Source organism: Bifidobacterium saguini DSM 23967, assembly GCF_000741715.1.
Taxonomy (GTDB): domain Bacteria; phylum Actinomycetota; class Actinomycetes; order Actinomycetales; family Bifidobacteriaceae; genus Bifidobacterium; species Bifidobacterium saguini.
Genome location: NZ_JGZN01000007.1, coordinates 1 through 230,686, shown reverse-complemented (window position 1 = coordinate 230,686; position 230,686 = coordinate 1). Strand labels below are relative to the sequence as shown.

Genomic DNA, 230,686 nt, shown 5'->3' with positions numbered 1-230,686 from the left:
TTATGCCGATTTGTAAGTAAATATTCAGCAAAATCATGCCGCACTTTTCACTACGTGGTCTATGAATGTGCCATGTCATAGTGTTGGAGAAAAATAGTGTCCACTATTTGATTCACAAAATACCCTATAACGATTTATGAAGTACACGCATGCCTAAAATACCACCTTCGTTTCCGCCGTCTCACCATGCTTCCCGTAGAGAGTCGGAGCATTCAGTACATACCGAGCATCGACGGAATATGGCGGAACCTGTAAGCCAATCGAAGCTAAGGCGCAACGGTCAGCAGCCAAGGACTGTGGCATCAACGCTGAGGCCAATGTGGAAGGCTCTGTACGCTATATATGCAACGTTACGGAATCTCAGTTCCAAGGACTACGGCAAGCACACTCCCCTCAAGGCGACGTTTCGGCCGAGTTTCTGTAATGACCGGCAGCGTGTACACTCGCCGGCGCATTATGGTCGTCTGCTTAGGCGTGGTACTGCTTGTTGAATTATTCCAATTATTCTGGCCATCTGACCGCTTTTACCCGCTGGCCACGCTTGATGGATATTCGGTGGGCAGCCAAAGTGCCCAGAGTGCAGCGATCAAGCTCAATGCAAAAACACTGCAACGCACAGTAACACTTACCGATTCCACTACAAAAACCAAGGTGACGCTTACTGCACAAAAGGCAGGAATCACCGCAAACTATACTGCTCGAGCCGAGGCCGCAGCCCATCATTCTTTCGCACAGCGCATTATTCCATTCTCATGGCTGTTTGTGCACAACACCACATCTGATGATTTGCCTGATGCTCTTGGCTCATCAAAGAAACAAACGGAAGCAGATGTGCGCAATGCATCAGTGAAAGCTGATGATAGCGGCAAACTGCAGGCTGTGGATTCTGCAGTGGGCTATACCTTCAAAGCCAGTGATATTCGCAAAACGGCAGACTTTAGTCTTACCGACAGCAGCACTGGCGATTTGGCGACTGCCACTATTGAGATGAATATTGTGCAGCCCACCGTCTCTTTGGATACTGCGCAGCAATTACTAAAGACGATTAATGCTGCACTGGGCGATAATGTGACGTTCACGTACAACGATGGCAGTTGGACTCTGCCATCGAGCAGCATTGTCAAAACCATCAGCACCAGCGCGAATGCGCAGGATAACACTCAGCTGGATGTTACTATCGGCAGTTCTACGCTGATGAGCCAGATGAAATCTCAGGGCATTGCGCTGCAGGTTGCGCAAAAAGCTGTTGATGCTAATGCGGTGCCGGCAATGTTCGCCGTTAAGGGCCGTGCATCGCGTGCGATTGATGCGGATGCCACAGCCAACGCGTTGGCGTCGATGCTCGCCAGCGGGCAGGCGGCTCCGGTTGCCATCTCGATTAATCAGGTGGACAATCTTGAGCTGTATGACGGGTTGCCTACCAAGGGCAGTACGCAAGACAAGCTGAATGAGCTGTTTGCCGGCGCCACATATTCGGTGGCTGTATATGATCTGAAAACCGGAGAGTCCAAGCTGCAAATCAACGCGGATACGGTAACCACTTCGGCCAGTACGTACAAACTGTTCGTAGCGTATTCGATGATTCATGCCGTGGAAACCGGCGAACTGACGTGGAACAGCCCGCTCAACGGCATGACGCTGAGTTCCTGCATGGCCACGATGATTGTCAATTCCGACAATGACTGCCCGGAAGCCTGGCTGAGCCGTTACGGATTCGATACGGTGACTCAGCAGGCGCATGAGATCGGTGCGAATAATACGAATTTCGCGGTTGGCGATATGGAAACTACCGCCAATGATTTGGCTACAGTGCTCAAGGGCTTCTACACCAACTCCATTGCGAACACGGATTCCACGGACCGATTGTTCCAGCTCATGCAAACGCAGGTATATCGTGACGGCATTCCGACTGGCATCGGTTCCGATGGCGTGGTCCAAGACAAGGTTGGATTCTTGGATGGACTGCTGCATGATGCCGCAATTGTGCGGTGCGATAAAGGTGATTATGCGATGGTCATTATGACCGACGGATCCAGTTGGTACAAAATCGCGCAGGCCAGCCTGCTGATTTACGAGGATTTGTAGTCGGCTCAGCTCGCTCTGTGACGGCCCATCAGGGACTATCAGGGACGAAAGCGGATTAGACGGAAATACAAAACCCTTGGAAACTCAATGTTTCCAAGGGTTTATTCGTGCCCCCCGTGGGATTCGAACCCACAACCCACGACTTAAAAGGACGCTGCTCTAACCGTTGAGCTAGAGGGGCAACGTTTCTAAGATACACGCGAATGCCGGACAATGCATAATCGGCGTTGCGCATGTAGACACCGACCCATCCGGCTCCTAGAGTGGGGCAACATGTCATGCACCACTATTCTCATTGGCAAGAATGCAAGTTACGATGGCTCGACCATCATTGCCCGCGACGATGATTCCGGCTCAGGCCGTTACGATCCCAAGCGTCTGGTGGCTGTAGCTCCCGAAGATCAGCCACGTCACTATGTGAGTGTGTTAAGCCATGTGGCAATTGATTTGCCGGACAATCCCTGCCGCTACACCATCGCGCCGAACGTATTACATAATCGCGGCGTTCTGGCGGAAGCCGGCGCAAACGAACATAATGTGGCGATGAGCGCCACCGAAACCATTGCGGTCAACGAACGGGTGCTCGCCGCCGATCCGATGGTTGAGCTTCGAGCTGCTGTTGGCAAGCCGGGAGATGCCGATTACCAGCCTGAGCAGCCGGGCGGCATCGGTGAGGAAGATGTCATCACCTTGGTGTTGCCGTATGTGACGACTGCACGCGAAGGTGTCAAGCGACTGGGTGAATTGTTGGAAGCCTACGGTACTTACGAGTCCAATGGTGTGATTATTTCCGATGTGAACGAAATCTGGTATGTGGAAACCATTGGTGGACACCATTGGATTGCCCGCCGCGTGCCGGATGATTGCTATGCCACGATTCCGAACCAGTTGGGTATTGACGATTTCAATCTGGCCGATGCATTCGGTCGTCAGCGCGAGTACATGTGCAGTGCCGACCTGCGTGAATTCATTGCCGAGCATTATCTTGACCGCACAATGGGCGCACCGACTGCAGCAGGCGGTCGACATGCTCACGGTACCGGTTCACGTACCGGTTCCCATGCCCGCCGTGCTGCTGAATCCAGCTCGGTTACCGATTCGGCGGCAGCCGATCGCGCTGCCCGCGTCAAGGCGCGTGCGGAAGCGCTGCCGAACCGATTCAACCCGCGCAAGGTATTTGGTGCGAGCACGCCGAAGGATCATATTTATAACACGCCTCGCGCATGGTATATGCAGCGGTATTTGAATCCGAGCGAGGATTGGGATTCGCCTGCCGCGCAGTACACTCCGGAATCAGACGATATTCCGTGGTGCCGCGTGCCGGAAAACAAGGTGAGTCTGGAAGACGTGGATTTCCTGCTTTCCAGCCACTTTGAGGGAACGCCGTATGATCCGTACGGCACCAAGGGCACGCCGGAATCGCGCCACCGTTATCGCCCGATTGGCGTGAATCGCACTGGTCATATGGTGGCGATTCAGCTGCGCCCGTATGCTGCAACCGCCAATCGTGCGGTGATGTGGGTGTCGTTCGGCTCTGGTCCGTTCACCACGATTGCCCCGTTCTATGCGAACGTGCATGATACGCCGGCTTATCTGCGGGACACCACGCCGGAAGTATCCACCGACAATCTGTACTGGACGAACCGCCTGATTGCCGTGGTGGCTGATGCGCATTGGTTTGAAACGCATAATGCCATCGAAGGGTATGCGGAAGGCGTGCGCGCCTTCGGGCATCGATTGGTGGACCAGACTGATATTGCGCTGGAAGATGCACAAGCCAATGGCGATGCCGAGGCTTCAGACAGTGCTGCACAGTCCGTGCAGGCTGCGCTGGAGACTGCCAATCAGCAGATGGCTGATTATCTGCGCGAGCACACCACCAAGCTGCTCAACAATGTGGTCTACACCGCCAGCAATCTCATGCACAATAGCTTCGCCATGTCCGACCGTTGGACGGACTAATGGCGTACTGATCTGTGCTTAGTTGAAGCCGACAACCTTCTCGGCGATGGTGTAGCCGTTGCGAACCATCCAACGGCCCACCGAACCGGGAAGGTTAATCGCGCGAGACATCAGCTTGCTGCGCACATCATGCCCAATGGTGGGAGAATATGCGTCAATTGCCTCCCAGAGTTCCTTCTTCTTGGCGTAATTGGCTTTATCGCGAGAAAGAATCAGGAACACAGAAGTCACTGAAGACTCAATGGCTAGGAAGTGAATCATATAGCGATACAGCCCCTCGGGCACAGTGCCGCGCTCCGGCGTGGCCTCGGTCATCAGACGATTCACCAGACGCAACTGATCGACGCGGCGAATCATCACATCGGTCTGCACGCTCTGGCCTTCGCGGCCAATGAAATAGTGGTAGAACGGCACATCCAAATACTGAATGCGCTTCACCCACGGGAACGGCTGATAGGAGTAATAGAAGTCCACGTAGAACGTGTGCTCCGGCAGCTTCAGACCGGAATCGCGCACCACCTGCGTGCGGAAGGTGAGCGCATGCATGATGATGTACTGCGCAAGACCGAAATGCCCCAAATCATCCCAGCCGAGCACGCGGCCGGACGGAATCACGCGGCGGAAGTTCACCGTATGCTTGTAACGCTTGGCCACTTTGTCATAGACATAGTTGGTGACCAGCATGTCGATGGGCTCGGTCGTTTCGCGCTGTGCTCGCAGCGTGGCCATCACGGTGTTGATGGCCTGCGGGTCCACCCAATCATCCGCATCCACCACTTTGACGTACATGCCGGCGGCCGCGGCAATGCCGGTGTTTACGGCTCCACCGTGGCCCTTGTTCTCCTGATGGATGGCTCGAACAATGCCAGGATGGCGCTGTTCCAGCTTCTGCGCGTACGCCAGCGTGCCGTCTTTCGAACCATCATCCACAATCAGCACCTCAATGTCTTCCGGGTTCGAGGCGGAAAGCACTGAGCTGACACAACGGTCAAGATAGGACTCCATATTGTATGCGGGAATCACGAAAGTGAGCGTCTTTGCTGTTGTTGCCGCGTTGGCCATACCCGTTACGTCCTCACAAAGTTGGTGTTCGTTTTGCTGTTCAAACCGTAGCACCTAGTCGGCGCTATTGACAGACATGTTGCGTAAGCTGTTACTCTGCACTCACGTTCTGCAGCTCGGCAGTATTGTTGCCGTCGCCGTTGTAATCATCGCTATCAGCGGCTAAATCTGCGCTTAGACGAGTGCTGCGCTGAGCTTCGCGTTCCGCCTCTCGCTGGGCGCGCGCTCCCTCAAACCTCAGCTGTGGCTTGGAATCAAGCCGGCTCAGGCCATGCCATGCCAAATCCACGATATAAGCGGCGAGCTGCTCCTTGCTGACCTTTGGACGGTCTGCCCAATATTGACCGGTGAATACGGTCATGCCCACAAGCATTTGCGCATAATAGGGCACACCCTTGGTCGAAAGTTTCTGACGCTTGAATGCTTCGGAAAGAATATCTTCCACACGCATCGAAATATCGCCCAGCAGTGAACTGAATGAACCGGAAGGGTCGGTGCTCGGCGAATCGCGCACCAATACTTGGAATCCTTCAGCGTTTTCTTCAATATAGGTCAGCAATGCCAAGGCGGTACGTTCCACGATTTGGCGCGGATGCATCGTCGGCGCATCCAGTGCGGCGGCCAGCGTGTTAATCAACGCACGCATCTCACGGTCCACAATCACCGCATACAGGCCTTCTTTGCCGCCGAAATGCTCATACACAATCGGCTTGGAAACCTTGGCGTGCGCGGCAATCTCCTCCATGCTCACCGCTTCGAACCCTTTGGCGGCAAACAGGGAGCGTCCGACTGCGATCAGCTGTTCTCGCCGCTGCAGCGACGTCATACGTGAGGAATGTGCCATGCCGACCACCATAGTCGGTGGGTAAGTCGGGTGGTAGGCAGTAGCCGCTGCCGGCCGCTGATTTGCGGGATGGCCCACATTAGACTGGCAAGTATGGAAATGAATACTGTTCTCGCCGTTGTTGGCGTCATTGTTGTGGCGGTGGTGCTCATCGCCTTGAGCATTTGGCTCTCCAAATCCCGCAAGCGTGATCTTGACCGGGCGCTGGGCAAATCCGCTCCTGATAATCAGCGCACGCGCGATGCTAAGGCTGCGGCTGATGCGCGACTGGCTGCTGAAGCCGCGAAATCTACTGAATCAGCTGAATCTAAGGAATCATCGGTAGTTGCTGAATCAGCAGCTGAATCTGCACCATCGCAGTCGGCACCCTCTAACGAACCGGAAGCCCCGGAGTCAGTGGGCTCCCGACTGACCAGGCTGAAGGCCAAGCTCTCCAAATCCGGAAACCCATTCGGCAAGGCGCTGTTCAATATTCTGGCCAAAGACAATCTTTCCGAGGCTGACTGGGAAGATGTGGAAGATACGCTTTTGCTCGCCGATGTAGGTGCCGAGGCTTCCGCTCAACTGGTTGATGATTTGAGGACTGACGCTCGCATCACCGGTACCGCCGATCCGACTGAAGTTCGTGCCACGCTGAAAGACAAACTCCTCGATTTGGTCGGCCGTGATACCGACCGCCGCCTGAACGCCGAAAAGCCGGGCGCGGACAAGCCATCCGTGATCATCATGGTTGGCGTGAACGGTACAGGTAAGACCACGACTGCCGGCAAGCTCGCCCGACTGTTCGTAGCTGAGGGCAAATCCGTGGTAATGGGTGCTGCCGATACCTTCCGCGCCGCGGCCGCAGATCAGTTGGAGACATGGGGCGCTCGCGTCAATGTGCCGGTTGTTCGCTCGGATAAGGACGGAGCCGATCCGGCATCGGTCGCATTCGAGGCTGCGGGCAAGGCCAAGGAACTCAATGCCGACGTGCTGATTATCGATACCGCAGGCCGACTGCAAAACAAGTCGAACCTGATGGATGAGCTGGGCAAGATTCGCCGCGTTACTGAAAAACAGCTGCCGGTGAGTGAAGTGCTGCTGGTGCTCGACGCCACCACCGGCCAGAACGGCATGGCTCAGGCCAAGGTGTTCGCCGAAGCCATCGGCATCACCGGCGTGGTGCTCTCCAAGCTGGATGGCTCCGCCAAGGGCGGCATCGTCATCAGCGTGCAGAAGGAGCTCGGTGTGCCGGTTAAGCTCGTAGGACTTGGCGAAGGTCCGGATGATTTGGCTCCGTTCGACCCGGAAGGTTTCGTCGACGGCATCCTCGCCTAAAAGTTGCACTCGCGTATCAGTTGACTGTCGGTTTTCCAACATTGACTGTCGGTTTTCCGACTTCGGCTGTAGGGAATCCAACACTGACTGTCGGTTTTTCAACACTGACTGTAGGGTTTCCGACGAAAAACGTTGGATTCCCTACAGTCAGTGTTCAAAAACCTACAGTCAACGATAGCGAAGGTCGATGCGAAGCGTCCACGTTATGAACGCGTGAAACGCCGCAAACCATGTAAACAAGGCCTCGAATTATGTTCGAAACATAGTTCGAGGCCTCTTCATATCCCTTGGAATCAAGCCGAAACCAGACCCTAATCTGTGCTGATATCACGGTTTAACGCTTAACAATCGCGTAACTTGATGTAACGAATTGAAAACGCAGCCGGCTTTTACTGACGAACTGTTAGCCCCCACAAGGGGGACGGCATTTATTGGAACTAGACGCCGAGGCTTTGAGTTTTTCCGAACCCTCGACGCCATGAACGAAAGAGAGAGGGAGGTAGACATGGGAGCGCTTGATTCCGGAAATACCGCGTGGATCCTCACATCCGCATCCTTGGTTTTCCTCATGACGCCTGGTGTGGCGTTCTTCTACGGCGGTATGGTTCGTGCCAAGGCCGTTCTGAACATGCTGATGCTTGAGGCGGCTGCACTGTCAGTCACCATGATTATCTGGACCCTGTGGGGTTGGTCCATCGCCTACGCCGGTAACGACATCGGTGGCATCTTCGGCGATCCGGCCAGCGGATTCCTGCTGAAGGATTCGATGGTGGCCAAGGATGGTGTGTTCACCACTACCGGTCTGAACGGCAACAACTACCCGGTTTCCGTTGACGTTGCCTTCCAGGTGGCCTTCGCCATGATTACCGTTGGCCTGATCTGCGGCGCTATCGCAGAGCGTGTCAAGTACAGCACCTGGATGATCTTCGTTGCCCTGTGGATCACCTTCGATTACGCTCCTATGGCCCACATGGTCTGGAACGGTGGTCTGCTCTCCGCAGACGGTGCTATCTCCAAGGCCATCGGCGCTGCCGCCCACGATTTCGCAGGTGGTACGGTCGTCCACATCAACGCTGCAGTCGCCGCCCTGATCATCGTGCTGATCATCGGCAAGCGTAAGGGCTTCGGCACTCAGCCATTCCGCCCGCACAACGTTCCGTTCGTGATGCTCGGCGCCTTCCTGCTGTGGTTCGGCTGGTTCGGCTTCAACGCAGGTTCCGCCTTCGCTGCCAACGGCACCGCTGGCTACGCTTGGGTTTCCACCTCCGCCGCAACCGCTGCTGCAATGCTCTCTTGGGGCTTCACTGAAAAGATTCGTTCCGGCCACTACACCGCTATGGGTGCTGCCTCCGGTATGGTTGCTGGCCTGGTCGGCATCACCCCGGCCGCTGACGTGGTCTCCCCGCTGTGGGCCATCGTGCTCGGCGCTATCGTCGGCATCCTGACCTGCCTCGCCTGCGGTCTGAAGTTCAAGTTCGGTTACGATGACTCCCTCGATGTTGTTGGCGTCCACGGCGTTGGTGGTTTCACCGGCACCCTGCTCATCGGCTTCTTCGGCGAGGGTACCGGCCTGCTGGCTGGCGGCGACTGGAAGCAGCTCGTTGTTCAGCTGGTCATCGCTCTGGTTGCCATCCTGTACTCCGCAGTGATCACCGCCATCATCGCCTTCGCTCTCGAGAAGACCATCGGTTGGCGCGTCACCGAAGCTCAGGAAGTCGGCGGCATCGATCTTGCCGATCAGGGCGAACGTGCTTACGATTTCGCTGGTACTGCCAGCTCCGTTCTCAAGGAGGTGAAGTGAGATGAAGCTAATCACCGCTATCATCCAGCCCCATAAGCTCGACGACGTCAAGGAGGCTCTCGCAGCCGCTGGCGTGCACGGTCTGACCGTGTCCGAGGCTAACGGCTATGGCCGTCAGCGTGGCCACACCGAGGTCTACCGCGGCGCTGAATACACCGTTGACCTGATTCCGAAGATTCGCATCGAGGTTCTGGCTGATGACGCCGATGCCGAGACGCTGGTCGGTGTGATTGTCAAGTCTGCCGGCTCCGGCACTATCGGTGACGGCAAGGTGTGGGTTGCCCCGCTTGATTCCGTGACCCGCGTGCGTACCGGTGAGACCGGTTCCGCCGCGATCTGATAAAGCGTCCGATTCCTTCCCTACAAGGTTCGGGCTACTCAAATAAGACAGGTCCCCGCACGTTGCGTTTGTCGCCGTGCGGGGACTTTTTTACATTTTTACATGACGAAAGATCTGGGGCAATGGCATCGGCAGTAGATGGTTTGAAGCAGCGGTTCATGGAGATGAGTCAGCCGGATGCGGATGGTGTATACCGCAATGGTGCAGCCAAACGTAAGGCCCGCACCGAACTGGCCATGCAGAGCCTGACGAAATTATGGAGCGAAGCTTGCGAATCGGTTTCATTCACCGTGCCGGATTCCGGCATTGGCTTTGCGGCAGTGGGCTCCCTCGCTCGAGGCAGATTGGCCCGAGCTCCGATTTGGATCTGGTGATTATCTACGAGCCGCATGCTGTCAACGATCAGCAGCTCAACGAGCTCGCCAACAAACTGTGGTATCCGCTATGGGATAGCGGCCTTGACCTTGATCATTCCATTCGCACTCGCTCTCAGTGCGAAGAAGTCACGGACCATGATCTTCCCGCTGCAATGGGCTGGCTTGACGTGAAGCCCATTGCCGGTGACACTGAACTGATTCGCGCCACGGCTACATCCATTCTTGAACGCTGGCGCAAGGCTGCGCGCAAACGTTTGCCGGAACTGCTTGACTCCGCCAAATCCAGACTGGATGAATTCGCGCGACTGCAGTATGTGAACCAGCCTGATATTAAGGAAGCGCGCGGAGGCTTACGCGATTCGGTGTTGATTTCCGCGCTTGCCACGTCCTGGCTTGCTGACCGCCCGCACGGCAGCTACGACGAAGCTGTGGAACGTCTGCTTGATGTGCGCGACTGCATTCATTTGGTAGCCGGCAAAGACACGAATCTGCTGCTCACCCCATATCAAGCCAAGGTTGCAGCCATGCTGGGCTTGGCTGACCCGACATGGCCTGAAGCTGAGCGTGCTGCCTACTCCATCGATGACTTGCAGACCATGCTCGCCCGTCTTGGCCGCCGCATCTCCTTTGCCTTGGATTCCACCGCTTCCCGTGCCGAGCATTCGCTGACCCATGAGAAGCCTCGCTTTGCGTTCTTCCAAATGTTCTCGCAGCGTGCCGGTGGCAAGCGTGAGGCTCCGCAGTTCGACATCGTGTCTCCCGGCATCGCCAAGCATGAAGGCGAGCTTGTGTTGGCGCCGGGCGTGGATCCTGCTCAAGATGCCAAGTTGGCGTTGCGTATGGCCGTGGCTTCCGGCGAATTCGGTTTGCCGATTAATCCGTCCACGCTGACGAACCTGAAACATTGCCCGATTCGAGACAATCAGTGGGATGATGAGTCTCGCGAACTGTTCGTGCGATTGCTTGCTTGCGGGCCGGAACTGATGAATGTGTGGGAAAGCATTGATTTCGTGGATATTCCCGGCCGGTGGATGCCGGAATGGTTGGGTATCCGCAACCGTCCATCTGCCTCGGCGGCTCACCGCTACACCATTGATAGGCATATGGTGGAAGTGACTTCACGCATCAGCCGGGAGACTCCATCCGGAGCTCGCTATGACGATGAACATTATCAGGCGCTATTGCTTGCAGCCATTACGCATGACATTGGTAAGCGCGCATTCGTGCGCGATCATGCTGCCGAAGGCGCTCGCCATGTGCCGGTGATTCTAAAGCGTATGGGATACCCGCAGCAGATGATCGACTGGGCAACCGTACTGGTACGTGAACATTTGACACTCTCGGAATATGCAACAGGCAAGGATCCTAATGATCCGGCTGTTACCGCTGACTTGGCTGATCGACTGCATCATGACAAGCTGCTGCTGGACATGCTATATGACCTCACCCGTGCGGACGGTTCGTCTCTTGGCGCTACCGCAGGTGAATCAATCACCAAGAAGTACGGCTGGTCAAAATGGCGAGAACAAATCGTGCACACCATGTACGCCGCCGTTCGCGCTGCCATGTAGTCCGCGGTTATCTGGCTCCCCTCTCTGAGAGGAGCTGTAGGCGAAGCTGACTGAGGGGCGCGGGCGTACGTACTATCCCATCCAATCATCTCCACGGATGCGCAGCCCGTTGAACAAGCCGCGCCCGCCCATCAAAATCACATTGAACGCTGCCCACAGCAATATGGTGCGCGCGATATCACTAACTACCTGAGATTCGGCATACCCCGCAAGTGGTGTAAGGAGCGCGATATACACCAGAGCGGTCAACGTGCAGGTGACTGCCAGATAGCGGTAATCGCGTGCGCCAATCAGAATGCCGTCAATGGCCATCATCCAGCCTTGCAGTGGGAAGAATATGCCCATAGTCACCATGCCCACTGCAACAAGCAGTTGAATATGCGGCGTGGGGGAGAAGAAGTGCCCTGCGAATACCCCAATGATGGCGAATCCGAAACCTATTGTGGTGCCGGTGAGCGCGCCCATGCGGCCGGTTGCCTTGGTGAGTGTCCGGGCCTTTGGTCGATTGCCGGCTCCCAATGCTGTGGCCGCCAGTGCTTGGCCGGCAATGCCAACGGAGTCGAGCATATTCATCGCAAAATTCCATGTGGAATTCACCGCTTGAAATCCGGCAAGAACCGATGTGCCCATGCGCGCTGCACTGGCCACTGTAACCACCATCGCGGTGCGAATGGCCAATGTGCGGATAAACAACGGAATGCCATCGCCGCCAGCCGCGGCAATGCCAGCCCAACGCGGCCGCAGGCTTGCGCCATCAGCGCGCGCCCACAAAATCGCGGGAATAACGAGGAATATGCCCATATACCATTGGGCAATCAACGTTGCTGCACCGGAGCCGGTAATGCCCCAGCCGAGCATGATAACGAATATGACCTCAAGTACCGTATTAAGCACAGCGCCGCTAATCGCGGCAATTAGTGTTATGCGTACTTTTTGCAAACCTCGGAAGATGCCGTTCGCCGCATATACCAGCAGCATGCCGGGAGCGCCCAGCACGATGGCGCGAGTGTACATCGTGGCTTGATGCAGTACTTCACCTTGTCCGCCTAACGCGCGGCATAATGGTTCGGCGGTGGCGAAGAGCGCAATGCCGAGTATCAAGCCGATTCCCAACGCTAGCCAAAGTCCGTCAATGCCTGCTTGCAGGCCTTCGCGCCGTTTGCCGGCGCCCAGCAGATGAGCCACTTGTGCGGTTGTGGAATACGCCAGGAAAATACACAGTCCAACAGCCGTCAAAATGATGGTGGAACCGATGGATAGGCCGGCCAGCGCCGCGTCTCCAATATGCCCCACAATCGCCGTATCGATAAGAATGAAGGTGGGTTCGGCGATGAGCTGGCCGAAGGTAGGCAATGCAAGGGCAAGAATCTGCCGGCTTGTGGCATGCTTGTCCGCTTGCATATCATGCTTAACTACGTTGTGCAACTCGCCTCCTTCGCCTAGAAAGGTTATCCCCAGACTATCCACCAAGTTATCCCCCGTATGTGGATAACCCCGTGGATTATCCACCAAGTTATCCCCAAAATGTGGATAACTATTTTTTCTATCCACATTCGCGCCTTCTGCGTGTCGCCTAGCTCACTTTTAGGTGAACGTAGCGTGAATGATGCAGGGTTATGCAGGCACCCAGTTTTGTCTGTGTGCATAACCATACGATGCATTTTCGGTCGCGGTAAATATTTTCCCTCCGAAAAATCGCCTTCTATACTGGGGAGCTATGGCAGAAGGAAGTGACAACGCATATCAGGGCTACACGGGTGGTTCGTCTACGGGCGGCGGCCGTGCGTCAGGTGGTGCACAGGGCAGCGCCGCCGCCGATCCTATTTTCGATCGTGTGCCTCCGCATGACGATGATGCGGAAATGGCAGTGCTCGGCGGCATGCTGATGAGCAAGGATGCCATCGGTGAGGTTTCGCAAACCATTGATGTCACTGATTTCTATCAGCCCAAGCATCAGACGATTTATACCGCCATCATCGACCTGTTCTCCGCCAGTCAGCCGGTGGACGTGGTATTGGTGGCTAATCAGCTGCTTGCGGACGGCAATCTTGAAAAAGTAGGCGGGGCTGATTATCTGCATAGCTTGGTGGCTTCGGTGCCAACGGCCGCAAACGCTATGTATTATGCCGAAATCGTGCATCAGCGTGCGATTTTGCGCAATGTGATTGCCGCTGGCACCAAAATCGCCCAGCTTGGTTATTCGGCCGAAGGCTCACAGGCTGAAGATGTAGTGAATCTGGCCCAATCCGAAATCTATGAGATGTCGATGGGCAAGGTGCGTCAGGACTACACGGCGATTGGCCCGGTGGTGCATGATGCTCTTGACCAGCTGGACAAGCTGCAACAAGGCTTGGTGAACAAGGGCGTACCTACGGGCTTCCGCGATATTGATGACGTGACACAGGGCTTGCAGCCCGGCCAGATGGTAGTTGTCGCAGGCCGACCTGCAATGGGCAAGTCCACGCTTGGCATTGATTTCGCGCGTGCCGCCGCACTGCATCACAATATGACTTCCGTGGTGTTCAGTCTTGAGATGAGCAAGGTGGAGCTTGCCCAGCGCATCATCTCCGCCGAAACCAATATCCCTATGGCGGCGCTTCGCCGTGCGGACGACATTACGCCGGAACGTTGGAACACGTTGAACCAGTTCTGGACCAAGATGCAGAACGCACCGCTATTCATCGACGACAGCCCGAACATGAGCTTGATGGAAATCCGCGCAAAATGCCGTCGCTTGAAGCAGACCAATGATCTGAAGCTCGTGGTCATCGATTACCTTCAGCTGATGACCTCCGGCAAGGCCGTGGAATCCCGCCAGCAAGAGGTGTCTGAGTTCTCCCGTGCGCTGAAGCTGTTGGCCAAAGAGCTTGAGGTGCCTGTGGTGGCGCTCTCCCAGCTGAACCGTGGCCCGGAAATGCGCAATGACAAGAAACCGCAGCTTTCCGATTTGCGTGAATCCGGTTCTATCGAACAGGATGCTGACGTGGTGTTCCTTGTGCATCGACCGGATTTCTACGATAAAGAGGACCGCCCGGGTGAGGCCGACATTATTATGGCCAAGCATCGTAATGGTCCTACCGAAACGTTCCATCTTGCATTCCTTGGTGCCACATCCAAATTCAAGGATATGCCGCAGGATTACAACGCCAATCAGGGGGTGTGATGATGTTTGCTACGCCAGCCATCGGAAAACTGGTTCGTGCCGCGTCCCGTATTACCAAGCACGGCGGCTCGGCATTCCCCGGCAAGATCGTGGAATCCATCGATCCGGGGTTCCTGACGCGCACGCTTGCTCAACTGCCATACGGCGTGGTGCTGGTCTCCGGCACGAACGGCAAAACCACCACTACACGCATGGTGGCCTCTATGCTGTCTGACTTGGGATTGAAGGTATTCACCAACCCCACAGGTTCGAACTTCGTGCGCGGTGTAGTGTCCGCATTGCTCAACGAGGTCAATCTGGCCGGCAAGCTGGACGCAGACATTGCCGTGCTTGAGCTTGACGAAGCCTATGCCGTGCATTTCGTCAAACAGGTCAAACCACGTTATGCGCTGCTGCTCAACGTGATGCGCGATCAGCTTGATCGTTTCGGAGAGATTGACACTACAGCCAAACTGCTGAGTCATGTGGCCGCAGCCACTACCGGAACCGTAGTGTTGAACCGAGAGGATCCGCGTATCGCCGCACTCGCAGCCAAAGTGCCGGCCGGCACGCAAGTCAAATACTTCGGTTTGGCCGATGATTTGCGCCACTACTTCCCCTCGGATGATGACATGGCTACTACTGTGTCAGTGGAATCTGGCGCGAAGACGGCACAGCCGCAACCTCTCTCAATCGACTCCGTCGGCAGTTCGCCTAGGGGAGCGGTACCGGAATTGCCAGCGGACGTAACGCTGACCGCAGTAGGCGACCATGAAGCCACATTCAGCATGGATGGGCAGTCATATTCCACCGCTGTGAAACTTGAAGGCGTCTACAACCTGTATAACGCCGCCGCCGCGCTCGCCGTAGTGCGTGCTGTGATGACCGATGCGGCGGCACAATCCAAGGCGGCCTCCAATGCCAACGCGTGCGCTGTGAGCGCGGATGAACTGATTGCCGCCGTTTCCCGCGTCACCCCGGCATTCGGCCGTGGTGAAGTCATCAATGTGAATGGTTCGCCAGTGGAACTGCTGCTGGTCAAGAATCCGATGGGCTTTCGTCTTTCGCTAGCCAGTTTCAATCCAGCCGGCGCGGACACGATGATCATCATCAATGATCAATACGCCGATGGCCGCGACATGAGCTGGCTTTGGGATGTGGACTTCACCTCGCTGAAGGAAAGCGGTGTCAGCATGGTATCCGGCGTGCGCGCATGGGATATGGCTCTGCGCCTCGGATACGACCAAGTGCCGGTCAAACAGGTGGATACTGATCTGGAGCGGGCAGTCACCGCATTCGTTAACACCAATCCCGACACCCGTAAACATATGTATTGCACGTACACCGCCATGCTCAAAGCGCGCGCGGTGCTCGGCGGAATCACCGAGGTCAGCGACGCAGGAGTGGGCCGATGAACACAACAATCGACATCATGTCCCTTTACCCGAAAGACATGAACATTTACGGAGACTCGGGGAACGTGCTGACTATTCGTCGCCGGCTTGAACTGTACGGGTATGAGCCGGTGGTTCACCAGTACAATCAAGGCGATGAATGGCCGGAACATGTGGACCTGATTCTGGGTGGTGGAGGCCAAGACACCGGTCAGAAGAAAATCATTAATGATTTCTACATGCGTGCCGATTTACTGCGTAAGCTTGCCGCGGATGGCGTGCCAATGCTGATGATTTGCGGCCTCTACCAGCTGTTCGGTGAATACTTTGAAACCGTGGATGGTACACGATTGGACGGCATCGGAGTTATCGGCGCCTACACCGTGGGCCAGGATGTGCGCATGATCGGCAACCTCGTGGAACACTCCGAACAATTCGGCGATGTGATCGGCTACGAGAACCATTCAGGCCAAACCTTCTTGCGTGATGGTGTGCAGCCGCTCGGCACAGTAGATGCTGAAGGGCGGGGCAATAACGGTAAGGATCATACTGAAGGCGCTCGCGTCAACAATGTGATCGGCACATATATGCACGGTTCGTTGCTGCCAAAGAATCCAGCCATTTCCGATTTCCTCATTACCACCGCTGTTTCGCGCCGCTATGGCTCGTTTGAGAAAACGCATCAGACAGCTGAGCAAGCCGCAGAACTCGCTCGACTCGATGAGGTAGCCGCCAACGCGCGCAAGGCTGCAGCAGCGCGTCCAAGATAGGCAAGGAACTCGTTGACTCCCCTTGCTGGGGGGAGCTGTCGCCGTAGGTGACTGAGGGGAGTCTGCCAAAGAAGTTCCCTGCCAATGCTTTCACTAGACGAAATCAGCCGTAAGGCCTAGCGTCAACGACGCGCATGTGCGCTAATCTTGTGAATAAGAGACAAGGCATCAGGCCGCGTCGAACCTCGAAGGAGGGGTATTATGGCTGATTTTGATTTGGGCGAAGGCGTCCGCAAGGTTCTGCTGGCTGGCATCGGTGCTCTGGCCACCGGTTACGAGAAGAGCAGCGAGATCGTCGATGACCTCGTCAAGAAGGGTGAGCTGACCGTTGAGCAGGGCAAGTCCCTGAACACTGAGCTCAAGCGCAAGGTTGGCGAGGCTCTGGTCAACGATGCGAATAAAGATGAGTCGGCTAAGGACGAGCCCATTGATACAACCGAGGCCGAGCCGTCTGATTCCGCAAACAAGGACTGATTGTTTTCGTGATTCACAAGACAACGGAGCAGGCGGTGCAGCATAGCGTGCGTGATACTCAATCGCATAACTCAGCTGCCAATACTCAGCCGGGCACTTCATCAGGGGTGCCCGGCTCAATGTCGTCTGCTTCGCAGTCCGCACCTGCTGACACGGCGAGCAATGCTCACACTACGGGGGACTCGCGTTCCACGTCATATCCTCCGACCGCGGCATACGCACAATGGGCGGCCGTCAATACGGAAACCATTGGGCTTTTTGGTCCCAAACGAGATGATTTCTCGCAGCGCTACCATCTGACTCGCCGCAGCAAGATGAAGCGCTTGGCGCAAATCGTGCGCATCGTCAATCAGTTCGATGCGCTGAAAGGTTTGACGCCGGTAAAAATGCGCCTGATGTGCGAGGCGCTCGGTCCCACATTCGTTAAAGTAGGCCAGATTCTCTCCATGCGCTCCGAGATTTTGCCGCAGAGTTTCTGCGACGAACTGGCCAAGCTTCGCGCAGATGCCGATCCAATGCCTTATGCCACGGTGTTGGACGTGCTGTCGGCCGAATATGGTCGCCCTGCTAGTGAGGTCTTCGAGCATATTGATTTGAAGCCGTTGGGTTCGGCGTCGCTGGCCCAAGTGCATCGCGCTAGGTTGAAAACCGGCGAAGATGTGGCAATCAAAGTGCAGCGCCCAGGTGTGCGCGAAACTATGGCGCAAGACGTGGCCATTATGCGCTCCATTGCCAAAGCGGCAAGCAAGGTAATGAGCAATTCGCAGATCGTCGACCTCAAAGGTGTGGTCGAAGAGCTCTGGGATACCTTCGAATCCGAAACAGACTTTTTGGTGGAAGCGCGTAATCTCGCGGAATTCAAACGATTCGCCTCGCGCTTCAAGTACATGGATTGCCCGACGCCCTACCCTGATCTGTGCACCGAGCATGTGGTGGTCATGGATTATGTGGACGGTATCTCCGTTTCGCATTCCAGCGAACTGGTAGAGGCCGGCTACGATCTTAAAGATATCGGTACCAAGCTGGTCGACAATTATGCCACCCAGATTTTGGATGATGGATTCTTCCACGCCGACCCGCACCCGGGCAACATCATCATTCGTGGCGGGCAGATCGTGCTCATCGACCTTGGCATGACCGGCCGGCTCGATGCCAAAACCCGCGCGGTGATGAAAGACATGATCTTCGCTGTGGCCAAGCAGAATTCGCCGGACTTGGCAGACGGTTTGTTGCGCTTCGCCGGCACGGAAGCCGACCCTGCCGATTATCCGTCATTGCTGGCGGATCTGGACGTGATTGTCAAAGAATACGGCACCGTGGACTTGAAGGACTTGGACCTCGCTGCCTTCATCACCGCCTTGACGTCGCTGGCACAGCGTCACGGTATTGAGGTACCCAGCACCATTACCACCGTTGGACGCGCACTGGTCACGTTGGAAGGACTCTTGGATGAGTTCATTCCGGACGTGAACATGATTGAGATCATCTCCCAACATATTGCGACTTCCAAAACTACAAGCCAAGCCATCAAAGATGAGCTCAAAGATTTGGGCGTCGAAAGCCATGTGGCGCTGCACAGCGCGTTGGATGCTATGAGCGAGCTCAATGTGGCCGCCCGCATGCTCACCCGTGGTCAGCTGCGTATGAACATGGAGCTTGTGGGTTCGCAAGAGCCGTTCCAGCTGCTGAGTGATATGGTGAATCGACTCACGATGGCTCTGATCGTGGTGGGTCTGTTCATCGGTTCGTCCATCGTCTATTACGCCGGTATGAAGCCGATTATCTTCGGTATTCCGATTGTGGGTTTCCTGGGGTATGTGGTGGCCTTCGTGCTGGGCGTCTGGATTGTTATTGACATCTACTTGAAGGGCCGCAAAGTCAAGAAGCGGTAACTGTTCGGCAAATCTTCTATTTTTCCATATCCTATGGCTCGTCTGTCATGATGTTGCCAAAGTTGCCGAATGCTTTCAATAATTTTTTTGAACCGATAAAAGAAACAATCATGTAAAACTCAAGAAACGCCGAAATATAGGCTTTATGGAGATTTAAATTTGACTTTATACCGGTATCAAAATATAGTTTCTCGTGACAACGGAGAACGAGGTCGGCAAGGACGGCGAACAGTCCAAGTCGGTCAACAATGATTCGTCCATGCCGACGTCAGCACCAACCACCGGTGCATAAACCACAGAGAAAAAGGAAACCTATGTCATCCACAACGAAGAAGGATGTCAACAGCCTCTCGGTGATCCTGCCGATGCTGTCCATATCGCTGTTCCTCACCAGCTACAGCGTTGTCAACGGCGTTATCCCACAGTTGGGGCGTGCGCTCAACGTCGATAACACCGCCGCGGAGTTGCTCTCCACCACACCATCATTGACCGCATTGGCCACGTTGCTCATCAGCCCGGCTCTGGCACGCTTCTTCGGCCTGAAAAAGGTCATCGGCGCCGGCCTGTTCCTCGTGGGCATCACCGCCTTCGTGCCGATGTTCGCCACGAACTTCGCTGTCGTAATGGCTGCTCGTGTGCTCTTCGGCATGGGTCTCGGCCTGTACAATTCGCTGGCCATCACCCTGATTCAGATGCTGTATTCCGGTAACCGCCGTGCCACCCTGCTCGGCATCCGTGGTGCCACTGAAAACCTAGGCCAGGCCATTATGACCGCGCTGGTTTCCGTGTTCGTGCTCATCGCCGGCTGGCAGGGCGCCTTCATCGTTTACCTGTTCGCGTTCCCGGTGCTCATCTGGTTCTGGTTCCAGGTTCCGGACGTGCACCTCGACAAATCCGGCTCCTCGGACATGGAAGCCGAAGAGAACGTCAACATCTACCCTGAGCAGACCAGCCCGATTCTCGGTGCGTTCTGCGTGTGCGCCGCACTCTACATGGTGTTCTTCAACGCCATCAACGTGCGCTTCGCCGAAATCGCCCAGAAGATTCTGAACGATCCTCACCATGATTCGTCCGTAATCATCTCTGTGGGCATCCTGTTCGCAGTGGTGGCCGGCTTCGTCTACGGCTTCTTGGAGAAGAAGTTTGGCGACAACACTTACTACATCGGTATGGGCGTCTACTTCCTCGGCAGCCTGCTCGTCTCCCTCGCTGGCAGCAGCTATGTTGTGCTGGTCATCGGCTTCTTCCTGTTCAACTTCCCTGGCCCGATCCTGGGACCGTTCCTGTGCAACCGCATCCCGAAGTACGCTAAGAAGAGCTCTCAGGCATTCTGGTCCACCATGATCATCCTGTCCTTCCATGTTGGTGTGTTCGTCTCCCCGCTGGCTATGAAGGCGGTTATGATGATTACCGGTTCCACTGATCCAGCTGCTCCATTCCCTTGGTTCACCGCAGGCTTCGCCATCATGATTGCCGCAGTGCTGGTTTGGCAGCTCACCCATAAGAAGAACGCTCAGCCGGCTTTGGCCTGAGATTTCGAGCAACACTGAACGTAACTTGCAATCAAAGAATCTCTAGCCTGATTCCAAGCGCCTCATTACGAGGCGCTTTTTTGTACCGGTATACATCTAACGGTTTGCGTACAATAAAGCGCACAGAACATAAGCTAGGCGGTATGCCGGTGTATGACTTTGGAACACCAAGTCAGGGAGGTATGTGCATGCCCAGAACGAAGCGCGGCACCGCGCCTTCCATCCGCGATGTGGCGGCGGTAGCCAATGTCTCAGTGCCCACGATGTCGCGGTATTTGAAGGACCCCAGCAGAGTCAGTGAGAAGAAACGCGTGGCCATCGCAGCCGCCATTGAAAAACTGAACTACCGGCCGAATCCTATCGCCCGCGCGCTCGCCCTCGACATGAGCGAATCGATTGCAGTGATGTCTGCCGATACCAGACTGTATGGTCGCACACAAACCTTCTATGGCATCGAACGCAAAGCGCAGGAAATCGGCTATCCGACTACGATTTACGTGCTTGATTCACGCGGCGGAGATTGGATGCTGGGCAGTGTGCGCTCCTGCCTCGATCGCAGCCCGGCCGGTGTGATTCTTATTGATTACGATCGCCTCACCGACAGTGTGGTCTCCCATATTCCATCCACGACTCCGCTGGTGATTATCGGCGGTCCGCGGCATGAGGACCGTGCGCAGATTCATTTGTGCGAATACGACAGTGCTTATGCGATGACCAAGCATCTGCTAGCTTTGGGGCATGCGACTGTGCACTATGTGGCGGTGCCGTCCGACGTGGATGCGCGTGAGGATGGTTGGCGTATGGCGTTAAGTGATGCTCATGTGCCGGCTCCGGCACCGATCGCTACAACGTGGGATGCGGAAAAAGCCATCGCCATCGGGCAGCAGCTTGGTGAGGATGATAGTGTCACCGCTATTTTCGCCGGCAATGATGAGATTGCAATGGGTGTGATGCGGGGCTTGGCAATAGCCGGTAAGCGGGTACCTGAGGATGTGATTGTGGCCGGATTCGATGACCACACGCTTTCGAGAGTGTGGAATCCGCCGCTGACCACGATTCGGCAGCATTTCGATGAGGCTGGCGAGCATGCGGTGACGATGCTCAAACAGCAGATTGATGATGTGGTCAACAATCGTCCACGCGGTGAGGCGTGGACGATGTTCGACAAGATCGCCGGCGAATTAGTGAAACGCGAATCCACCGGCGAATTGGCTCGCGCGGCTGTGGAAGAGCGGTAGTCAGAGACTACGGCTGCAGCCGCGCGGATTGCGCTACTCGCGCGTCACTTCAATGAGCACGGCATGTTCCGGCGCAAGCTGCGGCGGACGAATACCCCACTGCGTGAGCGTGGCGCCATCCACCGTGGTGCCCTCATCCGTCCACCAGCTCAGTGCCGTGCGGCAATTCGGGCTGAACTCCTGCTCATAGCGGGTGATGCCGCCAAGCGGGCGAATCCGGTAGCGCGCTGCATCATCCAAGCCAGGTAGCCTGACCAAGCCATACGGGTAATCCTGAGAAGAGGAGACCGCAGCAAACCGGTACACCGCACGCGAACGATCTTGGGAGATAAGTCCATCGACGCGAATGGCCGGATCCGGAACATCCGCGTGCACCAGAGTGCCTTGAGGAATATCCTGCCTGCGCTGCTTATACAAATCCACCCAGCTCTTCAGCTGCTGCAAGTCAGCGTCGCTCAGCTTCATAATGTTCCATTCGATGCCGAGATGGCCGAAGAACGCCATCGACGCACGCATGGTAAGCGACGTGGCGCGGCGGGTTGCATGATTTGGGGATTCGGAAATATGCTCACCAATCATTTCTGGCGGTACCAGCAGGGATGTGCCACGCTGAATATCGGCACGCTCCACCGGATCAGTGCAATCAGAAGCCCATACGCGGCTGCAACGCGCCAATACTCCGGCATCGATACGACCACCACCAGATGAGCAGGATTCGATTTCCAATCCCGGATGGCGCTCACGCAGATGATCAACAATCGCATAGAAAGCTTCGGTCTGCTTGTGCACAGCGGGGCGGCCGGATGCAGGGGAGAGGGGTTCAGTGAGGAAACGGTTGTGGTCCCACTTGATGTAATCGATATGGTATTCGCTCACGAGCGTATCAATGGCATGCTCCACATAGGCGGCGGCCGCGGGGTTCGTCAGATCAATGACCTGCTGTGCGCGCGATGCCATCGGCAGTCGCTCGCCATTCGGAGCGAGCATCCAATCAGGGTGGGCGCGTGCCACATCTGAGTCGGGGCTAATCATTTCCGGCTCAAACCACAGGCCGAATTCCATACCCAGATCATGCACATGATGGGCCACGGTCCCCAAACCCTCCGGCCACAACGTGGAGTCGACCTGCCAGTCGCCAAGCGCCTTGGTATCGTCGCGGCGGCCCTTGAACCAGCCATCATCGATAACGAATCGTTCTACACCAACCTCAGCGGCGCGATCGGCCAAAGCGATAACCTTGCCCTCGCTTTGCGCAAAGTACATGGCCTCCCAGGTATTGAGCATCACCGGGCGCGGCTTGGCAAGTTCTGGATGCAGCGCGCGCAAGTAGGTGTGGAACTTTGCCGAGACCTCGTTCAAGCCCTCCCCGATACCGACGAGCAAACGTGGCGCATGATAGGTGGCGCCTTGCGTCAATTCAATCTCACCCATGTAGGGCAGTTCGCCGCCGCCGATAACGCCATGCGTATATGGAGTGCGCTCAATAAACGTGGTGGAATTGCCGCTGAACGCCACATGAGCGCAGACAACCAAGCCATGTTCGAAGCCAAAGCCGCGCTCGCCAGCAGTGAGCAGGGTGGTGGCGTTGAAGTTCGGGCGGCCCATGCGCGATTCCTTGGCGAACACGCCTTCGGTAAGTGCCTGGCGCTGCAAAGCGCGTTCGCGCAGATGATGGCCGGTGCAGGATTCCACTTCCGAGACCTGCGGCGGCAGCGGTACAACCGGTGCCAGACGCTGAACGGTCAGCGGCGATTCACCGGTGTTGGTCAGATCGGTGTCTACGCGGATAAGTCCTTCCGGGCCAATGGCAACGGTCATTGTAAGAGCGAGTTTGGCGGTATTGTCCGTAGCGCTGAACGTAACGGAATTTTCCGCAGGTTCAACGTGAGTCACCGTGAACTTGGGGAATATTTCCACGCCGTTGCGTGCCACTTGGATGGCGGGCGTGCCGGTCCAGCCTTCGGCCTGTGTGGGCAGGAGCGTGGGCATTTCACCGGTTTGCAGACCGGCATCAAGTGTCTGCGGGAATTGCGGGTCCGGTTTTGTGGCTGTGGGTTCGTTTGCCGTTGACGCCGCTGCGGCCGGTGCTGTGCCGCGCGTGATGGCGACGATACGCGGGAGTCTGCCTTCGCTGAACCCAAGAGTCACATGAGTCGGTTTGTTGGTTGGCGGGATCGTGGTGTTGCCATCATGAGCCTGCGTCGGCTGGCTGATGGCGATGGTGGTCATCTGCATGTGCATACCTCGTTGTTATGGGTGATAACGAGGAATATCATATAAGATTTATACCGGTATCACAATTTAAAAACGCAGTAATATTGCGAGAAAAGACATATAGATGATACCGATATAATATTTATGGAAAACCAGTGCTGCGTTGTGAATATCTACAGCTGAATATGCAAAAGCCCGGACCGCAAGGTATTTCAGTCCAGGCTTTTTGCAGACAGGTGTGCTAGTCCAGCGGCAGTGTGGATTCCCGCTGAATAAGGCGGCAGGGCACATAGTCCACGCCGTGATGCGGATTGCCGTCGATGGCATCCATCAGGTACCGTGCGGCGCGTCGGCCGATGGCTTCGGTTTCGTTGTCGATGGAGGTCAGCGAGGGGCGAGAGCCGGAGGTAAGCACGGACCAGTTATCGTGGCCGATAACAGCAACATCATCTGGAATGGCCAAGCCTTGCTGCTTCAGCACATCGATGCAACCGCGGGCCAGCTGATCGCTCTGGCATACCACGGCATCGAATTGCACGCCTTGGTCAAGCAGCAGTCTCGTGGCCGCGCGGCCCCACTCTTCGGCCCATTTACCGTAGCGAATCGGTCCGGCCGGCTGGATTCCAAGTTCGGCCAATGCTTCCAGCGCACCCTTGGTGCGATCGGTGGCTGCAGTATAGGTTTCATCGCCACCGATGATGGCGATATGCCGGCGTCCGCAGGAAATCAGATGATTGACGGCCATGCGTCCGGCATCCACGTTGTCGCAGGTCACCGAGCAGTCGTTGGTGTCGGTTGAGGGCCCGTATACATAGACCAACGGTACGCCCCAATCCTGGCCGAGCGAGGGGCGGGGATTGGTTTCGCGTTGCACAATAAGCAGTCCGTCTACTTTCAGCGACAGCAGTTTCTCTACATGCTGCCGCTCGAGGGCAACGTCGCCGCGGGCGTTGGCCAATAATACGGAAGTGGATTGCGCGCGCAGCTCATTTTCTGCGCCGATAAGAATAGGTGTGGAGAAGCGGCCTTGGAGGTCGGAGGTGACCAAGCCGATTAATCCGGAAGTGCCGCGGGCGAGAGATTGCGCCAATTTGTTGGGGGAGTAGTTCAATTGACGAGCGGCATCGAGTACGCGCTGTTTGGTGTCGTCGCTGATGCGTGGCTTGTTGTGCAGCGCCTTGGATGCGGTGGCCAGAGACACTCCGGCCAGAGCGGCTACATCCTCAAGTCGTGCCGAACGTCCGGTCGGGGTCTGGGACATCATGCCTCGATTCCTTTTATATATATGTTGTAGTTCTAGTATGCGCGTTTGCGCTTGCCGCCACGCTCTGTTTTCGGGGGGCGCTTGGAGGGCGTACCGCCTAGAATCAGATGCGCGGCGAAGTTGCCAGTTGAGTACGTCGCTGTGCTGCATCGTATTGTAGCGCGAAAGTGCGAAAAGTTTTCGCAAGGTGTGTTTCGCAAGAGTTGTTTTATAACAAAACGATAACAGAGATGTTCACTTTTGCAGAAAGTGCATGAAAGCGTTTGGTTTGTGTTTGATTTTGTTCAATTGATGCGACACGCCGTGAAAACACTGAAAATAAGCCAATAATTCAGTGGATAATGCACTGAAGATGATGGCGTAAACCGGTTTGATATGCGAAAGAAAGCGAAAGTGCGAAAGCGGTTTTGCAAAATGGGTCTTGTTCGTTTATATTGAGAAAAGGCTTTCGCAGGGTTTCGTTCTACCGAAGAAGAAGGATGAAACCTCGAAGAACCGGAGGCGGAAACTCCGCCACCGCCTCTCAGAGATGAGCGGAACATTTTAGAGAAAGAAGCGAATATGTCCTTCAACAAGGTCACTCGTGCACTCGCAGGCATCGCTGCCGCTGCAATGCTGATCCCGCTGGCCGCCTGCGGCGGTTCCGGCAATGGTGGCTCTGCCACCGCCGAAGGCATCCCGGCAAAGGGTACCGATGACGGTACCGAAATCACCCTGTGGACCCGTTCTCCACTGGAGCGTCAGGCCAAGGCTGCTGTTGAGGCTTACAACAAGAGCCACAAGAACCAGGTCAAGCTGGAAATCATCCCGAACGATGATATGGAAGGCAAGGTCGGCGGCGCTTCCCAGACCGACTCCCTGCCTGATATTCTCGCCGGCGACGTTGTTCGTATTCCGTACTGGGCTTCCGAAGGTATCTTCACCGAAATCACCGATCAGATCAACGGCCTCGACAACCTGAAGGACATTCAGCAGGGCCACATCAAGGCTGGCACCGTGGACGGTGCCGAGTACACCCTGCCGTTCATCACCGATGTTTCCGTGTGGGTCTGGAACAAGGACCTCTACAAGGAAGCCGGTCTGGATCCTGAGCAGGGCCCGACCGACATCAAGACCTTCACCGAGCAGGCCAAGAAGGTTGCTGCCCTGAACAAGGACGGCGTTGCCGGCTCCTACCTCGCCGGTCAGTCCGGTGGCGCACTGGTCTTCGACCTCTTCCCGTCCGTGTGGGCTGATGGCGAATCCGTCATGAACGACGACGGCACCGAAGCCACCCTGAACAATGATTCCATGAAGGCCGTGCTCGACTCCTACAAGGAACTCGCCAACACCACCAACGGCCTCGGCGCAGGCTCCAAGGAAGAGACCGGTGCCACCTGGACCGCTCCGTTCGCCAACGGCAAGATTGGTGTGATGCCTTACCCGAACACCTCCCTCAACGACATCTTCGATGCTGAGAAGGACGGCGGCTTCCAGGTTGGCGTGACCCCGATCGCTGGTACTTCCGGCAAGACCTCCACCTTCCTCGGTGGCGATGCAATGGGTATCTCCAAGGACTCCAAGCACGTTGCTCAGGCTTGGAACTTCCTCTACTGGCTGATGCAGTCCGACACTCAGAAGGAAGTCTTCGCTGACAATGGCTACACCGCTTCCAACATCCAGACCCTGAAGACCGCTTACAAGGATGCTGATCCTCGTATCCAGACCATCAACTCCACCATCATCGATGGCAATGGCCAGACCCCGAAGTCCGCAGCCTTCAACGAGGCCTTCAACGCCGCTGGTTCTCCGTGGCAGCTGCTCGTCCAGAACGCTGTCTGGGGCGACGGCAACCTCAAGTCCGACAACCAGGCTGTGAGCGACGTCCTGTCTGCTCAGTGAGCTTGAGATCAGCAATCAGCTGAACTAGCTACCAATAACTGAATATCGCTCCCCTCAATCGCTTACGCGATAGTTCCTTTCAAAGGAACTGAGCATAACCATCTGGCTCCCCTCCTCGAGGGGAGCTGTCACCACAGGTGACTGAGGGGAGCATTCTTATGCTCAAAATACATCATTTCGACTGTGTTCTGCTGCCAAGGCCGATTCCATCTTCCTGTTGTACTCTCCTTCCTTTTCTCCTTCGTACAGGAATCGACCTTGATAACGGATTGCATTTCGATCCGAAATTCGATCAAAGTTCGATCGTCTGATCACATCCATTTCCCCACAAAGGAGTGAAACATGTCGAGTGTTTCCAAGTCCGCCGCGGCCGTGCCTGAGCACAAGTCCACGGCAAAGGCCCAGGCGTTCAAGCGCGGTATCCTGTACGCGCTTCCGGACTGGGTAATGATTATCGTCCTGTTCTTTGTGCCGATCGTGCTGCTCGTCATCATGGCGTGCTCCCGCTGGAGCCTGCTCGGCGGCAACCGTGGCACCAACTTCCCGGACAACTTTGTCAAGGTATTTGAACACAAGCTGTTCTGGCCGTCCATCGGCTTCACGCTTGAATACACCGTGATCGTGACGATCTTCCTGCTGGTGCTCGGCCTCGGTATGGCTCTGATTGTGCAGGAATCCACCAAGTGGAACAATGTGCTGCGTACCTGCTTCCTGCTGCCGTCCGCAACCGGTCTGGCCTCCGCGTCCCTGCTGTTCTACGCGCTGTACTCCCCGCAGGTCGGCCCTATCACCAAGATTCTCTCCACGCTGGGTCTGATGCAGGAAGGCGGTTCGGTGCTCGCCACTGGCCAATCCGCACTGTGGGCCACGATTATCGTGATCGTCTGGCGCTTCTCTGGCTACTACATGCTGCTCATGATGATTGGTCTGCAGGCCATCCCCGGTGACCTGTACGAAGCCGCCCGCATGGACGGCGCCGGCACCTGGCGCATCTTCCGCTCCATCACCCTGCCGCTGATGAAGCCCACCATCGTGATGTGCCTGGTCTACTGCGTGACTGGTTCCATCCTCGCCTTCGATCAGTTCTTCATTCTGACCAAGGGTGGCCCGAACAACTCCACGATGACCGTGGTGCAGCTCATCTACAACTTCGCCTTCGATTCCAAGAAGGACCTCGGCATGGCAGCAGCCCTCTCGCTGGTTGTGCTCATCGCCCTGGTGATTATCAACTCCATTCAGATGCGCGGTATGCGCGACAACACCAAGTGAGAAAGGGGAGGTAATTCATTATGACTACCCCATTGTGGAAGCGCGTCATCGCTCGAATTCTTGAAGCCCTGCTGGCCCTGATCTTCATCAGCCCGCTGATCTGGGTTGTGATTAGCTCCTTCAGCCCGCAGCCCGGTTCCGCCCAGTCCAAGGGCTGGGGCGTGGCCAACTACCTGACCCTGTTCGGTTACCAGGAAGGCCTGCCGAAGTACCTGTTCAACTCCATCATCGTGAGCCTTGTTGCCGTGGTGTTCTCCGTTGTGGTCTGCACCCTGGCCGGCTACTCCTTCTCCCGCTTTGACTACCCGGGCCGTAACCTCGGCTTCATGGTGACCCTGTCCATCCTGATGGTGCCGTACGCATCCCTGCTGATCCCGCTGATGGTGTGGTTCAAGGACATCGGCCTCAACGACACCCTGCTTGGCGTCGGCCTCGTGATCACGCTGTTCCAGCTGCCTATGAGCACCTTCATCATGCGCAACGCATTCGATGCCATCCCGAAGGATATGGAAGAGGCTGCAATGGTTGATGGCTGCAACTCCTTCCAGGCACTGTTTAAGATCTTGGTCCCGGTGGTCAAGCCTTCTATGGTGACCGTTGGCCTGCTGGCCTTCCTTGAGGCATGGAACAACTTCATGATTCCGCTGTACTTGAGCTCTTCCGCCAAGTCCACCCTGCCGCTCGCTATGGTGAACATGCGCCAGCAGACGATGGGCGTCATCGACTACGGTGCCACCGAAGCCGGCGTTGTGGTTCTGCTCATACCATGCGCCATCCTCTTCCTCGCCCTCCAAAAGTACTACGTCAAGGGCTTTATGGCTGGTGCAGTGAAGGGCTGACTTTCCCCTATTTGGCTCCCCTTGTCAGGGGAGCTGTCACCGCAGGTGACTGAGGGGTAGTTCTTATTCCAAGAGAACGAAGCCTTATTCAAAACTTTTCATCACAAGAACTTGTGAAAGGTCAATCATGAAGGTAACGATTACCTCCCCGTTCTGGAAGCAGCGTCGCGACCAGATCGTCGAATCGGTGATCCCGTACCAGTGGGGCGTGATGAACGACGAAATCGACACCGTCGTTCCCGATGATCCTGCTGGCAACCAGCTCTCCGATAACAAAAGCCATGCTGTAGCCAACCTGAAGGTGGCTGCCGGTGAACTTGACGATGAGTTCCACGGCATGGTCTTCCAAGATTCCGACGTCTACAAATGGTTGGAAGAGGCTGCCTACGCGCTGGCCTACCATCCGGATCCTGAACTGCAGGCATTGTGCGATAAGACCGTTGATCTGATTGCCCGTGCCCAGCAGGATGACGGCTATCTCGATACGCCGTATCAGATCAAGTCCGGTGTGTGGGCCAACCGACCGCGTTTCAGCCTGATTCAGCAGAGCCACGAAATGTATGTGATGGGTCACTACATCGAGGCTGCTGTGGCATACCATCAGGTGACCGGCAATGAGCAGGCACTTGATGTGGCCAAGAAGATGGCTGACTGCTTGGATGCGAACTTCGGTCCGGAAGACGGCAAGATTCATGGTGCCGATGGCCACCCGGAAATCGAGCTCGCTCTCGCCAAGCTGTATGAGGAAACCCATGAGGAGCGTTACCTGACGCTTGCCCAATACCTCATCGACGTGCGTGGTCAGGACCCTGAGTTCTATGCCAAGCAGCTCAAGGCCATGAACGGCGACAATATCTTCCCGGATCTGGGCTTCTACAAGCCCACGTACTTCCAGGCTGCACAGCCTGTGCGCAACCAGCAGACCGCTGACGGCCATGCTGTGCGCGTCGGCTACCTGTGCACCGGAGTCGCTCACGTTGGCCGACTGCTCGGTGATGAAGGACTGATCGAAACCGCCAAACGCTTCTGGAAGAACATCGTCACCAAGCGCATGTACGTCACTGGTGCCATCGGATCCACCCATGTGGGCGAATCGTTCACCTACGATTACGATCTGCCGAACGACACGATGTACGGCGAAACCTGCGCCTCCGTGGCCATGAGCATGTTCGCCCTGCAAATGCTGGATATTGAAGCCAAGGGCGAGTACGCCGACGTGTTGGAAAAGGAACTGTTCAACGGTTCCATCGCCGGCATCAGCCTCGACGGCAAGCAGTACTACTACGTCAACGCTTTGGAGACTACGCCTGATGGTCTGGCCAACCCGGACCGCCATCATGTGCTTTCTCACCGCGTGGACTGGTTCGGTTGCGCTTGCTGCCCGGCCAACATCGCCCGTCTCATCGCGTCCGTGGATCGTTACATCTACACCGAGCGCGATGGCGGTAAGAACGTGTTGAGCCACCAGTTCATCGCCAACAATGCTGAATTCGCATCCGGCCTGACCGTGGAACAGCGCTCCAACTTCCCGTGGGATGGTCATGTGGAATATACGGTTGCGTTGCCCACATCCGCGCAGCTCAGCTCTGTGCGTTTCGGTCTTCGCATTCCTGGCTGGTCGCTGGGCAAGTACACGCTGACGGTGAACGGCAAGCCCGCTGCTGCCGATGTGGAAGACGGTTTCGTCTACCTGACGGTCAACGCCGGCGACACGTTGGAGATCGCTCTCGATTTGGACATGTCTGTGAAATTCGTGCGTGCCAACTCCCATGTGCGCTCCGACGCCGGTCAGGTGGCCGTGACCCGTGGTCCGCTGGTCTACTGCTCCGAGCAAGCGGATAACCCCGGCGATCTGTGGACCTATCGTCTCGCTGATGGCGTGACCGGTAAGGATGCCAATGTTGCATTCCAGCCTGATTTGCTGGGTGGTGTAGACACCGTTGAGCTGCCGGCTGTCCGTGAGAGTGCAGATGACGACGATGCGCCGCTCTACGTGGATGCCGATGAAGCTCGCGCTGGTGAGTCAGCCACGCTGAAATTGGTGCCGTACTACTCGTGGGCCAACCGCGAAGTCGGCGAAATGCGTGTCTTCCAGCGCCGCTAGGCCATGATTTCCGAGGATTGCCTCGGAACGCAATAAAAAGAGTTGCTCTGCCGGCAATCAGTCGGTAGAGCAACTCTTGAATAGATTCTTATGCGGTTGGAGCTTGTGAAAGCTGCAATCGCATAGGCCAGTTGTGCGAATCGATTGGAGCCGAGAAGCACATCTGGGGAATGAGGTCTCCCGTGTGGGCACATGCCTGCACGGGAGATTTTTATTGCTCTGTTAAACCAAGATTGACATGCCCCTTATTTTGGCTCCCCCTGTCAGGGGAGCTGGCGGCGAAGCCGACTGAGGGGTAGTCCGGGATATTCGTGTCAATCTTGGTTTAACAGAGATTTTTATTGCTTCCAGTGTAGAAGATATTACGAATGTATATCCGCTTTTGGTGAGTGAAGACACGCTGCACTATGCGAAAATAAATGCGAAAACATGAAAATAACAAGGATTATGTTCGATTTGAGCATTGTAATCACTGAGGAAAGATTGCGAAACCGTATTCACTCAGTTATGATATGAAATCAGTTCTAGCGGGTCGCTCCAACCTCGGCATCCAAAGCAGGATACTGAAATCAGACCTACTGAATCCTCATTCCAAACCCCTATAACCAATGAAGGCAAAACCGGCGAACAATACAGACTGCGTAGTCTGACGTTCCACGGTATAAGTTCCGGCCGCACGGCTGCGGCTCAATCCTCAAGCACATAGGCGAGAGGCCGGGGCAGAGAGGTTCAAGCAGGAATGCATCAATCAGCACGAAAGCGGTGGCTCGCGTCAGTGGGCGCAGTCGCCGCAGTCGCCACGCTGGCCACTGGCGGCGCGTTCACCGCAAATGCGGCGGACACAATGAGCCATCCCAATGCGGATGTGGCCTATCCAACATTTACCGGTTCCAGCGATCCGATGAAAACGGCCGAAAACACGGTCTCCTACAATCCGACCACCAGCTATCTGGCCGAAACCTTCGCCAAGGATCAAGCCAACGGTGCCGGCACTGATACAGACCATGATTTCTGGATTGATTCGATTCTGGCCCGCACCGGCGCGCAGCCGAACGGCAAGAGCTCCAACAGCAAGGGCGATTACACCTATGAGGGCTCCGATGGCAACAACTATCTGTTCACTCGTGGCCGCGCCGCCTACATGTACACGCACACCCCAGGCCGTCTGGGCTTCGTGGGCGATACCGCATACTGGGACCAGACCAGCCAGAACGGCTATACCATTACGGTGGAAGCGGACGGCAAGACCCAGACGCTCAACGAAGACACGTCACAGCGCAAGCAGACCCCAAGCTACTTCAAGACGGTATTCCAGACCAGCGGCAAGACGCTGAAAATCACCGAAGTCAAATACATCACCAACAACAACGTCATGGTGACCAACCTGACTGTGGAAAGCACCGCTGACCGTGACGTAACCATTACCGCAGCCTCGCCGTTCGCCACCACCGGCGATGATGGCGCTGCCGAACTGACCGGTCGCTTCAACGTCAAGAACAATCTGACCACCATCTACCCACGCTTCTCCGGCAACGATTTCACCGTTTCCAGTGGCAAGCTCACCTCCACGCTGAGCCTTAAGTCAGGCGAAGCACAGACCACCAAGCTGCAGCTCGGTCTGATCGCCAACGAACTGCCGGATTCCACCACCGAGTACGAAGCTCGTTACACCGGTGATCTCAAGGATCCGGCCGCTTCCTACAAGGATTCCGTCACCACCTACAACCAATGGTGGGTCGACAACGCTCCCTATGTGGATACCCCGGAAGACAACATCGACAAAACCGTGGTCTACCGCTGGTGGCTGAGCCGATTCAACATGCTCGACGCCAACATGCCCGGCAACACCTTCCAGTACCCAACCTCCATCGAAGGCGTGCTCGGCTACAACAACCAGATCGTGCTCACCTCCGGCATGTTCATGATGGACACCAAGTGGTTCCGCAACCCGGAGTACTCCTACGGCACATGGCTTTCCGCCGGCGATACCGCCAAGAAGGGCAAGTCCGGCTATTACTACTACCACGACAACCCGGGCGATCCAGCCAACTGGAACCACAGCTACACGCAGTACATCACGCGCGCCGGCTGGGATTCCTACAAGGTGCATGGCGGTCCATCCACCGTGGCCGAGAAGCTCGCCGATCAGGGCGCCGAAGATGTGCAAGGTCTGCTCAACTCCAACACCGAGTCGGACAACAACGACAACCAGAACAACAACAAGAACAGCCTGATCGACTGGTCCTGGTGGTCGATGACCGGTAATGATGCCGACGCAGTCTCCTTCTCCGAACCGGGACGCTCCGGGCAGCGTATGGATCGAGCTGACGGCTCCGCCAACATGTGGGCCAACGCCAACGCCGCAGCCCAGGCATACAAGGCCGCAGGCGATACCGCCAACGCTGAGAAGATGCAGAAGATTGCCGACAACATCAAGCAGGATGTTCTTGACAACCTGTGGGATTCCTCCGACAATCTGATCAAGCACAAGTGGCTCAGCGATGGTGCCTTCGCCAAGTACAAGGAAATCAACAATTACTACCCGTACTCCGAAGGGCTGATGCCAACCGGCAACAGTGACTACAACCAGGCGCTGCGCCTGTTCGCCGATTCCGACGAGTTCCCGATCTTCCCGTTCTTCACCGCCAACCAGGCGGATAAGGCGGCCCTGAACTTCCCAGGTTCCAACAACTTCTCCATCATCAATGCTCAGCCGTTGCTGCAGGTGTACTCCTCTGGCATTCGCAACTACGATGCCAACAAGAACGGCTACATCACCAACGAACAATTCAAGAAACTGCTGTACTGGGTGGCATTCGCCCACTATCAGGGCGGCAACAACGAGTACCCGGACCAGAACGAATTCTGGAACGAGGACAATAACAATGTTGGCGATCTGAACGGTGATGGCAAAGTCAACAACCAGGATAAGAACCTGGATGCTGCACAGAATGGTGGCAAAATCACTTATCGCTCCTGGATTCACCACACCCAGCTCGGCACTACGAACTGGACGATGATTGAGGACGTGGCCGGCATGGTGCCGCGCGAGGACAACAAGATCGAGCTCAACCCGATTGAAATCCCCGGCTGGAACTACTTCACCGTCAACAACCTGAGCTACCACGGTCAGGATGTTTCCATCGTGTGGGATAAGGATGGTAGCCACTACGGTGGTCCCGCAGGCTACAGCCTGTATGTGGGAGGCAAGCTCGCCTTTACTTCCGACAAGCTCGCTCACCTTATCTACGATCCATCCGCAGGTACTGTTGAGGACGCTGATAAGGCAGGCGTGACCATCACCAGCGCCACCGGCTCCGACCTCAAGGCTGCCAACCAGGTTGCCTTCACTGCTGACCAGCGCGTGACCGATTTGTTCGCCAAGGCTGGCACGAACGTCGACTCCGCTTCCAAGTCCACCACCAACGTTGCTGAAGGCGGCAGCACCGAAGCCACCTACAACGATGCCAAGGGCTATGAAAAGGAGAACGCCGTTGACGGCAAGACCGTGATGGAATCGTTCTGGGGTACCAAGGGCTCTAAGAATAAGACCGATTCCTTGACTGTCACATTCAAGAATGGCGCTCAGGATATTGATGATATCCGCCTCTACTACTACCAGACTTCGTCCAGCCAGACGATTTCCGGTTACGCAGAACCCGCCAACTACAAGCTGGAGTATCAGAAGGAAGACGGCACATGGGTCCCGATTGAGGGCCAAGTGCGCACGCCGAATTACGCCAGCGCCAACTACAACCGTATCCAATTCACACCAGTGAAGGCCAAGGCCATTCGCGCCACCTTCACGCCGCAAGCTGGCATGGCTGTAGGCATTAAGGAAATCGAGGCCTACAACACTGGTATCAAGCCGACCGGTGCTTCTGAGAATCAGGCACCTGAAGTTGACGCCTATGTTTCCTCCAGCACAGCATCCGGCGCCACCCTCGTCGGTACCGTGAAGGATGACGGTTTGCCGGCCGATGGTGAGATCTCCACCAAGTGGGAACTCGTCTCCGGTCCGGAAGGCGGCACCGCCAAGTTCGTGGACGATACGGCTGCCAGCACCACCGTCACCTTCAATAAGGAAGGCGACTATGTGCTGAAGCTCACCGCATCCGATGGTGAACTGAGCACTGACAAGCAGATCACCGTGCATGGCATCCCGTCTGACGGGACCGTGAACGTGGCCCCGCAGTCCTCCGCCTCCGCCAGCTACACCAACGGCTACCAGCCAAAGGATAACGCCAAGAAGGTCGTCGATGGTCAGGTGGTGTATACCAACACTCCGAACGAGACCTGGAACAACTGGGGAGACAACACTGGCGTTGAGCCGTGGCTGCAACTGCAGTGGTCCGGCAAGGTGCCGTTGAAGAAGGCCAAGCTGTACTTCTGGACTGACGGCGGCGGCGTGCCGATGGTCAGCTCCTGGAAGTTGCAGTATGCCGACGCTGACGGCAACTGGCAGGATGTGAAGCTGGCTGACGGTCAGTCCTACACCACGAACCAGAATCAGGGCAACGAGGTGAAGTTCGCCGAAACCATCGAAACCGACAAGTTGCGTGTGGTCTTCCCGAAGGGTGCGATTGTGGGTGCCTCCGAGTTTGAGACATACGCCATCGAGCCGCAGTCCGTGGACGAGGTGAGCCGCATGGTGCAGACCGGCACCAAGGCCGCCGATCTCAACCTGCCGAAGACGGTAAGCGCCACTTACACCGATGGTTCCCGCCGTGACCTCGCAGTCACTTGGGGCAATGTAACCGATGCTCAGCTGGTCGATGGCGCCAACATCGATGTGAAGGGTACGGTTGCCGGTGCTCTGAGTGGTTCAGTGGCACATGTTTCCGTTCGCTCCGATGCCAACGCACAGACCAAGGGCAACGCTCAGCCGGTTGAACAAACCGTCTACCAGAACGCCAAGTCCATCGATCTGCCTGCCACGGTTCCGGTAAAGTTCCCGAACGGTGTGAACGATGACCGCGAAGTCACTTGGAAGACCGCCGACGCCAAGGCCATCGATCTGACCAAGGTTGGCGACTACACGGTAAGCGGCACCGTCAAAGATGGTTCCTCCGATGCGGCCGCAACGCTGATCGTGCATGTGGTTGCCGATCCGAACGGCTCCTCTGAGCCGGAACCGGAGCCCGAACCGCTGACCGGTTGGATTGAAGGCAAGGCTACGAACACCTCGGCTTCCGCTGAAGCCAGCTGGTCCAAGGCCGAAGGCAAGCTCAACGACGGCGTAGTCGTCGATGATACTTGGCCTGATACCGACGATCAGGATGTGAATGCCAAGGTCTGGGGATCTTGGGGTGCTGCCGTTGACGGCATGTACGCTCAGTATGACTTCGGCCAGGACGTAACCGTGGATTCCAGCCGCGCCCAGTTCTGGGCCAACTTCGCCGAAACTGATGATGCCAAGGGTGGTCTGGAAATTCCGGAAGCCTGGAAGATTCAGTACCTCGCCGAAGACGGTTCCTGGAAGGATGTTGAGCCCACTGGCGATGGTGCGTACCAGACCGTGCGCAACTCGCCTGCCGCTCGCGCCACCGAGAACGATGGTTGGAGCACTGTAACCTTCAAGCCGGTTACCACCAAGTCGCTGCGACTCGTACTCACCCCGCACACCGGCACCGGTACTTTCGGTGCGGCTGTGGCCGAATGGGGCGTGCGCGCTGTTGACAAGACCGAGCCTGAGCCCGAGCAGGTGGATAAGGCCGCGCTCCAGTCTGCTCTGGAGGCAGCCAACAGTCTCGACGGTAGCAAGTTCGCCGCCGATGCATATGCCGAGTTCCAGCAGGCCATCGCCTCTGCACAGGCCGTCTACGATGCCGCTGACGCCACTGCCGAAGATGTTGCCAAGGCTGTCGAAGCGCTGAATGCTGCTCAAGACAAGCTCAAGGGCTACGCTCTGGCCGACGCGCAAGCCAAGAGCGATCTGCAGACTCTGGTTGATCAGGCGAAGCAGACCGAGGCTGATTCCTCCAAGTACACGGAGGATTCATTCAAGGCCGCCAAGCTGGATGAAGCTATCGAGGCTGGTGAAGCCGCGCTTGCCAAGGGCGATCAGGCTCTGGCCACTGAGGTTTCCGGTGCTACTACTGGTCTGAAGACTGCTCTGAAGACCTTGGTTAAGAAGGTCGTCAAGGACAATCTCCAGACTTCGATTAATCGTGCCAGCAAGGCCGATAAGTCGAAGTACACCGAGAAGGCTTGGAATGCGTTGCAGGACGCTATCAAGGCCGCGCAGAAGGTCTTCGACAATGCCGACGCCACCCAGCCGGAAGCCGATGCCGCTCAGGACGCTCTTGACAAGGCCTACTACAACACCAAGGGTGAGCAGAAACCTGGTTCCCAGCAGCCCGGTGTGACCGACAACAAGAAGAAGGGTGGTCTGACCGACACTGGTGCTGCGGTATCCGCAGTGGCAGCTGCGGCCGTGCTGTTCGCCGCTGCCGGAGTGACCATCCTGAAGCGCTGCCAATCCGATGCCCGATAATCCAATTCATTTGGTTTAGTCGGCTCTAGTATCAGCACAGCCCTCGCCAACGCGGGGGCTGTCTTTTGTTTGATAATGGGAATTATGCGCGCGTATGAGACTACGATGGTGGGGAATCTAAGAACAGGGGCAGCAATGACGGCATATATGGACCATAAGGACCTTGCGAACGAGATCATCGATCAGGCGCGTGCGCAAGAAATTGCAGATGGTGTGCATCGAGTGCTTGACCGTATTGCAGCGGCAGAATCCGCTGCCGGTCGAGAGGCTGGCTCTGTGCGTCTGCTGGCAGCCACGAAAACCCGTGATGTTGGTGAGATTCTAGCGGCTATCGATGCCGGCGTGCGCATGATTGGTGAGAATCGTCCGCAGGAAGTCGCTGTGAAATCGGCTGGACTGGCGAAGCGTCTGGAAGAGCATGGGTTTTCGCTGGGTGTGGTGGAATCCGATGCGGCTGCGGTAACCGGTGCTGCTGCCACGCACATTCCTTTCCATCTCATCGGTCAGTTGCAGTCCAACAAAATTGGCAAAGTGCTGCCGGTGGTAGACACCATTGAATCCGTGGATTCCATCGAATTGGCGGAGAAGATTGCTCGCCGAGCTACAATGCGCGGTATTACCGTGGGCGTACTGCTGGAAGTCAACGAATCCGGTGAGGAATCCAAGTCTGGTTGCGCGCCGAGCCATGCGATTGATCTGGCCAAGCGCATTGGTTCAATGGGTGGCTTGGAATTACAGGGTTTGATGACCATCGGTGCTCATGTGGATGACGAACGCACGATTCGTGAGGGCTTCGCGCATCTGCGCCGCACTCGTGATCAGATTTTGGCCTCTGGCGCCGAAGGTACAAGTGGATGCACCGAGCTTTCGATGGGTATGACTCATGATTTGGCCTATGCCATCGAAGAAGGGTCCACCATCGTGCGCGTAGGCACCGCCATCTTCGGCGAACGTGCGTTTATCTGATTGCCAGATTCTTGTTTCCACCCCTGTGGTTCTTCCCCCACCGTAGTTTCCCTTGTAGTCCTCCCTGTGCAGGCCTCACCGTAGTCCTCTCTATTAGAGAGCCATCGCTCAGCGCAAAGAATTCCGGTAAAAAGCCGCATCTTCCCGAATTTCTTGCACTGAGTGTCGCTCAGTACAAAGAATTCGGGAAAACAGCCCTAATCTCCCGAAATTCTTGCACTCAGCACATCTCAGTGCAAGAAATTTGGGGTGAAAGGAATCTGTACCGGAATTTCTTGCGCTCAGGAGTATGAGGAATGTCGAATCGAGGGTGGAGAGGATAAAAAGAGTAGAGAGAATAAAAAAGGAGCCGTTGTTTCCAACGACTCCTTGTAAGTCCGTAATAGCTCGAATCACGCGTAGATATTGCGCGGACGCATATCCTCCGGCAAGCCTTCGAGCAGAATTGCCACGGAACCCTCTTCGAACACGGAACGAATGCCAGCGGCGAGCAATGGGGCTACGGAGAGCACGGTCATATTCGGTAGGCGCTTTTCTTCCGGAATCGGCACGGTATCCATGAACACGATTTCATGTGCGCCGCAGTTCTTCAGGCGCTCCACAGCCGGGCCGGAAAGCAGGCCGTGGGTGGCCACCAAAGTCACGGACTTGGCACCGGACTCGTTCAGCGTACGAACGGCTTCGCAGATGGTGCCCGCGGTATCGACCATATCGTCCACCACTACGCAGTCGCGGCCATCAACGTCACCGATGATGCCATGAGCCTCGGCATGGTTCGGGCGGGTGATGTCACGCTGCTTATGAATAAAGGCCAAGGGCAGATTGCCCAGCTTGGCGGCCCACTGCTCGGAAACCTTGATACGGCCGGCGTCTGGGGACACAATGGTGGCGTTACTCAGGTCCACAGCGGAGCGCACATAGTCGAGCAGTACCGGCATGGCGGTCAGATGATCGACCGGGCCGTCGAAGAAGCCCTGCTCCTGAGCGGCATGCAGGTCGACAGTCATGATGCGGTCTGCGCCGGCAGCATGGAACAGATCGAAGATCAGGCGAGCGGTGATGGGCTCGCGACCGCGGTGCTTCTTATCCTGACGAGAATAGCCAAGGAACGGGGCCACCACAGTAATGGAACGTGCGGAGGCGCGCTTCAGGGCATCGATCATGATGAGCTGTTCCATGATCCACTTGTTGATATCGCCCGAGTGGCACTGCAACACGAACACATCTGCACCACGCACCGGCTTGGTAAAGCGTACGTACATCTCGCCGTTGGCGAAGTCGTATGCGGTGGTTTCGAGAATTTCGGTGCCCAGACATTCGGCCACCTTCTCAGCCAGCTCGGGGTAGGCGCGGCCCGTGACCAGAACGAGTCGTTTATCCGGAGTGCCTTCAAGAATCGCCGACATGCTTTCGCATCCTTTTGTGTTGTTGTGAATTTCAGCCTCATCTAGTGTACAAGCACCCCTGAGCGAGGCGGGCCGGAATGTGATGGTTGTGTTGAGGTGTGTTGAAGATTATTGGTGCATTTGATGCACATCCAGCTGTGCAGCCGTCTGATTGCTCTGCTGTTTTGCCGGCAGGCCGCTTCGCCGGTGTGCTGACCAGTCGATTTGCCGGCAAAGTCGGGCCTTAGCCATACGATGTACAAGTTGTCCGCATGGGAGTAGTGCGTCTGCACCGCTTCCGGGCAAGCGTATACACACTCCTGCCACGGAACGTCCGTGGCCGAATAGTCCGAAGGAGGTGGGTGATGTCTGCGCATAAGTACGAACTGATGTTCATCGCCGATCCTGAGCTGGATGAGCGCGGTCTGAAGAAGCTGACCGAGCAGTATCTGGAGCTCGTCACCAAGGAGGGCGGTTCTTTCGATGAGCCCGATTACTGGGGCCGTCGCAAGCTCGCCTATGAGATTGCCGGTAAGACCGAAGGCAACTACGTCGTCGTGAAGTACACCGCTGAGCCCGCTACTAGCGATGAGCTCGATCGTGTGCTGAACCTCAACGAATCCGTGATCCGTACGAAGATCCTTCGTAAGGGCTGAATTCAAAGCGTCTAGTCAGCTGAACAGCTGATGTGCAAATTGCAAGTAATACGCAAGTAAGAAGGCATGGCATGGCAGGCGAAACCATTATCACCGTGGTCGGCAACCTTACCCGCGATCCTGAGCTGCGCACTATTGGCAGCGGATCGACGGTGGTGAATTTCACCATCGCTGCATCCACTCGTCAGTACAATCGCAACACGAATCAGTGGGAAGATGGCGACACGTTGTTCATGAACTGCTCGGCATGGGATGGTCGCGCTTCGTCGTTGGCCTCCAACATCGCCAGCAGCCTGTCCAAGGGCATGCGCGTGATTGCTCAAGGCCGACTGACCCAGCGTTCTTATCAGGCCCAGGATGGAAGCCAGCGCACGGTTGTTGAACTGCGCGTTGACGAAATCGGCCCGGCGCTATCTCGCGCCACCGCTCAGGTGACGCGTCAGACCAGCCAGGGTGGATTCCAGGGGCGCTCCGGTGGCTTCCAAGGTGGCCAGCCCGGTCAGGGCTACGGCAACCAGGGCGGCCAAGGTGCCGGCAATGGCGGCTACAACGGCGGCCAGTCCGGTTACAACGGTGGTCAGAGCAACGGTGGATATAACGGAGGCTATCAGGGCGGTGCTGGATATTCCCAGCAGCCTGCAGCCCCGTCTGCCCCTGCCGCGCCTGCAGTTGATCCGTGGAGCTCCGGTAGCTCTGCTGGTGCTGCTGATTCCGGGTTCACGTTTGGTGGCTCGTCTGAATTTGGCGGCGACGATAACGATCCGGAATTCTAAGAGCCGGATTGTTGACTGCACATTACTGCACACAGCTCAACAGCAGCAATCAATATCAAGATTTATAAGGAGAACATCATGTCCCGTAAGAGGCCGCAACCGCCGGTCAAGCCGTTCAAGAAGAAGCCGAACCCACTGAAGGCTGCCAAGATTACCGAGATCGATTACAAGGACGTTGCGCTGCTGCGTAAGTTCATCTCCGATCGCGGCAAGATTCGTTCCCGCCGTATCACCGGTGTGACCGTTCAGGAACAGCGCGAGATCTCCAAGGCTATCAAGAACGCCCGCGAGATGGCTCTGCTGCCGTACGCCACTTCCGGTCGCTGAGTTAGGAAGGCTTGAACAATGGCTGAATCTAAGGTTATTCTCACCAAGACCGTGGCTCACCTGGGTCACCCGGGCGACGTCGTCAACGTTAAGGCTGGCTACGCTCGCAACTACCTGTTCCCGCAGGGCCTGGCTTTCGCTTGGACCAAGGGCGCTGAGGCTCAGATCACCGCTATGAAGCGCGCTCGTCTGGCCAAGGCCGTTGCCACCCGTGAAGACGCCGTGGCTGCTAAGGCTGCTATCGAGGGCACCACCGTCGAGATCGCTGCCAAGGTTTCCGAGTCCGGCAAGCTGTTCGGTGGCATCTCCAAGGAAGCCATCGCCATCGCTCTGGCCGACAAGGCTCCGGTTGATCCGAAGTCCATCGAGGTCGAGTCCATCAAGACCACCGGCGACTTCCCTGCCAAGGTGGCCCTCCATCCGGAGATCACCGCTTCCTTCTTCGTGAAGGTCGTGGCCGAGTGAACCATTCCGGCATAATGCTGGAATCTTTCAGGCTAAAAGTCTGAGCTTAAGCATTGAAAGCCCCGCGCTTGTGTGTTTCACGCAGCGCGGGGCTTTCGTTTATTTCGTCCCCTGGCTCCCTTTGCCGGGGTGAGCCGGGGAGGATGTATTGGTTTTCTTTTTATTGGCTCCCTCTGATGGGCTGAGCCGTAGGGCAAACAGCCCAGTGGGCTGTTTGTAGGCGAGGACGAGCGTCAGCGAGTTAGCAGATCGCAGGCGAAAGCCTGACTGTAATTGCAGGACGAGCTGGCAGCCGAAGGCTGACTGAGGGAGAGACTGCTAAGGAATTACGTGGTATCTCATAATCATGGGCATACTCAGCAGCGGTCATAGTGTGTGTATTTTGTGAAGCTGTGATGATGACATGCTTACTGTGCGTGCGGAGTCGACGTTCTGCTGCAAAATCGCGAATTTCAAAACGTTGAAATTCTGGGCGACACGCCGAGACTTGCACTCGCTTCGAATCTGAGTATATTTATCACTCGTTGCAAGGAACACTTCAACAACTAGCCAACGCCCCTGTAGCTCAGTTGGTTAGAGCAGCTGACTCTTAATCAGCGTGTCCAGGGTTCGAATCCCTGCGGGGGCACAGACAACCGGAACCGAAAGGTTCCGGTTTTTTGTTTTTACGTGTTATCTCACGTTCAGCCCTCGGCGTACACTTATCCCGTTTGCGTGACTTGGCCATTCGGCCGCTGCAGGTCACATTATTCACTAGAACGAGAAAAGAAAAAGCAGTGGAATACTCCCTCTTTACCAAGCTGGCTGCCGAATTCTTCGGCACCGCCATTCTGATGATTTTCGGCAACGGCTCTGTGGCCAACGTCGAACTTAAGAACACCAAGGGCCATCACGCTGGCTGGCTGAACATCGCTATGGGCTACGGCTTTGGTGTGATGTTCCCGGTGCTGATGTTCGGTGCTGTTTCTGGCGCTCACATCAACCCGGCCATGACTCTTGCTCAGGCTATTAACGGTTTGTTCCCGTGGAACGAAGTACTGCCGTACATTATCGCTCAGCTGCTCGGTGCCGCTCTGGGCCAGTTCATCGTATACCTGACCTATTGGCCGCATTACAAGGAGACTGAAGATCCTGAGGCTATTCTCGGTACTTTCTGCACCACCGATGCTCACAACGACAAGGCCAACTACTTCCTCAACGAGATGTTTGGCACCCTCGTGCTCGTCTTTGGTGCACTGTGCTGCCTCTCCCTGCCGTGGGGCAAGCAGGATTACGCTGCCGCTTCCATCGTGGTCGGCTTCATTGTGTGGGGTCTTGTGACCTCTATGGGTGGTCCGACCGGCCCTGGTCTGAACCCGGCACGCGATCTTATGCCGCGACTGCTTCACGCCATTCTGCCGATTCCGTCCAAGGGCTCTTCCCGTTGGGGCGAGGCTTGGATTCCGGTCGTGGCTCCGATTGTTGGCGCCATCATCGGTTGCTGGATGTTCGTGTTCTTCTTTGGTGCCTGATTCTTGGCACATATGGAATGACCTCCGTCGCAAGGCGGAGGTCATTTTTTGTATGAGACTGCTGCAGGTTTGGATTTACTTCTCCAGGAAAATCTGCGGTGCCTTAGCGAAGTTGTTGGCGCAATGCTCGCCGCAGAAGTAATAGGTCTTGCCTTCATATTCGCGGGTGATGGCGTCAGCGTTTACGGCCACGGTCATACCGCACACTGGGTCGGTTGCGGTTTCACCGTCTACAGGGGCGGCGTGATGCATGTGCATGTTCATATCCATAGGATTCTCCTTGATGTTGTGTGTGTGATTGGACAGGTGTGTAAGCTCGGTGCGATCATCGACGATGATAGTGGGTTCGTGATTGCCGGGCAGAGAGTTGTTCGCGTCAAGTGAAGATGCGAGTGAAGCGTGGTTGGCAGGTGCCGCATTAGCTGTTTCTGTTGTGTTTTGCGATATGTCTTGCGGTGGATTGCACGATAGACCATGCAATGAGCCATTCCTTGGTGAATCAATGTTATGGGTGATATTCGCGGCGTGCAGGCGGTTTGCATTCAGCACGAGGCAAACGGAGCTTAATGCCATAGTCAATCCTGCGAGCATAGGACTTAGCAGCCAACCAGTGAATGGGTACAGGATGCCGGCCGCAATCGGAATGCCGATGATGTTATAGCCGAATGCCCAACCCAAGTTCTCCCGAATGTTGCGCATGGTGGCCTCTGACAGATTGATGGTTTTCAGCACGCCGCGCAAATCACCGCTCATCAGGGTCACATCTGCGGACTGCATTGCTACATCGGTGCCAGTGCCGATGGCGATACCAAGATCAGCCTGGGCCAATGCCGGGGCATCGTTAATACCGTCGCCCACCATAGCAATGAGATTATCGTCGCCAGAGCGTTTCTGGTTTGTAGAGTTTGCAGCGTTTGTAGCGCTCGCTGTAAGTTGGTCGGTGGTTTTACCGGCGTTGCCGTTGTCAGGGGTGCTGTTGGAGAGGTTGTTGCTCGAGGAGCCCAATGCGTACTGGGCGTCGTCTCGTTCGCGTTGCAGCTGTTGAATCCAATGAGCCTTACCATCTGGTTTGACTTCGCAGATGACGGTGTCAATGCCGACCTCTCGTGCAATACGGGCGGCGACGTCAGCTTTATCGCCTGAAAGCATCACTGTGCGAATACCGCGTGCCCGCAAAGCTGCAATCGCTTCAACGGAACCATCTTTGAGGGTGTCCTGCTTGTAGCTGGGGCTATTCCATTCGGCGTTCTTGTCCACCACGCCACGCGTAATAGTACCGGTCTTGTCGAACACTACGGTGCCAATGTGGCGGGCCTGCTCCAAAGCCTTCGCTGATGTGACCAACACACCATTCGTGGCGCCGAGGCCGAGCGCCACTGTTACGGAAAGCGGAGTGGCAAGTCCCAAAGCGCACGGGCAGGCAATAATCAGTACGCTGACTGCCGTAACAAGTGCATGGGCCAGTTGCGGAGTCGGCCCAACCGATGCCCAAATTGCGAACGCCCAGACGGCGATAATCATCACTGCGGGGACAAAATAACGGGCGATACGATCCGCCAGCTGTTGTACAGGAGCTTTAGTCGCCTGAGCACGTGCAACCATTGCAGTGATTTGCGAAAGCACCGTGTTTGCACCTACTTGAGTAGCTTTCATGACGCAATCGCCGTGCATCACCACGGTCGCGCCGGTAAGCAATGAGCCAGCTGCTTTGGCTACGGGCTTGGATTCGCCGGTAATCATCGATTCATCCACTGTGACTTCGCCGGCGACAATGACGCCATCGGTAGGCACGCGCTCGCCGTTGCGTACTACCAGCTGATCACTGGTTGCTATCGAGTCGGCGTCAACGTTTGTGCTGTGTGCAGGGTTGAGCCATTGCCCACTGGCACTTGAGTCAGTGGGAATGCCGTCGTTCAGTTTATGGGCAGTGCGCGGGCGCAGCTTGATGAGCGATTGCACTGCTTTGCCGGTGCCCTCTCGTGCCTTGTTTTCAAGCAATCGGCCAACTAGCACGAGCGTGATGACTACGCCTACAGATTCAAAATACGGTTCGCGAGACCCCTCGGGAAACACCCACGGTGCGATGCACGTAACCAAACTGTAGATGTATGCGGCAGAAGTGCCCAAGGATACAAGGGAATTCATGTCCGGTGAGCGATGAGCAAGCGCCGGGAAGCCAACACTGTGGATGGGATGCCCGCAATAGAACATCACTGGTGTGATCAGAATGGCTTGCAGCCACGGATTGATCATCCAATACGGCACCAGGGATGGATTTGCCATATGCAGCATGGTGGTGACGAAAACCGGGATGGTGAGCACTGTGCCAATGATTACGAGCTTGGTGAGTGTCTTGATTTCATTGCTGCGCTCTTGCGCTTGACGTTGTTCGGCTGCCGCTGCATCCACTGCGGGGGCGTTGACATGGACGCTTGCGGAACTTTCGGTTGGGCTGTGAGACGCCTCTACGGTGTTCTTGGCTTCCTTTGACGATAAGACTAGTGAATGGAACTCGTTCGCGTTCCCCTCCACGCGCAGCAATCCATGTACCATGTTCATGCCGCAGGCGAATGGATACTCGCCGGCAGGTAATGCTGGCAGTTTTACGTCAGTTGCGGTGTTGCCTGGCAGCATCGCGTCAAGACCCAAATCACCGAAGACCACATGTGAGGTGCATTCGCCGGTTTCCTGTCGGTCGAATGTCAGGGTGATGGGCATGCCGGCCTTCATGTTCACCACGGCAGGTGAATAGCCTCCCTTGACGGTGATGGTTGCTTGCTGCTGTCCGTCGCTGATTGTGCCGGATGTGCCGCGTTGCGGCGCGAAGAAGAATCGCAGAATTGCCCATGTGATAGCAGCGGCTGACAGCAGGGCTATCACGAACGCAAAGATATTGAATTCCATGCTTGCTCCTTCCTCTCGTTATTCTACTCAATCCACAGTGTATACCCAATACCCCTATAGGGTATATAATCGGTAGTGTTCAGCTGACGGAAAAGAAAGAGGTGCGAAGCCATGCACGGGTATAGCGGCGACAAGGCAAAGATCGTGGCCCGTCTTCGCCGTATTGAAGGACAGGTCCGAGCAATAGAGCAGATGGTGGAGGACGACAAATACTGTATTGACATTCTCACGCAGATTTCTGCTTCGAGTTCGGCGTTGAAGTCTGTGGCATTGCTGTTGTTGGATGATCATCTTGGTCACTGCGTTCGTCAGGCGTCGGTTGAAGGCGGGGCGGTGGCCGATGAGAAGCTAGCTGAAGCTTCGGCGGCTATCGCGAGGTTGGTCAAATCGTAAGACCATGAGCAAGGCTCTTCCATCATGCACCATAAAAATCGGGAGGGAAAAATTATTCCCTCCCGAAAAACTGATGCGATACTGGGAGCATGCTTGAACAAACGGGAAACGTAATCTTGGTGATTGCGATATTGGTAATTGGTGCAGGGCTGGGTCTCCTTGCAGGTTTTGTGCTTGGCAAGCATAAAGGTCAGGAAATGGCTCGTAATGCCAAAGCGCAGGAGCTTGAGGAGTCCCGGGCTCTGCTACAGGACGCACGTAATGAATCAGCTGAGCTGGCATCGAACAATGCCGCCGCTCGCGCACAGATTGAGGGATTGAACCAGCAGCTGGCGTTCGTCAAATCGCAGTTAACGCAGGCGCAGCAGGCGGAACAAATTCGTATTCAGCATGAGCGTGAACGCGCTGCTGCAGAAGCGGAGGAACGTCGCAAAGCTGAAGCCAAGGCTGCGGAAGAGAAGCGTTTGGCGGATGCGCGGGCTGCCGAGACTAAGCGCCAGGAACAGGAAGCTCGCTTGAAAGAGCAGAGCAAGGTATTGGAAGCGCTCGCTCCAGTAGCTAAGAATCTTGATGCTTTGCAGAACAAGGTCACTCAGATTGAGGAAGGCCGTAAGCAAGAGATGGGCGCATTGGGTGCTCAGCTCAAGGGGCTCAACGATCAGCAGGCTCGTTTGGATAAGGAAACCAGCTCGCTTTCTGCTGCGTTACGTAATAACAAGGTGCGTGGCGCATGGGGTGAAGCGCAGCTCAAGAACATTGTGGAATCCGCAGGCCTGCTTGAACATGTCGATTTCGACACGCAGGTAGTGGTCACCGGTGCAGATGGTCGAACGTTGCGCCCGGATATGATCGTGCATCTGCCGGGCGGCAAAACCATTCCGATTGACGCGAAGGTGCCGTATGCCGATTACCAGCGGGCGTGCGAGATTCCGGAAACGGCAAATCCTGAAGAATTGGCTCGTCGGGATGACTTGTTGAGGTCCCATGCCAAGGCATTGCGTGATCATGTGCGCGCGCTGGGAGAGAAGGCATACTGGAATGCCTTCACGACCGCTCCGGATTTCGTAGTGGCATTTATTCCCAACGAAGCATTATTGCAGGCAGCGCTCGAGGCTGATCCTACGCTGATGGATGATGCGTTCTCTCGTAAGGTGGCGCTTACTTCACCAGTCACGTTATGGGCTGTGCTGAAGTCCGTCGCGTATGCATGGCAACAGCAGTCGCTTACCGATGATGCCAAGCAGCTTTTCGATCTGTCTCGTGAACTGTATGAGCGTTTTGCGGTACTGGGCGATTACGCAACCAAGCTGGGTACACAGATTTCCAAGACAGTCGGTGCATATAACAAGTTCGCGGCCAGCTTGGAACGCCGTGTGCTGCCCACGGCTCGCAAACTGCAGAAGATTGAGCCAACCAAGGTAATTGAGGAAGTGCCGTTGATTGAATCCGACAAAGGCAATATCAACGAGCTCTCCGCACCTGAAGTCATTTCTGCTGAAGGCAGCGACGCGGCATAACGCGTAAAAGTGAGAGTGCCGCATATGTAGTGAAAACCATGTTTGGAATGCAATTGGACTTTGATTTTCTCAGGGATGGGAAAGACTTTGAGGATTGCCTTTCATTCCTGACCCCCTCAGGCGATAGGCTTGCACCATGACTGAATCTGGATTCCGCCCGACTGGTACGCCGGACCTTGCCGGTGCAAAGAGCGTCAACGACTTTGCGATGATGGAGCCGCGTGAGCAGCTGGCTACCTTGCTGAAGCAGCATGTGGTTGGTCGTCCGTTCTCCGAACTGGCTTCGGTGACTTTTGACCATCACGCAGCTCCGATCATGGGGCATGTGCTCATCGACGCTCTGGAAGATGCCGGATATTCGGTGGACGATTTTGACGCAGTAGGTGCTTTGACCGCAGCAGCGGTGCCAATGGTATCTGCCATGATTCAAGCAGCTGCCTCCCGCGGCGAAGATTTGGACGGATTCGTAATGGATTTCGTATACCCCTCCATCAAGGGGCCGTCCATCGAAGGCCGCCGCGTTGTATTGCTTGATGCGTGGCTGTCGGAGAAGTCTTACGTGCAGACTAGCTCGTTGGTAACACTGCGTAACGGCAATGAGCTCAGCCTTGATTTTGGCATTGTGGAACAACTTGGTGCCAAGGTTGTAGCCATTGCATCACTGGTTGGCGGTGGAGCCAAAGATATCAACGTGGTGAATCCGGCAACAGGAGATAGTCAGGTATTGCCGTTCGTCCAGGTCTTTGACGAGTCCGAACTCCGTTCATAGTTCATAGCGTTGTATTGGTAGGGCTCCCCGAACTAGGGGAGAGAGGTAAGCGCAACGATTATCTTGCGCTGCGCGGATGCCTGCAGAGGAGTAATTGTGCACGCACCAAATCAGATTTCCTTGGCCGCAAAGGCTTCCGGTGAACCTGAATTCCGTGAAATCGGTGTAGGTCCGTGGGCTGAGACTCATCCCGGTGAACCTCGCCCGGATGATCAAACATCCGCGAACTACGATGCGCGCTTTGATACCGAGTTGCTGAATGATGGCGATCGCCGCAACGTGCTCGACCGCTACCGTTACTGGACAGTCCAGGCCATTAAAGATGACTTGGACGCGCATGGCCGCCATGATTTTGAAGTCGCGGTGGAAAACTGGACCCACGATTTTAATATCGGCTCTATGGTGCGTACGGCCAATGCCTTTCAAGCCAGGCGCGTGCACATCGTTGGCCCACATAAGTGGAATCGTAAAGGTGCATTAATGACCGAGCTCTACCAGCATGTAGAGCATCACCCGTCCATAGCTGAATTGGTGGAATGCTGGCACAACCGCATCGCTGGCGAAATCGCTGCTGAACGCGCCCGAGCCGCTGCGGCTGCCATCCATATTCATGAATATGGTGCGAATGCCTCTGTAGCGGGCAGCCAGTCATTGATTCCTAACTCGTTCGATGCGAGTAATACGAGTAACGCTGGCGGTATCTCCCTTGTGCAAAACGCAATGGCGGAACTTGCGGACGCAGATAATCGCATCAAAGAACTGCAGTCGGCCCGAGTCATCGCCCTTGATATCATCCCAGGCGCAGTGCCAATGGAAACCTACCGATTCCCTAAGCGTTGCCTACTGCTGTTTGGAGCAGAGGGTCCAGGTTTAAGCCAAAAAGCTCTTGACCTTGCCGATGACGTGGTCTACATTTCCCAGTTCGGATCCGTACGCTCCATCAACGCTGGCGCAGCAGCAGCCGTAGCCATGCATGCTTGGATTGCTCAGCACGCTACTATCGCCTCCTAAACCCGAGCTGACCCGGTCGACAGAATACTCAGAAGCGAACGAGGAATAACATTCCCTTGCAATACCGTCAGTAGTACTGGCGGGGCGTTAAATCGGCGCGTAAAGTTGAATCATGATTGAGGTTGAGGGGCTCAGCAAACGATTCAAGTCCAAACAAGCGCTGAATAACGTGACCTTTACAGCCGCAGATGGCAAGGTCACCGGCTTCTTGGGTCCCAATGGAGCAGGCAAATCCACTACCATGCGTGCGATGCTTGGCCTCATCGCTCCAGACAGCGGCCATGCATTGATTGATGGCAAGCCATTCGCCAGCCTGCGCGCCCCAATGCGTGCAGTCGGCGCGGTGTTGGACGCGAAATCCGCACATCGATCGAGATCAGCCCGCGACCATCTGTTGGCTCTGGCCTATACCAATAACATTCCCGAACGCCGAGTGGATGAAGTCATTGATATGACCGGCTTAACCAGTGTGGCTAAAGGCAAAGCCGGGCGATTTTCACTTGGCATGAGCCAGCGCCTGTCCATTGCCGCGGCGTTACTGGGAGACCCCCATAATCTGGTGTTGGACGAGCCCATCAACGGGCTCGACCCAGAAGGCGTGAAATGGGTACGCGACTTGTGCCGCTACTATGCCGTGCAAGGGCGTGCCGTACTGCTGAGTTCACATCTTATGAGCGAGGTGGCGCTTACTGCAGACGATCTTGTAATCATCGGGCAAGGCAACATTCTGGAAACCACAACAGTCAGTAAGTTCGTAGCTGAACATTCCGCACGGTCCATCCGCGTAGTCACCCCCGAGCCGGACAAGCTCAAAGCGATTTTTTCTTCGGCGCAAGAAGTGCAGGTCATATCAGATCAACGTACCCCTGCAGACCCGCCTGTTGGCGAGGTCTTCCGCATCACCGGAGCCGATTTGGTCACAGCAGCCCACGTATTTGCCCAAGCTGGACTCATCACCTATGAGCTTATCGAGGAACACGCCTCACTAGAGGAGGCATACATGGCATTAACTCATAATCAGGTCGAATATCAGACTAAACCGGTTGCGGAGGTGACGCGATGAGTTCCAATAATGCCCATGCAAGCGCTAATGCCAATGTCATGAATACCCAGAGCATCACTGGCCGCTACCAGCAACGCTCCTCCAGCCGGCGCGCCAACCGTTGGTCTCGCCGCAGCCGACTGTCGTTCCTCGGCTCACTCAAGGCCGAACTGCTCAAGCTCCAATCATTGAAATCCACATGGATTCTCCTCGGCCTAGCCGCCGCACTTATGGTGGGCATGGCCGCACTGAGCGCCTGGACCATAACGCTCATGGCCACCATTGATATCACCACCGGCACAACACTCGACCAACCCAAGCCGCTCGCCGCCGTCGATCTTTGGGCGGTACTGGCATCCTCGGGCAGTACCGCCGCGCTGGTGATTGGCATTTTCGGCGTTATGGCCATCACCAGCGAATACACCACATCCGCCATTCAATCTAGCCTGACTGCCAATCCCAGACGAGGCATGTTCTATATCAGCAAGTCAATCGCCGTGGCACTCTGCGCGCTCGCCTCAGGCATCGTGGGTATTCTGCTGGCCTCTGGCATACTCTGGCTGTTCGTCCAAGGTCATGATGTTGCGCCGCTCAGCGATGGCCAATGGCGAATCATCCCCATCACCGTAGTCGGATTCCCGGTAGTCATCATGCTCATTGCGTTGATGGCGGTAGGACTAGGCGGTTTGACCCGTTCCACAGTAGGCGGAGTCAGCGCAGTGGTCGTGCTGCTTATGGTGCTCTCATCCGTATTGGCCATCGTTTCTATGGCGGTCAGTCAGATTTCCTGGCTTGGCACCTTGGCTTATCTCACGCCTGATATGGCGATGAATAATTTCCTCGGAGCGAGCATCAACAGTGAGGCAGTCTCTTCGGTCACTTCTCAGCAGAACTACTGGATTCCCGAATGGTGGCAGTCCGGATTGATGCTGCTGGTTTGGGTAGCCGCGGCTTGGACTGGCGGCTTACTCGTTACCAATTATGTGGATGTGAAGTAAAGAGGTGTGCGGCACTGTTCCGCAATGTCAGCTTCATGCTTTGAGCGCTGATATTCAGCGTGTCACAAACCGCTCGTATAGTAAGGCGCATGCCAACATTTTCACGCGAAGAAATCGTGCATTTGGGCGATCTTGCCCGAATCGCGCTCACCGATGAGGAAATCACCCGTCTGCAGGGCGAACTGAACGTCATCGCAGACTCCATTAACAAGGTGCAGGAAGTCGCTTCCGACGACGTCGAGCCCACCGCAAACCCGGTTCCGCTCGAAGCCTACATGCGCCCGGACGTTGCCGAAACCCCGCTCACGCAGGAAGAGGCTCTTGCAGGAGGCCCGAAGACCGAGGCCGGTATGTTCGTGGCACCGCGAATCCTGGGAAGCGAGGAGTGAACCCGATGAGCAACGAAACCGCAACTCTCGTTAAGCTGTCCGCCGCCGAGCAGGCTGCTGCCATCAAGAAGGGCGACGTCACCTCTCGCGAGCTGGTCGAAGCCCACCTCAAGGTCATCGAAGCCGCCGAGCCATCCATCAAGGCCTTCCTGAAGGTCTCCGGCGATGTGGCTCTCGAGCAGGCCGATGCCTTCGACAAGAAGTCCGCCGAAGACAAGGCCGCTCTGCCTGAACTGGCCGGCGTGCCGATTGCCATCAAGGACATGATTGTCACCAAGGGCATCGAAACCACCGCAGCCTCCAAGATTCTCGAAGGCTGGGTGCCGCCGTACGACGCAACCGTCATCGAAAAGCTCAAGGCCGCTGGCATGCCGTTGCTCGGCAAGACCAACCTGGATGAGTTCGCACAGGGCTCCTCCACCGAGCACTCCGCCTATCAGACCACCCACAATCCGTGGGATACCGAGCGTGTGCCTGGCGGTTCCGGTGGTGGTTCTGCCTCCGCAGTCGCCGCATTCGAGGCTCCGCTGGCCCTCGGCACCGATACCGGTGGCTCCATCCGTCAGCCGGGCGCTCTGACCGGCACTGTCGGCGTCAAGCCCACCTACGGTGGCGTTTCTCGTTTCGGCGCCATTGCTATGGCCTCCTCTCTGGATCAGATTGGCCCGGTTTCCCGTACCGTGCTCGATTCTGCTCTGCTGCAGGAAGTCATTGGTGGCCATGATCGCCGCGATTCGACTTCCATTCCTGAAGGCCCGCGCCCGATGGTCGCCGCCGCACGCGAAGGCGCTAAGCGCGATCTCAAGGGTCTGAAGGTCGGCCTCATCAAGGAGCTCGGCGGTGATGGCTTCCAGCCTGGCGTCGAAGCCCGCTTCAACGAGGCTGTCGACAAGCTCAAGGAAATGGGCGCCGAGGTCGTTGAGGTTTCCGTACCGCACATCGGCTACTCCCTGGGCGCTTACTACATCATCATGCCGTCTGAGGTGAGCTCCAACCTGGCTCGCTACGATGGTATGCGCTACGGCTTGCGCGTGATGCCACCGGCTGGTGTACCGCAAACCGCCGCCAACATGATGGCCTACACCCGTGAGGCTGGCTTCGGCGACGAGGTCAAGCGTCGTATTATCCTCGGCACCTATGCGCTGTCCGCTGGCTATTACGATGCTTGGTACGGTTCCGCTCAGAAGGTCCGTACTCTCATCATCCAGGACTTCAAGAAGGCCTTCGAACAGGCTGACGTGCTGGTCTCCCCGACCTCCCCGTCCACCGCCTTCAAGTTCGGCGAGAAGATGGACGATCCGCTGGCCATGTACATGAACGATATTGCCACCATTCCAGCCAACCTCGCCGGTGTGCCGGCCATGTCCATTCCGGCCGGCCTCTCCGACGATGGCCTGCCTGTTGGCTTCCAGTTCATCGCCCCGCAGCAGCGCGACGAAGTCATGTACAAGCCGGCAGCCGCACTTGAGGCAGCCCTTGAGGAAAGCTGGGGCGGCCCGATTTGGAACAGCCTCAAGACCCCGTGGCTTGACGGTCTCGCTGAGTAAAGCATCGGAAGGAAAGATAAGCAACATCATGGCTGAAAAACTGATGAAGTACGCCGATGCCACCAAGAAGTATGATGTGGTCTTCGGCTTGGAAACCCACGTTGAGCTCAGCACGAACACTAAGCTGTTCTGCCCGGCTCATATCGAGTTCGGTGGTGAGCCGAACACTCAGCTGACCCCGGTTTCCCTGGGTCTGCCGGGTAGCCTTCCGGTAGTCAACAAGACGGCTGTTGATTACGCCATCAAGCTGGGTCTTGCCCTGCACTGCGAAATCGCCGAGTGGAGCCAGTTCGCTCGTAAGAACTACTTCTACCCGGACATGCCGCGCGATTACCAGATTTCCCAGTACGATAAGCCCACCAATGGCAACGGCTACTTGGATGTTGAGCTGGAAGACGGCACTGTGTTCCGCGTGCCGATCGAGCGCGCCCACATTGAGGATGACGCTGGCAAGAACACCCACGTCGGTGGTGCTGACGGCCGTATCGAAGGTGCCGATCACTCTCTCGTGGATTACAACCGTGCCGGCGTGCCGCTGATTGAGATTGTGACCAAGCCGATTGAGGGCGCTGGCGACCGTGCTCCGGAAATCGCAGGTGCTTACATGCGTGCCATCCGTGACATCGTGCGTGCGCTGAACATCAGCCACGCTCGCATGGAGCAGGGCAACATGCGCGCCGACGTGAACGTTTCCCTGCGTCCGTCCGCCGATGCTCCGTACGGCACTCGTTCTGAAACCAAGAACGTGAACTCCTTCCGCGGCATTGAGAAGACCATCCAGTACGAGATTCGCCGTCAGGCCGCTCGTCTGGATGAAGGCAAGGATATTCTGCAGGAGACCCGCCACTGGGATGAGGCTACGCAGACCACTGCTGGCGGCCGTGTGAAGTCCGATGCTGACGATTACCGTTACTTCCCGGATCCGGATCTGGTGATGCTGCACATCACCAAGGAGCATATCGAAGAGATCAAGGCCCAGATGCCGGAGATGCCGCGTGAACGTCGCAACCGTCTCAAGGCTGAATGGGGCTTGAGCGATCTGCAGATGCGTGACATCCTCAACGCCGACGCTCTCGACCTGATTGAGGACACCGTCAAGGCTGGCGCTAAGGCTGCTGGCGCCCGCAAGTGGTGGCTGGGCGAGCTGTCTCGCGCCGCCAACGCTCAGGGTGTCTCCCTCGAAGAGCTGCCGATTACTCCGGCCGATGTGGCTGAAGTCGAAAAGCTCATTGCCGATGGCAAGCTCAACGACAAGCTCGCTAAGCAGACCGTCGAAGGTGTGCTGAAGGGCGAAGGCACTCCGGATGAGGTCGTCAAGAAGCACGGCTACAAGATCGTCGAAGACAACGGCGCTATCGAAGCCGCTGTCGACGCTGCATTCGAGGCCAACCCCGACGTGGTTGAGAAGCTCAAGAGCGGCAACATGAAGCCGATGGGTGTGATCATCGGTGCCGTGATGAAGGCCACCCGCGGTCAGGCCGATGCCAAGGCCGTCACCAAGGTGGTCATGGGCAAGATCAAGTCCTGAGCCATTAAGCCGGCAGGCTGCTGAACAGGCCGTAACTGCGCGAGAGAACAATAACCCCGCGCAGTTACGGCCTGTTTTGTTGCATAAAGAGGCAGTAACTGCGCGTGGTTGGGCAGTGGCTCGCTCCACAGCCTCTTTCCAGCGTTCACCCAGCAGAGTAAGATATGTTCGGCACTGATCGTGAGCGAATCATGAGTCATCATGAGCCGAAACAGGGGACGAACATCAAATGACCGAGACCAACGAGACGTTGAGCATGCCAGCGGACGCGCAGGTCAAGCGTGACCTGCCTCAAAGCATCATCATTCCGCCGATCCAAGGCGAAATGGTGCATTTACGTCCGGCTACGTTGGAGGATTTGCCGCGTCTTGATGAACTTGACGCGTTTTACGGTGCTTCCAAAATCACTGGCAAGGATGCGGCTACTGAACGTTCTATGATTCATACATGGGTACGCCGTTCTCAGGCATGGGAGTCCGGCTTGGCTCCTGCGGAGTCTGGCGTTGGCGATCCGGAATCTCGCCGAACTATCGCATGGGCAGTAGTGACTGATGCCGATCACGATGAAGATGGCAAAGCCGATGCTGCCTCGACCGACAATGTTATCGGCATGATTTTCCTGATCGATATCGATGGTTGGTCTCGTTCCGCCCGCATTCAGATTGTGCTTGGTCGTGATTACCGTGGTCGTGGCTACTCGCGTGATGCCATGCCCCGCGTTATGACGTACGGTTTCGCCTCGGAGCCGGCAGGTCTCGGCATGCATCGTATTTGGGTGGCTGTTCCGGAGAACAATACGCGTTCGATTTCGGTGTACCAGTCTCTTGGTTTTGTGCCATCCGGAACTTCGCGCGATGCGTTGTGGGATGCTGAAAACAGCAAGTATCAGGATTTGATTGTGATGGACACATTGGTGGACGAATACGATCCAATCCGTTCGCTTGACGCATTCGGTATGCATTTGATTGAAAACAATCCGGGTGTGCAGGAAGCGCTTGCTGCACGCGAGCATTCTGTGGCTCTTCGTCAGAACAATGCAGCTGAAAGTACTTCTGCGGGAGTGGAAACATTGCGTTCCGGCGATGCACAGGATACGTCGGCAGCACATGCGGCGGATGCGCGTAAGAGCGCGGCGGATGCGCAGAAGTCAGATGGGTCAGCGGAAACCCAGCACGAGAAGTCCCGTTTGACTGCGGAAGAAGAAAGCAATTGGCCATACGGGCAAGGCGAGCGTAAGGCTTCCAAGGAAGCATGGTGGCGCACGCTGGGCCGTGGTCGTAAGCGTGATACAGAAAGCGAGAAGTGAACGTAGCATGAGCGCCGAGGATCTCGACAATTACGAAACCGATGCCGAGCTCGCCCTGTATAAGGAATATCGCGACGTTATCAAGCTGTTCACCTATGTTGTGGAAACCGAACGTCGCTTCTACTTGGCGAACAAGGTTGATTTCAACGTCCGTTCCGCTGGACAGGATGTGTATTTTGATGTGCAGTTGACTGATGCTTGGGTGTGGGATGTGTACCGTTCCAGCCGATTCGTCAAGTCTGTGCGCATTGTGACCTTCAAGGATGTCAACGTCGAAGAGGTGCAGAAAACCGACATTGACATCCCCGACGATATTCATTAAGCACTCTAGAGTGCAGGCGATTACCGAAGAGAAATCGTGACGAAATGCACAATTGAAGCGTGCGTTTCCAAGGCTTAAGGTAAGCTATCGCTGATTTTGTTGTAAGGAGATGCAAGTGAGCGAAAAGCAGTCTGTGGTGATTATCGGCGGTGGTCCCGCTGGCCTGACCGCCGCATGGGAGCTCGTCAAGGATGGCGGCTCTGATAAGTACGATGTGACCGTGCTCGAGGAAACCCGCGAATTCGGCGGTATCTCGCGCACTGTGAAGCACAACGGCAACCGCATGGATATCGGCGGTCACCGTTTCTTCTCCAAGGACGACCGCATCATGGAGTGGTGGAAGACCGTTCTGCCGCTGCAAGGTGCTCCTTCCTATGATGACAAGAAGCTGGGCCGTGAGCACGACATGGAGCCGGGTGGCCCGGATCCCGAAATTGAAGACAAGGTGATGCTCAAGCGTCACCGCGTGTCCCGTATCTACTGGAACCGCCGCTTCTTCGATTACCCGATTTCTTTGAGCGTCAACACCTTCAAGGCGATGGGCTTCAAGCTCACCTTGGTGGCCGGCTTCAGCTACCTGAAGTCCATGTTCCACAAGCTGCCGGAAGACAATCTGGAGAACTTCTACATCAACCGTTTCGGCCGCAAGCTGTATTCCATGTTCTTCGAGGGCTACACCGAGAAGCTGTGGGGCCGTCACCCCTCCCAGATTTCCGCGGACTGGGGCGCCCAGCGCGTGAAGGGCCTGAGCATCATGGGCGTGCTGAAGAACGCCTTCCAGAAGCTGCTGCCCAAGAAGCGTTCCAACGCCGAGGTGGAAACCTCCCTGATCGAGGAGTTCTGGTACCCGAAGTACGGTCCGGGCCAGCTGTGGGAGACCGTGGAATCCAACTGTGAAGCTGCTGGCGTGAAGGTGCTGACCGACGCCAAGGTGGTCGAGGTGCGCCAGACCAACGGCGCCATCTCCTCCGTGGTATACGTGGATTCCGAGGGTAACCGTACCGAACTCGCCGGCGATCAGTTCATCTCCTCCATGCCGGTCAAGGATTTGGTCAACGCCATTGACGCTGCCGGCGCCGATCCCGAGGCCGCTGATTCCAAGGCCGCCCCGGCCGACATGACCGCTGTTGCCAGCGGCTTGCCGTACCGCGACTTTGTGACCGTGGGCCTGCTGGTCAAGCACCTGAAGCTCAAGAACACCACCGACATCCCGACCCTCGGCAATCCGCCGATCGTGCCGGACTGCTGGATCTACGTGCAGGATCCGGGCTACAAGGTCGGCCGTCTCCAGATCTTCAACAACTGGAGCCCATACCTGGTCAAGGATGTCGACAACACCGTGTGGGTCGGCCTCGAGTACTTCTGCGAGGAAGGCGACTCCTTCTGGAACATGTCCGAAGAGGATGTGACCAAGTTCGCCATCTCCGAGCTCACCCGCATGCGTGTGATCAACGGTCCGGAAGAGGTCATCGACTCCCATCGTGAGCGCGTCAAGAAGGCGTACCCCGCCTACTTCGACACTTACGAGCATATGGATGAGCTCATCGAATATCTTGATGGCTTCGGCAACCTCTACTGCGTCGGCCGTAACGGTCAGCACCGTTACAACAACATGGATCACTCTATGGCCACCGCTATGGAAGCCGTCAGCAACATCAAGACCGGCAAGACCTCCAAGAAGAATGTGTGGTCTGTCAACACCGAAAAGTCCTACCACGAGCAGAAGTAGTTGGCGGAGCGTTAGCGGCGTTGCTCCTCGGTCGATGTACCTTTGTACATCTTCCCTCGGTGCGCCTTGCTACCGCACTCGCCAACTCCTTCTGCCGTCAAGTAAGCAATTAGTTACACTGCTTACTTCGCTTACATAGAAGTAGTTGGCGGAGCTTCTAAAACGGCCTATCGCTTATGCGGTAGGCCGTTTTGCTTTTGGTCGGTGAGGCGTTGTAAAGTATTCGAAGTTCGCAAGGGCGCTTAAGACGCAGCGAACATTCATGAGCGGGTGAACCCGCAAAATCACTCTTAACTCCGTAAGTGGGCATATGCCTGTTCGGTATGGAAAGGGCAACCAGTGGCAAATAGCCAGAATCTAGAAGATATGAAGCTTCCTGAGCTCAAGGAACTCGCTAAGCAGATGGGATTGCGTGGCACTTCGACCATGCGTAAGCCTGAACTCCTTGCCACTTTGCAGGCCGCACGCAGCGGCGGTGAAGCACCTGCTGGTGTTACCGTGCGTGTGCCCAAGACCGCTAAAGTCACCGCTCCTGCAGCTGAAGCAGCAGATACTATTGCAACAGACAATCAGAAGACCGCCGATCAGGCTCAGTCTGAACCCGCACGGGAACAGGCTTCCAATGAGCCGAAGATTGACTTCCCCGAGCCTGTCGCCAACGAATCTGAGCGTAAGAACGAGCGTCGCGCCCGCCGCAATAGGAATGAGGATGATGTCAACATTGATATCGAACCTCGCGGTCGCCGTAAGCCGCGTAAGCACGCGGAAGCACAAGCTCCTGCAGCTGACGACCTGCTTGCCAGCCTTGATTTGGATGGTGCCGCTCCGGCTCAGAATGAGCGTCGCCGTCGCCGTGATGATGAGGAAGCTCCGCTGATTCGTCGTGTTCGTGACGATGAGGATAGTCAGCCGCGTCGCCGTCGCCGTGCCGAGCAGGATGAAGAGAACGTGCGCGACCTTGACGATATCTTGGCCACGCTTCCCACGCAGAAGAACGATGAGCCGCTCGATGAAGAAGAGCAGGATGAGGAGCGCGGCGAATTCACTCGCCGTAGCCGCAATCGTGGTGAGCGCTCCGACCGCGGCGAGCGTTCGGAGCGCGGCGATCGCAATGACCGCAACGAGCGTGGCGACCGTAACGATCGCCGTAACCGCCGTATGCGTGGTCGTGACCGTGAGAACGTCGCCGATGAAGATCGCCGCGAAGAGCCGCAGGAAGATCTCGTCCCGGTGGCCGGCATCATCGATGTGCTCGATTCCTATGCGTTCGTGCGCACCTCCGGCTACCTGCCCGGCCCGAACGACGTTTATGTTTCTATGGGCCAGGTCAAGAAGTACGGCCTCAGGAAGGGTGACGCCGTGCACGGCTCCATCCGTGCCCCGCGTGAAGGCGACCGCCGCAATCAGCGTCAGAAGTTCGTACCGCTGCAGTCCATTGACTCCATCAACGGCCAGAGCGTGGAAGAGGCGATGAACCGCCCGCAGTTCTCCAAGCTCACCCCGCTTTACCCGCAGGAGCGTCTGAAGCAGGAAACCACGCCGAACAAGCTCACCGGCCGCATCATGGATATTGTGGCTCCGATTGGCAAGGGCCAGCGTGGTCTGATTGTCTCCCCGCCGAAGGCTGGCAAGACCATCACGTTGCAGAACATCGCCAATGCCATCACCACCAACAATCCTGAAGTGCATCTGATGGTGGTGCTCGTGGACGAACGACCGGAAGAGGTCACCGACATGGAGCGCACGGTGCAGGGCGAGGTCATTTCCTCCACCTTCGACCGCCCGGCCTCCGACCACACTACGGTTGCCGAGCTTGCCATCGAGCGCGCCAAGCGTCTCGTGGAGCTCGGTCAGGATGTGGTTGTGCTGCTTGATTCCATGACCCGACTGGCTCGTGCCTACAACATCGCAGCTCCGGCTTCCGGACGAATCCTCTCCGGTGGTGTGGACGCTCAGGCGCTCTACCCGCCGAAGAAGTTCTTCGGCGCCGCCCGCAACATCGAAAACGGCGGCTCCCTGACCATCATCTCCTCTGCACTGGTGGAAACTGGATCCAAGATGGACGAGGTGATCTTCGAGGAATTCAAGGGCACCGGCAACATGGAACTGCGTCTGTCCCGCGAGCTCGCAGACAAGCGCCTGTTCCCGGCCATCGACATCAACGCCTCCGGCACCCGCCGTGAGGAGCTCATCACCGAGCCCAAGGAACTGCCGATCATCTACCGTCTGCGCCGACTGCTCGGTGGCATGGAGCCCGAGCAGGCCTACCAGACGTTGGTGTCGCGCCTGAAGAAGACCGCCACCAACCGCGACTTCCTCGCCGCCATTGTGCAGCAGGCCAACAACGGCAACGCTGTAAACGGTAACTGATGATGTCTCGGTAGCCTTATTGAAGGGCTGCGCTTCGCAAAGTGTGCATACTGCGCCATGCGAGGCGCGGCCTTTTTATCAATTCCACTATAGGTTTGCTTCATGGAAGCAGACGGTGGTCGCGAAATACCGCGATAGGGGAGTATCCTCGAAACTATGAGCGAAACGAGCAGTGACTGGCAGAGGACGACCATCGATTCCGCCCAGGCGGCGGCACATCCGGAGACCGCGCAGGCGGTGGCGCGCATCAAAGCGCTTCGTCAATCCATCGACAATATCGATTCCGCAGTTATCTCCCTGCTCGCCGAGCGATTCAAAACCACTTCACAGGTCGGTGTACTCAAAGCCAATGCCGGCTTTGCCCCTGAAGATATGAAGCGTGAGGATTACCAGATTGAGCGCTTGCATCGCATTGCCATCGAAGCAGGCCTGGATCCGGAAATCGCCGAAAAATACCGCGAATTCGTAGTGACCGAGGCTAAGAAGCGCCATCAGCGCATCGCCGAGGCCGGTGGCGATCCGGGCGTACTGGATGTGTTCGCCTGAGCTGAGATTTACATTGTCGCTGGTTTGCTGATTACTAGTTATTCGCAAGCATCTTGCCTATATGGTGATGCGATGATGTCAACTAGATTGGTATGCGGTCTGATTATTGACGCATGATTACTCGCACGAAAGAATTGGGATACGGATATGAGGCTTACCGCTGCAGTACTCAGTTGCGCGTTATGCGTGACGGGTGCTGTGGGCGGCGCATGGGCCTCCCGTCCGCAGGACCCCGATTATGCTGCCATGCTCGATTCAGCCTCCGACATCTATGCGGTAACCGATGAAGAAGGCGAGCCGACGCGTTACTACGTGGCATCGGGCGCATCCAAGACCGTACAGCGACTTCCTAAGTCCGCAACCCGACTCCCTTGGTCGATTGACATCACCTATTCACTGAATGGCCCGAATGTTTCGGCTAGCACAGTCGCAAATGCTTCAGGACTTGTAGGCGTGCATGTCACGGTTCGACCGGCGCATGCTTCCGGCAATACCGCTCGTCAAACCATTCCGATGGTGGCGTTCACCGTTCCCAGCCAAGTCGCCGATGATATCTCCGCCGATAGCAACGTATCCGTCAGTACGCAAGGCACCAACACGTTGATTGCGGCAGCAGGACAGGCCGGAACGACTTTGGAATTCAGCTGTTATATGAACGCCAAACATTTCACCATGAGTTCCATCGCGCTCGCTGTGCTGCCTGGCAATGATACCGGCAATGGCACGAATGCCAGCTCCGATGCTGCTCAGTTGACAGACACCGCATTCACTTTGGTCGATTCGCTGACTGATGCCGGCTCCAGCGAGCATCAGCAGCTGATCGATCAGCTCAAGGCCTTGCGCGCCAACGAGCAGCAGCTCGCCCAATCTGTGACTGCTGAACGTACAGTCGCGCATAAGCAAACATTCCAGAATTACATGGCTGCCTATGTGGGCTCATACACTACGCATCTATCTGGTTCTATCGGTACTTCCACGCAATTGCCTGCGCTGGTTGGCACGGCCGGTGAACTGTCCGGCGATACCCCGCTTGCTCAGGCGGTGCTTGATTTGGCAAATGCGGTGAACAATGTGAGCGCCGCGCATATGCATGATGGTGCCGTGGATGCATTGGACGAGGTAATTCGTCGTATTCAGCAGCAGGGTACTACCGGCCTGGTCGATGACCTGACCAAAGAAGCTGCTGAGGAAGCCACTAAAGGTTCCAAGCAGTATGCGGCAGGGCAGAAGCAGTTGTCTGCTGCGATGATTCCTTATTCGATGAAGTACACGGACGTGTACACGGCCAAGCTCAGCGCCCTGATCGGTGGATCTTCCGCAAATGCTTCGGCCTATGCGCAGCAGGCCATCAGCGAAACCAACAACAGCGATGAGCTTAAGGATTCGCAGTCCAAGGTAGATGCCGCGATGGCTGCGCTCGCCACCGCGTGCGAGCATACTGGCAAATCGCAGGCATTGAAGCAGATTCTGCTGCGATTTTCTAATCAGTTCGAAGTGAGCGGTACGAATACTACGGCGGCACACGATAGCACGATTTCAGATGCTCGCCTTCTTACGCAAGGTTTGGCTGACCCGCAATCATCGTCGTTTTATGGCAAAACCAAGGCGGCTGAGGCTAAGCGTAAGGCTGCTATCGCGCGCAAGAAAGCGCAAGCTGCCCAGCAGCAACAATCTCAGGATTCCAATGCTTCGCTGGTCGATGACACGATGTCGATGTCTGCCAGCGATGTGATGAGCTATGCGAACGGTTTGACTTCCGCGCTTGGTGGGGGCAAATCAGATAGTTCTGCCGGTTCAGGTTCCGAAGAAAGCGAAAACTCCGCAGGTGCGAATGCGACGAATGATGCTGCGGCAAAGACGGCTACGGGGAAGGATGAAGCTGACGAAGCTCCAATCCTCTTCGGTTTTAGCCAAAACGGCACTGGCACGTTATTGACTCATGACTTCAGCACATTGATTGCCGAGACAGTGGAAATCGGCGATGCGGGCCAGCTTATTGCCCAAGCTGCGACTCAGCTGGGCTCAGCTGCGGTTTTGCAGCAGTCATCGACGCAGACTCCCGCTTACCTTCTGGTTATTCCCACGGTGTGAATGCAAACTCTTCCGCATGCGCCCAATCGTTGGAGTGACGCCTCAGATATGGTCTGAACCCATTAATCGCCCACAATGGCAGATTTGCCACCCCTGATTACTTCAATTGCCCCCACCAAAATGTGTGTGACTTCCACATTTTATCATCCAAAAATGTGGGAGTCACACACATATTAGGATCCAAAAATGTGGGAATATATGTTGTGCCTAAATACGAGGGAGTTATTTTCTTTTCGTGCTGTATCGCTTTCCGCGGTGAATTGAATGCGTTACGTATCATATATTGGGCTCGGTGACGCCCCTTGAGCTTCGCAACGGGGGTATTTGCGGTAATTCGCGGGGCGCCGATTGCTTCAGCCGTGGAGGCTGCGCCGCAGTTTGATCAGTCGTCTGTGCAATATTGCATGCCCGGAGACTTGTGGATTGGCAACAGGCGCTACGCATCATCTCGAATAGGAATTGCGTTACTTGCGTATCCGTCACGGCTTAGACGCTGCATAAGGCGCAGCTTAGATGTTGGTGGTTCCATCTATGACAGATGGAACCGTATGAATTTTCACGAGCATAGGATGATTTCGAAAAAAATAAGCCGCTGAACCGATGTTGCATCAGTTCAGCGGCTTGAAACTACCCTTCAGTCAACTAGCGCTGGGGTAAATCACTTTTTCTTTACCGGCGGTTCTCCGAGCTCGCTGGCGGCCACGGCCACCTCGGTTTCGGGAGCGTCTTCCGCGGCGGATTCCTCAGCGTGCTTGGCAACCAGGTCGAACTTGCCCACCACACGGCCAGCCTGAGCGATATCACCCAGAGCGGCGTGAATGGCGTCCACACCTTCCTGAGCGGCGGTCAGAGCTACGGAGAGAATCGGGGTCTTCATGGAGACCTTGGCCTCGGACTTGATCTTGCGCAGCTGCTCTACAGCCTTGCCAGCCCAAGTCAGCAGCTCCGGAGAAGCGCCGGTGGCAGCCTCAACGTACGGTTCCGGAGTCGGCCATGCGGCGCGGTGCACGGAGCCGGAGTCGGCGTGCATCCAGCTCCACACCTCTTCGGTGGCGTACGGCAGGTACGGTGCCAGCAGACGGGCGAAGGCGTCGAGGCCCAGGCCCAGAGCGGTGCGGGCGGAACGAACGGCCTTCTCGGAAGGAGCCACGCCCTTCTCGTCCGGAGTGCCGTAAGCGCGGTTCTTCACGAGCTCGATGTAGTCGTCGCAGAACTGCCAGAAGTAGCTTTCGATGACTTCCAGAGCCTTGGAATGCTCGTAAGCCTCCAGCGCGTCGGTGGCCTGACGAACCACCAGAGCCAGCTTGGCCATAGCGGCGCGATCCAGCGGCTCGGTCACATCAGCCGGGTTCCAAGCGGCAGTAGCGGCATCACCAACGTGATGGTTCTCGTCTTCGCGGCCGATGGCCAGAGCGAACTTGGTGGCGTTCAGCAGCTTGATGGCCAGACGGCGGCCAATCTTCATCTGGCCAACGTCATAAGTGGCGTCAAGGCCCAGACGAGCAGCTGCAGCCCAGTAACGCACAGCGTCGGCACCGAACTTCTCAATCGGCTCGTTCGGCACTACGACGTTGCCCTTGGACTTCGACATCTTCTTGTGGTCAGGATCCAAGATCCAGCCAGAGAGGGTGGCGTGAGCCCACGGCAGGCACTTGTTCTCAAGATGAGCGCGATCCACGGTGGAGAACAGCCAGGTGCGGATGATGTCCTGACCCTGCGGGCGCAGATCCATCGGGAAAGTGGCCTTGAACAGTGCCTTGGAAGCCTCATCCGGCTCAGCCCAGTGGGTCACGATCTGCGGAGTGAGCGAAGAGGTGGCCCAAGTGTCCATGATGTCCTTTTCGGCGGTGAAGCCACCGGGCACATCACGCTGGGACTCGTCGTAGCCTTCCGGCACGTCGATGGTCGGGTCAATCGGCAGACGATCCTCGGACGGGGTCAGCGGGTGATCGTAATCGGCGGAACCATCGGCCTTCACCGGGTACCACAGTGGGAACGGCACGCCGAAGAAGCGCTGGCGGGAAATCAGCCAGTCGCCGTTCAAGCCGTGCACCCAGTTCTCATAGCGCACGCGCATGAAGTCCGGGTGGAAGTTCAGCTCCTTGCCGCGCTCGATGAGCTCAGCGTTCAGCTTCGGGTCGGTGCCGCCGTTCTTCAGGTACCACTGGCGGGAGGTGACGATTTCGAGCGGCTTATCGCCCTTCTCGTAGAAGTTCGTCATACGCTTGGTCGGCGTCGGCTCACCGTCCATATCGCCGGATTCACGCAGCTTGTCGACAATCACCTTACGAGCGGAGAAGGTGGTCTTGCCAGCGGTCTCGGCGAAGATCTCACGGCCGGCCGGATCGGTGATCCAATCCGGGGTGTCCATCACAATGCGGCCATTGCGCTGAATGATGGAACGGGTCGGCAGCTTCAGATCGCGCCACCACTGAACGTCGGTCACATCACCGAACGTACAGCACATGGCGATGCCGGCACCCTTGTCCATTTCGGCAGCCGGGTGAGCCAAAATCGGCACCTTGACCTTGAACAGCGGGGAGTAGACTTCCTGGCCGAAGTACTTCTTGTAGCGGTCATCATCCGGGTTGGCAATCAGCGAGGTGCAGGCGGCCAGCAGTTCCGGACGAGTGGTCTCGATATAAATCGGGGTGCCATCCTCGAAGCGGAAGGCGATCTTGTGGTAGAAGCCCGGGTATTCGCGGGATTCCAGCTCAGCCTGAGCCACTGCGGTCTGGAAGGTCACATCCCACAGACCAGGAGCATCCTGCTGGTAAGCCTCGCCGCGAGCCAGGTTACGCAGGAACGCCTTCTGAGCCACGCGCTGCGGGTGCTCGCCAATGGTGTGGTAGGTCTGGGACCAGTCGATGGACAGGCCCAGCTTGCGCCACAGTGCTTCGAACAGCTTCTCGTCCTGAGCGGTCAGCTTCTCGCACAGCTCGATGAAGTTCTTACGGGAAATCGGCACCTGATCCTTGGCCTGAATCTTCTTGCCATCAGTGCCCTCGTACGGCGGCTTGAAATCCGGGTCGTACGGCAGGGAGACGTCCACGCGCACGCCGTAATAGTTCTGCACACGGCGTTCGGTCGGCAGACCGTTATCGTCCCAGCCCATCGGGTAGAACACGTCGTAGCCGCGCATACGCTTGTAACGAGCGACCACGTCGGTATGCGTGTAGGAGAACACATGACCCACATGCAGGGAGCCGGAAACGGTGGGCGGCGGGGTATCGATGGAATACACAGCCTTGCGGTCACGAGTGTTGTTGAACTTGTAGGTGCCGTTTTCATCCCAAACGGCGCGCCACTTATCCTCAAGACCGTCTACACCGACCTTGTCGGGCAGCGGGGTGAGGTTGGCGTTGATGATGGAATTGCCTTCAGTCATAAGGCCAAAGTTTATGCATGTTGTATGACAAGGAATAACTCTCGTAAGAGCTACTGCTTATCCAATGCTCCCAACGGCATGCGCGTATCAATCAGACCGGTCGGATAGCCGGAGAGTTTGCTGTTGGCCACGGTGAAGCATTTGCGCGTGTACAGCCAATCGCTTGCCGCGTCCTGGCTGATTGTGCGCGCATACGCCTTCAGTCGTTCCGCATAGTCGGCATCATTGGTGGCCGCACGAGCATTCGCATAGGCTTGCTGAGCTTCGGCATGATTGTAATGGAAGATTGAATCCGGGTTTGCGAAGTCCCCTATGCCATCAGAGCCGTTCATGCTCATAATGGTGAGTTCCCAGGAACCATCCTGAATGCGCTTGGCATAATCCTCATCAGATACGACTTCAAGGTTGACTTTTGGCCTTGGAATTTGACCGATCTGCTGGGCGATATTCTCCGCCATCGAACGATATTGTTCAGTGACTACGAAATCAACAGTGGTCAGATAAGTGCCAAAGTACCAGGTCATTGACTGTACTTGCGATAGGTCATGTGGGAACAGTCCGGTCAAATCCTCATACCCGGTTTCCAGAGGACTGATCGGGCCGCCCAAAGCACCGGCTGAGTCAGGTTGAGAGGAAGCAATGGATGCGGCATCGATGAGATAGCGGAACGAGGTGCGCACTTTTTCATCAGACATGATGGAATCAGTGCCGGTATTGAATGCCAGCAGTACTTTGTCTGTTGTGGCACCTTCGCTTACCTTAAGATTCTGTTTATCTGCAGCAGCAGAGGCAACAGCTGCAGTGGTCGGCATGGCCAAATCAATGCTGCCGTTGTTAAGGGCTTCAGTGAGCTGGTTCTCATCGGAATATTGGTTGAATGCTACTGACCCCACTTTGGCTTTGGTGCCGTGGTATGTGCTGTTGTATTGCAATGTGAGCGATTGTGCGGCAGTGAATCCGCTGACGGTGAATGGTCCTGAACCAATAGGCTGCTTGGCGTAATCGATGTTGCCGGCTTCAGAATCGTAGACAATGCCCAATCGTCCGGATAATGCGCGTAACAGGGTGGGGTTCGGCTGCGTGAGCTTGATGATAACAGTGTGAGCATCCGGGTTCGTGATGGATTTGAGCTCGCCAAGCTGATCAACGTCGGCGTATTTATTGGTGACGGCCTGCTGCAGCGACCACACTACATCCGCGGAGTCCAACGTATGCCCATTGGAGAATGTGACGTTGCTGGCGATGGTCAATGTGTAGGTGAGGCCATCTTTTGAAACATCCCATTTGGTAGCGAGCCCGGGCTTAAGCTGATTTTGCTGATCTACTGTGACGAGGGTTTCATACACGTTATCGATGAGCAGACGCTCAGCTGCGGCGGAGCTTGATGCGCGAACGTCCAGCGATTGCGGCATGTCGCTAATGCCTACGGTGACGCGTGCGGTGGGGGAGGATTCGATGCCAAGATCATCGACGATGTTGCGATGCTGCAACATCGACCATCCAGCCCATACCAGCGTGCTTAACACGAGAGCCACTGCAAAGAAGACTCCCCAACTAACTAGTCCGCTGTTCTGCTTGTGATGTTGCTTGCTGCGCATGCCCTTCAGTCTAACGATGGCATGCTACCGACTGACGGCCGGCTCATAACTTGGGCAGGAATCGGCGAGCGGGCAGTTTGCACAATCGGGTTTGCGCGCATGGCAGGTGGCTCGGCCGAATAGAATCAGTCGATGGCTGAGGTCCGTCCACTCGTCAGGTGGGAAACATGCTGTGATTTCATGTTCGATTTTGACTGGATCCGGGTGAGTGGAACGCCAATCCGTACGCCAGCGCAGGCGGCCGGTAACGCGCATCACATGCGTATCGACCGGGAAGCCTGGTATGCCAAAAGCGTTACCCAATACTACGTTTGCGGTTTTGCGGCCTACGCCGGGCAGACTGGTCAACTCCGCCATTGTCTGCGGTACAACACCACCGAATCGTTCATCCAATGCGGTTGCCAAGCCAATGAGATGCTGTGTTTTGGAACGGTAAAACCCTAGCGGATGAATAATATCCTCAACCTGACTTGGATTCGCGGCAGCCAATGCGGCGGCGGTAGGGTAGGTTGCGAAAAGTTCTGGAGTAACGGTATTGACTCGTTTATCCGTGGTTTGTGCGCTCAGTACCGTGGCGATAAGCAGCTGCAATGGGGAAGTGAAGTTCAGTGCACATTGTGGCGCTGGAATCACTTGGCACAGCACCTCGTATTCCTGATGCATGCGGGCGATGCGTTGGGATTTACTTTCGCGCATAAGAGCGGCCTTATCAGTATGAAAGCTCTACGCAGTTGGGTGCTGCTGATTACTCTGCGATACCGTTGGACTCAGCAGCGCTATGCATGCTGGCTTTGGCGGCTTCCTGGGCGGCAGCATCGCCCTTATCGTTTTCAGGCGGGTCGAAACGGTAACCCACGTTGCGCACCGTGCCGATGAGATGCTCATATTCGCCGCCGAGCTTGGCGCGAAGACGACGGATGTGCACATCCACGGTTCGGGTGCCGCCGTAGTAGTCGTAACCCCACACTTCCTGCAGTAGCTGGGCGCGCGTGAACACACGTCCTGGATGCTGTACGAGGTACTTCAGCAGCTCGAATTCCTTATAGGCCAAATCAATGGGTCGGCCGTGCAGGGATGCTGTGTAGCCATTAGTATCCACGATGAGATCGCCGGAACGAATCTGCCCGTCTTCCACGGTAGTGGCCGGTTCAGCCGATGAGCCGGGGGAAGTGGCAGCCGGAGCATTGCCGCGCTCGGAAACCAAACGGAGTCTGCCCTCAACCTCAGCGGGAGAAGCAGTGGTGACCACTACGTCGGCAATACCCCACTGGGAGTTGACCACAGTGAAGCCACCCTCAGTGAGCACCAGAACAATAGGAGTGGAAAGACCGGAAGCATGGATGAGGCGGCACAAGGTTTTAGCGGTAGCCAAATCGTCGCGAGCATCGAGGAACAGAATGGTGTTTTCCGGCATTTTCACCAAGCTGGCGGCATCCATAGGAAGAACGCGGACTCGATGAGACAGTAGCGCGAGCGATGGCAGTACCGTTGCGGGGTCGCTAGCGAATGTCATTAACGTTAAGTCCGTCACGCTAATCCCCCTTGGCGAATGTAATGCAATCGCAAATTTTCCATCATTGTACGCGCCAACTCGGGACACTGGTTGCGTATCGTTGCGAAAATGATACGCAACCAGTGCTGTTAAGCCAAGAATCGGCTCAACAGCAGCGTCGCAGAAGCGATAGTCACGCCCATCAGCATAACCGGCAACAATCCAGTGCCAATCCACGGTTCGCGAGTAGTTGGATCAGGATCGGCATCCCGCACCCACAGCACGGAAGCCACTGCCAGAGCCAGAGCAAGTATTACTAATACAGCAACAGTGATATTGCCTTCAGTGGTGCCTTTGGCCACCAATGCGGCAAGGTTGGGCAGGAAGCACCAGCCGGCCACGGCAATAGCAGCGACACCGGAAGTGACCGCATGAGACAGCGCACGAATGAGGTGAGAGCGTTCCTTGCGAGCCATTTGACGGCCGAACGAGAACACCACCAACACTACAAGCAGGAGCCTACGGCCAGAGCCCAGGAATACCAGGGCAGCACGCCACCATCTTCGGTGGTCATCTGCGGTGGTACTTCATGAACAGGGAAAGGAACGACCACGAACAGCAGTGAAATCACGCCGAAAATCAAGGTGATGGCGCGGTCGAACACTGAGCCGCGGAATGGCCAGAACAGTGTGAACATGCCTAGCGTGAGAGCCGAGAAAATCAACGAAGCTTCAGGTATTGGCCCAGGCGTAGTGATGGCAGTGGCTGCGATAAGCAGCACATAAGCCGTAAGCTGAGCCAGCAGCATGCTGATTGCCTTGTGCTTCCAGTTTTCCTGAGTGATCTCGGTCATGTGAACCTCTCGAAAAGTCATTGCTCGGTCTCATCCTACGCTGTGTGCTGGAATGAGACCGAACAATGACTGCTACGGCTGATTAGAAAGCGATAATACCGAGGTGCTCAAGCAATACTTTGAGACCGATGAGAATCAGCACCACACCGCCTGCGATTTGCGAAGGTTGCTGCCAACGTGCGCCGAAAACGCGACCAATGTAGAGGCCTGCCGCAGAGAAGAGACCGGTGACGATGCCGATGCAGGTGACGGCGAAGATGATGTTGGTTTTCATGAAAGCAAGACTCACGCCCACGGCGAATGCATCAATGCTGCAGGCCACGGCGAGAGGCAGCATATACTTCCAATCGAATTGAGGTGTTTCCTTGGCGTTCTCCTCGGGTTCCTCGAATGCCTCATGCACCATATTGCCGCCGATGAATACGAGCAGACCGAAGATGATCCAGTGGTCGAATTCGGTAACGTATGAGCTGAACGCGGATGCGGCAAAGTAACCGAGCAGAGGGAATAATGCTTGGAATCCGCCGAACCACAAGCCGGTTTTGATGGCGTCTTGTGTACGGACTTTGGAGACGGTAAGACCCTTGCCAATGGAAACGGCAAACGCATCCATTGATACGGAAACGGAAATCAACAAGGTTTGAATGATTATTGAAATCATGAATATTGAGAAGGTTCATCGCCGCTGTACTGCGCGATGGGCCTCGACCAGCGCTCCCACACGCCGCCTACGCCTAGTTGAAAAGACAAAACATCACTATACAACAAAAGGCCCCCGAAGGAGCCTTTTGTCATGTTCTATTGCGTTTGAGCGCAGCTAGAAATCACTTGGAAGCGGCGAGGCGCTCGCGAGCTTCCTTGATTTCCTTCTCGGCCACGTCAGCACCGGTCCAGTAGTCACCGGGCTTGACTTCCTTACCCGGCTCCAGGGCCTTGTACTGCTCGAAGAAGTGCTTGATCTCAGCGAGGTGGTACTCGTTGACATCCTTGACATCCTTGATGCCGTCGTAGCGAACGTCAGCCGGCACGCACAGCACCTTGTCGTCGCCGCCCTCTTCGTCTTCCATGTGGTACAGGCCAACGGCGCGGCATTCGATGACGCAGCCCGGGAACACGGAGTTCTTGACCATCACGAGAGCGTCCAGCGGATCGCCGTCCTCGCCCAGGGTGCCCTCGATGTAGCCGTAGTCATCCGGGTAGCCCATAGCGGTGAACAGCTCACGATCCAGGAACACGCGACCGGTTTCCTGGTCGACTTCGTACTTGTTCTTGGAGCCGCGCGGAATCTCGACCACAACGTTGAAGGTTTCTGCCATTGTTTATCTCCTTGTCTGGAAACTATTCGTTACACACACTACTACCGACTGTGCGAAGTCACACAGTGTTGCCCTTCGCACAGTCGGCATACACGACATATCACTGCACAGACAGGATATGAGCCACGTCAGCCCACGGGGCGAGCGAAACGTAGTTGTCCCAGCCCCACTGGAACTCACGGCCGGTCAGCTCATCGCGCACCGTAAGCGGACGGTCGGTAGGCAGTCCAAGCTCGCCCAGCTCCACATGCACCATAGCCTGATGTGCGTTGTGACCGTCGAGGTTGACCACCACAATCAGCGTATCCGCCTGGCCGGTGCTGGTCAGCTCGGCCGGCGTATGGCGGGCGAACGCCAGAATGTTCGGATCCGAGGTGGGCAGAATAGTCAGGTTGTGGTAGCTCAGTGCAGCCGGGTGTTCGCGACGAATCTTGTTCAGCGAGGTGAGCATCTTGGCCACGCCATAACGCTCGGCCTTGGACCAATCGCGAACCTTGACCTCGTACTTCTCGTTATCGATCTGCTCCTCGAAGCCGGGGCGCTGCTTGTTCTCAATCAGCTCGAAGCCGTTGTAGATGCCCCAGCTCGGGGAGCCCATAGCTGCGAGTACCGCGCGCACGCAGTGGCCGGCGATGCCGTTGTCGCGCACGTAGGCGGTGAGAATATCCGGGGTGGTGGGCCAGAAGGTGTTGTGCTGGTAGTAGCCGTCGTCGCCATTGGTGATCGGCAGGTACTCCTCCAGCTCCTCCTTGGTGTTGCGCCACGGGAAGTAGCAGTGGGACTGGGTGAAGCCCACATAGCTCAGTGCACGCATCATGCCCGGGCGGGTGAATGCCTCAGCCAGGAACAGGATCTCCGGGTGCTTCTTGGTCACGGCGGCAATCACGTCCTGCCAGAAGCGAACCGGCTTGGTGTGCGGGTTGTCGATGCGGAAGATGGTAACGCCTGCGTCGATCCACAGGTTCAGCACGCGTTCGACTTCCTTCTCAATGCCGGGCATATCGGCGTTGAAGTCGATCGGGTAAATATCCTGGTACTTCTTCGGCGGGTTCTCAGCGAAAGCGATGGTGCCGTCCGGCTTGTGGCGGAACCAATCCGGATGCTGCTTGACCCACGGGTGGTCAGGAGAGCACTGCAGGGCAAAATCAAGGGCGATTTCCAAGCCCAGCTCATGAGCACGTGCGGTCAGAGCCTTGAAATCATCCATAGTGCCAAGCAGCGGGTCCACAGTATCGTGACCGCCCAGCTCGGAACCGATGCCGAACGGAGAACCTGGATCATCAGGACCAGCGACCAGCGAATTGTTGCGACCCTTACGGTTGGTCACGCCGATCGGGAAGATCGGCGGCAGGTAGACGATGTCGAAGCCTTCGGCCTTGGCACGCTCCAAGCCGGCGAGCGAAGTCTTCAGCGTACCCTGAATAATTTTGCCGGTGTTCGGGTCGACCGTGGCACCTTCGGAGCGCGGGAAGAACTGGTACCAAGCGGCGAAGCTGGACTTCGGACGTTCCACCTTGAAACGCTGAGGCTGGCTGGGGGAGATGCCGTCGCGCAGCGGGTTGGACTCATGCAGAGCGGCGATGTGAGGATTGTCGCCTGCGGCCAGACGCTCTTCAGGAGTCAGGGATTCGTCTGCCATCGTCTCGGCGGCCTGCTGCAATGCCTTGCGCTCGCGGGCAGGAAGCCCGGCGTCCGGGGTCACGGCCCAGCGAGCCAACAGCTCGGCACCGGAGTTCAGCGCGTTGTCCATATCGTCATGAACCTTCACCTTGATGCGGGCATCGTGCAGCCAGGACTTGTAGGTGTCTTCCCATCCTTCAATGGTCACCGTCCATTCGCCAAGCTGGCGCTTGACTGCGGCATAACCATCCTCCCAAGGCTTCAGGTCGCTGTGCTCGCCGCACTTCAGCGTGACTGCCCAACGGTCGAGGCCGGGGTTGGTGCAGGTCATGGCGCGGCGCAGCGTTTCCTTGCCGCGTGCATTGCGCACGATGGCGGTGGCGCCCACCTTGGTACGGCCTTCGATGAACACCTGAGCGGTCACCTGGAACGGTTCGCCAAGCTCAACGCGAGCCGGGTAGATGCCGCGCTCTTCGCTAGGCGTAATGTCCATGACGTTGATACGACCGAACAGACCGGGCTCATCAGCGGGAATGGACGGGGCCGGAGCTTCGCCGGTCAGGCCCTTGAGCGCTGCATTGGCGCGTGCGGTTTCGGCGTCGACGCGCTTGCGAGTGGTCTTGGTGGTTTTGGGGCGGGAAGTCGCCTTTGACTTCGCTGCCTTGGAGGACTTGGAGACCTTAGTGGTCTGAGCGGCCTTAACGGCCTCGAGGGAATCTGTTTCAGATGTGCGCGAATCCGCGCTATGTTGTACTGCCATACGGCCCATTCTAAGGGGAATCCGACATTTGGCGTGCATTGTGGACAACTTTTGGATGAACGTTCGATAAATGGCTTGAAGTGGATAACTCGATGCCCAAGTTATCCACAACTCGCCAGTAAACGGCAAGCTCGGACCACATTGCCTGAAAAACGGCTGATGCAAGCCGTAAATCTGCCATGCTCATGGTCTATTCGCTCGCAATGACGCGGGTGATCCACACCACGGAAAGGATTGGAACATGGCGGCATCATGGTGGAAGAAACGCGTGATTACTTTGGGGGCCATGCTGGCGGGTCTGGCAATGATAATGGGCGTAATTATCGGAATACCTGCAAACGCTTATGCGGCAATAGTGCTCTCTCCCTCGCGCGCACATCAACGCATCGACTTCACGTTCGACGGCAACCGGCTTCAATTGGGTGTTATAGCCAATGATACCAATAACACTCGGTATTACTGCATTGAAGCCAGCATCATTACCGATTATGTGGCCGGCCCCACACGAGTGGTCGATGATGACATGGAAGTCCGGCGCATGGCTTGGCTTCTTGACCGATACCGTAATGCATCAACCAATGATTATGCGGCCATCGCATCGCTGATTCAGGACAAATTCGGCAATCAGGAGCAGTGGAAACCGCAACGTGACTATCTTGCGCCGCTGCACCCGGAAGTTTTTGCCCGAGCTCAGGAGATGTGGAGCGAAGCGGAGCGCAATACGCAGGGCAATGCCGTGATTGAGAGCACATATGCCGAAGGTTTGCGCCGAGGCGCTGTTACGGTGACAGTGGTCAACGGCGATGAACGCCAGCCTCAGCAGGTTGCCGACGTGCCGTTCACCATTACGCTCGAGGGGCCGGCCGTGTTTGAAGAGAACGGTCTCAAAACATTGAGCAAGACCTCTACCGAGCAGGAACAGACCTATCAGTGGAAGGCCACAGGGCGAGGTGAAGTACGTGCGAGTGTCACATATGACATTCCGCGAATGAAGCATATGGATGCCCGCCAGGATATGCGCGCATTCGATTCGTTCAGCTCGGTTCCGGGCGAAGCAGTGACATTTAAAGTGCGCAAGGATTTCACACCATCGGTGCACACGCAGGTTTCAAGCAAAGTATTGGATGCTGGCGCCGCAGTATTCGATGAAGTGACCAGCGCAGTAGTCGGCTCTGATAGTCACTGGGTGCCGGATCTGCTGTTGAATGCTCAGGGATATTACTTTGCCGGGCTTGGCGTTGACGATTTGCAGCATATTACGGCACCTCAAACCGGCGAAAGTGCTGATGATTATTTGGCTCGTTTGAAAGCGGACGGATATGCTCCGGTTGCCTATGGCAATGCATCATTCAGCGGACCCAACCAGAGCGCTCGCGTCCAGGCCATGATCAAACCGGATGGCAGTAAGCCGTATCTGACTCGTGCAGGCGGTGGGTTCAGCACATGGGTGTGGGTTTTCCGTAAAAGCGAGCAGAGCAAGGAAGCGCAGGATTATCTCACCGGTGACTGGAGTAGCACGTTCTTGGAAGCTGAGGAAAGCGGTTCGAATCGCAGCAGGTTGACTGTGGAATCAACGGTGACCGAGCATTCCGCTCAGGTGGGTGCCGAATTAAGCGACACCATTACTGTCGCCGGTTTTCCGGATGACCACGGCAGCTTTACCGGTGATGAGGCTTTTGGCTTTGGTGCTGATAGGCCGCATGCGCAGGTAAGCGTCTGGTGGGCTGGTGATTCAGCCGATCAGAAGAATGATGAGCGTTATAAGCCGACTGGTGCTGCAGTGCCTCAGGAAGATGAGCATCACCGCAAGTTGGTAACGTGGGATATTCCGGCAAAGAATGGCATGTTTAAGATCGGCGCGGGAACGCTTGATGCCAATGGTGACCCCATGACTTTTACTGCACAGCAACATGGTTGGTATGTATTCGTGTGGGAATTCAAAGGCGACGACCGAGTGATGCCGGCAGCAAGCAGATATGACGATGCATGGGAGCGCACTCGTGTGACCGAGCCTTGCGACCCCGAGGAGCCGTGTGAACCCGATGAGCCAGACGAGGAGGAGCCCGAAGAGCCTCAGGAAGAGGATTCCGACGAACCATTGCCAGATACGGGCATCAATATGATGCCTCCGCTGGCGGTAACGGCTGCAGCTGTTCTCATCGGTGGCGTGATGCTGTTCATAGCCAGCAGGCGGCATATCTAGTTGGAAATACGAAAAAACCGGAATCCGTCCGGATTCCGGTTTTGTTGGTAGCGGGGCAAGGATTTGAACCTTGGACCTCTGGGTTATGAGCCCAGCGAGCTACCGAGCTGCTCCACCCCGCGTCGGCTTGTCTTTCAGACAGCTCTATCTACAATACTGATGGATTGATTATTGTCAACATAAGAAGCATTCTTCGGCGTGTCGCATTGTAAAGATGCGCGTAATCGAAGGAATTCATAGCGTGCCATAACCGGAATCTATGAACGTCATTCGGCGTATGGGCATTCTGGGAATGCAACATATCCGGAACAAGACCATAATGAAAACATGCCTATCAAGATTCCCAGCGGCCTGCCGGCCCGAGCCATTCTCGACTCCGAACGCATTTTTGCTCTCGAGAAGCCTGAAGCGGAGCGTCAACGCGTACGCCCGCTCAAACTGGTAATCCTGAATTTGATGCCCAAAAAGATTGAGACCGAAACGCAGTTGTTGAGGCTCATCTCCAAAAGTCCGTTGCAGGTGGAAGTCGATTTCATGAAGACCTCCACTCATGAGGCTACGCATGTGTCCGCCGATCATCTGGTGAAGTTCTACGAGACGCTGGATGCCTTCAAAGACAACTACTATGACGGTTTTGTGGTCACCGGTGCTCCGGTGGAGCATATGCCGTTTGAGGAAGTGGATTATTGGGAGGAGTTCAAAACCATTCTTGACTGGGCCTCCACCCATGTGTTCTCCACCATGTACCTGTGTTGGGGTGCAATGGGTGCGCTGTATTACCGCTATGGTGTGCGCAAGGTGAACTATCTGCAGAAGATTTTCGGCGTCTTCCCACAGTACTTGCAAGATGAGTACTGCTTCCTAACCAATGGCTTCGATGAAATCTCCCTGCAACCGCATTCGCGTCTTGCCGGCGTGAATGAAGCTGATCTGGCAATGAAGAAGCAGGATTTGCAGGTGTTGACATGGGGGCCGCAGTCTGGTCCGGGTCTAGTGGCTACGCGTGATTTCTCTGAGGTGTTCGCACTTGGCCATTGGGAGTACGGCAAGTACACGCTTGCTGAAGAGTATGAGCGCGATATGGCCAAGGGGATGACCAACGTGCCGTTCCCGAAGAACTACTTCCCGCATGATGACCCGTCTTTGGAGCCGCTGTTCAGTTGGCGTGCCCACGGCAATCTGTTGTGGCGCAACTGGCTGAATTGGGTGTACCAGACCACGCCATATGACCTGACCGAGGTTCCGGAGCTGAGGAAAGAGAAGAAGCTCGGTACCGATCGCTCGATTCGTCATTTGCCGGGAGGTCCGCGCAAGGATGATTTCGAGCCGTTCCTGCACGATGGCTACGGCGTGATTCATCAAGACTGACTACCCCTCAGTCCGCTGTGCGGCCAGCTTCCCTGACAAGGGGAGCCGAGATAGGTGCGGCTGGCGTGATTCATCAGGGGGCTTGTTCTGAGGCGGTTGTGTCACAATATGACCGCTCCGCGGACGCTGTGATGTTCATTATTCGGACGTGTGAATAAACGAAATTCGGCAGCGTAAGAGCAAACGTCTAATAGGGAATCCGAACATAACGAAATGGTAAAACCTTTATGGCAGTAGGGATGAGAGCAGACACGCCCGAATGTCGTTGACTTTGTCCCAACTCAGGCCAATAATCACCTTTCAGTCATTCGGAGTCGAATGCCGCAGCGTCGACTCCTGTCCCCGCACGGCAAGCCCCGGAGCGGGGAGCGGAAGTAACCAATACGTCACATTTGCGCGTCCCGCTGGTCTAAACTGACACCTGACATTGAAGAAGCAGGAGGCGTGAGAATGAACGAAGCCCTTTTGAACGGGTTAGCTTTGGCCGCAGACGGTCCGAAATTCCCGACCGTTAACGACTTCCTTCTTCCACAGATCATCTTCCCAGGAACCCCGTTTGCGATGAACCGCATCATCATGGTGCGCATCATCGCCACGGTAATCATGCTGGTCATCCTCGGTATCTCCGCCGCACGAGCCAAGCTGATTCCTGGCCGCTGGCAGGGTGCCGTGGAATGGGTCATCGAATTTGTGCGTGACCAGATCGTCTATCAGGTGATGGGCAAGGAGCGCGGTCAGCGTTACCTGCCGATGATTACCACCATGTTCTTCACCATTCTGGTGTTCAACCTGTGCGGCATCATCCCTGGCTTCAACATTGCAGCCACCGCCACCATCACCATGCCGCTGGTCTTCGCCGGCTGGTGCTTCTGCCAGTACTGGATCGCCGGCATCCGCGAGAAGGGCCTCGGTTCTTTCTTGAAGGATGAGCTCTTCCCGAAGGGCGTGCCCGCTCCGATCTACATCCTGCTGACCCCGATTCAGATTTTGGAGCTTCTGGTGATTCGTCCGGTCTCCCTGACCCTGCGACTCTTCGCCAACATGGTCTCCGGCCACATCACCGTTGGTGTGTGCCTTGCCGCCACCCAGTGGTTCCTTATCGAAATCCCGAACAAGCTGTGGTCCATCCTCGGCGTCGGCACTCTTGCCGCAGGCCTGATTATGACTCTGTTCGAGATCCTGGTCGCAGCACTGCAAGCATTTATCTTCGCCATGCTGACCACCGCATACATCAACATGAGCTACCCGGAAACCGAGTGATTTGAGGACCTCAGTCCCAATCACCGTTACCCCTTAAAGATTTTCAAGATTTCCTTCGTTACAGAAGAAAAACCAGAAAGGAAAAACCCATGGATATCATCACCCTCGCTGAGGTCGCTGGTAATCTCAACGCAATCGGTTACGGCCTTGCCGCCATCGGCCCTGGCATCGGTCTGGGCATTCTGATTGGCAAGACCATCGAAGGTACCGCTCGTCAGCCTGAGCTTGGCGGCCGTCTGCAGACCCTGATGTTCCTGGGCCTGGCATTCGTCGAGATTCTGGCCCTCCTCGGACTGGTGGCCGGCTTCATCTTCCAGTGATTGCTGCCGTTGCCTATCGCACGGTGCAAACCGATCGGTGGCAACGCAAGGAAACAATCGCAAACGGAAATGAAGCTATGAAAGGAGAACGGCAATGACTTTAGCGGAAAACGGTATTAACCTGTTCATCCCCGAGGTCTACGACATCGTATGGTCGCTGGTTATTCTGGCCATCATCGCGGTGTTCTTCTACAAGTTCTTCATGCCGAAGTTCCAGGCCATTTTCGATGAGCGTACCGCCAAGATTGAAGGCGGTATCGCCAAGGCTGAACAGGCTCAGAAGGAAGCTGCTGAAGCCAAGGCCAAGTACGAGAGCCAGCTGAGCAACGCCCGCGTGGAAGCCGCCAAGATTCGCGACGACGCCCGCGCTGAAGCATCACATATCGTTGCCGATGCTCGCGCCCGTGCTGAAGCCGATGCCGCTCAGATTACCGCCAACGCTCAGCGTTCGCTGGAATCCCAGCAGCAGCAGGCTATGGTCTCGCTCAAGGGCGAGGTCGGTGCTCTGGCCACCGCTCTGGCCGGCAAGATTCTTGGTGCCAAGCTCCAGGACAGCGATGTGCAGTCCTCGATGATTGACTCCATGATCGCAGACCTGGACGCCAAGAAGTGACCGTGAACATCGTCAGGAACATCCGTAACCAGAAAGGGAGGTGACCATGCGAGGAGAGGCATCTCGTATTGCAGACCGCGAGTCGCGTGATTCGCTGGCCCCGAAGCTGCGTGACACCCGTGAGGATGCATGGCGAATCGGCAATGAACTGTTCAAGATCACCAGCGTGCTCGATCACAACATTGCGTTGGAGCGTGCGCTGACTGATCCCTCCCGCCCCCAAGCGGATAAGGTCGCAGTACTGAACGAACTGTTCAAGGGCGAAGCTCATCCGATGACGGTGGAGATCATGACCGATCTGGTTGCCCGCCGTTGGAGCCGCGCTCGGGATATCGCCAACGCAGTGGAGGACTTCGGTGTGGACGCCATGATGTACTACGCTGACGCCACCGACGCCACGTTGCAGGTGTCCATTGAACTCTCGCAGCTGCATTCGGCCTTGCTGACCCTGCCGGTTGTGCGCGCCAAGCTGTATGACGATCAAGCTTCCAGTGATTCGCGTGTGAAGCTCTTCCGTGAAATCTTCGATGGTAAGGGACTGAACAAAATCACGATGAGGCTCGCCGAACACGCTACGTGCAACCTGCGTCGCCGCCGCTACTTGGAAACTATCCAGTGGCTCATCAACAAGTTCTCCCGCCATATGGGCGAATCGATGGTCACAGTGACCACCGCAACCCCGTTGAAGGATGAGCAGATCGAACGCCTGACCAAGGTCTATTCGGCCAAGGCCGGACGCCCGGTGCACATTAATTCTGTGGTGGATCCGAGCGTGCTGGGTGGCATGCGCATCCAGGTGGGCGATGAAGTCACGGATAACACCGTGGTAGCCCAGCTGCAGCATCTGAACCGCACCGTGAAAGCGGGCACTAACTGAGTGGTCGGTGCATCAGCACCCTCCGCGCAGCGGAACACAAGCAAAGACTTGACTGAACAATAACCAATAGAAGGAGTGATCATGGCAGAACTGACCATCGATCCCGCCTCGATTCGCAAGGCCTTGGATGACTTCGTGTCGTCCTACCAGCCGAGCGACACCCCCACCCAGGAAGTGGGATATGTCGCCACGGCAGGCGATGGCATTGCCCACGTGACGGGGTTGCCTGGTTGCATGGCCAATGAGCTGCTGACGTTCGAAGACGGCACGCTCGGCCTGGCGTTCAACCTTGACGCCCGTGAAATCGGCGTGGTTATCCTCGGCGATTTCGCTGGAATTGAGGAAGGCCAGGAAGTGCGCCGTACCGGCGAAGTGCTCTCCGTGCCTGTCGGCGACGGCTACCTCGGCCGCGTCGTGGACCCGCTGGGCAAGCCGATCGACGGCCTCGGCGAGATCAAGAGCGAAGGCCGCCGCATCCTCGAAGCCCAGGCTCCGGACGTGATGCACCGCCATCCGGTCGACGAACCGCTGTCCACCGGCCTCAAGGCCATCGACGCAATGACCCCAATCGGTCGTGGCCAGCGCCAGCTCATCATCGGCGACCGCCAGACCGGTAAGACCGCCATCGCGATCGATACCATCATCAACCAGAAGGCTAACTGGGAGTCCGGCGATCCGAAGAAGCAGGTGCGCTGCATCTACGTGGCCGTGGGCCAGAAGGGCTCCACCATCGCATCGGTGAAGCAGAGCCTGGAAGATGCCGGCGCTATGGAGTACACCACCATCGTGGCCTCCCCGGCTTCCGATTCCGCAGGCTTCAAGTACATTGCCCCGTACACCGGCTCCGCCATCGGCCAGCACTGGATGTATAACGGCAAGCATGTGCTCATCGTCTTCGACGATCTGTCGAAGCAGGCTGAAGCCTATCGTTCGATTTCCCTGCTGCTTCGTCGTCCGCCGGGGCGTGAAGCTTACCCGGGTGATGTGTTCTACCTGCACTCCCGTCTGCTCGAACGCTGCGCCAAGGTCTCCGATGACCTCGGTGGCGGCTCGATGACGGGTCTGCCGATCGTCGAGACCAAGGCAAACGATGTGTCTGCCTACATCCCGACCAATGTGATCTCCATCACCGACGGTCAGATCTTCCTGCAGTCCGACCTATTCAACGCCAACCAGCGTCCTGCTGTGGACGTCGGTATCTCCGTCTCTCGAGTCGGTGGCGCTGCACAGACCAAGGCACTGAAGAAGGTCTCCGGCACGCTGAAGATCTCCCTGGCGCAGTACCGCTCGCTGGAATCCTTCGCTATGTTCGCCTCCGATTTGGATGCGGCATCCAAGGCTCAGCTGACCCGTGGTGCTCACCTGACCGAGCTGTTGAAGCAGCCGCAGTTCCACCCGTACTCAATGGAACAGGAAGTCGTCTCCGTGTGGACTGGTACCCACGGCAAGCTCGACGATCTCGAGCTGAAGGACGTGCTCCCGTTCGAGCAGGGTCTGCTGGACTACCTCGACCACAACACCGATATCCTCAAGACCATCCGCGAGACCGAGGACTTCACTGCCGACACCGAGGCTGCTCTCGGCGAGGCTGTGGATGCCTTCCGTGCCACCTTCGTGACCTCCAGCGGTAAACCGCTGGTCGACAAGAAGCCTGACACCTCCAAGGCCGCTCCGGTCGAACAGGAAAAGATCGTGGCGGGAGAGAAGTAAGCCATGGGCTCGCAACTCGCATTGAAATCACGCATCCACTCCACTGAGTCGTTGGAGAAGATCTTCAACGCTCAGGAGATGATCGCGTCTTCGCATATCGCCAAGGCCCGCGATGTGGCCTTGAACGCGAAGCCGTACACCGATGCGATTTTCGATGCCGTGCAAGCATTGGTGGCGCATACCCATATCACGCATCCGATCGCTGTGAAGGACGAGGACAACCCTCGCGTGGCTGTCCTCGCCCTCACCTCGGATCGTGGCATGGCCGGCCCGTACACCTCTTCGATTATCCGTGAAACGGAATCGCTGCTGGCCCGCCTTGAGGCGGATGGCAAGCAGCCGGAGCTGTTCGTGTACGGCCGTCGTGGTTCGACGTACTACAAGTACCGCAACCGTGACGTGGCGGCCACATGGGAGGGCGACACCGATCAGCCCGGCGTCGAGATCGCCGAGACGATCTCCAACACACTGATGGACGCCTATATGAAGCCGGCGGAGAAGGGTGGAGTTTCCGAGCTCTACATCGTCTTCACCGAATTCATCAACATGGTGGTTCAGAAGGTGCGTGTGCTGCGCATGCTGCCCGTGGAAATCGTGGGGAACGAAGCCAAGGTTCCCGATCCGGAGGATGAGAAGGCCTCGGAGGATATTCCTCCGCTGTACGCCTTCGAGCCGAGCCTGGACGAAGTACTGGACGCAATTTTGCCGAAGTATATTCAGTCTCGTATCCACGAATGCTTGCTGACTGCCGCGGCCTCTGAGACCGCAAGCCGTCAGAACGCCATGCACACGGCAACGGACAACGCACGCAATCTGGTCGACGACCTCACCCGTAAGCTCAATGCTTCGCGTCAGGCCTCGATCACGCAGGAACTTACCGAAATCATCGGCAGTGCTGATGCACTGAACACAAAGGAAGAGTAGGAACGCACTATGGCTGAGAATCAGACCACTGTGGCTTCCGAGACCAACGGCGAGCCGATTCACGGACGCGTCACCCGAGTCCAGGGTTCGGTTATCGACGTTGAGTTCCCGGTCGGCCATATGCCCGACATCTACAACGCCCTCCATGTGACCATCGTCAACACGGGCGCCAAGGAGGAAGGCGAGGCCAAGGCGACCGAGATCACTCTCGAGGTCGAACAGCACCTCGGTGACTCCACCGTGCGCTGCGTGGCACTGAAGCCGACTGACGGCCTGGTGCGCGGCGCCGCTGTGTACGACACCGGTGCTCCGATTTCCGTGCCGGTCGGCGATGTGACCAAGGGCCACGTTTTCGACGTGTCCGGCAACATCCTCAACAAGAAGCCGGATGAGCAGATCACCGTTACCGAGCGCTGGCCTATCCACCGCAACCCGCCGGCATTCGATCAGCTGGAATCCAAGACCCAGATGTTCGAGACTGGTATTAAGGTCATCGACCTGCTGACCCCGTACGTGCAGGGCGGCAAGATCGGTCTGTTCGGTGGTGCAGGCGTGGGCAAGACCGTGCTGATTCAGGAAATGATTCAGCGCGTGGCCCAGAACCACGGCGGTGTGTCCGTGTTCGCAGGCGTCGGCGAGCGTACCCGTGAGGGTAACGATCTGATTGGCGAAATGGACGAGGCTGGCGTGCTTGAGAAGACCGCTCTGGTCTTCGGTCAGATGGATGAGCAGCCGGGTACCCGTCTGCGCGTGCCGCTGACCGCACTGACTATGGCAGAGTACTTCCGTGACGTGCAGAACCAGGACGTGCTGCTGTTCATCGATAACATCTTCCGCTTCACGCAGGCAGGTTCCGAGGTGTCCACGCTGCTGGGCCGTATGCCTTCCGCTGTGGGTTACCAGCCGAACCTGGCCGATGAGATGGGTGCTCTGCAGGAGCGCATCACCTCTACGCGAGGCCACTCCATCACCTCGCTGCAGGCCATCTACGTGCCGGCCGATGATTACACCGACCCGGCCCCGGCCACGACCTTCGCTCACTTGGATGCAACCACCGAGCTTTCTCGTGACATTGCTTCCAAGGGTATCTACCCGGCAGTGGACCCGCTGAGCTCCACCTCGCGAATCCTCGATCCGCGTTACGTGGGCCAGGCTCACTACGAGTGCGCCAACCGCGTCAAGGCCATTCTGCAGCGTAACAAGGAGCTGCAGGACATCATCGCCCTGATCGGTATCGACGAGCTCTCCGAGGAAGATAAGACCACTGTGAACCGTGCTCGTCGTATCGAGCAGTTCCTTGGCCAGAACTTCTACGTGGCTGAGAAGTTCACCGGTCGTCCGGGTTCCTACGTGCCGGCCGATGAGACCATCGAAGCCTTCACCCGCATCTGCGACGGCGTGTACGACGACGTTCCTGAGCAGGCATTCTCCGGCATCGGCGGCATCGACGATCTCGAAGAGAAGTGGCACAACATGCAGAAGGAACTGGGTGAGTGATGGCTGAATCGGAAAAGACCACGATGAAGGTGAACATCGTCGCTGCCGACCATCCTGTGTGGCACGGCGAAGCATCCAGCGTGACCATTCCCGCCTCTGAGGGCGGCATGGGTATCCTGCCGGATCACGAGCCTGTGCTCACGGTAATCAAGCAGGGTACGCTCACCGTGGTTGAGCCCGATGGCAATCGCCATATGTTCGAGGTGACAGACGGATTCATCTCCTTCGACTCGAACAAGCTCACCGTGGCGGTCGAGCGCGGCCGTGACGTGCAGTACTCCAGCACGGAGGACTGAGCTCGCAGCTAGCGCGACATAGCGTAAAGAGGGGCTTTCTCTGAACCATCAGAGAAAGCCCCTCTTTCATGTTGGAACAGCCACGTTAGCCGCGTTAGAACAAACGCAGCGAATCGTCTTCGGTGCCTTTCATATCGTCATAGTCAAGAATCAGACAGGTGAAACCGCGATCCTTGGCCAAGACCTGGGCCTGCGGTGTGATGGTTTGCGCGGCGAAGATGCCATGCACAGGGGCCAGCAGCGGGTCACGATTGAGCAGTTCGCAGTAACGGGTCAGTTGCTCAACGCCGTCAATACCGCCGTGACGCTTGATTTCCACGGCCACATGCTCACCCTCAGCATTGATGGCCATAATATCCACCGGGCCAATAGCAGTTGGGTATTCGCGACGCACCAGCTTCGCACCCTTGCCGATGCGCTCGATCTGCTCGGCAAGATAACGCTGCAAATGATCCTCCACACCATCTTTGATCAGGCCTGGGTCTTCGCCTAAATCATAGGTTTGGTCGGAATAGACATGATTCAGCGTGACTTCCAAAACATCCGAGCCCTTATCCGCAGTGACGCGAAGCACTTTCTCGGCAACCTTTTGTTCGTCTCCGGCCTCTTGCACATCCTGCGTATCCGGCACAATTTCCTTGATCGTGCATGGCGCGGTCATCCAGTTGAGCGGTTTATAGGAGCCCAACTCAGAGAAAATCAGCAGGCTTGAATCAGCCTTAATCAACAGTACACGTTTGGCCAGCGGAAGTGTGGCGTTGAGTCGGCCGGAATATTCGGCCGAGCAGTCGGCAACAATAATGCGCATAGGCACCCACTGTAACGTAATCCATAACAAAAGGGCTCCCGTTAAGGGAGCCCAAAGTCAAAAGACTGCAGAACGATTACAGCAATCAGTACGCAGCGAGAATATCGATGACGAACACCAGTGTAGAATTCGCGGGAATGGATCCCTTAGCAGAGGTGCCATAGCCTTCATCTGGCGGAATCACCAGCAATACCTGAGAACCAACGGTCTGCCCGACCAAGCCTCTCTGCCATCCGGTGATTACCGTGTGCTGACCACCAGAGTACAGATCAGCATCAATGGTGGTGTTCTTGGTCCAGGAGGAATCGAACTGGGTGCCATCGGTAAGCCAGCCAGTGTACTTGACCACCACAGTGTTCTTATCGGTCAACTCCTTGCCGGAACCCTTGATCAGCGTCTGGGAAATCAACGAATCCACGGAACCCTGACCATTCATATCAATCGAAGGCTGGCCGTTCTTGGCGCGAGTCACCTTCGGCAGGTTGGCAGGTACATCCTTGACCTCCTCGCCAGTGGCCTTCTCCAGGTCCTTGGACTTGGAGACGAAGGTCATCGCCAGAATATAGGAGTAGCCGGAGGAATCGGAATCGTTGACGCCGAAACCGATGGTGGTGTTGATCTTCGCGCCCTTGATCTGGTTGTAGTAGGTGGAGGAGAGCGTGGAGGAATCCACCTTAAGCGAGCAATCCGGAGTGTTCTTGGTCCAGGTGTCCATCAGCTCGGTGCCGTCCTTGACGTTGAGGGCAATGCCCTGAGCGCAGACGCGGTCGCCATCTTCAATGGTATCGCCATCGCCCTTTTGCAGCACTACATAAGAGCCATCGGACACCGTCATTGGAGCATTGAAGGAGATGGTCGGCTTTTCGCCAAGCTTGCCCTTGGCGGTTACGCCGGCAATCTGGTTGGCGGAAGACTTTGAGGAATCCTTGGAATCAGAAGAGGAAGAAGAGCTGGAGCAAGCGGCCAGCGATACACACATGACCAGCGAGCATGCCAAAGCAGCGGCTTTGAACAGGGGTTGGAAGTAAGACTTACGCATGGCATACCACAGTACCGGCAAACCCTGATTTTTCGCGTTCCAAGGTAATAGACAGGTGAAGATTGTAGAATGGTGACGTTATGAGTGCTCAAGAACAGACCATGAGTCCTGATCAGGACGTCATCGATCCTCTGAAGAACGACTCCGTGGAGCATGATTCCGCTGCGAGCGATTCCAGAGAGACCAAGGACGGCGAGCCTAAGCGTGCCGCGCGTCCGACTCGTCATGCCATGATCATGCGCGGTATTGTGACGCCGATTTTCGGCCTGCTGGCTGTGGCGTCCGTGGTGTTGGGGGTTTTGAACGCCACGATGTGGAAGCCGTCCTCGCAGATTACGGCAACCTCCACCATTACCGGTGCCCGTTATATTGTGACCGATCCCGGCGTGCTGCCGCTTCTTGATCAGAAGGTCACACTGACCGTGGACCCGGCCTCCTCGGCAACACAGGTGTGCGTGGCGTTGGGATCCGCCAAGGATGTGGCCGGCTGGGTGGCCTCCGAAACGTCGTATCAGCGCATCACCGGATTGTCATCCTGGTCCACGCTCGCCACGCAACGCGGCAAATCCACAACCCAGACCGCTGCCACGAACGATGATGATGCCGTGGCGTTCAAGGATTCGGATATGTGGTCTCAAGTCAAGTGCGGCAAGAGCAATGTGACATTGACCAGCGCAAAGACCAACGATTCCACTATGGCGATTATCGATCTAGGCAAGGGTGGCGGCAGTAGAGGCGCTGATGTATCCATGCGTTGGGTGCGCTCGCAGGTGCCTGATTTTGCTATGCCGTTCTACTTGTCTGGCGGTTTGCTGGCCGTAGTGGCCGTGCTATGCGCCTCCGTGTTCGCCATGCCGCCGCACAAGCGCCGCAAGCGCATGGTGGAGGGCAAGGCCACGATTCACACGGATTTGTCGTTCGCCGAGCGCGCTGAACAGGGACTTATTGGTGCCAAGCTGCCTGAGTCCGTGCCGGCTCGCAAGCGTCATCGTCATGCCGCACACCGCCGTGGTGCCAAGTTGGCGGATGAAGTGCAGGAGGCACCAGTCGAGTCTCCGGTTATCGTCGATCCCGCGGCCCGCAACCTGGTGGCTGATCAGCAGGCTGCCGCAGAGTATTCCGGTACTGCTGCGGATGTGCTGGGTACTAGTACTGCGCCGGCTAGTGAATCGGTTATTGATGATCTCGATATGGCTCAGTCCGATACCGCAACTGAGACGGCATCCAGCGCGCCTGATGACGAGGCGACTTCGGTGATTACGAACGATGAACTGCAAGCGTACTTCGCACGTTTGGCTCAGGAAGTACAGCATGAGCATGAATCCACGGATGGCCAACAGGCCGATGAAGAGGAGGGGAACCGATGAGCAAGCGCTGGAACAGTCTGAAGAAACTGAGCGTGGCTGCCACCGCTATCGTGGCTCTGGTTCTGCCTCTGGGAGCGTGCGAAGGTCAACTGCCGACCGTAACAACATCAACATCATCCAAAGCTACTCCGGATTTGACCGAAGCACAGGAAAAGAAGATTCGCACCAAGATTCTGAAAACCTTGGATGAGGCTGATGAGGCCCGTTCCGCGGATGGTTATAAGGCTGTGATGGGTGGTCCACAGCTGGAGATTCGTACCAGCCAGGTGACCATTGCGCAGAAAAGCGGCAGCATGAACAAGTACGCCACTATTCCGAAGGACATTGCTCAGGTAGTGATTCCTACGGATGATGGCTGGCCGCGTTCGGTGTTCACCATCACCACCACTACGGATGATCAACAGTCTCAGCGTCTGTTGGTTTTGGATCAGAACAGTGCGCGCGAGAACTACAAGCTGGTGGCTATGGCGCGTCTGTTCGATGGCGTGAGCATGCCGAAGTTCGAAGTGCCCACGTCCGGCTCCCAGATGGGCACTGCCAAAGATGAAGGTCTGGTAACCACACCGACCGAGGCGCTGACGCAATACGCCGATGTGCTGCAGAACGGTTCGAACAGCAAGTACGCGTCCACGTTTACAGACGATATGCTGCGTCAGCGTATCGCCACGTTGACCAGCACTGTGCAGGAAGGTATCGCTCGCAACAACGGTACTCAGGAGCAGACGTTCACCGCGGTTCCCGATCAGATGTGGATCATGCGCACGGCCGATGGCGGCGATCTGGTGGTAGGCCGTATTGACTCTGTGTGGACTCGTCAGGCTGGAGATGGCCGCGAATCGCAGCCGGCTTCCGACGATGAGAAGATTCTCTACAATTCCGACCAGTACACCAGCACCATGAAGGTCACATATGTGAACGTGGTGGCGCTGTATATTCCGCAGGCTGGGGACGATGCGCAAATCACCGCTGTGGGCGCCGATCGCCAGCCGGTGAAGGTGGAAGCACTGTAAACGCGCGTGCAGGTGCTTTGCCTATGTCCGCTTATCGCTGAGTCAGGATAATCAGACTCGTAATTTCGATGCTGGAACTACAATCGGTTCCAGCATCGTTTTGTTATGCGCAGGTATGTGTGACTATGCGCGTGTTAAGCGTGGAGGCAGAGTATGGCTGATCAGCAGTTCAATCCCGGGGTTTCGTTGGCGGGTGCCGTTGATTTGGAAGCATTGAAGCATCAGGTGAAGGCCGAGCCAGGGCAAGCTGGCGGCGCGCCTGCCGCTGGCGGATATGTGATCGACACCACCGAGAATACGTTCCAGGCTATGGTGCAGACTTCTGCCACGTTCCCCATTTTGATGCTGCTGTGGGTGCCGACTGATGATCGTCTGTTCCCGATGGCGCGTGCACTGGGCGATGCCGTTAACGCGTTGGAAGGTAAGATTCAGCTTTCTCGTATCGATATCGCATCGAATCCTTCCATTGCCCAGGCGCTTCAGGTGCAGGGTGCCCCTGCCCTGTTCGCATTGATTGGTGGCCGCCCAATGCCATTGCTGCAGGGCTTGCCGGGCGATGACGAATTAAAGCAACTGTGCGATGAAGTTATCCCGAAGATTATTCAGGCTGCGGCTCAGGCTGGCGTGAGTGGTACCGCGCCCTATTCCGGTGATCCTGATTCCGATGCAGCCAAGAGCACTGGCGCAGCTGGTGCTGGTGTTGAGCAGGTGCCGCCCGAACATGCTGAGGCACATCGTTTGGCGGAAGAAGGCGATTATGCCGGCGCTGCCGCCGAATACAGTCGTGTGCTGGAAATGAATCCGGGAGACTCTTTGGCCGCTCGCGAACGTGCCAAGGCTCTGCTGCTGGCCCGTTCCGGCCAAGCCAATGTGCGTGAGGTGCGTGCCGCTGCCGCTGCTGCTCCCGATGATGTGGAAGCACAGCTTGCCGTGGCTGATATCGATATGATTGGCGGCCAGATTCAGGATGCATTTGACCGTCTGCTGGACTTTTTGGCGGCCGGCCACAAGGCGGATATTGAGCCGGTGCGTAAGCGTCTGCTGGAATACTTCGCTATTCCTGAGCCGACCGACGAACGCCTGAAGCGTGCTCGCCGCCGCCTCGCCACACTGATGTACTGATTGGGTGTCACACCATACGATTCTTGCCGAAATAGGGCTGGAATTCCGGTCCTTTTTCGGCTAATTCGGTTTCGAAATCACTGGCCCATTCGTTGAATGGGCGGTCAGCCAATCCATCATTATTGAATCGGGGCTGGTCGGTGATTTCGGTGATGCAGAACTTCGGAATCATCAGATTCGTGACCGGACCGGAGCGTTCGGCCTCGGCCACGACAAGCGGCGCATTTGGGCCGCCGAATACGTCGATGCTCCATCCATCTTCTGCAATCCATACGGAATAACGGTTTTTGATGATTATTTCGCCGCCTCGTTTGATGAGTTCCGCGGCGATACGGGTGTCGATTTCACGCTCGACTTCATATCGCGTGCCTCCAACGGACGGACCCTTGACTGTTACATAAGCTTCGGTGAATCGTTCACGGTATTCGTCGAGAATGGCAAGCGGATTCACATCCGCAGTCATATCGATCTGCAACGTATGCGAGGCGAGGCGGATGCGTAGCGCATAGTTATCGGTGTGTACGTAATAACTTTGGATGATTAGTGTCGGGATATCGCCATCGTCATATTCTGCAGGCAGTTCACGGCAGAAGAACCGGCGTTCATATTCGAAGTCATCTGTAAGTTCCGACATAACCCCATTGTAGAGCGCACTTGCAGGATTGCTGGGAAACTGGCTTGCGTATTGTGTGTGGCGCGGTGTGCATCGTGGTGTACAGTAGTGGAGTTGTTCGGGTTCGTAGCTCAGTGGATAGAGCGTCTGTCTCCGGAACAGAAGGTCGAGGGTTCGAACCCCTTCGAGCCCACTATCAAGGTCCTGCTTCCCTCGGAAGTGGGACCTTTTGCATGCCATTCGCATACTAGGGCATACCGTTTGCGTGCCGGGGCGTGCTGCTGCGTACCGTTTTGCGCATCCGTTGTGTGCCGTGCGCACCTTCCGCGCACTTACTGCCTGTTTCGACACCAAAACAGGCAGTAACTGCGCGGTGCCTTGGCCGGTCCGCGCAGTTACTGCCGGCACAGAGCTGAACCGAGCCGGGTCCCGGGCCCATGTATGTATCACGCGAACAAGTACCCTGAGATTTCCCTGAGATAACCATGAACTTGCCATGAAAGCAGGTGTTTTGGCTGAATCAGCATCACATAATGAGGGTGTTAGGCAATGCGTGTAGCGCAGAGTCACATGCCATTGTTGGAGGTGCGAAATGGCGGGATTCGGTCGTTTTCGGGAGCTGGCGGCGCGAATGAATCGTCGCTGGATTGCTCAAATAGTAATACTGGTGCTGTCTTTGGCGCTAGTGGTGGCGGTAGGCGTGGTATCGGAAGTGCGCACTCGGCGCAAAGAGCAAGATGATTCAGGCAGCTGGCAAGTGCAGCCACTGGCCATCGCCCATAGGGGAGACGATTCCGCTCCAGAAAATTCAACCCACGCCATTGCCAATGCGGGTGCCAACGGTGCCGACTATGCCGAAATTGATGTGCGACTGGATGCTGATGGCGTGCCGGTGGTATTTCACGATCGTATGACCGGACGCCTTGCAGCCGATGGCGATAATGTTCCCGTCCGCAGTTTGCATACGCGCGAGCTGCAGCACATGATCATGCGTCAGCATGATGAGAATTTCCATGTGCCTACGTTGGATGAGGCCGTTATGGCTGCGCAACATGCCAATGATCATTTGGGTCTGTTGCTTGATTTGAAAACTGGATCCCCCGATGCAGGAAAATTGACGCAAGCGGTTTCCAAAGTGATTGAGCAGCGTGATTTTGCTGACCGCGTGATGATTATGGCGGTTAATGATGATGCCATTGCTCATATGCGCAAGCTGCATCCTGACTGGCAGATCGGCAAATGTGTAAGTCCTGCCGGGCACCCTGAGGTTGGGTGGCCGCGTGACGCAAGCTTTGTAGTGATGCGTGGCGATCGCTTGGATAATGCGATTGTGCAGCGTGCCAATCGAGACAATATCCCTATTTATGCTGGCGTGAGTGGCGATTACGCACAAGGTGGCCAATGCCTGAAAATGGGTGCGGACGGTGTATTGGGGTCGAGCGCAAAAAGTGTGCGCAGATTGACCGGCCGTTTTGCATTTACGTTGAATCCTGCCGCGCATGAGCCGGGAGGGGAACATCCTGTTTGGCGATAGTCGGTGTTTGCAGTGGCCATATGGCGGGCATTGCGGATTGTGGGCGCTGTCGAGGCAACTAAACTGCACCATAATCGGCTTAGTCAACGAGAGGACTCATTATGAGCGAAAAGATGGAAGCGGTAGCCACTTCTGAGGCACCGGCAGCGCTGGGCGCATACAGCCAGGCAGTCAAGGCTAATGGTTTTGTGTTCGTGTCCGGTCAGCTGGGCATTGACCCGGCTACTGGCGAGCTTGCAGGCGAGACCGCTGGCGAGCAGGCTGCTCAGGCGCTGAAGAACATCAAGCATATCCTCGATACTGCTGGCACTGGCATCGAACATGTGGTGCGTGCCACCATCTACCTGAAGAACGTCGAAGACTTCAAGGAAGTTGATGCCCGTTACGCTGAGGTGTTCATCGGCTCCGTTAAGCCCGCTCGCGTTGCCTTTGGCAACAACATGATTCCGAAGGGCGCTCTGGTGGAGATCGACGCCATCGCCGTGTTGTGATTGCTTCGGTGTTTTTCCTCGAATTGCGCTAGAAATTCAGGAAAATAGCCGCATCAGCCCGAATTCCTTGCACTGATATGGTGTGAGTGCAAGAAATTCGGGCTGATGCCTTTAATTTCCGGAATTTGTTGCACTGAGAGCTTCTCAGCGTACGAAATTCGGGATGATTGGGTAGTTTTCCTGAATTTCTTGCGCTGACAGCCGCACATGTGTGTACCTGAGATGATTTTGTACTGAGTCTCTTTTCTGACTTAGGTCCCGGGGCGTGCAACAATAGTGGGCATGGCATCCAAAGGAAAACCGTCACCGCGTTCTGCGGTCAGCCCATTATCTGACGCACAGGTCGCCAAGCTCGCAAAGCAGCATAAGCTTGTTGACCCCATGCATGATTTCCCGACTGGACCAGGGCGCAAAGCCAAGGTTGAGGAGATTAATGCGCAGAATCCTCAAGCCACTAAGCGGCTACTCACCGGCGTGGATGTGGTATTCAACGCCAGCTGCAAGACCCGCGCTTGGGGTTTGGAACATGTACCCGAAGACGGTCCTTTTATTACGGCGGCGAGCCATGTGACGATGTTCGATGTGTTCGTGCCTATGGCCAGCCTGTTCCATATGGGCCGCCGCCCGCGGTATATGGCCAAGGCTGAGATGGCGAAGTGGCCGCTGATTGGCAAGTGGTTCCAACTGGTTGGTATGCAACCAGTGCAGCGTCATTCCGGTAAGGCTAAGCAGATTGAAGAAACTTCCATTGATATTTTGACTTCCGGCCGTCCGCTTACCGTGTGGCCAGAAGGTACGGTGACTCGTGACCCGAAGAAATGGGTGATGAGTATTAAGGAAGGCGTGGCCTATATTGCGCTGGAATCCTCCCGCCGACTGGGCCATCAGGTGCCGTTGTATCCGGCAGTTACTTGGGGTGCGGCATCGATTAATCACTGGTGGCCGTGGCCTCGCAAGAATGTGGTCATGTGCTATGACCGTCAGCTTGACTATGCGGATTTGCTGGTTGATATGGATTCTTGGGGTGAAGAACCACCGGCTGAAGCGGTGAATGAACTGATGTGGCGTGTGCTGAAGCGTATGAACACCGTGCTTGCCGAGATTCGAGGCGAGCAGTTCCCCGCTGAGGGCTATTGGGATTACCGCAGCATGTCTCGCAAGCCTTGGCCTGAAGTCGGTGGCCCGTTCCCGGCCGGCAAAGTGGAGTAGCATTGCACAAGGTGCAGTGAAGCTTGAAGTTGTAACGAGGAGTATCAAATCATGGGTAAAAAAGTAACGGTTCTTGGTGCAGGAGCATGGGACGGAGCCGTTAAGTAGACAGCCCGGTGGGCTGTCTATAGGCGACGCCTGAGCGAGGCGATAGCCGAGTGAGGGTAATGTTGAGTCTCGCGAAGCGAGTCCTTGCTTGCAAGGCCGGAGGAGAGCCGTTAAGTAGACAGCCCGGTGGGCTGTCTATAGCCGAGCGAGGGTAGAAAAACAGCACCCCATGCGACAAACGTAAGGAGCAAATGGTATGGGTAAAAAAGTAACGGTTCTTGGTGCAGGAGCATGGGGTACCGCCTTCGGCCAGGTTCTGGCCGACGCCGGCAATGACGTGACCATGTGGGCCATCGAGCCTGAAATCGTAGAAGGCATTCGCGACCATCATCGCAATGCAGTGCGTCTGCCTTCCGTGGAGAAGCTGCCGGACAACATGACCGCCACCGGTGATCGTGCCGAAGCAGTCAAGAATGCCGAAATCATTGTGGTGGCCATCGCCGCCCAGTTCGCACTCATCGCGCTCGCTGAATTCAAGGGTCTGATTCCCGAGAACGCTATCGTGGTGAGCCTGATGAAGGGCATCGAGCGCAAGACCAACAAGCGCATGGACGAAGTGGTACGTGAAGCTCTTGATCTGCCGGCGGATCGTTTCGCTGCCATCTCTGGCCCGAACCTGTCCAAGGAGATCGCCGACCGTCACCCAGCCGCCACCGTGGTGGGCTGCGCCAACCTCGACAATGCCAAGAAAGTGGCCGAAGCCTGCACCACCAGCTACTTCAAGCCGTTTGTGACCAACGATGTGATTGGCCTGGAAATGTGCGGCAGCTTGAAGAACGTTACCGCGCTCGCCGTGGGTATGGCACGTGGCGCTGGCTATGGTGAGAACACTGCTGCCATGATTGAAACCCGCGGTCTTGCTGAACTGACTGCTCTCGGTGCGGCTGCCGGTGCCGACCCGAAGACTTTCGCCGGCCTCGCTGGTGTGGGTGATCTCATCGCCACCTGCGGCTCTCCGTTGTCTCGCAACTATACGTTCGGTTCCAACCTCGGCAAGGGCATGAGCGTGGAGGAGGCCACTAAGGTGAGCAATGGTGTGGCCGAAGGTGTGCCGACCACAGACGCCGTTGTGGCGCTTGGCAAGGAGCTCGGTGTGCCGACTCCGCTGGCTTACCAGATGAGCCGTGTGCTGAACGAGGGCATTTCCTGCGCTGAAATGTTATCTGGATTGTTTGGTCGTGAGATCACAGCCGAGTAGGCTACCAATAGGTTTGATTCGGTTGTAGATAGTACAAAGGATGGTTATGACCAAGAAGCGTATTGTGGTCCTGTATGGTGGACGCGCAGACGAACACTCCATTTCATGCATTTCCACGGCTGGTGTGCTGGGTGCATTGGATACCGAGCGTTTTGAGCCGATTCCGGTTGGCATCACCAAGGACGGTAAGTGGATTGTCAACGGTGAAGACCCGCGTGGTTGGTCGCTGGATGGTAATGAGCTGCCGACTGTGAAGATTACGCCGGAATCTCGCCCGGTGATGATTGATCCTTCCCGTGGCAAGGATGGCTTCTTTGCCGGTGAGCCTGAGCATCTCAACGGTGCTGATTCCAACCTTGTTAATCTCAACGATCCGGAGATGCGCCACACACTGACTTCTCTGGGCCATGTGGATGCCGTGCTGCCAGTGTTGCACGGCCCCTATGGCGAAGACGGCACGGTTCAGGGTTTGCTGGAAATGATGGGTGTGCCATATGTGGGCTGTGGCGTGTTCGCTTCCGCTGCCTGCATGGATAAGCATTACACCAAGATTGTGCTCAACGCTGCTGGCATCCCCACGGCTCCTGGCATTATGGTGGACGCCCGCAACTTTACTGCTGCCGATGTGCTCGAGAAGGTTGAGACTGCTGGTCTCGCTTACCCGCTGTTTGTCAAGCCTTCCCGCGCTGGCTCCAGCTTCGGCGTGACCAAGGTTGAAAAGGCTGAGGATCGTGAGACTCAGCAGGATAAGCTGGCCGCCGCCGTGGCTACCGCTGGTGAGCATGATTGGAAGGTGCTGATCGAGCAGGGCATCGATGGCCGTGAAATCGAATGTGCTGTGCTGTGCCCGAAGGCTGGCGAGGAACCTGAGGCCAGCTGGCCGGGTGAAATCGTGCTTGATCATCAGGATGATGACCAGTTCTATGATTTCGATTCCAAGTACATGGATGCTTCCGCCAGCCATGTTGAAGTGCCGGCCAACCTGCCAGTCAGCGTTCTGGAAGATGTACGCGACGTGGCCCGCCGCGCCTTCAAGGCTGTGGATGGCGCTGGGCTGAGCCGTGTGGACACGTTCGTGACTCCGGACGGCACGGTGATGGTCAACGAGATCAACACCATGCCGGGCTTTACGCCGATTTCCATGTATCCCAAGGCTTGGGAAGCCACTGGAGTTGGCTACACCGAGCTCATCACCCGCCTTATTGAAGGCGTGCTGCGCTAAGCGTCCGATAATTTCGGGAGAAATCCCAAGTTCGTGAAAATAAGCCACTGACAGTTGCTCAGTGGCTTATTTTTTCGCGATTTTGCCATACCTCGGAAAAGACGCCGCTGTGGGTAATGGGCGATGAGCCACCAACAGCACAGACTACGTAATTGACATTCGGTCATTAACCGTACTTGTTCACTTTTAGTTTCCTTTTGTTCAACAGCTGTACTGCAAATGGCGAACAGTGTTCACCTGAACGCCAGTGTCGGGACAGATAACCCGCATATGTTCGAGTCTTGGAATTATGGGCTGCATCAATTAACGCCCCGACTCCCAGGATTCGGCCTTATCAAGCCGTGTCTGGATGTATGTTGAGCAAAGGAATAATCAATGAACAATCTGCGTAAGATCGCGGTTGCCTCTGTGGCTGCCGTGCTCGCGTTCTCGATGGCCGCTTGCGGCTCCTCCAACGCTTCCTCTGATGGTGGCAACTCCGGTTCCACCGGCAAGGCCGTCAAGGTGAATGAAAAGTCCGCCAAGGCCACCTCCCTTTCTGACTTCGGCACTATGGACGATCTGGTCAAGGCCGCTGAAGAAGAAGGCGCCCTGAACGTCATCGCTCTGCCGCACGACTGGTCCAACTATGGCGAAGTGATCAGCACCTTCAAGAAGAAGTACCCGAAGATCAAGATCACCGAGCTCAACCCGAACGCTTCCTCCAAGGAAGAGCTCGACGCTGCCAAGACCAACAAGGGCACCGACGCCGCCCCTGACGTGTTCGATGTCGGTCAGTCCATCGCCGCCACCTCTACCGACGCTTTCGCTCCGTACAAGGTGCAGGCTTGGGATAAGATTCCGGACGAGAACAAGGATGCCAACGGCGCTTACTACGCCGACTACACCGGCATTATGTCCATCGGTTGGAACAAGGACAAGTATGGTGACGTCAAGTCTCTGAACGACCTGCTCGACCCGAAGTTCGCCGGCACCGTGGCCCTGAACGGCAAGCCTGCCGAGGCTGGCGCTGCCTTCAACGGCTACCTGATGGTCAACCAGCTCGCTGGCGGCGACATCAACAACCTGCAGCCCGGCCTTGACTTCTTCAAGAAGCTCAAGGACTCCGGCAACCTGACCACCGTTGATGTGACCAACGGCACCATCGACTCCGGCCAGACCGGTGTGGTGATGGACTGGACCTACAACCAGGCTTCCTACAAGAAGGAACTGAAGTCCAAGGGCGTGAACTGGGAGTACAAGACCTTCCCGAAGGCTCAGGTCGTCAGCTACTACAACCAGGCCATCAACAAGGACGCTCCGCACCCGGCCGCTGCACGCCTGTGGGAAGAGTACCTGTACACCGCTGAAGCCCAGAACCTGTGGTTCAAGGGTGGCGCCAACCCGGTGCTGCTTGACTCCATGAAGCAGGATGGCACTGTTGATCAGGACACTCTGAAGGATGCCGTGACCATCGAGGGCAAGCCGGTCTCCTACTCCAACGATGATGCCAACCGCATCACCGAATGGCTCCAGAACAACTGGGACAAGACGATCGGCAACTGAGAGTAAGTTTCTCGGGAAAAGGTCTGAACACATTATGACCGCTGCAATCGCACAGAATGGACCTGCCGCCTCCAAGGCCGCGGGTCCGTCCGCTACTTCCGTTTCCTCCGTGTTGGCCAAGCACCGTCAGGAACTCGGCACCATCGCCGTTTCCCTGCCGTTCTTCGCTTACACCGCTTGCTTCCTGCTGGCTCCTACGGTGATTGTGATCATCGGTGCCTTCCAGGATCGCAATGGTGCCTTTACCCTCGCAAACTTCAATAACCTGTTCGCGCCGAACACCATTGCCGCATTTGTCACGTCGATTTTGGTTTCCATCGCATCCTCGGTGATTGGTGCCGTAGTGGGTGGCCTCGCCTCCTATGCGCTGGTGATTGGTGCCAAGCCGAATGGTTTGCTGCGTCGCTTGATTTCCGCCATCTCCTCGGTGCTTGCCCAGTTCGGTGGCGTGATGCTGGCATTCGCCTTCATCGCCACCATCGGCATCAATGGCATCGGCACTATGCTGATCAAAACTCTGACCGGTTACACGGTGAACCCGAATTGGCTGAGCTCCCTGCCAGGCTTGGTGACGATTTACTGCTACTTCCAGATTCCGCTGATGATCATCATCTTTCTGCCGGCGGTCGATTCGATTCGTCCGCAGTGGCGTGAGGCCTGCGAATCCTTGGGAGGCAACACCTTCCAGTACTGGACGCGCGTGGCACTGCCGATCTTGGCACCCCGCTTCATCTCCGCGTTCCTGTTGCTGTTCGCCTCCGCATTCTCCGCATACGCCACTGCAGCCGCTTTGTTCTCCCAGCGTTCGATTCTGGTGCCGCTGATGATTCAAGGCGCTATGCGTAACGAAATGGACGCCAATCAGCAGGGCTTCGCTCAGGTACTGGCGTTCGCAATGATCGTGGTCGTGGCCATTGTAATGCTGTTGAGCCACGCTGTAGAAAAGAGGGCTGGACGTTGGCAATGAACGAAACCTCTACGACTACTGCAGCTTCCACTGTGAAGCCGCCGCAGCTGCGCGCCGCACGCATTCGCAAGCAGAGCATCATCAAATTCGTGATTCTGTTTGTGACATTGGCTTTCCTGTTCGTGCCGCTGCTGGCCATGCTGATCTTCACGCTGCGTCATCCGCTGTCCGGCCGCTGGTCTGCCGCGCCGTGGATTGCGATTTTCACCGGTAACGGTGAATCTCTGGGTGCCGACCTGACCGTGCTGTGGCAAGGCCTTGGTACTTCGCTGGCTCTGAGCGTGGTCACTGTGGTGATCATGCTGCTGCTGATGGTACCCACGATGGTGATTGTGCACATTCGCTCCAAGGCATTGGAGCGTGTAATCGAATGGGTGGCGACGCTGCCGCTGACCATTCCTGCCATTGTGCTGGTCGTTGGTCTGGGCCCAATCTACCGTTGGCTGTCCGCCGACGTGCTCAACACCAACCCAATCTGGCTGTGCTTCGCCTACGTGATTCTGGTCATGCCGTTCGCCTTCCGCGCGATTGCCGTGGGCCTGAACTCCATTGATGTGAAGACTTTGGTTGAGGCTTCGCGTTCGCTGGGTGCATCCTGGCCAAAGGTGTTCTTCCGCGTGATTATTCCGAACCTGTGGCAGTCGATTCTTTCTGCCTCTTTCATTTCCATTGCCGTGGTGCTGGGCGAATACACCGTCGCCTCGCTGCTCGGCCGCATGAACCTGCAGGTCGCGCTCTACCAGCTCGGCCAGTCCAACTCTCAAATCTCCACCGCCATGTCGCTACTTGCTTTGCTCTTCGGCGTGGTGCTGCTCGTCGCACTCGATTTGATCTCTGATGCGATGCGCAAATCTAAGGAAGGTAAGTAAGCCATGACTCTCGATCGCAATACCGCGACGGCACCTGTTGCTGCCAGCGCAGCCGCCGTTGAAGACGCATTCAAAAACGACCCCACCGCCACCCTCGAAGGCGTGCAGGGCAAGGATGTGACCAAGGCCGCCAAGGCCCTTTTGAAGGACTCTGCAAAGCGTGGCGGCGGCTCCATCCAGATGCAGGATGTCGTCAAGATTTACCCCGGTGCCACTAAGCGCGCGTTGGACGATTTCAACCTGGACATCAAGCCTGGTGAAATGGTGGTACTGCTCGGCGGTTCCGGCTGCGGCAAGTCCACGGCCCTGCGCTCGCTGGCTGGCCTTGAAGACATTCAGGGTGGTCGCATCATGGTCGGTGGCCAAGATGTGACTGGCGTGCCGGTGAACAAGCGTGAGATGGCTATGGTGTTCCAGGCCTACTCGCTCTTCCCGCATATGACTGCTCTCGAGAATGTGGAGTTTGGCCTCGAGGTGCGTGGCGTGAGCAAGGAAGAACGCCGCAAGGTGGCTATGGAACAGCTTGAACTGGTGGGCTTGGCTGATCAGGCCAAGAAGTACACCCAGCAGATGTCTGGTGGTCAGCAGCAGCGTGTGGCTCTGGCCCGTGCACTGGCCATCAAGCCGCGCGTGCTGCTTCTGGATGAGCCGCTCTCCGCACTGGATGCCAAGGTTCGTGTGCAGCTGCGCGACCAGATTCGCCGTATTCAGCTCAGCACCGGAACCACCACCGTGTTCGTGACCCACGATCAGGAGGAAGCCTTGGCCGTGGCCGATCGTATCGGCGTGATGAACAAGGGCAAGATTGAGCAAATCGCCGCCCCGCAGGACCTCTACCAGCGCCCGGCCACCGAATACGTGGCCACCTTCATCGGCTTGACCAACCGGCTGCCCGGTGCCTCCAATGGTGAGGAAGCTGTGGTGTTCGGCCAGCGCTTGCCGCTGATCTCCGGTTCCGCCAAGGGTGATTCGGTCGCCGTGCTGGTGCGTCCGGAGAACCTTGCGCTGTCGCTGCCTGACCAAAACGATTCCAAGGTCGGTGAGCGTGCTCGCGTGGAAGTCATTCACTTCCTCGGCTCTCTGGTGCGTGTGGACACCGTGATTACTTCCGGTGAATTCCAGCGCTGGAACAAGGGCGAGCAGCTGAAGGTCACCGTGCAGCTGCCGGCCAACGAGCTGCCAGCTGGTCTGTCTTCCGGCGATGATGTCATCGTCACGCCGCGTCCGGTTGCCGCGCTTGCTTGCTGAGTGTCGCTAGATTGATGGAATGAGCCGCCAACAGTAATGCTGGCGGCTCATTTTTTCGTAAATAGTGTTGTCTTCGTGAAGAGAAGCCACTGAGTGCCTGTCAGCGGCTTCTTTTCACGAAGTTAAGTATTGACTCGAAAATTCAGGCCGCTACCGTTGCCGCATCTTGTTCCGTATCCTGAGAACAAAGGACACGAGCCGTACTAAGTAGGGGAATGAGTATGAGCCAACCGATGCCGCAACAGCAGCCGCAACCGTCTTTGCCACAGCAGAACCTTCCGCCATCGCAGTGGTCGGAAGCGCCTCAACCATCTCAGCCTCAGCGCAATTGGTGGTTTGTGGCGCATCGTCGCTTTGCCTTGATCGGTGTGGCACTCACTCTGATGATAATGTTCTGGCTTGGTCTGAATTTCTTGGTGACCGGCGCTTTGCATCAGCTGTTTGGCTCCAACGTGCCCGCTTGGGCTTCATTATTGGCTTCTTCTGGACCGCTCTACGTGGTGGCAATGCCGCTCAGCATGCTGATTTTCACACTGGTGCCGGCAATCAAGACTCGTCAGTATGCCATGAAACCCGGCGAATTTATCCAACTGTTCATCATGTGCGTGCCGGTGATGTACCTAGGCAACATTATCGGCAATATGCTCTCCGCTGTTATGACGGACGGTCAGGCTACCAACAGACTCAATAGTGTGGTGGCAGGTAATGATTGGTGGGTGAATGCGCTCTATATCGGCATTCTGGCCCCTATATTCGAGGAATGGATTTTCCGCAAGGAGATTATTTCCCGCGTTCGTCGGTATGGTGAGAAAACCGCGATGGTCCTCTCCTCGCTAGCGTTCGCCTTGTTCCACATGAACTTGTTCCAGTTCTTCTACGCTTTTGGCCTAGGCCTGATTTTCGGGTACGTTTACATGCGCACTTCGAAACTTCGCTACACCATCGCCATGCATATGCTCATTAATCTCAATGGAACGGTACTAGCGCCGCTGCTGTTGAAGGCGGTGGATCCGAAGCTGCTAAATGGTGGCATGAGTCAAAGCGAAATCATGCAGATGATGGAAAGTGGCAACATAGGTGGCGTGGAGATTGTCGGCATGTATGGCACAGCGCTTATCGCACTGCTGATTGCCGGCATTGTGCTGCTGGTGCGATGGAGTCGGCAGCATCGTTGGGAATTCTATCCCGCTCCTGAGGAACTGCCAGCCGGACTGAAAGTCCGCACTGCATACGCGAACCCTGGTGTCATTGTGTACCTGCTGCTCACTGTGGGGCTCACCGTGTGGATGCTGTTTGTGTGATACTGCGATAGTGCCGATATGAAAAAGCCGAGACTCTGCAAGGTCTCGGCTTTTTCATATCAGCGAAGTTGTCGTTACAGATTATCGGAGGAACCACCGTCTTCCACCAGATACTGCTGATCCGATTCGGCAATGGCGCGGGCGGCTTTATCGCGAATAGTAGAAAGCAGCACGCCTTGGCGGGCAAACAACAGTACTTCGCCGGTCATGCCGTAAGGGGAAAATCCGGTGAACTTTACCAGCGGCGGTTGGCCTTCCAGAGTCAAGTCCGCGATGGCTGGAGTTACAAGGGCAAGGATGTTACGGCTGACTTCGCTGGGGTCGCTGGACGCTTTGGCCGTGAACTCCAATGAGGTCATGCTTTCGCTCAATGGGGCCAGCTTGGTCAGTGCCGCTGTATTGAGCACAGAATTTGGAATGACCATAATGTCGCCACCGCGGGTGCGCACGGCGGTATGACGCCATGTAATGTCATGCACCACGCCGGTTACACCCTGCACGGTCACCAGATCGCCAGGCTGAATCACACGGCCAAGCATCAGGCCGAAGCCGCCAATCACATTCGCAATCGTATCCTTGAGGCCCAGCGATAAGGCAACACCGCCAACGCCAAGAGCAGTAACCAATGTGGTCGGATTAATGCCGAACACTGGTTGCAACACCATAGCGATAGCTGCCACCCAAATCAGCACGCGCGTCAGATTGACGAAAATCGAGGCGCTTGGAATCTGGGAATTATCCAGTACCGTTCTCAGCAGTCGGCTCAATACGCGGTCGGCAGCAAACGCCACCACGATCATCAGAATCAGCCAAATCAGTCGGCCGGTGTTCGCTTGGAACCATTGCGCAACAGTTGTTTCAAAATCACCCATAGTGCTCACTGTATCGAGAGTATTGGTGGAATCTGTGGAGATAGGTGGACGTTTGCTGAATGTGCAGAGGTCCGCAAACGTTCTCGACTACTCCTGATGCTCGCGGCAGGTCTGGCCAAGTCCTCGAGCCAAACGAATCGGATCGAGAATCTCATCGAGTTGCTCAGCAGGCAGATCAGTGCGCTCGCCGGCTACTTCACGGACCGTGCGACCTGTGTGAACCGCTTCGGCCGCAATATCCGCAGCCTTCTCATAGCCGATGTAGTGGTTGAGCGCGGCGGAAATCGAAGGAGAAGATTGTGCATAGGCGCGGCCGATTTCAGCATTGATTTCAATACCTTCCACACAATTGGTGCGGAAGATTGTCATGGCGCGGGTGAGCAACGCCATGCCGGTAAGCAGCTCATGCACCATCAGCGGGTCGAATGCGTTGAGCTGTAATTGACCCTCGGCAACAGCCCAATTCACGGTTACATCCATGCCGAAGATGCTGAAACAGCATTGGTTGACGCATTCTGGAATCACCGGATTCACCTTGGCCGGCATAATCGACGAACCAGCCTGACGGGCCGGAACATTGAGGTCATTGAAACCGCAGCGTGGGCCGGAATTGAGCAGACGCAAATCGTCGGCTGCCTTCTTGAGATGCACGGCCAAGCTTTTCACGGCGGCGGATGTGGCCACATAAGCGCCCATATCGGTCATGGCGGCCACTGGGTCGGGAGCAGCGGTAATGGGTAGGCCGGTGATATTCGCCAAATGCTCAGTGGCGGATTTACGGAATCTGAGGTCCGCGCAGATGCCGGTGCCGATGGCGGTGGCGCCAAGATTCAGCTGGGCCAGTAGCGGAACCACGCGGTCGAATGCGGCCAAGTCGGACTTCAACAGGGTGGCGAAGGAGTGGAACTCCTGACCGTACGTCATTGGCACGGCATCCTGCAACTGGGTGCGGCCAATGGTCACATCGTTGATGTGTTTATCCGCCAGATCATGGAATGCCTTGGCCAGCTTTTTGGTGGCCTCAGCCAGCGGTCCGATGGCATCGATCAGTGCCAGTTTGCAGGCGGCAGGATAGGTGTCGTTTGTGGATTGAGATTCGTTGACATCATCGTTGGGGTGAATGTAATGATAATCGCCGCGCTTATGGCCGGCGATCTCCAATGCGCGGTTTGCGATGACCTCGTTCATGTTCATATTCGACGAGGTGCCGGCACCTCCCTGCATCACGTCAACCGGGAATTGGTCGGCAAGCTTGCCGAGTTCGATTTCCTGACAAGCCTGGCGAATCGCTACGGCTTTGGCATGATCGAGCAGTCCGAGTTCCTCATTGGCGATGGCGCAGGCGCGCTTAACCGTGGCGTAGGCGCGAATCAGCTCAGGGTGCTGGCCATCGGTGATGCCGGAAACAGGGAAGTTTTCAATGGCTCGTTGGGTGTGAATGCCCCAATACACATTGTCGGGCACCTCTAGTGTGCCGATGCAGTCATGTTCCAAACGGGTGGTGATATGTTCGCTCATAATCCCCATCTTCCTGTGTTGCGGTCTGAAACGCCAGCATTGAGGGTGGATTGCGCCTTGTGAGAAACCTTGTGAGGCGAAGTGCTAGCTATCCAGTTTTCGGGCGTTATGTGCGAAGATGCGGTTCCAATACGTGAGCATATTCTCGCGGCTCATGGCAAGATAAATGCCCATAGCCAGTACGGCCACATCTTCCTTGAGCAGGTCCTTCAGCTCTATGGTGCCGCTCAATTCCGGCCAGCGTTGCAGTACGGCCAGCATACCGCCAACAGAGAATTCGACCATCAGATCGGTTTTCAAATCAAGGTTATCGGGGTCTTTTTGCAGCATGCTGATCATTTGCAAGCGTGTGAAGTCGCGCAGTGATTCAGCGAGCTCAACCGTGCTATGCGGGCCGGCGAGTAGAGCCAAACGGTCGAGACGACGATGCTGATTGGGGTCCGAGAGCAAGGCGGTGACGCGTTGACGCCATTGCTCTTCAGGATCGCCACTTGGGTCTGGAGCTTGGTTGATCGGGATGGCTTCCACCTGATGCATGATGGCGGAATCGGCCAATTCGGGAAGGCTGGAGAAATGATAGTAGAAGGAGTTTCGGTTCACGCCGGCTTCGTGCACCACATCGGTGACGGTGATCTTGCGGTAATCGCGGTCGGCGAGCAGTTCCCAGAAGGCGTTTTCCAGACGGTCTCGAGCGGGAAGCACTTCGGAGTCATTGCGTGGGCGTGGCATGGTGTCCTCTTTCGCTGCTGTTGTGAGAGTGGTCAGGGTGTCTAATTTTGAAAATTATTATACAATCCAACTAATTTTTGGCAAGCGATACCATCCGCATTATTGTTCAGCGGATTGCTGAGATTCAGGTTGAGGTTCTGCCTCCGATGGCTGTGATGATGGCTGTGATGCTTGAGCTTGTTGCGGGCGCTTCGACTTGGCGGTGGAAGCGCGGAACAAAATCAGTAATGCTGAAGTCAGATGGCGGCGATCCTCAGGCGTAAGACCAACGAAAGCGCCCAGCATTGATGGAATCGATGCCGGGAATCTGCTCATCATTTCACTGAAACTATTGGCACCCGTGGCATGCAGCACAGTGAACAAAGCATCCACAGCGCGCTCGCGTTGCTCAGTAGTCAGATTCGTAATCCACTGGTTCAATTCCTCATTGAACAATTGCGAACTTGAACTTAAATCCGGTTCGGTGACGAACCTGTCACCATCCACCTGCCAGGTATAAGCCGAATGCTGCATGATGCCTTCCGAATCGGAGGCCACCACGCGGCAAGGCTCTGGGGTATCGAAAATCATGCCCACAATCGAGGAACTGGGCACGATTTTCGTCACCTTCGGCTGAATACCCAAATAGGCGGGACTGGAAACCACATACGACGGGAAACCGGGGCTGTCCAGCGAATAGACGTGCTGAATACGCTTCTGTACGGCAGGCTCCGCATTCATCGCGGCGTAAATGGCCAGATTGCCGCCTTTCGAATGCCCCACCAAAATAATCGGACCAGCCCAAAGACGTGCGACGGTATCCAGATAGGCGCTGGCGGCACGTTGGGCAGGCACTGGGTACTGGAAGGTCATGTTGAAATCTTCCTTCCAGCCGATGAGTGAATCATCGGTGCCTCTAAAGGAGATGACCAGTGTGCCTTTATGCGTGGGGTTGCGGCGGTTGCGGCCATCCGGCAGCTGGAATGTGGCGGCTGCGAACTGTGTTTGTTCGCCTCGGTTGACATGTTCCACCACTGCGCCGAGTCGCACGTTGGCAAAGCGCGAGGATTGCGCGCATGCCTGGAACAAATCGTGGGTAAGGTCAGGGTTGATAACCGACACCACTTGAGGCTCATGCGGCTTGTCGTCGGCAGTTGAGGCGAGCGAGCGGTGCAGTTCCTGATTCGCTTCCGCAAGACTCACCGATTCAAGCGCAGGGCGCCAGAGATTCTTCAACCAAATAACAGGATGCTTGGGCTCGAAAGCGCGCAGACGCGACGCGAATGAGGCGCCGGCCGATGGCTGGGACTCGTCCAACATAAGTGTGGGACTGATATTGGCCACATCCTCATAAATCAGTGTGGCAATCACCAGTGCATCGACTTCGTTGAATGGTTCTGCCTGAAACGAGCGTTCCTCGGCGTGCACGTATTCGATGATGCCACTCATACTGTGCCCCCTTGGTTGCGGCTCGTTACTCAGCTTGATCGCCTGGCCGGTGAAGTTGCCTTATTGCCCGTTCCTGCTTTTAAGAATATTACGAATGTGATTACCGGCCCGTCTGTGACTCTCTCATGGCGAACTATTTCAATGGTTTTCTCGCCATTCCTGGAGTTGATGATGGGTATGGATTGCAGCGAGTGGCTATTGCTGCATGGGGCCGAGGTCGAAGCGCGATAGGTCAACATGTTCATGCTCCAATAATTCGGCTTTGACATCCAGCCTTCCACCATATCCACCAAACGATCGGCCTGCCCCGACTACTCGATGGCAGGGCACGATGATGGTGATGGGGTTATGCTTCACAGCGCCACCCACCGCTTGCGCAGCCATTCGCCCGCCGCCTCGGCGTTCAGCAAGTTCGGCGGCCAGCTCACCGTAAGTCACCGTTTGCCCGTATGGAATCTCCGCTACCAGTTGCCAGACTTCCTTCTGGAAGGGCGTGCCATGCGGTGCAAGCGGGGGAGCGGAGTCAATGCTTGGGCACCCGCCGGCAAAATAGGCGGCAAGCCATTGACGGGTTTGCTGAAATACTGGCAGATTCGTATCTCCCGCGGTGCATTCGGATGCGTTGGTTTTTGCCCACCACCAATCTTCAAGGCAAAGTTCCGTGAGCGAGACGCCATCCGAGCCCATAAGCATTCGACCGATGGGCGTCTCTGCCGTGGCGCGGAATGTGGCGGATGGTAATGATGATGTCATACTGTCTATTATTGGTCTGACGTAAATGTAAAACCCTGCCAATCGGTGTTGATTGGCAGGGTTTTACGCTAAAGAAGCTAGAGAACCGGAACTCAGGCCTCAACGAACTTCAGGAAAGCGTCGGCCTCGGCGGCAAGCTTGGTCTTGCCTTCGTCGGCCAGCTGGTGGTTGAAACCGTTCTTGTGCAGGCTGCCCACAACGAATAGAAGCTTGGTCATTGCATCCCCCTTGTATTAGGTGTTTACCGAAAATCATTGTGCGCCGCGGTGTCTGACAATTGCTTCGCGTTGGGCGTAGAGAGCAGCGTGTGGCGAACTATTGTGAGCAAGGTCACATTGAGATGGAATGAGTGGGAGTGATCAGCGAGAGTGGAGCATGATGTTTTGCGGTGATGCCGCTCGTGGAAAAACGTTGAAATTCTGCGGAGACACGCGGGGATGATGCATTTTTCCGCAAAGTAGCGTATCTTATTCACCTGTTGCTTCAAACAACACATGCGGACATAGCTTAGTTGGTAAAGCGCAACCTTGCCAAGGTTGAGACCGCGGGTTCGAGTCCCGTTGTCCGCTCTCGGAAGACTGAACATTTGATTCAGTCTGATGGATGACCCGGGCGGTTGGCGCAGTGGTAGCGCACTTCCCTGACACGGAAGGGGTCACAAGTTCGAATCTTGTATCGCCCACTCGCATAGGCCGGCTTTGTGCCGGTTTTTCTATGCCAATCGGGCGATTGGCGCAGCGGCTAGCGCACTTCGTTCACACCGAAGGGGTCGTAGGTTCGATTCCTACATCGCCCACCCGATTTCCCGCCCAGCTAGGCGGGATTTTTTGTTTACAAACCGCGCTGCTTCAAGGCCGCCACTATCTGCACATAGAACTCACGTACATCGAATCCCGGAATATTCTCGCGGTTGAGATCGATCATATCCGCGTGGGAAATACCTCGAGTGCCGTTTGGCTCCAACCAAGTAAACCGTTCACCCCACGGGAATGACGGTTGGGCCACGAGCCCATCATTCGGACCGTCAAACCATTTGACCAACGGGTAGGTGAAATTGAGTGGGAACTTGCCTGTGGTGGCATGGGCCAGCTTGGAGCCGACGCTTTGGCAGATGATGCCGGCGAACGGTCCTGTGGTGCTCGCGTTGCCATGAAGCTCATTCGCATCGCCGATCTCGGCATTGAGCCGAGCGCATCCGGCCTGAGTTAAATCATGTACAGCTGCCATGAAATCGGGCTGCTTATCGCCCAGATGCGAGGCTGCGGTGTTGTATGCCGCTTCTACTTGTTTTTGTGCGGCAAGGGGAATCTTTTCCAGGAGATAGTCGGCGAAACCACAGCCGCGATGCGGTGTATTAATGGTGGTCAGCGACGCAACATATGGTGCCGCACCGCAGCGCGCAATGGCATAGCGCATGTCCAATCCACCCTTGGAATGCGCGATGACATTGACTTTGCCGCAGCCGGTGGTCTGAACAATGTGCAGGATGCGTTCGGTCAGCTCTCGTGCAGAATCCGGCACCGATGCTGCGGACTGATGATTGCCGTAATAAATCACCGCACCATTGCGTTGCAATTCAGCGGGAATACGCCCCCAATAATTCAGCGCTTTTGTGTCGCGGGAGAATACGCCGTGCACCAATAGCACGGGGTAGCGCGTGGCGCAGATGCGAGCTGCAGCGCGAGCGCGATTGAGCTGTTCCTTTGCCGATTCAAAACGTACTTCCTCATCTACTGTGCGGATAATAAGCCGCAGTGCAATAAGGTTGGCAATGGGAATCCAGCCACACAGCACGCCGATAACACGAATTTTGATGCCAAGCTGCACTGAAGTGACATAGACGGTGATAATGCCGATCCAGAAAATAATGGATTCGAGAATGATGGTGAGTGCTAGGGCGACTGTCCAGCTTGGCCAGCTATTTGCCCAAGGCGTTGGCCAGTCGGCGGCCAACATGGTGGTGAGGGAAGCGATGAGCGTCACAGTGGCAATAAGTGTGGTCCACCAGAAAATCCTGAGCATAATGACGCCGAAGCGGCATGCGGCAATGCGACCGGTCATAGTGCCTATGGTAGGCGCGAATAATCCGCGCACACTTTGGTGGAGATGAACAATACGTGTAGGGATTCTTGTTCCTTTTCCGGGCATATTTTTCTCGGACGGTGATGCTGTGCGGGGTCTACACTGTGCAGCATGGCTGGATTGGCTCGATACTCCAATGTGATTTTCGATTTTTGCGACGTCTTAGTTGATTGGCAGCCGCGTGTGCCGCTGGAAGGGCAGGCACCGGACGAGGTAATCGACCATCTGTTCGACCGCAATGATCCCTATGGTTTCTGGCATTACGACGAGCTCTCTGATCTTGGTTGGAGCGAGGAGAGGATTCTGGCTGATTATGCCCGGCATCATGGGTTATCTGGAGGCGAACAGGAGCAAGCGTTCCGGCTGTATTTTGAGCGTCAGAAACTGGCATTGGTGGGTATGCTGCCAGGGATGCCGGAAATTTTGCATGATTTAGATGCTGCAGGAGTGCGCTGCTGGGGCTTGACCAATTTCACAGTCAAGTACGTTGATGCAGCTCGTGAGCTATTCCCGGCTTTGGGATTACTCAAGGACGTTGTGGTTTCCAGTGCCGAACAGATTCACAAACCGGATCTTGAAATCTTCAAGCGAGCCATCGCCCGCTTTGGTATAGACCCTGCATGCACCGCATTCGTGGACGATAAACCGTGGAATGCCGAAGCCGGCACTGCGGCAGGCTTGCACGGCATCCGCTTCACTGGTGCTGATGCGCTGCGCGCCCAGCTGTTCGGCTAACAGGCATACGAACTGATATTGATATGGCAAGGTCCTGATTGCGGGAACAATCAGGACCTTAAAAGGAAGTTGATGAGAGCTGTTTACGGCAACTGTAGCGGCTCGTCTTCCTCTCGCGGATGCTTCTTACGCCACCATTGCTGCACGAAGTATGCGGCATAGCAAAGCGCAAGGAATGCCAGCTCCGCGCCCAGCGCGAATCGCTGTTCCTTATCGAAGAAGACCAGCAGGAACGAAGCAGTGCACAGAATGAACGCACCCCAAGAAGTCCACGGATAGCCTGGAGTACGGTACTTCAACTCCTCTGCGGTATGCCCCGAAGCAATCCAACGCTTGCGGAACACAATCTGGCAGTAGGCGATGGCGATCCACACCACCACTGCGGACAAACCGGAAAGCGCCACCAGTACCAGATATACGGTGGATGCAGCCACCACGGAAGAGAGCAGCGCCAACAGACCACCGGCCATAGCTGTGCACAGTGCCAGCACCGGCACACCGTGGCGATTCGTCTTGGCAAACCAGTGAGGAATCATGCCCTCATGGCCCATCGACCACACCATGCGCGTGGAAGCGTAGAGGCCGGAATTGGAAGCGGAGAGCACAGCGGTCAGCACCACGAAGTTCATAATATCCGCGGCATACGGAATGCCGATGGAACTGAACACCAGCACGAACGGGCTTTCGCCCACACCGGCTTCGCGCCACGGAATCAAAGCGCACATCACCACAATGGAGCCAATGAAGAACAGCACCAAACGCCACAGCGTAGTGTGAATAGCCTTCGGCACGGCGGTTTCCGGGTCTCGCGTCTCGCCAGCGGTCACGCCAATAAGCTCAGTGCCGGAGAATGCGAAGTTCACAGTCAAGATCGTGGCGAACACCGGCATGAAACCATTCGGGAAGATACCGTCCTTCACCAGATTGCCGAACATGGGGGCGTGGCTATAGCCCTTCATCGGAATAATGCCGAAAATCGCCAGCAAGCCGATGGCGATAAACGCACAAATGGCAAACACTTTAATAGAGGCAAACCAGAACTCAGCCTCCGCAAAGAATCGAACGGACAGTGCGTTCAATGTAAAAATCAGCACAATGCAGGCCGCTGACCATGCCCATGTTGGCGTATCCGGGAACCAGCGTTGCATCAATAGACCTGCTGCCGTGAACTCTGAGCCGAGCGCCACAGTCCATGTGAGCCAATACTGAATTGCAATCACGAAGCCGGTGCCTGGGCCAATGAACTTTTCCGCATAGACATGGAACGAACCGGTGACCGGCATTGCTACGGACAGTTCGCCGAGCGTCAGCATCACCAGGTACACAATCACGGCGCCAATGGCGTACGCCAAAATCGTGCCCATAGGGCCCGCCTGTTGAATCGTATAGCCGGAGCTCAAGAACAGGCCTGTGCCGATCACGCCGCCGAGCGAAATCATCTGCAGATGGCGTGATTCCATGCCACGCTTCAGATTTGTGTGCAGCGCGTGCTTGGTGTGTTCTTTACCGATATGGCTTGGTTCAGTGCCGGCGGTGTCGGCGTTGCTGGTGCCATCGTTCACTGTGGACGGCGACTGTGCCGCCTGGTCGGTTTCGGGTTGACTCATGTTGCTCTCTCTGACATGCGCGTTCCGTGGATAGACTCCCACAAGAGAGCCCGGAATAGTATACGTTGAAGGGGCTACGCGTGTACTGCGAACTGTTTTGCGAGGCTTTAGTGATGATGACATTGCCTGATATTGTTCACGTTCCGTTCAACTAAAACGGTGCTTTGCAGCTTTGCTGCACTTTTACGATGGAGACAGTCGTTATTTTGTGAGGAGTATTTTTCATGAGCGCTGCCAACATCGCGTCATCGCCCGCGAGCGGTACCAGTAATAAACTGTCCGCCCGCGAGAAGAAGTGGATTATCTACGATGTGGGCAATTCGGCATTCGTGCTGCTCTCTACCGCCGTGGTGCCGATTTATGCGAAATCTCTGATGCCTTCGGATGGCAACATCGTGTCCGCCTGGGGTTATGCGCAGACGATAGCTTCGCTGGTCATCGCATTGCTGATGCCGCTGCTTGGTTCTATCGCCGATGTGCAGGGCATGAAAATCAAGTTCTTCCTAGGCTTCTTCGGTACTGGCGTGGTGATGTGTTGCGCTATGGCACTGCCGCTAACCTGGCTGCCATTTCTTATTATTTATGTGCTTGCCACCATTGGTTTGAATGGCTCGCTTACGTTCTACGATTCAATGCTGATTGACACCACCACGAACGAGCGTATGGATAAGGTGTCTTCGCATGGGTACGGCTGGGGTTATGTGGGCTCCACGGTGCCGTTCATCGTGTGCATTGCGCTGATTTTCGGCGGGCCCGCACTGTTCGATTGGTCCACTGTAGCCTGCACACGCGCAAGCTTCGTGATTACTGCTGTCTGGTGGGTGGCGTTTACGATTCCGCTGATTACCAGCTACCGGCAGGTGCATTACCGCGCAACCCGCGACCATGCGCGTGAGGCGATTCGCGGCACCTTTACCGAGCTTGGTTCTACGTTCGGCAAGATCGTGAAGAACAAGCCGCTGTGGATGTTCATGCTTGCGTTCTTCTTCTACATCGACGCTGTGAACACGGTGATTTCGATGAGCACCTCCTATGGCACGCAGCTCGGCATCGACTCCACCCAGCTGGTGGTAGCGCTGTTGGTTACGCAGTTCGTGGCCTTCCCGTGCGCGATCTTGTACGGTCGACTGGCCGGACGCTTCGGTTGCAAGCCGATGATCACCGCGGCAGTGGTGGCATACATGGGCATCGTGTTCTTTGCCACGTTCTTTCTGAAGACGGCAGTGGAATTCTGGATTCTGGCGATTTTGGTCGGCATGTTCCAGGGCGGCATCCAGGCGCTTTCTCGCTCGTACTATGGCAAGATCATTCCGAAGGATCACGCCAACGAGTACTACGGCTTCTACGATATCTTCGGCAAAACCGCTTCGATCTTGGGTACGTTCCTAGTCGCCACAACGACTTCCCTGACCGGCAACGCCAGTTTCGGTGTACTTTCTATTGCCATCCTTCTGGTCGTCGCCCTGGTCTTCCTCACGTTGCAGAAAGATCCGACCAGGGCGGCGTGATATTCAGCCTTCAGCCTTGCAATAGTGCGGCTGCCTCGTCATACTCAGGGCATTGAGGCACGCCATTGATACTGCGGGTAATGGCGATGGATGTGGCGGCATTGGCCAGTTTGACGGCATCGGTGAGATCACGCCCCTCGGCCAGCATGGCGCACATTACACCGGTATGGCAGCCGCCTGCGGAACGGGTGTGCACCGCCTTGGTGGGGAATCCTGGAATGTGCACGGTCTCTCCGCCTGGCTCGCGTACCCAAGCGCCTAAGGAACCTACGCGTACCACCAATGGGGCGCGCAACGTATGGCCAAGACCATCACATAACTGGTGCATGAAATCATCCAAGCCGCCGCCGATAGTCACCTTGCTGTCATCAATCGGTGCACCGAGACGCTCAGCCAAAGTGGTGGCTTCTTGACGATTGCACGACCAAATCGGGCGTGCGAGCACCAAGTCCTCAAGCATATGGTCGTTCACCAAGCGCAGCGTATTGGTGGGGTTGATGACGAGTGCATAGTCGCGTTTGGTTGGGTCGGTGCCGGCTCGCAATAGGAATCCGTCCACGCCGGCTGCGGTATGGTCCATCAGCGTATTGCCGCTGATATGCACCACATCATGATCCTGCGGCTCCAACATGTCGAACGTGTCCACGCCGCCATGAGCTTCAGCACCATAGGAGGCGATGAACGTTTTCTTCGGCTCCCCGGAACTCAGCACAACGCGGAAGCCGGAATCTTCATCCAGCCGGTCCTGGCCGATATGGTTGATGCCGTTATCTTGGAATGATTGGCGAATGAAGTTGGCCCACAATCCGTTGCCGAGAATGCCGGCGTGCTCGGATTGCACACCCATGCGGCTTGCCGCTTCCAGCACGCGGTAACTGCCGCCGATGGCAGGCTTGGGGTGGTCGGCCACGGCAAAGCCGCCCTGCGGAGGTACGGCGTCCACGTTCATCATGATGTCTACCCACACCTGCCCCAAAGAAATCACGCTCGGGTGATGGGTGCCAATGCCTCTTCTCAGGTCTAACATGCCAGCCTCCTTTTGCTAGTCCATGCCGCGGGCGACGTACTACCATGCACGTTGAGTGCCGCGGGGAGCCCCTTCGCTCCTGTTCCCTTATATCGATGTTATATGGGAGTTGGCTGGAACGGTCAATAGACGCGTCGGTGAGTTGTATCGAATTTCGAGGCGTTCCGCTAAACTCGCTCAAAGTGCTCAAGCTGTCATTGCCGCGGCATGATACACGCAAGGGTTGCGGTTGTCGGTATTGGGCTATATATTTGTGAAGTTGTGTGTTCGGCATGTCGGGCAAAACCGGCGGTCGGACGCGTGAAAGACTTGAAACATCAAGGTTTAAGGGAGTCCATCATGGCAGCTCGTTGCGCAGTGTGCGGTAAGGGTCCGCAGACCGGTTACACCGTATCTCATTCGCACCGTCGTACCAAGCGTACCTTCCGCCCGAACCTGCAGTCTGTGCGCACCACCATCGACGGCGAGAACACTCGCCTGCGCGTGTGCGGCAAGTGCCTCAAGGCTGGCAAGGTTCAGCGCGTGGCCGCGTGAATCACGTATTGACGTCTACAAAACCCGCTTAGCTTCGGCTGAGCGGGTTTTGTTTTAACTAGAATGGGCCGCTATGAGCATTACGTTGAGCACCGCACTGGCATCGCTGATTACCAATAAGCGACGAGTGTCCGCGCTCAAATCGCTGGGCGTCACCACGGTGGGCGAGGCTCTGACCTATTTCCCCTTCCGCGTCACCGACCCAGTACGTCTGCAAACACTCCGCCAAGTACAGATTGGCCAGCAGATGGCATTCGTGGCTGCGGTGCGGGATGTGCGCGTAGTGCCCGGCCGTATGCTGCGCGTGATCGCCACTGTTGATGATGCCGACTTCGCTCGCGCGCACAATATGCCCAGCGGTACCGCTCAGCTCACCTTCTTCGGCGGACGTAAAAACTATATCGACTGGGTGAGTATGCGGCTCAAGTCCAGTCCGATACTGGTGGTCTCCGGTGTGCCAAGCGAATATATGGGGCAGCTGCAGTTTACTCATCCTGATTTTCTTACCGTGGCCCCGCCCGAGTTCGCAGCCGCAAGCCAGCAGCACATGAGCGCAAGGCTCAAGTATGATGCTGATTCCATTGACGAGGCTGTCTTACGGGTGACTCGTCCGCGCCCGGTCTATCATGCCAGCTCGCGCATATCCTCCGAGCATATTCACGAGACGATTCTGAATCTTCTATGGATGATGGGTGCGCGCACTTCGGCTTCGCAAAGTGCGCAAGCTGCTCTAGTGCCGCCGTCTACCAGCAGCATTGCTGTGCAACCGGGGGAGGAAATGATTGCGCAGCCAGAAGATATGGCTGCGGGTAATCTCGAAAACTCGGCGACGGTTGGCGCATTGGCTCAAACCATCCCCGATATTCTGCCCGAATCAGTTCGCGAGGCCAAGAACCTCATGCACAGGGCCGAGGCATTCCTCGCTATCCATGATCCCGATTCGCGAGACCGATTCAATGAAGCCATCGCAACATTGCGCTACGAGGAGGCTTTCATTTCCCAGGTCTCGCTGTTAAAGGCCCGGACTCATGCGCATAAGTCCGCAGCTCACCCCTGCTCCTTGGGGGAAACGTCAGTAAATGCTGCGGAAAGCGGCAGTAGTGTGCACAGTCTCCGCGACCAGTTCATCAGCGCTCTGCCGTTCACCCTCACCGCTGGTCAGCAGCAGGTAATCGATGACATTGCAGCCGACCTATCCCGAGACTGGCCAATGCAGCGCCTGCTGCAAGGTGAAGTGGGCTCCGGCAAAACCGTGGTGGCGCTCGCCGCCATGCTGCAAGCTGTAGGTGCCGGATATCAGGCCGTGCTCGTGGCACCGACTCAGGTGCTGGCCGAACAGCATGCCGAAACCATTGGCAGGATGGTGGCTGGCCTCAAACCGGAAGTGCTGGTCACGCTCCTGACTGGTGGCATGAAGCTCGCTGCACGTCGCAAAGCATTGGCCGCAGCCGCCAGTGGTGAACCCGGCATTATCGTGGCCACGCATGCCGCATTTTCCAAAACTTTCCAAGCTCCTCATCTGGCGCTGGTGGTGATTGATGAGCAGCATCGTTTTGGTGTGGAACAGCGTGAAAGCCTCAACGCCAAAACCGATGACGGTACCACGCCGCATCTGTTGGTGATGACCGCAACCCCGATTCCGCGCACTGCCGCTATGACCTGGTTCGGTGATTTGGATATTTCATGGCTGACCGAACTGCCTGGCGGCCGTAAACCCATCCGCACGGTGGTGGTGAACGAAGCCGATGCGCCCACAATGGTGCGCATGTTCCAGCATATTCGCGCGCGTATTGATGCGGGGGAGCGGGCATACATCGTCTGCCCTCGTATCGATGAGGATAGTGATGCGGAAGCGTCGGTAAGCAAGCGCAAACAGAGTGACGCCGAAAGCATTGGCATCGATAATCCTTACGAAACTTATGACGATAACGGTGAAGCCGAGGCTCACCCGCCACTGCACTCGGTGGAGGAGATTGCCGATCGACTGCAAAAACTCCCGCAATTCGCCGGTATCGAGTTCGCCACGCTGACCGGACGCGATAAGGATGATGTCAAAACTCAGGTCATGGCTGATTTCGCAGCCGGCAAGACGCCGATTCTGGTATCCACCACAGTGATTGAAGTCGGTGTGGATGTGAAACAGGCCAGCTGCATCGTGATTTTCGATGCTGACCGTTATGGCCTCTCCCAGCTGCACCAGCTACGCGGACGTGTAGGCCGAGGCGGAACCAACTCGTGGGCGTTCCTGATTTCGCGCGCAGAACCCGGATCGATTGCCGAGCAGAGGCTCGAAGTCATCCATAACTCGCTTGATGGAGCCGAAATCGCCCAAGCCGACCTGGAATTCCGCGGCGCCGGCGATGTGCTGGGCGACGCCCAATCCGGTGGCAAGTCCAGCCTGAAACTGTTGCGCGTGGTCAAGGATGCGGACATGATTGCCGATGCGCGCGCTCGCGCCGAACAAGTATTGACTGCCGACCCAGAGCTCGCGAACGATGTGCAACTGGCCGGAGCGGTGCTCGATTTCACGCGCGGTAACGAAACTTTCCTGACCTCCAACTGAGACCGTAACGCGCCAGTTTACGCAAGCTCGCTACGGTGTGGGCCAGTCTACCTATACAAGGAGGGCCCATGAGCGAGACTGTGCGCGATGTGTTGTTTGTGGTCGTGCTATTCGCGGCGAACGTGATTCAGGCAATCACCGGATTCGCGGGAACCGTGCTTGCCATGCCGTTCTCCATGCTGCTGCTCGGTACCGATACCGCCAAAGTAGTGCTGAATATCACCACATTGCTGGCATGCTTATGGCTCGGTGTGCAACATCATGCGCATATTCGATGGAAAATCCTCGGTGAGATGGTGGGGCTTATGGCCATTGGCATGGCGGCCGGCGTAGCGCTCTATGCTGTGCTGCCGCTCGACCCTCTGCAGAAGGCCTACGGCGTGTTCATCATCGTGATTGCGCTGAAGAATCTGATATGGCCATCGCACGCCGAGCCGCCGCACTGGCTGCTTGTCATCATCGTGTTATTAGCCGGTGTGATTCATGGCATGTTCATCTCTGGCGGTGCGCTACTGGTGATTTATGCCGCGGTACGACTGAAAAACAAAGACGAATTCCGTGCCACGATGGCATGTGTATGGGTGGCGTTGAACTCAGTGCTGGCTGTGCAGCAAGGGATATCTGGTGTGATGACGCCGCATGCGCTGATGCTCGCCGCAGTGTCGATTCCACCGCTGATTGTGGCGATTATCATCGGCAATCATCTGCAAAAGCGGGTGAGCCAGCCGGCTTTCTTGAAACTGACCTATGTGCTGCTGGTGATTTCCGGTGCCTCGATTGTGCTGTAGCGGAGAGGAGCTGCAATGACCGTCCGATTGAAGGAATTAGTGGAGCAGGCCGCCGATAAGGATATGGTGCTGGTGGCTGGCAAAGGCGGACTTGATCGGTCGGTGAGTTGGGTTCACATGGTCGAAAACGAGGAGATTGCCGGCTTCTTGGAAGGCCAGGAAATCGCCTTTACCACGGGCATCGGCCTGGAAACACAGGAAGATCTCTACCCGCTGGTCAAAAGTGCCTATGCTTCCGGGGCCACGGGTGTGGTGGTGAACATCGGGCCATTCATCCACCAGATCAGCCCGGATGCGATTCGGTTCTGCGATGAGCACGACTTCCCGCTATTCAAAGTGCCGTGGAGCGTGCACATGGCGCAGATCATGCACAGCTTCAGCTTGGCCATCACGATGAGCGAGAAGCACAGCATGGAGCTGGCCGCCGCATTGGAGAATGCTATCTTCCACCCGGATCGCGAGGAAATGTACCTTGAATACCTCGAGCAATCCGGATTCGGCAAGGATTGGAACTATTGCGTCACCGTGTTCAGCGCGTGCGGAGAAACAAGCGGTCATGATGCCGAGCGCATTGCTAAATACTCGCGTGAAGCCGAATCGTTGATTACGTCGAACCAATGGCGCGTGGCCGTGGCACATATCGAAGAGCGGCTCGTATTGGTGTTTGCCCGCTATACGGCCGAACAGGTGGAAATGATGGTGCGCGAAATCATTGCCGCAATACGCAGCCGCGGAGTGATTCTCGAGCGAACATACATTGGTGTCGGCAAAGTCACCAAGTCCGCCCGGTGCATCGGCAAAAGCTATAATCAGGCGCTCAAACTTGAGCGATTGCAGCATTTGCGTGGGCGCGTGGGCGAGGTTGCGCTCTACGACAATTCAGGTATCGATAAACTGCTGCTTGCCGTTTCAGACCGTGCGATTTTGGAAGATTATTATCAGGACAGCATTGGTCCGCTCGTGGAATATGATCGCGTGAACGGCACTGATTTGACCGAAACGCTGCACGCATACTTCCAGTTCTCCGGCTCGGTTAAGGAGACTGCGGCCAGTATGTTTGTGCATCGCAACACCGTGAGCTACAAACTCAATAAAATCGAGGACATTCTGGGCGTGAGCTTGTCTGATTTTCGTACGCGCGAGTTCCTTTCCGTGGGATTACAAGTGCGCGAGATTCTTGATTGTTAGGAATCGGCTTGCAGCCGATAGATTATTCCGCGAGCTGATGCTCGCATACTTCTCTCCCTCAGCTTCGCTATGCTCAGCAGCTCGACCAGCAATTATGGTGCCTTCGGCCTGATTATTAGCTCGCCTGTCGTCTCGCACCTTGCCTGCGGAGAGTCCACTGGACTCTCCGCTCTACGGCAAGGTCCCATCAGAGGGAGCCGAGGGGCGTATTGTGCTGGAGCACAATCATCTTTAGGTTCTGCAATATAGAACGACAGCGCGTCCGCTCGTAGACTGCAAAGCAATCACGGAATCCACAAGGATTTCATGCAGTCGCCGAACGGATGACATGCAGAACCAAATGTTTCGATTGTGTATCGTGCACATTTCTTTCTCTCATATCGTCTCATCCATTCGGCTCACCAAAGCCCCTAAGAAAGGATGAGACGATGAGCGAATCACTGGCAACCAAGGAACTGACCGGCGAAGAAGTTGCTGAACTGCACCGCGAGTATGTGATGCAGTCCTGGCACAAGCAGGGCGAGCCGGTGATGCCGGTTAAGTCCGCCAAGGGCATCTACGTTTACGACTACGACGGCAACAAGTACGCTGATATGTCGTCCCTGCTGGTGTGTTCCAACCTCGGCCACGAACTGCCGGAGATTGTGGATGCCATCAAGGATCAGGCCAGCAAGATGTGTTTCATGGCACCGGCCTACGCCTCCGAGCCGAAGTCCAAGCTCGCCAAGATGATCGTCGACCTGGCCGGCAACGACTTCTACCAGCGTGTGTTCTTCACCAACGGTGGTGCCGATTCCAATGAAAACGCCATCAAGATGGCCCGCATGGTGACCGGTCGCCAGAAGATCTTCAGCTGCTACCGCTCCTACCACGGCTCCACTCTGGGCGCATCCTTCGCCTCCGGCGACTGGCGTCGTTTCGCCACTGAGGCCGGTGGCGCAGCCCCGAGCTTCGTGCACTTCATGAACCCGAACATGTACGAGGACGGTTTCAACCGCGGTGAGGATGATGAGAAGGTCACTGCTCTGTACCTGAAGCGCCTCGAAGATCAGCTCATTTACGAGAACCCGGATGATGTGGCAGCCATCCTGATGGAATCCATCGTCGGTGCGAACGGCGTGATTCTGCCGCCGAAGGGTTACATGGAAGGCGTGCGCGCCCTGTGCGACAAGTACGGCATCCTGATGATCTGCGACGAAGTCATGGCCGGCTGGTGCCGCACCGGCAAGATGTTCGCCTGGCAGAACTTCGACATCAAGCCTGATATCTTCACTTTCGCCAAGGGTGTCACCTGCGGCTATGTTCCGCTGGGCGGCGTGGTGGTCTCCAAGCAGATTTCCGACTACTTCACCGATCACGTACTGCAGTGCGGTCTGACCTACTCCGGCCATACGCTGGCCTGCGCTGCCGGCGTTGCCGCCGTCAACTACTACGTCGAGCATGATATTGCCGGCCACGTCAAGGAGATGGAAGGCATTCTGAAGCCATTCCTCGAAGAGATGGAAGCCAAGCACAAGTGCGTGGGCGAATCCCGTTGCATCGGCCTGTTCTCCGCCATGACCATCGTCAAGAACAAGGAAACCCGCGAGCTGATGAGCCCGTACCACACCGCCAACCCGGTGATGGGCAAGATCATGGGCGCACTGAAAGACAAAGGCTTCCTGACCTTCGGCCGCGAAACCAACGTGAACATCTGCCCGCCGCTGACCATCACCGCCGAAGAGCTCAAGGCCGAACTGCCCAAGGTTGACGAAGTTCTGACCTGGGTTGACGAAAACTTCTGCGATTGATTGAGTTTCTGGGCTCCCCTTGTCAGGGGAGCTGTCGAACGCAGTGAGACTGAGGGGTAGTTGATACAGGTCCCTGAAGTCTCTCCCCCAGTCACCTTACGGTGACAGCCCCCTCGTCAGAGGGGGCCAATAATACGGAAAAAGGAAACATCATGCTTTGGGATTATCAACAGCCGGTGGCAATTCGCTTCGGCAATGGTCGTGTTCGAGAAATCAAGGATGTGGCCGCTTCGATGGGCTTGACTGAAGGTGGCTTGCTCGTTTCGGAACAACTCTTCGCACAAAACGGCACCGCAGAGAAAATCGTCAAGGACTCCGAAGGCGCCATCAGTGAAATCTTCTCCGATTTCTCACCGAACCCGGACGTTACCGAAGTGGACAAGGCTGCAGCTCTGATTCGCGAAAAGCACCTGAAGTTCGTGGTGGCGATGGGCGGCGGCAGCGCAATGGACCTCGCCAAGTCGGCGGCCAGCATCGCATTAACCAACGATTCCATTGCCGAATATCACGGCACCGGTAAGGCCATGCCACAGGAGCATCTGCCGATTATCGCCGTGCCCACCACAGCAGGCACCGGCTCTGAAGTCACTTGCGTATCCGTGCTCACCAACCGCGCACTCGGCAAGAAAGCGCCGATCGTCTCTGACGGCTTCTTCCCATCCGTGGCCATCATCGACCCGGAGCTCACCTACTCGGTGCCGCCGCATGTCACCGCCTCGACTGGCATGGATGTGCTGAGCCAGGCGATTGAAGGCTACTGGAGCAAAGGCCATCAGCCGATTTGCGACGCTTGCGCCATTCATGCGGCACCACTGGTCTTCAAATACCTGCCTATTGCCGTTGCCGAGCCGAATAACGCGGAAGCTCGACAGAAGATGTGCGAAGCCTCGGTGATTGCAGGTCTCGCCTTTACGCTGCCGAAGACCACATCCTCTCACGCCTGCTCCTTCCCGCTGACCAATATTCACGGCATTCCGCACGGTGAGGCTTGTGGCCTGACACTCGACTGGTTCGCCCGCATCAACAAGGACGCCCAGCATGGCCGCGTACAGGAATTCGCGCGAGCCATCGGTTTTGAGGATGTCGATGCAATGGCCGACGCCATCCACGAGCTCAAAGTCAAGGTGGGATTGCGCACCGGATTGAAGGACCTCAACCTGAGCGCCGAGCAGATTGCCGACTTGGTGCGCATCAGCCGCCACCCGAACCTGTACAACAACCCAGTCGAAATCACCGATGAGATGCTCCAAGACATGTACGAGCACCTCGCCGCAACCGATTGAGACCGCGGAACTATTCAGCGGCACCTCACAACACCACACAAGGAGACGATGATGGCAACGATCTACACTGGCGGCACCATTCGCACTATGACTGCGCCGGACGCAACAGCGGAGGCGCTGCTTACGGATGACCGCGGTCGCATCGCCTTCGTGGGAAGTCTCGATGAAGCCCGCCATCGCGCCCAGTCCATGATTACCGTGGGAGGCCGCCAACCAGAAGAGCGCGACCTTGCCGGAGCATGTCTGATGCCGGGCTTCATCGACTCCCATTCGCATTTCGCCGGCATGGGTCAGCGTCTCACCGACGCTGATTTGGCCGGCTGTGCCGATTTTGCTGAAATCGGCGCGAGACTTCAGACTTTCCTTGCCGCGCATCCACTACCTCAAGGTGGTGTGCTGCACGGCTTCAACTACGACCAAAACGAGTTGGCCGAAGGAATACACCCTGACCGGCATGTGCTCGACTCCTTACTCGGCGATGTGCCCACAGTTATTTCTCATGTGTCCGGTCACGTCATCATCTGCAATACTGCACTGCTTAATCTCATCGGCCTTGATCTTGATGCTGAAGCGCCAGCCGGAGGAGTATACGGCAGGGATGCGGGCGGCAAACTTACCGGCTATTTTGCTGAAACGCCTGCAATTATGCCGATTTTGATGCATTCGGCTGTCATGCCGAGTCAAGACGTTGAAGACTTGGCCGAGGATATCCAGAACGATTACGCATCCCACGGCATCACCACCTGTCAGGATGGTGCCACCGCGCCCGGATATGCCGAACGATTCGTCAAACTTGCTGAAGCCCATAAGTTGAAGCTCGATCTGACCTGCTATCCGATGATGGGGCAGGATTTGGATGCTGTCTTCGAATCTGTTGGCTCGTATGCCAGCGGCGGCATCAGCGAAGGTATTCAGCATCTGAATCATTTGCGCTTCGGTGGTGTGAAGCTGTTCGTAGATGGTTCTCCGCAGGCGCGCGGCGCATGGCTATCCGAGCCATACGAGCCACTGCCCGCATCCGCGCATTCCACAGAGCCAGCCGGCTACCGCGGCGCTGGCATCTTAAGCGATGAAGCGATGCGCGCTTTCCTTGATCACGCGCTTGAACGCGGCTGGAAAGTCATGGCCCACTGCAACGGTGATGCCGCCAGCGAACAATTCCTCACGCAATACACTGCCGCCTATCATGCCAGCAGCAAGCCCGGCAAGTTCGACTTGCGCCCAGTGATGGTCCACTGCCAGCTCACCCGCCATGACCAGTACGCGCGCATGGCCGCTGTTCATATGATTCCCTCGATATTCGTCTCCCACTGCTGGTTCTGGGGCGACGCGCACATCAAGAACCTGGGATTCGAGCGGGCCTCCCGCATCTCCGCAGTGCATGACGCACTTGACTACAATCTTCCTTTCACTTTCCACACCGATTCACCTATTGTGCCGCCGGACCTCATCTTCGCGGCATGGTGCGCCATGACTCGTGTTACCAAGCACGGTGTTGAGCTCGATCAGGCGCAATGCGTTGGCGCATGGGAAGCATTCAGTGCCATCACGCGCAATGCAGCCTACCAATACGGCGAAGAAGCGCGCAAAGGCACTCTGGAAGCCGGCAAACTCGCCGATCTCACGATTCTTGACGCGGACCCGCTGGCCGCGTCGGCGGATAAGGCCGAAGCTGCGGCCAAAGTCCGCGAACTCAACGTACTCGAAACCATCAAGGAAGGAACCACGGTTTGGACAGCGTGATTGCCGTGCGCGGATAACAACGAGCACGGCGCAAGACCAAGAGAGGCATCGTCATGGGAAAGACACACAACAGCAAGTCAGCATCGGTGGATGGCAGTAGTTCGGCTGGCGTCAGACCATTCGGCTGGCGAGACAAAATCGGCTACATGTGCGGCGACTTCGGCACGGACTTCATGTTCGTGTTCGCCGGCACCTGGTTCATGATTTTCTACACCAAGGTCATGGGCATTCCCGGTACCATCGTCGGCACATTGTTCCTATTGGCGCGCGTGCTCGACGCAGTGATGGATGTGACTGTCGGCGTAGTAGTGGACCGCTCCAAAGACCATCCGGGCGGCAAATTCCGTGTGACCATGATGCGATTCACCGCACCGCTCGTGATTCTCTCCTTCCTCATGTACCAGACGTTCGCCATCAACTCCGCCATGTGGGTCAAGATCGTCTACATGTCCGTGACCTACGTGGTGTGGTGCTTCTTCTACTCCTGCGTCAACATCCCGTTCGGCTCCCTGGCCTCCACCATTTCCGCCGAAGCAGACGACCGCACCAGCCTGTCCACCATGCGCAGCATGGGCGGCACTATCGGCGGCTTGATTCTCGGCATTGTGGCACCAATCGTGATTTACCAGAAGGTAGACGGTCATCAGGTTATCCGTGGTGGCGACGGTACACATATCTTTGCCATCGTGGCTGCAGTAGTATCCATCGCCGCATTCATCGGCTACTTGATCTGCTACTTCAACGTAACCGAACGCGTGCATCCCGACCCTGATCAGAACGCCAAGGAAGGCGAGAAGCGCTCGCCTGTGCACATGATTGCCAACGCGTTCTCCTCCCGTTCGATGCTGGGCATTGTGGCTGCAGCCCTCTGCCTGCTGGTGGCGCAGCTGTTCAGCAACCAGCTGATGACCTACGTGTACACCGATGTGTTCGGTTCCGCGGCGCTCGCCTCCATCTCCGGTCTGCTCGGCACTGCGGTGATGTTCCTGGTGGTACCGTTCGTAAAGCCTTTGACCAGACGCTTCGGCCGCAAGTCCATTTGCTCGTTTGCCTCGGCGCTAGGTGCCATCTCCATGCTGCTGTTGTTCGTGATTCAAACCCGCAGCGGCATCGTGTTCCTGGTCGGCGCAGTGTTCATGTACTTCGCGCTGATGGGCTTCAACCTCGTTATTTGGGCCATGATCACCGATGTAATCGATGACATTGAGGTCACGCGTGATACTCGCGAGGAAGCTACCTGCTTCTCCTGCTATTCATTCGCCCGCAAGATTGGACAGGCTGTGGCCGGTGAATTGGCTGGATTGTCGCTTGACTGGGTCGGCTACCAGTCCGGCGCCACCGCAGTGCAATCGGCGGCAACCAAAACCGCACTCTACAATGTGGCGACCTTGGTGCCCGGCATGTTCTTCCTGCTCACCTTCGTGTGCTTGGTGATTATCTACCCGTTGAGCCGCGACCGCGTGCTTTACAACGTGGAAGTGCTGCGCGTCAAGCGCAAGGGCATCACCGGTGAAGAGGCCCGCCTGCTCGTCAAGTATGAGGGCATCACGCCGACCGGTACGGCACCGGAAGGCAGCACCATCGAATGGCCTGACTTCCATGAACTTGAACGTGCACGCGAACTGTCTGCTCGTACAGGAGTCGCGATTCGCGATCCGCAGGCAGAAGCATCTACCGATAACGACCAGTGATGCTGCCAGCGGTGCAGTGAAAGAACTTGAACAATAAGGAGAGACGACTATGAGCGATGCGACAACACCGACTCCCAATATGCCCAGCGCGTCAGATACGCCGGTGGTAGCTGGTACGGCAGTGGCAGGCACCTCGATTGTGGCCGGTGAAGCCACGGCCAAGCGCAAGCCGATGCCGGCCTGGATGAAGTCAAAGAAAATCCAGCCGATTATTTCGCTGGTATTACTGATTGCCGTATGGTGGGGCGTTACCTCAGCTGGTTTGATTAATTCGCTGTATTTGCCTGGGCCAAAAGCCGTGTGGGATGCATTCATCGAAGCGAACAGTTGCCGCCCGGCATCGGCTGGTTCCTCGCGCATCGTCTGCGGTGAGCAGCAGTACTTCCTCTGGCAGCATCTTGTGGTTTCACTGGAACGCATCGGCATCGGCATGGCGTTGGGCATTGTGGTCGGCGTGCTGGTCGGCTTCATTCTGGCGGAAATCGGATGGTTGAACCGCATCATCCTGCCATACATCAACTTCATTCGTGCACTGCCGCCGCTCGGCTACATCGGCCTGCTGATCGTCTGGTTCGGCATTGGCGACACCACTAAGATCTGGCTACTGTTCCTCGCGGCGTTCCCACCAATCGTGCTCGCCACCGTCGATGGCATCAACGGTGTGAATCGTGACCGTGTGAACTCCGCCCTGTCTCTGGGTGCTTCCCGCCCCAAGGCATTCCTGTTCGTCGTTTTCCCGAGTGCACTGCCTTCCATTATGAACGGCATTCGACTGGCGGTCGGCTTCGCATGGACCACCGTGGTGGCAGCCGAACTCAACAATGGTATCCCGGGCATTGGTGCGCTCGCTTACCTCTCCGGTACTGAGCTCAATACGCCGTTGACCATTGCCTGCATTTTCGTGATTGGTATTGCTGCGCTGCTGCTTGATTGGTTGATTCTTGGCATCACCCATCTGGTGACTCCGTGGGTCGGCAAGGAATAGCCGCAGTTGCGATGGCGGTTCCCTTCTTGGCTCCCTCTGTTGGGAGCTGTCGACAAAGCCGACTGAGGGGTAGCCATATGGGATGCGCGACATCAACGTTGTACGTCGTAAGAGAGGAATCGAACATGCGTGAAACAACCCGTGGAACAATGCTAGGCATTCGTGGAACACGCCGTGAAACAATCCGTAAGATCGGTGCATTGCTGGTATCCGCTACATTGTTGACCAGCCTTGCCGGCTGCGGCAAAATGCCCACCGCCGACGAGTTGGTTGGCAACACCTCAGGTGCAGCAGTAACCGACTGCCCGGTGCCATCAGCCAAGAACGAGGACTTCAAAGGTACCATTCGCATCGCGTGGCAGGCCATTCCGAACGCGGACCTCATCGTCAAAGATAAGGGACTTTTGGAAGCCTGCCTGCCGAACGCCACTATCCAATGGAGTCAATTCAACTCCGGTGGTGATGTGATTCAGGCATTTGGCTCGAACTCACTGGATATCGGATTAGCTGGCTCTTCGCCGGCTGTGCGTGCGGCATCAGCCCCACTGAACCTGCCGGTAAAGGTGATTTGGATTCACGACATCATCGGTGACGCTGAATCTCTGGTGGCCCACGGTGGTGACTACAAGTCCATCAAAGACCTTGCCGGAAAGAACATCGCCGTACCATTCGGCTCCACTTCCCACTTCTCGCTGCTTTCAGCACTGCACAACGCCGGTATGAATGAAACCAGCGTGAATCTCATCAACCTTGATCCGGACAAGATGTCCGCCGCATGGACGCGTGGCGAAATCGACGCGGCTTGGGTGTGGGATCCAGTCTTGAGCAAGCTGAAGGCGGACGGCGGCACCATCGTGACCTCCAGTGCTGCCACTGCGAAAACCGGTTCCGCCACCTACGATATGGAACTCGCTACCGACGCGTTCATCAAGGCCAATCCGAAGGTAATGGAAACCTGGACTGCTGTGGAGAATTACGCGGCCGGACTGATTTCCAGCAAAGAGTCGGATTCCGCGGAATCTATTTCCACGATCCTTGGCAACTCGGTGGCTGATGTGAAGAAGCAGTTCAAGGGCTACACCTACCCGCAGGCCAAGGATCAAAGCGATATCTTCCACGGCCAGCTGCCAGGCATCTTCAAGGACACCGCCGAATTCCTCAAGACCCAAGGCAGTCTGGACAAGGTAAGCGACGACTATTCCAGCGTGCTGTACACCGATGCCATCGACCAAGTGGCCAAGCAGTAGAAAGGACTTATCATGGCAAACGACAACGCACTCACCTGGGGTGAGCTCACCGAAAAGAAGACGATGGATGACCAGGGCGTGGCCGTGGATATCCGCGGCGTCAACAAGCGCTTCGTCACCCAACAGGGCGACCATGTGACTGCATTGCACGACATCAACCTGACAATCAACAAACACGACTTCATCTGCGTGGTTGGTCGCTCCGGTTGTGGCAAAACCACGCTGCTTAACATGCTTGCCGGCTTCGAAAAGCCATCGGATGGTGAACTGATTTCCGGTGGCGTGGCCATCAACGGTCCCAGTCCGAAGCGTGGCGTGGTCTTCCAAAAGCCGCCACTCTACCCGTGGCTCACCGTGCGCAAGAATGTGGAGTTCGGTATGAAAATGCAAGGTGTGCCGGCGGCCGAGCGCAAAGAGAAGGCCGACCACTTCCTTGACTTGGTGGGCCTGACCTCCGCTGCCGACCGCCGTCCATACGAACTCTCCGGTGGCATGCAGCAGCGTGCGCAAATCGCCCGCGTGCTCGCCACCGAGCCGGACCTGATTCTGATGGACGAACCCTATGGGGCACTGGACGCCTTGACCCGCGAGAAGCTGCAAAACGAGCTGCTGCGCATCTGGCGTGAACGCCACAGCACGGTGTTTTTCATTACACACAGCGTGGATGAGGCTATTTTCTTGGCCACCCGCGTGATTGTGATGAGCGCGCATCCCGGCACGGTGAAAATGGACATTCCAATCACTCTTCCGCGTGATCCTGATGATCCAGACAATATGGAAAAAGTGCGCGCAATGCCGGAATTCGTGAAGCTGCGCGAAGAAATCACCCAGGCCATCTACGTGCAAGACGATCAGGAATAGTTGGCAGGTGGTACTGCCGGGACAATAAGCGGTTCGGCTCTCTTCTCGGCTCCCTTTGCCAGGGGGGGTCAGGCGAGTTAGGAGATGGAATCGTGGCTCGCACCACATTTGGCTAGCTGGTGAGTCGGGAGGCGGAATCGTAGCCCGCACCGCACTCGGCTCCCCTTGTCAGGGGAGCCGGCGGCGAAGCCGACTGAGGGGTAGTCTTCTCGCGCTAAGCTGGTGTTCATGCGCGTAATTTCAGGACGATTCAAAGGCATGGCATTGGCCACCCCGAAAACCGGTACCCGACCCACCACCGATCGTACCAAGGAAGCCATCTTCTCCCACTTGGACTCATGGGGAGTCTTGGACGATGCCCGCGTCTTGGACTTGTTCGCTGGCACCGGCGCACTCGGCATTGAAGCATTAAGCCGAGGATCCCGCGAATTGGTGGCCGTGGAAAGCTCCCGCCCGGCAGCTGCATTGATTACCAAAACGTTGGCCGACCTCAAGAAGAACCGTTCATGGGGCGCTGATCTGCGCGCCCGTGTGTTGGTGAAGAAGGCCGAAGCGGTGGCAGACGGCTTTGGCGAGCCGTTCGATGTTATTTTCATCGACCCGCCATACGCCTATGAAACCGAAGCCTGTAATCAGCTGCTCGCTGATTTGGCGGCCGGCAGCGCCACGAATGAGCGCACGGTAATCATGCTTGAACGCTCGATTCGCTCCGATGACCCCACCGCGCCCGAAGGCTGGGAAATCACCGAGCGTCGCAACTACGGCGAAACTGCCGTGTTCTATATCGAACCTGTTGCTGATTAGCGGTTAGTGATCCAACTTACGAGGATGGGCAGCGGAAACCTCCCAGCCCAATGCCATCAACGTTTTACGGTCGGCCTTATCCAAAGCCTTACAATCCAAGGCCTCGATGAGATCCGGACGTATTTCGTTGGTGCGGGTCAATGCCTCATCACGGCGGAAACGATCAACCTTGCCGTGATCGCCGGAAAGCAATACTTCCGGCACCTTCAGGCCGCGCCACACCGCTGGTTTCGTGTACTGGCGATGCTCCAGCAGTGCGCCCTCGCCTGTGTAGGATTCCTCCACAATCGAATCCGGATTGCCCATGAATCCCGGCATCAGACGGGTGATGGCCTCAAGCATCACCGATACCGCCACTTCGCCGCCGTTCAGTACATAATCGCCAATGGAATACTCGCGCACATCAACGCCCTGCGCACGGTAGTAATCAGGAATACGAGAGTCATATCCCTCATATCGACCGCAGCCGAACAGCAGATGCTCAGCATGGCTCAGTTCGGTGGCATCGCGCTGAGTGAACAGGGGAGCAGACGGGTTCGGGAAGATTAGTACCGGAGTGGCAGACGAGGATTCAGACTCATCTGTTGGCAAGGAGGTTGCCTTGGCGGCCTCAGACTTGTTCTCGTTGCCGTCGACGATGTCGGCGATTTCGCCGGCATTTTCAGTATCTTCAATATCGTCGTCGAAAATGGCATCATCATGAATCTCAGAGAAATCAAGTGCTTCCTCAGTAGTGGAAGTCGCAGATTCGGAAGTGGGGAAAACGAGCTCGTCAGGGGAGTCATCTTCGTTGGGAGTCGGCAAGCCGAGCAGCTCATCCAAGCATTCGGCCCACACTTCAGGCTTCATCACCATGCCAGCACCGCCGCCGACCGGAGTGTCATCCACCGAATGGTGCACATCATGGGTCCAGTCACGCAGATTGTGTGCGGTGATCTCCAGCAGACCCTTAGACTGGGCCTTGCCCATCAGGCTCAGGTTCAGCACTTCAAAGTATTCGGGGAATACGCTCACGATATCGATCTTCATGCAACATAAGCCTACCGATACCCATTCATAAAACGATGTTGTGCCTGATGACTGTAGGTTTTTGAACACCGACTGTAGGGTTCCCAACACTGACTGTAGGTTTTTGAACGAAAAACGTTAGAAATCCTACAGTCAGTGTTCAAAAACCTACAGTCATACGGGGTGATTAGGTGATATTGGGATCTTGGGACGCATTAGTCATTAGGAATCAGGTCGTATGAGGTCATATCAGATCATGTCGGGTTATATGAGGTCGCGTCAGGTCATGTCAGGTCGTATGAGGTCGCATCAGGTATGGAGCCGGTGCCCTGATGGGCATGTGCAATGTATTCATTACACTATTGCGTGATGAATACGACGATGAGAATCCCCACACGCAAGAAGCCGGAAGTACTGTCTCCGGCCGGCAACCTGCGCGGACTGAAGGCTGCGGTTGATTATGGTGCCGACGCTGTCTACTGCGGCGGCAAGGCTTTCGGCATGCGCTCGGCGCCGAAGAATCTGAGCCTTGAGGACTTCGAGGAAGGCTCCCGTTACGCGCACGAGCGTGGCGCTCGCGTGTACGTGACCTGCAACGTACTGCCGCGCAACAACGAGATCGAGGCGATGCGCGAATACGTCGGCCAGCTCAAAGACACTGGCGTGGACGCGTTGATCGTCTCCGATATTGGTGTGATGATGATGGCTCGCCAAGTCGCACCGAACCTGGAACTGCATGTTTCCACCCAGGCCGGCGTAACCAATTATCAGGCCGCCAACGCGTTCTACGAGCTTGGCGCTCGCCGCGTGGTGCTGGCTCGCGAAATGGACTTGCAGGCTGTGCGCGACATCCGTGCGAATATCCCGGATGACCTCGACATCGAATGCTTCGTACATGGTGCGATGTGCATGGCCTTTTCCGGCCGTTGCTTATTCTCCAATTACCTGACCGGCCGTGACGGTAATCATGGCGAATGCGCGCAGCCATGCCGTTGGAAGTACTCGATTGTGGAAGAGAAGCGTCCCGGACAGTACTTCCCGATCGAGCAGACCAAGGATGGCGCCTATCTGTTCAACTCGCAGGATATGAACATGCTCGCTCACTTGGATGATCTGATTGATTCCGGTGCCACGAGCCTCAAAATCGAAGGCCGCGCGAAAAGCGCCTACTATATTGCCGCCATGACCAACGCCTATAAGACCGCGGTGAACGAATACATGATTCAGCGCGGCTTCGAGGATGCCGATGGCACGGTATTGAAACCTTTCCATGATCAGGTGATTCGCCCGGGCGACCCGGACTTCGGCAAGACGGACGGTGAGGATGCAATTATGCACAACGCTGATAAGGCATTCGCTGGCGTGGCTGATGAAGGATATGAACGCGTTGCCGAGAACACTGGGAACGAGGCAGCTGCTACCTCTCCAGAACCGGACGGTATGAGCGCCCACGCTCGCTCCACTCGCCGCAAGTCCAATACCGCCGTGGAAATCATCGAAAGTAATTGGAAGCATGCGGCTGTGCGTCCTGCACCGCATGTGGAACTGCCGGAATGGCTGCTTGAGGAAACCGACAAGGTGGCCCACCGCGACTACTCCACCGGCTTCTATTACCCGGAACATAAGGTGACTCAGAACACCGACCGTTCCGCCTACTTCCGCTCGTGGCTGGTGGTCGGCGAAGTATTGAGCTGGAGCGCCGATGAGGGCGGTCGCGTGACTCTGATGAGCCGCAACAAGATCGAGCCTGGTCAGGAAGTTGAATTCCTGCTGCCGGGCGAGCGTCCACTGGTGTTCACCGTGCCGGAAAACGGCTTAAGGGATGCAGAAGGACTGCCAGTTCCGGCCATCAATAACCCCGCGCATGTGTTCTCGATGCCATGCCCGCATCAGGTGCCGGTCAATGCGGCCATCCGCTCCCGCACCAAAAAGCCCACGTTGAAAGCCGAATAGTCGCATCCGATGAGCGTCCTGTTTTTCAGCGCAAATATTTCGGGAAATAATCCCACACACCCCGAATTTCTTGCACTGAGGTGGTGTCAGTGCAAGAAATTCGGGAGGACTGGGGCGTTTTCCGGAATATCTTGCACTGAGGAACACTGAGTGCAAGAAATTCGGGACGTTGCGGCTCTCTACCCGAATTTCTTGCGCTGAATTACGGTAGACATGGTTATTGCAACAGAGAAAGTACGGAAATGACTGAATACAATGACGAAATCCTTGACTCCAGTGCCATGAGCTCCACTGACCGCAATGGCCGACCCATTCCGGTAACCATTCCCATCGCATTGGCCCCCGGCATCACCGTGGTCTACACCACGCGCCTCGGGGGGCTCAGCACTGGGGATTATGGCAATTTAAACCTTGGCGGCAAGTCCGGCGACGATACGGAAGCCATACTCTCCAATCGCATCGCTCTGTCCGATGCCATTCATGCACCACTGTCCTTAGTTTCTCAAGTGCATTCCGGCATCGCCATTGACATTGATGAACCGAGTCATGAGCCCAACACGGAGTTCGGTTTTGACGCTTCCGGCACTCACGGCGAAGAGTCGAGCATAGTTATCGAAGCGGACGGTCAGGTGACATCCCGCCCGGATATCGCCCTTGGCATGTTCGCCGCCGACTGTCTGCCAGTATTGATGGCCGACCCGGAAACCGGCATCATCGGTGCCGCCCACTGTGGCCGCCGTGGATTGGAACGCGGCATCATTGGAGCCACAGTGGAACTGATGCAGAGCAAAGGTGCCGCCCCGAGCCGCATCATTGCCACCCTCGGCCCGCGCATCTGCGGCGACTGCTATGAAGTGGGCGACGAAATCGCCGACACCTTCATCAAGCGATTCCCGCTGACCAAAACCCAGACTCGCTTCGGCGGCGCTGGCATCGATATTGCCGAAGCAGCAATGATCGATCTGGCATTCGCCGGCGTGCATCAGGTGGTCGATTCGATGCCGCGCGTACATGCCGCCACCGAATACCTTGAGGAAGACGCGGAACTCGCCGAACTGTGCCGCGCCGATGGCGAAGGCCCCGCCGAATTGGCCGAACGCATCGGCAACATTAGCCGCAGCATGTGCACGCTCGAGAACCCGCTTTGGTATTCGCATCGTCGTGCCGCGCTCGCAGGCAAGACCCATGAAGGCCGCCTGCTCGCCCTCATCGTGCGCCACTAGCGCGCACATTCCGTGGAGAAGATGTGAGGCAGGTCACGAACGGGCATGCCTCACCCTACGGTGGAGCCTATGACTGAGAATGAGAGAGCAAACGAGACTGCAATGAATACGACAGTTGGCGAGCCCAAACCGCAAACCGTGCCCGTGGTTGCTGTGGTGCTGGCAGCCGGATTCGGCACGCGATTCGATCCGGAGAATCCCAAGCAGTTGGTGTCCGTTGGCGGCAAGCCGATAGTGTGCTGGAGCATTGAGGCGTTCGAACGTTGTGCGCGCGTCAGTGACATTGTCGTGGTGGTCAATAGCAAGGTTCGCGAAGAAGTCGAATCATTGATTGATCAGCAAGGATACGGCAAGGTTCGCGTGGTTATCGATGGTGGCGCCGAACGCGTAGATAGTACTGCGGCTGCTTTGGATACTTTGGCTCAGGCTGGCATTCCGGATGATGCCAAGATTCTCATCCATGATGCCGTTCGCCCGTTCGTTGCCCAGTCCGCCATTGATGGATCCATCGACGCGCTCGACCAGTTCCAGGCGGCCACCGTGGCCTATGCGTCCACTGATACAGTGCTGCTGACTCAGGATCTCGGTGATTTGAAAGTCGTCAAATCGGTGCCTGACCGTCCGAATACATTCCGTGCGCAGACCCCGCAATCCTTCCGTTTCGCTACGATTCGCAAGGCTTACGAGTTGGCCGCCGAAGACCCGGACTTCCATCCCACAGACGATACGCGAGTGGTGGTGGATTATCTGCCTGATGTGCCGGTGGCCATTGTTTCAGGGGCGGAAACCAATCTGAAAATCACTACTGTGGAAGATATTCCTACCGCTGAACGTATTGCGGAGCAGCTGGAAGGCTTCAATCCTAAGGAAGCCGCGCGTGCGCGCATGCACGCCCTGCTTGCTCAGGCTGCCGGTCAGATGCGCTAATTACTAATGCATTACTAGTGCTAAGGGCTGAACTCAGGCGTTAGACTAGGCACTATGCGTGAACTCAATGTGGTGATTTCCGGATTCGACCATTATGATGGCGTGGACGTCAACCCGGCCTATGAAGTGCCCAAAGCCATTGCCGAGCAAGGCTTAGGCACGTCCGCGGGAGCCGATGATCCACTGAATGACGTCCACGTCACCATTCATGCCGTGCAGCTTCCGGTGAGTTTTGCGAATGCCTGGCCCACGTTGAAAGAGGCTATTGAGGCCGCAAAGCCGGATATTGTTATCGCCACAGGGCTTAAGCATTCGGCCCGCAGCGTCATGCTGGAGCGTTGTGCCACGAATCTGATGGATGCCGAACGTCCGGATGCGGATAATGTGATTCCTCGGCGCAAGCCGATTGACCCGAATGGTCCGGCCGCGTATTGGACACGCCTGCCATTGCGTTCGATTCTACAGGATTTCACCGATGATTCGATTGCGGCATCCTTAAGCTCGGATGCCGGTACTTTTGTGTGCAACTCCCTGTTCTATAACCTGCTCAATTGGACTGCTACACAGGAGCGTGTGCTGGCTGGATTCGTGAGTTTTCCGCCTGTGCGGCCAGCCGGTTCCGCCCAGCATGGTTTGACGCTTGACCAGCAGATCGCTGCTGGGCGAGATGTGGTGCGCGAGGCTGTGCGCTACTATCTCAAGCCTTCCAGCTCTGACATTCTTATTGCATAGCTTCCATGAACTGTCCGTATTGCGGACTGGGAAGCGCGTTAACAAGCGCAAAACTAGAACATCATTCGCACGCATTGTAACGATTGCATATCAATGGGTGTCTCTATTACGCTCATGCGCTACAGTGCATGAGGACATGCCAAAGGCTTATGGATGTGAAAGGATATTCAGCCATGGTGGATCGTTTCCCGGTGGTGCTGCGAGGATATGACAAAGAGAAGGTCGATTTAGCGTTCGATGCCGCCCAGGACAGCTTGAATCAAGCTCAGAAGACGCTGGCCAGCATGCGTGAGCAGATTGCCGCGGATGATGATCGTATTTTGCAGTTGCAGGCTCAATTGCAGGAAGAGCGCAACAAGAAGCCGCAGAACAACAGCTTCGCTTCGCTGGGCGCCAACGCTCAGCAGATGCTTGCCTCGGCAGAGCAGACCAGCACCGAGCTGCTGAACCGTGCCAAGCAGGATGCTTCCGCAACTCGTATGGCTGCGCAGGCTCAGGCAGAAACCTTGATTAATAACGCCAAGCTGGATGCCCGCCATATTCTCGACGACGCCAATGCCAAGGCTTCCTCCATCCTGCAGAACGCGAATAATCAGGCTGATTCTCTGACTTCTTCCGCCAAGGAGGAAACCGATCAGCTGCGTTCCGAGACCACTAAGAACATCACCGAGCAGCGTCAGGCTGTTGAACTTGAGCTCAGCAACGCCCGTGAAGAGCACAACAAGAAGCTCTCCTCCGAGCGCGCCACCCAGGAGCGTGAGCTCGCCGAGATGAAGGCCGAAGCCACCGCTAAAATCGCCGAACAGCGCAAGAGCGCCAATGAGGAGATTTCCAAGCTGAAGTCCGACTCCAATGATCAGATTGAGGCTGCCCTTGCCGAGGCCAACAAGAAGTTGGCCGATGTGCGCGAGCAGGTTTCCAAGATGATGACTGAGGCTCAGCGCAAGGCCGGTGAAATCATTGACACTGCTAAGTCCAAGGCTCAGGAAATCACCGACGAGGCTGAAGTCAACCGCACGAACACCATCAGCCAGGTGAGCGCTGAGGTGGAGCAGATCCGTTCCGATATCGCCGCCCAGCAGGATGAGGCCACTAAGAAGGTCAACGAACTGCTCGCTCATCTTGAGGAACGCCGCCAGGCTGCTAAGAAGGAAGCCGATGAGTTGGTGAGCCAAGCCAAGACCACTCGTGAAGAAGCTGACTCCTACGCTGCCAACAAGCGTCAGGAAGCGGATGCTCAGGCTGCTGCCATTGTGCATAAGGCCGGTGAGGATGCGGATGCTCAGGTTGAGGAGCGTCGTGCTGCCGCTCAGAGCGAGCTTGACAGCTTGAGCAAGCACATCGCCGATCTGCAGGAGCGCGAGGCTACGATTACCCAGCGTGTTTCCGAGCTGCGTTCCATGTTTGCTCAGGCCTTCTCCGGCTTTGCATTCGATGCGGTCAAGAACGAGAACGCCCAGTCGCTGCCTGTAGTCAACCCTGTTCCAGAGCAGCATGATGCTGAAACCGAGTCCGATGAATCAGCGGAAGATACGGAATCTACACAAGCCATTGAGCAGCAGTCCGAAGGTGAATCCGAAAACTAAGGATTAATGACAAGCCCTCGACTACACTGCTAGAGGCAAAAGAACTGCGGCACCTGTGCACTTTCGCCAGGTGCCGCATTCGTTGTAATTGCGCCACAAGCGCACCTATCCGAAGAAGGAGTAGACATGAGTGAACTGACGCCGTTGACTGGCGAAGCGCTGAACGCTCTGCGTGACGAGTTCGATGCTGATGGCACCAGCCGTCTGGCCATGAACGCCGTGACCGCAGCCGGCATTGAAAAGGTGGCCCGCAACTATGATCGAGCCCGCCTGCTGCAGCGCCGCTTCTCCACCGTGGTCGACAACGGCGAAGCCACCCACCAGGATCGTTCCGGCCGCTGCTGGCTGTTCAGCTCCCTGAACGTGGCTCGTTTCATCGCCAAGAAGAACATGAACCTGAAGGAGTTCGAGTTCTCCCAGAACTACGCGATGTACTACGACAAGTTGGAGCGCGTCAACTACTTCCTGAAGGATATGGCTGCGCTGGTTGAGGCCGGTGAGCCGTCTGATTCCCGCTTGGTGCAGCACCTGCTCGCCGATGTGATGGGCGACGGCGGCCAGTGGACTATGGCCATGAACGTGTACAAGAAGTACGGTGCCGTGCCGAAGGACCTGTTCCCGGAGACTGAATCCTCCAAGAACACCCGTGAAATGAATGTGCAGCTGCGTGCTCTGCTGCACACCGCAGTGGCTCACATGTACGCTGCCGCTGGCGATCAGGCTGCCATTGACCAGATTGTTGCCGATACCACTGCTGCCGGTCACCGTATTCTTACCATTCACTTGGGTGAACCGCCGGTTTCCTTCGACTGGGAGTGGACCGACAAGGATGGCGAATTCCATCGTGACGGCGAAATCACGCCGGTTGAGTTCTGGAAGAAGTATGTGGGCCCAGCTGGTCTCGAGGATTACGTGTGCCTCGTGGACGATCCGCGTGCTGAGCATGCCAAGGGTAAGAAGATTGGCATCGAGCATCTGGGCAACGTGGCTGGCGGCGACGCCACCGAGTATCTCAACGTGCCGAACCAGTTCATGAAGGATTGCGTCAAGCAGATTTTGGTTGAGCAGGGCATCCCGGTATGGTTCGGTGCCGACTGCCACCCGTTCATGGATCGTGAGAACGGTGCTTGGGCCACCGACCTGTTCGAGTACGGCAAGGTTTACGACTTCGACTTCGATCTCGATAAGGAAGCTCGCGTGCGTTTCGGTGATTCCGCTATGAACCACGCTATGGCCTTCGCCGGCGTTGATGTGGCTGACGACGGTTCCACCCGCCGCTGGCGCGTGGAGAACTCTTGGGGCTCCAAGATCGCCGACAAGGGCTACTTCACCATGTCTGACGATTGGTTCACTGAGTACGTCTACGAGGTGGCCGTCCCGAAGACCATGCTCCCCGAGGAATACCAGAAGGCCCTCGAAGAGCCGGCAACCATGCTTCCCGCATGGGATCCGATGGGCGCTCTTGCGTGACTTTGTCACGCAAGAGCGCCTGAGGTGATGAGCCGTTAAGCGGAAAGCCCAGTGGGCTTTCCGTAGGCTCAGCGCACGGCTTGCAAGCCGTGCGGGACACCGAAGGTTGGACTGAGTCTCGCCGTAGGCGAGTCCGTTCTTGCAGGGCTCGAAGAGCTTTGGCCTGATAAGCAATCACGCCCGACCGTCCATAAAACGGCCGGGCGTTTCCATATCTACCTGCGCGCAGGTAGACTTACCATTCCGCATGCTTGAACAATCGGAGAAGAGAGAGGAGAGTCGGCATGGCAGCACTTCGTGGTCCGGATAGTTCCGAGGACGAACGTCGTTTGGGGGAGCAGGCCGTCTTTCCTGAGACGGTTGATGTCAATATCCGTCAGCTTGACCCGATTCCTGCGCCGCGCGCATTTCTGAAGGAACAGCCGCTCACTGATGAGATGAGCAACCTTGTGCTTCACTCCCGCCAGGAGATTCGTGACGTGCTTAACGGTCGTGATGATCGTCTGCTGGTCATCGTGGGGCCCTGTTCCATTCATGATCCTAAGGCTGCTCACGAATATGCCGAAAAGCTGGCTGCCGTCAAGCGTGAGCTGGAAGACCGCCTCGTTATCGTGATGCGCGTGTACTTCGAAAAGCCTCGTACCACCATCGGCTGGAAGGGCCTGATTAACGACCCTGATTTGGATGGTCGCTTCAATATTCGTAAAGGCATGTGGCTGGCCCGCAAGGTGCTGACCGACGTGCTGAGCCTTGGCTTACCTGCCGCTACCGAATGGCTCGACCCTATCACCCCGCAGTACATCTGCGATGCAATCAGCTGGGGTGCCATTGGTGCTCGCAATACTGAAAGCCAGGTCCACCGTGAGCTGGCCAGCGGTCTGTCCATGCCGGTCGGTTTCAAGAACTCCACTGACGGTTCCATCAAGGCTGCTGCGGATTCCTGCTATACCGCAGGTTTCGAGCATCATTTCCTGTCCATCAATCTGGACGGCCGTGTCATTTCCGCTGAGACCAAGGGCAATCCGGATTGCCATCTGGTGCTCCGCGGCTCCAGCTCTGGCCCGAACTATGATGCTGAGTCGGTGCGTAAGGCTCTGGAAGCGTTGAAGACATCCAAGGCTTCCGGTCCGAGCCAGTACGGTTTGGTCATCGATGCCGCGCATGGCAACTGCGGCAAGGATGAGGTTCGTGAGGCCGAAGTCGTTGAGGAGATTGCCGAGCGTCTTGCCAAGGGTGAGCAGGGTATTACCGGCGTGATGATGGAAAGCTTCCTTGTGGGCGGCCATCAGAAGCCGGCGCCGCTCGATCAGCTGGTCTACGGCCAGTCCGTCACCGATTCCTGCGTACCGTGGGATCGTACGAACGAGCTACTGCATACGCTGGCCGACGCCGTCACCGCTCGCCGCGCGTTGTAGTAGTAGGGCAATACGTTATCGGTTGTTGCTATTGCCGCTGTTGCCGCTATGGTTAGGTATCCTTGGTGTGGACTAGTCACAAGGAGTACAAGACATGCAGCAGCAGCAAGGCGCAGCCAACCCATTGCAGGTTGGGCCGCAGCCGTTGAATACGCCTGAAGAGCTTCGTGCGATTCGTCAGGCTATGGGCGAGGGTAAGAATCCTCTTATTGCTACGGATGTGCCGCGTTGGGAAGATCAGGTCGGTGTTAGCCGCATCATTAACCGTCGAGTTTTGGAGCTTGAGCCGCTGCCGACTCCTGCTCAGGTGCTTGCCGAGTTGCCGTTAACCCCTGAAGCTCAGGAAATCGTCGCCTATTCGCGTGATGAGATTCGCGCATGCCTCTACGGCCAGGACGATCGTCTGCTGGTGATTGTCGGTCCCTGTTCGGTGCACGACCCCAAGGCGGCACTCGACTATGCGCATCGCCTGGCCAAGGTGATGAAGGAAACCGAACGTGAGCTGCTCATTGTGATGCGCGTGTACTTTGAGAAGCCGCGCACCACCGTGGGCTGGAAGGGTCTGATCAACGACCCGGACATTGATGGTAGCCACCATATCAAGAAGGGTTTGTTGCTGGCGCGTAAGACACTGCTCGGTGTGCTCGGCGAGGGTTTGGCGGCCGCCACGGAATTCCTCGAGCCGACGAGCCCGCAGTTCATCGCCGATGCGGTGAGCTGGGGTGCTATTGGCGCGCGCAACACCGAAAGTCAGGTGCATCGTCAGCTGGCCAGTGGTTTGTCGATGCCGGTGGGCTTCAAGAATGCAACTGATGGTTCGGTCAAGGCTGCGGTCAACGGCTGCTTTGCTGCGGCTCAGCAGCACACGTTCTTCGGCATCGACCATTTGGGACGCGCCTGCGCTGTCGAAACGCTCGGCAATCCGGATTGCCATGTGGTGCTGCGCGGCTCGATTCATGGCCCGAACTATGACGCTGAATCAGTAACCAAAGCTATGGATACCATTCGCGATGAGATGCCGGCCGAATCCGCTGCCGCCCACGGTTTGATCGTGGACTGCTCGCATGGCAATTCCGGCAAGGACGAGCATCGTCAGGCTGAAGTGGTGCGTGATATTGCCCGTCGTATCGCGGCAGGGGAGCAGGGTATTACCGGCATCATGATGGAAAGCTTCATCGAAGGCGGCCATCAGAAGGCTGCACCACTCGATCAGTTGGTGTACGGCAAGTCCATCACCGATAAGTGCATCAGCTGGCCGGATACCGAAGCGCTGCTGCATGAACTGGCCGAAGCCGTGGCCGCACGCCGCTGGAAGTAGGAAAGGAAAGGATTTCAAAAATGGGTATGAAAACCGTTGCAATCATTGGTGCTTTGAATGAGGAAGTGGCGCTGATCGCCAAGTCCTTGACGCATGTCGCCCACGTCAACAAGGGCAGCCTTGATATTGCCGTAGGCACTGTGGACTCCTTTGGCGCTGACGTGATTAAAGTTGCGGCGACTGTGGGCGGCATGGGTTTGGTCAATGCCGCTGCCACCGCTCAGCTGTTGATTGACGAGTTCAATCCTGATGCTGTGATTTTCAGCGGTATCGCCGGCAACCTGAACAAGCATCTGCACATCAATGATGTGGTGCTTGGCGGCACGTTGCGTTACCTCGACACTGACATGCGCTTGGTTGGCCAGTGGAAGCCTGGCACCGAAGACAAGCCGGTCACGGAATTCTTCTCCGATCCGAAACTGCTGGAGGTTGCCGATCAGGCATTGAGCAATGCTGGTATTACGCATATCACGGGCATTATCGCGTCCGGCAATTACTTTGTGGACACTCCTGAGAAGGTGGAGGAAGTCATTCGACTGACCGGTGCTGATGCCGTGGAAATGGAAGGCGCCGCTGTGGCGCAGGTCGCAGCACGCAACGAGGTGCCCGCGCTGATTATCCGTGCGCTGTCCGATAACGCGGATACGGATTACGAAGTATTCAAGGAATTCGATATTTCCGAATACGCCAATACCGCCGCGGGCCTTGCCGTAGACATCGTCAAGCGTCTGTAGCGTTCAGACGCGGCGACTTCTCTGTCAAGGGGCAGTCGGCAGCGTGGTTAATCGATGGGCTAATGAGAGGTTCACACAGCAGTGAACCTCTCGTTTTCATATTGGCGGCTATCTCATCGATTTCACTATGTGAACTCTCTCGCCTTCCTTGCCGACATGTGGGCCATACTCGAGCATCAGGCACAGCGATGTGTGGAGAACGTTGCTGTGGCCACAAGCCGTAATAGCTCTTCTTCCACTTGCCTGTCGTTGTGCTCAATACTTTGAGCCGAGCAATACATCGATTGCAAGGCCATGCTGCACGAAAGATATGTATTCGCAGCATGATGAAGAGAGGGATTATGTCTGCAACTGCTACTGCGGCCACCAAGGAACCGGTGAAGAAGGATTCGGTTCCTGAGATCATCGCCGCATCTATGGTCGGTACGGCCATCGAATTCTACGATAACTACTGTTACTCCATCGCAGCCGCCAGCTACTTCGGTATGGTGTTCTTCACCGAAGTTGCCAAGTCCAATCAGGCGCTGGCCACGCTGATGGCATTCGTCACCTTCGCTGTTTCCTTCCTCGCCCGCCCGTTCGGCTCCATGCTGTTCGGCCACTTTGGCGACAAGATGGGCCGTAAGAAGACGCTGGTTATCGCCCTGATGACTATGGGTATCGCCACCTTCCTGGTCGGCTGCCTGCCGGGTTACGACCAGATCGGCGCTTGGTCCGTGGTGATTCTGTGCATCTGCCGTGCGTGCCAGGGCGTTGGCCTGGCCGGCGAATGGTCCGGTGCTGCACTGGTGGCCACCGAGAACGCTCCTGCCGATAAGCGCGCCCTGTACGGTTCCTTCCCGAACCTCGGCGCTCCGATCGGCTTCTTCTGCGCCTACGGCCTGAACCTGCTGCTTGAATCCAATCTGACCCAGGAGCAGATGGTGGCCTTCGGCTGGCGTATCCCGTTCCTGTGCTCCGCAGTGCTCGTGGCCATCGGCCTGTACGTGCGTGCCCGCATGTCTGAGACCCCGGTGTTCCAGAAGGCTTCCGATGAGAAGCGCACATCCAAGCACCCGCTCACCGATCTGCTGCCGTACTGGAAGGAAGTCCTCCTCGGCACCGTGGCTATGGGCATCACCTACACCCTGTTCTACATCCTCGGCACCTGGTCTCTGGCTTACGGCGTCAAGGGCCTGAAGTTCACTCAGGGCGAGTACCTGCTCATGCAGATGACCTCCGTGATCTTCTTCGCTATCTTCATCATCATCTCCTGCGTGTACGCCGATAAGATCGGCCGTAAGAAGGTGCTCATCGCAGCAACCTTCTGCACGCTGGTCTTCAGCTTCTTCACCCCGCTGCTGCTTGTTCACTCCGCTGCACACATCATGATCTTCCTGTGCGTCGGCTTCGTGTTCATGGGCAGCCTCTTCGGACCGTGCGGCGCTTACCTGCCTGAGCTCTTCCCGGTGCATGTGCGTTACTCTGGCGCAGGCCTGAGCTACAACCTGGCCGCCATCTTCGGTGGTGCTTTCGCCCCGACCATCGCCCAGGCTCTGGTTACCTCCAAGTTCGGTGTTGCCGGTGTGGGCTGGTACATGGCCATCATGGCTGCTCTCGCACTGCTTGCCCTCTTCCTGATCAAGGAAAGCAAGGACAAGGATTACGAGCTGTGATCGCTCAATACTGACGAATTCCCGTTGAACAGGAATCTCTGCAATGGCGTCATCCCCTTCGGATGGCGCCATTTTTTTGTGGAACATCGGCAATTGAGCCGAGCGGCAAATGAACAATAGGCGAACTTACGTAGTTTGCATGGCAAGCTACGCCTACCTCGTTTTACTCTAGAAACCATGAATGTCTGGCAGATCATCATTGTTGTGGCGCTTGTTGCGCTGGCGTTAGCGTGGGCCATCGTCATCGCATACGGCAAAGGGCGCGCAGCCGGTCGCGTGGCAGCGCAGGAGGCTATGGCCGCGGATGAGGACGCCAAATCGTTGTTTGGCGATGACATTCCCGTGCGGCCTACCGAACGTCGCCTGATTGAAGTGCTGCCCGAGGCGGTTATTGTCACGAACCGCAATGGTCTCGTGCACTATGCCAGCCCAGGCTCGGTGCCGTTTGGGCTTGTATCCGGCAAACGCATTAATTCGCGCGAAGTTGAGGATATTCTTACCCAAGCCGCGTCCGATGGCGGTGTTCGCGAACGTGAAGTTCAGCTGCCTTTGAATCGTGGCCCGTTCCCCTCGCTGACCGGAAAAGGTATTGAAGCCGGTCAGTTGAGACCATCTAATACCTTGTACCTGCGTGTGCGTATTGGCGATATTGGTGATGATCTGTACGCCATTTTCATCAGTGATATGTCCGAGCAACGCCGTTTTGAAGCGGTTCGCCGTGACTTTGTGACCAATGTGTCCCATGAGCTGAAAACTCCGGCTGGCGCTATCTCACTGTTGGCTGAAACCATTACCGATGCGGCTGATGACCCGGATGCGGTGCGTTACTTCTCCGGACGCATTTCCAAGGAATCCGCGCGCCTTACCGAATTAGTGCATCATCTGATTGATTTGCAGAGAGCACAGAGTTCTCAAGGTGAGGTGAACGCCAAGCGTATTTCCGCCCTGGCTGTGGCGCGTGCGGCCATCGCTGACAACCAAGTGCAAGCTGAAGCTCATCATGTTGAGATTCGCTTGAACGCAAACGGTAAACCCGAGCCTATCGACTCCAGCGATGAGACGCCTGAAGATGCGGAGCACGCTAAGAATCTGACAATTCTGGCTGATGCCGATGCCATGCAAACCGCGGTAAAGAATCTGGTGGAAAACGCCATCCATTATTCTCCCGAGCACACCACTGTGGCGGTTGACGTGGGGCAGCGAGACGGCAAAGTCACCATTCGTGTGGTCGATCAGGGCATTGGCATTCCCGAAGAATCATTGGATCGTATTTTCGAGCGCTTCTACCGCGTCGATCCTGCGCGTTCGCGCCAAACCGGTGGTTCGGGTCTGGGGCTTGCCATCACCAAACATTGTGTGCAGGAGAACGGCGGGCGTATCTCGGTATGGTCGCGCCAAGGCGAAGGTTCAACCTTTACTATCGAACTGCCTGCCGCGCCGGAGAGCGGCACATCCGAGTCACATAGTGAATAGCAACTGATCATTTCGATGAACATTGCCTGGGGTACTGGCAGGCATGCAATCGACTGTGATGATTGGTGTTTGCGCCATTGTGCCCCGTGCGTAGCGCAAACCTATAAATTACGTACTTTAGGCAAACAGCAGGCTAACAGGGAATAGATGGTTACGATGGTATCTGAGATTTTTGCGCCGACTCGAACGGGCACCTACCCGAGAAAGGCAACTATGACACGTATTCTTATCGTCGAAGACGAGGAATCCTATCGCGAACCACTGGTCTACCAACTTACACGCGAGGGGTATGACGTGTCTGCTGCAGCCACCGGCGAAGAAGGCTTGGAACTTTTCACCAAAGGCGGCATTGATCTGGTGCTTCTTGATTTGATGCTGCCGGGCATTGACGGCACAGCTTTGTGCCGCCGCATTCGTGAGCAAAGTCGTGTGCCGATTATCATGCTCACCGCCAAAAGCGCTGAAATCGATAAGGTTGTTGGTCTGGAAATCGGCGCCGATGATTACGTCACCAAGCCGTACTCCTTCCGTGAGCTGCTGGCTCGCATTCGTGCCGTGCTGCGCCGCAACCAGGCCACCGCGCAGGCAGCTGGTTCGGTAGATGATGATATTCCGCTGGTGTGCGGCGACATTTCCATGCAGGTAGGCCAGCATCAGGTCACGGTGCGCGGCGAAACTGTTTTCTTCCCGCTGAAGGAATTCGAGCTGCTGGAATATCTGATGCAGAACAAGGGTCGTGTGATGACTCGTCATCAGCTCATCGACCGTATTTGGGGTTCAGATTATGTGGGGGATACGAAGACCCTGGACGTACATGTGAAGCGCGTACGCTCCAAGATCGAAGAAGACCCTGCCCACCCCAAGTACCTGACCACGGTGCGTGGCCTCGGCTATAAAATCGATACCCCTGCGGAATAAACCGGCAAGCCAAGGATTGCAACCGAAACGAGAACTCAGCGGCCCACTGCGGCCGCTTTTTCATATCGAAAACAGTACCGTTTCGTTGTGTCGGCTAGAACGATGGCAAACTACGTAGTATTTACGTAGTTTCACATATCAGCAAGTGTTCATCTTCTGTTTACTGATTTCGGTGTAGAGCCCTCTCAAGCGCCAATAGGCTTGTAGTTGTCACGAAATGACCGGGCCTTGTGCACTGACCTGTATAACGCCCGAGATTTATTGATAGAGGGAATAAGAAACAATTATGCAGAAGAACATTTTCGTTCGCTCCCTTGCCGCCCTGTCCGGCATCGCGATGCTCGCCACTGTCGCTGCCTGCGGCGATAACACTGCTTCCACTACCGACTCTTCTAACGAGTCCACTTCTAAGTCCACTCCGATTTCCGGCGACTTCCAGGGCGCTGGCGCTACCTCCCAGCAGGCTGCTGTTGAGGCTTGGATCGCCGGCTTCCAGGGCACCAACCCGAATGCCAAGATTGCTTACAACCCGACTGGTTCCGGCGCTGGTGTGACCACCTTCCTGACCGGTGCTACCGCTTGGGCTGGCTCCGATAAGGCTCTCTCTGATGATGACATCGCCAAGTCCAAGGCCGTCTGCGCTTCCGGCCAGGCCTTCGATGTGCCGGTTTACATCTCCCCGATCGCCATCGTCTTCAACCTGAAGGGCGTCTCCGACGCTGGCAAGCACATCAACCTTGATGCCACCACAGCCGCCAAGATCTTCGACGGCAAGATCACCACTTGGAACGACCCGGCCATTCAGGATCAGAACAAGGATCTGAAGCTGCCGAGCACCCCGATCACTGTGGTTCACCGTTCCGATAAGTCCGGCACCACCCAGAACTTCGTCTCCTACTTCAAGGATCAGGCTCCTGACGCTTGGACCTACGACCTCTCCGAGAACTGGCCGAACGAGGTTGGCCAGGGTGCTAAGGGTACTTCCGGCGTGATCTCCACCGTCAAGCAGGCTGATGGCACCATCGGTTACGCTGACTTCTCCCAGGTTGGCGATCTCGGCACCGCTGCCATCAAGGTTGGCGACTCCTACAACGAGATTTCCGCTGAGGCTGGCTCCAAGGTCATCGAAGACTCCAAGCTCGACGACACCGCCAAGGGCGAGAACCGTGTGGTCGTCAAGATCAACCACGCCACCGAAGCCAAGGGTGCTTACCCGATCGTTCTGGTCTCCTACGACATCGTCTGCCCGGCATACAAGGACACCAAGCAGGCTGAGTTCGCCAAGGCTTGGCTGACCTACGTCACCTCCGATGAAGGCCAGAAGGCCGCTCAGGATGCTGCCGGCTCCGCTCCGCTGCCGTCCAGCCTGACCTCCCAGATTTCCAAGTCCATCGAAGCCATCAAGACCAAGTGAGCAGACGGTTCCAAGAAAACCGCATGAATCACTAGTTTGGTTCCGATAACTGATAACTGAAAAAGACCATTTTGGTCTGAACTTTGAGCCGCAGTCGTAAGCAATACGGCTGCGGCTCAAAGTGGGTCAAGGGGCATACGGTTTTGCAGGCTTTTTGACCACCAATCCTTACATCCTTACCAATATCCTCGTTAAGGAGAACCCGTGAGTTCGCAAGACAAAACGGCTCTCGCACCATCGGGCGGCAAAACCGCCGACAAGGTGTTCCGTGGTGTGGCATACGCCTGCGGCATTCTGATCCTTGTAGTGCTTGCTGCCGTGTTCCTCTTCCTCTTCTTCCGTGCCTGGCCGCTTATCGGCGGTGATCAGAAGGCCAACAGCGACGTTATCTCCAGCTTTACCGGTGGCAAGGTCTCCAACTTCTGGGGCTATGTGCTGCCGCTGCTGTTCGGTACTGTGCTTATCTCCATCTTGGCTCTGATCATTGCATTCTTCGTGTCCATCGGCATCGCCTTGTTCATCTCCCACTACGCACCGAAGAAGGTCGCTACCGGTCTGAGCTACGTCATCGATCTGCTCGCCGCAATTCCTTCCGTTATCTACGGTCTGTGGGGCGGCTTGATTCTGGTGCCTGCAATCTATCCGTTCTGGAACTGGGTGGCTAACCACCTCGGTTGGTTCCCGCTGTTCGCAGGTCCGGCTGCCAACCCGCAGCGTACCGTCGCCACCGTGGCTGTGGTGCTCGCCGTCATGGTGCTGCCGATCATCACCTCTATGTCGCGTGATATCTTCCTGCAGACTCCGACCCTTCAGCAGGAAGCCGCCTACGGCTTGGGCGCCACCAAGTGGGAGATGATTAAGCTCGCTGTTATCCCGTTCGGACGCTCCGGCATTGTGTCCGCATCCATGCTGGCTCTCGGCCGTGCACTTGGTGAGACGATGGCTGTGTTGATGATTCTTTCCCCGAGCGTTACCGGCTACTCCATCAAGATTCTGCAGGCCTCTCAGAGCAACGCCATCGCATCCAACATTGCCGCCCAGTACCCTGAAGCCAATGATCTTGGTGTGTCCGTGCTGATTGGAACCGGTCTGATTCTGTTCCTCATCACCTTCATTGTGAACTTCGTTGCTCGTAAGATCACTGAGAAAGCGGGTGCCTGATGGCTGAAGAAACCAAGAAGAAGAATCTTGACGGCGCACCCGTCATCGACTTCGATAAGTTCCGCCCCACACGCTCTTCCGAGCAATACCGCAAGGGCAAGGACATCTTTATGTCCGGCCTTATCGCACTGGCCTTCGTAATCGCCTGTATCCCGCTGGTTTCTGTGCTGTGGACCACCATTGTCAATGGTTTTAAGCGTCTGAACCTGAACTTCCTGACCTACAACATGACTGGTGTGGTCGGCGGCAACCCGACCCCGTCCGGCGGCTACGGTGGTGTGCTGCACGCCATCATCGGTACGCTGGAGATCACCGGTGGCGCAATGCTCATCTCCATCCCGATCGGCATCATGTGCGCTGTGTACCTCGTCGAGTACGCTCACGGTGGAAAGCTCGCCATGACCGTCTCCCTGCTGGTCGATGTGATGAGTGGTATTCCTTCCATCGTCGCTGGTTTGTTTGCATTCTCGATGTTCACCATCGTGTTCGGACCAGGTACCATCAATGGTTTCGAAGGTTCCGTGGCATTGTCCCTGCTGATGCTGCCAACCGTGGTGAAGTCCTGTGAAGAGATGCTCAAGATTGTTCCGAACGATCTTCGCGAAGCTTCTTTGGCACTGGGCGTCACCAAGCAGCGCACCATCACCAAGATTGTGCTGCGTACCGCATTGCCGGGCATTGTCTCCGGCTGCATTCTCGCCATCGCTCGTGTGATTGGTGAGACCGCACCATTGCTGATGACCGCCGGCTACATCGCCAGCACCAACTTCAACCTGTTCGCAGGCCAGATGACCACGCTGCCGGTGTACGTCTACCAGGAGTACTCCAAGCTCTCCGCCAACTGCCCGGCCAACGCCACCGCAGCTTGCGTGCCTACCATCCCGATGGAACGTGCTTGGGCTGCAGCTCTCGTGCTGATCGTCGTGGTGCTCGTGCTCAACCTCATCGGTCGTCTGGTGGCTAAGATCTTCGCCGTCAAGACCGAGCGCTAAGCCGTACTGGAAAGTCAAGAAATAAAGGAAACATCATGGGACAACGTATTGACGTCAACCACGAGAACATCTACTACGGCGACTTCCTTGCTGTGGAAGATGTGAACATCAACATCGAGGCCAACAAGGTCACCGCCTTCATCGGCCCATCCGGCTGTGGCAAGTCCACCGTGCTGCGCACGCTCGACCGCATGCATGAGCTCATCCCCGGCGCTCACGTCGAGGGCGAGGTGCTGCTCGAGGGCAAGAACCTGTATGACAAGGACGTGGATCCTGTGTCCGTCCGCCGTGACGTCGGCATGGTCTTCCAGCGCCCGAACCCGTTCCCGACCATGTCCATCCGCGAGAACGTGCTCGCCGGTGTGCGCCTGAACAACAAGCACATCAGCAAGTCCGACGCCGATGATTTGGTTGAGTGGGCTTTGCGCGGCGCCAACCTCTGGAACGAGGTCAAGGATCGTCTGGACAACCCTGGTATCGGCCTTTCCGGTGGCCAGCAGCAGCGTCTGTGCATCGCTCGCGCTGTGGCCGTGCACCCGCAGGTCGTGCTGATGGATGAGCCGTGCTCCGCTCTCGACCCGATCTCCACCTTGGCCGTTGAGGATCTGATCAACGAGCTCAAGGACGATTACACCATCGTGATCGTGACCCACAACATGCAGCAGGCAGCCCGTATCGCCGACTACACCGCCTTCTTCAACCTGAAGGCCGTTGGTCAGCCTGGCCACCTCGAGTACTTCGCGGACACCACCACGATGTTCAACAACCCGCAGAACGCCGAAGCCGAGCGCTACATCTCCGGCCGCTTCGGCTGATCCGTGAAGCGAACAGCCCGGTGGGCTGTTCGTAGGATCGGCCCGAGCGAGGAGGTAGCCGAGAGAGGGTGGGTTAGCCCGCCGTCAGGCGGTCCGTTCTTGCTGGACTGATCGACTGGTTTCGCCTCGCTGTTGTGCCAGCATGTGCTTTGTGAGGCGAAACCGCTATGTGGTTTTCCACTGATGAGAAGGTCCCGTATGGTTTTCATGCGGGACCTTCCCGTTACTTGGATGGAGTTATCGTAATAAGAAATCCCCGTAAGCGATTGCTTACGGGGATTTCTTATTACTGAATCAAACGATTACAGAATCGCCATGCAGACGAAGTCCAGGATGAACAGTGCGGAGACGATCCACAGGATCGGGTGCACTTCCTTGGCCTTGCCTTTGCAGGTCTTCACGATGCAGTACATGATGAAGCCACCGGCGATGCCGTAGGAGATGGAGTAGGAGAAGGCCATGAACACGGCGGCGAAGAACGCCGGGATAGCGTCATCGATGTTGGCCCAATCGATTTCCTTCAACGATGCAGCCATCATGCAGCCCACAATCACCAGCACACCTGCGGTGGCCGCGGACGGCACAGCGGAGATCACCGGAGCCAGGAAGGCGGACAGGGCGAAGCAGATGGCCACGACCACAGAGGTCAGACCAGTGCGGCCGCCTGCGGCGATACCAGCGGAGGATTCCACGTAGGTTGTGGTGTTGGAAGTACCGCAGATAGCGCCGATGGAGGTGGCGATGGAGTCGGCGAACAGGGCCTTATCCATCTTGGAGGAGAAGCCGTGGCCGTTTTCCAGAGCCTCTTCGTCAGCGGCGGAGAAGATGCCGGTGCGGCGGCCGGTGCCGATGAAGGTGCCGAGGGTGTCGAACGTATCAGACATGGAGAAGGCGAAGATAGTCACGATGACCAGCGGCAGCTTGGCCGGGTCGGAGAACAGTGCCGGGAAGCCGTCGGCGGTGAAGATGGCGCCGAAGGTCTGCGGCAGCTGGGAGAAGGTCTCGGAGATGGAGACCGAGGAGCCGAAGTTGGTCACGCCGAACGGAATGCCGATCACGGTGGTGATGGCGATGGCCAGCAGCAGGCCGCCCTTGAGCTTCATCACGGTGAACACGATGGCCAGCACGAGGCCGATGAGGAAGACCCACAGCACCTTATCGTTGAAGGTGGCGAGGCCCGGGGTTGCAGCCACGGCGCCACCCTTGGCGGCAGCCTTCGGGTCGCCCGGGGTGAACTTGATAAGGCCGACGTTCAGCATGCCCACGTAGGCCACGAACAGGCCGATGCCGCCGCCGATGGCCTGCTGCAGCACCTCGGGGATGGCCATGATGATCATCTTACGAATCTTGGTAACGGTGATGAGGATGTTGATCAAACCGCACAGGAACACCATGCACATGGTCTGCTGCCAGGTGAAGCCCAGGCCGAAGCACACCGTGTAGGTGAAGAAGGCGTTGAGGCCCATGCCGGCTGCCTGTGCGTATGGCACGTTGGCGAACAGACCCATAACGAGGGTGCCGATGATGGCTGCGATGATGGTGGCAAGGAACACGCCGCCCCACGGCATACCGGTTTGGGACAGAATCTGCGGGTTGACGACGATGATGTACGCCATTGCGAAGAACGTGGTCAGGCCGGCCAGGATTTCGGTCGAAGCCGTCGTGTTGTTCTCCTTCAAATGGAAGAACTTCTCCATTACTCTCTACTTCCTTGGGTTGTGCGGGGCTTGGCGCGTGAGCTGATACGCTCCGGTTGCCCCGGCGAGAATTGCGACTCGCCCTGATTGGCCTGGCCGCACGCGTATGGTGCATCCACCCAATCAGAACCATCGTTGATTATAACCGGTGCATATATCGTGAATTTCGCAGGCGGGTGCAGCCGAAGCGCGCACTACACTGAAGGCAGTCATAAGGCAGTTCAGTTGTAGATATAAAGGAACGGGGAAAGATGGCAAAGGCACCGGTGGAAGTCAGTATTACTTCATGGCGTAAGAACACAGTGAAACCCGGTCAAGAGCATGGGCGTGTGCTGTTGATGCCGGGCACTGGTTACAACTGTGACCGTCCGCTGCTGTACTGGTCTGCACAGGCCTTGGCCGAGAATGGTTGGCGCATCGACCGTATGAATGTGCGCAATGCTTCGGATGATTTGTCGACCGTGATTCCAGTGCTGAATAATGCCATTGATGGTTGGGTTGACTCGGTGGAGGCTGACCGACTGCTGCTTATCGGCAAGTCGCTTACCACGATGACTTATCCGCATGTAGCCTCCCACTATGGGTTGCCGTTCGTGCTGTTGACTCCAGTGCTGCATCACGCTGATTTCGATCCGTCCGCGCGCGTGATTCCGGTTCCCGCGGTAGGTGATGACATCGTTGGAGAAGATGAGGCCCCCAGCGTTGATGAGGCAGCTCAGGTGATTCGTTCCGAGCATGCCGGAGACTCGCATGCTCGTGGTTCTCGATACGACGGCCCGGCGCCTCTGATTTGCGCCGGTACCGCCGATCCCTTCTATGATCGCATCCGCGCCAACGCACTGACTCCGCATGTGCACGAGTATCCGGATGCCAATCATTCGATTGAGGTGCCGGGTCATTGGCGTCGTTCGCTGGACTATTTAAAGGAAGTGACTGCTTCGGTGGCCCAATACGCCGCCACACTGTAATCGATTCTGAAAAATGTACACTGACGGTCGATGAGCGTACATTTTTTGGGGAAAGGCTACATTATTGCGACACGCCGAAGTGCGGATTGTCGCCAACCGCACGTAAATTAGCAGACCGTAAACCACAGACCGTTGGTTGAAGTGCGCGTGAGTGCATTTCCGAAGTTTGGTTCGCCAAGCCAACGCAGGTTGAGAGATATAAGCCCGTAAAGGGCTCGTGCAAGTCACTTCACGAGATTATGTTGCTCTGCCTGCGTGCAGGGCTTTTTTGTTGCCCAGCTTAAGCGTTCCGGTTTCAAATCAACGGCCGATTTAGGAAGGAACGCCATGAAGAGGCCCGAAAAGGAAGCGGTGGTCGCACAGCTTACGGAACAGTTCCGTAACGCCGATGCTGTCTACCTGACCGAGTACCGCGGGCTTACCGTTCCGCAGGTTTCCGAACTGCGCGAAAAGCTAGGCCGCGATACTTCCTACACTGTGGCTAAGAACACGCTGGCACGCATCGCCGCCAAGGAAGCGGGCATTGAGGGTCTTGACGACCTGCTCAAGGGCCCGACCGCCATCACCTTTGTGAAGGGCGACTTCATCGAGGCTGCGAAGGTCCTGCGTGATTTTGCCAAGACCAACAAGGCTCTCGTTATCTCGGGCGGCTATGCCGATGGCACCGTCTACGACGGCGAGGGTGCAAAGAAGCTGGCAGACATGATGTCTCGCCCGCAGCTCCTGTCCAAGTTCGCTGGCGACCTCAAGGCTACCACTGCCAAGGCCGCTTACCTGTTCGTCGCTCTGCCGACCAAGGCTGTGCGCACGATCGACGCTCTGCGCGAGAAGCAGGAAAAGGCAGCTTGATTTCCATGCGGCTTGCCGCATGAATAATTCGGAAAACAAACAAAACATTGAGACGGTGCGTCCACCAAGTCGCGTAGACCGCCGCCAGAATGAAAGGAAGCCATCATGGCTAAGTACACCAACGAAGAGCTCCTGGAAGCTTTTGGTGAAATGACCCTCGTCGAGCTCTCCGAGTTCGTCAAGGCCTTCGAAGAGAAGTTCGACGTCGAGGCTGCTGCTCCGGTCGCTGCTGTTGCTGCTGCTCCGGCTGCTGGCGCTGGCGCTGAGGAAGAAGAGAAGACCGAGTTCGACGTCGTCCTGACCGCTGTCGGCGACAAGAAGATCCAGGTCATCAAGGCTGTCAAGGCCATCACCAACGCTGGCCTGGCTGAGGCTAAGGCTATGGTTGACGGCGCTCCGAAGGCCATCCTCGAGAAGGCTAAGAAGGAAGACGCTGAGAAGGCTAAGTCCCAGCTGGAAGAGGCTGGCGCTACCGTCGAGCTCAAGTGATTTTGGCGGCATAAGCCGCACATCACAAGCGTTTAGCTTAAGGAACCCCGCACCTAAACACTTAGGTTGCGGGGTTTCCCGTATTTATGCGGGTTGAGCTTGCACATAGTAAGGGTGTCACAGCGTATTGTATTGCGTTGAGGCGCTGCAATACGAAAACTTGGCAACTCTTCGTCTGATAATTCGCGAAAAATCAGCACAAGATGACACAATTGCACGTAATGTGGTCAGTAGTGTGTTTAGGAAGGCGGTCACGGTGAGCGAGTGGACGGTGCGGATCAATGGGGTTGATCAGGTCAGCGTCAAACCTGGCAATAGCTTGGAGATAGGCCGCAAGCCTCTGCGCCCGCTTGCTGCTGATGGAAATGAGCGTTTGGACGTGGCCGATCAAACCAAATCAATGTCGAAACGCCATGCTCTGCTCACGGTGAAGGAGAACGGTTCCGCCAGCGTGCGCGACCTTGGCTCCACCAATGGCTCCTATGTAGTGCGAGACAATGGCGATTTGCTGCGTTTGCCGCCGAACGCTGATTTTCTGCTGCCCGCATCTCCGATGCGCATGCAGTTTGGCGATGTCCCTGCCGATTTTATCCGCATCGACAATCCCGAAGACAGTGATGAGAACCAGTCGGTGCCAGATTTGTTCGGATACGCTGCGTCTGATGCGCCGCAGGAACCTGATGCCGCTGATATGTCTGTGGACGATATTCTTGATTTGCGTGCCGGCGAACCTACTGCCATCTTCAGCGCCGCCAGTGTTCAGCATAAGGTTGATGAGCTTGAACTAGGCAGCCTTAATATTGTCCAGCTGAATCATAAGCCCGAAGAGCCGGCTTTGCCTCGAGACCTGTTTGCTGATGCAGAAGCTCAGCAACAGGAAGACGAAGAAGCGCGCAAGGCAAAGGCCGCAATGGAAGCCGTAGCATTGCCGGAGCAGCCGCAACCGAAACCGACGCTTCGTCCCGGCGTGCGGATTTCCGGTCTGGTGCCAGTTGACGCGATTGCCCACCCCGTGCGCACAACGCATGCTGAGCCGGTCTCGGATTCCGAGGCATCTGTAGCGCCGGCAGATGAGCATGCTGCTGAATCGCAGCCGGAACCCGAACAGCCAGTACTGCAAACGGCCACCGCTGAGCAGCCGGAGCAAACCGAGCCGCATGACGCTCAGCCTGAAACGGTCGAGCCTGAAGCATCCGCAGCCGAAGATACATCTGATACGCCGTCCGAGGATTCGCAGCAGGATTCACAGCATATTGAATCGGACGAATCGGCTGAAACCGCTCCATCGCAGGCAACCGCTCCGCAGTCATTGGTTTTCGTGCCGATGGAGGAACAGCCAGTTGAGGGTGAAAGCTCAGCTGATTCCACAGCAGCAGTATCCACTGATTCCACGGAATATGGCGATGCCACAGGCACCTATACCCCTGCCTTCGAACCGGGATCGGTGTTCGAACGCGTGGCCAAAGGCGAGCTCAAAGCCCAAGAGCCAGTGGTTGAAGTCGATGGATTGAACTCCAATGATGCGAAAACCACGCAGGATTTCTCACTGCAATTCGAAATCGCGCGTCATCCGGAACTGCTTGTGTTCCTGGCTATGAACCCGTACCTGTATGACGATATGTACGCTTGGCTTGCCGCCCGTGGCGAAGCCGATATTGACGAAGCTCTGGCCCACAACAAGGGCTATCAGGAATACCGCGAAGCGGTTGGAAAGTGAGCCGAGAGATGACTCAAACACAAGATCAGCATGATCAGAACACGGCCAATGCGATGCTTGGCCTGAATCGTATTCGTGGCTGGCGTGATCGTTACCGCGCCATGCTGGCTCCCTCGCCATTGGAGGATGTAAACCAGCTTGTAGCCAAACTGGATATGACCCATGCTCATCCTTCCGGCAACGCCCAGCTTTTCGCATCAGGTCATGTGCGTCTTGATTCGCTGTTCCGTGATACCGGCATGCTGAAGGCGGCAGAGCGTCATCTCACGCGCGTGCTGGACGACCAGACCGCCAAGCGCCGTATCGCCGGTGTTGCGGAACTGTCCATAGCTGTAGGCGTGGCCACTTGGAAAGGCAATGCGCTGCCGGTGCTGCTCTACCCGGTAACCGTGTTCGTACCAAAGGAAGGTTCCGCGCCGACCATTCAGTTCGCCGGACGCGCCACACTGAACAGTGCATTTGTCAATGCGCTGCGTGAACAGCGCGTGTATTTGGATGAGGATTCCTTATTCGACGTCTCCAGCTACGAGAATGGCAAGCCGGATACCTCCGCTTTGTTCGCTCGCATCATTGCTGAAGCGCATGATTTTATTCCTGACTTCACCATTGAACGCCATGTTGTGCTTGGTTGCTTTATGGATCCGTCTGCGCTGATCGTTGCCGAAAGCCAGCAGATTATCGATCAGCTGGAAAATGGCGCCACCGGCAACGTACTGCTTGATGCGTTGGCTGGCGATGAGAGCGCTCGCACATCCTTGAAGGACACGAACCCACCACAGTACAGTCCGTTCGATTCTGACCCGCATTCCGAGTTCGAAGTCGGCGATGTGGATAATACGGTGCGCTATGCCGCTTCTCTGGCTGCGGCCGGCCACAGCATCGTGGTTGATGGTTCCTTCCCCAAGGGTGCTGCGGAACAGTCTGTGGCGATTGCCTCACGTTGCTTGATGAGCGGTCGCTCCGTGCTGTATGTGCCCGGCGTCACCGAGCAGAAGCGTCGCTTTATGCAGGCGGCATCAGCAAATGAGCTTAAGGCTCAGTTGCTTGATGTTGCCGATGAGCATGCCAATGCCGTGATCGATAAGCAGCTTATTTCAGCAGTGGGCTTCCAGCCTGGTGTTGCCACCCAGCGATTCGATCAGCTCGCGGATGAGCTTGTGGGTGTGCGCTCGCGTTTGACTCGTTATCTGGGCGATCTGCACGGTGTGAACGAGAAGTGGAATGTTTCCGCATACGAGACGATTCAGAATCTGGCTCGTATTTCGGTACTGCCGACCCATCCTGCCACTCATGTGAGGCTCCGCGAGCAAAGCGCGCTCACCGTTGGCGGCGATATGGAGGCATGGATCAGCAAGCTTGAACGTGCCGGAGAACTCGGCGAGTTCACCATTGGCCCCAAGGACACTGCTTGGTACAAGGCTAATCTGACCACTGAGGATCAAGCCATTGATGCATATCAGCGTGTGGATGATTTGCTGCGTCGTTACCTGCCGGCCACTCGTGAACAGGTGACGCGTACCGTGCAGACCTGTGGATTCCCCATTCCCACTACGACGCGTGAATGGGAACGCCAGGTCACAGTACTGAAGAACCTGAGGCGTGTGCTGGATGTGTTCCAGCCGGAAATCTTCGAACGAGACATCGATTCGATGATTGAGGCCACCATGCCCAAGGCACAGCGTAAGGCCGAAGGCACGTCGATGGGCTTCTGGGAGCGCCGTCGCCATATCAAGGAAGCCAAGTCTCTGCTGCGCGTTGGCGCACAGGTGGAAGACTTGCACGAAGCCTTGAAGGTGGTGGCCAAGCAAGGTGAACAGTGGCGTCAGTTTGTGCCTCATGGCGGCTGGCCGGTGCTGCCCACGAAGCTGGACGACATCATCACCACGCTTGATGGTCTCCTTGGCAATATGACCTCTTTGGATACTGTGCTGGCCACTACGCCTATCGGTGGCAACCTGGAGACCGCGGACTTCAATACTGTTGAAGAGCGTCTTAAGGCGCTGCTGGACGATCGCAAGGCCTTGGACACGTTGCCTGAGCGCTGCCGTTTAGAGCAGGAGCTCGCCGCAGTGGGCTTGACCGAACTTGTCAATGATCTGACCATTCGCCATGTGGGCGTCGATCAGGTGCGTGGTGAATTGCAGCTGGCATGGTGGACCACGGTGTTTGACGATATTGTTCGCTCTTCGGCAATCATCTCCAATCAGGATGGTTCCGCGCTGCAGACCGCATCAGACCGATTCATTCAGGTCGACGTGGAACATGTGCGTTCGGTTGGCCCGATGGTGGCTCAGGAATCGATGCGTCGCCTGTGCGACATGCTGTTCTCCCGCACACAGGAAGCAAACCAGCTGCATACGGTGCTTGCTGGCCGCTCTAATGTAACGTTGAGCCGTATTCGCCGAGATCACCCGGAGATTCTGGCGGCGGCAAAGCCGATTATCGTTGCCGCTCCTGGTACTTTGGCTGCATTGACTGAGCCTGGTGTACTTGCCGATGTGGCTATTGTCGATGCGTGCGCACATATTCCGTCGATTGAACTGCTCTCGATTCTGAGCCGTGTGCGTCAGGTTGTGGTTATTGCGCATTGTGCCACGGTGACCAGCGAATCGATGAAGGAACTCATCGGCATGCTGCCTCATGTTGAGGTGGTGGCTCAGCCGTCTTGCCGCGCTCCGCGTTTGGCTGCATTCTTGGAATCCGAAGGCTATGGCCCGGTCGGTTATGACGTGGCTACCGAGCCGGCTACGGGTGTGGTGCGATTCCATCGCATTGAAGCCAACGGTGTTCCTGTGATGTCCAGCGGTTTGGTGGAATCCAGCCAGCAGGAAATCGAAGAAGTAGTCCGTATCATTACCGAACGTGCTGCCAGCTTCACGGTGGTGCCATCGCGGTATATCCTTGCCGTTGTGGTGCTGACCGACGTGTTCCGCACTCGGTTGGGTGCCGAATTGAAGTCTTTGGCTTCCAAGAACAAGCCAATGGGTCGATTCCTGCGCCATGTTCGTTTGGTGCCGTTGCGTGATGTGGCCGGCACTCAGGCCACGGACGTGATTATTTCGATGTGCTATGCCAAGACTGTGCATGGCCGTTTGCTCCAGCAGTTCGGCGTGCTCGAAAATGATGGCGGCCGTGGCATGCTGCTTGACGCGCTGGCATTGGCGGACCGCAACCTCGATATCGTGTCTGCCTTCGGTCCGGAAGATATGGACGATGAGCGTCTGCATCAGGCAGGGCCAAGATTCCTGAAGACCGTGCTGACGTGGGTGAGCCAGCTGGATGACCGTCCGGTGCTGCCGGTGCGTGCGGCCGTTGGGGACAATGTGCTGTTTAACGATATTGCTGATCGTTTGCGCGCTCGCGGTCTCGACGCGGCGGTGAACTACGGTTTCGATAAGGGCATCAAGATTCCGCTGGTTGTTGGATTGAAGGACAAGCCATTTGCGCTTGCGGTGGAAACCGATGACGCCAACTTCATGTCGGTGCAGTCCACACGCCGTCGCCATCGTCTCAGCGGGCAGAACCTCATGTCTTTGGGCTGGAACGTCATGACCGTATGGAGTGTTGCCGCGTTCGTGAACCCGGATAAGGAAGTCGACCGCATAGTTGCTCGCATTAGCGATATCTACCGTGAGGTTGAATAACGATGGCTGAATATTCGGCAACACGACGCACTCCGCGCAAACATAAGCGTGTGGTGATGAAAGGCACTGAGCGGTTTGATGCCGATGGCGTCAAACTCGAGCCTGGCGACATGCAAACCGCTCAGCAGCGCCAAGCCGACGATGACCAGCGTATCCTCGGCGAGCTGCCGCCTCACTGGGCTGTGTTCAATGAAAAACAATAGTGATAGCAGTTGGCTCAGTGCATTACGGCCATGATTGCTCCTGTTTCCTGAAGCTGCATTACCTGTGCCGCAGCATTCGGCGCTATCGCAAACGACACCAATTGCCGACCATCCGTATACGATGCGTCGGCAGTTTTGTTGATGCCCATAACCAGTGCGTCCTCGGCGAGTACGCAGCTTTCTTCTGGTGCGGCAGTTCGTGAAGCATCAGTCGTATCTGCTTCATCGCTGCGTAAATGCTGTGCGCTTTGATTGTTTTGACAACCCACGGCAGACACCAATTGCACATGGTCTCCGGGAGTCAAATCACCGGCTGTGCTGGTCAACCGCACTTCCAGAACAGTGGTACCTTTCGGTGCCACCGGAGCGTTGCGCGCCATTTGTTTCAGTATCGGATCGCCATTCGCTATATCGGTATACGCGATTCGTCCCGCCGCATCATCAACTGAGTCAAGCATCGAATCGCTGACGGCGGACGGAGGAATATAGCGAATCATCACATCCGAAGCACCAATAGTGCCGCCTCGCGCAATATCGTGGACTGCCACCACAACAGGCACTGTGGCAATATGTGAGGTTAAGGCTTGCAAGCCAAACAATACGGCGAATCCCGCGCATGCCGCTGCCGCAATACGCCGCAGTGTATACCGCATGCGGCGCTGACGCAGCGAGCCGGTGGGCGGAAGATTGAGTTTCGAGAATACAGAAAAGGTCACCATATGCTCATGGTGACCTGAGTGTTTCCGATAGCGCAAGCTCAACCGGCCTATGTGGTTCTAGCTTGCCGAGTTATCCACATTCCGCATCATTTCGAGGACTCATTCGATGTTTTGCCCCGCCACGCAAAAAACGGGGCACCTCAGCGGATGAACCGCGAAAATGCCCCGCTTAAGTGACTTACTGACTTACTTGCCGGACTTATCCGTGCGGTAGAAGCCGTGACCCTTGAACTCGATCGGTACAGCCGAGTACACCTTACGTACCTGCTCCTGAGCGCACTTCGGGCACACGGTAATCGGGTCATCGGAGAATGACTGCTGTTCGGTGAAATCGTAGCCGCAGTTCTTGCAGCGGTAATGATAAGTAGGCAACGGATTCCTCCACACAAATACAAACAAACGCGCACAGCTCAATGCCATGCCAAGCAACCGTTCATATCCTAGTCATTGCCCTGACAGTTCAGCCACCGGATTATTGGACGGTGAACATGTGATATCCACTTGGTGTAAGCACAGCATCTGCGGGAACATCATGCGGCTCGGCCGGCAGGTCGTCTTCCAGAACCTCCCACGGCCAACAGACGGCAACTAATGGACATCCCGGTTGGCGCGCGGCCAATGCGCGGTCATACCAGCCGGCTCCACGCCCTAACCGGAAGCCCCTCGAGTCAACGCCAAGCGCTGGAGCGAATACCATATCGGCTTGAGCCAGAGCCTCAGGCGGCAATACAGCGCCATCCGGCTCATCCGGACGCAAATGACCATGTCCATCCACGGCACGCAAGTCATCCATCGACTGCAGCACGCTCCAGCCTATTTCCAATCCGGAGCCCAGCTTCGGCACAAGAACTTTGCACCCGCGTTCCAACAGCCAAGCCAGCAGCGGGCGGGTTTCAATCTCAGTACCCATCGATACGTAAGCCGCCACGACGTTTCCCGGACAAACCAGCTGTGTGAATGACTCGGCTGCAAGCGCCTGCGTGAGCGTTCGGACCAGCGAGCGGCCGGCGTCGAGGCGCTCCTGAACAGAAGTGAGCCTACGTCTTGCCAGAGCCTGATGCCGCAGCTCGAATTTATCAGCGGCTTCAGCCGCGGCCTTGTGCGCTGTTGAAGCAACAGCCGCCTGCTTATTCGCTGTGTCCGTAATCTCTACACCACTCATATCGCACAACGTAGCACGGCTACAATAAGGGGCCGTGTCAGTATTCCAGACCATTAAAGAGGCGTTCCGGCCGGATAATCAGATCCGCATGCCGCGCCTGAGCCATCCCGGTTGCCCTATTGTGTTGCGCGCACTCACTATGGATGATGAGGAAGCGTGGAACGAAGTGCGTTGGCGTAATAATGATTGGCTGGCACCTTGGGAATCCGGCGACCCGATGCATGGGGGAATCATCACCTTCAACCAGTGGTTGCAACGCATGCGTCGCAATGAGCAGCATGGCACCGGTGCGCTGTTCGCCATTGAATATCAGATGCGTATTGTCGGCCAGATTTCGTTAGGGGCCATATCGTATGGATCCATGCGCACCGGAGTGGTGGGGTATTGGGTTGATCAGCGTTACGCGGGGCGCGGGTTTGCGCCGATGGCTCTCGCCATGTTGGCTGATTGGGCGCTGACCGACCCATTCGGCCCCGCCTTGCATCGATTGGAAATCGCCATTTTGCCTGAGAACGCTCGATCGCTGGCTGTGGTGCGCAAGATTGGCGCGCATCATGAGGGGCTTCGTGAACGGTATATGTATGTAAACGGTCACTGGCGCGACCATGTGACGTTCGCCTTGCTGGCCGAGGATGCTGGAACGGGATTCACGGCGCGTCTGCTGCAATCGCGTTCATCATCCGACACGCCCGGCGAGTAACCCACAAGTTCGTCGGGGCGTCTCCTATTCTTGACTCTATGGGTTACGAGTCACTAAGCACTGTTATCGTGCTGGTGATCGCGGTGATTGTTATTGCCGTATGGCTGCCTGCACGTACGGCCAACGGTATGAAGCGTGCAGCCGAACACCGGCAGGATCGCTACTCGCCCTCGCTGCGCATTGTGGAAGCGGAGGACGGCAGACGGTTCGGCGATGTCAAGCCGCGTGAGGCGAAAGGGGCAGCAATGCCAGCATCTACAACGTCAGCGAAGCTGACACCGGCGCATATTGCACATGTGCGTGAGCTGCGCAAGCAGTCCATTAAGCGTCGTCAGATTCTGGTTGGTGTATTGCTCGCTGTGACGGTAGTGGTGCTGGTGCTTGCCTTTGCTCTGCATTTCAGCCCGCTGTTCGCGCTGATTCCGTTTGCCTTGACTCTTGTAGTGCTTGCTTTGGGCGCGAATGCGGCACGCCACGCTCGCGAATGGGAGCGTAAGGTGCATCGCTATGAGCAGTCGCGTAGGCGCTCGGCTCAACTGGCTAAGCGCCAGCAGCAGAAGGCCGCGGTCGAGGCTGCGAAGGCTGAATCCTCTGCAGCAAAGAGTGTGACTGCTGCTCAAGCTGTTGCACAGGCGGAACATCAGTCCAATGCCAATGATGAGGCTTCTACTGAGGTGATGGAACAGCGTCAGATTCGCCGTGTACTGCGTGCCGCGGAAGCTGAACAAGCCAAGGCCAAAGCGTTGCGTGAGGCCGCCGCCCAGGCTAAGTCCGAGGACGCCAATGTGCAGAGCTCGGCATCTGCATCTGATGCGGGAACAGCTGCGAAATCCAATATCGTTGACAAGCCTTCACTTACTGTTCGCGACGAGCGTGACCAGGAATCCGCCGATGCGACGTCTGAATTGACATCCGTCAAGCCGGCTCGTGCGCTGGATGTGTTTGATATGGCCGCATCTCAGGATCTTATTTCCTTCTCGCTGGGAGAGCCGCGTAATGAAGGCAATGCTCCGGAAAGCTTGGAGATCAAGTCCACGCGTCAGGTTTCCAAGGCTGAACCTGTGGATGTTGAAGTTGCGCACAAGCTGATTGATGAGGCTCGTGCGGTGAAGGCCGCTGACGATGCCCAGGCTGCCGCTGCGGAAGCAGCTGCTGACACCAATGCAGAAGATGCAGCTGTTGCCGATGACAAGAACGCTGAGCAGAACGCGGACAATGCGCCAGCTGAGGATCAGGAATCCTTCAATGAGCGTGAGGCCCATGCCGAAGTGGAAGCCCCGGCTGCCACTTCCGAATCGCTGAGCGTAGGTCTTGATTCGATTCTTGCCCGCCGCGGTAACTGATTTTCTCTCACAGCGTTAGCACTCGAGTTGGCAGAGTGCTAATAATCGCGCTACCATGTGTCCTAGCGCAAAGGGACAACGCAAGTGATCGTCAGCCTCTTGAGGCGTTCTGGCGCGGCATTATCGAACTGAACTACAAGCAGATACGAGGTGACCCACAGTGTCGATTAAGCTCACACCGTTGGAAGACAAGATCATCGTCAAGCAGGCAGAAGCCCAGACCCAGACCGCATCCGGCCTGTACATTCCGGACAACGCCAAGGAGAAGCCGCAGCAGGGTGAAGTGCTGGCCGTTGGCCCGGGCCGTCGTGACGACAAGGGCGAGCGCATCCCGATGGATGTCAAGGTTGGCGACAAGGTGCTGTACTCCAAGTACGGCGGCACCGAAGTGCACTACGAGGGTGAGGATTACCTCATCATCGGTGCTCGCGATGTGCTGGCCATCCTCGGCTGAGCTAGCTTACGCAGCTAGATAGCGCGAACATAACGCTTTTTATCCCGGTTGTTCTTCGTGAACGGCCGGGATTTTGCATACTTCTCATGCTCATAGCGTATTTGAGCCTGCAGGTGGGGTACACGTACACTGGATAGCGGAATACCGGGCACTATCTTTGCCTGTATTCCGGTGCGCCGCACGTCCGTTGGTCGGCGGTGAAGTCCCTATGGAAGAGGCTGCCATGACTGTTCCCGTCAATCCCACTGCCAACGCTGTTACTCAGCCGGTTGAAGCTGCTCAGGGCGATGCAGAAGCCGAAGCTCCATCTGCTGCGGCTCTTGTGCGCATCGCCGATGCTCTTGCTTCCGCATTATCCAGTTCTCGTGAAGTCATTGATCTTGTGGTCACTACGTTTGCGGCTGGCGGTCATTTGCTGCTTGAGGATGTGCCGGGCGTTGGCAAGACTACATTGGCACGCGCTATGGGGCAAGCTATTGGCGGGCAAGCGCGCCGTATTCAGTTCACTCCTGATCTGTTGCCCAGTGATTTGACTGGTGTGAGCATTTATTCTCGGGATTCGCATGAATTCGAGTTCCATCCAGGACCATTGTTCGCCAATATCGTCATTGCCGACGAAATCAATCGCGCGAATCCTAAAACCCAGTCCGCCATGTTGGAGGCTATGAGTGAGGGGCAAATCAGTGTGGATGGCAACACGCATGCGTTGCCGAATCCGTATCTGGTGATCGCCACGCAGAATCCTATTGAATTGGAAGGCACGTATCCGCTGCCGGAAGCTCAGCTTGACCGTTTCATGGCGTGCACGAGTTTCGGCTATCCGTCAGCCAAAGCGGAGGCGGCAATGCTGACGGCTACCGATTGGTCCAATCCGTTGGAGCGTGTTACTCAGATCTGCAGCGCTGAGGAGGCCGGGCGGTTGCGCGATGCGGTTCGTACGGTGGTTATTGCCGATGCGGTTGCTGACTATATCGTGGCGCTGACTCGTGTGACTCGCGTACGTGAAGATGTGCGCTATGGTGCTTCGCCGCGTGCCAGCCTGCATTTGGCGGCAATGGCTCGCGCTCGCGCATTCATCAATGGTCGTGATTATGTGCTGCCGGATGATGTGCAAGCGTTGGCGGTTCCCGTTTTGGCTCATCGCCTGGTTTTGGATGATGCCGGTTTCGGTTCCAGCGATTTAGAACATGCTCGGCAGATTATTGCCGATATTGTCTCCAGTACGCCTGTGCCTCGCGCCTGACGGTGTGTGAGTATCAATGATGGTTACGCGCAGACGATTACGGCGGCATCATTTTCGCAGACATGGACTCATTCGTCCGACTATTGGCGGGCTGGTTCTGCTGGCTGCGGGTGGGGCAAGTTGTTTCGGCGGTCTGCTGCTGGATGAACGCACACTGATGGATGTGTCCATTGCTATTGCGGTGCTGTTCCTCTGTTCAGTGGTGATGATTGTGCTGCAATGGTTCGGCGTAATCGCCATCGGGTACCCCCGGTATCGCCGGCAAATTGAGCAACGGGACCAATCTGGGCGCGTAGTGGCGCGTATTGCAGGTGAACCGCCAGCGGACCGACGTGGACGATACGTTACCGTCAATACATTGGTGCATTGGGTAGCTCCATTGGGGTTGATTGCGGCAACGCGAATCATGCCGATGACGAATGAAACCTTGATATTGCCGCAAGTCCAAGCCGTTGCGGACGATGCCGATATCGTGGCTGATGCGAGACGGGCCGGCACGAGCCAACAGGAACCATCCGGCGGTGTGCGCGCCTATGCTCCCGGCGATCCGTTGAAGCTTATTTCCTGGAAGCACACGGCTCGGCGCGGCGAACTGATGACGCGCGAGACTGGGCGTGATGCCCGCCCCACGCTTATCGTGGTGCTGCACACCGATGTGAGCGCCCAACAGCTCGATGTTCAAGTGGCTTCCGTGCTGCCTATTGTGCGCGCGGCGGGAAAGCAGCGCATCATCGCCACGGACGGCATTCAATCGCATGAAGGAATAGCGAACGTTGACCGATTCCTGGCTGCAGCGTGCCCTGTGGAATCGGGGTCGGCGCCGTCCCGTGAAGCGGTCGTTCGGCGTCTCGCTGCCCAAGGTCCGTCGCTTGTGGTTGATGCGATGGAGGTGCAACCCCTTGTAGTGGAGTTTGCCCCCAAGAAAACGATTCCAAGCGAGTCTTTCTCGTCTACAAGGGGCTGGCTTCCCCTGCTCATCTGCTTTATTGTCGCTCTCAATGCACTGAGAGGCCTCATCGAGCCAACAGGCATGTGGATATGGTTCGCCGCAGCCGTCTTCATGGTGATTGCCGCGGGAAGTACGATGCAGAGTGCGTATTTGGCGAATCATATTCACCGTCCGCGATGGGTGATCGATACGCTCAGAATTGCGATGTTCGCCATAGCGGAAGCGCTGGCCGTCGCAGTGCTTTCCGTGATTCATCTGCACGATACGCTTGCGCAAATCTGGTCGAAGGGCAATCTGGCTGCGAATCTTGCGGATTCGTGGAGCTCATATATAAGCGCTGTAACCAGTGGCTTCAACTCGCTTAATCTGCAATTGCCGCCATTGAAGGTTGTGGGGCATGCGGATTTATTCCTGCTGATACTTGTTGCCGCTGCAGGTCTGCTGATTCGTTTCGTGCTGCTTTGGCGCGCTGCCCAGCCTGTTATGGCCGCTCTGCCGGTGGTGGCGTTGGCCGCGGATTATGCGCTCGCCGGCCATACGGCACCATTGTGGGCCATTGGTCTGGTGATTGCGTCCTTCCCGCTGCTGCTTTGGTCCGCGCACCCTGAACGCACGCATCCTGATGCCAAGCTTGAGACCAACCTGCGAGGTCGTAAGGATTCTGCGTCACGCAGCATCCTGAAACTCACCCCGCTATTGGCTGCCGCGCTCGCCGTTGCCATCACTCTGCCGCTTACAGCACCGGCCGCCGACTTGGCGTATCGGGTGCCATTGTCCATCGGCGAAGGCGGCGGTATGTTCACTTCGAACACCGTCAGCCCGATGATTGATTTGAAGCGAAACATCACCGCCGGATCGGATACTACGGTGCTGACGTATCAGTCGTATAAGCGCAGTTATCTGCGACTGACCACACTGGATAACTTCGACGGTGACTCCTGGGGATACGACCGTGAAATTGCGATTGACGCCGGACTATACGGTTCGGGTATCCAACTTGGTCGCAATAGCGAAGACGAGCTCACTCGTGAACAGCGACGCGGTATGAACCCCTTAAGCTTGTACATGTATGTCCTCGGGTACGGCGGCTACCAGGTAGTCACTACGAACCAGAACACGCTCGAACAGTTCATGGTGAACGCCACTGTGCGCATCGACACACTCAAATCACGGTTCCTGCCAGTTCCCGGCATGGCTACGTATGTGGAAGGTGCGGGCAGCGACTGGCTTATGTATCAGGACGGCACGGTATACAACCGTACGTCAGGAACATCCGCGGACACCTCGTACACCGTTTTCGGTACCGACATCGATCCCATCACGAATTCAAGCGGATTCAGCAAGTTGTCCGTAATCACGGATGCGAAAAACAGTCTGATGGGGAACCGGACTTCTTCCAGCAACGAAGAGAAGCAGGCCTGGCAGCAAGCGCGACGGAACCTTGCCGATACGGGACTTGCTAGTGTGCAAGGCAATCTGTTGATTATTAATGCCGCTATCGGCTCCGACGGTGCGATTACCGGGCCGTCAGGCTGGTATCTAGGAAAAGTCATTTATGGTGGCGGAGAGACGCAAACCGTCAACGGCCAGGTCATTAACATGCCGAGCGGCATTGTTTTCGACGACACCGTAGTCAGTCAACTGGGCTTCGGGCGAGACGATTACGTTATCGGCGCAGGAGAAGCGAACGCTTTTGTTCTCGCTATGCCCATTACCGACGCGGTGGTCGCACAGCCCATGAACAGTAGCGTGTCCACGTTCTACGGTCAGGATATGTGGGAGCGACAGGCCATTGAGACGTTACGGCAGACGCATTCGGAACTTGCCGCGTTCTCGGTCATGCCCGGTAGTGAAGGCGACGTGAGTAATCCGTTCATCGAACAATTGCAGCAGTACGCTGAGCGCAGCGATAAGCGGGCGCATACAAGCCGATATACGGCACTGCCCAAACAGCTGCCGGCCAATATTCGTTCCGTAATCAAGCAGGCGCAGGCGGATGGGATACCCGTCACCGGCTCCAGCTACGACGATCAGGCGCGCGCGATGCGCTGGCTGGTGGAATACTTCACCAATCCCGAGAACCATTTCACGTATTCGCTTGACGCCCCGGACGGCGACGGGCGGAATAATCTGGAGGTCATCAATGATTTTCTGGATTCGGAAAACGGACATTCGGGATACTGTCAACATTACGCTTCGGCTTTAGCGGTACTTGGGCGTGCGCTGGGTGTGCCTACGCGCATGGTGCTTGGGTACAACGCCGGTGTGGAGCCACGTAGCGAAGATGGCTTTTTCACCGTGCAGTCCAAGCAACTGCACGCATGGGTGGAAGCCTATTTGGATGGTGTGGGTTGGGTGCCGTTTGACGTGACGCCGGCCACCACAGAAAACGGTTCTGCCTCCTCGGACGCTGATTCCAGCGCTAACACCGCTGACTCCTCGAATGACGCTGATGTTCCAGAAGTGACGATTTCCCCGGATCCAAGCTCACCGGAATCATCCGAGGAAAACGGCAATACCGATGCAGCACAATCCTCCAAAGCCGCAGGCAATGCCTCCAAACAGCACACCACTGACGAGGCTGCTCATGATTCCGGAAACACTTGGAATGCGATAACCGATTGGTATGCGGCCAAGGCGATATGGGTGCGTGTGCTGCTGCTCGCGGCAATAGCGGTGGCCCTATTCGCAATAGGTTGTGCGGTACCGCGATGGTTGCGTTGGGTGCGCCGGCGCCGGGTACTGCGCATCGTGGCTCGTGCCCAAGCCCATCCGGATGACGAAGAATTGACCAGTAATGCATGGATGGCTGTATGGCGGTTGATTCGGCGAGAAGCACGTCGAACAGTTCGCCGTCATGCGCGGCATGGTGCTATCAGCCGTAATCAACAGCTGATTACGCATCCCAAACCCACCGATACCGACTTGGATATTGCCCAAGCCATAGCGGCAGAAGATCCGGCACGTGCGGACATGGCGCTCGCCGCAGCCCGCAATGCCACTGCTGCCGCGTTCGGCGGGCGCAGCGAACATATTGGACTGTTGAAAACCGCGCAAATTCGGGCTTTATAAGTAGCGGAAAAGAAAAACGGTATAGGATGGGGCCATGAGTTTCAAACATCGCAGCATTATTGACACCATCCCCTCCTACAAGCAGGGCAAGCCGGCTCCCAAGGTTGAGGGCCAGCGCTCCTTCAAGATTTCCAGCAACGAGAATGCATTCGACCCGCTACCCAGCGTGGTCAAGGCCATTGAAGGTCACGCGTTGCCGCACCTGAACCGCTACCCGGATATGCGCGGTTGGGCTGTGGTGGAGCGTCTGGCCGAGGAAATCGGCGTCAAGCCGGAAAACATCGTGCTCGGTTGCGGCTCCACCGAGGTCATCACTCAGCTGGTGCAGCTAGTTGCAGGCCCCGGCGATGAAGTCGTGTACCCGTGGCGTAGCTTCGAGGCCTACCCGATTATCGTGGCCGGCGCTGGTGCCACCAGCGTACAGGTGCCGAATCTGCCGGACGGCTCGCACGACATCGATGGTCTGATCAACGCGGTCAACGAGAAAACCCGCTTAGTTATCGTCAACAACCCGAACAATCCGACCTCCACTTCCGTGGCTGCCGAAGACGCGCATCGACTCATGGAAGCAGTGCCTTCCGACGTGCTCGTATTGTTCGATGAAGCATACTTCCAGTTCAATACGGATGCCGATACGTCCGTGGCTATGGATCTGTTCCGTGAATTCCCGAACGTGGTGGTGGCCCACACCTTCTCCAAGGCATACGGTCTGGCCGGTCTGCGTATCGGTTATGGCATTGCTCCGGAAGACGTGATTGACGGTATGCGCAAGGTGGCATTGCCCTTCGGCGTGACCGATGTGGCTCAAACCGCGGCGCTCGCCAGCCTCAACGCCTACGATGAGCTGACCGATCGAGTGAAGTCGATTATTTCCGAACGCAACCGTGTGGTGGCTGCGCTGAAGGATCAGGGATGGGAATTCCCGGAGCCGTACGCGAACTTCTTCTGGCTGCCGTTGGGGGAGAAGACGGATGAGGCCGCCGCGCAGTTCTTGGCTGCTGGCCTGTCCACGCGCGTCTTCTCTGGTGAAGGCATTCGCATCTCCATCGGAGAAGTGGAGGCCAACGATCTGGTCATCGACGTATGCGCCAAGCTTAAGGCTGCTGGTTTCTAACCGGTTTTCCTTGAAAATTCAAGGAAAACAGCTCCAGTAACGGGTAGTGGAAGCTGTTGCGACACGCCGAAATCGTGTCTAAAGTTGCGCGCGTCCGCCAGATGTGTTTATATATCCGAGTTGCCTGTTGAGGTCGAACACCGCAGCGGGAAACAGACTGGCGGATTTCCCAAGCGGTCAAAGGGAGCTGACTGTAAATCAGCCGCTTCGTGCTTCAGTGGTTCGAATCCACTATCCGCCACGCCCCGATAGCTCAGTGGTAGAGCACTTCCTTGGTAAGGAAGAGGTCGTGAGTCCAATTCTCACTCGGGGCTCTCTGGCGGGGTAGCTCAGCTGGCTAGAGCGTACGACTCATAATCGTAAGGTCAAGAGTTCGAGCCTCTTCCTCGCTACAAACTGCGCCCGCTAACCGGTGGGCGCAAATTATACCTAGTAAACACAGAGGTGAATGAGAATGGCTAAGAGCGCCGACATCCGTCCGGGCATCACGCTGGCCTGCACCGAGTGCAAGGAGCGCAACTACATTACGACCAAGAATCGTCGTAACACCCCAGATCGTCTTGAGCTCAAGAAGTTCTGCCCGCGCTGCGGCAAGCAGACCGTGCACCGCGAGACTCGTTGATCGCACGATAATAAACTTCAAACCCAGCCCATGTGGCTGGGTTTTTTCGTATCATTTCACTCCGTATTTTCCACAACCGCTAGGATAGGAAAGCATGACTAGCTTTGCAGACATCACCACTATGGGTGTGGGTGGAGAAATCGCCCATTTTATTGAGCCGACCACACGTGTTGGCCTGATTGAGGCCGTTGAAGATGCTGATTCCAAGGGCCTGCCATTGGTGGTAATCGGCGGAGGCTCAAATATGCTGATTGCCGATGAGCCGTTTAACGGTGTGGTAGTGCGTGACGCGCGCAAGCTCATCACTGTTCCGGACGAGGCAGCCCCAGTGGAAGGGCAGGACCGCACCGTGCACGTCAACGCCGAAGCCGGCGCCAATTGGGATGATTTCGTGGCCTTTACCGTGGAAATCGGGCTCGAAGGTGTAGAAGGACTTTCCGGCATTCCCGGTACGGTTGGCGCCTCCGTGGTGCAGAACATCGGTGCTTACGGTCAGGAAGTGGCCACATCGGTGGAATCAGTGGAAGTCTGGGATCGCAAAACCAAAACCACGCGTGACCTGACGTCCGAAGATCTCCACTTCGGCTATCGCTACTCGGCGCTCAAGGCCAGCATGTACCAGGCTCCCGGAGTGCCGGCGAACGAATTCTTCCCGACCCCGCGCTATGTGGTACTCTCCGTCACATTTGCGCTGACCCATTCCGAGCAAGGCACTGTGGGGTACGGTCAGCTCGCCAAAGCACTCGGCGTTGAAGTCGGCGATCGTATGTCCACCAAGGATATTCGCGAAGCAGTACTCAATGTGCGTGCTGCCAAAGGCATGCTTGAGGATCCCACGCGCTATGCGCTGCCGGCAATGGCTGATGCCAAGCGTGAGAACAATGTTCTGGCTGATTTGCAGCGTTTGTCTGCGCTTAATGAAGCGGCGCACATCGAGCCTACCGAAGATGGTCTGCCTGCTCCTGACTACAATCGCCACAGCTGCGGCTCGTTCTTCATGAATCCTATTCTGCCTGCCGATCAGGCGAAGAACCTGCCTGAAGATGCGCCACGTTTTAATGCGACTTTGCCGAACGGCGACCCCGGCATCAAGACTTCTGCCGCATGGCTGATTGACCATGCCGGATGCCATAAGGGCTTTGCCGTTGCCTCCGATGCTCCGGCCAGCCTCTCCACGCAGCACACGTTAGCGCTTACCAATCGCGGAGGAGCTCGGGCCAAGGATATTGAGCAGCTTGCTCACACAGTGCAGCAGCGCGTACGTGAGGCATTCGGTATCGAGCTGGTTCCGGAGCCGGTGTGCGTTGGCGTACTGAATAAGTAGGTGTAGGGAAGTTACCGATAGGTAATAGACAAGTCACGTAGCCTCTTCTATACTCGTTTTGTTGTTTTTGCGTGCTCAGGTGCGCTCTAGAGGAAAGAGAAGGCTTTATGCAACTGTTCCGTACGAAATCCGTCGAACAGACCATTGCCGAAACAGGTGAAGAGGGCCGCAAGCTCAAGCGCAACCTGACTTGGTGGGATCTGTCTATTATGGGCGTCGCCGTGGCCGTCGGCGCCGGCATCTTCTCCGTAGGCGCGCAGGCCGCCGCTTTCCATGCCGGCCCGGCCGTTATCATCAGCTTCCTGATTGCTGGCGTGGTGTGCGGCGCCGCCGTGATGTGCTACGCCGAATTCGCCTCGATGATTCCGGTGGCCGGCTCCGCCTACACCTTCACCTACACCACGGTGGGTGAGCTGATGGCGTGGATCATCGGCTGGGATCTGATTCTGGAAATGCTCATGGCAGGTTCCGTGATCTCCAAATATTGGGGCGTCTACCTCAATGACTTCATGAGACTCATGGGTTGGAACGCCAACACCAACCTGACATTCGGTTCTTTCCACATTGACGTGGCGCCGATCATCATCGTGGCGTTCTTCACCACCCTGCTCGTCTTCGGCACCAAGATCGGTGCCCGCGTGGATGGCGCTATGACCGTGCTCAAGATCGCCATCGTGTTCTTCGTGGTGATCGTCGGCTTCTTCTACGTCAAGGCCTCCAACTTCACGCCGTTCATTCCACCGGCAGAACCGGCATCCAGCGTGCAAAGCTCCACGGCCGTTTCCGGCGTGATGGGCCAGCCGCTGTGGCAGTGGGCCACCGGCATGGTGCCGTCCATCTATGGCGTGCCGGGCATCCTCTCTGGTGCGGCACTTGTGTTCTTCGCCTTCATCGGTTTCGATGTGGTGGCCACCGCTTCCGAAGAGACCAAGGATCCGCACAAGAACGTGCCACTCGGCATTGGTGTGGGCATGGCCCTGATCATCATCATGTACATGCTCGTGGCCATCGTGACCACCGGCATGGTCTCATACAAGGAGCTCGCCCAGCAGGATAGCCCGTCGCTCGCCACTGCATTCGAGTTGGTCGGTGCCAACTGGGCGGCCAAGATCATCAGCTTCGGCATCGTTCTGGGCCTCGCTACTGTGGTGATGGTGCTGCTGCTCGGTCTGACCCGTATCGTCTTCGCCATGAGCCGTGACGGCTTGCTGCCTCGCAGCCTGTCCAAGACCGGTAAGCATGGCACTCCTGCTGGCCTGCAGATTGCCGTGGGCGTTGTGGTGGCTCTGGTCGCCGCTCTGTTCGATATCGGCGTGCTCTCCGACATGGTGAACATCGGTACACTCTCCGCCTTCACGCTGGTGGCCATCTCCATTCCGATCATGCGCAAGAAGCGCCCTGATTTGCCTCGAGCTTTCAAGATTCCGGGTAACCCTTGGGTGCCGATTTTGATTGGCTTGGCTAACCTGTGGCTGATGCTGAACCTGACCGTGCTCACCTGGATTCGTTTTGTGGTGTGGCTTGTGGTCGGTTTTGCCATCTACTTCGGCTACGGTTATCGCCATGCTCGCCTTGGTACTGGTGAACTAAGCGAAGAACTTTCCGCTGAAACCGATAAGGCCATCAACGGCTGATGCGTTTGCTGACGCTGCGTCAAAGCGTCCGGCCGCGAGCCTAGAATTGACACAGCGTTATTTTCAAGGAGGATTCCATGCCATACGTTGTTGCTCAGCCTTGCGTGGATGTTAAGGACAAGGCTTGCGTGGACGAGTGCCCGGTCGACTGCATCTACGAGGGCTCCCGTTCCCTGTACATCAATCCGAACGAGTGCGTTGACTGCGGTGCATGCGAACCGGTGTGTCCCACTGAAGCCATCTTCTACGAGGATGATCTGCCGGATGAGTGGGCTTGGTACAAGGATGCTGCAGTCAGCTTCTTTGCCGAAGTGGGCGATTTGGGCGGTGCTTCCGCCAATGGTCCGATTGGCAAGGATCCCGAGCAGGTGGCTGCACTGCCTCCGCAGAATCAGTGATTACTGAGCGAATGCCGATCACACATCTCGAACCCCCGACCTCTCTGGCCGGGGGTTCGTCGTATCTTAAGAGAAGCGCTTCGAAGAAAGGGTTCCAATGGGCTTCCACGCATACTCATCCCCGTACGACTGGTCTCGCATCGCCAGCTACAAGGCCACGGCAAAAACCGTACCTGGCGGCATGATTGATTTATCGGTCGGCTCTCCCGTGGACCCCGTGCCCTCCAGCGTGCAGCAGGCGCTCATCGCAGCAGCCGATGCTTCCAATGCACATGGCTATCCGGTCACCGCTGGCACCGCGGACCTTAAGGCTGCTATCAATGATTGGTTCCGCACCATGCGTGGTGTGGATTTGAAGTCCATCAATGCTGCAGCTGTGCCAACTGTGGGCTCCAAGGAAGCTGTGGCATTGATGGCCAGCCTGCTGCATCTGGATTCTGGAGATGTAGTGGTGCAGCCCAAGGTTTCATACCCGACCTACGAAATCGGCACCCAACTGGCTGGCGCTACCGTGCTCAAAGTTGATGACGTGACCGATGTTGATTCGTGGGCCAACGTGCCTCATGTCAAAGCCATTTGGATCAACTCACCATGCAATCCCACAGGTGAGGTCATAGGAGCGGATTGGCTCGCGGACATCGTTGCCGCAGCCCGACGCATCGGTGCAGTAGTGCTGTCCGATGAATGCTATGCGTTGATGGATTGGCGTTCAGTACGTTCTTCTGCTGGAACGCTCGAGAATACCGAACCGGAATCCAATGAGCCGGCTGCCGTTGACCGGTCGTTTGCTTTGTCCGCCACACCGTGCGCTTTGAACCCACAGGTTTGCGAAGGCTCGGCGGATGGCATCTTGGTGCTGTATTCGCTTTCCAAGCAGTCGAATATGGCCGGTTATCGTACGGCATTGATTGCTGGCGACTACCGTCTGATTCGCGAGATGAGTGAATACCGCAAGCAGATTGGCGAGATTATTCCGGGCCCGGTGCAGGCAGCGATGGCTGCAGGTCTGCGTGATTCCGCATCGGTGCATCAGCAGTGGACTCGCTACCATAATCGTCTGTCGGCACTGGTCGAGGCGCTGAAAGCATACGGTTATGATTCCGTGCGCATGCCTGCCGGCGCACTCTATGTGTGGGTGAGAGCCAAGTCCGGCGACTGCTGGACCGATATGGCCAAGCTTGCCGAAATCGGCATTATTCCAAGCCCTGGTGAGTTCTATGGCGCCCCTGCATATTTGCGTTTCTCCGCCACCGCTACTGATGAGGCCGTCAAGGAAGCCTGCCAACGACTCGCAGCATAGCTTCCTATGCCCCGAATTTCACGGCTCCGCTGCCGAACTTGCGGCGTACAGCATCAAGCGCTGCCTCGGCGTCATGCCGACGCGCCTGTGTAGTGCTTCCGCGTGCGTTGACGCTCTCTTCGAGCATGTCATCCAAGGAAGGTTGCACGGCGGTGGAAGCTGCCTCACTGAGTGACGAGGTGCTCATGCCGGCCAATCGAATTAGTTTCGGCAGCATACTATCCGGCCCGGTGGCAAGTGGCATGCCGAGCATAATTTTCAGTTGCCGCACGCATTCGGGGTACAGTATGCCGGCCGTATCGGTCGGGCGTTCCATCGTAAACGACCGGGTCTGATAGCTGAGATCAGCAAATCGAAGCTTGACGGTAAGCGTGCGCGCCACCAAACCCTTACGCCGCAAGGTGCCGGCCACTTCATCGCAAGCCGACCGCAGCAGATCGCACACCACGCGCATATCGCGCGTATCCTGCATCAGCGTGCGTTCCGAGCCGATGGATTTCTCCTCGCGCACTGTTGTAACCGTGCGTGAATCCAAACCATGAGAGGCGGCCCACAGGCCACGAGCCGCTGCCGCCGATCCAGTGGCGCGAGTTAGCGTTGCCTCATCCATACGAGACAGCTCCGCCACCGATGCAACGCCCCAAGCGTTCAGACGTTTTTCCAGCGAAGGGCCAATACCGGGAATGCCGCGCAATGGCATCATTTGCACAAACTCAGCGGAACGGGAAGCGGGAATGAGCAGCATGCCATCCGGTTTGGCGTTCGTGGAAGCCATCTTGGCCACCAATTTATTAGCCGCGATGCCGACCGAACAAGTCACGTGAAAGCGTTGAGAGACCTGTTCGCGAATCCACGCGCCAATCGCGCTTGGCTTGCCCCACTGCAATAGTGCAGCGGATACGTCCATATACCCTTCGTCCACGGAAACCTGCTCAAAGCGGTCGGTGACAGTCAGGAACACCTCGTGCATAATGCGATGCGACATCATGCGGTAGTAACGCATATCCACCGGCAGAAAGATACCGTCTGGGCATAATTGGTGTGCGCGGGCAGCCGGCATGGCTGAATTGATGCCGTACCGTCGTGCCTCGTAGCTTGCAGCCGAAACCACTGCGCGCGGCCCGGTGCCGATAATCACCGGCTTACCTTTCAGCTCGGGATGCCTTGCCACTTCAAGCGAGGCATAAAACGCATCCATATCAATATGCAGCACTGTGCAGCCGGTCTCGTCATGACCCCAGTCGCGTTTGGCGGCAGCCAGCCTTGGTGCAGTGCTCATGCCATTCATTCTAGGCCCGCGCCGAGCCCTGAGTAGTGTTCACTATACGCACATATATGGTCCAATTCCATCTTCGAGTTCATATCTTGGCGAAGTTCATGCGAGTCCGGCACTGTCCCGGCCAAGCGAGTAGCGTGAAGTCTATGAAGAAGGCAGTGGTCAGTATCCTCAATCGTGTTCCTGTTGTGCTTATCGTGATTGGAGAGGCACTGGTCATCTACACGGCCACGGCCATCGCCAAACTTGCGTTTACCCAGCTCGACCCACTGTATTCAGTCTGGTATCGCGTAGGATTCATGACCCTGTTACTGCTCGCTTGGCGCAGGCCCTGGCAGCGCGCCAAGAGAGACAGGCTGTTCCGACGCAGCGCTCGCAGCTGGGGATTGGTGGCGTTGCTCGGATGTGCATTGGTGCTGATGAACACCATGTTTTACGTAGCTATCAGCAATATGGATATGGGTATTGCCGTATCCATTGAATTCATTGGGCCGCTTTCGGTGGCGGTGATTACCGGTCGTAGCTGGCGTGAGCGGCTAGGTATCGGCATTGCTGCTATCGGCGTGGTGCTGCTCGCCGGTATTTCGCTATCCAATCCGGCTAGCAATGGCAGCTTCCTGATTGGTTTGATCGCCATTCTTATCGGTGGCTCGATGTGGGGCGTGTATATCGTCACTGGCCGGCGTGTGGCTGCCGGAGGTAATTCTTTGGACAACCTGTGCATTGCAGTGACCATTGGTTGGATTGTGCAATCATTGTTCTTGGGTGTACCGGCTGTGGAACATGTGATTTGGCCAAAATCAGATGCAACATGGGCTCTTGAGCCGGGTGGTTCGCTGAAGCTTCTGGCGTTGCTGTTTGTGATTTCATTAATGGCTTCGTTCATCCCATACGTGGTGGAACAGATTACGTTGCGGCGCACTACCTCTGGAGCGTTTTCCGTTATGCAGTCCATTAACCCTGCTGTGGCGGTGGCCGTAGGTCTTGCCTTTGGCGAGATTCCAGGCATTGGGGAACTCGTAGGCGTGGGTTTGGTGATATTCGCAGTGATTGTGACCTTTTCCGGTGATGCTGCGCCGGCACAAGGCAAGTGAAAGAAGTTGGTCATGTACGGCACGCCGTATCCGCGGTTCGTGGTACAGTAATGTGCTGTTGCGCTCAGTGTGCAACGTGGAGTCATGCCTGAGTGGCCGATAGGGGCACCCTGCTAAGGTGTTAGTCGCGTAAGCGGCTCGAGGGTTCGAATCCCTCTGACTCCGCAACCAAGGGTTTTGGGTATTCGCTCAAAACCCTTTTTTCATGCCGAAAACGGCGGAATAACGCCGGTTTCAAGCCATTTCGTCGGGTCGTTTCATGTTTGTAATCGTGTGCAGTGCGGCAGGGTTAGCCACAAGATAGCCGGTAAATAGAGCGGTAATTAAGGAATTCATATGCGAACAGTAGACGGTAAGCATCCGCTAGATAGCGGAGCCGGAGGTACGCCATTGTCCGCCCGTCTCCACGGTTTATTCTAGCGATACCAAAACCGCGGCACGACGGCAAAAGACCATCATTTGACCGGAATATGTCATATTCTGGCCTTGAGAGAATGAAGAGTCACACGTTTAAGGATGAACGCATATGGGGCATATCAGAGGGCAAGGGCAGCATAGTGCGGTTCCCACGCCAAGGGCACGTCTGCTAACAGTTATTGCATGTGCGATGGTATTGGCTGTGGCGCTGGGCTTGGGAATCTGGTTGGGAACCAGCCAGCAGCATGCTCGTTTGGCGTCAACAAGTCAAGCACAGCAGAAGACGAGCGGTACCTCGCCATCTGAGCTTAACAAATCCCAGAGCGCTCCTACTCCGGTTGCCGAGCATCATGGTAATTCACCGGATTGCCCGGATCAGGATTGCATCGCGCTGTTGGTGAACGGTGATTTGCTGTTCCATGCCGGTTTGTGGAATCAATTCCGTGGTGCGAATATCAACGCAACTGATGGCACAGCGTTTAACTTCGACCCGCTATTCGAGCCGATGAAGCAGTACATTCAGGCATCGGATATCGCTGTATGCAACTTCGAGACTCCGATATCGCAGCGTGGCGGCCCTTACTCGGCATATCCGGTGTTCAATGTTCCGCCTGAAGTGGCGGACGCTGCCCGTAACGTGGGATATACCGCATGCACGCATGCCACCAATCATTCATGGGATCAAGGTGCGGATGGCATTGCCAGGCTCTGGGACACGCTTGAGGCGGACGGCATTGCACAAACCGGTTCCTATAAGACCGAGGAGGATTCGCTTAAACCACTGGTCATCGATTCTCCGACCGGCGGCGGCAAGCTCGGCCTGATTTCCGGAACGGTATCGTTGAACGGGCAGGTTGCGGATGCGGATTGGCGCGTCGATCGACTGCGTGACACGGACGATCCCCATCATGAGAGCGATATTCAACGCGCGGTGGATAAAGCGAACAAGGCGCGTGAACAGGGTGCCGATATCGTGGCCATCGCCATGCATTCCGTGGTGGAATACATTGATTATGCGGATTCCTGGCAGGTTACCGAGGCTCATGAGCTTGCGGACACTGGTGCTTTTGACGTGATTTACGGTGCTGGATGCCATTGCGCTCAGCCCATCGAAAACTATAACGGTACGTGGATTATCTATGGCCTGGGCAATGCGGTTACCGAAAACGCATCTGCTGAAACCATTGTGAACAATCAAGGTGTGACCGCTCGTATTCAGTTTGCCGGTAAGAAGGGCGTCAAAGGTTCTTGGCGCGTGAACCGTATCGATTGGTTGCCGACCGCGAATCAGCAGCAGGGCACGTACCGATGGTGTCCGATTTCCAGTGATCATCCAATAGGCACCTGTTGGTCGGAAAGTCAGGATGCTCAGGTGCGTCAGCGCATATGGAATGTCATCTACTCTATGGGCGCTGATCAGAACGTGGTACGCGAATGGAATCTGACTGAGGAGCACGCAGCTCAATCGAACAACTGAGGCTCTTGTTCGGGCAAGACAGTAGCGGGTTGAACCGCGCGTTCAACGTTGCCTGATCTGTTGTCTGCCATTGATTGCCGTGTGGGTTTCTCCCGCCGCCCGCCTAAGGTGGTGGCCATGACCGAGATTTTCGAAACGCAGCCTGAGCGTACCGATTTGCCGCTAGTGGTGATGCCTTCCGTATTGGAATCAATGATTGAACCCATCAAAGAGCATTTCCCTGCGCTCAACGATGTGGCTCGCGTGCGCATGTTCGAGGAGTTCACCTCGGATGAAGCCGTGATTGCCGAACGCGTCACCGATGCTGATGCGCTTCTTGTGGGCGGTTATCATATCTCGGATGATTTGCTGCACACGCTTAGCGAGCACAGTCATATCAAGTGCATTGTTTTCTGTGGCACCGGCGTAGCCAGCTATATCAATCTTGATCTGGCGCGTGAGCTGAAAATCCGTGTCTGCAATGCTGAGCATTACGGTGATCATGCTGTGGCTGAGCATACGTTTGCGCTCATGCTGGAGTTGGTGAGACGTACCGGACGATTGGATGCCGATGTTAAGGTTGGTAATTGGGCGTGGGCTGGTGGCGATGGTTTGCAGCTGGCCGGTCGCAAGCTTGGCATTATCGGACTTGGCGGCATTGGATCCACGGTGGCTGGCATTGCGCGTGCGTTTGGTATGCAGGTCAGCGCCTGGAATTCACATGTGCCAGTCGAACATTTCGAACGTTCTGGCGCTAAACCGGTTGACGATCTTAACGAGTTGATTGCGGATAGTGATATCGTTTCGGTTCACCTGCCGTTGAATAATGCCACCCGAGGCATTATCACTGCCGAAAACCTCGCGCATCTGAAACCAGGCACACTGTTCATCAACACCGCTCGTTCTGAAGTCATTGAATCCGGTGCCTTGCTCGCGCGCCTGAATAAAGGCGACATTCCAGCGGGGCTGGATGTTTTCGATCATGAGCCGCTTGCCGCTGCCGATCCCATCTGCCATGTGCCCGGCATTGTGCTCACCCCACACGTCGGATGGCGCACAGACGGTGCATTCAGGGAGCTCACCCGTCAGATGATTCAATGCCTAACCGCTTATTTTGCTGGTGAGGATTACAACGTCGTTGTTTCCGAACGTGGATGATCGCGCGAGACGATAACGCTTATGCAGACGATTCTGAACACTCCTGAAGCTCCCGCGCATGATGCGCTGGTCGAGAAGAAAAGCGAATTCATCGGCGATGCCGCGCATGTATCCTCGCTCGAGGAAGCCGTCGCTTTTGTCAACACCATTCGCGAGCAGCATCCCAAGGCTCGCCATGTGGCGTATGCCGCTATCTGCGGAGGTGCGGACGGCAGATTATCCGAACGCATGAGTGACGATGGTGAACCGTCCGGTACCGCAGGCAAGCCGATTCTCGATGTGCTCAAACAATCCGGTACCACCGACTGTGTGGTGGCGGTAACCCGTTATTTCGGCGGTATTCTGCTTGGTTCAGGCGGTTTGGTTCGTGCGTATTCATCTGCCGCATCATTGGCGATGAAAGCGGCGCAAGTGGCGCATATTATGACCGCGCAGCGTTATCGAGTTCGCTTGGAATATCCGCAGCTTGCCAGATTCCAACAGTTGTTGGCTCAAGTCGATGGCAGTCAGGAAGACGAAAAGTACACGATGAATGTAGAACTGACTGCAGTTGTGCCGCTCGAATCCACTGCCCGATTTGAAGACCGTGTGCGGGAAGCATTCAATGCCGCAGTGGTACCTGATCTTTTGGATCGCATCAACATCCCCGTACCTGTACAAGCCTGAGTATTACTAAGCTGGAGAACTATGACTGACCAGAATGAGAACGAACAGCAGCCTGCAGATGATGCCTCTACGGCAGAGGCTAAGACCTTCGAGCCATTGACCGTTGCGTATGAGCGTCTGCGTCATTCCACCGACTCTGCTGAACTTTCCGAATTCGCCCGTCGCCCTCTGCCGGATCGATCCAATCAGGCCGCATTCTCTCGTGCGACCGCACTGCTTGAAGCAGTGGCAGGCAACCGCCACACCCCTGTGGAAGACCGTGTCTTTCTCGCCACCACCATGCCGTTCCCGAATGTGCTAGTCAAACTTTCCGAAGATCCTGAGGCTTCGGTACGTCAGGCTGTGGCCTCCAACGAAGATGATAAGAACTGGCTGGTAGGGCGTTTGACCAAGGACCCGGTACCTGCGGTACGGGACCATGCATTGCGCAACAAGCGCACGAGTTGGAAAATGCGACTCGAAGGTGCTCAGGATCCAAATGCCGATGCCGAGACTCTTGATTATCTCGGTGCACTGGGTATCGAACTTGAGGAAGGCGCTCCGGCCGTCCTTGCGTCAATGGTTCGTCGAGCAGTGGCATTGAACCCAAATACTTCTGCGGACATGTTGAAGAAATTGGCCAACGACCCCTCTCAAGAGGTTCGTAATGCCATTGCAGAGCGGTAAATCATGCAAATCAATTGAATAACAGGGAAATTTCGTCTCATTGACCCATTTGCATTACAGTGTGGCGCGCGTAAAGGGCGTTAGACTGGGGCTATGAGTGAGAACACCGAGAATGAAGAGCGGCTGGCACGCCCGCTGATTCGTCTGGCCAAATTGGTCGGCATCGGAACCAGTTACGTGGGCATGAGCCATGATTATCATGAAATCGACGATGAAGTCCTGATTGAAATACTAGCCGCTCTGGGCATTGAGGCCCGAGATGAAGATAGTCAAGATGCTGCCATCAGGCGCATCCTGAAAGAACGTTATTCCAGACTGGTAGCCCCCACGGTGCTGCATACCGCAGGCGTGGAAGACCAGGTGCTGGTGAACACTGGAATTCTGGAGACTCCTAGTGCCACCATCACATTGGAAAATGGCGAAACTTATACCGGCACCGTGGGTGTTGGTCCAGGTGATGGTTCACAGGCTTTTGATCTTGGTGACCGTTTCGTTTCTACGGCGGCGCTGATTATTCCTGCCGATGTGCCGGTCGGATACCATAAGCTGCACGTTACGGTTGGAAACCGCACGCAGGATGCCACGCTGATCAGTGCACCCAGCAAGGTGGATCTCATCGATCCTATGAAGAACGGCAGCTTGTGGGGCTGGATGGCTCAGCTGTATTCGATTCGCTCCTCCGGTTCTTGGGGCGTGGGCGATTACGAAGATTTGAAGGCCATGCTGGTCGATGCCAAGAAGAAGACCGGTGCCGACTTTATTCTCATTAACCCGGTCCATGCGGCCGAACCGGTTTCTCCGCTCACTCCATCCCCCTATTTGCCAGTAAGCCGCAGACTGGTGAACTTTACGTACATCCGTCCGGAGTCAGTGCCGGAATATGCGTCGCTGCCGGCTGAGGCCAAGCAGCAGGTGGATGCGTTGCATGCTGATGTGGAACCACTGAACGGTGATTCCCAGCTCATCGATCGTGATGCGATGTGGCGTAGCAAGATGCATGCCCTGTGGATTATCTTCAAAGCTGGTCGTACCGCTGAACGTCAAGCCGCTTTTGACGAGTTCAAGGCCAACAGTGGTTCCGATTTGGAAGCATATGCCACCTGGTGCCTGTGCTATGACAAGTGGGGCGCTCCTACCGATGACAAGAATGGCTGGGAGCAGGCGCTGAATCGTGATTCTCAGGAGATTGCCAACCTGAAGAATCAGTTCCCGGACACTCTGGACTTCTACCGTTGGCTGGAATGGAATGCCGCGGAACAGTTGGCCGCCGCCCAGCAAGCCGCCAAGGATGCTGGTATGCATATCGGCATCATGTCTGATATGGCGGTTGGCGTTCACCCATATGGTGCCGATGTGTGGTGGAATCCAGAGCGTTTTGCCAAGGGAGCCACGGTCGGTGCGCCGCCGGATATGTTCAACCAGCAGGGCCAGAATTGGAGTCAGCCGCCGCTGAGCCCGCTTGATCTTGAAGCCACCGGATATCAGACCTACCGCAATATGGTGCACGATATGTTCGCCCGTGCAGGTGCTGTGCGTATCGACCATATTTTGGGTCTGTTCCGTCTGTGGTGGATTCCGGAAGGTCATTCCGCAATGGATGGTGCCTACGTGTACTACAACTCGAACATTATGCTTGGCATTCTGGCGATTGAGGCCTCCCGTGCCAATGGTGTGGTGGTCGGCGAAGATTTGGGCGTGGTGCCTGAATATGTTGCTGATTCGCTCGCTGGGCACGGTATTCTTGGCTGCGCTGTGGAATGGTTCGAACAATACGATGGTGTGTTCCGCAAGCCGTCCGAGTACCGTCCGTACGCTTTGGCTTCGGTGAACACTCATGATTTGCCGCCGGCTGCAGGCTACCTCGAATACGAGCATGTGAAGATTCGCGAACGTCTGGGTCTGCTGACCGGTCCGGCTGAAGAGTTTGAGGCTTCGGCCAGGGCTGAGCAGGATTCCATGATTGCCATGCTGGTTGATCAGGGTTATCTTGACCCTGCATATGCTGAAGACCGTGAAGCTCACGAGGCGCAGATCGTGGACGCACTGTACCGCGCACTGAAGGGTGCACCGTGCAAGTTGTTCGCCGCTTCCATCACGGATGCCGTGGGGGAGAAGCGCGCACAGAATCAGCCTGGTACGAACAATGAGTACCCGAACTGGCGTATCCCGTTGGCGGATGCCAAGGGCAATGTGGTGCCGCTTGAGTCCATCTTTGACACCCCAGGAGCCCAACGTTTCGCCCAGATCTTCAATAGCTGATTTGTAATACTCTGGGTATTCGTCTCATTGCCGGCGCTGATTGCATTCCAATCACAGCGCCGGCATTTTTTGACCGTTTCTAACCGTTCTGACTGTAGGTTTTTGAACACCGACTGTAGGAATATGAACACCGACTGTAGGTTTTTGAACGAAAAACGTTGGAAATCCTACAGTCAGTATTCAAAAACCTACAGTCAAGGTTTATGGATGGCGCGGAATCGGCGCGCATAGGTGCGTATTGCGGCCGGCGTGTGAAATGTCAGTAGTGGCGATATACTAGTGGATTGTTGTGTTTCCCTAAGGGGTCCTTCAAAGCGCTATCCCACTCGCCATCGAGGACTTTCAGGGAGCCCACGGATAATGAGGTTCAACGCTTTTTGGATGCGGTCCTAACCAAACCACGCCAAGCAGCCGAGACCCGGAACACAATATATAGAAAAGGTACTCCAGTGAAAACTTTCACTCCGAAGCCAGCTGATCTGACTCACGACTGGTACATCGTCGACGCCACCGACGTGGTGCTGGGCCGTCTTGCCTCCCAGGTTGCAACCCTGCTGCGCGGCAAGAACAAGCCGACCTACGCTCCGCACGCTGATCTCGGCGATTACGTCATCGTCATCAACGCCGACAAGATCGCTCTCACCGGCAACAAGATGGGCAAGGAACTTTACTCTCACTCCGGTCGTCCCGGCGGTCTGCGTCGTGACTCCTACGCCGAGCTGCTTGAGAACAACCCTGAGCGCATCATCAAGGCCGCTGTCAAGGGCATGCTGCCGAAGAACCGTCTGGCAAAGGTGCAGCTTGATCGTCTCCGCGTCTTCCGCGGTGCCGAGCATCCGCACACCCCGCAGCAGCCGAAGACCTTCGAGATCGCTCAGATCTCGCAGCAGGCCAAGTGAAACCTGAGAGGAGATAGATATCATGGCTGAAAACACCAACGACTCCCAGGTTGTCGAGACCGAAGAGGAGCTCACCAACTACACCACCGAGACCAACGCTGGCGCTGGCACCGGCACTTCCGCTATCGAGCCGGGCTACGGCACCGGTCGTCGTAAGGAAGCTGTCGCCCGTGTCCGTCTGGTTCCGGGCACTGGCAAGTGGACCATCAACGGCCGCACCCTGGAGGAGTACTTCCCCTCCAAGCTGCTGCAGCGTGAGGTCAACTCCCCGATCGTTCTGCTCAAGCTCGAAGGCAAGTTCGACGCTATCGTCCTCGTTGACGGTGGCGGCACCACCGGCCAGGCCGGCGCTATCCGCCTCGGCGTTGCCCGCGCTCTGAACGCCATCGATCGTGATGCTAACCGCGCTACCTTGAAGAAGGCTGGCTTCCTGACTCGCGACTCTCGTGTCGTCGAGCGCAAGAAGGCTGGTCTGCACAAGGCACGTCGCGCACCGCAGTTCTCCAAGCGTTAATTTCGCTACGAACTGTTTCTACCGAGCACAAAGAACCCCTCGTGGATTACCGCGAGGGGTTCTTTGGTTGTTACGTTCTCCAGCTAAGACCAGATGCCGACCAAAGTGGCCGGCACCTGGCAATCAGGCTTGGACCTGCTTCATCAGCGTAATGCTGAGCGCTGGCATCGTCCACACATTGCGCTTCGAGTCGTTGCGCTGGTCGGCAGTCGGGGCATCTGCGGTTGCGTTGGTGTTCGCGGAATCTTCAGTATCAATAGACTCAGCGTCATCATCACTCATTGCTTTGGCCACTGCTGCGCTGACTTCGTTCAGGGCATCAATTACTCGCGACGTCTGATTGGCGTCGTCGATAGTCGTGCCTCCAGTTGTCTCGTGGTTTTTGTTCCTATGCACTGCCGGGAATTCCGTCGTGGAGACGGCGTCTGCTTCGCTGAGGGCAGCTGTGGTGTCAGCAGTCGTTACTCCAGATTCCATTGCCCCAGCAGCAACCGAACCCGCTGTTGCCGCCTTGGCTTGCGCTTCCTCAGCCAATCGGCGCACGGTTTCATTGGCGTTCTGCACATGTTGCATCCACACGCTGATGTCTTCGTAATCCTGGTCAGCGACGATATGCCCATTCTGACCAGGCCACAAGCCATTGATTTCCGCGGAGCACCACTTGGGAACCCACTTGCTGTCGTCAGGCAGATGGAATTCTCGATTCTCGGCCACGCCGTTGACCACAATGCACACGTCCACTTCAGTGTTGGAGAGTAATCGCATCGTGAAGCTGCGCGTGCTTAAGTCGAACCAGTCGCGTTCCTGCGGGGAAGAGCCGTCGGGCAGGAACCATTTCACGCGATTTGAAGGCTTGAACAATCCAATCTGCGTCAAGCGGGTGAAGAAGTCTTCGTGATGGTACAAATCCAAGGATTTACGCAACGAGACCAAACGAGACACCGTTTCCAAGCGGCGCATCTCACGCGTTTTATGCGGAGAATACAGCCAATCCCAGTTCATCCATGTCAGATTATTGTCTTGGCAATAAGCGTTGTTGTTGCCGTCTTGCGTATTGCGGAACTCGTCACCCGCTAGCATCATCGGTGTGCCGAGCGACAGCATCATCGTACCAGTCAGATTCATGGCCGCTTGTTCGCGTGCGGCGATGATTTCCGGCTCCTTGGTCACGCCTTCTATGCCGAAGTTGGCGGAATGGTTCACTGAAGAACCATCATTGTTGTGTTCGCCGTTGGCCTCATTATGCTTGTTCCGATATCTCGTCAAATCAGTGAGCGTGAAACCGTCATGGCAAGACACGAAATTGATGGATGCCGTGGCGCCGCGTCCTGGATCGGTGGCGAACAAATCCGCGGATCCACAAAGACGCGTGGCCATCTCCTGCAGACTGGTGCGTCCGTAATCCATGCTGCCGTCCACATCCTCCAGCCAGAAAGTGCGGGTGGTGTCGCGGAAGCGGTCATTCCACTCAGCGAACGGGATGCCGAACTGGCCTGTACGCCAGCCAAGATTGCCCAGATCCCAAGGCTCCATGATGAGTTTCAGGTTGCCGAGCAGAAGGTCGGAGCGTAGGGCGTAGAGGAACGGGTGGTGTTGAGTGAACTCGCCGTTCAAGCGGGCTAAGGTAACACCCAAATCAAAGCGGAACCCATCGATGCTGATACGCTTGGCCCAGTAGCGGAGCGAATCAATGGCGAATGTGACCACATGGGTGTTGGTGAAATCGAACGTGTTGCCGCATCCGGTGGTGTCTTCCAGACGTCCGGCGTTGGACTTCTGATGGCGGTAGTAAGCCAGATCATCCAGACCACGCCAGCAGACAGTCGGACCCTCTATGCCGCCTTCGCAGGTGTGGTTGTACACCACATCCATAATCACTTCGAAACCGGCTTCATGCAGGGCTCGCACCATGTCGATGACTTCTTGGCGCACGGCGGTTGCGCCTTTCTCCTGCGCGGCCTTGGTGGCGTAGGAAGGCTCGGGGGAGAAGTAGCTTAACGTAGAGTAGCCCCAATAGTTTTTGCGCCCGTGTTCCTGCAGGAACAGCTCATCCTGTTTGGCTTGGATTGGCAGCAGCTCGATGGAGGTCACGCCAAGATTCTGCAGATAGGCAAGGGTGATAGGGTGCGCAAGACCGGCATAGGTGCCGCGCAGCTCCTCGGGCAGCCAAGGCGCATTGGCAGTGAAACCCTTGACGTGCATTTCATAAATCACGGTTTTGCGCCACGGTACATGAGGATGATCCGGATCGCCCTCATGCTTATGCACGTCGCGATCATCGATGGCTACGGAAACCGGCACATGGCCTAGGGAGTCAATGGTGCTCATCGAGCCGTATGCGGAGCCAATGACTTTGCGATCCTGCACGGTGCACTCATAGGAGAAGGCGGCAGGATCGAGGTCCATAACCCCCTCGATGCCTTTACCATATGGGTCAAGCAGGAATTTGTACGGGTTGAATCGCACGCCATGCTTTGGATCCCATGCGCCATCCACACGGTAGCCGTATTGCATGCCGTCCCAGGCCTTGGGCAGATGCACATACCACAGGCCATAGTTCGGGCCGGTCATGCGGAAAATCGTTTCCCGTAGATACAGGTGTTCAAGGATTCGGGTGCACACCGGGAACTCATGAATCTGTTGAATAAACGACGTGTTCGGGTCGGCGAACAGTCGGATGGCGTCCTGGAAGAATGCACTAGGTTTATCGATGGGCTCAAGCACACAGAGCCACACCTGATCGGCGGTTTCCGAGCGGACCACGACGTCCGCTCCACCGTCATCGGTGAAGTACAAGCCTGGGCGAGTGGCATAGCGATGCAACGGTGGATTTCTCATACACCCATTGTAGACGCGGGTGTGTCTTGTGATAGGAACGCCATGATGACGGGGTATGAGTAGCTAACGCAAATCTGGATAAGTTAGAGATTGGTCTTGCTCTTCCGGGGATATATATAACCAATTGTTTGTTACGTTAGCTGTTGAATGAGGCGAATCCCAATTTGGCGTGTTATTGATACTTTGCTGACAGTGTTTGATATTTTGCTGACATGAATGGCTGTATTCGTTTTCCGGCCGAACTTTTTGATTTATTTTTATAAAACCACTGGTTATAAGTTTTCGCATCGGCGCGAACCAACGGAGATTAGTGGCCAGAACATGCGTCGGATGCATTGTTCTTAGGTGAAAGGAAAACGAGACTATGACTTTCAACAATACCCGTAAAGTAGTTGCTGCGATTTCGACGTTAGCTATATGCGGAAGCCTTGCCGCTTGTGGTTCTAGCAATTCCGCAGCAGATGATAAAAACTTGGTGTTTTTGGATGGCTATCCGCAGTACGATGAGAATTCTGCGTGGGCGAAAGTCGTCCAGAAGTGTGCGCCTGAAGGATATACGGTAGAGCGGCAACTTCAAGATGAAACAATGAATCCGCTCACTACAGCTGTCAAAGAAGACAATGCGCCGGATATTGCGATGATTGACAATCCGACTCTGCCGAGTGCTGTGGATGCTGGCATGGTGGTTGATCTTGAAGCCGCTGGTGTAAAGACAGATGGCTTCAATGAGGGCATTATCGATACCGGTAAGGTTGATGGTGTTCAGTATGGCATCAGTTATGGCATCAATACGTTGGGGTTGTACTACAAGCCGGACATCCTCGAGAAGGCCGGCGTCGATCCGGCGTCCATCACGGACTGGGATTCGTTGAACGCGGCCATCGAGAAGGTGGTCAACGCCGGTTATAAAGGTATCACTTTCTCGGGCATCGCGACCGAGGAGGGCGTATTCCAGTATCTGCCCTGGTTCTGGGGCGCGGGAGGCGACCTGTCCAAGCCGGACTCCCAGGCCGCCCAGGATGCGCGCGACCTGCTGGCCGGCTGGGTGAGCAAGGGGTGGGCCCCGAAGTCCTCCACCACGAACAACCAATCCGCAGCCTGGGACGTATTCATGAGTGAAGATTATGCTTTTGCGGAGAATGGTTCTTGGCAAGCGCAAAGCGCCACGGAAAAGGGGTATGAGGTTATTGCCATTCCTTCTAAGGATGGTGGCAATAGCGCTCCTGTCCCGTTTGGTGGCGAGTTCCTTGTTCTTCCGTATCACAAGACAGCCAACGACGCCAAGCAGAAGGCCGCAGCCGAATTTGTCAACTGCATGACCGGTGAGAATCTTCTCGAAGTAGCTGAGTCTATCGGATACCTTGCTCCAAAGGATGATGTGCTTGAACAGCAACTTAAGGATCAGACGTATCTTGCCGATTGGGCGGAATCTGCCAGTAGTGCTCAAGGTCGCACTACTGAACTTGGCCTGAAGTATGAGAGCATTTCCTCTGGTCTGTCCCAGAAGCTTCAGGACGCGTTGAATCAGAAGTGATGATTCTTAGATAAGTATCCATTGTTGGCTGTTGTCTAAAGACGGATGACAGCCAACAAGTTCAAGGTGCAGTGCTGGTCATATGAGTGGTTCTGCGCGAAAAGAGGAATTATGAGTGCTGTTGCGTCTGCGAAGATTGTGACGCCATCTGTTCCCGGATTTGTTCGGAGATGGTTCTCGAAGTCTCGGTTGGCGGCGTTTGGTTTTGCGGCTCCGTTGGTTGTGTATTTGTTGTTGTTTTATGTGTCGCCTCTTGTGCAGAATGTTTCGATGAGTCTGCATCGGTATACGCGTCGGACGTTCGTGACGGGTGATGCGCCGTTCACGGGGTTGGATGTGTATCGGGAGGTGTTGTCGTCGTCCGAGTTCTGGGTGACGTTGGGGCAGACCCTGGTGTTCGTGTTCGCGTCGATCGTGGTGCAGTATGCGTTGGGGTTGGCGTTGGCTGTGTTCTTCAACCAGAGTTTCCGGTTGTCGGGGTTCCTGCGTGGTATTTTCCTGGTGCCGTGGTTGTTGCCTCCGATGGTGTCGGGCACGACGTGGCAGTGGATGATGGACGCAGACAACGGGATCCTGAACAGGTTCCTGGGGTTGTTCGGCGTGGATCCGGTCTGGTGGCTGCAGGCGGATAATTCGCTGTGGGCGGTGATCATCGCGAATATCTGGCTGGGCATCCCGTTCAATCTGGTGATCCTGTATTCGGGGTTGCAGAACATCAACGGTGATCTGTATGAGGCCGCGTCGATCGATGGGTGCAATGGCTGGCAGCGGTTCTGGCGGATCACGTTCCCGCTGTTGCGTCCGGTGACGCTGATCACGTTGATGCTGGGTTTCGTGTACACGCTCAAGACGGTGGACATCATCTGGCTGATGACGCAGGGCACGGGCACGTCGCAGACCCTGGCGACGTGGGCGTACGCTCTGGCGTTCGCGAAGGGCAGCCATATGACGATCCAGTATTCGGAGGCCTCGGTGATCGGCACGATCCTGATCCTGGTGGCCCTGGCGTTCGCGTTCGTCTATCTGTGGGCGCAGAGGAAGGAAGAGGAGGCCTGACATGAGGCATCGTCCCACCTGGTGGAAGACGGTGATCGCGGTCGTGCTGACCATGGTCATGTTGTTCCCGATGTACTGGATGGTCAACATCTCGTTCACCCAGCGGCGTTCGATCCGTTCGGCGGACCTGTGGCCGAGGGATTTCACCCTCGCGAACTACGGGTCGGTGTTCCGCACGCAGCTGCCGTATCTGGGCACGTCGCTGCTGATCGCGTTCAGCGTGGTGCTGGTGACGCTGGTCGTGGCGCTGCCTGCGGCGTATTCGATCAGCTTCCTGGACTTCGCGGGCGCGAGGAGCATGAACTTCGTCCTGATCCTCGCGCAGATGATACCGGCGGTGGTCATGTCCCTGGGCTTCTACTCGCTGTTCAACGATCTGGGGCTCCTGGATTCGATCCCGGGCCTGATCCTCGCGGACAGCACGCTGTCGATCCCGTTCGCGGTGATTCTGCAGACGGCGTTCATGCAGACCATGCCGAAGTCGCTGATCGAGGCCGCGAAGATCGACGGCGCGTCGAATTGGAGGATCTTCACGCAGATCGTGATCCCCCTGTCGCGCAACACGATCGTGACCACGTCGCTGTTCGCGTTCCTGTGGGCGTGGTCGGACTTCATGTTCGCGTCCACGCTGAACCCGGGCGGCGGCAAGCTCCGCCCGATCACGATGGGCATCTACGACTTCATCTCGGCGAACAACGAGGAGTGGGGGCCGCTCATGGCCACGGCCGTGCTCGCGTCGGTGCCGACCGCGGTGCTGCTGCTGGTCGCGCAGAAGTACGTGGCCGCGGGCGTGACCGCCGGCGCGATCAAGGACTGACGGCCTGCCGGAAGGAAAAGCCATGACGACGACGTCATGGGCATCAAACGATAAGGAGAACGAAAAATGACGCAATTCACCTTGTCCGGGGACGGTACCGCGTTGCTGTGGACCGGTGACGGCGAGTACCTGAGGATCGAGCCGTGGGGCGCCAACAGCGTGCGCGTGCGTTCGGCGCGCATGCACCCGGTCGACGACACGGCGTGGGCCCTGCGCGAGAGGCCCGACCCCGAGGGCTTCAGCATCGACATCGACGGGGAGGCCGACACGGCCACCGTCACGAACGGCGAGATCGTCGTCAAGGCCCGGGCCCGCCACTGGTGGAACGGATGCCAGGGGTACGAGGCGTTCGTCTGCCGGCTTTCCTTCCACCGCAAGGACGGCACGCTCCTGTTCGAGGAGACCGGCGAGGGCGGCTCCCTGAACCTCAGGGCCCGCACCTACAGGCCCATCACAGGCGGCGATCACGACGTGACCGTGTCGTTCCTCGCCCCGAAGGACGAGCACCTGTACGGCATGGGCGAGTACCAGCAGGACACGCTCGACCTGAAGGGGTGCACGCTCGAGCTCGCGCACCGCAACTCCCAGGCGTCGGTGCCGTTCGTGGTCTCCTCCGCGGGATACGGGTTCCTGTGGAACAACCCGGCCATCGGGCAGGTCGACTTCGCGGCCAACCAGACCAGGTGGAACGCCCGTTCGAGCCGCCAGCTGGACTATTGGGTGACCGCGGGCGGCACGCCGGCCCAGATCGAACGCCAGTACGCCGATGCGACCGGCCACGCGCCCGTCATGCCCGAATGGGGACTCGGCTTCTGGCAGTGCAAGCTGCGCTACTGGAACCAGGAGCAGCTGCTCGAGACCGTGCGGGGGTTCAAACGCCGCGGCATCCCCCTGGACCTCGTCGTCATCGACTTCTTCCACTGGCCGCGCATGGGCGACTTCCGGTTCGAGGACGAGTTCTGGCCCGACCCGAAGGCCATGTGCGACGAACTGCACGCCATGGGCGTCAAGCTCATGGTCTCCGTATGGCCCCAGGTCGCGCTCACCAGCGAGAACTACGTCGAGCTCAAGTCGCGCAACCTGCTCGTCCGCCCCGAACGTGGCGAGGACATCGCCATGATGGCCTGGGAGCCGTGCACGTTCATCGACGCCACCAACCCCGCCACCCGCGAATACGTGTGGGACAAGTGTAGGAGGAACTACGCCGACCTCGGCGTCGACGCGTTCTGGCTCGACGAGGCCGAACCCGAATACGGGTCCTACGACTTCGAGAACTGGCGCTACCACGCCGGCCCGAACGAACAGGTGGGCAACATCTACCCGGTCGAGTACAACAGGGGCTTCTACGAGGGCCAGCGGGACATGGGACGCGAAGGCGAGATCGTCAACCTGACCCGCTGCGCGTGGGCCGGCTCCCAAAGATACGGGGCCCTGGTATGGAGCGGCGACGTCGGCTCCACGTTCAGGGACCTGAAGGCCCAGATCACCTGCGCCATCCACATGGGCATGGCCGGCATCCCCTGGTTCACCACCGACATGGGCGGGTTCCACAACGGCGACATCGAATCCGAGGAGTTCCGCGAGCTGTTCATCCGCTGGGCCCAGTTCTCCTGCTTCCTGCCCGTCATGCGCAACCACGGCAACCGCAGCCTCGCGGCCCCGGAACACACTCGCGACCAGATGACCCCGCTCGACAAGGCCCACGAGGCCATCCTCTACGAGGAGGGCGCCCTCAAGGAGATGGTACGCGCCAAGGACGGCACCCCGCGCTTCTACTCCGGAGCCGACAACGAACCCTGGAGTATGGGCGAGGACGTCGAACGCATCCTCGTCAAATACATCCGCATACGCGAGGCCATGCGCCCCTACACGCGCGAACTGTTCGACCAGGCCCACACCGAAGGCCAGCCCCTCGTGCGCGGCCTCTTCTACGAATTCCCCGACGACCCCGACGCGGCCGACATCAACGACGAATACATGTTCGGCCCCGACCTGCTCGTCGCCCCCGTCACCCGTGCCGGGGCCACCAGCAGGACCGTCTACCTGCCCGGCGGCCCCGATACCACCTGGACCAACCTCCACGACGGAACCACTCACCCGGGCGGCACACGAACCAACGCCGACGCACCGCTCGACGTCATCCCCGTCTACGCCCGCAACAACCAACACCACAACCTAACCAAAACAATCTAGTCGGCGTTAATTCGCTGTGGCGTGAGCGGCCACTGTCCTGAATGGGTCTGTGGCCGCTTCCATTTTTCTGCTTTTTGAAAGGGGGGTGCATGATTGCAAAATTCAATACCGGCGAATTTGAATTCATGGAACCCCTTCACAATGCATCTATACGTTGGGCCGAACATGGATATCCTTCGGAACTTGCGCGTTGGCATCATCATGATGAGATAGAGATTCACTTGATTCGTCAGGGCTTCGGTCAAATGATGGTTGGAGATACTCTGCTTCCGTTTATTCCAGGACAAGTGTCGATGATTGGCAGGAATGTTCCTCACAACTGGATTTCTGATATCGAAGCTGGAGAGCGCTTAAACCATCGTGATATCTTCTGTCATTTTAGCGATGAACAAGTGGAAGCGTTGAGTGTGCAATTCCCCGAGACTCTTCCTTTTAGACGCTTGATAAGTCGATCTAATCGTGTGATTATTTTGCGAGGCGAGTCGCGCAGGCGTGTTGCGAAAATAATGGAGTCAATGGGGCAGCATGGAGAAACTGATCGGTTTGTGGATTTAATGTCCATATTAGCGATATTTGCTCAAGCGCCAGATGATGAATGGAGCATGGTCCTTAACGGTAATTATGCGCCAAATACGCGTTTCGATACCACAGGCAGAATTAATACTGTTATTTCATACATCAATGAGCATTTAGGTGATGATATTACTGTGCAGGATGTCGCAAAAATTGTGGTAATGCATCCTAATGCGTTTTCGCGTTTTTTCCATGCGGCATCAGGTATGCGTTTTTCTGAATTGGTGACTAGGCTGAGGATTTCTAAAGCTTGCCGTCTGCTTGTTTCTACAGGTTTAAGTATCGCGCAAATTCGAAAAGAAGTTGGGTATCCCAACGCGGCCAATTTCAATCGTAGTTTTTTGAAAGAAGTCGGAGTTACTCCTTCTGAATATAGGAAACAACATCGCGATTGATGGTGATTTTTTTATGATAAGTGGCAAGGAAAAAGGAACACTTGAAGTAATAGTGTCAGAATGCGATGAGGCAATTCGTTGGTCCGAGCATGGCTATCCATCGTCGTTGGCCCGGTGGCATCATCATCCTGAAATTGAGATTCATCTTATCCGAGAGGGAACAGGTTTTATGATGGCGGGCGATGCAATGGTTCCTTTCCATGAGGGGCAGGTATTTATGCTTGGTCCCAATGTTCCCCATAATTGGATTTCTGATTTAGATGTAGGACAAACGCAGCCCGAGAGAGATGTGCTATGTCAAATTCATCCTAATCGCCTGAACTCATTGATTCGTGTATTTCCGGAAGCGTCATCTTTATATGGTTTGCTTCGCCGATCAGAACGTGCAGTTGTGCTTGATGGTCCGTCGGCTGCAAAAGCGGCGAGGATATTAAGTGAGATGGGTACCTGTGCAGGACTGAGCCGCTTGGCGTCTCTATTATACTTACTGCAAGTATTTGTAGATGCTCCCCCTGATGAGTGGTCTTGCGTGGTGACGCCTGGGTATAGCTGTAATGTGACTTCCGGCAGTGAAGATCGAATTAATGCTGTCCTGTCATATATAGGGGAACATTTATCTGAAGAGATGTCTCTGCAAAGAGTCGCTCAAGAAATATCGATGAGCGGACCGGCTTTTTCAAGATTTTTCAAACAGGCTGCGGGTGTGAGCTTTTCCAATATGGTACGAAGATTGCGCATCGCTAAGGCATGTAGATTGTTAGACTCCACCAACTTTGGAATTGCACGTATTCAAGAGGAATGTGGCTATGTGAATACTGCTAACTTTAATCGAAGATTTCGGCAGGAGACGGGTATGACACCTTCGGAATACCGACGTAGGCACCGATGAAGGCTGATGTAAGTGAATATTGCAATGATGGTCAATCATCGCTCTTGGAGTCTACTGGCAGAGTTGAAATCTATACTTCAATAAGGCTTTATTTTAAATATTCATCATAAAAGTACACATTTTGGGTACCTCAGTATAGGAATAAGCACGCATTAGCTCATACGCTAAAAAATACGACGATGACGTCGGACGAATAGTTCCAAGGAGGAAATTATGAAAGCGGTAGTGCTTGAACGTAAGGACGTAATTAATGTGCGCCAGGTTCCAGATGTTCCTGCACCTGGTCCAGGTGAACTTCGTATTGCACCACATACAGTAGGAATTTGTGGTTCGGATTTGCATTATTACACACATGGGCGTGTTGGCAAATATATCGTTGAGCAACCGATGATTCTAGGTCATGAGGCTTCCGGAACTGTGCTCGAAGTTGGGCCTGATGTAACAGGCTTTAAAGTGGGCGACCGTGTTGCTATGGAGCCAGGTATTCCGGATATGAATTCCAAAGCGGTCAAACTTGGTTTGTATAACATCGATCCCGCCGTTCGTTTCTTTGCCACGCCTCCGGTGGATGGCTGCCTATGCGAGGAAGTTATCCACCCTGCTGCATTTACGTATAAACTTCCCGAAAATGTGAGTTATGGGGAAGGCGCTCTTCTTGAGCCACTTGCTGTGGGCATGTGGTCGGCGACAAAAGCTGATATTAAGCCTGGCGACGTTGCCGTAGTTGTAGGGGCGGGCACTATCGGTTTAATGGTTGCAGCTGCTGCAATGGCGGGCGGATGCTCTAAAGTTCTTATCTCTGATGTTTCCGATGTCAAGCTAGCTCTTGCCAGCAAGATTCCAGGTGCGATTCCTGTGGATATCAAGAAGGAAGACCTTCAGCAGCGCATTGCAGAGGAAACTGATGGATGGGGTGCGGATCGTGTCTTTGAGTGTTCTGGAAATTTAAAAGCATACGATAATTTATGGAAATTGGGGGCGCCGGGCAACGTTACGGTCATCGTTGGAATTCCTGCGGACGGCGTGGTTCCTATGGATATCACTGAGGTACAGGCCAGAGAGACCCGTATTGAAAATGTGTTCCGCTATGCCAACGTATACCAGAAAGCCATTGATTTGGTGGCAGCCGGAAGAATTGATTTGAAGCCTTTCATTTCTGGTGTTTTTGATATGGATCATGCCAAGGATGCATTTGATCGTGTCGCAGAAGGACGTCCAGAAGACGTGAAGATTCAAATCACAGTTGATTAAAGGAAGCGGATGATGCGGAATGATTCACCTTGGCCGGCAGTGCTTGCTGTTGCCGTAGTGATTGCCATAAGTGCGTGCGTTGCTGTATCTTATGCCAGTTATTTAGCTCCATGGTCGATTGTTGGCTGATTACATATGAGAGTTTGGTGGCTGAGTGGTGATTGTATTACTCAGCCACCATTCGAAGAAAAACTTTTAAAAAAAGGATTTGTTTAAATGATTTTTAAATGGTATGATTAAAGCATCAATCCGAAAGTGGATTGCATCGCTTGCCTCAGAACAACGTAGTTGCTTGAGGCTCATATGTACCGAAAGGACCTGTCATGAAGGCTCTCGTGCTCACCGGCGTCAAGGAATTCGAAATTCAGGACCTGCCTACCCCACAAATCGCACCCAATGAAGTGCTGATCAACACCGCCTATGCCGGCGTGTGCGGTACTGATCACGACCTGTATGCCGGGCGTCCGGGTTCTGCCGCGGCAGTGCCACCTATCGTGCTGGGCCACGAGAACTCCGGTGTCGTCGCCGCTGTCGGTTCCGAGGTCACCAATGTCAAGCCTGGCGATCGCGTCGCCGTCGATCCAAACATCTACTGTGGCCAGTGCGAATACTGCCTCACTCAGCGCCCTGAGCTGTGCGATCATCTCTCCGCGGTAGGCGTTACCCGCGATGGCGGCCTTGCCGAGCAGTTCACCGCTCCCGCAACTGTGGTCTATAAGCTTCCTAACAACGTCTCCCTGAAGGATGCCGCCGCTATTGAGCCGATTTCCTGCGCCGTGCACGGCGTGGATTTGCTCAAGTTGCGCCCCTACCAGAAGGCGCTGGTGATTGGCGATGGCTTCATGGGGCAGCTGTTCGCTCAGATCGTTCAGGCCTACGGTGTGCATCAGGTGGACCTTGCAGGCATCTTCGACGAGAAGCTCAAGCGCAATCAGGAGCTCTTCGGCGTCAAGAACATCTACAACACCACTCGTGAGGCCATCCCCGCTGATTCCTACGACGTCATCATCGAAGCCGTTGGACTGCCGCAGACCCAGGCGCAGGCCGTGGCTGCAGCCAAGAAGGGCGCGCAGGTGCTGATGTTCGGTGTCGGCCCGCAGGAGGCGCACTTCGAAATGAACACCTACGACATCTACAAGAAGCAGCTGACCATTCAGGGCTCCTTCATCAACCCGCTCACCTTCAAGGACGCCATCAGCCTGCTTGAATCCGGCAAGATGAACGTAGCCCCGCTCATCAGCCATGAACTTGAGCTCGAGGAGGTTCAGGACTTCCTTGATGGCAAGATCAAGGGCGTATCCAAGGCTGTCGTCAAGGTCGGCAAGTAACAACCAGACTTGGTCGCCGGTCTTTCCCTTTTCCCGGCGACCGAATTACTTAATAGCACTAAGAATGCTATATGCAGCTCTTGCCTATGAATGTGTAGGACTGTGATGTATTACAATAATTATTCATGCAATAGTTCAAAGGAGAACATGGATTATGACTAGTCCGATGACATTATTCACGACGGATTTCCAACACTCTGGGATGCCGGCGAAAGATCTTGATGAGACCATCGAATTTTACACTAACGTGATTGGATTTGAACTGGTTGGATTGTTCCATAATGGTGAGAATCGTTGTGCTTTTCTCCGCTATGGTCATTTGACTATTGAGACTTGGGAAGGGGATCCTGCTCCCATGACCACAGGAGCAATTAATCACTGGGCTCTTAATACTCCTGATATCGAAGCTGCATTTGAAAATGCCAAAGCTCTTGGTCTGGAGCTAAAAGATGATGAGATTCAATCGATTCCTTCATTCTGGGATAAAGGCATTCGCTATTTTAATATTTATGGCCCGAATGCGGAAACTATTGAGTTTTGTCAGATTGTTGAATAGCATATCCAAATTAACGTAAGTGGGGTGGTTCGAGTATCTCCAATATTCGAACCAACCCACTTTTTTAAAAAAGTAAGCTTTCGTTTTTGCTGATAATCTTACATTATACTTGTTCTGTCACTCCGCAGATATCACTCAAATACAGTTCGACAAATCGTAACGCAGCACCAATTATGTTTTGGTTATCGGTACAATAGCTTTTTCTTAGTGTGAAGTGTTCAGTTCCAAATGGACTGCGCTGTATGATTCTCGATTTCAGCGTTTCGATGTCATCCTCTGCAAGATGTTTTGCGGCTTCGCCTCCGATAATTACATCGCCGGCAATAATAGTTCGCGCATTTACGATAGCCTGTGTGACGTAATCAAGCCATTCATCCATACGTTCGCGGTGATGACGCTCTCCTTGCTCCAGTACGCTGAAGAATCCTGGTATACTTTCGTAGTCTTCTGGCAACGTTTCCAGGGAACAATACATATCCATGCATCCTCGCTGACCGCAATAACACTGGCGTCCGTTGGGCACTAGTATCATATGCTCGATTGTGCCGTTGCATTGATTTGGCCCCTGATAAAGCTTGCCGTTAACGATAACGGCTCCGCCGGGACGCCTTTCCAGATAGACGCATACGGCGTCAGTCAGGGTGTGATCAAACCATAATTCTGTCATGGCTGATGCGTCTGAATCGTGAATCATCATACAGGGATGATGAATGGATTGGCATATCGTATCCAGCGTCAGCCCGGTATTTCCCATGATGGTGCCGAAGGTAATGGTCCTGCCGTCTGGGGAGAGGATTCCTTGGATGGCAAAAGCAACGCCCAGTACCTTTCCATGTTTTTTCTCTGTTTTGTCGGCAAAATTATCGATGATGCCACCTATGCGCTGATAATATGCATTAGCATTGCGATAGGGAATGGCGTGGCTTTCTTCTTCGATGATTTTCCCGTAAAGGTTAATGGAGCACATATGCAGTTCGTCATCCTTCATGACGACGCCAACGGAAGTATGATTGTCTGCATTGAATTCGTAACTTTGGGCTTTACGCCCGCCCGTTGAGTCTTGAAGATTTCCTTTTCGAATGATTCCGTCATTCTCCAGAAAACGAAGATTTTGAGTTATGGTGGGAAGACTCAATCCGAGTTCTCTTTCAAGCTCTTGCTTGGTGGCGTGCTTGTGCGCATACAGGTATTGCGTCATGGCATTACGATTATGAGCTTTCAACGCTGTCGACGGCATCGCTCTCATGATCAACCTCCATTGGTGTGATGTATGCGATTGTACTTGAGAAAAGCAGTTTTATGTTGAATGGTGCGTTGGTATGTGTGAAAGGTATGTGGGACAAAGGATTTCGAGTACTTATTTAAAGCACTTTTTAATAAATCTACTCTCGTCCTTGACTTTCAGTAAGCATCTTGTTAAAAGTTTCGTCCTTGATGTTCTTTTTGGGGTGTTAGTTCTCCCAAAAAAAGAACAAAAAGAGTCCTGTAGGGTAATAATGTTAGATATTGTGCACTAAATGTAACAGCAAATAACATAAAATATTCAATATCGAACATGAAACGCCGTTAGCTTTGTGCGTATGCGGAGTCTATTGACCTTCGGTATATTGTGACTCAGGTCACAGCGAATGTGACACAACAGAATACTTTGCCAAACACCCCAAGTTAGATCGAGGAGGACTTACATTGGCAGAAGCAAAGAAGGTCGAAGCAGCTAAGCCGACCCCCGAAGAGAAGATGGCCGCGGCAGAAGCCGAGGTCAACGCACTGGTCGAGAAGGCGCAGAAGGCACTGGTCGCCTTTGAGGAGCTGGATCAGAAGCAGGTCGATCGCATCGTCGCCAAGGCGTCCATCGCCGCTCTGAACAAGCACCTAGTGCTGGCCAAGATGGCCGTGGACGAGACCGGCCGTGGTCTCGTGGAAGATAAGGCCACCAAGAACATCTTTGCCTGCGAGCACGTCACCAACTACCTCGCCGGCCAGAAGACCGTGGGCATCATCCGTGAAGATGACGTCATGGGCATTGACGAAGTGGCCGAACCGGTCGGCGTCGTCGCCGGCGTCACCCCGGTCACCAACCCGACCTCCACCGCAATCTTCAAGTCCCTGATTGCCTTGAAGACCCGCTGCCCGATTGTCTTCGGCTTCCACCCCGGCGCACAGAAGTGCTCCGTCGAGGCCGCCAAGATTGTGCGCGATGCCGCCATCGCAGCAGGTGCTCCTGAGAACTGTATCCAGTGGATCGAGCACCCGTCCATCGAGGCCACCGGCGCCTTGATGAAGCACCCGGGCGTGGCCACCATCCTCGCCACAGGCGGTCCCGGCATGGTGAAGGCCGCATACTCCTCCGGCAAGCCCGCCCTCGGCGTGGGCGCCGGCAACGCACCGGCCTATGTCGATTCCGATGTGGACATCGTGCGTGCCGCCAACGATCTCGTGCTCTCCAAGCACTTTGATTACGGTATGATCTGCGCCACCGAGCAGGCCATCATTGCTCACAAGGACGTCTACGCTCCACTGATCAAGGAACTGAAACTGCGCAAGGCTTACTTCGTGAACGCCGAAGAAAAGGCCAAGCTCGAGCAGTACATGTTTGGTTGCACCGCCGGTTCCGGCCAGATGCCGAAGCTCAACTCCGTAGTGCCGGGCAAGTCCCCGCAGTTCATCGCCAAGGCAGCTGGCTTCGAAATCCCGGCCGACGCCACCATTCTGGCCGCTGAGTGCAAGGAAGTCTCTGACGACGAGCCGCTGACCCACGAGAAGCTCGCTCCTGTTCAGGCCGTGCTGAAGGCCGACAACAAGGAACAGGCCTTCGAAATGTGCGAGAAGATGCTCAAGCTGGGTGCAGGCCACACCGCCGCCATCCACACCAACAACCAGGAGCTCGTGCGCGAATACGGCGTTCGCATGCACGCCTGCCGCATCATCTGGAACCAGCCTTCCTCCCTCGGCGGCATCGGCGATATCTACAACGCAATCGCCCCGTCCCTGACCCTGGGCTGCGGCTCCTACGGCGGCAACTCGGTGTCCGGCAACGTTCAGGCCGTGAACCTCGTTAACATCAAGCGTATTGCTCGGAGGAACAACAACATGCAGTGGTTCAAGATCCCGCCGAAGACCTACTTCGAGCCGAACGCCATCAAGTACCTGCGCGACATGTACGGCATCGAGAAGGCCGTCATCGTGTGCGATAAGGTCATGGAACAGCTCGGCATCGTCGACAAGATCATCGACCAGCTGCGCGCCCGCTCCAACCGTGTGACCTTCCGCATCATCGACTACGTCGAGCCGGAGCCCTCCGTCGAGACCGTCGAAAAGGGCGCTGAGATGATGCGCGAGGAGTTCGAGCCGGACACCATCATCGCAGTCGGCGGCGGCTCCCCGATGGATGCCTCCAAGATCATGTGGCTGCTCTACGAGCACCCGGAAATCGCCTTCTCCGATGTGCGTGAGAAGTTCTTCGATATCCGCAAGCGCGCCTTCAAGATTCCGCCGCTGGGCAAGAAGGCCAAGCTCGTGTGCATCCCGACCTCCTCCGGCACCGGTTCCGAAGTCACGCCGTTCGCTGTGATCACCGACCACAAGACCGGCTACAAGTACCCGATCACCGACTATGCCCTGACTCCGTCCGTGGCCATCGTCGATCCGGTGCTGGCCCGCACCCAGCCGCGCAAGCTGGCCTCCGACGCCGGCTTCGACGCCCTGACCCACAGCTTCGAGGCTTATGTGTCCGTGTATGCCAACGACTTCACCGACGGCATGGCACTGCACGCAGCCAAGCTCATCTGGGACAACCTGGCTGAGTCCGTCAACGGCGAGCCGGGTCTGGCCAAGACCAACGCACAGGAGAAGATGCACAACGCCGCCACCATGGCAGGCATGGCATTCGGTTCCGCGTTCCTTGGCATGTGCCACGGCATGGCCCACACCATCGGTGCTCTGTGCCACATCGCTCACGGCCGCACCAACTCCATCCTGCTGCCGTATGTGATTCGTTACAACGGCCAGATTCCGGAGGAGCCCACCTCTTGGCCGAAGTACAACAAGTACATTGCTCCGGAGCGTTATCAGGACATCGCCCGCAACCTCGGCATCGACACCGGCAAGACGCCGGCCGAAGCTGTGGAGAACCTGGCGAAGGCAGTCGAAGACTACCGTGACAACAAGCTCGGCATGAACAAGAGCTTCAAGGATTGCGGTGTGGATGAGGACTACTTCTGGAGCGTACTCGACCAGATTGGTATGCGCGCCTACGAGGATCAGTGCACCCCGGCCAACCCGCGTATCCCGCTGATCAACGACATGAAGGACATCGCCATCGCTGCTTACTACGGCGTCTCTCAGGCCGAAGGCCACCAGATTCGCGTAGAGCGTGAAGGCGAAGCCGCTACTGAGGAAGCCTCCGAGCGCGTCTGATCGTGCATAAGGCAATGTCGATTGCCTAGCAGTTAGAAGAAAGCCCGTCCATTCCGGACGGGCTTTCTCATATTATTGAGAAACGCTCATATAACAGTCAGCGCATTACCGAGGATGCAACCGAACGCGACCAAACTGGTGAAGCACTCCGTAATACCGACGATCACAGGTCGGACCTGTTGATGCCGAGCAATCAAAGGCAACGCAATGGCGCGTGCGAGCAGAATCAACCCTAATATCACTAGAAACAGGTTCTGGTTTGCGGCTGCAATCCACCAAGCCAGCAGAGCGACATGCCACACCCAGGAAGTAACAACATAGGAGCGTTTGCCGCGTTCTCGAATCATCGTCTTCACAAACAACACCGAGCCGAACTGGGTTGCGGCAAAGCAAAGCGACAGTACCAAGCCTGGAAGCGACACCTGTGGAATACTTGGCGAGTTCGCGGCATAGTGAAGTGTGATCGTCGCCATCAGGCTGGCTGCAATCACTGCTGCGGCATTGGCCCAGAGTGATCGTTCACGGCGGAACCATGCACCGGCAAACGAGACCGCCGCCAATACTGTATATAGAGGTGCCCATACCAAGATATCGATGTGCATGATCAGGAAAGGCAGTCCCACCACTATAAGCGTGATGCAATAGCCGATAACAGGAGGCAAATAGCGTGCGTTGCAGTGAGACTTCAGCCAGCGTGCAGCGGTGAATTCCACGCAATAGCACAATACCCAGCAGATCAGCACCAACCAGCCGGCTGCCGTCATGGAGGCATCCGGTTTGATCACTGACCATACTGAACCATATATTGCGCCGGCGAGTGCGGGAGCCAAAGCCATCACCCAGGCACCCGGCTGGTCAGGAATCCAGCCACGACGAGTGGTTTTCCGACTCCGTTGTTGTCGTGAGCCAGAAGCATGGATGTGAGCATTGGGCTGGATCTGGATATTGCCTGATGATGATGTATCGACCTGCCGGCCGGAATCGTGAGGCCTAGGGCATGGGGATGGCTGTTCGCTCATGAATATAAAGGTATCAAGTATTGCTGCAATACTGTAGACGAGAGCAGCAAATAGAACTGACTCGGTGCGAGCCAATGGCTAACAACAATGAAGAGGCCGGGCCCATAACCATATGAGCCAAATATGGATGGAAGACGGCGGCAACACGCCGAAATGCCAAAGCGGAGATTTAGTCCCGGCTCAATGGTTCAATAAACAAGTTGCCTGATTTGGGCTCGCAAATTGGAATTAAAAAAAGCGAGCGCGGGCTGGAGAAAACACCGCAGGGTGTAGACCAGAAGCCGCGCACTGATGTCGGATGACCGCCAGAGGACGTATGTCCAAGGGAGGCCATGCGCGCCGGTGCCCTGAAGAAGCAGGTTGGTAAACAGTACAACGAATATCGCTAGAAAGGGCGGACGGCAATGGCGGGACAGAAAATCCGCATCAGGCTTAAGTCCTATGACCATGAGGTCATCGACCAATCGGCGAAGAAAATCGTCGAAACGGTGACGAACGCGGGCGCAACTGTGGTTGGCCCCGTTCCGCTGCCGACTGAGAAGAACGTTTTTGTTGTTATTCGTTCTCCTCACAAGTACAAGGATTCTCGCGAGCACTTCGAGATGCGCACTCACAAGCGCCTCATTGACATCGTAGACCCGACCCCTAAGGCCGTGGATTCTCTGATGCACATCGATCTGCCTGCAGACGTCAACATCGAGATCAAGCTGTAAAGGGAGGAGGAAGCATTATGTCTAATCGCAAGGCTCTGCTGGGCAAGAAGCTCGGCATGTCCCAGGTGTGGGACGAGAACGGCTTCTTCGTGCCCGTTACTCTCGTCGACGTGTCCACCAACGTGGTGACCGCCGTTAAGACCGAGGAGACCGACGGCTACAAGGCTGTCCAGCTCGGTTACGGCGCCATCGACCCGACCAAGGTGACCAAGCCGCTCGCCGGCCACTTCGCCAAGGCTGGTGTCACCCCTCGTCGTCACCTCGTTGAGGTGCGTACCGACGATGTCGATCAGTTCGAGGCCGGCCAGGAGCTGACCGCCGAAGTGTTCGCTGAGGGTGCAGAAGTCGATGTTACCGGCACCACCAAGGGTAAGGGCTTCGCCGGCACCATCAAGCGTTGGGGCTTCAAGTCCTACCGTCGTTCTCACGGCTCTCACAAGAACGAGCGCCGTCCTGGCTCTGTGGGCGCATGCGCTACCCCGAGCCGCATTCTCAAGGGCAAGCGTATGGCTGGCCGCATGGGTCATGTGACCGCCACCACCCAGAACCTGACTGTTGTCTCCGCCGATGTGGAGAACGGCATTCTCGCCATCAAGGGCGCCATTCCGGGCCCAAAGGGCGGCATCGTTCTCGTCCGTTCGGCAGTGAAGGGAGCCTGATAAACCATGGCAAACGTTACTCTGAACGTCACTGACGCCAAGGGCCAGGCCGCTGGTACCGTTGAAGCTCCTGCTGAGATCTTCGGCGTTTCCGCTGAGGACGTGCAGGCTCACGTCCCGCTGATTCACCAGGTCGTTATCGCTCAGCTCGCTGCTGCTCGCCAGGGCACCCACGCCACCAAGACTCGTGGCATGGTTTCCGGCGGCGGCAAGAAGCCGTGGAAGCAGAAGGGCACCGGTCGTGCTCGCCAGGGCTCCATCCGCGCCCCGCAGTGGTACCACGGCGGCACCGTGTTCGGTCCGCAGCCGCGCGACTACTCTCAGCGCACCCCGAAGAAGATGAAGGCCGCAGCTCTGCGCTACGTGCTTTCCGACCGCGCCAACGCCGGCCGCGTTGCCGTTGTGGACTTCGGCATCACCGATACCCCGTCCACCAAGGCAGCTCTTGCCGCTCTGACCCCGGTCACTTCGGACAAGTTCGCCACGGTTGTGTTCACTCGCGACAACATCAACGAGTGGATGTCCGTGCGTAACATCCCGACCGTTCACCCGATTTTCGTCGATCAGCTCAACACGTACGATGTGGTTACCGCTCAGTACGTGGTCTTCACCAAGGAAGCTTTCGAAGCTTTCGTGGCTGCTAAGACCGAGCCGAAGGAGGCCTGATTTAGATGGTCGCTATTCACAAGCCCGCATACGACGTGATCCTGAAGCCCGTCGTCTCCGAGAAGAGCTACGCTGCTTCCGATCGTGGCCAGTACACCTTCGTGGTGGCCAAGGATGCGAACAAGGTTCAGATCAAGCAGGCAATTGAAGAGATCTTCAAGGTCAAGGTGACGAACGTCAACACCCTCAACCGCGCCGGCAAGAAGCAGCGCACCCGCACTGGTTTCGGCCAGCGTGCTTCCCAGAAGCGCGCCATCGTGACCGTTGCCGAGGGCCAGACGATCGACATCTTTGGCAACTGAAGGCTAGCCGAGAAAAGTTAAAGGAAGAACTACATTATGGCTATCCGCGTTTACAAGCCGACGACTGCAGGCCGCCGCAACGCGTCCGTTTCGGATTTCTCCGATTTGACGCGTTCCACGCCTGAGAAGTCGCTGGTTCGCAAGAAGTCCAAGACCGGCGGTCGTAACTCTTACGGCCGTATCACCTCCCGCCATCGCGGCGGTGGTCACAAGCGCCAGTACCGTCTCATCGACTTCAAGCGTTGGGACAAGGACGGCGTGCCCGCAAAGGTTGCTGAGATCGAATACGATCCGAACCGTTCCGCTCGTATCGCCCTCCTGCACTTCGCAGATGGCGAGAAGCGCTACATCATCGCACCGAAGGGCATCAAGCAGGGCGACGTCATCGAGACCGGTGCCCAGGCTGATATCAAGCCGGGCAACAACCTGCCGCTGGCCAACATCCCGACCGGTACCGTGGTCCACAACATTGAGCTGAAGCCACTGGGTGGCGCTAAGATCGCCCGCTCCGCTGGCGCTTCCGTGCAGCTCGTCGCTAAGGATGGCGCTTACGCTCAGCTGCGTATGCCGTCCGGCGAAATCCGCAACGTCGATGCTCGCTGCCGTGCAACCGTCGGCGAAGTCGGCAATGAGGATCACGCCAACATCCAGCTCGGCAAGGCTGGCCGCGCTCGTTGGATCGGCCACCGTCCGATTACCCGTGGTGAGTCCATGAACCCGGTTGACCACCCGCACGGCGGTCGTACCCGCGGTGGCAAGCCGCCGGTTTCCCCGTGGGGCAAGGGCGAGGTTCGTACTCGTCGTCCGAAGAAGGCTTCGAACAAGATGATTGTTCGTCGTCGTCCGTCTGGCAAGAACCGCAAGTAAGGGAGTATCGAGAAGATGACTCGTAGCATCAAGAAGGGCCCCTTCGTCGACGCCCACTTGCAGAAGAAAGTCGACGAGCAGAACGAGAAGGGCACCAAGAACGTCATTAAGACTTGGTCCCGTCGTTCGATGATTACCCCTGATTTCATCGGACACACCTTCGCCGTTCATGATGGTCGCAAGCATGTGCCGGTGTTCGTCACCGAAGCCATGGTTGGTCACAAGCTGGGTGAGTTCGCCCCCACGAAGACCTTCAAGGGTCACGTGAAGGACGACAAGAAGGCCCGCCGCTAAAGGATAAGGAATAGAACATGGAAGCTAAAGCAATCGCTCGTCACGTCCGCGTGACGCCGCGCAAGGCTCGCCGCATGGTCGACCTCATCCGCGGCAAGAAGGCGACCGAAGCCGTCACCATTTTGAAGTTCGCCCCCCAGTCTGCAGCCCTGCCGGTTCGCAAGACCCTGGAGAGCGCCATCTCCAACGCTCGTGTGAAGGCCGACAAGGCCGGTGAGCCGTTCCGCGAGAACGACCTGTACATCAAGGAGACCTACGTTGATGAAGGCGTGACCCTCAAGCGCTTCCGCGCTCGTGCTCAGGGCCGTGCAGCTCGCATCAACAAGCGCACCTCCCACATCACGGTCGTCGTGGCTAACAAGGAAGGAGCCCGCTAAAGATGGGTCAGAAGATCAATCCGTTTGGCTACCGTCTGGGCATCACTGAGAACCACCGCTCCAAGTGGTTCTCCGACTCCAACAAGGCCGGCGAACGCTACCGCGACTTCGTCCTGGAAGATGATCAGATCCGCAAGGAGATGAACAAGGACCTCGAGCGCGCTGGCGTGAGCAAGATCGTAATCGAGCGTACTCGTGACCGCGTTCGCGTGGACATTCACACCGCCCGTCCGGGCATTGTGATTGGCCGCCGTGGCGCCGAAGCTGAGAAGGTTCGCGCCAAGCTCGAGAAGATGACCGGCAAGCAGGTTCAGCTCAACATCTTCGAAGTCAAGAACGCCGCGCTGGATGCCCAGCTCGTCGCTCAGGGCATCGCAGAGCAGCTGACCAACCGCGTCACCTTCCGCCGTGCAATGCGCAAGGCTCAGCAGGACGCCATGCACGCTGGTGCCAAGGGTATCCGCATCAAGCTCTCCGGCCGCCTCGGCGGTGCGGAAATGAGCCGTTCCGAGTTCTACCGCGAGGGCCGCGTTCCGCTGCAGACCCTCCGCGCCCTCATCGATTACGGCTTCTTTGAGGCTCGTACCACCTACGGCCGCATCGGCGTCAAGGTGTGGATCTACAAGGGCGACATGACCGAATCCGAGTTCGAAGAGCAGCAGGCTCAGCAGAACAACCGCCCGGGCCGTCGCGGCGATCGCCGTCCGCGCCGTGGCAACCGTTCTGCCGCCCAGCAGCAGTCCGCAGCCAAGGCTGAGGCTCCTGCAGCCGAGGCCGCTCCTGCAGCAGAAACGAAGGAGTGAGCAAGAATGCTTATCCCCAAGAGGACTAAGTACCGCAAGCAGCACCGCCCCGTGCGTTCTGGCATGTCCAAGGGCGGCAACGAGATCAACTTCGGTGATTTCGGTATCCAGGCTCTTGCCCCGGCTTACGTGACCAACCGCCAGATCGAAGCTGCACGTATCGCCATGACCCGCTATATCAAGCGTGGTGGCCGCGTGTGGATCACGATCTTCCCGGACCGTCCGCTGACCAAGCACGCTCTCGGCGCCCGAATGGGTTCCGGTAAGGGTGCCCCGGAGTTCTGGATTGCGAACATTCGCCCTGGTCGCGTGATGTTCGAAATCGGTGGCGTGTCTGATGACATTGCCAAGGAAGCTCTGCGTCGCGCCATCGACAAGCTCCCGATGAAGTGCCGCATTATCGCACGTGAAGGTGGTGACATCTGATGGCTAACGGTACCGCTGAATACTCCATCAAGAATCTGAACGAGAAGACCAACGCGGAGATCGAAGACTTCCTCAAGAAGTCCAAGGAAGAGCTGTTCAACCTGCGCTTCCAGCACGCGACCGGTCAGCTCGACAACACCGCCCGTCTCAAGGCTGTCAAGCGTGACATTGCTCGCATGTACACTGTGCTTCGTGAGCGTGAGCTTGGCATCAGCCAGGAGCCGGCCGCTACCGAATCCAAGGAGAAGTGATTATGGCTGAAGAGCGTAACTTCCGTAAGGTTCGCCGCGGCTACGTCGTGTCCGATAAGATGGACAAGACGATTACCGTCGAGCTCGAGCAGCGTTCGACCCACCCGCTGTACGGCAAGGTCGTTCGTTCCACCAGCAAGGTCAAGGCCCATGATGAACACAACGACGCCCACATTGGCGACCTCGTGAGTATTATGGAGACTCGGCCTCTGAGCAAGACCAAGCGCTGGCGTCTCGAAAGCATTATCGAGCGCGCTAAGTAAGTAAAGTTCGGCAAGGCTCGCCATTTACCGGGGCACTACGGGAAACCAAAGTGCCCCGGTAAATGGGGAGAACCAGCTCGGCTAAGGAGAATCAATGATTCAGCAGGAAACGCGGCTTCATGTCGCCGACAACACGGGTGCGAAGGAACTCCTCGCCATCCGAGTGCTCGGCGGATCGAAGCGACGCTATGCCGGCATCGGCGACGTGATCGTCGCCTCCGTCAAGGACGCCATTCCTGGCGGGTCGGTCAAGAAGGGCGATGTGGTGAAGGCTGTCGTCGTCCGTACTGTCAAGGAATCCCGTCGTGCGGACGGTTCCTACATCAAGTTCGACGAGAACGCTGCCGTTATTCTCGGCTCCGGCCGTGAACCGAAGGGCACTCGTATCTTCGGACCGGTTGGTCGTGAACTGCGTGAGCACAAGTTCATGAAGATCGTGTCCCTCGCCCCGGAGGTGATCTGACATGGTAGCCAAGATTAAGAGCGGCGATCTGGTCAAGGTCATCCGCGGCAAGGACCGTGGTAAGGAAGGCACCGTCAAGCAGGTGCTCTCCAACGACCGACTGATCGTTGAAGGCGTTCAGATCGTCAAGAAGCATGTGCGTGCTACCCAGCAGGGTCAGCAGGCTGGCATCGTGGCCACCGAGGCTCCGATCCATCGCTCCAACGTGATGGTCATCGACCCGGAGACCAAGCAGCCTACCCGCGTGGGTGTCACCATCAAGGAAGAAGCGCGTGACGGCAAGGTCAAGACCGTGCGTGTGCGCGTTGCCAAGAAGTCCGGAAAGGAGCTGGCATGACCGATACCACTGTCGAAGCGCCGGCCACCCCGCGCTTGAAGGTCAAGTACAACGAGCAGATCATTCCTGAGCTCGAGAAGGAGTTCAAGTACTCCAACCCGATGCAGGTCGCTCGTGTCCAGAAGGTCGTCGTCTCTATGGGTGTTGGTGCCGCAGCTCGCGACTCCAAGCTCATCGAAGGCGCTGTCAAGGACCTCACCCTGATCACCGGTCAGAAGCCGAAGATCACCAAGGCTAAGAAGTCTGTCGCTCAGTTCCACCTGCGTGAAGGCCAGGCCATTGGCGCATACGTCACCCTGCGTGGCGATCGTATGTGGGAGTTCCTGGATCGTCTGCTGACTCTGGCGCTGCCTCGTATCCGCGACTTCCGCGGCATCAACGGCCACCAGTTCGATGGCCAGGGCAACTACAACTTTGGTCTCACCGAGCAGTCCATGTTCCACGAGATCGATCCCGATTCGATCGATCACGTGCGCGGTATGGACATCACTGTTGTGACCTCCACCAAGGACGACAAGGAAGCCTACGCACTGCTTAAGCACCTCGGCTTCCCCTTCAAGGAGAACTGATATGGCAAAAACCGCTCTTAAGAACAAGGCGGCCGGCAAGCCGAAGTTCAAGGTCCGCGCTTACACGCGCTGCCAGGTCTGCGGTCGTCCCCACTCCGTCTACCGCAAGTTCGGCCTGTGCCGCATCTGCCTTCGTGAGAAGGCTCACCGCGGCGAGCTGCCCGGAGTTACGAAGTCCAGTTGGTAAACATCGACGCTGAAGGTCCGCGGCCCGTTCCGCCCGTGAGGGCGGAACAGCGGCGGAAACCACGGCGAGAAAGGGCATGAAGCCCAAAATGACAATGACAGATCCGATCGCAGACATGCTGACGCGTCTGCGTAACGCGAGCGCGGCCAAGCACGAAACCGTGGATATGCCGTACTCGAAGTTCAAGCGAACATCGCCGAGATCCTGAAGCGTGAAGGCTACATCAAGGACTTCACCGCCAAGGAAGCCAAGGTCGGCCAGACTCTTGAGGTCACCCTCAAGTACGGTCCGAACGGTGAGCGTTCCATTCAGGGCATCAAGCGCATCTCCAAGCCGGGTCTTCGCCGTTACGCGAAGTCCGACTCTCTGCCGATGCCGCTCGGTGGCCTGGGCATCGCCATCATCTCGACTTCCTCGGGACTGCTGACTCAGAAGGAATGCCTCGACCGAGGCATTGGCGGCGAGATTGTCGCCTTCGTGTGGTGAGAAAGGAGAGCTGAAACATGGCATCGCATATTGGTAAGCTCCCCATCGCCATTCCTGCTGGCGTTGAAGTCAAGATTGAAGGTCAGAACTTCTCGGCCAAGGGCGCCAAGGGCTCTGATTCCTACGTGATTCCGGAAGGCGTCTCCGCTGCTGTTGAAGGCAACGAGATCATCGTTACCCCGGCTGATGACCTGCGTCCGACCCGTGCAAAGCACGGTCTGGCTCGTTCCATCATGGCCAGCATGGTCAAGGGCGTGCACGATGGCTACTCCAAGACCCTCGAGATCGTCGGCACCGGTTACCGTGCCGTCGCCAAGGGCCAGGGCATCGAGTTCTTCCTCGGCTACTCCCACACCATCACCGTCAACCCGCCTGAAGGCATCACGCTGAAGGTCACCGACCCCACTCACGTGGTCGTCGAGGGCACCGACAAGCAGGCCGTGGGCCAGGTTGCCGCCAACATCCGCAAGCTGCGCGCTCCGGAACCCTACAAGGGCAAGGGCGTCAAGTACGCCGATGAGCGCATCCTGCGCAAGGCTGGAAAGGCTGGTAAGTGATATGAGCGTTGCAATTCTCGGAAAGGGCAAGAAGGTCGCCCTCAAGCGCCGTCACGCACGTATCCGCAAGCGCATCTCCGGTACCGCCGAGCGTCCGCGCCTGGTGGTCACCCGCTCCAACCGCCACATGGTTGCCCAGGTGGTCGACGATACCAAGGGCATTACCTTGGTGTCCGCTTCCACCCTGCAGGCCGACTTCGCCGGCTTCCAGGGCACCAAGGTTGAGGCTGCCAAGAAGGTCGGCGAGCTGATCGCTGACAAGGCCAAGGCTGCCGGCATCACCGAGGTCGTCTTCGACCGCGGTGGCAACAAGTACACCGGTCGCGTCGCAGCTGTGGCTGAAGGCGCCCGCGAGGGAGGTCTTGCACTGTGAGCGACAACGAAGCAAAGGAAACCCAAGTGGCTGAAGAAACTCAGAACACTGTGGCGACCGAATCCAACAACGAGGACCGCAAGGGTCGTCGTGGCCAGCGCGGTGAAGGCCGTCGTGGCGAGCGTCGTAACCGTCGTGAAGAAAACCGCGGCGACGAACTGCTCGATCGCGTGGTGACCATCAACCGTGTGTCCAAGACCCACAAGGGTGGTCGTACCTTCAGCTTTGCCGCCCTCGTGGTGGTTGGCGATGGTAACGGCACCGTGGGTGTCGGCTACGGCAAGTCCCGTGAAGTCCCGGCCGCCATCGCTAAGGGCCAGCTGGACGCCAAGAAGCACATGTTCTCTGTGCCTCGCGTTCGCGGCACCATCACCCACCCGGTTCAGGGCCACGATGCTGCAGGCACCGTTCTGCTGCGTCCGGCTGCCCCGGGTACCGGCGTAATCGCCGGTGGCTCCGTGCGCGCCGTCATGGAATGCGCCGGCATCACCGACGTGCTGTCCAAGTCTATGGGCTCCGCCACCGCTGTGAACGTTGTTCGCGCTACTGTGGACGCCCTCAAGCAGCTTGAGGAGCCGGAGGAGATCGCCGCTCGCCGTGGCCTCTCCCTCAACGAAGTCGCTCCTGACGCCTTGCTGCGTGCCCGCGCCGAAGGCATTGCCGAGGCTCGCAAGGCCCGTGAAGAGGCTGCTGCCAAGGCTGCCGAAGAGAAGGACGGTGAGTGATTATCATGGCTAAGAACCTGAAGATTACCCTGCACCACGGCCTCGTGAACCGTACCCCGGCTCAGCGTGCTACCGCCAAGACCCTCGGTCTGAACAAGATCGGCAAGACCGTTGTCCGTCCGGACACCCCGGCTAACCGTGGTCTGGTGAACGCCGTGCGTCACCTGGTCACCGTTGAGGAGGTTGACTGATTATGGCAGATAACGAAATCCTGCAGATGCACGACCTGAAGCCTGCTCCTGGCGCCAACAAGGACCGCACCCGCGTGGGCCGCGGTGAAGGCTCCAAGGGCAAGACCGCTGGTCGCGGCGCCAAGGGCCAGACCAAGCGCAACCATGTGCGTCCTGGCTTCGAAGGTGGCCAGCTGCCGCTGTACATGCGCCTGCCGAAGCTCCGTGGCTTCAAGAACCCGTTCAAGGTTGAGGCTCAGGTCATCAACATCGCCAAGCTCGTGGAGATCTTCCCCGAGGGCGGCGACGTGACCGCAGCTGACCTGGCGGCTAAGGGTGCCGTTCGCGGCAACGCCCCGGTCAAGATTCTGGGCGAAGGCGAGACCACCGTTGCTTTCAACCTCAAGGGTGTGAAGGCTTCGGCTTCCGCAAAGTCCAAGATTGAAGCTGCTGGCGGCTCCATCTCCGAGGACTGAGAGTCCTACGGGGAGCTGAAATAGCTCAGTAATAAACCCCCGATCGCCGATTGGTGAGCGGGGGTTTATTTGTATAGTCTGATAACAAATCTCGAGACATCGGTGTTTTAAGTAGGTACGTTAGACTATGCTCGTTCGATAGTTTGTGTATTTCGCGTGCTTTGTCGCACGTTATAGGGGAGGAAACCCAGGTGAGGACACTAATCCAGGCCCTGAAGACCAAGGAACTCAGGAAGAAGATTCTCTTCGTCCTGTTCATCATCATCATTTACCGTATTGGATCGTTCATCCCAACCCCGGGCGTGGATTACAATGTGGTCAACTCCTGCATGTCTAAGATTGGCAGCACGTCCCAAGAAAACTTCATCGGATTGGTGAATCTCTTCTCCGGTGGCGCAATGTTGCAGCTGTCCATCTTTGCTTTGGGCGTGATGCCGTACATCACCGCATCCATCGTTGTGCAGCTGCTTCGCGTGGTTATTCCGCGCTTCGAGGCTTTGCACAAGGAAGGACAGTCCGGCGAGGCCAAGCTCACTCAGTACACGCGTTACCTCACCATCGGTCTGGCTGTGCTGCAGTCCACCACCATTCTGGTTACCGCCCGCTCAGGCGCGCTCTTCAACTACCAGTGCGATCAGGTTATCCCTGACGGTTCCGTGTGGAACCTTGTCGTGATGGTACTTGTTATGACCGGTGGCACCGGCTTCATCATGTGGATGGCAGAGCTCGTGACCGATAAGGGTATCGGTCAGGGCATGTCCATCTTGATCTTCATGTCCATCTGCTCCGGCTTCCTGCCTCAGCTGTGGGAAATTGGCTATGGCACCAACGGCACCGATGGCAATTGGGGTAAGTTCGCCATCGTGGTTTCCGTGCTCGTCGTCATCCTGATCTTCGTCGACTTCGTGGAACTGTGCCAGCGTCGCGTGCCGGTTCAGTACACCCGCCGCATGATTGGCCGCAAGATGTACGGTGGCTCCTCCACCTACCTGCCGCTGAAGATTAACATGTCCGGTGTTATCCCGCCGATCTTTGCATCCTCCATTCTGGCCATCCCGACGTTGATCGCTCAGTTCGGCAAGTCCGATCAGTCTTGGGTCAAGTGGATTAACTCCAACCTGGCAAACACCACTTCCGTGTGGTACATCGCACTGTACGCACTGATGATTGTGTTCTTCTGCTTCTTCTACACCTCGATTACCTTCAACCCGGACGAGACTGCAGACAACATGAAGCAGTACGGTGGCTTTATCCCCGGCATTCGCGCTGGCAACGCCACCAGCCGCTACCTGACCTATGTGATGAACCGTCTCAACACCGTGGGCGCTGTCTACCTGCTGTTCGTGGCACTGATTCCTACCGTGCTAATCATGGCTCTCGGCCTTAACGCTCAGCTGCCGTTCGGCGGTACCACGATCCTGATTATCGCCGGCGTCGGCCTCGATACTCTGCGTCAGGCCAAGGCCCAGACCGAGCAGTTCCAGTACACTGGCTTCCTGCTTGAGAACGTGGATCACGTTGAAGGCAAATAGTCTGTAACGATGACGGCACGATAGGTCAAGAGACCGTCGTGCCGTTTTACGTAACTCATAACCGATAACGAAACACAAAGGAGACCACCATGCGTCTGCTCATCATGGGACCTCAGGGCGTTGGCAAGGGCACTCAGGCTGCTCTGCTCGCCGAGCACTTCAACATCCCGACCATCTCCACTGGCGATATCTTCCGTTACAACATCAAGAACAAGACCGAACTGGGTCTTGAAGCCATGAGCTACACCGACAAGGGTGAGCTGGTTCCGGACTCCCTGACCAATAAGATCGTCAAGGATCGTCTCGCCAAGGAAGATTGCGCCAACGGCTGGATTCTTGATGGCTACCCGCGTAACGCTGCCCAGGTCGAAGCCCTCGACCAGATGCTTGAAGAGCTGGGCACTCCGCTTGACCATGTCGTGGCGCTCGAAGCCGATCGCGAAGTGCTGCTGGAGCGCATGAAGAAGCGTGCCGCCGAGCAGGGCCGCGCCGATGACACCCCGGAAGCGATTGCGAAGCGTCTGGAAACCTACGAGAAGGAAACCGCCCCTCTGCTGGACATCTACAAGTCCCGCGGCCTGCTGGTTCTCGAGAATGGCGTCGGCGAAATCAGCGAAATTAGCCAGCGCATCATTTCCGATTTGAAGTAATCGTTACGATTACCATAGAATCTTTTCCGTACCCCTGTGCGACACGCCGAGTGTTGCACAGGGGTACCTCTGTATACGCCCTTGTATATATTTGACATTTGGTGTGTCTTCGTATGCACCCGTAGTAATTCGTCCAACGATAGGAAACCAGAGGCACATGGCAAAAGACGGTGTGATTGAAGTCGAAGGTCAGGTAGTGGAGGCATTGCCGAACGCGATGTTCCGCGTTGAGCTCGAAAACAAGCACATCGTGCTCGCCACTATCTCCGGCAAGATGCGTAAGAACTACATCCGCATTCTGCCTCAGGATCGCGTGGTGCTTGAAATGAGCCCCTACGACCTGAACCGCGGACGCATTACGTACCGCTATAAGTAAAGGTACAAGTAAAGGATAACCATGAAGGTCAGCCCTAGTGTGAAGCGAATCTGCGAAAACTGCCGCGTGATTCGTCGTCACGGCCGCGTCATGGTGATCTGCACCAACCCTCGCCACAAGCAGCGTCAGGGCTGAGAGCAGATTCTCCAGCGGCACAAGTAAATAAGGCACTCACTCACAGTGCTTCCCGAAAGGGAACGACACTGAACCACGGGTACGTAGGCCCGTGCCGGATTACCGGGCGAGCGGGTGCAAGACCTACGGCAACAAGAAGGAATCGCAATGGCACGTCTTGCCGGAGTCGACATCCCCAATGAGAAGCGCATCGAGATCGCCCTCACCTACATTTTCGGTGTGGGTCGCACTCGTGCCAAGGAAACGCTTGCCGCGACCGGTATCAACCCGGACATCCGCGTCAAGGATCTTACCGACGAGCAGCTGATTACGCTGCGTGACTACCTCGAGGCCAACTACAAGATCGAGGGCGATCTGCGTCGTGAAATCGATGCGGACATTCGTCGCAAGATTCAGATCAACTGCTACCAAGGCCAGCGTCACCGTAAGGGACTTCCTGTGCGCGGTCAGCGCACCAAGACCAACGCTCGCACCCGCAAGGGCCCGAAGCGTACGGTCGCCGGAAAGAAGAAGGCCACCAAGTAAGAGTGGCATGATCCGAGCCACGGGATGAATGCCATCCCATCGCCCGGGCACAATCAACAAAGTTCGTTACTAGGAAACGAGGGTCAATGGCAGCTCCAAAGCAAGCCGCTCGTAAGCCTCGTCGTCGCGATCGCAAGTCGGTCCCGGTCGGCCAGGCTCACATCAAGTCCACTTTCAACAACACGATCATTTCCATCACCGATCCGTCCGGCGCTGTGGTGTCCTGGGCCTCCGGTGGCGATGTCGGTTTCAAGGGCTCCCGTAAGTCCACGCCGTACGCTGCTGGTATGGCTGCCGAGTCCGCTGCTCGCAAGGCAATGGAACACGGTGTCAAGAAGGTCGACGTGTTCGTCAAGGGCCCGGGTTCCGGTCGTGAAACCGCTATCCGCTCCCTGCAGTCCGCGGGCCTCGAAGTCGGTTCCATCACCGACGTCACCCCGCAAGCCCACAACGGCGTTCGTCCTCCGAAGCGTCGTCGCGTCTGAGCACTCAGCAATACCAAATCAATCCAAAACCGCTTAACCGGTGAGTGCACCACCGAGTTCAAGCTGAAAGGATAACCACAGTGCTTATTGCACAGCGTCCGACTCTGACCGAGGAATCCCTGAATCCGCAGCGCTCCCGCTTCACCATCGAGCCGCTCGAGCCTGGCTTCGGCTATACGCTCGGCAACTCGCTGCGTCGCACGCTGTTGAGCTCCATCCCTGGTGCGGCTGTGACCTCTGTGCGTATCTCCGGTGCTCTGCATGAGTTCACCACTCTGCCGGGCGTCCAGGAAGACGTCACCGAGATTCTGCTCAACATCAAGGGCATTGTGCTCACCAGCGAATACGACGAGCCTGTGGTCATGTACCTGCGCAAGAGCGGCAAGGGCGAAGCTACCGCCGGGGATATCACCCCGCCGGCCGGCGTCACCATTGCCAATCCGGATCAGCACATCGCTACCCTCGCTGAAGATGGCGAGCTCGAGATTGAGTTCACCGTCGAGCGTGGCCGCGGCTATGTGCCGGCTCAGATGAACAAGCAGGACAATGGTGAAATTGGCCGCATTCCGGTTGATTCCATCTACTCCCCGGTGCTCAAGGTGAGCTACAAGGTCGAGGCCACCCGTGTGGAACAGCGCACGGACTTCGACAAGCTCATTCTGGACGTGGAGACCAAGCCCGCCATCTCCCCGCGTGATGCGGTGGCTTCCGCTGGTTCGACCCTGGTGGAGCTCTTCGGCCTGTGCCGTGAGCTCAACACTCAGGCCGAAGGCGTTGAAGTTGGTCCGGCCCCGGTGGCCGAGGAGACCAACCCTGAGATGGCTGTTCCGATTGAGGACCTCAACTTGACGCAGCGTTCTTACAACTGCCTCAAGCGCGAGGGTATTCACACCATCGGTGAGCTTGTCTCCCACACCGAGCAGGACCTGCTCGACATCCGCAATTTCGGTATGAAGTCGATCGATGAGGTCAAGGAGAAGCTGCAGGCTTTGGGCCTGAGCCTCAAGTCCTCGCCGATGGCCTTCGACACCAATAATCTCGAAGGTGGCACTTTCTTCTCGCCGGAAGACGAGTGATCTGCCTCTTTTGACAAACCGTCCGTAATGGCATGCGGATGTTCGGGCATATGCCCACCTGCATGCCAGGCGGATAATAAGGAGTAAACCCAATGCCTACACCTAAGAAGGGCCCGCGTCTGGCTTCCAGCCCTGCGCACGAGCGCCTCATGCTGGCAAACATGGCGACCAGCCTGTTCCAGAACGGCCGCATCACCACCACTCTGCCGAAGGCCAAGCGTCTTCGCCCGCTGGCTGAGCGTCTGATCACCTTCGCCAAGCGTGGTGATCTGCACTCCCGTCGTCGTGTGATGCGCGTCATCCGCAACAAGTCTGTGGTGCACGTTCTGTTCACCCAGATTGCCGAGCAGATGGAACAGCGTGAAGGTGGCTACACCCGTATCGTCAAGATTGCTCCGCGCGTTGGCGATTCTTCCCCGGCTGCCATCATCGAGCTCGTGACCGAGCCGGTGGCTAAGAAGGCTGTCGTGAAGGAAGCTGAAGCTGCTACCAAGGTTGCTGACGAAGCTCCGGCTGCTGAAGCTGCTGCTACCGAGGCTCCGGCTGAGGAGACCGCTGCTGCTGAGGCTCCGGCCGAGAACGCCGAGTGAGCATCTCGCTGAATTAGCGCTTAGCTAAGCAAAGAGGGTTGGAATCCAAGTGATTCCAACCCTCTTTCGCATATGCGCACATAAAGCTTTGTATTTTTCCACGGTGTGGCAATTTTCCCACGGTGTGGTATTGCAAAACGGCTTTATTCTGCGGTTTATGCTGTTCCGCAAATAAATGGTTTACCACGCCGTGGAGCTTTTGCTGCATGGTGAGCTTACGGCAGTGTGCGCACGGCGCGGATGGCTTCGGCTCGCGTGGCCAACTGGTCATCAGCAGGATAGGCAATGTGTTCCAACGTCAATCCCTGCGGCGCAATCGGACCACTTGATCCCTCGCGCACTGGGTCAGCCATTTTTCCGGCGAACCAATCCAAAGATTTACGGCCGGAGCCAACCTTGACGCATGAACCGACCAAAGAGCGCACCATATTGCGCGCAAAGGCATCAGCCACAATCGTAAATACCAGTAAACCGGACTCCAACGAAGGTGTCCGATACGTTTCACCCATCGCCAAACCATCCGGTACCAGTGGAGTAGCCGGCACCCGCCGCCAATATGCGGTTTTCACTTCGCGTATCGTCGTACCTCCAGGATTCGGCGTTGCAAACGAGCCAAAATCATGCAGCCCTATCGTCATTGCTGCAGCTTGATTCATCACATCGATATCCAGCGATTCATCCACGCGCAGTACACAGCCTCGCAACCGTGGATCAACCTCACTTGAGCGATCGGCCACACGATACACATATGTGCGTTCCAAAGCAGAGAATCGTGCATCAAAACCATCTGGTGCCGCGGATACCTGATGGATCACAATGTCAGCAGGCAGTACAGCCTTCAAACGTCGTGCCAAAGCCTCGCAGACCGACACATTCATATGACCCATGCAGCGGGCCAACACATCATCGCTGACGTCCAAATGCGCCACCTGATGCGAGGCATGCACGCCGGTATCCGTGCGACCGGCCACCGTGAGACGCAACGGTTCATCGGTATCATTTACAGGCACTCGCAGTACTTTATGCAACGCGTCTTCAATCGTGCCCTGAACGGTACGAAGTTCGGGCTGGCGAGCCCAGCCGAAGAATCCGCCGCCATCATATGCAAGGTCAATTCGCAGTCGTGTCATAGCCCACCATCTTAACGAGAGCAGCGCCGCAAGTGACCTGCCCGTAACAAACCAGCACATTTGATGAAACGGTGCGGCCCTAGGTTATAACCATCAAACCCAGTCGCGGTGGGTAGGCGTGAGCGCGCGCCAAAGCCGCAACAGCAAGGAGCATGGCACGATGATTGAATCAGCCGCACACAAGCTGGCCCATGAATTGGTGAACCGCCGCGAAGCGATCAACCGTGAGTTGTCTCGAAACGGTGTGCGTTTCGGCATTTATAAGAACAACGAGTATCACGACCGACTGTTTCCTTATGATCCGGTTCCGCGCATCATCGAATCCGATGAATTCGATGAGCTGGAGAAGGGCTTGAAGCAGCGCGTCAATGCGTTGAACGCCTATCTGAAAGACATCTATTCGGATAAATCAATCATCCACGATGGCGTAGTGCCGGAAGAATATGTGTACACATCGGCTGGTTACTTCCCACAGGTGAACGGCGTCACTCCTCCCGGTGGGATTTTTGCGCATATCGCCGGTGAGGATCTGGTACAGGGCGAGGACGGGCGCTGGTGGGTGCTTGAAGATAACCTGCGCATTCCTTCCGGTGCCAGCTACCCGTTGTTCGTGCGCGATATCGAGCGCCGCATCTCTCCACGACTGTTCCGCGATGTGCGTATTCGAGACAATCGTGAATACCCTCGACTGCTGCGCAAAGCTATGGATTTCGTCTCCACTGAAGGCATCGCTGTGGTGTTGACTCCAGGGCGCTACAATTCTGCGTTCTTTGAGCACGCCTATTTGGCGGAGAAAACCGGTGCCGCCCTTGCCTTCCCCGAAGATCTTGAGGTTGTGAACAACAAGGTGTTCTTCCTTGACTACGCCGGCAAGCGTCACCGCGTAGGCGTGGTGTATCGCCGTCTGTCCGATGAGTATTTGGATCCGTTCGCTTTCAACCCGGATTCTGTGATCGGTGTGCCGGGAATCCTGTCTGCCTACCGCGCGGGCAATGTGGCCATTGTCAATGCGCCCGGTAATGGTGCTGCAGATGATAAGGCCATCTATTACTTCGTGCCGCAGATGATTAAGTACTACCTCGGTGAGGAGCCTATTCTGCACAATGCGCCCACATATATGCCAATGTTCGAGGCTGACCGTAAGGAAGTGCTCGATCGCATGGGTGAGCTGGTCATTAAGGATGTGGCTGAGGCCGGTGGTTATGGTGTGGTGTTTGGCTCTTCTCTGGATGCCGCCGCACGCGAGGAACTGGCCGATCGCATCAAGGAAGATCCGCGCCGATTCATTGCACAAGAGGTCATCCAGTTCCGTGATATTGATGTGGTTGACCCGCAAACTGGCGAAATGTCGCCGCGCAAATGCGATTTGCGTGCTTTTGTGGTGACCGGCAAGAGCACTCACGTATGGTATTCCGGTCTGACTCGCTACTCGTCGGTACCCGGCCAGATGATCGTGAACTCCTCTCAAGGCGGCGGTTTCAAGGATACTTGGGTGTTGGCTCCTGAAACCGGTGTGGAACATGAGCTCGGTGCCGAGGTACAGATCGCGAACCTGTTGAGCCAGTCCCGCCACCATTCGCTCTCCTTGGTGACCGCTTCCAAGGCGGACAACCTGTACTGGCTAGGCCGTTACACCGAACGCGCCTTCACTACACTGAACCAGTTCTTCCCGTTCTATGACCGTGTGATGGATACTGATGTGGATGCCTTCCGCCCGTTTGCTCATGCGCTTGATTTGCCGGAAGACTTTGAAGACTTCGACGAGTTCGTCAAGAGCTTCCTTTACGACGGCTCCAATCCCGATTCCGTGCGTTCCGCGGTCACCGCAGCATTCAATAACGCGGTGATCCTGCGTCCGGAACTGAGCTCTCGCCTGCTGCAGTATGTGGAGCTGGCCATGACCAACATCACCGATGCAGCCAAGAAGGCCGCCGATGCGGATGATATTTACAATCAGCGCGACATCGCCGACGACATGCTCGCCTTCTGGGGAGGCATTGAAAACTCGCCGGTCGATCCCACACTGAAAGCGTTCGTATTCATTGGCAAGTACTTGGAGCGTATCGACCTGTATACGCGCTTCGGCCTGTCGATGGAAGAAATGGATGCTCCGCTGCGGAAGCTCGCGTCTTATTCGATGGTGCTGGACGGCATGCCATTGCCGAGCTGCTTCGCAGATGGCTTGAGCTGGCTGGTGGGCCAGCTGCCGGCTCGCGGCTACGATCAGGTAGCTACGCTGCTCAAGAAGTATCTCGATGACTATTCAGGTCGTGTCAGCGCTTTGGCAATCAAGGACATGGGCTCGTTGAGCGCCATGAATATGGATGCCAAGCGCTTCTGACGCGTTGCAATGCTATGGTGAGATGCGGCAGGCTGGGCTACTCATAATAATGGAGCTTTGCGAGCCGCATCCACTGGAATTGCATCACCTATATTGCTGATATCGCAGGAGAAGTTGTGAAAAAACTCGTATTCGACTATGAGATGAAGCTCTCGTTCAGCTCTCCTGTTACCGATCATCGATTCCAGCTGCGTTGCATTCCGGCTACCGGCCCTCGCCAGCAGGTGATTGATGTGGAGGTTAAACTCCAGCCTGACGTTGAACTTGATACCACGATTGATTCCTTTGATTCCGTGGTCATGACAGGTTTTATTCCTGAGCCGCATGATGTGTTCAGCTACTCGGTAACTGGTATTGCGTTTGTGGACAACGCGCACATCAAGAAGGAAATCTACAAGCCGCTGTATCGCTTCAATTCCGCCCTGACCATTCCCGGCCCGTGCGTGGAAGCGATGATTGATGTGTGCGGCAAGCGTCTGGCCAAGCTCCCGGAGGATGCAACTCCAGTGCAGCGCGCCGTTGAAGTGATGGACGAAGTCTATAAGGCCTTCGTGTATACGCCAGGTTCCACAACGATTCGTACCACCGCCGAACAGGCGCTCGCTCAGCGCAAGGGCGTCTGCCAGGATTATGCCCATGTGATGCTGTCCGTATGCCGCCATGTTGGGCTCACCGCCCGATACATCGCCGGTCTGCTTGGGGGAGAAGGCGCCACACACGCGTGGGTGGAGGTCTATCAGGGCGGTCGTTGGATTGGCTTGGATCCGACTCATAACCGCATGGTTGACGATAACTACATCACCATCGCTCATGGTCGCGATTACCGTGATTGCATGCTCGATATCGGTATCTTCTCTGGATATAACGTTGAGCAATCCCAATGGGTCAATGCTTCGGTGCATGAGCAGATTTCGTGATGAGCGACAAACCCGACTTGCCTCGTCGGCAAAGTATGGCATAATAAACAAGTTGCCTTTATGGGCAGCATGGATGAATGTCCGAGCGGTCTAAGGAGCACGCCTCGAAAGCGTGTGAGGTGAAAGCCTCCGCGAGTTCGAATCTCGCTTCATCCGCCTTTAAGGGTCCCGGTTTCCGGGGCCCTTTTTTGTGTTTATGAGTTTCGTTACTCAAACAATGCGGCATCGCTGCTGGGATAGCCGAGCTGCATGGCCGTATAGGCATGCTTGGCCACCAATGCAGCCAGAATCATCGTGGTATCGGTATCAGGCTTCGCTTTGGTGCTGGTCACGGCCTCTATCTCGGCGCGGGCGCAATCCATTTCGATAGCCGCCGTGGTAGGTACGTTCTGCTCACTGGCTTTGTCCGCAATGGTGACCGGATTGGCGAGCAGATTTTCGATGGCATACACCTTTTGACGAGGATCGGTATGCGCCGAGGAGTGCATGGTGTCAACTAAAGATACCAATTGCTGGGCTGCGGTTTTGTGCATATCGCTCAACGGCAAGGTTGCTCCAGCGGTTGCTCCGCGCGCGGCAAGAACTTCAATAGCGAAGCCGGCACGGTCTTCAGCAAGAGCCATAGCATCCAGCGCCGATGCACTGATGGAAGCAGTGGTGACACCATCAAGGCGAGCAGGAGTCACCTCAGGAGCAGACTGGCCATACTTATCCGCCAATAGAGCAACTACCATCTTGGATTGGGCATTGCGCAAGGTGCCTTCGGCAAAGCGATCCGTGCAGTGGCCGGCAACATCAATCCAAGCCAATGGCGCGGCAAGCTCGGTGACGTAATACTGCAATTGCGGCGTACCTTGAGGCGGCGTATTGCCGGCACGTGCCGTGGTCAGAGCTTTTTCGCAGGGACTGAGCTGTTGTTCGGCTTCGGCGCGCCCAGCCAGACGAGGCATGGAGCATGCGGATAACGCGCACAGCATAGCGCTGGCGCATAGTGCGGCCACTAGTTGTTCGCCGTGGCGCTGGGTATAACGCATGAGAGATGATAGAGCACTCCCGATGTGTGGGTCTTCACTCCTGCGAATGGCGGTGCAGGGCGATGCCGAATCGGAACTAGGGGAGTGTGTCTGCATGGAAAACTAGACTAATAGCAAACTGTGACCATTCAAGGCCATGCGCCACATAACTTCATAGGAGGTACGGATCGATGGAACTGGACCTGACAGGAATGCACAAGCTCGCAGCCGAGCAAGGAATCGAACCGGAGACTCTTGATGAGGCGCTGGCTGAAGCTCTTCGCCTCGCTTACCTCAAGACCCCGCACGCGGCCAAGCATGCGCGCGTGGAGCTGGACGAGCGTTCCGGTAGCTTCACCGTGTGGGCCGCCGATGAGATTCCGGTGGAACCCACTGAAGAAGACCCGTACCCTGCTCCGAAGCTGGGTGAAGAATATGATGACACCCCGCATGATTTCGGCCGTCTTGCCGCTGCCACCGCGCGTCAGGTCATCACCCAGCTGTTCCGTAAGGCAGAAGATGAAAAGATCTTCGGTGCATTCTCCGGTCAGAAGGGCAAGCTGATTACCGGTATTGTGCAGCAGGATGTTTCCGATTCCTCTAACGTGCATGTGGCTATGGGCGATGTTGAAGCCCTGCTGCCTCGCCGCGAGCAGGTGCCGGGTGAGCGTTACCGCCACGGCGAGCGTATTCGCGTGTACGTGGTGAACGTGGCTCGTGGTATTCGTGGCCCGGAAATCGTGGTATCCCGCTCTCATCCGGAGCTGGTGCGCAAGCTGTTCGAGCGTGAGGTGCCGGAACTGGTTTCCGGTGCTGTGTCCATCATGGCCATTGCTCGTGAGGCCGGCGCTCGTACCAAGATTGCCGTCAAGGCCAACACCGAGGGTGTGAACCCGAAGGGCGCACTGATTGGCCCCGGTGGCTCCCGCGTGCGTGCGGTGATGGAAAACCTTGGCCCGGAGAAGATCGATATTGTTGACTACTCCGATGATCCGGCCAAGTTCGTGGCCGCTGCACTTTCCCCGGCCGTGGCAACCGGTGTGCAGGTGATTAGCGAAAAGAACAAGACCGCCATCGCCTTCATCCATGACGATCAGCTTTCGTTGGCTATCGGCAAGGAAGGCCAGAATGCTCGTCTTGCCGCGAAGCTCACCGGCTGGAAGATCGGCATCGAATCCGCTGAGGCTCATGCGAAGAAGGTTGCCGCTGAGCAGGCAGCTCGTGAGGCTGCCGAGCCGCAGAACTGAGTGATCTGCTGCAAGTTAGGTATATAGACTGCCCAAAGACCGCGAATTGTACCGACAATGGTACGGCTCGCGGTCTTTGTTATGCTATCCAGCGCTATGAGTATGCTTGATTGGCGTATGTGGGTTGTCGCAGTGTGCGTAAAATCGCCCGCACAAAAGCGAGGTAACACGATCATGGTCGAACGATGAGACAGGGTAGGCTTGCCGTCATCACCAACTGACCGCGCTCTTGTACGCGTGGTCACAGAATAGGAGTAATTAGTGGGGAAACCACGCGTTTATGAATTAGCCAAGGACTTGCACGTCGACAGCAAGACCGTTCTTGAGAAGCTCAAGGACATGGGAGAGTTCGTCAAGTCCGCTTCTTCCACCATTGAGCCGCCGGTGGCTCGTCGTCTGAAGGCTGCATTCGCCAAGGATAACGATAAGAGCGGCGATAAGGGCAATGCTAAGCCCGCAGCTGCAGTTCCGCATAAGCCAGCTGCACCGAATACGACTCCGGCTGCCGCTGCACGCAGCGCCAAGAGCGCACAGGCTACGCCGGCTGCTCAGCAGAATAGCCAGAATACTCAAAATCATCACGCAACGCCGACTCCGGGTGCTCGTCCTGCACGTCCGGGCCAGGGCAATGCACGCCCGCAGAGCGGTGCTCGCCCGGCAGCTCCGTCTCCGGCACGTCATGGCGGTCAGCACGAAAACCGTGAAGGTGCTCGTCCGGCACGTCCAGGCCAAGGTCGTCCGAACGGTGGCCAGCCTGGTCAGCATCAGAACAACCGCAATGGTTCCGCTCGTCCGGCTCCGCACGGCAACGCTGGCGGCAACGGTAATAATGGTGGCAACAACGCTGCCTCCAATGCTATTCCGCGTCCGCACGCTCAGGGTCCGCGTCCGGGCAATAATCCGTTCTCCCGCAAGCAGGGCATGCATACGCCTACGCCGGGTGATATTCCGCGTCCGCATCCGATGGCTCGTCCGACTGCTGAAGGTGGCCGTAATGGTCGTCCAGGCCGTCCGGGCCAGGGACAAGGCCAGGGCCGTGGCTTCCGTGGCGGTCGTCCGGGCCAGGGCGGTCCTCGTCCAGGCCAGTGGGGCCATAACCGTCCGGGTCAGGGCGCTGGCGCTCAAGGCGGTGCCCAGGGCGGCGC

General features: G+C 56.4%; 193 protein-coding genes, 12 tRNA genes and 7 pseudogenes. 172 read left to right on the top strand and 40 right to left on the bottom strand.

All coding sequences use genetic code 11. The features are described from left to right. The first annotated feature begins 423 nt into the window (after window positions 1–423). A complete protein-coding gene (locus BISA_RS05515) occupies window positions 424–2,085 on the top strand; it encodes a serine hydrolase (protein WP_237746095.1) in 1,662 nt (553 codons plus the stop codon). 108 nt (window positions 2,086–2,193) lie between these two features. On the opposite strand, the gene BISA_RS05510 is transcribed toward BISA_RS05515, so the two are convergent. After that, window positions 2,194–2,266, bottom strand: a tRNA-Lys gene (locus tag BISA_RS05510). Between the two features lie 92 nt (window positions 2,267–2,358). Here BISA_RS05510 and BISA_RS05505 point away from each other — a divergent pair. Continuing rightward, the gene (locus BISA_RS05505; RefSeq protein ID WP_033890681.1) at window positions 2,359–4,047 is read left to right on the top strand and encodes a C69 family dipeptidase; all 1,689 of its coding nucleotides are present in this window, start codon (window positions 2,359–2,361) and stop codon (window positions 4,045–4,047) included. 18 nt (window positions 4,048–4,065) lie between these two features. On the opposite strand, the gene BISA_RS05500 is transcribed toward BISA_RS05505, so the two are convergent. Together BISA_RS05500 and BISA_RS05495 are read right to left on the bottom strand one after the other, a co-directional pair. Next, window positions 4,066–5,109 (bottom strand): glycosyltransferase family 2 protein, encoded by a 1,044-nt coding sequence (locus BISA_RS05500; RefSeq protein WP_033890680.1) that lies wholly within the window; start codon window positions 5,107–5,109, stop codon window positions 4,066–4,068. Between the two features lie 91 nt (window positions 5,110–5,200). Then, complete coding sequence (locus BISA_RS05495; protein ID WP_152597161.1) at window positions 5,201–5,935, bottom strand: TetR/AcrR family transcriptional regulator; 735 nt, start codon at window positions 5,933–5,935, stop codon at window positions 5,201–5,203. 111 nt (window positions 5,936–6,046) lie between these two features. On the opposite strand from BISA_RS05495, the gene ftsY reads away from it, so the two are divergent. From ftsY to BISA_RS11935, 4 genes and pseudogenes are all read left to right on the top strand, one after another. Continuing rightward, entirely contained in the window at window positions 6,047–7,270 is a 1,224-nt protein-coding gene (gene ftsY, locus BISA_RS05490; protein ID WP_033890679.1) for a signal recognition particle-docking protein FtsY, read from the top strand. 505 nt (window positions 7,271–7,775) lie between these two features. Beyond that, window positions 7,776–9,071: an ammonium transporter gene (locus tag BISA_RS05485; protein WP_033890678.1), complete on the top strand. Its 1,296-nt coding sequence runs from the start codon at window positions 7,776–7,778 to the stop codon at window positions 9,069–9,071. A 1-nt stretch (window position 9,072) separates the two neighbouring features. Then, entirely contained in the window at window positions 9,073–9,411 is a 339-nt protein-coding gene (locus BISA_RS05480) for a P-II family nitrogen regulator (RefSeq protein WP_003828096.1), read from the top strand. 122 nt (window positions 9,412–9,533) lie between these two features. Beyond that, a pseudogene (locus BISA_RS11935) lies at window positions 9,534–11,359 on the top strand ([protein-PII] uridylyltransferase family protein). A gap of 72 nt (window positions 11,360–11,431) precedes the next feature. Here the strand turns inward: BISA_RS11935 and BISA_RS05470 are convergent. Beyond that, window positions 11,432–12,760, bottom strand: a complete 1,329-nt coding sequence (locus tag BISA_RS05470; RefSeq protein ID WP_051917352.1) for an MATE family efflux transporter — start codon at window positions 12,758–12,760, stop codon at window positions 11,432–11,434. 316 nt (window positions 12,761–13,076) lie between these two features. On the opposite strand from BISA_RS05470, the gene dnaB reads away from it, so the two are divergent. The 7 genes and pseudogenes from dnaB to BISA_RS05435 all read left to right on the top strand — a co-directional run bounded on the left by dnaB (window position 13,077) and on the right by BISA_RS05435 (window position 21,801). Next, on the top strand, window positions 13,077–14,522 hold the full coding sequence (gene dnaB / locus BISA_RS05465) for a replicative DNA helicase (RefSeq protein WP_033890676.1): 1,446 nt from the start codon (window positions 13,077–13,079) through the stop codon (window positions 14,520–14,522). Further along, entirely contained in the window at window positions 14,522–15,916 is a 1,395-nt protein-coding gene (locus tag BISA_RS05460; protein WP_420308625.1) for a Mur ligase family protein, read from the top strand. The genes dnaB and BISA_RS05460 overlap by 1 nt, the downstream gene beginning before the upstream one ends. Further along, the gene (locus BISA_RS05455) at window positions 15,913–16,665 is read left to right on the top strand and encodes a type 1 glutamine amidotransferase (RefSeq protein WP_033890675.1); all 753 of its coding nucleotides are present in this window, start codon (window positions 15,913–15,915) and stop codon (window positions 16,663–16,665) included. Before BISA_RS05460 ends, BISA_RS05455 begins: the two co-directional genes overlap by 4 nt. 201 nt (window positions 16,666–16,866) lie before the next feature. Beyond that, window positions 16,867–17,139 carry a hypothetical protein gene (locus BISA_RS05450; RefSeq protein ID WP_051917350.1) on the top strand — a complete coding sequence of 91 codons (273 nt, stop codon included), beginning with the start codon at window positions 16,867–16,869 and terminating at the stop codon, window positions 17,137–17,139. Between the two features lie 119 nt (window positions 17,140–17,258). Further along, a complete protein-coding gene (locus BISA_RS05445; RefSeq protein ID WP_081890023.1) occupies window positions 17,259–19,031 on the top strand; it encodes an ABC1 kinase family protein in 1,773 nt (590 codons plus the stop codon). 248 nt (window positions 19,032–19,279) lie between these two features. Next, window positions 19,280–19,858: pseudogene (locus tag BISA_RS13600) on the top strand (MFS transporter); the annotation flags it as partial. An 893-nt stretch (window positions 19,859–20,751) separates the two neighbouring features. Beyond that, a complete protein-coding gene (locus BISA_RS05435; protein WP_033890672.1) occupies window positions 20,752–21,801 on the top strand; it encodes a LacI family DNA-binding transcriptional regulator in 1,050 nt (349 codons plus the stop codon). 33 nt (window positions 21,802–21,834) lie between these two features. On the opposite strand, the gene BISA_RS05430 is transcribed toward BISA_RS05435, so the two are convergent. Continuing rightward, window positions 21,835–24,036: an alpha-galactosidase gene (locus BISA_RS05430; RefSeq protein ID WP_051917349.1), complete on the bottom strand. Its 2,202-nt coding sequence runs from the start codon at window positions 24,034–24,036 to the stop codon at window positions 21,835–21,837. A gap of 220 nt (window positions 24,037–24,256) precedes the next feature. Continuing rightward, window positions 24,257–25,279 (bottom strand): LacI family DNA-binding transcriptional regulator, encoded by a 1,023-nt coding sequence (locus BISA_RS05425; RefSeq protein WP_081890020.1) that lies wholly within the window; start codon window positions 25,277–25,279, stop codon window positions 24,257–24,259. 561 nt (window positions 25,280–25,840) lie between these two features. Here BISA_RS05425 and BISA_RS05420 point away from each other — a divergent pair. The 6 genes from BISA_RS05420 to BISA_RS05395 all read left to right on the top strand — a co-directional run bounded on the left by BISA_RS05420 (window position 25,841) and on the right by BISA_RS05395 (window position 38,834). Next, a complete protein-coding gene (locus BISA_RS05420) occupies window positions 25,841–27,160 on the top strand; it encodes an ABC transporter substrate-binding protein (protein ID WP_033890671.1) in 1,320 nt (439 codons plus the stop codon). Between the two features lie 342 nt (window positions 27,161–27,502). Next, complete coding sequence (locus BISA_RS05415; protein ID WP_033890670.1) at window positions 27,503–28,429, top strand: carbohydrate ABC transporter permease; 927 nt, start codon at window positions 27,503–27,505, stop codon at window positions 28,427–28,429. A 20-nt stretch (window positions 28,430–28,449) separates the two neighbouring features. Next, window positions 28,450–29,268, top strand: a complete 819-nt coding sequence (locus BISA_RS05410; protein ID WP_033890669.1) for a carbohydrate ABC transporter permease — start codon at window positions 28,450–28,452, stop codon at window positions 29,266–29,268. 127 nt (window positions 29,269–29,395) lie between these two features. Then, window positions 29,396–31,372 (top strand): glycoside hydrolase family 127 protein, encoded by a 1,977-nt coding sequence (locus BISA_RS05405; RefSeq protein WP_033890668.1) that lies wholly within the window; start codon window positions 29,396–29,398, stop codon window positions 31,370–31,372. A gap of 739 nt (window positions 31,373–32,111) precedes the next feature. Further along, a complete protein-coding gene (hypBA2, locus tag BISA_RS05400) occupies window positions 32,112–37,868 on the top strand; it encodes a beta-L-arabinobiosidase HypBA2 (protein WP_033890667.1) in 5,757 nt (1,918 codons plus the stop codon). A 135-nt stretch (window positions 37,869–38,003) separates the two neighbouring features. After that, the gene (locus tag BISA_RS05395) at window positions 38,004–38,834 is read left to right on the top strand and encodes a YggS family pyridoxal phosphate-dependent enzyme (RefSeq protein WP_033890666.1); all 831 of its coding nucleotides are present in this window, start codon (window positions 38,004–38,006) and stop codon (window positions 38,832–38,834) included. Window positions 38,835–39,226: 392 nt separating this feature from the next. On the opposite strand, the gene BISA_RS05390 is transcribed toward BISA_RS05395, so the two are convergent. Further along, window positions 39,227–40,240: a ribose-phosphate diphosphokinase gene (locus tag BISA_RS05390; protein ID WP_033890664.1), complete on the bottom strand. Its 1,014-nt coding sequence runs from the start codon at window positions 40,238–40,240 to the stop codon at window positions 39,227–39,229. 344 nt (window positions 40,241–40,584) lie between these two features. Between BISA_RS05390 and rpsF the strand changes: the two genes are divergently transcribed. From rpsF to BISA_RS05360, 6 genes are all read left to right on the top strand, one after another. After that, window positions 40,585–40,875 carry a 30S ribosomal protein S6 gene (gene rpsF / locus BISA_RS05385; RefSeq protein WP_003828111.1) on the top strand — a complete coding sequence of 97 codons (291 nt, stop codon included), beginning with the start codon at window positions 40,585–40,587 and terminating at the stop codon, window positions 40,873–40,875. 71 nt (window positions 40,876–40,946) lie between these two features. Further along, on the top strand, window positions 40,947–41,648 hold the full coding sequence (ssb, locus tag BISA_RS05380; RefSeq protein WP_033890662.1) for a single-stranded DNA-binding protein: 702 nt from the start codon (window positions 40,947–40,949) through the stop codon (window positions 41,646–41,648). A 78-nt stretch (window positions 41,649–41,726) separates the two neighbouring features. Further along, entirely contained in the window at window positions 41,727–41,975 is a 249-nt protein-coding gene (rpsR, locus tag BISA_RS05375) for a 30S ribosomal protein S18 (RefSeq protein WP_033890661.1), read from the top strand. Window positions 41,976–41,993: 18 nt separating this feature from the next. Then, a complete protein-coding gene (gene rplI, locus BISA_RS05370) occupies window positions 41,994–42,440 on the top strand; it encodes a 50S ribosomal protein L9 (protein WP_033890660.1) in 447 nt (148 codons plus the stop codon). Between the two features lie 554 nt (window positions 42,441–42,994). Beyond that, window positions 42,995–43,068, top strand: a tRNA-Lys gene (locus tag BISA_RS05365). 148 nt (window positions 43,069–43,216) lie between these two features. Next, window positions 43,217–43,951: an MIP/aquaporin family protein gene (locus BISA_RS05360; RefSeq protein WP_033890659.1), complete on the top strand. Its 735-nt coding sequence runs from the start codon at window positions 43,217–43,219 to the stop codon at window positions 43,949–43,951. A 75-nt stretch (window positions 43,952–44,026) separates the two neighbouring features. Here BISA_RS05360 and BISA_RS05355 read toward each other — a convergent pair whose 3' ends face one another. Beyond that, window positions 44,027–46,855 (bottom strand): HAD-IC family P-type ATPase, encoded by a 2,829-nt coding sequence (locus tag BISA_RS05355; protein ID WP_033890658.1) that lies wholly within the window; start codon window positions 46,853–46,855, stop codon window positions 44,027–44,029. 111 nt (window positions 46,856–46,966) lie between these two features. Between BISA_RS05355 and BISA_RS05350 the strand changes: the two genes are divergently transcribed. From BISA_RS05350 to BISA_RS05280, 17 genes and pseudogenes are all read left to right on the top strand, one after another. Continuing rightward, a complete protein-coding gene (locus BISA_RS05350; RefSeq protein WP_033890657.1) occupies window positions 46,967–47,248 on the top strand; it encodes a metal-sensitive transcriptional regulator in 282 nt (93 codons plus the stop codon). A gap of 89 nt (window positions 47,249–47,337) precedes the next feature. Beyond that, window positions 47,338–48,765 (top strand): DNA recombination protein RmuC, encoded by a 1,428-nt coding sequence (locus BISA_RS05345; RefSeq protein WP_033890656.1) that lies wholly within the window; start codon window positions 47,338–47,340, stop codon window positions 48,763–48,765. Between the two features lie 136 nt (window positions 48,766–48,901). Next, window positions 48,902–49,534 (top strand): type I phosphoribosyltransferase, encoded by a 633-nt coding sequence (locus BISA_RS05340; RefSeq protein ID WP_033890655.1) that lies wholly within the window; start codon window positions 48,902–48,904, stop codon window positions 49,532–49,534. A gap of 96 nt (window positions 49,535–49,630) precedes the next feature. Beyond that, a pseudogene (locus tag BISA_RS13595) lies at window positions 49,631–50,147 on the top strand (RNA methyltransferase); the annotation flags it as partial. Window positions 50,148–50,185: 38 nt separating this feature from the next. Beyond that, the gene (locus BISA_RS13590; protein WP_420308627.1) at window positions 50,186–50,545 is read left to right on the top strand and encodes a TrmH family RNA methyltransferase; all 360 of its coding nucleotides are present in this window, start codon (window positions 50,186–50,188) and stop codon (window positions 50,543–50,545) included. Between the two features lie 112 nt (window positions 50,546–50,657). Further along, window positions 50,658–51,608 carry an ATP-binding cassette domain-containing protein gene (locus BISA_RS05330; RefSeq protein WP_033890652.1) on the top strand — a complete coding sequence of 317 codons (951 nt, stop codon included), beginning with the start codon at window positions 50,658–50,660 and terminating at the stop codon, window positions 51,606–51,608. Further along, the gene (locus tag BISA_RS05325; RefSeq protein WP_033890651.1) at window positions 51,605–52,585 is read left to right on the top strand and encodes a permease of ABC transporter system; all 981 of its coding nucleotides are present in this window, start codon (window positions 51,605–51,607) and stop codon (window positions 52,583–52,585) included. The genes BISA_RS05330 and BISA_RS05325 overlap by 4 nt, the downstream gene beginning before the upstream one ends. Before the next feature lie 89 nt (window positions 52,586–52,674). Then, window positions 52,675–52,974: an Asp-tRNA(Asn)/Glu-tRNA(Gln) amidotransferase subunit GatC gene (gene gatC, locus BISA_RS05320; RefSeq protein WP_033890649.1), complete on the top strand. Its 300-nt coding sequence runs from the start codon at window positions 52,675–52,677 to the stop codon at window positions 52,972–52,974. A 5-nt stretch (window positions 52,975–52,979) separates the two neighbouring features. Then, complete coding sequence (gene gatA, locus BISA_RS05315) at window positions 52,980–54,521, top strand: Asp-tRNA(Asn)/Glu-tRNA(Gln) amidotransferase subunit GatA (protein WP_033890648.1); 1,542 nt, start codon at window positions 52,980–52,982, stop codon at window positions 54,519–54,521. 28 nt (window positions 54,522–54,549) lie between these two features. Continuing rightward, entirely contained in the window at window positions 54,550–56,049 is a 1,500-nt protein-coding gene (gene gatB / locus BISA_RS05310) for an Asp-tRNA(Asn)/Glu-tRNA(Gln) amidotransferase subunit GatB (protein ID WP_033890647.1), read from the top strand. A 229-nt stretch (window positions 56,050–56,278) separates the two neighbouring features. Further along, window positions 56,279–57,083, top strand: a pseudogene (locus BISA_RS05305) (GNAT family N-acetyltransferase); the annotation flags it as partial. A gap of 155 nt (window positions 57,084–57,238) precedes the next feature. Next, window positions 57,239–57,355, top strand: a pseudogene (locus BISA_RS13585) (GNAT family N-acetyltransferase); the annotation flags it as partial. 7 nt (window positions 57,356–57,362) lie between these two features. Continuing rightward, window positions 57,363–57,677, top strand: a complete 315-nt coding sequence (locus tag BISA_RS05300) for a DUF2469 domain-containing protein (RefSeq protein WP_033890645.1) — start codon at window positions 57,363–57,365, stop codon at window positions 57,675–57,677. A 115-nt stretch (window positions 57,678–57,792) separates the two neighbouring features. After that, complete coding sequence (locus BISA_RS05295) at window positions 57,793–59,406, top strand: NAD(P)/FAD-dependent oxidoreductase (protein WP_033890783.1); 1,614 nt, start codon at window positions 57,793–57,795, stop codon at window positions 59,404–59,406. A gap of 339 nt (window positions 59,407–59,745) precedes the next feature. Then, window positions 59,746–61,776 (top strand): transcription termination factor Rho, encoded by a 2,031-nt coding sequence (rho, locus tag BISA_RS05290; protein WP_033890644.1) that lies wholly within the window; start codon window positions 59,746–59,748, stop codon window positions 61,774–61,776. A gap of 156 nt (window positions 61,777–61,932) precedes the next feature. Next, window positions 61,933–62,322 carry a chorismate mutase gene (locus BISA_RS05285; protein ID WP_033890643.1) on the top strand — a complete coding sequence of 130 codons (390 nt, stop codon included), beginning with the start codon at window positions 61,933–61,935 and terminating at the stop codon, window positions 62,320–62,322. A 147-nt stretch (window positions 62,323–62,469) separates the two neighbouring features. Continuing rightward, window positions 62,470–64,413 carry a hypothetical protein gene (locus tag BISA_RS05280; protein WP_033890641.1) on the top strand — a complete coding sequence of 648 codons (1,944 nt, stop codon included), beginning with the start codon at window positions 62,470–62,472 and terminating at the stop codon, window positions 64,411–64,413. Window positions 64,414–65,071: 658 nt separating this feature from the next. Here BISA_RS05280 and valS read toward each other — a convergent pair. The 8 genes and pseudogenes from valS to BISA_RS05240 all read right to left on the bottom strand — a co-directional run bounded on the left by valS (window position 65,072) and on the right by BISA_RS05240 (window position 75,449). Then, window positions 65,072–67,801 carry a valine--tRNA ligase gene (gene valS / locus BISA_RS05275; RefSeq protein WP_033890639.1) on the bottom strand — a complete coding sequence of 910 codons (2,730 nt, stop codon included), beginning with the start codon at window positions 67,799–67,801 and terminating at the stop codon, window positions 65,072–65,074. A gap of 50 nt (window positions 67,802–67,851) precedes the next feature. Next, window positions 67,852–69,399 (bottom strand): ABC transporter substrate-binding protein, encoded by a 1,548-nt coding sequence (locus BISA_RS05270; protein WP_033890637.1) that lies wholly within the window; start codon window positions 69,397–69,399, stop codon window positions 67,852–67,854. A gap of 24 nt (window positions 69,400–69,423) precedes the next feature. After that, window positions 69,424–70,095 carry an endonuclease III gene (gene nth, locus BISA_RS05265; RefSeq protein WP_033890636.1) on the bottom strand — a complete coding sequence of 224 codons (672 nt, stop codon included), beginning with the start codon at window positions 70,093–70,095 and terminating at the stop codon, window positions 69,424–69,426. A gap of 49 nt (window positions 70,096–70,144) precedes the next feature. Further along, window positions 70,145–70,912, bottom strand: a complete 768-nt coding sequence (locus tag BISA_RS05260; RefSeq protein WP_033890635.1) for a winged helix-turn-helix transcriptional regulator — start codon at window positions 70,910–70,912, stop codon at window positions 70,145–70,147. Window positions 70,913–71,040: 128 nt separating this feature from the next. Next, window positions 71,041–71,744, bottom strand: a pseudogene (locus BISA_RS11930) (hypothetical protein). Window positions 71,745–71,826: 82 nt separating this feature from the next. Then, entirely contained in the window at window positions 71,827–72,405 is a 579-nt protein-coding gene (locus BISA_RS05250; RefSeq protein ID WP_033890634.1) for a manganese efflux pump MntP, read from the bottom strand. A gap of 163 nt (window positions 72,406–72,568) precedes the next feature. Then, window positions 72,569–73,060 (bottom strand): inorganic diphosphatase, encoded by a 492-nt coding sequence (locus BISA_RS05245; RefSeq protein ID WP_033890633.1) that lies wholly within the window; start codon window positions 73,058–73,060, stop codon window positions 72,569–72,571. A 100-nt stretch (window positions 73,061–73,160) separates the two neighbouring features. Beyond that, window positions 73,161–75,449 (bottom strand): alpha-1,4-glucan--maltose-1-phosphate maltosyltransferase, encoded by a 2,289-nt coding sequence (locus tag BISA_RS05240; RefSeq protein ID WP_033890632.1) that lies wholly within the window; start codon window positions 75,447–75,449, stop codon window positions 73,161–73,163. Window positions 75,450–75,681: 232 nt separating this feature from the next. Here BISA_RS05240 and BISA_RS05235 point away from each other — a divergent pair, with 232 nt between their 5' ends. Next, a complete protein-coding gene (locus BISA_RS05235; protein ID WP_033890631.1) occupies window positions 75,682–77,643 on the top strand; it encodes a hypothetical protein in 1,962 nt (653 codons plus the stop codon). A 45-nt stretch (window positions 77,644–77,688) separates the two neighbouring features. Here BISA_RS05235 and BISA_RS05230 read toward each other — a convergent pair. Next, window positions 77,689–77,765: transfer RNA gene (locus tag BISA_RS05230), tRNA-Met, on the bottom strand. 205 nt (window positions 77,766–77,970) lie between these two features. On the opposite strand from BISA_RS05230, the gene BISA_RS05225 reads away from it, so the two are divergent. The 9 genes from BISA_RS05225 to BISA_RS05185 all read left to right on the top strand — a co-directional run bounded on the left by BISA_RS05225 (window position 77,971) and on the right by BISA_RS05185 (window position 86,508). Next, complete coding sequence (locus tag BISA_RS05225; protein ID WP_033890629.1) at window positions 77,971–79,011, top strand: homoserine O-succinyltransferase; 1,041 nt, start codon at window positions 77,971–77,973, stop codon at window positions 79,009–79,011. Between the two features lie 450 nt (window positions 79,012–79,461). Further along, window positions 79,462–80,271: a F0F1 ATP synthase subunit A gene (atpB, locus tag BISA_RS05220; protein WP_033890627.1), complete on the top strand. Its 810-nt coding sequence runs from the start codon at window positions 79,462–79,464 to the stop codon at window positions 80,269–80,271. Window positions 80,272–80,360: 89 nt separating this feature from the next. After that, on the top strand, window positions 80,361–80,591 hold the full coding sequence (gene atpE / locus BISA_RS05215; RefSeq protein WP_033890625.1) for an ATP synthase F0 subunit C: 231 nt from the start codon (window positions 80,361–80,363) through the stop codon (window positions 80,589–80,591). Window positions 80,592–80,685: 94 nt separating this feature from the next. Continuing rightward, on the top strand, window positions 80,686–81,204 hold the full coding sequence (locus BISA_RS05210; protein WP_033890624.1) for a F0F1 ATP synthase subunit B: 519 nt from the start codon (window positions 80,686–80,688) through the stop codon (window positions 81,202–81,204). Between the two features lie 46 nt (window positions 81,205–81,250). Next, window positions 81,251–82,081, top strand: a complete 831-nt coding sequence (locus BISA_RS05205; RefSeq protein WP_033890623.1) for a F0F1 ATP synthase subunit delta — start codon at window positions 81,251–81,253, stop codon at window positions 82,079–82,081. An 81-nt stretch (window positions 82,082–82,162) separates the two neighbouring features. Beyond that, entirely contained in the window at window positions 82,163–83,791 is a 1,629-nt protein-coding gene (gene atpA, locus BISA_RS05200) for a F0F1 ATP synthase subunit alpha (protein WP_033890622.1), read from the top strand. Window positions 83,792–83,794: 3 nt separating this feature from the next. Next, a complete protein-coding gene (locus BISA_RS05195; RefSeq protein WP_033890621.1) occupies window positions 83,795–84,715 on the top strand; it encodes a F0F1 ATP synthase subunit gamma in 921 nt (306 codons plus the stop codon). Window positions 84,716–84,724: 9 nt separating this feature from the next. Beyond that, complete coding sequence (gene atpD, locus BISA_RS05190) at window positions 84,725–86,212, top strand: F0F1 ATP synthase subunit beta (RefSeq protein ID WP_033890620.1); 1,488 nt, start codon at window positions 84,725–84,727, stop codon at window positions 86,210–86,212. After that, window positions 86,212–86,508, top strand: coding sequence for a F0F1 ATP synthase subunit epsilon (locus BISA_RS05185; RefSeq protein ID WP_033890619.1), 297 nt, complete (start codon window positions 86,212–86,214; stop codon window positions 86,506–86,508). The genes atpD and BISA_RS05185 overlap by 1 nt, the downstream gene beginning before the upstream one ends. 94 nt (window positions 86,509–86,602) lie before the next feature. On the opposite strand, the gene nucS is transcribed toward BISA_RS05185, so the two are convergent. Together nucS and BISA_RS05175 are read right to left on the bottom strand one after the other, a co-directional pair. Beyond that, complete coding sequence (gene nucS, locus BISA_RS05180) at window positions 86,603–87,316, bottom strand: endonuclease NucS (RefSeq protein WP_033890617.1); 714 nt, start codon at window positions 87,314–87,316, stop codon at window positions 86,603–86,605. Window positions 87,317–87,401: 85 nt separating this feature from the next. Next, window positions 87,402–88,355, bottom strand: coding sequence for an FKBP-type peptidyl-prolyl cis-trans isomerase (locus tag BISA_RS05175; RefSeq protein ID WP_033890616.1), 954 nt, complete (start codon window positions 88,353–88,355; stop codon window positions 87,402–87,404). A 236-nt stretch (window positions 88,356–88,591) separates the two neighbouring features. On the opposite strand from BISA_RS05175, the gene BISA_RS05170 reads away from it, so the two are divergent. From BISA_RS05170 to BISA_RS05160, 3 genes are all read left to right on the top strand, one after another. Continuing rightward, on the top strand, window positions 88,592–89,722 hold the full coding sequence (locus tag BISA_RS05170) for a hypothetical protein (RefSeq protein ID WP_420308626.1): 1,131 nt from the start codon (window positions 88,592–88,594) through the stop codon (window positions 89,720–89,722). Beyond that, the gene (locus tag BISA_RS05165) at window positions 89,719–90,732 is read left to right on the top strand and encodes a DUF8094 domain-containing protein (protein WP_033890615.1); all 1,014 of its coding nucleotides are present in this window, start codon (window positions 89,719–89,721) and stop codon (window positions 90,730–90,732) included. The genes BISA_RS05170 and BISA_RS05165 overlap by 4 nt, the downstream gene beginning before the upstream one ends. 153 nt (window positions 90,733–90,885) lie before the next feature. Further along, window positions 90,886–91,854 carry a tetratricopeptide repeat protein gene (locus tag BISA_RS05160; protein WP_033890614.1) on the top strand — a complete coding sequence of 323 codons (969 nt, stop codon included), beginning with the start codon at window positions 90,886–90,888 and terminating at the stop codon, window positions 91,852–91,854. 7 nt (window positions 91,855–91,861) lie between these two features. On the opposite strand, the gene BISA_RS05155 is transcribed toward BISA_RS05160, so the two are convergent. Continuing rightward, the gene (locus BISA_RS05155; RefSeq protein ID WP_033890613.1) at window positions 91,862–92,488 is read right to left on the bottom strand and encodes a CYTH domain-containing protein; all 627 of its coding nucleotides are present in this window, start codon (window positions 92,486–92,488) and stop codon (window positions 91,862–91,864) included. 99 nt (window positions 92,489–92,587) lie between these two features. On the opposite strand from BISA_RS05155, the gene BISA_RS05150 reads away from it, so the two are divergent. From BISA_RS05150 to BISA_RS05100, 11 genes are all read left to right on the top strand, one after another. Continuing rightward, window positions 92,588–92,660 (top strand) — tRNA-Arg (locus BISA_RS05150). Between the two features lie 399 nt (window positions 92,661–93,059). Beyond that, a complete protein-coding gene (locus BISA_RS12230) occupies window positions 93,060–94,001 on the top strand; it encodes a glycerophosphodiester phosphodiesterase family protein (RefSeq protein ID WP_051917348.1) in 942 nt (313 codons plus the stop codon). Between the two features lie 101 nt (window positions 94,002–94,102). Beyond that, the gene (locus tag BISA_RS05140; RefSeq protein WP_033890612.1) at window positions 94,103–94,492 is read left to right on the top strand and encodes a Rid family detoxifying hydrolase; all 390 of its coding nucleotides are present in this window, start codon (window positions 94,103–94,105) and stop codon (window positions 94,490–94,492) included. A 282-nt stretch (window positions 94,493–94,774) separates the two neighbouring features. Beyond that, on the top strand, window positions 94,775–95,701 hold the full coding sequence (locus BISA_RS05135; RefSeq protein WP_033890611.1) for a lysophospholipid acyltransferase family protein: 927 nt from the start codon (window positions 94,775–94,777) through the stop codon (window positions 95,699–95,701). 304 nt (window positions 95,702–96,005) lie between these two features. After that, window positions 96,006–97,007, top strand: coding sequence for an NAD(P)H-dependent glycerol-3-phosphate dehydrogenase (locus tag BISA_RS05130; protein WP_033890610.1), 1,002 nt, complete (start codon window positions 96,006–96,008; stop codon window positions 97,005–97,007). 46 nt (window positions 97,008–97,053) lie between these two features. Continuing rightward, complete coding sequence (locus tag BISA_RS05125; RefSeq protein ID WP_033890609.1) at window positions 97,054–98,229, top strand: D-alanine--D-alanine ligase family protein; 1,176 nt, start codon at window positions 97,054–97,056, stop codon at window positions 98,227–98,229. 375 nt (window positions 98,230–98,604) lie between these two features. Further along, window positions 98,605–99,774 carry an ABC transporter substrate-binding protein gene (locus BISA_RS05120; protein WP_033890608.1) on the top strand — a complete coding sequence of 390 codons (1,170 nt, stop codon included), beginning with the start codon at window positions 98,605–98,607 and terminating at the stop codon, window positions 99,772–99,774. Between the two features lie 34 nt (window positions 99,775–99,808). Beyond that, on the top strand, window positions 99,809–100,741 hold the full coding sequence (locus tag BISA_RS05115) for an ABC transporter permease (protein ID WP_033890607.1): 933 nt from the start codon (window positions 99,809–99,811) through the stop codon (window positions 100,739–100,741). Further along, entirely contained in the window at window positions 100,738–101,610 is an 873-nt protein-coding gene (locus tag BISA_RS05110) for an ABC transporter permease (RefSeq protein WP_033890606.1), read from the top strand. Before BISA_RS05115 ends, BISA_RS05110 begins: the two co-directional genes overlap by 4 nt. Window positions 101,611–101,613: 3 nt before the next feature. After that, window positions 101,614–102,858: an ABC transporter ATP-binding protein gene (locus BISA_RS05105; RefSeq protein ID WP_033890605.1), complete on the top strand. Its 1,245-nt coding sequence runs from the start codon at window positions 101,614–101,616 to the stop codon at window positions 102,856–102,858. Between the two features lie 221 nt (window positions 102,859–103,079). Then, window positions 103,080–104,159 carry a CPBP family intramembrane glutamic endopeptidase gene (locus BISA_RS05100; RefSeq protein WP_033890604.1) on the top strand — a complete coding sequence of 360 codons (1,080 nt, stop codon included), beginning with the start codon at window positions 103,080–103,082 and terminating at the stop codon, window positions 104,157–104,159. 74 nt (window positions 104,160–104,233) lie between these two features. On the opposite strand, the gene BISA_RS05095 is transcribed toward BISA_RS05100, so the two are convergent. The 6 genes from BISA_RS05095 to BISA_RS13470 form a co-directional block, all read right to left on the bottom strand. Then, entirely contained in the window at window positions 104,234–105,031 is a 798-nt protein-coding gene (locus BISA_RS05095; RefSeq protein ID WP_033890602.1) for a mechanosensitive ion channel family protein, read from the bottom strand. Window positions 105,032–105,118: 87 nt separating this feature from the next. Next, window positions 105,119–106,549 (bottom strand): aspartate ammonia-lyase, encoded by a 1,431-nt coding sequence (locus BISA_RS05090; protein WP_081890018.1) that lies wholly within the window; start codon window positions 106,547–106,549, stop codon window positions 105,119–105,121. 84 nt (window positions 106,550–106,633) lie between these two features. After that, entirely contained in the window at window positions 106,634–107,278 is a 645-nt protein-coding gene (locus tag BISA_RS05085; protein ID WP_033890599.1) for a TetR/AcrR family transcriptional regulator, read from the bottom strand. 99 nt (window positions 107,279–107,377) lie between these two features. Continuing rightward, on the bottom strand, window positions 107,378–108,706 hold the full coding sequence (locus tag BISA_RS05080) for a DUF2974 domain-containing protein (protein WP_033890598.1): 1,329 nt from the start codon (window positions 108,704–108,706) through the stop codon (window positions 107,378–107,380). Between the two features lie 195 nt (window positions 108,707–108,901). Further along, window positions 108,902–109,459 carry a methylated-DNA--[protein]-cysteine S-methyltransferase gene (locus tag BISA_RS05075; protein ID WP_033890597.1) on the bottom strand — a complete coding sequence of 186 codons (558 nt, stop codon included), beginning with the start codon at window positions 109,457–109,459 and terminating at the stop codon, window positions 108,902–108,904. A gap of 92 nt (window positions 109,460–109,551) precedes the next feature. Beyond that, the gene (locus BISA_RS13470) at window positions 109,552–109,677 is read right to left on the bottom strand and encodes an NAD(P)H-dependent oxidoreductase (protein ID WP_161786488.1); all 126 of its coding nucleotides are present in this window, start codon (window positions 109,675–109,677) and stop codon (window positions 109,552–109,554) included. A 278-nt stretch (window positions 109,678–109,955) separates the two neighbouring features. Here BISA_RS13470 and BISA_RS05070 point away from each other — a divergent pair. The 3 genes from BISA_RS05070 (at window position 109,956) to BISA_RS05060 (ending at window position 110,255) form a co-directional block, all read left to right on the top strand. After that, window positions 109,956–110,028: transfer RNA gene (locus BISA_RS05070), tRNA-Gly, on the top strand. A 41-nt stretch (window positions 110,029–110,069) separates the two neighbouring features. Next, a tRNA-Val gene (locus tag BISA_RS05065) sits at window positions 110,070–110,141 on the top strand. Window positions 110,142–110,182: 41 nt separating this feature from the next. Continuing rightward, window positions 110,183–110,255, top strand: a tRNA-Val gene (locus tag BISA_RS05060). A gap of 35 nt (window positions 110,256–110,290) precedes the next feature. On the opposite strand, the gene BISA_RS05055 is transcribed toward BISA_RS05060, so the two are convergent. After that, entirely contained in the window at window positions 110,291–111,520 is a 1,230-nt protein-coding gene (locus BISA_RS05055; RefSeq protein ID WP_033890596.1) for an esterase/lipase family protein, read from the bottom strand. A gap of 132 nt (window positions 111,521–111,652) precedes the next feature. On the opposite strand from BISA_RS05055, the gene BISA_RS05050 reads away from it, so the two are divergent. After that, window positions 111,653–112,276: an HAD family hydrolase gene (locus tag BISA_RS05050; RefSeq protein ID WP_033890595.1), complete on the top strand. Its 624-nt coding sequence runs from the start codon at window positions 111,653–111,655 to the stop codon at window positions 112,274–112,276. A gap of 83 nt (window positions 112,277–112,359) precedes the next feature. Here BISA_RS05050 and BISA_RS05045 read toward each other — a convergent pair whose 3' ends face one another. Beyond that, window positions 112,360–113,883: an amino acid permease gene (locus BISA_RS05045; RefSeq protein WP_033890594.1), complete on the bottom strand. Its 1,524-nt coding sequence runs from the start codon at window positions 113,881–113,883 to the stop codon at window positions 112,360–112,362. 224 nt (window positions 113,884–114,107) lie between these two features. Here BISA_RS05045 and BISA_RS05040 point away from each other — a divergent pair, with 224 nt between their 5' ends. Continuing rightward, window positions 114,108–115,391 (top strand): MFS transporter, encoded by a 1,284-nt coding sequence (locus BISA_RS05040; RefSeq protein WP_033890593.1) that lies wholly within the window; start codon window positions 114,108–114,110, stop codon window positions 115,389–115,391. Window positions 115,392–115,401: 10 nt separating this feature from the next. Here the strand turns inward: BISA_RS05040 and BISA_RS05035 are convergent, their stop codons facing one another. Further along, window positions 115,402–116,418 (bottom strand): PfkB family carbohydrate kinase, encoded by a 1,017-nt coding sequence (locus BISA_RS05035; RefSeq protein WP_033890592.1) that lies wholly within the window; start codon window positions 116,416–116,418, stop codon window positions 115,402–115,404. A gap of 339 nt (window positions 116,419–116,757) precedes the next feature. Between BISA_RS05035 and rpmB the strand changes: the two genes are divergently transcribed. The 12 genes from rpmB to rsmD all read left to right on the top strand — a co-directional run bounded on the left by rpmB (window position 116,758) and on the right by rsmD (window position 131,895). Beyond that, the gene (rpmB, locus tag BISA_RS05030) at window positions 116,758–116,952 is read left to right on the top strand and encodes a 50S ribosomal protein L28 (protein ID WP_033890590.1); all 195 of its coding nucleotides are present in this window, start codon (window positions 116,758–116,760) and stop codon (window positions 116,950–116,952) included. 73 nt (window positions 116,953–117,025) lie between these two features. Continuing rightward, entirely contained in the window at window positions 117,026–119,515 is a 2,490-nt protein-coding gene (locus BISA_RS05025; RefSeq protein WP_033890589.1) for an ATP-dependent DNA helicase RecG, read from the top strand. A 68-nt stretch (window positions 119,516–119,583) separates the two neighbouring features. Beyond that, a complete protein-coding gene (locus BISA_RS05020; RefSeq protein WP_033890588.1) occupies window positions 119,584–120,303 on the top strand; it encodes a sulfite exporter TauE/SafE family protein in 720 nt (239 codons plus the stop codon). A gap of 15 nt (window positions 120,304–120,318) precedes the next feature. Further along, window positions 120,319–121,491, top strand: a complete 1,173-nt coding sequence (locus BISA_RS12225) for a PucR family transcriptional regulator (RefSeq protein ID WP_051917346.1) — start codon at window positions 120,319–120,321, stop codon at window positions 121,489–121,491. 428 nt (window positions 121,492–121,919) lie between these two features. Next, window positions 121,920–123,281: an aminotransferase class III-fold pyridoxal phosphate-dependent enzyme gene (locus BISA_RS05010; RefSeq protein WP_033890587.1), complete on the top strand. Its 1,362-nt coding sequence runs from the start codon at window positions 121,920–121,922 to the stop codon at window positions 123,279–123,281. A gap of 152 nt (window positions 123,282–123,433) precedes the next feature. Continuing rightward, complete coding sequence (locus BISA_RS05005) at window positions 123,434–124,564, top strand: iron-containing alcohol dehydrogenase family protein (RefSeq protein ID WP_033890585.1); 1,131 nt, start codon at window positions 123,434–123,436, stop codon at window positions 124,562–124,564. Window positions 124,565–124,612: 48 nt separating this feature from the next. Further along, window positions 124,613–126,307 carry an amidohydrolase gene (locus BISA_RS05000; RefSeq protein WP_081890017.1) on the top strand — a complete coding sequence of 565 codons (1,695 nt, stop codon included), beginning with the start codon at window positions 124,613–124,615 and terminating at the stop codon, window positions 126,305–126,307. Between the two features lie 53 nt (window positions 126,308–126,360). After that, the gene (locus BISA_RS04995) at window positions 126,361–127,998 is read left to right on the top strand and encodes an MFS transporter (protein WP_051917345.1); all 1,638 of its coding nucleotides are present in this window, start codon (window positions 126,361–126,363) and stop codon (window positions 127,996–127,998) included. Window positions 127,999–128,047: 49 nt separating this feature from the next. Next, window positions 128,048–128,983: an ABC transporter permease gene (locus tag BISA_RS04990; protein ID WP_202806952.1), complete on the top strand. Its 936-nt coding sequence runs from the start codon at window positions 128,048–128,050 to the stop codon at window positions 128,981–128,983. Between the two features lie 125 nt (window positions 128,984–129,108). Continuing rightward, window positions 129,109–130,230, top strand: coding sequence for a taurine ABC transporter substrate-binding protein (locus BISA_RS04985; protein ID WP_051917344.1), 1,122 nt, complete (start codon window positions 129,109–129,111; stop codon window positions 130,228–130,230). 12 nt (window positions 130,231–130,242) lie between these two features. Further along, window positions 130,243–131,091 (top strand): ABC transporter ATP-binding protein, encoded by an 849-nt coding sequence (locus BISA_RS04980; protein WP_202806951.1) that lies wholly within the window; start codon window positions 130,243–130,245, stop codon window positions 131,089–131,091. 228 nt (window positions 131,092–131,319) lie between these two features. Beyond that, window positions 131,320–131,895 (top strand): 16S rRNA (guanine(966)-N(2))-methyltransferase RsmD, encoded by a 576-nt coding sequence (rsmD, locus tag BISA_RS04975; RefSeq protein ID WP_033890582.1) that lies wholly within the window; start codon window positions 131,320–131,322, stop codon window positions 131,893–131,895. A 3-nt stretch (window positions 131,896–131,898) separates the two neighbouring features. Here the strand turns inward: rsmD and BISA_RS04970 are convergent, their stop codons facing one another. Further along, complete coding sequence (locus BISA_RS04970; protein ID WP_033890580.1) at window positions 131,899–132,924, bottom strand: tRNA (guanine(37)-N(1))-methyltransferase; 1,026 nt, start codon at window positions 132,922–132,924, stop codon at window positions 131,899–131,901. Window positions 132,925–133,284: 360 nt separating this feature from the next. On the opposite strand from BISA_RS04970, the gene BISA_RS04965 reads away from it, so the two are divergent. From BISA_RS04965 to pstB, 16 genes are all read left to right on the top strand, one after another. Then, window positions 133,285–134,856 carry a peptidase U32 family protein gene (locus tag BISA_RS04965; protein WP_033890578.1) on the top strand — a complete coding sequence of 524 codons (1,572 nt, stop codon included), beginning with the start codon at window positions 133,285–133,287 and terminating at the stop codon, window positions 134,854–134,856. Window positions 134,857–135,098: 242 nt separating this feature from the next. Beyond that, window positions 135,099–136,079 (top strand): purine nucleoside phosphorylase YfiH/LACC1 family protein, encoded by a 981-nt coding sequence (locus tag BISA_RS04960; RefSeq protein ID WP_033890577.1) that lies wholly within the window; start codon window positions 135,099–135,101, stop codon window positions 136,077–136,079. A 102-nt stretch (window positions 136,080–136,181) separates the two neighbouring features. Then, the gene (locus BISA_RS04955; RefSeq protein WP_051917343.1) at window positions 136,182–137,006 is read left to right on the top strand and encodes an IspD/TarI family cytidylyltransferase; all 825 of its coding nucleotides are present in this window, start codon (window positions 136,182–136,184) and stop codon (window positions 137,004–137,006) included. 54 nt (window positions 137,007–137,060) lie between these two features. After that, on the top strand, window positions 137,061–137,738 hold the full coding sequence (locus tag BISA_RS04950; RefSeq protein ID WP_033890575.1) for a pyroglutamyl-peptidase I: 678 nt from the start codon (window positions 137,061–137,063) through the stop codon (window positions 137,736–137,738). 173 nt (window positions 137,739–137,911) lie between these two features. Continuing rightward, entirely contained in the window at window positions 137,912–139,324 is a 1,413-nt protein-coding gene (locus tag BISA_RS04945; RefSeq protein ID WP_033890574.1) for a cell division protein, read from the top strand. A gap of 126 nt (window positions 139,325–139,450) precedes the next feature. Next, complete coding sequence (locus tag BISA_RS04940; protein WP_033890573.1) at window positions 139,451–140,794, top strand: C1 family peptidase; 1,344 nt, start codon at window positions 139,451–139,453, stop codon at window positions 140,792–140,794. Window positions 140,795–141,078: 284 nt separating this feature from the next. Continuing rightward, window positions 141,079–142,209, top strand: a complete 1,131-nt coding sequence (locus BISA_RS04935) for a 3-deoxy-7-phosphoheptulonate synthase (RefSeq protein ID WP_033890571.1) — start codon at window positions 141,079–141,081, stop codon at window positions 142,207–142,209. A gap of 94 nt (window positions 142,210–142,303) precedes the next feature. Further along, entirely contained in the window at window positions 142,304–143,527 is a 1,224-nt protein-coding gene (locus BISA_RS04930) for a 3-deoxy-7-phosphoheptulonate synthase (RefSeq protein ID WP_033890569.1), read from the top strand. 20 nt (window positions 143,528–143,547) lie between these two features. Continuing rightward, complete coding sequence (gene mtnN, locus BISA_RS04925; RefSeq protein ID WP_081890015.1) at window positions 143,548–144,261, top strand: 5'-methylthioadenosine/S-adenosylhomocysteine nucleosidase; 714 nt, start codon at window positions 143,548–143,550, stop codon at window positions 144,259–144,261. A gap of 341 nt (window positions 144,262–144,602) precedes the next feature. Continuing rightward, the gene (locus BISA_RS04920; protein WP_033890567.1) at window positions 144,603–145,916 is read left to right on the top strand and encodes an MFS transporter; all 1,314 of its coding nucleotides are present in this window, start codon (window positions 144,603–144,605) and stop codon (window positions 145,914–145,916) included. A 177-nt stretch (window positions 145,917–146,093) separates the two neighbouring features. Then, complete coding sequence (locus BISA_RS04915; protein ID WP_033890566.1) at window positions 146,094–147,389, top strand: sensor histidine kinase; 1,296 nt, start codon at window positions 146,094–146,096, stop codon at window positions 147,387–147,389. A gap of 213 nt (window positions 147,390–147,602) precedes the next feature. Further along, the gene (locus BISA_RS04910; protein ID WP_033890565.1) at window positions 147,603–148,307 is read left to right on the top strand and encodes a response regulator transcription factor; all 705 of its coding nucleotides are present in this window, start codon (window positions 147,603–147,605) and stop codon (window positions 148,305–148,307) included. 286 nt (window positions 148,308–148,593) lie between these two features. After that, on the top strand, window positions 148,594–149,721 hold the full coding sequence (pstS, locus tag BISA_RS04905) for a phosphate ABC transporter substrate-binding protein PstS (protein WP_033890564.1): 1,128 nt from the start codon (window positions 148,594–148,596) through the stop codon (window positions 149,719–149,721). 204 nt (window positions 149,722–149,925) lie between these two features. Further along, window positions 149,926–150,882 (top strand): phosphate ABC transporter permease subunit PstC, encoded by a 957-nt coding sequence (gene pstC / locus BISA_RS04900; protein WP_033890563.1) that lies wholly within the window; start codon window positions 149,926–149,928, stop codon window positions 150,880–150,882. Then, window positions 150,882–151,874, top strand: a complete 993-nt coding sequence (pstA, locus tag BISA_RS04895; RefSeq protein WP_033890562.1) for a phosphate ABC transporter permease PstA — start codon at window positions 150,882–150,884, stop codon at window positions 151,872–151,874. Before pstC ends, pstA begins: the two co-directional genes overlap by 1 nt. 35 nt (window positions 151,875–151,909) lie before the next feature. Then, window positions 151,910–152,689 (top strand): phosphate ABC transporter ATP-binding protein PstB, encoded by a 780-nt coding sequence (gene pstB, locus BISA_RS04890; protein ID WP_033890559.1) that lies wholly within the window; start codon window positions 151,910–151,912, stop codon window positions 152,687–152,689. A 302-nt stretch (window positions 152,690–152,991) separates the two neighbouring features. Here the strand turns inward: pstB and BISA_RS04885 are convergent, their stop codons facing one another. Further along, window positions 152,992–154,386 (bottom strand): NCS2 family permease, encoded by a 1,395-nt coding sequence (locus BISA_RS04885; protein ID WP_033890558.1) that lies wholly within the window; start codon window positions 154,384–154,386, stop codon window positions 152,992–152,994. A gap of 251 nt (window positions 154,387–154,637) precedes the next feature. On the opposite strand from BISA_RS04885, the gene BISA_RS04880 reads away from it, so the two are divergent. From BISA_RS04880 to BISA_RS04855, 6 genes are all read left to right on the top strand, one after another. Continuing rightward, on the top strand, window positions 154,638–155,354 hold the full coding sequence (locus tag BISA_RS04880) for a hypothetical protein (protein WP_033890557.1): 717 nt from the start codon (window positions 154,638–154,640) through the stop codon (window positions 155,352–155,354). A 327-nt stretch (window positions 155,355–155,681) separates the two neighbouring features. Next, the gene (rplJ, locus tag BISA_RS04875; protein WP_033890556.1) at window positions 155,682–156,203 is read left to right on the top strand and encodes a 50S ribosomal protein L10; all 522 of its coding nucleotides are present in this window, start codon (window positions 155,682–155,684) and stop codon (window positions 156,201–156,203) included. A 105-nt stretch (window positions 156,204–156,308) separates the two neighbouring features. Continuing rightward, a complete protein-coding gene (rplL, locus tag BISA_RS04870) occupies window positions 156,309–156,692 on the top strand; it encodes a 50S ribosomal protein L7/L12 (RefSeq protein ID WP_033890555.1) in 384 nt (127 codons plus the stop codon). 256 nt (window positions 156,693–156,948) lie between these two features. Continuing rightward, window positions 156,949–158,409 carry an FHA domain-containing protein gene (locus BISA_RS04865; RefSeq protein ID WP_033890554.1) on the top strand — a complete coding sequence of 487 codons (1,461 nt, stop codon included), beginning with the start codon at window positions 156,949–156,951 and terminating at the stop codon, window positions 158,407–158,409. An 8-nt stretch (window positions 158,410–158,417) separates the two neighbouring features. Further along, complete coding sequence (locus BISA_RS04860) at window positions 158,418–162,053, top strand: helicase (RefSeq protein ID WP_033890553.1); 3,636 nt, start codon at window positions 158,418–158,420, stop codon at window positions 162,051–162,053. Between the two features lie 2 nt (window positions 162,054–162,055). Continuing rightward, window positions 162,056–162,256: a hypothetical protein gene (locus tag BISA_RS04855; RefSeq protein WP_033890552.1), complete on the top strand. Its 201-nt coding sequence runs from the start codon at window positions 162,056–162,058 to the stop codon at window positions 162,254–162,256. 14 nt (window positions 162,257–162,270) lie between these two features. Here the strand turns inward: BISA_RS04855 and BISA_RS04850 are convergent, their stop codons facing one another. The 3 genes from BISA_RS04850 to BISA_RS04840 form a co-directional block, all read right to left on the bottom strand. Then, window positions 162,271–162,975 (bottom strand): SAF domain-containing protein, encoded by a 705-nt coding sequence (locus BISA_RS04850; RefSeq protein ID WP_051917342.1) that lies wholly within the window; start codon window positions 162,973–162,975, stop codon window positions 162,271–162,273. Window positions 162,976–163,161: 186 nt separating this feature from the next. After that, complete coding sequence (locus BISA_RS04845; RefSeq protein ID WP_033890549.1) at window positions 163,162–163,347, bottom strand: FmdB family zinc ribbon protein; 186 nt, start codon at window positions 163,345–163,347, stop codon at window positions 163,162–163,164. Between the two features lie 100 nt (window positions 163,348–163,447). Then, window positions 163,448–164,137: a 5-formyltetrahydrofolate cyclo-ligase gene (locus tag BISA_RS04840; protein ID WP_081890014.1), complete on the bottom strand. Its 690-nt coding sequence runs from the start codon at window positions 164,135–164,137 to the stop codon at window positions 163,448–163,450. A gap of 34 nt (window positions 164,138–164,171) precedes the next feature. On the opposite strand from BISA_RS04840, the gene BISA_RS04835 reads away from it, so the two are divergent. From BISA_RS04835 to dapC, 14 genes are all read left to right on the top strand, one after another. After that, window positions 164,172–164,837, top strand: a complete 666-nt coding sequence (locus BISA_RS04835; RefSeq protein WP_033890548.1) for a GNAT family N-acetyltransferase — start codon at window positions 164,172–164,174, stop codon at window positions 164,835–164,837. 38 nt (window positions 164,838–164,875) lie between these two features. Continuing rightward, on the top strand, window positions 164,876–166,180 hold the full coding sequence (locus tag BISA_RS04830; RefSeq protein WP_033890547.1) for a hypothetical protein: 1,305 nt from the start codon (window positions 164,876–164,878) through the stop codon (window positions 166,178–166,180). 160 nt (window positions 166,181–166,340) lie between these two features. Further along, complete coding sequence (groES, locus tag BISA_RS04825) at window positions 166,341–166,634, top strand: co-chaperone GroES (protein WP_033890546.1); 294 nt, start codon at window positions 166,341–166,343, stop codon at window positions 166,632–166,634. Window positions 166,635–166,857: 223 nt separating this feature from the next. Beyond that, a complete protein-coding gene (locus BISA_RS04820) occupies window positions 166,858–167,877 on the top strand; it encodes an AAA family ATPase (protein WP_081890013.1) in 1,020 nt (339 codons plus the stop codon). A gap of 16 nt (window positions 167,878–167,893) precedes the next feature. Continuing rightward, window positions 167,894–171,898: a transglutaminaseTgpA domain-containing protein gene (locus tag BISA_RS04815; RefSeq protein ID WP_081890012.1), complete on the top strand. Its 4,005-nt coding sequence runs from the start codon at window positions 167,894–167,896 to the stop codon at window positions 171,896–171,898. Window positions 171,899–171,932: 34 nt separating this feature from the next. Then, window positions 171,933–173,012, top strand: a complete 1,080-nt coding sequence (locus BISA_RS04810; RefSeq protein ID WP_033890544.1) for a histidinol-phosphate transaminase — start codon at window positions 171,933–171,935, stop codon at window positions 173,010–173,012. A gap of 159 nt (window positions 173,013–173,171) precedes the next feature. Continuing rightward, a tRNA-Tyr gene (locus tag BISA_RS04805) sits at window positions 173,172–173,253 on the top strand. 1 nt (window position 173,254) lies between these two features. Then, window positions 173,255–173,326 (top strand) — tRNA-Thr (locus tag BISA_RS04800). A 4-nt stretch (window positions 173,327–173,330) separates the two neighbouring features. After that, window positions 173,331–173,404: transfer RNA gene (locus BISA_RS04795), tRNA-Met, on the top strand. A 62-nt stretch (window positions 173,405–173,466) separates the two neighbouring features. Continuing rightward, window positions 173,467–173,634 carry a 50S ribosomal protein L33 gene (gene rpmG / locus BISA_RS04790; RefSeq protein WP_007053013.1) on the top strand — a complete coding sequence of 56 codons (168 nt, stop codon included), beginning with the start codon at window positions 173,467–173,469 and terminating at the stop codon, window positions 173,632–173,634. Between the two features lie 94 nt (window positions 173,635–173,728). Continuing rightward, on the top strand, window positions 173,729–174,958 hold the full coding sequence (locus BISA_RS04785) for a UDP-N-acetylmuramate dehydrogenase (protein WP_033890543.1): 1,230 nt from the start codon (window positions 173,729–173,731) through the stop codon (window positions 174,956–174,958). A 107-nt stretch (window positions 174,959–175,065) separates the two neighbouring features. Next, window positions 175,066–176,592: an amino acid permease gene (locus BISA_RS04780; protein ID WP_033890542.1), complete on the top strand. Its 1,527-nt coding sequence runs from the start codon at window positions 175,066–175,068 to the stop codon at window positions 176,590–176,592. Between the two features lie 77 nt (window positions 176,593–176,669). Continuing rightward, window positions 176,670–176,990, top strand: a complete 321-nt coding sequence (fdxA, locus tag BISA_RS04775) for a ferredoxin (protein WP_033890541.1) — start codon at window positions 176,670–176,672, stop codon at window positions 176,988–176,990. 97 nt (window positions 176,991–177,087) lie between these two features. Beyond that, window positions 177,088–178,290 (top strand): succinyldiaminopimelate transaminase, encoded by a 1,203-nt coding sequence (dapC, locus tag BISA_RS04770; RefSeq protein ID WP_033890540.1) that lies wholly within the window; start codon window positions 177,088–177,090, stop codon window positions 178,288–178,290. 4 nt (window positions 178,291–178,294) lie between these two features. Here the strand turns inward: dapC and dinB are convergent, their stop codons facing one another. Beyond that, a complete protein-coding gene (gene dinB, locus BISA_RS04765; protein WP_033890539.1) occupies window positions 178,295–179,569 on the bottom strand; it encodes a DNA polymerase IV in 1,275 nt (424 codons plus the stop codon). Between the two features lie 143 nt (window positions 179,570–179,712). Between dinB and BISA_RS04760 the strand changes: the two genes are divergently transcribed. The 9 genes from BISA_RS04760 to rpsI all read left to right on the top strand — a co-directional run bounded on the left by BISA_RS04760 (window position 179,713) and on the right by rpsI (window position 188,695). Continuing rightward, window positions 179,713–180,660 (top strand): EamA family transporter, encoded by a 948-nt coding sequence (locus BISA_RS04760; protein WP_033890538.1) that lies wholly within the window; start codon window positions 179,713–179,715, stop codon window positions 180,658–180,660. Window positions 180,661–180,738: 78 nt separating this feature from the next. Beyond that, a tRNA-Ser gene (locus BISA_RS04755) sits at window positions 180,739–180,825 on the top strand. A 361-nt stretch (window positions 180,826–181,186) separates the two neighbouring features. Beyond that, the gene (locus tag BISA_RS04750) at window positions 181,187–182,554 is read left to right on the top strand and encodes a CapA family protein (RefSeq protein WP_033890537.1); all 1,368 of its coding nucleotides are present in this window, start codon (window positions 181,187–181,189) and stop codon (window positions 182,552–182,554) included. A 117-nt stretch (window positions 182,555–182,671) separates the two neighbouring features. Next, window positions 182,672–183,691: a D-2-hydroxyacid dehydrogenase family protein gene (locus BISA_RS04745; RefSeq protein WP_033890536.1), complete on the top strand. Its 1,020-nt coding sequence runs from the start codon at window positions 182,672–182,674 to the stop codon at window positions 183,689–183,691. Window positions 183,692–183,712: 21 nt separating this feature from the next. Beyond that, on the top strand, window positions 183,713–184,357 hold the full coding sequence (locus BISA_RS04740) for an IMPACT family protein (RefSeq protein ID WP_033890535.1): 645 nt from the start codon (window positions 183,713–183,715) through the stop codon (window positions 184,355–184,357). 21 nt (window positions 184,358–184,378) lie between these two features. Next, window positions 184,379–185,023 (top strand): AbrB family transcriptional regulator, encoded by a 645-nt coding sequence (locus BISA_RS04735; protein ID WP_033890534.1) that lies wholly within the window; start codon window positions 184,379–184,381, stop codon window positions 185,021–185,023. 93 nt (window positions 185,024–185,116) lie between these two features. After that, on the top strand, window positions 185,117–187,282 hold the full coding sequence (gene malQ, locus BISA_RS04730) for a 4-alpha-glucanotransferase (protein WP_033890533.1): 2,166 nt from the start codon (window positions 185,117–185,119) through the stop codon (window positions 187,280–187,282). A 449-nt stretch (window positions 187,283–187,731) separates the two neighbouring features. Beyond that, window positions 187,732–188,181, top strand: coding sequence for a 50S ribosomal protein L13 (rplM, locus tag BISA_RS04725; protein ID WP_033890532.1), 450 nt, complete (start codon window positions 187,732–187,734; stop codon window positions 188,179–188,181). Between the two features lie 22 nt (window positions 188,182–188,203). Further along, window positions 188,204–188,695, top strand: coding sequence for a 30S ribosomal protein S9 (gene rpsI / locus BISA_RS11925; protein WP_034534726.1), 492 nt, complete (start codon window positions 188,204–188,206; stop codon window positions 188,693–188,695). Window positions 188,696–188,818: 123 nt separating this feature from the next. On the opposite strand, the gene glgX is transcribed toward rpsI, so the two are convergent. Then, entirely contained in the window at window positions 188,819–191,533 is a 2,715-nt protein-coding gene (gene glgX / locus BISA_RS04715; RefSeq protein ID WP_033890531.1) for a glycogen debranching protein GlgX, read from the bottom strand. 364 nt (window positions 191,534–191,897) lie between these two features. Between glgX and BISA_RS04710 the strand changes: the two genes are divergently transcribed. The 9 genes from BISA_RS04710 to BISA_RS04675 all read left to right on the top strand — a co-directional run bounded on the left by BISA_RS04710 (window position 191,898) and on the right by BISA_RS04675 (window position 202,125). Beyond that, window positions 191,898–193,067, top strand: coding sequence for an ABC transporter substrate-binding protein (locus tag BISA_RS04710; RefSeq protein WP_033890529.1), 1,170 nt, complete (start codon window positions 191,898–191,900; stop codon window positions 193,065–193,067). A 270-nt stretch (window positions 193,068–193,337) separates the two neighbouring features. Then, window positions 193,338–194,123, top strand: coding sequence for a carbohydrate ABC transporter permease (locus tag BISA_RS04705; RefSeq protein ID WP_237746093.1), 786 nt, complete (start codon window positions 193,338–193,340; stop codon window positions 194,121–194,123). 1 nt (window position 194,124) lies between these two features. After that, window positions 194,125–194,940, top strand: a complete 816-nt coding sequence (locus BISA_RS04700) for a carbohydrate ABC transporter permease (protein WP_033890528.1) — start codon at window positions 194,125–194,127, stop codon at window positions 194,938–194,940. 66 nt (window positions 194,941–195,006) lie between these two features. After that, window positions 195,007–197,133: a TIM-barrel domain-containing protein gene (locus BISA_RS04695; RefSeq protein WP_033890527.1), complete on the top strand. Its 2,127-nt coding sequence runs from the start codon at window positions 195,007–195,009 to the stop codon at window positions 197,131–197,133. Between the two features lie 89 nt (window positions 197,134–197,222). Continuing rightward, entirely contained in the window at window positions 197,223–198,101 is an 879-nt protein-coding gene (locus BISA_RS04690; RefSeq protein ID WP_051917341.1) for a helix-turn-helix domain-containing protein, read from the top strand. Window positions 198,102–198,114: 13 nt separating this feature from the next. Beyond that, entirely contained in the window at window positions 198,115–198,990 is an 876-nt protein-coding gene (locus tag BISA_RS12500; protein ID WP_081890009.1) for a helix-turn-helix domain-containing protein, read from the top strand. A 213-nt stretch (window positions 198,991–199,203) separates the two neighbouring features. Beyond that, window positions 199,204–200,241, top strand: coding sequence for an NAD(P)-dependent alcohol dehydrogenase (locus BISA_RS04685; protein ID WP_033890525.1), 1,038 nt, complete (start codon window positions 199,204–199,206; stop codon window positions 200,239–200,241). 323 nt (window positions 200,242–200,564) lie between these two features. Continuing rightward, window positions 200,565–201,569 carry a zinc-dependent alcohol dehydrogenase family protein gene (locus tag BISA_RS04680; RefSeq protein WP_033890524.1) on the top strand — a complete coding sequence of 335 codons (1,005 nt, stop codon included), beginning with the start codon at window positions 200,565–200,567 and terminating at the stop codon, window positions 201,567–201,569. Between the two features lie 154 nt (window positions 201,570–201,723). Further along, a complete protein-coding gene (locus tag BISA_RS04675) occupies window positions 201,724–202,125 on the top strand; it encodes a VOC family protein (RefSeq protein ID WP_033890523.1) in 402 nt (133 codons plus the stop codon). Between the two features lie 103 nt (window positions 202,126–202,228). Here BISA_RS04675 and BISA_RS04670 read toward each other — a convergent pair whose 3' ends face one another. After that, the gene (locus tag BISA_RS04670) at window positions 202,229–203,371 is read right to left on the bottom strand and encodes an ROK family transcriptional regulator (protein WP_152597152.1); all 1,143 of its coding nucleotides are present in this window, start codon (window positions 203,369–203,371) and stop codon (window positions 202,229–202,231) included. A gap of 440 nt (window positions 203,372–203,811) precedes the next feature. Here BISA_RS04670 and adhE point away from each other — a divergent pair, with 440 nt between their 5' ends. After that, window positions 203,812–206,541, top strand: a complete 2,730-nt coding sequence (adhE, locus tag BISA_RS04665) for a bifunctional acetaldehyde-CoA/alcohol dehydrogenase (RefSeq protein ID WP_033890522.1) — start codon at window positions 203,812–203,814, stop codon at window positions 206,539–206,541. An 86-nt stretch (window positions 206,542–206,627) separates the two neighbouring features. On the opposite strand, the gene BISA_RS04660 is transcribed toward adhE, so the two are convergent. Next, window positions 206,628–207,635, bottom strand: coding sequence for a YwiC-like family protein (locus BISA_RS04660; protein ID WP_237746092.1), 1,008 nt, complete (start codon window positions 207,633–207,635; stop codon window positions 206,628–206,630). 329 nt (window positions 207,636–207,964) lie between these two features. Between BISA_RS04660 and rpsJ the strand changes: the two genes are divergently transcribed. From rpsJ to rplQ, 29 genes and pseudogenes are all read left to right on the top strand, one after another. Then, on the top strand, window positions 207,965–208,273 hold the full coding sequence (rpsJ, locus tag BISA_RS04655; RefSeq protein ID WP_003808013.1) for a 30S ribosomal protein S10: 309 nt from the start codon (window positions 207,965–207,967) through the stop codon (window positions 208,271–208,273). A gap of 17 nt (window positions 208,274–208,290) precedes the next feature. Then, a complete protein-coding gene (rplC, locus tag BISA_RS04650) occupies window positions 208,291–208,932 on the top strand; it encodes a 50S ribosomal protein L3 (protein WP_033890520.1) in 642 nt (213 codons plus the stop codon). Between the two features lie 6 nt (window positions 208,933–208,938). Next, on the top strand, window positions 208,939–209,598 hold the full coding sequence (gene rplD, locus BISA_RS04645) for a 50S ribosomal protein L4 (RefSeq protein ID WP_033890519.1): 660 nt from the start codon (window positions 208,939–208,941) through the stop codon (window positions 209,596–209,598). Window positions 209,599–209,603: 5 nt separating this feature from the next. Further along, window positions 209,604–209,900, top strand: a complete 297-nt coding sequence (gene rplW / locus BISA_RS04640; protein WP_033890518.1) for a 50S ribosomal protein L23 — start codon at window positions 209,604–209,606, stop codon at window positions 209,898–209,900. 36 nt (window positions 209,901–209,936) lie between these two features. After that, a complete protein-coding gene (gene rplB / locus BISA_RS04635; RefSeq protein ID WP_033890516.1) occupies window positions 209,937–210,767 on the top strand; it encodes a 50S ribosomal protein L2 in 831 nt (276 codons plus the stop codon). A 15-nt stretch (window positions 210,768–210,782) separates the two neighbouring features. Next, window positions 210,783–211,061: a 30S ribosomal protein S19 gene (gene rpsS, locus BISA_RS04630; protein ID WP_003814508.1), complete on the top strand. Its 279-nt coding sequence runs from the start codon at window positions 210,783–210,785 to the stop codon at window positions 211,059–211,061. A gap of 17 nt (window positions 211,062–211,078) precedes the next feature. Beyond that, on the top strand, window positions 211,079–211,438 hold the full coding sequence (gene rplV / locus BISA_RS04625; protein WP_033890515.1) for a 50S ribosomal protein L22: 360 nt from the start codon (window positions 211,079–211,081) through the stop codon (window positions 211,436–211,438). Between the two features lie 2 nt (window positions 211,439–211,440). After that, window positions 211,441–212,241 (top strand): 30S ribosomal protein S3, encoded by an 801-nt coding sequence (gene rpsC, locus BISA_RS04620; protein ID WP_033890513.1) that lies wholly within the window; start codon window positions 211,441–211,443, stop codon window positions 212,239–212,241. 6 nt (window positions 212,242–212,247) lie between these two features. Next, window positions 212,248–212,667: a 50S ribosomal protein L16 gene (rplP, locus tag BISA_RS04615; RefSeq protein WP_033890511.1), complete on the top strand. Its 420-nt coding sequence runs from the start codon at window positions 212,248–212,250 to the stop codon at window positions 212,665–212,667. Then, window positions 212,667–212,918 (top strand): 50S ribosomal protein L29, encoded by a 252-nt coding sequence (gene rpmC, locus BISA_RS04610; protein WP_033890510.1) that lies wholly within the window; start codon window positions 212,667–212,669, stop codon window positions 212,916–212,918. Before rplP ends, rpmC begins: the two co-directional genes overlap by 1 nt. A gap of 2 nt (window positions 212,919–212,920) precedes the next feature. After that, entirely contained in the window at window positions 212,921–213,181 is a 261-nt protein-coding gene (gene rpsQ, locus BISA_RS04605; protein ID WP_007055338.1) for a 30S ribosomal protein S17, read from the top strand. A gap of 94 nt (window positions 213,182–213,275) precedes the next feature. Beyond that, the gene (gene rplN, locus BISA_RS04600; RefSeq protein ID WP_003829893.1) at window positions 213,276–213,644 is read left to right on the top strand and encodes a 50S ribosomal protein L14; all 369 of its coding nucleotides are present in this window, start codon (window positions 213,276–213,278) and stop codon (window positions 213,642–213,644) included. A gap of 1 nt (window position 213,645) precedes the next feature. Beyond that, complete coding sequence (gene rplX, locus BISA_RS04595; protein WP_033890508.1) at window positions 213,646–213,981, top strand: 50S ribosomal protein L24; 336 nt, start codon at window positions 213,646–213,648, stop codon at window positions 213,979–213,981. Beyond that, entirely contained in the window at window positions 213,978–214,550 is a 573-nt protein-coding gene (gene rplE, locus BISA_RS04590; RefSeq protein ID WP_007053039.1) for a 50S ribosomal protein L5, read from the top strand. The genes rplX and rplE overlap by 4 nt, the downstream gene beginning before the upstream one ends. A gap of 1 nt (window position 214,551) precedes the next feature. Next, complete coding sequence (locus BISA_RS04585) at window positions 214,552–214,737, top strand: type Z 30S ribosomal protein S14 (protein WP_003814530.1); 186 nt, start codon at window positions 214,552–214,554, stop codon at window positions 214,735–214,737. Between the two features lie 88 nt (window positions 214,738–214,825). Further along, a pseudogene (gene rpsH / locus BISA_RS04580) lies at window positions 214,826–215,223 on the top strand (30S ribosomal protein S8). Window positions 215,224–215,240: 17 nt separating this feature from the next. Further along, window positions 215,241–215,780, top strand: coding sequence for a 50S ribosomal protein L6 (gene rplF / locus BISA_RS04575; protein ID WP_033890506.1), 540 nt, complete (start codon window positions 215,241–215,243; stop codon window positions 215,778–215,780). A 1-nt stretch (window position 215,781) separates the two neighbouring features. Continuing rightward, window positions 215,782–216,153, top strand: a complete 372-nt coding sequence (gene rplR / locus BISA_RS04570; protein ID WP_033890505.1) for a 50S ribosomal protein L18 — start codon at window positions 215,782–215,784, stop codon at window positions 216,151–216,153. Next, window positions 216,150–216,878: a 30S ribosomal protein S5 gene (rpsE, locus tag BISA_RS11920; RefSeq protein WP_034534734.1), complete on the top strand. Its 729-nt coding sequence runs from the start codon at window positions 216,150–216,152 to the stop codon at window positions 216,876–216,878. The genes rplR and rpsE overlap by 4 nt, the downstream gene beginning before the upstream one ends. A 5-nt stretch (window positions 216,879–216,883) precedes the next feature. Next, a complete protein-coding gene (rpmD, locus tag BISA_RS04560; protein ID WP_033890761.1) occupies window positions 216,884–217,069 on the top strand; it encodes a 50S ribosomal protein L30 in 186 nt (61 codons plus the stop codon). A 2-nt stretch (window positions 217,070–217,071) separates the two neighbouring features. Continuing rightward, entirely contained in the window at window positions 217,072–217,524 is a 453-nt protein-coding gene (rplO, locus tag BISA_RS04555; RefSeq protein WP_034534735.1) for a 50S ribosomal protein L15, read from the top strand. A gap of 191 nt (window positions 217,525–217,715) precedes the next feature. Then, window positions 217,716–219,056 carry a preprotein translocase subunit SecY gene (gene secY, locus BISA_RS04550; protein ID WP_033890504.1) on the top strand — a complete coding sequence of 447 codons (1,341 nt, stop codon included), beginning with the start codon at window positions 217,716–217,718 and terminating at the stop codon, window positions 219,054–219,056. A gap of 89 nt (window positions 219,057–219,145) precedes the next feature. Beyond that, on the top strand, window positions 219,146–219,706 hold the full coding sequence (locus BISA_RS04545; RefSeq protein WP_033890502.1) for an adenylate kinase: 561 nt from the start codon (window positions 219,146–219,148) through the stop codon (window positions 219,704–219,706). 157 nt (window positions 219,707–219,863) lie between these two features. Next, window positions 219,864–220,082 carry a translation initiation factor IF-1 gene (gene infA, locus BISA_RS04540; protein ID WP_003808114.1) on the top strand — a complete coding sequence of 73 codons (219 nt, stop codon included), beginning with the start codon at window positions 219,864–219,866 and terminating at the stop codon, window positions 220,080–220,082. A gap of 21 nt (window positions 220,083–220,103) precedes the next feature. Further along, window positions 220,104–220,217 (top strand): 50S ribosomal protein L36, encoded by a 114-nt coding sequence (gene rpmJ, locus BISA_RS04535; protein ID WP_003814578.1) that lies wholly within the window; start codon window positions 220,104–220,106, stop codon window positions 220,215–220,217. 147 nt (window positions 220,218–220,364) lie between these two features. After that, window positions 220,365–220,742, top strand: coding sequence for a 30S ribosomal protein S13 (gene rpsM, locus BISA_RS04530; protein WP_014484255.1), 378 nt, complete (start codon window positions 220,365–220,367; stop codon window positions 220,740–220,742). A gap of 86 nt (window positions 220,743–220,828) precedes the next feature. Then, window positions 220,829–221,227, top strand: coding sequence for a 30S ribosomal protein S11 (gene rpsK, locus BISA_RS04525; protein WP_003829907.1), 399 nt, complete (start codon window positions 220,829–220,831; stop codon window positions 221,225–221,227). 80 nt (window positions 221,228–221,307) lie between these two features. Next, complete coding sequence (locus tag BISA_RS04520) at window positions 221,308–222,303, top strand: DNA-directed RNA polymerase subunit alpha (RefSeq protein WP_033890500.1); 996 nt, start codon at window positions 221,308–221,310, stop codon at window positions 222,301–222,303. 92 nt (window positions 222,304–222,395) lie between these two features. Further along, entirely contained in the window at window positions 222,396–222,893 is a 498-nt protein-coding gene (gene rplQ, locus BISA_RS04515; protein WP_033890498.1) for a 50S ribosomal protein L17, read from the top strand. Between the two features lie 215 nt (window positions 222,894–223,108). Here the strand turns inward: rplQ and truA are convergent, their stop codons facing one another. Continuing rightward, the gene (gene truA, locus BISA_RS04510) at window positions 223,109–224,023 is read right to left on the bottom strand and encodes a tRNA pseudouridine(38-40) synthase TruA (RefSeq protein WP_033890496.1); all 915 of its coding nucleotides are present in this window, start codon (window positions 224,021–224,023) and stop codon (window positions 223,109–223,111) included. A gap of 160 nt (window positions 224,024–224,183) precedes the next feature. On the opposite strand from truA, the gene BISA_RS04505 reads away from it, so the two are divergent. The 3 genes from BISA_RS04505 to BISA_RS04495 all read left to right on the top strand — a co-directional run bounded on the left by BISA_RS04505 (window position 224,184) and on the right by BISA_RS04495 (window position 227,437). Continuing rightward, on the top strand, window positions 224,184–226,364 hold the full coding sequence (locus tag BISA_RS04505) for a circularly permuted type 2 ATP-grasp protein (RefSeq protein ID WP_033890495.1): 2,181 nt from the start codon (window positions 224,184–224,186) through the stop codon (window positions 226,362–226,364). Between the two features lie 116 nt (window positions 226,365–226,480). Further along, window positions 226,481–227,281 (top strand): transglutaminase family protein, encoded by an 801-nt coding sequence (locus tag BISA_RS04500; RefSeq protein ID WP_033890494.1) that lies wholly within the window; start codon window positions 226,481–226,483, stop codon window positions 227,279–227,281. Between the two features lie 71 nt (window positions 227,282–227,352). Further along, a tRNA-Ser gene (locus BISA_RS04495) sits at window positions 227,353–227,437 on the top strand. 50 nt (window positions 227,438–227,487) lie between these two features. Here BISA_RS04495 and BISA_RS04490 read toward each other — a convergent pair. After that, window positions 227,488–228,231 carry a hypothetical protein gene (locus BISA_RS04490; protein WP_051917366.1) on the bottom strand — a complete coding sequence of 248 codons (744 nt, stop codon included), beginning with the start codon at window positions 228,229–228,231 and terminating at the stop codon, window positions 227,488–227,490. A 254-nt stretch (window positions 228,232–228,485) separates the two neighbouring features. Here BISA_RS04490 and nusA point away from each other — a divergent pair, with 254 nt between their 5' ends. Together nusA and BISA_RS04480 are read left to right on the top strand one after the other, a co-directional pair. Then, the gene (gene nusA, locus BISA_RS04485; RefSeq protein WP_033890491.1) at window positions 228,486–229,541 is read left to right on the top strand and encodes a transcription termination factor NusA; all 1,056 of its coding nucleotides are present in this window, start codon (window positions 228,486–228,488) and stop codon (window positions 229,539–229,541) included. A gap of 261 nt (window positions 229,542–229,802) precedes the next feature. Further along, window positions 229,803–230,686, top strand: an 884-nt coding sequence (locus BISA_RS04480; RefSeq protein ID WP_033890490.1) for a translation initiation factor IF-2 N-terminal domain-containing protein, incomplete at its 3' end; no start/stop codon positions are given.

Coding starts and splice junctions, on each gene's coding strand:
- BISA_RS05515 (WP_237746095.1), top strand. CDS start 424: ATGACCGGCAGCGTGTACACTCGCCGGCGCATTATGGTCGTCTGCTTA.
- BISA_RS05505 (WP_033890681.1), top strand. CDS start 2,359: ATGTCATGCACCACTATTCTCATTGGCAAGAATGCAAGTTACGATGGC.
- BISA_RS05500 (WP_033890680.1), bottom strand. CDS start 5,109: ATGGCCAACGCGGCAACAACAGCAAAGACGCTCACTTTCGTGATTCCC.
- BISA_RS05495 (WP_152597161.1), bottom strand. CDS start 5,935: ATGACGTCGCTGCAGCGGCGAGAACAGCTGATCGCAGTCGGACGCTCC.
- ftsY (WP_033890679.1), top strand. CDS start 6,047: ATGGAAATGAATACTGTTCTCGCCGTTGTTGGCGTCATTGTTGTGGCG.
- BISA_RS05485 (WP_033890678.1), top strand. CDS start 7,776: ATGGGAGCGCTTGATTCCGGAAATACCGCGTGGATCCTCACATCCGCA.
- BISA_RS05480 (WP_003828096.1), top strand. CDS start 9,073: ATGAAGCTAATCACCGCTATCATCCAGCCCCATAAGCTCGACGACGTC.
- BISA_RS05470 (WP_051917352.1), bottom strand. CDS start 12,760: ATGCAAGCGGACAAGCATGCCACAAGCCGGCAGATTCTTGCCCTTGCA.
- dnaB (WP_033890676.1), top strand. CDS start 13,077: ATGGCAGAAGGAAGTGACAACGCATATCAGGGCTACACGGGTGGTTCG.
- BISA_RS05460 (WP_420308625.1), top strand. CDS start 14,522: ATGATGTTTGCTACGCCAGCCATCGGAAAACTGGTTCGTGCCGCGTCC.
- BISA_RS05455 (WP_033890675.1), top strand. CDS start 15,913: ATGAACACAACAATCGACATCATGTCCCTTTACCCGAAAGACATGAAC.
- BISA_RS05450 (WP_051917350.1), top strand. CDS start 16,867: ATGGCTGATTTTGATTTGGGCGAAGGCGTCCGCAAGGTTCTGCTGGCT.
- BISA_RS05445 (WP_081890023.1), top strand. CDS start 17,259: ATGTCGTCTGCTTCGCAGTCCGCACCTGCTGACACGGCGAGCAATGCT.
- BISA_RS05435 (WP_033890672.1), top strand. CDS start 20,752: ATGCCCAGAACGAAGCGCGGCACCGCGCCTTCCATCCGCGATGTGGCG.
- BISA_RS05430 (WP_051917349.1), bottom strand. CDS start 24,036: ATGCAGATGACCACCATCGCCATCAGCCAGCCGACGCAGGCTCATGAT.
- BISA_RS05425 (WP_081890020.1), bottom strand. CDS start 25,279: ATGATGTCCCAGACCCCGACCGGACGTTCGGCACGACTTGAGGATGTA.
- BISA_RS05420 (WP_033890671.1), top strand. CDS start 25,841: ATGTCCTTCAACAAGGTCACTCGTGCACTCGCAGGCATCGCTGCCGCT.
- BISA_RS05415 (WP_033890670.1), top strand. CDS start 27,503: ATGTCGAGTGTTTCCAAGTCCGCCGCGGCCGTGCCTGAGCACAAGTCC.
- BISA_RS05410 (WP_033890669.1), top strand. CDS start 28,450: ATGACTACCCCATTGTGGAAGCGCGTCATCGCTCGAATTCTTGAAGCC.
- BISA_RS05405 (WP_033890668.1), top strand. CDS start 29,396: ATGAAGGTAACGATTACCTCCCCGTTCTGGAAGCAGCGTCGCGACCAG.
- hypBA2 (WP_033890667.1), top strand. CDS start 32,112: ATGCATCAATCAGCACGAAAGCGGTGGCTCGCGTCAGTGGGCGCAGTC.
- BISA_RS05395 (WP_033890666.1), top strand. CDS start 38,004: ATGACGGCATATATGGACCATAAGGACCTTGCGAACGAGATCATCGAT.
- BISA_RS05390 (WP_033890664.1), bottom strand. CDS start 40,240: ATGTCGGCGATTCTTGAAGGCACTCCGGATAAACGACTCGTTCTGGTC.
- rpsF (WP_003828111.1), top strand. CDS start 40,585: ATGTCTGCGCATAAGTACGAACTGATGTTCATCGCCGATCCTGAGCTG.
- ssb (WP_033890662.1), top strand. CDS start 40,947: ATGGCAGGCGAAACCATTATCACCGTGGTCGGCAACCTTACCCGCGAT.
- rpsR (WP_033890661.1), top strand. CDS start 41,727: ATGTCCCGTAAGAGGCCGCAACCGCCGGTCAAGCCGTTCAAGAAGAAG.
- rplI (WP_033890660.1), top strand. CDS start 41,994: ATGGCTGAATCTAAGGTTATTCTCACCAAGACCGTGGCTCACCTGGGT.
- BISA_RS05355 (WP_033890658.1), bottom strand. CDS start 46,855: ATGGAATTCAATATCTTTGCGTTCGTGATAGCCCTGCTGTCAGCCGCT.
- BISA_RS05350 (WP_033890657.1), top strand. CDS start 46,967: ATGCACGGGTATAGCGGCGACAAGGCAAAGATCGTGGCCCGTCTTCGC.
- BISA_RS05345 (WP_033890656.1), top strand. CDS start 47,338: ATGCTTGAACAAACGGGAAACGTAATCTTGGTGATTGCGATATTGGTA.
- BISA_RS05340 (WP_033890655.1), top strand. CDS start 48,902: ATGACTGAATCTGGATTCCGCCCGACTGGTACGCCGGACCTTGCCGGT.
- BISA_RS05330 (WP_033890652.1), top strand. CDS start 50,658: ATGATTGAGGTTGAGGGGCTCAGCAAACGATTCAAGTCCAAACAAGCG.
- BISA_RS05325 (WP_033890651.1), top strand. CDS start 51,605: ATGAGTTCCAATAATGCCCATGCAAGCGCTAATGCCAATGTCATGAAT.
- gatC (WP_033890649.1), top strand. CDS start 52,675: ATGCCAACATTTTCACGCGAAGAAATCGTGCATTTGGGCGATCTTGCC.
- gatA (WP_033890648.1), top strand. CDS start 52,980: ATGAGCAACGAAACCGCAACTCTCGTTAAGCTGTCCGCCGCCGAGCAG.
- gatB (WP_033890647.1), top strand. CDS start 54,550: ATGGCTGAAAAACTGATGAAGTACGCCGATGCCACCAAGAAGTATGAT.
- BISA_RS05300 (WP_033890645.1), top strand. CDS start 57,363: ATGAGCGCCGAGGATCTCGACAATTACGAAACCGATGCCGAGCTCGCC.
- BISA_RS05285 (WP_033890643.1), top strand. CDS start 61,933: ATGAGCGAAACGAGCAGTGACTGGCAGAGGACGACCATCGATTCCGCC.
- BISA_RS05280 (WP_033890641.1), top strand. CDS start 62,470: ATGAGGCTTACCGCTGCAGTACTCAGTTGCGCGTTATGCGTGACGGGT.
- valS (WP_033890639.1), bottom strand. CDS start 67,801: ATGACTGAAGGCAATTCCATCATCAACGCCAACCTCACCCCGCTGCCC.
- BISA_RS05270 (WP_033890637.1), bottom strand. CDS start 69,399: ATGCGCAGCAAGCAACATCACAAGCAGAACAGCGGACTAGTTAGTTGG.
- nth (WP_033890636.1), bottom strand. CDS start 70,095: ATGCGCGAAAGTAAATCCCAACGCATCGCCCGCATGCATCAGGAATAC.
- BISA_RS05260 (WP_033890635.1), bottom strand. CDS start 70,912: ATGACATTCGCTAGCGACCCCGCAACGGTACTGCCATCGCTCGCGCTA.
- BISA_RS05250 (WP_033890634.1), bottom strand. CDS start 72,405: ATGATTTCAATAATCATTCAAACCTTGTTGATTTCCGTTTCCGTATCA.
- BISA_RS05245 (WP_033890633.1), bottom strand. CDS start 73,060: ATGGCAGAAACCTTCAACGTTGTGGTCGAGATTCCGCGCGGCTCCAAG.
- BISA_RS05240 (WP_033890632.1), bottom strand. CDS start 75,449: ATGGGCCGTATGGCAGTACAACATAGCGCGGATTCGCGCACATCTGAA.
- BISA_RS05235 (WP_033890631.1), top strand. CDS start 75,682: ATGGCGGCATCATGGTGGAAGAAACGCGTGATTACTTTGGGGGCCATG.
- BISA_RS05225 (WP_033890629.1), top strand. CDS start 77,971: ATGCCTATCAAGATTCCCAGCGGCCTGCCGGCCCGAGCCATTCTCGAC.
- atpB (WP_033890627.1), top strand. CDS start 79,462: ATGAACGAAGCCCTTTTGAACGGGTTAGCTTTGGCCGCAGACGGTCCG.
- atpE (WP_033890625.1), top strand. CDS start 80,361: ATGGATATCATCACCCTCGCTGAGGTCGCTGGTAATCTCAACGCAATC.
- BISA_RS05210 (WP_033890624.1), top strand. CDS start 80,686: ATGACTTTAGCGGAAAACGGTATTAACCTGTTCATCCCCGAGGTCTAC.
- BISA_RS05205 (WP_033890623.1), top strand. CDS start 81,251: ATGCGAGGAGAGGCATCTCGTATTGCAGACCGCGAGTCGCGTGATTCG.
- atpA (WP_033890622.1), top strand. CDS start 82,163: ATGGCAGAACTGACCATCGATCCCGCCTCGATTCGCAAGGCCTTGGAT.
- BISA_RS05195 (WP_033890621.1), top strand. CDS start 83,795: ATGGGCTCGCAACTCGCATTGAAATCACGCATCCACTCCACTGAGTCG.
- atpD (WP_033890620.1), top strand. CDS start 84,725: ATGGCTGAGAATCAGACCACTGTGGCTTCCGAGACCAACGGCGAGCCG.
- BISA_RS05185 (WP_033890619.1), top strand. CDS start 86,212: ATGGCTGAATCGGAAAAGACCACGATGAAGGTGAACATCGTCGCTGCC.
- nucS (WP_033890617.1), bottom strand. CDS start 87,316: ATGCGCATTATTGTTGCCGACTGCTCGGCCGAATATTCCGGCCGACTC.
- BISA_RS05175 (WP_033890616.1), bottom strand. CDS start 88,355: ATGCGTAAGTCTTACTTCCAACCCCTGTTCAAAGCCGCTGCTTTGGCA.
- BISA_RS05170 (WP_420308626.1), top strand. CDS start 88,592: ATGCGCGGTATTGTGACGCCGATTTTCGGCCTGCTGGCTGTGGCGTCC.
- BISA_RS05165 (WP_033890615.1), top strand. CDS start 89,719: ATGAGCAAGCGCTGGAACAGTCTGAAGAAACTGAGCGTGGCTGCCACC.
- BISA_RS05160 (WP_033890614.1), top strand. CDS start 90,886: ATGGCTGATCAGCAGTTCAATCCCGGGGTTTCGTTGGCGGGTGCCGTT.
- BISA_RS05155 (WP_033890613.1), bottom strand. CDS start 92,488: ATGTCGGAACTTACAGATGACTTCGAATATGAACGCCGGTTCTTCTGC.
- BISA_RS12230 (WP_051917348.1), top strand. CDS start 93,060: ATGGCGGGATTCGGTCGTTTTCGGGAGCTGGCGGCGCGAATGAATCGT.
- BISA_RS05140 (WP_033890612.1), top strand. CDS start 94,103: ATGAGCGAAAAGATGGAAGCGGTAGCCACTTCTGAGGCACCGGCAGCG.
- BISA_RS05135 (WP_033890611.1), top strand. CDS start 94,775: ATGGCATCCAAAGGAAAACCGTCACCGCGTTCTGCGGTCAGCCCATTA.
- BISA_RS05130 (WP_033890610.1), top strand. CDS start 96,006: ATGGGTAAAAAAGTAACGGTTCTTGGTGCAGGAGCATGGGGTACCGCC.
- BISA_RS05125 (WP_033890609.1), top strand. CDS start 97,054: ATGACCAAGAAGCGTATTGTGGTCCTGTATGGTGGACGCGCAGACGAA.
- BISA_RS05120 (WP_033890608.1), top strand. CDS start 98,605: ATGAACAATCTGCGTAAGATCGCGGTTGCCTCTGTGGCTGCCGTGCTC.
- BISA_RS05115 (WP_033890607.1), top strand. CDS start 99,809: ATGACCGCTGCAATCGCACAGAATGGACCTGCCGCCTCCAAGGCCGCG.
- BISA_RS05110 (WP_033890606.1), top strand. CDS start 100,738: ATGAACGAAACCTCTACGACTACTGCAGCTTCCACTGTGAAGCCGCCG.
- BISA_RS05105 (WP_033890605.1), top strand. CDS start 101,614: ATGACTCTCGATCGCAATACCGCGACGGCACCTGTTGCTGCCAGCGCA.
- BISA_RS05100 (WP_033890604.1), top strand. CDS start 103,080: ATGAGCCAACCGATGCCGCAACAGCAGCCGCAACCGTCTTTGCCACAG.
- BISA_RS05095 (WP_033890602.1), bottom strand. CDS start 105,031: ATGGGTGATTTTGAAACAACTGTTGCGCAATGGTTCCAAGCGAACACC.
- BISA_RS05090 (WP_081890018.1), bottom strand. CDS start 106,549: ATGAGCGAACATATCACCACCCGTTTGGAACATGACTGCATCGGCACA.
- BISA_RS05085 (WP_033890599.1), bottom strand. CDS start 107,278: ATGCCACGCCCACGCAATGACTCCGAAGTGCTTCCCGCTCGAGACCGT.
- BISA_RS05080 (WP_033890598.1), bottom strand. CDS start 108,706: ATGAGTGGCATCATCGAATACGTGCACGCCGAGGAACGCTCGTTTCAG.
- BISA_RS05075 (WP_033890597.1), bottom strand. CDS start 109,459: ATGACATCATCATTACCATCCGCCACATTCCGCGCCACGGCAGAGACG.
- BISA_RS13470 (WP_161786488.1), bottom strand. CDS start 109,677: ATGACCAAGCTTCTATTCGTTGTGGGCAGCCTGCACAAGAACGGTTTC.
- BISA_RS05055 (WP_033890596.1), bottom strand. CDS start 111,520: ATGACCGGTCGCATTGCCGCATGCCGCTTCGGCGTCATTATGCTCAGG.
- BISA_RS05050 (WP_033890595.1), top strand. CDS start 111,653: ATGGCTGGATTGGCTCGATACTCCAATGTGATTTTCGATTTTTGCGAC.
- BISA_RS05045 (WP_033890594.1), bottom strand. CDS start 113,883: ATGAGTCAACCCGAAACCGACCAGGCGGCACAGTCGCCGTCCACAGTG.
- BISA_RS05040 (WP_033890593.1), top strand. CDS start 114,108: ATGAGCGCTGCCAACATCGCGTCATCGCCCGCGAGCGGTACCAGTAAT.
- BISA_RS05035 (WP_033890592.1), bottom strand. CDS start 116,418: ATGTTAGACCTGAGAAGAGGCATTGGCACCCATCACCCGAGCGTGATT.
- rpmB (WP_033890590.1), top strand. CDS start 116,758: ATGGCAGCTCGTTGCGCAGTGTGCGGTAAGGGTCCGCAGACCGGTTAC.
- BISA_RS05025 (WP_033890589.1), top strand. CDS start 117,026: ATGAGCATTACGTTGAGCACCGCACTGGCATCGCTGATTACCAATAAG.
- BISA_RS05020 (WP_033890588.1), top strand. CDS start 119,584: ATGAGCGAGACTGTGCGCGATGTGTTGTTTGTGGTCGTGCTATTCGCG.
- BISA_RS12225 (WP_051917346.1), top strand. CDS start 120,319: ATGACCGTCCGATTGAAGGAATTAGTGGAGCAGGCCGCCGATAAGGAT.
- BISA_RS05010 (WP_033890587.1), top strand. CDS start 121,920: ATGAGCGAATCACTGGCAACCAAGGAACTGACCGGCGAAGAAGTTGCT.
- BISA_RS05005 (WP_033890585.1), top strand. CDS start 123,434: ATGCTTTGGGATTATCAACAGCCGGTGGCAATTCGCTTCGGCAATGGT.
- BISA_RS05000 (WP_081890017.1), top strand. CDS start 124,613: ATGATGGCAACGATCTACACTGGCGGCACCATTCGCACTATGACTGCG.
- BISA_RS04995 (WP_051917345.1), top strand. CDS start 126,361: ATGGGAAAGACACACAACAGCAAGTCAGCATCGGTGGATGGCAGTAGT.
- BISA_RS04990 (WP_202806952.1), top strand. CDS start 128,048: ATGAGCGATGCGACAACACCGACTCCCAATATGCCCAGCGCGTCAGAT.
- BISA_RS04985 (WP_051917344.1), top strand. CDS start 129,109: ATGCGTGAAACAACCCGTGGAACAATGCTAGGCATTCGTGGAACACGC.
- BISA_RS04980 (WP_202806951.1), top strand. CDS start 130,243: ATGGCAAACGACAACGCACTCACCTGGGGTGAGCTCACCGAAAAGAAG.
- rsmD (WP_033890582.1), top strand. CDS start 131,320: ATGCGCGTAATTTCAGGACGATTCAAAGGCATGGCATTGGCCACCCCG.
- BISA_RS04970 (WP_033890580.1), bottom strand. CDS start 132,924: ATGAAGATCGATATCGTGAGCGTATTCCCCGAATACTTTGAAGTGCTG.
- BISA_RS04965 (WP_033890578.1), top strand. CDS start 133,285: ATGAGAATCCCCACACGCAAGAAGCCGGAAGTACTGTCTCCGGCCGGC.
- BISA_RS04960 (WP_033890577.1), top strand. CDS start 135,099: ATGACTGAATACAATGACGAAATCCTTGACTCCAGTGCCATGAGCTCC.
- BISA_RS04955 (WP_051917343.1), top strand. CDS start 136,182: ATGAATACGACAGTTGGCGAGCCCAAACCGCAAACCGTGCCCGTGGTT.
- BISA_RS04950 (WP_033890575.1), top strand. CDS start 137,061: ATGCGTGAACTCAATGTGGTGATTTCCGGATTCGACCATTATGATGGC.
- BISA_RS04945 (WP_033890574.1), top strand. CDS start 137,912: ATGGTGGATCGTTTCCCGGTGGTGCTGCGAGGATATGACAAAGAGAAG.
- BISA_RS04940 (WP_033890573.1), top strand. CDS start 139,451: ATGAGTGAACTGACGCCGTTGACTGGCGAAGCGCTGAACGCTCTGCGT.
- BISA_RS04935 (WP_033890571.1), top strand. CDS start 141,079: ATGGCAGCACTTCGTGGTCCGGATAGTTCCGAGGACGAACGTCGTTTG.
- BISA_RS04930 (WP_033890569.1), top strand. CDS start 142,304: ATGCAGCAGCAGCAAGGCGCAGCCAACCCATTGCAGGTTGGGCCGCAG.
- mtnN (WP_081890015.1), top strand. CDS start 143,548: ATGGGTATGAAAACCGTTGCAATCATTGGTGCTTTGAATGAGGAAGTG.
- BISA_RS04920 (WP_033890567.1), top strand. CDS start 144,603: ATGTCTGCAACTGCTACTGCGGCCACCAAGGAACCGGTGAAGAAGGAT.
- BISA_RS04915 (WP_033890566.1), top strand. CDS start 146,094: ATGAATGTCTGGCAGATCATCATTGTTGTGGCGCTTGTTGCGCTGGCG.
- BISA_RS04910 (WP_033890565.1), top strand. CDS start 147,603: ATGACACGTATTCTTATCGTCGAAGACGAGGAATCCTATCGCGAACCA.
- pstS (WP_033890564.1), top strand. CDS start 148,594: ATGCAGAAGAACATTTTCGTTCGCTCCCTTGCCGCCCTGTCCGGCATC.
- pstA (WP_033890562.1), top strand. CDS start 150,882: ATGGCTGAAGAAACCAAGAAGAAGAATCTTGACGGCGCACCCGTCATC.
- pstB (WP_033890559.1), top strand. CDS start 151,910: ATGGGACAACGTATTGACGTCAACCACGAGAACATCTACTACGGCGAC.
- BISA_RS04885 (WP_033890558.1), bottom strand. CDS start 154,386: ATGGAGAAGTTCTTCCATTTGAAGGAGAACAACACGACGGCTTCGACC.
- BISA_RS04880 (WP_033890557.1), top strand. CDS start 154,638: ATGGCAAAGGCACCGGTGGAAGTCAGTATTACTTCATGGCGTAAGAAC.
- rplJ (WP_033890556.1), top strand. CDS start 155,682: ATGAAGAGGCCCGAAAAGGAAGCGGTGGTCGCACAGCTTACGGAACAG.
- rplL (WP_033890555.1), top strand. CDS start 156,309: ATGGCTAAGTACACCAACGAAGAGCTCCTGGAAGCTTTTGGTGAAATG.
- BISA_RS04860 (WP_033890553.1), top strand. CDS start 158,418: ATGACTCAAACACAAGATCAGCATGATCAGAACACGGCCAATGCGATG.
- BISA_RS04855 (WP_033890552.1), top strand. CDS start 162,056: ATGGCTGAATATTCGGCAACACGACGCACTCCGCGCAAACATAAGCGT.
- BISA_RS04850 (WP_051917342.1), bottom strand. CDS start 162,975: ATGGTGACCTTTTCTGTATTCTCGAAACTCAATCTTCCGCCCACCGGC.
- BISA_RS04840 (WP_081890014.1), bottom strand. CDS start 164,137: ATGAGTGGTGTAGAGATTACGGACACAGCGAATAAGCAGGCGGCTGTT.
- BISA_RS04830 (WP_033890547.1), top strand. CDS start 164,876: ATGGGTTACGAGTCACTAAGCACTGTTATCGTGCTGGTGATCGCGGTG.
- BISA_RS04820 (WP_081890013.1), top strand. CDS start 166,858: ATGACTGTTCCCGTCAATCCCACTGCCAACGCTGTTACTCAGCCGGTT.
- BISA_RS04815 (WP_081890012.1), top strand. CDS start 167,894: ATGATGGTTACGCGCAGACGATTACGGCGGCATCATTTTCGCAGACAT.
- BISA_RS04810 (WP_033890544.1), top strand. CDS start 171,933: ATGAGTTTCAAACATCGCAGCATTATTGACACCATCCCCTCCTACAAG.
- rpmG (WP_007053013.1), top strand. CDS start 173,467: ATGGCTAAGAGCGCCGACATCCGTCCGGGCATCACGCTGGCCTGCACC.
- BISA_RS04785 (WP_033890543.1), top strand. CDS start 173,729: ATGACTAGCTTTGCAGACATCACCACTATGGGTGTGGGTGGAGAAATC.
- BISA_RS04780 (WP_033890542.1), top strand. CDS start 175,066: ATGCAACTGTTCCGTACGAAATCCGTCGAACAGACCATTGCCGAAACA.
- fdxA (WP_033890541.1), top strand. CDS start 176,670: ATGCCATACGTTGTTGCTCAGCCTTGCGTGGATGTTAAGGACAAGGCT.
- dapC (WP_033890540.1), top strand. CDS start 177,088: ATGGGCTTCCACGCATACTCATCCCCGTACGACTGGTCTCGCATCGCC.
- dinB (WP_033890539.1), bottom strand. CDS start 179,569: ATGAGCACTGCACCAAGGCTGGCTGCCGCCAAACGCGACTGGGGTCAT.
- BISA_RS04760 (WP_033890538.1), top strand. CDS start 179,713: ATGAAGAAGGCAGTGGTCAGTATCCTCAATCGTGTTCCTGTTGTGCTT.
- BISA_RS04750 (WP_033890537.1), top strand. CDS start 181,187: ATGGGGCATATCAGAGGGCAAGGGCAGCATAGTGCGGTTCCCACGCCA.
- BISA_RS04745 (WP_033890536.1), top strand. CDS start 182,672: ATGACCGAGATTTTCGAAACGCAGCCTGAGCGTACCGATTTGCCGCTA.
- BISA_RS04740 (WP_033890535.1), top strand. CDS start 183,713: ATGCAGACGATTCTGAACACTCCTGAAGCTCCCGCGCATGATGCGCTG.
- BISA_RS04735 (WP_033890534.1), top strand. CDS start 184,379: ATGACTGACCAGAATGAGAACGAACAGCAGCCTGCAGATGATGCCTCT.
- malQ (WP_033890533.1), top strand. CDS start 185,117: ATGAGTGAGAACACCGAGAATGAAGAGCGGCTGGCACGCCCGCTGATT.
- rpsI (WP_034534726.1), top strand. CDS start 188,204: ATGGCTGAAAACACCAACGACTCCCAGGTTGTCGAGACCGAAGAGGAG.
- glgX (WP_033890531.1), bottom strand. CDS start 191,533: ATGAGAAATCCACCGTTGCATCGCTATGCCACTCGCCCAGGCTTGTAC.
- BISA_RS04710 (WP_033890529.1), top strand. CDS start 191,898: ATGACTTTCAACAATACCCGTAAAGTAGTTGCTGCGATTTCGACGTTA.
- BISA_RS04705 (WP_237746093.1), top strand. CDS start 193,338: ATGAGTCTGCATCGGTATACGCGTCGGACGTTCGTGACGGGTGATGCG.
- BISA_RS04700 (WP_033890528.1), top strand. CDS start 194,125: ATGAGGCATCGTCCCACCTGGTGGAAGACGGTGATCGCGGTCGTGCTG.
- BISA_RS04695 (WP_033890527.1), top strand. CDS start 195,007: ATGACGCAATTCACCTTGTCCGGGGACGGTACCGCGTTGCTGTGGACC.
- BISA_RS04690 (WP_051917341.1), top strand. CDS start 197,223: ATGATTGCAAAATTCAATACCGGCGAATTTGAATTCATGGAACCCCTT.
- BISA_RS12500 (WP_081890009.1), top strand. CDS start 198,115: ATGATAAGTGGCAAGGAAAAAGGAACACTTGAAGTAATAGTGTCAGAA.
- BISA_RS04685 (WP_033890525.1), top strand. CDS start 199,204: ATGAAAGCGGTAGTGCTTGAACGTAAGGACGTAATTAATGTGCGCCAG.
- BISA_RS04680 (WP_033890524.1), top strand. CDS start 200,565: ATGAAGGCTCTCGTGCTCACCGGCGTCAAGGAATTCGAAATTCAGGAC.
- BISA_RS04675 (WP_033890523.1), top strand. CDS start 201,724: ATGACTAGTCCGATGACATTATTCACGACGGATTTCCAACACTCTGGG.
- BISA_RS04670 (WP_152597152.1), bottom strand. CDS start 203,371: ATGAGAGCGATGCCGTCGACAGCGTTGAAAGCTCATAATCGTAATGCC.
- rpsJ (WP_003808013.1), top strand. CDS start 207,965: ATGGCGGGACAGAAAATCCGCATCAGGCTTAAGTCCTATGACCATGAG.
- rplC (WP_033890520.1), top strand. CDS start 208,291: ATGTCTAATCGCAAGGCTCTGCTGGGCAAGAAGCTCGGCATGTCCCAG.
- rplD (WP_033890519.1), top strand. CDS start 208,939: ATGGCAAACGTTACTCTGAACGTCACTGACGCCAAGGGCCAGGCCGCT.
- rplW (WP_033890518.1), top strand. CDS start 209,604: ATGGTCGCTATTCACAAGCCCGCATACGACGTGATCCTGAAGCCCGTC.
- rplB (WP_033890516.1), top strand. CDS start 209,937: ATGGCTATCCGCGTTTACAAGCCGACGACTGCAGGCCGCCGCAACGCG.
- rpsS (WP_003814508.1), top strand. CDS start 210,783: ATGACTCGTAGCATCAAGAAGGGCCCCTTCGTCGACGCCCACTTGCAG.
- rplV (WP_033890515.1), top strand. CDS start 211,079: ATGGAAGCTAAAGCAATCGCTCGTCACGTCCGCGTGACGCCGCGCAAG.
- rpsC (WP_033890513.1), top strand. CDS start 211,441: ATGGGTCAGAAGATCAATCCGTTTGGCTACCGTCTGGGCATCACTGAG.
- rplP (WP_033890511.1), top strand. CDS start 212,248: ATGCTTATCCCCAAGAGGACTAAGTACCGCAAGCAGCACCGCCCCGTG.
- rpmC (WP_033890510.1), top strand. CDS start 212,667: ATGGCTAACGGTACCGCTGAATACTCCATCAAGAATCTGAACGAGAAG.
- rpsQ (WP_007055338.1), top strand. CDS start 212,921: ATGGCTGAAGAGCGTAACTTCCGTAAGGTTCGCCGCGGCTACGTCGTG.
- rplN (WP_003829893.1), top strand. CDS start 213,276: ATGATTCAGCAGGAAACGCGGCTTCATGTCGCCGACAACACGGGTGCG.
- rplX (WP_033890508.1), top strand. CDS start 213,646: ATGGTAGCCAAGATTAAGAGCGGCGATCTGGTCAAGGTCATCCGCGGC.
- rplE (WP_007053039.1), top strand. CDS start 213,978: ATGACCGATACCACTGTCGAAGCGCCGGCCACCCCGCGCTTGAAGGTC.
- BISA_RS04585 (WP_003814530.1), top strand. CDS start 214,552: ATGGCAAAAACCGCTCTTAAGAACAAGGCGGCCGGCAAGCCGAAGTTC.
- rplF (WP_033890506.1), top strand. CDS start 215,241: ATGGCATCGCATATTGGTAAGCTCCCCATCGCCATTCCTGCTGGCGTT.
- rplR (WP_033890505.1), top strand. CDS start 215,782: ATGAGCGTTGCAATTCTCGGAAAGGGCAAGAAGGTCGCCCTCAAGCGC.
- rpmD (WP_033890761.1), top strand. CDS start 216,884: ATGGCTAAGAACCTGAAGATTACCCTGCACCACGGCCTCGTGAACCGT.
- rplO (WP_034534735.1), top strand. CDS start 217,072: ATGGCAGATAACGAAATCCTGCAGATGCACGACCTGAAGCCTGCTCCT.
- BISA_RS04545 (WP_033890502.1), top strand. CDS start 219,146: ATGCGTCTGCTCATCATGGGACCTCAGGGCGTTGGCAAGGGCACTCAG.
- infA (WP_003808114.1), top strand. CDS start 219,864: ATGGCAAAAGACGGTGTGATTGAAGTCGAAGGTCAGGTAGTGGAGGCA.
- rpmJ (WP_003814578.1), top strand. CDS start 220,104: ATGAAGGTCAGCCCTAGTGTGAAGCGAATCTGCGAAAACTGCCGCGTG.
- rpsM (WP_014484255.1), top strand. CDS start 220,365: ATGGCACGTCTTGCCGGAGTCGACATCCCCAATGAGAAGCGCATCGAG.
- rpsK (WP_003829907.1), top strand. CDS start 220,829: ATGGCAGCTCCAAAGCAAGCCGCTCGTAAGCCTCGTCGTCGCGATCGC.
- rplQ (WP_033890498.1), top strand. CDS start 222,396: ATGCCTACACCTAAGAAGGGCCCGCGTCTGGCTTCCAGCCCTGCGCAC.
- truA (WP_033890496.1), bottom strand. CDS start 224,023: ATGACACGACTGCGAATTGACCTTGCATATGATGGCGGCGGATTCTTC.
- BISA_RS04505 (WP_033890495.1), top strand. CDS start 224,184: ATGATTGAATCAGCCGCACACAAGCTGGCCCATGAATTGGTGAACCGC.
- BISA_RS04490 (WP_051917366.1), bottom strand. CDS start 228,231: ATGCCTCGTCTGGCTGGGCGCGCCGAAGCCGAACAACAGCTCAGTCCC.
- nusA (WP_033890491.1), top strand. CDS start 228,486: ATGGAACTGGACCTGACAGGAATGCACAAGCTCGCAGCCGAGCAAGGA.